Source organism: Leisingera sp. SA32, assembly GCF_056033425.1.
In genome coordinates this window covers 227,100-405,535 of the sequence record NZ_JBVYHB010000004.1, presented here as the reverse complement: position 1 = coordinate 405,535, position 178,436 = coordinate 227,100, and the positions used below count along the sequence as shown (strand labels likewise).

Annotated in this window: 165 protein-coding genes, 1 pseudogene and 1 other annotated feature (1 of these 167 only partly in view); of the genes and pseudogenes, 92 read left to right on the top strand and 74 right to left on the bottom strand. The window is 63.8% G+C overall.

The features are described 5' to 3' along the window. Window positions 1-1,164, top strand: a protein-coding gene (locus tag AC0IPL_RS09205) for an IS3 family transposase (RefSeq protein ID WP_474272577.1) whose coding sequence is annotated in 2 segments (ribosomal slippage) — window positions 1-224 and window positions 224-1,164 — 1,165 coding nt annotated over the 2 segments. Because the reading frame shifts where the segments join, the coding sequence is not laid out codon by codon here. This gene is flagged as partial in the annotation. Then, window positions 217-333, top strand: a sequence feature (AL1L pseudoknot). (Overlaps the previous gene by 117 nt.) 321 nt (window positions 1,165-1,485) lie before the next feature. Here AC0IPL_RS09205 and AC0IPL_RS09200 read toward each other — a convergent pair. The 5 genes from AC0IPL_RS09200 to AC0IPL_RS09180 are packed head-to-tail and all read right to left on the bottom strand — an operon-like array spanning window position 1,486 to window position 6,582. Further along, complete coding sequence (locus tag AC0IPL_RS09200) at window positions 1,486-2,415, bottom strand: glucokinase (protein WP_474273827.1); 930 nt, start codon at window positions 2,413-2,415, stop codon at window positions 1,486-1,488. Window positions 2,416-2,419: 4 nt separating this feature from the next. Then, complete coding sequence (locus AC0IPL_RS09195) at window positions 2,420-3,517, bottom strand: ABC transporter ATP-binding protein (RefSeq protein WP_474273826.1); 1,098 nt, start codon at window positions 3,515-3,517, stop codon at window positions 2,420-2,422. A 5-nt stretch (window positions 3,518-3,522) separates the two neighbouring features. Continuing rightward, entirely contained in the window at window positions 3,523-4,416 is an 894-nt protein-coding gene (locus AC0IPL_RS09190; protein WP_474273824.1) for a carbohydrate ABC transporter permease, read from the bottom strand. Further along, window positions 4,409-5,281 (bottom strand): carbohydrate ABC transporter permease, encoded by an 873-nt coding sequence (locus tag AC0IPL_RS09185; protein WP_474273822.1) that lies wholly within the window; start codon window positions 5,279-5,281, stop codon window positions 4,409-4,411. The genes AC0IPL_RS09190 and AC0IPL_RS09185 overlap by 8 nt, the downstream gene beginning before the upstream one ends. A gap of 56 nt (window positions 5,282-5,337) precedes the next feature. Further along, on the bottom strand, window positions 5,338-6,582 hold the full coding sequence (locus AC0IPL_RS09180; RefSeq protein WP_474273820.1) for an ABC transporter substrate-binding protein: 1,245 nt from the start codon (window positions 6,580-6,582) through the stop codon (window positions 5,338-5,340). 241 nt (window positions 6,583-6,823) lie between these two features. Between AC0IPL_RS09180 and AC0IPL_RS09175 the strand changes: the two genes are divergently transcribed. From AC0IPL_RS09175 to AC0IPL_RS09165, 3 genes are all read left to right on the top strand, one after another. Next, complete coding sequence (locus AC0IPL_RS09175; RefSeq protein WP_474273818.1) at window positions 6,824-7,561, top strand: response regulator; 738 nt, start codon at window positions 6,824-6,826, stop codon at window positions 7,559-7,561. Further along, complete coding sequence (locus tag AC0IPL_RS09170) at window positions 7,558-9,009, top strand: sensor histidine kinase (RefSeq protein WP_474273815.1); 1,452 nt, start codon at window positions 7,558-7,560, stop codon at window positions 9,007-9,009. The genes AC0IPL_RS09175 and AC0IPL_RS09170 overlap by 4 nt, the downstream gene beginning before the upstream one ends. Window positions 9,010-9,805: 796 nt before the next feature. Beyond that, window positions 9,806-12,112, top strand: a complete 2,307-nt coding sequence (locus AC0IPL_RS09165; protein WP_474273813.1) for a Hint domain-containing protein — start codon at window positions 9,806-9,808, stop codon at window positions 12,110-12,112. 130 nt (window positions 12,113-12,242) lie between these two features. Here the strand turns inward: AC0IPL_RS09165 and AC0IPL_RS09160 are convergent, their stop codons facing one another. The 6 genes from AC0IPL_RS09160 to AC0IPL_RS09135 all read right to left on the bottom strand — a co-directional run bounded on the left by AC0IPL_RS09160 (window position 12,243) and on the right by AC0IPL_RS09135 (window position 19,667). Next, window positions 12,243-12,824, bottom strand: a complete 582-nt coding sequence (locus AC0IPL_RS09160) for a nucleotidyltransferase family protein (RefSeq protein ID WP_474273812.1) — start codon at window positions 12,822-12,824, stop codon at window positions 12,243-12,245. Window positions 12,825-13,080: 256 nt separating this feature from the next. Beyond that, a complete protein-coding gene (locus AC0IPL_RS09155; protein ID WP_474273810.1) occupies window positions 13,081-15,498 on the bottom strand; it encodes a GcvT family protein in 2,418 nt (805 codons plus the stop codon). A gap of 172 nt (window positions 15,499-15,670) precedes the next feature. Further along, window positions 15,671-16,981 carry an HlyC/CorC family transporter gene (locus AC0IPL_RS09150; RefSeq protein WP_474273809.1) on the bottom strand — a complete coding sequence of 437 codons (1,311 nt, stop codon included), beginning with the start codon at window positions 16,979-16,981 and terminating at the stop codon, window positions 15,671-15,673. A gap of 83 nt (window positions 16,982-17,064) precedes the next feature. After that, window positions 17,065-18,006, bottom strand: a complete 942-nt coding sequence (locus AC0IPL_RS09145; RefSeq protein WP_474273807.1) for a site-specific tyrosine recombinase XerD — start codon at window positions 18,004-18,006, stop codon at window positions 17,065-17,067. A gap of 1 nt (window position 18,007) precedes the next feature. Further along, a complete protein-coding gene (locus AC0IPL_RS09140; RefSeq protein ID WP_474273806.1) occupies window positions 18,008-19,528 on the bottom strand; it encodes a hypothetical protein in 1,521 nt (506 codons plus the stop codon). Then, entirely contained in the window at window positions 19,518-19,667 is a 150-nt protein-coding gene (locus tag AC0IPL_RS09135) for a hypothetical protein (protein ID WP_474273804.1), read from the bottom strand. The genes AC0IPL_RS09140 and AC0IPL_RS09135 overlap by 11 nt, the downstream gene beginning before the upstream one ends. 81 nt (window positions 19,668-19,748) lie before the next feature. On the opposite strand from AC0IPL_RS09135, the gene AC0IPL_RS09130 reads away from it, so the two are divergent. Both AC0IPL_RS09130 and aroB read left to right on the top strand, forming a co-directional pair. After that, window positions 19,749-20,339 carry a shikimate kinase gene (locus tag AC0IPL_RS09130; protein WP_474273801.1) on the top strand — a complete coding sequence of 197 codons (591 nt, stop codon included), beginning with the start codon at window positions 19,749-19,751 and terminating at the stop codon, window positions 20,337-20,339. After that, window positions 20,339-21,445: a 3-dehydroquinate synthase gene (aroB, locus tag AC0IPL_RS09125; RefSeq protein ID WP_474273800.1), complete on the top strand. Its 1,107-nt coding sequence runs from the start codon at window positions 20,339-20,341 to the stop codon at window positions 21,443-21,445. The genes AC0IPL_RS09130 and aroB overlap by 1 nt, the downstream gene beginning before the upstream one ends. A gap of 84 nt (window positions 21,446-21,529) precedes the next feature. On the opposite strand, the gene ssb is transcribed toward aroB, so the two are convergent. Next, entirely contained in the window at window positions 21,530-22,063 is a 534-nt protein-coding gene (gene ssb / locus AC0IPL_RS09120; RefSeq protein WP_474273797.1) for a single-stranded DNA-binding protein, read from the bottom strand. A gap of 240 nt (window positions 22,064-22,303) precedes the next feature. On the opposite strand from ssb, the gene AC0IPL_RS09115 reads away from it, so the two are divergent. From AC0IPL_RS09115 to AC0IPL_RS09105, 3 genes are all read left to right on the top strand, one after another. Then, entirely contained in the window at window positions 22,304-22,888 is a 585-nt protein-coding gene (locus AC0IPL_RS09115; RefSeq protein WP_474273794.1) for a lytic transglycosylase domain-containing protein, read from the top strand. A 151-nt stretch (window positions 22,889-23,039) separates the two neighbouring features. Next, a complete protein-coding gene (locus AC0IPL_RS09110; RefSeq protein ID WP_474273792.1) occupies window positions 23,040-23,414 on the top strand; it encodes a hypothetical protein in 375 nt (124 codons plus the stop codon). A gap of 192 nt (window positions 23,415-23,606) precedes the next feature. Continuing rightward, the gene (locus AC0IPL_RS09105) at window positions 23,607-25,097 is read left to right on the top strand and encodes a tetratricopeptide repeat-containing sulfotransferase family protein (RefSeq protein ID WP_474273790.1); all 1,491 of its coding nucleotides are present in this window, start codon (window positions 23,607-23,609) and stop codon (window positions 25,095-25,097) included. Here AC0IPL_RS09105 and AC0IPL_RS09100 read toward each other — a convergent pair. The 6 genes from AC0IPL_RS09100 to miaA form a co-directional block, all read right to left on the bottom strand. Further along, window positions 25,078-27,168, bottom strand: coding sequence for a dipeptide ABC transporter ATP-binding protein (locus AC0IPL_RS09100; RefSeq protein WP_474273788.1), 2,091 nt, complete (start codon window positions 27,166-27,168; stop codon window positions 25,078-25,080). The genes AC0IPL_RS09105 and AC0IPL_RS09100 overlap by 20 nt on opposite strands. A gap of 103 nt (window positions 27,169-27,271) precedes the next feature. Next, entirely contained in the window at window positions 27,272-28,486 is a 1,215-nt protein-coding gene (locus AC0IPL_RS09095) for an ABC transporter permease (protein ID WP_474273786.1), read from the bottom strand. Window positions 28,487-28,498: 12 nt separating this feature from the next. Next, the gene (locus tag AC0IPL_RS09090; RefSeq protein ID WP_474273783.1) at window positions 28,499-29,545 is read right to left on the bottom strand and encodes an ABC transporter permease; all 1,047 of its coding nucleotides are present in this window, start codon (window positions 29,543-29,545) and stop codon (window positions 28,499-28,501) included. Window positions 29,546-29,670: 125 nt separating this feature from the next. Then, window positions 29,671-31,341 carry an ABC transporter substrate-binding protein gene (locus AC0IPL_RS09085; protein WP_474273782.1) on the bottom strand — a complete coding sequence of 557 codons (1,671 nt, stop codon included), beginning with the start codon at window positions 31,339-31,341 and terminating at the stop codon, window positions 29,671-29,673. Between the two features lie 290 nt (window positions 31,342-31,631). After that, complete coding sequence (locus AC0IPL_RS09080) at window positions 31,632-32,441, bottom strand: helix-turn-helix transcriptional regulator (RefSeq protein ID WP_474273781.1); 810 nt, start codon at window positions 32,439-32,441, stop codon at window positions 31,632-31,634. Between the two features lie 163 nt (window positions 32,442-32,604). Beyond that, the gene (gene miaA, locus AC0IPL_RS09075) at window positions 32,605-33,465 is read right to left on the bottom strand and encodes a tRNA (adenosine(37)-N6)-dimethylallyltransferase MiaA (RefSeq protein ID WP_474273780.1); all 861 of its coding nucleotides are present in this window, start codon (window positions 33,463-33,465) and stop codon (window positions 32,605-32,607) included. A 128-nt stretch (window positions 33,466-33,593) separates the two neighbouring features. Between miaA and pyrH the strand changes: the two genes are divergently transcribed. From pyrH to lpxB, 13 genes are all read left to right on the top strand, one after another. After that, window positions 33,594-34,343: a UMP kinase gene (gene pyrH / locus AC0IPL_RS09070; protein ID WP_474273778.1), complete on the top strand. Its 750-nt coding sequence runs from the start codon at window positions 33,594-33,596 to the stop codon at window positions 34,341-34,343. A gap of 279 nt (window positions 34,344-34,622) precedes the next feature. Beyond that, window positions 34,623-35,186 (top strand): ribosome recycling factor, encoded by a 564-nt coding sequence (gene frr / locus AC0IPL_RS09065; RefSeq protein ID WP_474273776.1) that lies wholly within the window; start codon window positions 34,623-34,625, stop codon window positions 35,184-35,186. A 33-nt stretch (window positions 35,187-35,219) separates the two neighbouring features. Continuing rightward, entirely contained in the window at window positions 35,220-35,954 is a 735-nt protein-coding gene (locus AC0IPL_RS09060; RefSeq protein ID WP_474273775.1) for an isoprenyl transferase, read from the top strand. Next, on the top strand, window positions 35,951-36,736 hold the full coding sequence (locus AC0IPL_RS09055; RefSeq protein WP_474273773.1) for a phosphatidate cytidylyltransferase: 786 nt from the start codon (window positions 35,951-35,953) through the stop codon (window positions 36,734-36,736). Before AC0IPL_RS09060 ends, AC0IPL_RS09055 begins: the two co-directional genes overlap by 4 nt. Window positions 36,737-36,752: 16 nt before the next feature. Beyond that, window positions 36,753-37,925, top strand: coding sequence for a 1-deoxy-D-xylulose-5-phosphate reductoisomerase (gene dxr, locus AC0IPL_RS09050; protein WP_474273772.1), 1,173 nt, complete (start codon window positions 36,753-36,755; stop codon window positions 37,923-37,925). A gap of 5 nt (window positions 37,926-37,930) precedes the next feature. Continuing rightward, window positions 37,931-39,280, top strand: a complete 1,350-nt coding sequence (gene rseP, locus AC0IPL_RS09045) for an RIP metalloprotease RseP (protein ID WP_474273770.1) — start codon at window positions 37,931-37,933, stop codon at window positions 39,278-39,280. Between the two features lie 149 nt (window positions 39,281-39,429). Continuing rightward, window positions 39,430-39,555 carry a hypothetical protein gene (locus AC0IPL_RS09040; protein ID WP_474273768.1) on the top strand — a complete coding sequence of 42 codons (126 nt, stop codon included), beginning with the start codon at window positions 39,430-39,432 and terminating at the stop codon, window positions 39,553-39,555. Between the two features lie 127 nt (window positions 39,556-39,682). Beyond that, window positions 39,683-42,079, top strand: coding sequence for an outer membrane protein assembly factor BamA (gene bamA, locus AC0IPL_RS09035; protein ID WP_474273767.1), 2,397 nt, complete (start codon window positions 39,683-39,685; stop codon window positions 42,077-42,079). Between the two features lie 88 nt (window positions 42,080-42,167). Next, window positions 42,168-42,716 carry an OmpH/Skp family outer membrane protein gene (locus AC0IPL_RS09030; protein WP_474273838.1) on the top strand — a complete coding sequence of 183 codons (549 nt, stop codon included), beginning with the start codon at window positions 42,168-42,170 and terminating at the stop codon, window positions 42,714-42,716. Between the two features lie 75 nt (window positions 42,717-42,791). After that, the gene (fabZ, locus tag AC0IPL_RS09025) at window positions 42,792-43,262 is read left to right on the top strand and encodes a 3-hydroxyacyl-ACP dehydratase FabZ (RefSeq protein ID WP_474273764.1); all 471 of its coding nucleotides are present in this window, start codon (window positions 42,792-42,794) and stop codon (window positions 43,260-43,262) included. 1 nt (window position 43,263) lies between these two features. Beyond that, window positions 43,264-44,049 (top strand): acyl-ACP--UDP-N-acetylglucosamine O-acyltransferase, encoded by a 786-nt coding sequence (gene lpxA / locus AC0IPL_RS09020; RefSeq protein WP_474273762.1) that lies wholly within the window; start codon window positions 43,264-43,266, stop codon window positions 44,047-44,049. A gap of 4 nt (window positions 44,050-44,053) precedes the next feature. After that, complete coding sequence (locus AC0IPL_RS09015) at window positions 44,054-44,842, top strand: LpxI family protein (protein WP_474273760.1); 789 nt, start codon at window positions 44,054-44,056, stop codon at window positions 44,840-44,842. Then, complete coding sequence (gene lpxB, locus AC0IPL_RS09010; protein WP_474273757.1) at window positions 44,839-45,999, top strand: lipid-A-disaccharide synthase; 1,161 nt, start codon at window positions 44,839-44,841, stop codon at window positions 45,997-45,999. The genes AC0IPL_RS09015 and lpxB overlap by 4 nt, the downstream gene beginning before the upstream one ends. Before the next feature lie 269 nt (window positions 46,000-46,268). Here lpxB and mnmA read toward each other — a convergent pair whose 3' ends face one another. Next, on the bottom strand, window positions 46,269-47,414 hold the full coding sequence (mnmA, locus tag AC0IPL_RS09005; RefSeq protein WP_474273755.1) for a tRNA 2-thiouridine(34) synthase MnmA: 1,146 nt from the start codon (window positions 47,412-47,414) through the stop codon (window positions 46,269-46,271). Window positions 47,415-47,561: 147 nt separating this feature from the next. Here mnmA and sciP point away from each other — a divergent pair, with 147 nt between their 5' ends. The 5 genes from sciP (at window position 47,562) to AC0IPL_RS08980 (ending at window position 53,478) form a co-directional block, all read left to right on the top strand. Continuing rightward, a complete protein-coding gene (gene sciP, locus AC0IPL_RS09000) occupies window positions 47,562-47,849 on the top strand; it encodes a CtrA inhibitor SciP (RefSeq protein WP_474273753.1) in 288 nt (95 codons plus the stop codon). Between the two features lie 115 nt (window positions 47,850-47,964). Further along, window positions 47,965-48,684 carry a response regulator transcription factor CtrA gene (gene ctrA, locus AC0IPL_RS08995; RefSeq protein WP_474273751.1) on the top strand — a complete coding sequence of 240 codons (720 nt, stop codon included), beginning with the start codon at window positions 47,965-47,967 and terminating at the stop codon, window positions 48,682-48,684. A gap of 183 nt (window positions 48,685-48,867) precedes the next feature. After that, window positions 48,868-51,120, top strand: coding sequence for an NAD-dependent DNA ligase LigA (gene ligA, locus AC0IPL_RS08990; RefSeq protein WP_474273749.1), 2,253 nt, complete (start codon window positions 48,868-48,870; stop codon window positions 51,118-51,120). Next, complete coding sequence (gene recG / locus AC0IPL_RS08985) at window positions 51,117-53,207, top strand: ATP-dependent DNA helicase RecG (protein WP_474273747.1); 2,091 nt, start codon at window positions 51,117-51,119, stop codon at window positions 53,205-53,207. Before ligA ends, recG begins: the two co-directional genes overlap by 4 nt. A 148-nt stretch (window positions 53,208-53,355) precedes the next feature. Next, a complete protein-coding gene (locus tag AC0IPL_RS08980) occupies window positions 53,356-53,478 on the top strand; it encodes a hypothetical protein (protein WP_474273745.1) in 123 nt (40 codons plus the stop codon). Between the two features lie 406 nt (window positions 53,479-53,884). Here AC0IPL_RS08980 and AC0IPL_RS08975 read toward each other — a convergent pair whose 3' ends face one another. Next, window positions 53,885-54,337 carry an iron-sulfur cluster assembly scaffold protein gene (locus AC0IPL_RS08975; RefSeq protein ID WP_474273743.1) on the bottom strand — a complete coding sequence of 151 codons (453 nt, stop codon included), beginning with the start codon at window positions 54,335-54,337 and terminating at the stop codon, window positions 53,885-53,887. A 75-nt stretch (window positions 54,338-54,412) separates the two neighbouring features. On the opposite strand from AC0IPL_RS08975, the gene hisI reads away from it, so the two are divergent. After that, entirely contained in the window at window positions 54,413-54,784 is a 372-nt protein-coding gene (hisI, locus tag AC0IPL_RS08970; RefSeq protein ID WP_474273741.1) for a phosphoribosyl-AMP cyclohydrolase, read from the top strand. 55 nt (window positions 54,785-54,839) lie between these two features. On the opposite strand, the gene gluQRS is transcribed toward hisI, so the two are convergent. The 4 genes and pseudogenes from gluQRS to AC0IPL_RS08950 all read right to left on the bottom strand — a co-directional run. Next, the gene (gluQRS, locus tag AC0IPL_RS08965; RefSeq protein WP_474273740.1) at window positions 54,840-55,697 is read right to left on the bottom strand and encodes a tRNA glutamyl-Q(34) synthetase GluQRS; all 858 of its coding nucleotides are present in this window, start codon (window positions 55,695-55,697) and stop codon (window positions 54,840-54,842) included. Then, window positions 55,694-56,308: a class I SAM-dependent DNA methyltransferase gene (locus AC0IPL_RS08960; protein WP_474273738.1), complete on the bottom strand. Its 615-nt coding sequence runs from the start codon at window positions 56,306-56,308 to the stop codon at window positions 55,694-55,696. Before AC0IPL_RS08960 ends, gluQRS begins: the two co-directional genes overlap by 4 nt. A gap of 34 nt (window positions 56,309-56,342) precedes the next feature. Continuing rightward, on the bottom strand, window positions 56,343-57,698 hold the full coding sequence (gene trmFO / locus AC0IPL_RS08955) for a methylenetetrahydrofolate--tRNA-(uracil(54)-C(5))-methyltransferase (FADH(2)-oxidizing) TrmFO (protein ID WP_474273736.1): 1,356 nt from the start codon (window positions 57,696-57,698) through the stop codon (window positions 56,343-56,345). 386 nt (window positions 57,699-58,084) lie between these two features. After that, window positions 58,085-58,873, bottom strand: a pseudogene (locus tag AC0IPL_RS08950) (enoyl-CoA hydratase); the annotation flags it as partial. Between the two features lie 55 nt (window positions 58,874-58,928). Between AC0IPL_RS08950 and AC0IPL_RS08945 the strand changes: the two are divergent. After that, window positions 58,929-59,351, top strand: a complete 423-nt coding sequence (locus AC0IPL_RS08945; RefSeq protein ID WP_474273734.1) for a PaaI family thioesterase — start codon at window positions 58,929-58,931, stop codon at window positions 59,349-59,351. On the opposite strand, the gene asd is transcribed toward AC0IPL_RS08945, so the two are convergent. The 4 genes from asd to AC0IPL_RS08925 all read right to left on the bottom strand — a co-directional run bounded on the left by asd (window position 59,348) and on the right by AC0IPL_RS08925 (window position 62,222). Continuing rightward, window positions 59,348-60,238, bottom strand: a complete 891-nt coding sequence (asd, locus tag AC0IPL_RS08940; protein WP_474273836.1) for an archaetidylserine decarboxylase — start codon at window positions 60,236-60,238, stop codon at window positions 59,348-59,350. The genes AC0IPL_RS08945 and asd overlap by 4 nt on opposite strands. Window positions 60,239-60,378: 140 nt before the next feature. Further along, on the bottom strand, window positions 60,379-61,242 hold the full coding sequence (gene speE, locus AC0IPL_RS08935; protein WP_474273731.1) for a polyamine aminopropyltransferase: 864 nt from the start codon (window positions 61,240-61,242) through the stop codon (window positions 60,379-60,381). Continuing rightward, window positions 61,239-61,745, bottom strand: a complete 507-nt coding sequence (gene speD / locus AC0IPL_RS08930) for an adenosylmethionine decarboxylase (protein WP_474273729.1) — start codon at window positions 61,743-61,745, stop codon at window positions 61,239-61,241. Before speD ends, speE begins: the two co-directional genes overlap by 4 nt. Window positions 61,746-61,988: 243 nt before the next feature. Then, on the bottom strand, window positions 61,989-62,222 hold the full coding sequence (locus tag AC0IPL_RS08925) for a DUF1127 domain-containing protein (protein WP_474273727.1): 234 nt from the start codon (window positions 62,220-62,222) through the stop codon (window positions 61,989-61,991). 96 nt (window positions 62,223-62,318) lie between these two features. On the opposite strand from AC0IPL_RS08925, the gene AC0IPL_RS08920 reads away from it, so the two are divergent. From AC0IPL_RS08920 to AC0IPL_RS08905, 4 genes are all read left to right on the top strand, one after another. Further along, window positions 62,319-63,722 (top strand): aminotransferase-like domain-containing protein, encoded by a 1,404-nt coding sequence (locus AC0IPL_RS08920; protein WP_474273725.1) that lies wholly within the window; start codon window positions 62,319-62,321, stop codon window positions 63,720-63,722. 164 nt (window positions 63,723-63,886) lie between these two features. Beyond that, the gene (gene rplM, locus AC0IPL_RS08915; RefSeq protein WP_474273723.1) at window positions 63,887-64,345 is read left to right on the top strand and encodes a 50S ribosomal protein L13; all 459 of its coding nucleotides are present in this window, start codon (window positions 63,887-63,889) and stop codon (window positions 64,343-64,345) included. Window positions 64,346-64,350: 5 nt separating this feature from the next. Then, a complete protein-coding gene (gene rpsI, locus AC0IPL_RS08910) occupies window positions 64,351-64,836 on the top strand; it encodes a 30S ribosomal protein S9 (protein WP_474273721.1) in 486 nt (161 codons plus the stop codon). A gap of 171 nt (window positions 64,837-65,007) precedes the next feature. After that, the gene (locus AC0IPL_RS08905; RefSeq protein ID WP_474273719.1) at window positions 65,008-65,619 is read left to right on the top strand and encodes a CatB-related O-acetyltransferase; all 612 of its coding nucleotides are present in this window, start codon (window positions 65,008-65,010) and stop codon (window positions 65,617-65,619) included. An 18-nt stretch (window positions 65,620-65,637) separates the two neighbouring features. Here the strand turns inward: AC0IPL_RS08905 and AC0IPL_RS08900 are convergent, their stop codons facing one another. The 9 genes from AC0IPL_RS08900 to AC0IPL_RS08860 form a co-directional block, all read right to left on the bottom strand. Next, entirely contained in the window at window positions 65,638-66,255 is a 618-nt protein-coding gene (locus AC0IPL_RS08900) for a TetR/AcrR family transcriptional regulator (RefSeq protein WP_474273716.1), read from the bottom strand. After that, window positions 66,248-67,117 carry a polyphosphate kinase 2 gene (ppk2, locus tag AC0IPL_RS08895; RefSeq protein ID WP_474273713.1) on the bottom strand — a complete coding sequence of 290 codons (870 nt, stop codon included), beginning with the start codon at window positions 67,115-67,117 and terminating at the stop codon, window positions 66,248-66,250. The genes AC0IPL_RS08900 and ppk2 overlap by 8 nt, the downstream gene beginning before the upstream one ends. A 116-nt stretch (window positions 67,118-67,233) precedes the next feature. Next, window positions 67,234-68,151, bottom strand: coding sequence for a homoserine O-acetyltransferase MetA (gene metA, locus AC0IPL_RS08890; RefSeq protein WP_474273711.1), 918 nt, complete (start codon window positions 68,149-68,151; stop codon window positions 67,234-67,236). 59 nt (window positions 68,152-68,210) lie between these two features. Next, complete coding sequence (locus AC0IPL_RS08885) at window positions 68,211-69,074, bottom strand: ATPase (RefSeq protein WP_474273709.1); 864 nt, start codon at window positions 69,072-69,074, stop codon at window positions 68,211-68,213. Between the two features lie 163 nt (window positions 69,075-69,237). Next, window positions 69,238-70,353 (bottom strand): outer membrane protein transport protein, encoded by a 1,116-nt coding sequence (locus AC0IPL_RS08880; protein ID WP_474273707.1) that lies wholly within the window; start codon window positions 70,351-70,353, stop codon window positions 69,238-69,240. Between the two features lie 106 nt (window positions 70,354-70,459). Then, window positions 70,460-71,344, bottom strand: a complete 885-nt coding sequence (locus AC0IPL_RS08875) for a DMT family transporter (protein WP_474273705.1) — start codon at window positions 71,342-71,344, stop codon at window positions 70,460-70,462. Window positions 71,345-71,483: 139 nt separating this feature from the next. Then, entirely contained in the window at window positions 71,484-72,992 is a 1,509-nt protein-coding gene (locus tag AC0IPL_RS08870) for a hypothetical protein (RefSeq protein ID WP_474273703.1), read from the bottom strand. A gap of 115 nt (window positions 72,993-73,107) precedes the next feature. Further along, window positions 73,108-74,676, bottom strand: a complete 1,569-nt coding sequence (gene guaA, locus AC0IPL_RS08865) for a glutamine-hydrolyzing GMP synthase (RefSeq protein ID WP_474273701.1) — start codon at window positions 74,674-74,676, stop codon at window positions 73,108-73,110. Window positions 74,677-74,767: 91 nt separating this feature from the next. Then, window positions 74,768-75,655 (bottom strand): aldo/keto reductase, encoded by an 888-nt coding sequence (locus AC0IPL_RS08860; RefSeq protein WP_474273698.1) that lies wholly within the window; start codon window positions 75,653-75,655, stop codon window positions 74,768-74,770. Window positions 75,656-75,899: 244 nt separating this feature from the next. On the opposite strand from AC0IPL_RS08860, the gene AC0IPL_RS08855 reads away from it, so the two are divergent. Continuing rightward, window positions 75,900-77,444, top strand: coding sequence for a trimethylamine methyltransferase family protein (locus tag AC0IPL_RS08855; protein ID WP_474273696.1), 1,545 nt, complete (start codon window positions 75,900-75,902; stop codon window positions 77,442-77,444). Here AC0IPL_RS08855 and AC0IPL_RS08850 read toward each other — a convergent pair. Further along, the gene (locus AC0IPL_RS08850) at window positions 77,437-77,826 is read right to left on the bottom strand and encodes a DUF6477 family protein (RefSeq protein ID WP_474273694.1); all 390 of its coding nucleotides are present in this window, start codon (window positions 77,824-77,826) and stop codon (window positions 77,437-77,439) included. The genes AC0IPL_RS08855 and AC0IPL_RS08850 overlap by 8 nt on opposite strands. 230 nt (window positions 77,827-78,056) lie before the next feature. On the opposite strand from AC0IPL_RS08850, the gene AC0IPL_RS08845 reads away from it, so the two are divergent. Next, a complete protein-coding gene (locus AC0IPL_RS08845; RefSeq protein WP_474273692.1) occupies window positions 78,057-79,142 on the top strand; it encodes a DUF6456 domain-containing protein in 1,086 nt (361 codons plus the stop codon). Between the two features lie 80 nt (window positions 79,143-79,222). On the opposite strand, the gene AC0IPL_RS08840 is transcribed toward AC0IPL_RS08845, so the two are convergent. Beyond that, window positions 79,223-79,771 (bottom strand): redoxin family protein, encoded by a 549-nt coding sequence (locus AC0IPL_RS08840; RefSeq protein ID WP_474273690.1) that lies wholly within the window; start codon window positions 79,769-79,771, stop codon window positions 79,223-79,225. Window positions 79,772-80,007: 236 nt separating this feature from the next. Between AC0IPL_RS08840 and lipA the strand changes: the two genes are divergently transcribed. Together lipA and AC0IPL_RS08830 are read left to right on the top strand one after the other, a co-directional pair. After that, window positions 80,008-80,958, top strand: coding sequence for a lipoyl synthase (gene lipA / locus AC0IPL_RS08835; RefSeq protein WP_474273688.1), 951 nt, complete (start codon window positions 80,008-80,010; stop codon window positions 80,956-80,958). Then, window positions 80,955-82,097, top strand: a complete 1,143-nt coding sequence (locus AC0IPL_RS08830) for an amidohydrolase (RefSeq protein ID WP_474273686.1) — start codon at window positions 80,955-80,957, stop codon at window positions 82,095-82,097. Before lipA ends, AC0IPL_RS08830 begins: the two co-directional genes overlap by 4 nt. Before the next feature lie 50 nt (window positions 82,098-82,147). Here the strand turns inward: AC0IPL_RS08830 and hpt are convergent, their stop codons facing one another. Further along, entirely contained in the window at window positions 82,148-82,693 is a 546-nt protein-coding gene (gene hpt, locus AC0IPL_RS08825; protein ID WP_474273684.1) for a hypoxanthine phosphoribosyltransferase, read from the bottom strand. A gap of 75 nt (window positions 82,694-82,768) precedes the next feature. On the opposite strand from hpt, the gene AC0IPL_RS08820 reads away from it, so the two are divergent. Then, complete coding sequence (locus AC0IPL_RS08820) at window positions 82,769-83,221, top strand: type II toxin-antitoxin system RatA family toxin (RefSeq protein ID WP_474273682.1); 453 nt, start codon at window positions 82,769-82,771, stop codon at window positions 83,219-83,221. Between the two features lie 67 nt (window positions 83,222-83,288). Here AC0IPL_RS08820 and AC0IPL_RS08815 read toward each other — a convergent pair whose 3' ends face one another. From AC0IPL_RS08815 to AC0IPL_RS08805, 3 genes are read right to left on the bottom strand one after another with little or no spacing between them, the layout of a single operon-like run. Beyond that, complete coding sequence (locus AC0IPL_RS08815; protein WP_474273680.1) at window positions 83,289-83,750, bottom strand: CinA family protein; 462 nt, start codon at window positions 83,748-83,750, stop codon at window positions 83,289-83,291. Window positions 83,751-83,758: 8 nt separating this feature from the next. Continuing rightward, entirely contained in the window at window positions 83,759-84,256 is a 498-nt protein-coding gene (locus AC0IPL_RS08810; RefSeq protein WP_474273678.1) for a phosphatidylglycerophosphatase A family protein, read from the bottom strand. Further along, window positions 84,253-85,389: a bifunctional 2-C-methyl-D-erythritol 4-phosphate cytidylyltransferase/2-C-methyl-D-erythritol 2,4-cyclodiphosphate synthase gene (locus AC0IPL_RS08805; RefSeq protein WP_474273676.1), complete on the bottom strand. Its 1,137-nt coding sequence runs from the start codon at window positions 85,387-85,389 to the stop codon at window positions 84,253-84,255. Before AC0IPL_RS08805 ends, AC0IPL_RS08810 begins: the two co-directional genes overlap by 4 nt. Before the next feature lie 184 nt (window positions 85,390-85,573). On the opposite strand from AC0IPL_RS08805, the gene dusB reads away from it, so the two are divergent. The 5 genes from dusB (at window position 85,574) to ntrX (ending at window position 92,793) form a co-directional block, all read left to right on the top strand. Beyond that, complete coding sequence (dusB, locus tag AC0IPL_RS08800; RefSeq protein WP_474273674.1) at window positions 85,574-86,560, top strand: tRNA dihydrouridine synthase DusB; 987 nt, start codon at window positions 85,574-85,576, stop codon at window positions 86,558-86,560. Further along, window positions 86,557-87,636: a two-component system sensor histidine kinase NtrB gene (locus AC0IPL_RS08795; protein ID WP_474273672.1), complete on the top strand. Its 1,080-nt coding sequence runs from the start codon at window positions 86,557-86,559 to the stop codon at window positions 87,634-87,636. Before dusB ends, AC0IPL_RS08795 begins: the two co-directional genes overlap by 4 nt. Window positions 87,637-87,639: 3 nt before the next feature. Continuing rightward, complete coding sequence (locus tag AC0IPL_RS08790) at window positions 87,640-89,007, top strand: response regulator (RefSeq protein ID WP_474273669.1); 1,368 nt, start codon at window positions 87,640-87,642, stop codon at window positions 89,005-89,007. Between the two features lie 100 nt (window positions 89,008-89,107). Then, complete coding sequence (locus AC0IPL_RS08785; protein ID WP_474273667.1) at window positions 89,108-91,387, top strand: sensor histidine kinase NtrY-like; 2,280 nt, start codon at window positions 89,108-89,110, stop codon at window positions 91,385-91,387. Next, window positions 91,384-92,793, top strand: coding sequence for a nitrogen assimilation response regulator NtrX (ntrX, locus tag AC0IPL_RS08780; RefSeq protein ID WP_474273665.1), 1,410 nt, complete (start codon window positions 91,384-91,386; stop codon window positions 92,791-92,793). Before AC0IPL_RS08785 ends, ntrX begins: the two co-directional genes overlap by 4 nt. A gap of 52 nt (window positions 92,794-92,845) precedes the next feature. On the opposite strand, the gene AC0IPL_RS08775 is transcribed toward ntrX, so the two are convergent. The 3 genes from AC0IPL_RS08775 to AC0IPL_RS08765 form a co-directional block, all read right to left on the bottom strand. Then, complete coding sequence (locus tag AC0IPL_RS08775) at window positions 92,846-95,191, bottom strand: caspase family protein (RefSeq protein WP_474273663.1); 2,346 nt, start codon at window positions 95,189-95,191, stop codon at window positions 92,846-92,848. A gap of 14 nt (window positions 95,192-95,205) precedes the next feature. After that, on the bottom strand, window positions 95,206-95,550 hold the full coding sequence (locus tag AC0IPL_RS08770; protein WP_474273660.1) for a hypothetical protein: 345 nt from the start codon (window positions 95,548-95,550) through the stop codon (window positions 95,206-95,208). Window positions 95,551-95,685: 135 nt separating this feature from the next. Next, window positions 95,686-96,159 (bottom strand): hypothetical protein, encoded by a 474-nt coding sequence (locus tag AC0IPL_RS08765; RefSeq protein WP_474273658.1) that lies wholly within the window; start codon window positions 96,157-96,159, stop codon window positions 95,686-95,688. Window positions 96,160-96,272: 113 nt separating this feature from the next. Between AC0IPL_RS08765 and trkA the strand changes: the two genes are divergently transcribed. The 4 genes from trkA to hflX all read left to right on the top strand — a co-directional run bounded on the left by trkA (window position 96,273) and on the right by hflX (window position 100,819). Next, entirely contained in the window at window positions 96,273-97,649 is a 1,377-nt protein-coding gene (gene trkA / locus AC0IPL_RS08760) for a Trk system potassium transporter TrkA (protein ID WP_474273656.1), read from the top strand. 1 nt (window position 97,650) lies between these two features. Continuing rightward, complete coding sequence (locus tag AC0IPL_RS08755) at window positions 97,651-99,186, top strand: TrkH family potassium uptake protein (RefSeq protein WP_474273654.1); 1,536 nt, start codon at window positions 97,651-97,653, stop codon at window positions 99,184-99,186. Between the two features lie 122 nt (window positions 99,187-99,308). Further along, the gene (gene hfq, locus AC0IPL_RS08750) at window positions 99,309-99,548 is read left to right on the top strand and encodes an RNA chaperone Hfq (protein WP_008204623.1); all 240 of its coding nucleotides are present in this window, start codon (window positions 99,309-99,311) and stop codon (window positions 99,546-99,548) included. Continuing rightward, a complete protein-coding gene (gene hflX, locus AC0IPL_RS08745; RefSeq protein ID WP_474273650.1) occupies window positions 99,548-100,819 on the top strand; it encodes a GTPase HflX in 1,272 nt (423 codons plus the stop codon). The genes hfq and hflX overlap by 1 nt, the downstream gene beginning before the upstream one ends. A 58-nt stretch (window positions 100,820-100,877) precedes the next feature. Here hflX and AC0IPL_RS08740 read toward each other — a convergent pair whose 3' ends face one another. After that, complete coding sequence (locus AC0IPL_RS08740) at window positions 100,878-103,373, bottom strand: penicillin acylase family protein (protein WP_474273648.1); 2,496 nt, start codon at window positions 103,371-103,373, stop codon at window positions 100,878-100,880. Window positions 103,374-103,489: 116 nt separating this feature from the next. Between AC0IPL_RS08740 and AC0IPL_RS08735 the strand changes: the two genes are divergently transcribed. Further along, on the top strand, window positions 103,490-104,362 hold the full coding sequence (locus tag AC0IPL_RS08735) for an NAD(P)-dependent oxidoreductase (RefSeq protein ID WP_474273646.1): 873 nt from the start codon (window positions 103,490-103,492) through the stop codon (window positions 104,360-104,362). Window positions 104,363-104,475: 113 nt separating this feature from the next. On the opposite strand, the gene AC0IPL_RS08730 is transcribed toward AC0IPL_RS08735, so the two are convergent. Continuing rightward, window positions 104,476-105,051: a lipid-binding SYLF domain-containing protein gene (locus tag AC0IPL_RS08730; protein WP_474273644.1), complete on the bottom strand. Its 576-nt coding sequence runs from the start codon at window positions 105,049-105,051 to the stop codon at window positions 104,476-104,478. Window positions 105,052-105,188: 137 nt separating this feature from the next. Next, window positions 105,189-106,187: a porphobilinogen synthase gene (hemB, locus tag AC0IPL_RS08725; protein ID WP_474273641.1), complete on the bottom strand. Its 999-nt coding sequence runs from the start codon at window positions 106,185-106,187 to the stop codon at window positions 105,189-105,191. Between the two features lie 198 nt (window positions 106,188-106,385). Between hemB and AC0IPL_RS08720 the strand changes: the two genes are divergently transcribed. Beyond that, window positions 106,386-106,907, top strand: coding sequence for a component of SufBCD complex (locus AC0IPL_RS08720; protein ID WP_474273639.1), 522 nt, complete (start codon window positions 106,386-106,388; stop codon window positions 106,905-106,907). A gap of 48 nt (window positions 106,908-106,955) precedes the next feature. Further along, window positions 106,956-110,426, top strand: coding sequence for a transcription-repair coupling factor (gene mfd, locus AC0IPL_RS08715; RefSeq protein WP_474273637.1), 3,471 nt, complete (start codon window positions 106,956-106,958; stop codon window positions 110,424-110,426). 128 nt (window positions 110,427-110,554) lie between these two features. Here the strand turns inward: mfd and AC0IPL_RS08710 are convergent, their stop codons facing one another. The 3 genes from AC0IPL_RS08710 to AC0IPL_RS08700 form a co-directional block, all read right to left on the bottom strand. Beyond that, complete coding sequence (locus AC0IPL_RS08710; protein WP_474273635.1) at window positions 110,555-111,778, bottom strand: multidrug effflux MFS transporter; 1,224 nt, start codon at window positions 111,776-111,778, stop codon at window positions 110,555-110,557. A 168-nt stretch (window positions 111,779-111,946) separates the two neighbouring features. Then, a complete protein-coding gene (locus tag AC0IPL_RS08705; protein WP_474273632.1) occupies window positions 111,947-112,633 on the bottom strand; it encodes a DsbA family oxidoreductase in 687 nt (228 codons plus the stop codon). Next, the gene (locus AC0IPL_RS08700) at window positions 112,630-114,141 is read right to left on the bottom strand and encodes a class I adenylate-forming enzyme family protein (protein WP_474273630.1); all 1,512 of its coding nucleotides are present in this window, start codon (window positions 114,139-114,141) and stop codon (window positions 112,630-112,632) included. Before AC0IPL_RS08700 ends, AC0IPL_RS08705 begins: the two co-directional genes overlap by 4 nt. 64 nt (window positions 114,142-114,205) lie before the next feature. Between AC0IPL_RS08700 and AC0IPL_RS08695 the strand changes: the two genes are divergently transcribed. Then, window positions 114,206-114,829 (top strand): helix-turn-helix domain-containing protein, encoded by a 624-nt coding sequence (locus AC0IPL_RS08695; RefSeq protein WP_474273628.1) that lies wholly within the window; start codon window positions 114,206-114,208, stop codon window positions 114,827-114,829. 40 nt (window positions 114,830-114,869) lie between these two features. Here the strand turns inward: AC0IPL_RS08695 and AC0IPL_RS08690 are convergent, their stop codons facing one another. Together AC0IPL_RS08690 and AC0IPL_RS08685 are read right to left on the bottom strand one after the other, a co-directional pair. Further along, entirely contained in the window at window positions 114,870-115,103 is a 234-nt protein-coding gene (locus AC0IPL_RS08690; protein ID WP_474273625.1) for a hypothetical protein, read from the bottom strand. Between the two features lie 546 nt (window positions 115,104-115,649). Further along, window positions 115,650-117,467, bottom strand: coding sequence for an extracellular solute-binding protein (locus tag AC0IPL_RS08685; protein ID WP_474273624.1), 1,818 nt, complete (start codon window positions 117,465-117,467; stop codon window positions 115,650-115,652). 326 nt (window positions 117,468-117,793) lie between these two features. On the opposite strand from AC0IPL_RS08685, the gene AC0IPL_RS08680 reads away from it, so the two are divergent. Then, window positions 117,794-118,567 (top strand): 3-hydroxybutyrate dehydrogenase, encoded by a 774-nt coding sequence (locus tag AC0IPL_RS08680; protein WP_474273622.1) that lies wholly within the window; start codon window positions 117,794-117,796, stop codon window positions 118,565-118,567. A 102-nt stretch (window positions 118,568-118,669) separates the two neighbouring features. After that, window positions 118,670-119,698: a patatin-like phospholipase family protein gene (locus tag AC0IPL_RS08675; protein ID WP_474273620.1), complete on the top strand. Its 1,029-nt coding sequence runs from the start codon at window positions 118,670-118,672 to the stop codon at window positions 119,696-119,698. Here AC0IPL_RS08675 and AC0IPL_RS08670 read toward each other — a convergent pair. The 4 genes from AC0IPL_RS08670 to AC0IPL_RS08655 all read right to left on the bottom strand — a co-directional run bounded on the left by AC0IPL_RS08670 (window position 119,695) and on the right by AC0IPL_RS08655 (window position 123,161). Then, window positions 119,695-120,405, bottom strand: coding sequence for a DUF502 domain-containing protein (locus AC0IPL_RS08670; RefSeq protein WP_474273618.1), 711 nt, complete (start codon window positions 120,403-120,405; stop codon window positions 119,695-119,697). The genes AC0IPL_RS08675 and AC0IPL_RS08670 overlap by 4 nt on opposite strands. A gap of 82 nt (window positions 120,406-120,487) precedes the next feature. After that, the gene (locus tag AC0IPL_RS08665) at window positions 120,488-121,402 is read right to left on the bottom strand and encodes a pseudouridine-5'-phosphate glycosidase (RefSeq protein ID WP_474273616.1); all 915 of its coding nucleotides are present in this window, start codon (window positions 121,400-121,402) and stop codon (window positions 120,488-120,490) included. Continuing rightward, entirely contained in the window at window positions 121,399-122,307 is a 909-nt protein-coding gene (locus tag AC0IPL_RS08660; RefSeq protein WP_474273613.1) for a PfkB family carbohydrate kinase, read from the bottom strand. Before AC0IPL_RS08660 ends, AC0IPL_RS08665 begins: the two co-directional genes overlap by 4 nt. A gap of 41 nt (window positions 122,308-122,348) precedes the next feature. After that, the gene (locus AC0IPL_RS08655) at window positions 122,349-123,161 is read right to left on the bottom strand and encodes a DUF4198 domain-containing protein (protein WP_474273611.1); all 813 of its coding nucleotides are present in this window, start codon (window positions 123,159-123,161) and stop codon (window positions 122,349-122,351) included. Here AC0IPL_RS08655 and AC0IPL_RS08650 point away from each other — a divergent pair. Next, window positions 123,160-124,311 (top strand): HupE/UreJ family protein, encoded by a 1,152-nt coding sequence (locus AC0IPL_RS08650; protein ID WP_474273609.1) that lies wholly within the window; start codon window positions 123,160-123,162, stop codon window positions 124,309-124,311. The two genes, AC0IPL_RS08655 and AC0IPL_RS08650, sit on opposite strands and share 2 nt — an antisense overlap. 26 nt (window positions 124,312-124,337) lie before the next feature. Here the strand turns inward: AC0IPL_RS08650 and AC0IPL_RS08645 are convergent, their stop codons facing one another. Next, window positions 124,338-124,970: a thiamine phosphate synthase gene (locus tag AC0IPL_RS08645; RefSeq protein ID WP_474273608.1), complete on the bottom strand. Its 633-nt coding sequence runs from the start codon at window positions 124,968-124,970 to the stop codon at window positions 124,338-124,340. 189 nt (window positions 124,971-125,159) lie between these two features. Here AC0IPL_RS08645 and AC0IPL_RS08640 point away from each other — a divergent pair, with 189 nt between their 5' ends. From AC0IPL_RS08640 to AC0IPL_RS08630, 3 genes are read left to right on the top strand one after another with little or no spacing between them, the layout of a single operon-like run. Beyond that, window positions 125,160-125,912, top strand: a complete 753-nt coding sequence (locus tag AC0IPL_RS08640; RefSeq protein ID WP_474273607.1) for an RNA methyltransferase — start codon at window positions 125,160-125,162, stop codon at window positions 125,910-125,912. A gap of 60 nt (window positions 125,913-125,972) precedes the next feature. Next, window positions 125,973-127,118 (top strand): heme A synthase, encoded by a 1,146-nt coding sequence (gene ctaA, locus AC0IPL_RS08635; RefSeq protein WP_474273605.1) that lies wholly within the window; start codon window positions 125,973-125,975, stop codon window positions 127,116-127,118. A gap of 4 nt (window positions 127,119-127,122) precedes the next feature. Beyond that, entirely contained in the window at window positions 127,123-128,592 is a 1,470-nt protein-coding gene (locus AC0IPL_RS08630; RefSeq protein ID WP_474273603.1) for a carboxypeptidase M32, read from the top strand. A 195-nt stretch (window positions 128,593-128,787) separates the two neighbouring features. Here AC0IPL_RS08630 and AC0IPL_RS08625 read toward each other — a convergent pair whose 3' ends face one another. Together AC0IPL_RS08625 and gyrA are read right to left on the bottom strand one after the other, a co-directional pair. Continuing rightward, window positions 128,788-129,138 (bottom strand): DUF6614 family protein, encoded by a 351-nt coding sequence (locus tag AC0IPL_RS08625; RefSeq protein WP_474273601.1) that lies wholly within the window; start codon window positions 129,136-129,138, stop codon window positions 128,788-128,790. Window positions 129,139-129,268: 130 nt separating this feature from the next. Next, window positions 129,269-131,971 (bottom strand): DNA gyrase subunit A, encoded by a 2,703-nt coding sequence (gyrA, locus tag AC0IPL_RS08620; RefSeq protein WP_474273600.1) that lies wholly within the window; start codon window positions 131,969-131,971, stop codon window positions 129,269-129,271. A 221-nt stretch (window positions 131,972-132,192) separates the two neighbouring features. Here gyrA and AC0IPL_RS08615 point away from each other — a divergent pair, with 221 nt between their 5' ends. Beyond that, the gene (locus AC0IPL_RS08615) at window positions 132,193-132,462 is read left to right on the top strand and encodes an usg protein (RefSeq protein WP_474273598.1); all 270 of its coding nucleotides are present in this window, start codon (window positions 132,193-132,195) and stop codon (window positions 132,460-132,462) included. A gap of 180 nt (window positions 132,463-132,642) precedes the next feature. Beyond that, complete coding sequence (locus AC0IPL_RS08610) at window positions 132,643-133,809, top strand: hypothetical protein (RefSeq protein WP_474273596.1); 1,167 nt, start codon at window positions 132,643-132,645, stop codon at window positions 133,807-133,809. Between the two features lie 68 nt (window positions 133,810-133,877). On the opposite strand, the gene AC0IPL_RS08605 is transcribed toward AC0IPL_RS08610, so the two are convergent. Beyond that, window positions 133,878-134,831 (bottom strand): radical SAM protein, encoded by a 954-nt coding sequence (locus AC0IPL_RS08605; protein WP_474273594.1) that lies wholly within the window; start codon window positions 134,829-134,831, stop codon window positions 133,878-133,880. Window positions 134,832-134,984: 153 nt separating this feature from the next. On the opposite strand from AC0IPL_RS08605, the gene zwf reads away from it, so the two are divergent. The 5 genes from zwf (at window position 134,985) to tig (ending at window position 141,499) form a co-directional block, all read left to right on the top strand. Continuing rightward, window positions 134,985-136,460 (top strand): glucose-6-phosphate dehydrogenase, encoded by a 1,476-nt coding sequence (gene zwf, locus AC0IPL_RS08600; protein ID WP_474273592.1) that lies wholly within the window; start codon window positions 134,985-134,987, stop codon window positions 136,458-136,460. After that, on the top strand, window positions 136,457-137,128 hold the full coding sequence (gene pgl / locus AC0IPL_RS08595) for a 6-phosphogluconolactonase (RefSeq protein WP_474273591.1): 672 nt from the start codon (window positions 136,457-136,459) through the stop codon (window positions 137,126-137,128). The genes zwf and pgl overlap by 4 nt, the downstream gene beginning before the upstream one ends. A 262-nt stretch (window positions 137,129-137,390) precedes the next feature. Further along, window positions 137,391-138,368 carry a PAS domain S-box protein gene (locus AC0IPL_RS08590; protein ID WP_474273589.1) on the top strand — a complete coding sequence of 326 codons (978 nt, stop codon included), beginning with the start codon at window positions 137,391-137,393 and terminating at the stop codon, window positions 138,366-138,368. A 460-nt stretch (window positions 138,369-138,828) separates the two neighbouring features. Continuing rightward, a complete protein-coding gene (locus tag AC0IPL_RS08585; protein ID WP_474273587.1) occupies window positions 138,829-139,950 on the top strand; it encodes a porin in 1,122 nt (373 codons plus the stop codon). 217 nt (window positions 139,951-140,167) lie between these two features. Next, complete coding sequence (gene tig, locus AC0IPL_RS08580; protein WP_474273585.1) at window positions 140,168-141,499, top strand: trigger factor; 1,332 nt, start codon at window positions 140,168-140,170, stop codon at window positions 141,497-141,499. A 135-nt stretch (window positions 141,500-141,634) separates the two neighbouring features. On the opposite strand, the gene AC0IPL_RS08575 is transcribed toward tig, so the two are convergent. The 6 genes from AC0IPL_RS08575 to rpsF all read right to left on the bottom strand — a co-directional run bounded on the left by AC0IPL_RS08575 (window position 141,635) and on the right by rpsF (window position 146,131). Then, a complete protein-coding gene (locus AC0IPL_RS08575; RefSeq protein WP_474273583.1) occupies window positions 141,635-143,593 on the bottom strand; it encodes a bifunctional 2',3'-cyclic-nucleotide 2'-phosphodiesterase/3'-nucleotidase in 1,959 nt (652 codons plus the stop codon). Window positions 143,594-143,718: 125 nt separating this feature from the next. Then, complete coding sequence (locus AC0IPL_RS08570) at window positions 143,719-144,186, bottom strand: transglycosylase SLT domain-containing protein (RefSeq protein WP_474273581.1); 468 nt, start codon at window positions 144,184-144,186, stop codon at window positions 143,719-143,721. Window positions 144,187-144,503: 317 nt separating this feature from the next. Further along, window positions 144,504-144,716: a hypothetical protein gene (locus AC0IPL_RS08565; protein ID WP_474273579.1), complete on the bottom strand. Its 213-nt coding sequence runs from the start codon at window positions 144,714-144,716 to the stop codon at window positions 144,504-144,506. A gap of 174 nt (window positions 144,717-144,890) precedes the next feature. Continuing rightward, window positions 144,891-145,508 carry a 50S ribosomal protein L9 gene (gene rplI / locus AC0IPL_RS08560; protein WP_474273577.1) on the bottom strand — a complete coding sequence of 206 codons (618 nt, stop codon included), beginning with the start codon at window positions 145,506-145,508 and terminating at the stop codon, window positions 144,891-144,893. Window positions 145,509-145,520: 12 nt separating this feature from the next. Next, window positions 145,521-145,748, bottom strand: coding sequence for a 30S ribosomal protein S18 (gene rpsR / locus AC0IPL_RS08555; RefSeq protein ID WP_005982441.1), 228 nt, complete (start codon window positions 145,746-145,748; stop codon window positions 145,521-145,523). A 29-nt stretch (window positions 145,749-145,777) separates the two neighbouring features. Then, a complete protein-coding gene (gene rpsF, locus AC0IPL_RS08550; RefSeq protein ID WP_474273574.1) occupies window positions 145,778-146,131 on the bottom strand; it encodes a 30S ribosomal protein S6 in 354 nt (117 codons plus the stop codon). 311 nt (window positions 146,132-146,442) lie between these two features. On the opposite strand from rpsF, the gene AC0IPL_RS08545 reads away from it, so the two are divergent. Together AC0IPL_RS08545 and AC0IPL_RS08540 are read left to right on the top strand one after the other, a co-directional pair. Continuing rightward, on the top strand, window positions 146,443-146,976 hold the full coding sequence (locus AC0IPL_RS08545; protein WP_474273572.1) for a hypothetical protein: 534 nt from the start codon (window positions 146,443-146,445) through the stop codon (window positions 146,974-146,976). A gap of 155 nt (window positions 146,977-147,131) precedes the next feature. Next, a complete protein-coding gene (locus AC0IPL_RS08540) occupies window positions 147,132-147,710 on the top strand; it encodes a YceI family protein (protein ID WP_474273570.1) in 579 nt (192 codons plus the stop codon). A gap of 165 nt (window positions 147,711-147,875) precedes the next feature. On the opposite strand, the gene AC0IPL_RS08535 is transcribed toward AC0IPL_RS08540, so the two are convergent. Continuing rightward, window positions 147,876-149,138, bottom strand: a complete 1,263-nt coding sequence (locus AC0IPL_RS08535; RefSeq protein WP_474273568.1) for a cytochrome b/b6 domain-containing protein — start codon at window positions 149,136-149,138, stop codon at window positions 147,876-147,878. Between the two features lie 178 nt (window positions 149,139-149,316). Here AC0IPL_RS08535 and fabD point away from each other — a divergent pair, with 178 nt between their 5' ends. From fabD to AC0IPL_RS08515, 4 genes are all read left to right on the top strand, one after another. After that, on the top strand, window positions 149,317-150,249 hold the full coding sequence (gene fabD, locus AC0IPL_RS08530) for an ACP S-malonyltransferase (protein ID WP_474273566.1): 933 nt from the start codon (window positions 149,317-149,319) through the stop codon (window positions 150,247-150,249). Between the two features lie 87 nt (window positions 150,250-150,336). Continuing rightward, window positions 150,337-151,074 carry a 3-oxoacyl-ACP reductase FabG gene (fabG, locus tag AC0IPL_RS08525; protein WP_474273564.1) on the top strand — a complete coding sequence of 246 codons (738 nt, stop codon included), beginning with the start codon at window positions 150,337-150,339 and terminating at the stop codon, window positions 151,072-151,074. A gap of 441 nt (window positions 151,075-151,515) precedes the next feature. Continuing rightward, window positions 151,516-151,749, top strand: coding sequence for an acyl carrier protein (locus AC0IPL_RS08520; RefSeq protein ID WP_005982462.1), 234 nt, complete (start codon window positions 151,516-151,518; stop codon window positions 151,747-151,749). Window positions 151,750-152,007: 258 nt separating this feature from the next. Continuing rightward, entirely contained in the window at window positions 152,008-152,751 is a 744-nt protein-coding gene (locus AC0IPL_RS08515) for a 1-(5-phosphoribosyl)-5-[(5-phosphoribosylamino)methylideneamino]imidazole-4-carboxamide isomerase (protein ID WP_474273559.1), read from the top strand. A gap of 157 nt (window positions 152,752-152,908) precedes the next feature. On the opposite strand, the gene AC0IPL_RS08510 is transcribed toward AC0IPL_RS08515, so the two are convergent. After that, a complete protein-coding gene (locus tag AC0IPL_RS08510; protein ID WP_474273558.1) occupies window positions 152,909-153,772 on the bottom strand; it encodes a PilZ domain-containing protein in 864 nt (287 codons plus the stop codon). A 410-nt stretch (window positions 153,773-154,182) separates the two neighbouring features. Between AC0IPL_RS08510 and fabF the strand changes: the two genes are divergently transcribed. The 22 genes from fabF (at window position 154,183) to AC0IPL_RS08400 (ending at window position 172,936) form a co-directional block, all read left to right on the top strand. Continuing rightward, window positions 154,183-155,448, top strand: a complete 1,266-nt coding sequence (gene fabF / locus AC0IPL_RS08505) for a beta-ketoacyl-ACP synthase II (protein ID WP_474273556.1) — start codon at window positions 154,183-154,185, stop codon at window positions 155,446-155,448. After that, the gene (mltG, locus tag AC0IPL_RS08500) at window positions 155,448-156,605 is read left to right on the top strand and encodes an endolytic transglycosylase MltG (RefSeq protein ID WP_474273554.1); all 1,158 of its coding nucleotides are present in this window, start codon (window positions 155,448-155,450) and stop codon (window positions 156,603-156,605) included. The genes fabF and mltG overlap by 1 nt, the downstream gene beginning before the upstream one ends. A gap of 250 nt (window positions 156,606-156,855) precedes the next feature. After that, a complete protein-coding gene (locus AC0IPL_RS08495; RefSeq protein ID WP_474273553.1) occupies window positions 156,856-157,224 on the top strand; it encodes a recombinase in 369 nt (122 codons plus the stop codon). Beyond that, complete coding sequence (locus AC0IPL_RS08490) at window positions 157,217-158,503, top strand: DNA-packaging protein (RefSeq protein ID WP_474273835.1); 1,287 nt, start codon at window positions 157,217-157,219, stop codon at window positions 158,501-158,503. Before AC0IPL_RS08495 ends, AC0IPL_RS08490 begins: the two co-directional genes overlap by 8 nt. Before the next feature lie 212 nt (window positions 158,504-158,715). Then, the gene (locus AC0IPL_RS08485) at window positions 158,716-159,915 is read left to right on the top strand and encodes a phage portal protein (protein ID WP_474273551.1); all 1,200 of its coding nucleotides are present in this window, start codon (window positions 158,716-158,718) and stop codon (window positions 159,913-159,915) included. Next, window positions 159,908-160,132 (top strand): GTA head formation protein, RCAP_rcc01685 family, encoded by a 225-nt coding sequence (locus AC0IPL_RS08480; protein ID WP_474273549.1) that lies wholly within the window; start codon window positions 159,908-159,910, stop codon window positions 160,130-160,132. Before AC0IPL_RS08485 ends, AC0IPL_RS08480 begins: the two co-directional genes overlap by 8 nt. Continuing rightward, complete coding sequence (locus tag AC0IPL_RS08475; RefSeq protein WP_474273547.1) at window positions 160,129-160,728, top strand: HK97 family phage prohead protease; 600 nt, start codon at window positions 160,129-160,131, stop codon at window positions 160,726-160,728. The genes AC0IPL_RS08480 and AC0IPL_RS08475 overlap by 4 nt, the downstream gene beginning before the upstream one ends. Continuing rightward, window positions 160,725-161,906 carry a phage major capsid protein gene (locus AC0IPL_RS08470; protein WP_474273545.1) on the top strand — a complete coding sequence of 394 codons (1,182 nt, stop codon included), beginning with the start codon at window positions 160,725-160,727 and terminating at the stop codon, window positions 161,904-161,906. The genes AC0IPL_RS08475 and AC0IPL_RS08470 overlap by 4 nt, the downstream gene beginning before the upstream one ends. A gap of 175 nt (window positions 161,907-162,081) precedes the next feature. After that, a complete protein-coding gene (locus AC0IPL_RS08465; RefSeq protein WP_474273544.1) occupies window positions 162,082-162,681 on the top strand; it encodes a head-tail connector protein in 600 nt (199 codons plus the stop codon). Next, complete coding sequence (locus AC0IPL_RS08460; RefSeq protein WP_474273543.1) at window positions 162,678-163,010, top strand: head-tail adaptor protein; 333 nt, start codon at window positions 162,678-162,680, stop codon at window positions 163,008-163,010. Before AC0IPL_RS08465 ends, AC0IPL_RS08460 begins: the two co-directional genes overlap by 4 nt. Continuing rightward, complete coding sequence (locus tag AC0IPL_RS08455; RefSeq protein ID WP_474273542.1) at window positions 163,007-163,414, top strand: DUF3168 domain-containing protein; 408 nt, start codon at window positions 163,007-163,009, stop codon at window positions 163,412-163,414. The genes AC0IPL_RS08460 and AC0IPL_RS08455 overlap by 4 nt, the downstream gene beginning before the upstream one ends. Before the next feature lie 52 nt (window positions 163,415-163,466). After that, the gene (locus AC0IPL_RS08450) at window positions 163,467-163,880 is read left to right on the top strand and encodes a phage major tail protein, TP901-1 family (protein ID WP_474273541.1); all 414 of its coding nucleotides are present in this window, start codon (window positions 163,467-163,469) and stop codon (window positions 163,878-163,880) included. 4 nt (window positions 163,881-163,884) lie between these two features. Further along, complete coding sequence (locus AC0IPL_RS08445) at window positions 163,885-164,205, top strand: gene transfer agent family protein (RefSeq protein WP_474273538.1); 321 nt, start codon at window positions 163,885-163,887, stop codon at window positions 164,203-164,205. Further along, window positions 164,202-164,411: a rcc01693 family protein gene (locus AC0IPL_RS08440; protein WP_474273536.1), complete on the top strand. Its 210-nt coding sequence runs from the start codon at window positions 164,202-164,204 to the stop codon at window positions 164,409-164,411. Before AC0IPL_RS08445 ends, AC0IPL_RS08440 begins: the two co-directional genes overlap by 4 nt. Further along, a complete protein-coding gene (locus AC0IPL_RS08435; protein WP_474273535.1) occupies window positions 164,404-165,063 on the top strand; it encodes a phage tail tape measure protein in 660 nt (219 codons plus the stop codon). The genes AC0IPL_RS08440 and AC0IPL_RS08435 overlap by 8 nt, the downstream gene beginning before the upstream one ends. An 18-nt stretch (window positions 165,064-165,081) precedes the next feature. Beyond that, window positions 165,082-165,714, top strand: a complete 633-nt coding sequence (locus AC0IPL_RS08430; RefSeq protein WP_474273534.1) for a phage distal tail protein, Rcc01695 family — start codon at window positions 165,082-165,084, stop codon at window positions 165,712-165,714. Beyond that, window positions 165,711-166,598, top strand: a complete 888-nt coding sequence (locus tag AC0IPL_RS08425) for a DUF2163 domain-containing protein (protein WP_474273532.1) — start codon at window positions 165,711-165,713, stop codon at window positions 166,596-166,598. Before AC0IPL_RS08430 ends, AC0IPL_RS08425 begins: the two co-directional genes overlap by 4 nt. Further along, entirely contained in the window at window positions 166,595-167,113 is a 519-nt protein-coding gene (locus AC0IPL_RS08420; RefSeq protein WP_474273530.1) for an NlpC/P60 family protein, read from the top strand. The genes AC0IPL_RS08425 and AC0IPL_RS08420 overlap by 4 nt, the downstream gene beginning before the upstream one ends. After that, entirely contained in the window at window positions 167,113-171,036 is a 3,924-nt protein-coding gene (locus AC0IPL_RS08415; RefSeq protein WP_474273529.1) for a baseplate multidomain protein megatron, read from the top strand. The genes AC0IPL_RS08420 and AC0IPL_RS08415 overlap by 1 nt, the downstream gene beginning before the upstream one ends. Next, window positions 171,033-171,320 carry a DUF7742 family protein gene (locus AC0IPL_RS08410; RefSeq protein ID WP_474273527.1) on the top strand — a complete coding sequence of 96 codons (288 nt, stop codon included), beginning with the start codon at window positions 171,033-171,035 and terminating at the stop codon, window positions 171,318-171,320. Before AC0IPL_RS08415 ends, AC0IPL_RS08410 begins: the two co-directional genes overlap by 4 nt. A 181-nt stretch (window positions 171,321-171,501) precedes the next feature. Further along, window positions 171,502-172,311 carry a serine O-acetyltransferase gene (gene cysE / locus AC0IPL_RS08405; protein WP_474273525.1) on the top strand — a complete coding sequence of 270 codons (810 nt, stop codon included), beginning with the start codon at window positions 171,502-171,504 and terminating at the stop codon, window positions 172,309-172,311. A gap of 253 nt (window positions 172,312-172,564) precedes the next feature. Next, entirely contained in the window at window positions 172,565-172,936 is a 372-nt protein-coding gene (locus AC0IPL_RS08400; RefSeq protein ID WP_474273523.1) for a DUF2087 domain-containing protein, read from the top strand. Between the two features lie 73 nt (window positions 172,937-173,009). Here AC0IPL_RS08400 and AC0IPL_RS08395 read toward each other — a convergent pair whose 3' ends face one another. The 4 genes from AC0IPL_RS08395 to pdhA form a co-directional block, all read right to left on the bottom strand. Beyond that, window positions 173,010-174,815, bottom strand: coding sequence for a methyl-accepting chemotaxis protein (locus AC0IPL_RS08395; RefSeq protein ID WP_474273521.1), 1,806 nt, complete (start codon window positions 174,813-174,815; stop codon window positions 173,010-173,012). Between the two features lie 260 nt (window positions 174,816-175,075). Beyond that, on the bottom strand, window positions 175,076-176,404 hold the full coding sequence (locus tag AC0IPL_RS08390) for a pyruvate dehydrogenase complex dihydrolipoamide acetyltransferase (RefSeq protein ID WP_474273520.1): 1,329 nt from the start codon (window positions 176,402-176,404) through the stop codon (window positions 175,076-175,078). Between the two features lie 12 nt (window positions 176,405-176,416). After that, window positions 176,417-177,802, bottom strand: coding sequence for a pyruvate dehydrogenase complex E1 component subunit beta (locus tag AC0IPL_RS08385; RefSeq protein WP_474273519.1), 1,386 nt, complete (start codon window positions 177,800-177,802; stop codon window positions 176,417-176,419). A gap of 29 nt (window positions 177,803-177,831) precedes the next feature. After that, a protein-coding gene (gene pdhA / locus AC0IPL_RS08380) for a pyruvate dehydrogenase (acetyl-transferring) E1 component subunit alpha (RefSeq protein WP_474273517.1) crosses the window boundary here: on the bottom strand, window positions 177,832-178,436 show its 3' portion. Its footprint extends 385 nt past the window's final position; the window shows 605 of its 990 coding nt (coding positions 386-990); its start codon lies beyond the right edge, outside the window; its stop codon occupies window positions 177,832-177,834.

The following is a 178,436-nucleotide window of genomic DNA, read 5'->3' as shown; positions in this document are numbered from 1 at the left end:
CAACCAGGGCCAGCACAGTTCCCGCTGGCAGGCGATCATGTCGATCTCCGCGAAGATCGGCTGTTCGGCGCACACTCTGAATGAGTGGGTGAAGAAGGCAGAGGTCGACAGCGGCAAGCGGGCGGGCGTTCCAACCGATGTGGCCGACAAACTGAAGGCGCTGGAGCGGGAGAACCGCGAGCTGCGCCAGGCGAACGAGATCCTCCGCAAGGCATCAGCGTATTTTGCGATGGCGGAGCTCGACCGCCGGTCGAAGTGATGGTGTCATTTATCGACATGCATCGCGCGGAGTATGGGGTCGAGCCGATCTGCACTGTCCTGCCGATTGCCCCTTCCACGTATTACGACCACCTGGCGAAGCGGGCTGATCCGGCCCGGTGGTCGGACCGTGCCCGGCGTGACGCGGCATTGCGGCCCGAGATCCGGCGGGTTTTCGAAGAGAACTGGCGAGTCTATGGCGTGCGGAAGGTCTGGCGGCAATTGCAACGGGAAGGTTTCGACGTCGCCCGCTGCACGGTCGCCCGGCTGATGAGGAGCATGGGTATTCAAGGTATCATCCGGGGCAAGCCGCACAAGACGACTGTGCCCGACAAGAAGGCCCCATGCCCGCTGGATAAAGTGAACCGGCAATTCCGGGTGCCTGCTCCAAATATGCTCCGGGTGAGCGATTTCACCTATGTCGCCACCTGGAAGGGGTTCACCTATGTCGCCTTCGTTGTCGATGCCTATGCCCGCAAGATCGTTGGTTGGCGTGTCAGCACCTCGGCGCATGCCGGGTTCGTTCTCGATGCGCTGGAGCAGGCTGTTCACGAGCGGCGGCCGACAAAGGCGATGGGGCTTGTTCACCACTCCGACCGCGGCAGCCAATACCTGTCGATCAAGTACACAGAGCGGTTGGGAGAAGCTGGTATCGAGCCCTCTGTCGGCAGCGTTGGGGACAGCTATGACAACGCGCTGGCCGAAACGATCAACGGTCTCTTCAAGGCCGAGGTCATTCACCGCCGCGGTCCTTGGCGAAACTTCGAAGCGGTGGAATACGCAACACTCGAATGGGTGGACTGGTTCAACAACCGCCGTCTGCTCGAGCCTATCGGGAACATTCCGCCGGCAGAAGCAGAGGCCAATTTCTACGCCGCTCTGGAAACTGAGGCACGAGCCGCGTAACTAACTGAAATCAGCCTCCGGCAAACCCGGCGCGGTTCACACAGCTCTCTGGGAGATCGCCCACCGGCGCCCGTGAGCATCGTGCCAATAGATCAAAGGGCGACCATGGACGCAGATTCAAACCGGACCGTTCGATGGGTGCAGACCAATGGAACCACGGCTGGTGTTGGGCTGACTGCATGACGAATACGCCGCCTACGGGACGACCTGCGGGACCGGCCGACTGCAGCTTGCCATGCCCGAGATGACGGGCATGGACGCCGTTTCGACTATGGCTGCCGATCTCGAAAACCAAGTCCCATCCGCGCCTCGCCGCGCGCGTTATCCCAAGCCGAGCGGCACTCGCGCACATCCGCGCAGGGCGGCCGCGTCGGAGGTGATGACGAAAGAGGGCGTCTGCTCGTGTGTCTTGATCGGGTAAGGGCGCGCGATCACAGTGCTGAACCGGGCGGAGCAGGCGCGTGTCAGGATAGAGCGGGCAACGCTTCCGGCGAAATACACGCCATGCGTTGGCAAATAGGCCAACATCAGCTCTCGGTGCAGCCAGCCGATCAATTCGGCATAGAAGGCCAACGCTTCGCGGATCTCGAGGTCTCCCTGATCGCTAAGTTGCATGATGGCTTCCGGAGAAATCTCGGTGTGACCCGTAAGCAGTTTGCAAACCTCGGCAAACCCACGGCCTGAAAAACAATGCTCGACCGTGGGGAAATGCTGCGAAAGTCCGGGCTTGCACGCGTCCAGCGCGCGGGTGACGGAGGCGGGCAGGGCAGTGTGACCGAATTCGGCCCGAAGGCACAGGGTGCTGTCCCCCTGCTGAACGACCGGGCTGACGTTGAACCCGGTACCGATACCCACGACAAGAGATTGGCGCGGTAATGTGTTCTCTGGCGTGCCCGCGACGACGGTTGCCAGGTCCTCTGGCATGAGCTGCGAAACCGCGTAGCCGAGGGCGACCAGATCGTTGATGATTTGTCCGCGGCCACCGCCCAATCGGCTCGACACCCGGGGGGCAGAAATCTCCCAGCCGCGGTTGGTCAGCCGGGCGGTGTCGCCGTCAACCGGACCGGCCACGGCGACGGAGAATTCCTCCGGCGCGGTGTCGTCAACCGTTTCCAGGAAGGTTTCCAGGACAGCGTCAAACGACGCAAAGTCAGCGTTTCGATAGGTGCGGACGGATGCAGGCCGCAAGCGGCCCGCATCTGCCAGCGCGAGGCGGCTGTTGGTTCCGCCGATGTCTGCCACCAAACGCATCGCGTCAGTTCAGCCGCTGGCCGGTTTCCGGCGCGAAATACGAAACCTTGCCGAGGTCGAAGGCGAGCTTTTGCGGCTTGCCTGGCGCGGCGGTGGTCTCTGCGTGCAGTCGCGCAGTGACGTGTTTTCCGCCCATCTGCATCACCACATAGGTGTCGGCACCTGCGGGTTCGACGATGTCGACCATACATTCGGCCTCCTGCGCCACCGTTCCGGCGCGGTGGCCCGGTTCGGCGATATCCTCGGGGCGCACGCCGATGATGACATCCTCGGGCAGGTTTCGGTTGCGCTCATCGGTCAGCACGATCGGTGCGCCGTCGCGGCGGGCAATCTCGATCCGTGAGGCGTTGCCGCCGGACTTTACCTTGGCCGGGATCAGGTTCATCGCCGGGTTGCCCATGAAATCGGCTACGAACAGGTTGGCCGGGCGGTTGTAGATTTCGGCCGGGGTGCCGATCTGCTGGATGACGCCACCTTTCATGACCACGATCTTGGTGGCCAGGGTCATCGCTTCGATCTGGTCGTGCGTCACATAGACCATCGAGGCGCCGAGCCGCTGGTGCAGTTCCTTGATCTCGGTCCGCATCTCGACGCGCAACTTGGCGTCGAGGTTGCTGAGTGGTTCGTCGAAGAGGAACAGCTTGGGGTCACGCACCAGCGCCCGCCCCATTGCCACGCGCTGCCGTTGCCCACCCGAAAGCTGGCCGGGGCGGCGGTTCAGCAGTTGCTCGATCTGCAACTGCCGGGCAACGGTTTCCAGCTTTTCCTGCTGGGTTGCCGCATCGACGCCGCGCACCTTCATGCCAAAGGTGATGTTCTTGGCCACCGTCATCGTCGGGTAGAGTGCATAGGACTGGAACACCATCGCGATATCGCGGTCCTTCGGGCTCACGTCGGTCATGTTGCGCCCGCCGATGTGCAGCTCACCGCCCGTGATCGGCTCCAGCCCTGCGATGCAGTTCAACAGCGTGGACTTGCCGCAGCCGGAGGGGCCGACGAGCACCAGGAAATCGCCTTCTTCGATCGAGACATTGATGTCCTTGAGAATTTCGACGGGGCCGTAGTTCTTGTAGAGGTTCTTGATATCCAGGATCGGTGCCATGGGATTTATCCTTTCACGGAGCCGGCGGTCAGACCGCGGATGAAGTATTTGCCAGCGACGATGTAGACGAGAAGCGTGGGCAGCGCGGCGATGATGGCGGCGGCCATGTCGACGTTGTATTCCTTCACGCCTGTGGTCGAGTTGACGATGTTGTTGAGCGCCACGGTGATCGGCTGGGTGCCCGACTGGCTGAAGGAGACGCCAAACAGGAAGTCGTTCCAGATCTGGGTGAATTGCCAGATGACCGAGACCACGATGATCGGCAGCGACAGCGGCAGGAAGATCGACCAGAAGATGCGGAAGAAACCCGCGCCATCGACCTTGGCGGCCTTGCTCAGCTCTGCCGGGATCGTCACGTAGTAGTTGCGAAAGAACAGCGTGGTGAAGCCCAGACCATAGATTACATGGACAAAGATCAGCCCCGGAATGGTGCCCGCGATGCCCATCACCCCCAGCACGCGGGCCATCGGCAGCAGCACGACCTGAAACGGGATGAAGCAGCCAAACAGCATCAGCGCAAAGAAGATGTTGGCGCCTTTGAATTTCCAATGTGCGACGACGTACCCATTCATCGCGCCCAGCAGGGTCGAGATCAGAACAGCAGGCACCGCGATCAGCACCGAGTTCCAGAAATAGGGCTTCACGCCATTGCACTGGATGCCGGTGCACGCCTCGGACCATGCAGTGCGCCAGGCGTCCAGGGTCACTTCGCGCGGCAGCGCCATCAGGTCGCCGGTGCGGATCTCCTCGAGGCTTTTCAGCGAGGTGGTGATCATCACGAAGAGCGGCAACAGATAGTAGAGCGCGAACAGCCCGAGGATCAGATACAGCAGCCAGCGCAGGCCGATGCGGACGGTGCGGCTTTGACTACGGGGGGTGTCGATTGCGAAATCAGTCATTTTTCACCCTCAGTTCCGAGTAGAGGTAGGGGACGACGATGGTGAACACGACGGCCATCATGATCATCGCCGAGCTGGCCGCCTGGCCGATGTCGCCGCGCGAGAACGCCATCGCGTACATGTAGGTCGCGGGCAGGTCGGTGGCGAAGCCGGGACCACCGCCGGTCAGCGCGATGACGAGGTCGAAGCTCTTGATGGCGAGATGGGCCAGCACGATGAAGGCCGACAGGAAGATTGGCGCCATCGACGGGATGATGATCGCGGTATAGACCCGCCAGGTGGGGATGCCGTCGACCTGCGCGGCACGGATGATCTCGGTATCGACCGAGCGCAGACCGGCCAGGAACAGCGCCATCACGAAACCCGAGCTTTGCCAGATGGCGGCAAGGACGATGGTGTAGATTGCCTTGTCAGGATCGACGAGCCAGTTGAAGGTGAAATTCTCGAACCCCCAACCCTGTACAGTCGCTTCCAGCCCCAGACCGGGGTTGAGGATCCATTTCCACGCCGTCCCGGTGACGATCATCGACAGGGCCATCGGGTACAGGTAGATCGTGCGGATCGCGCCTTCGGTGCGGATGTTTTGGTCGAGCAGGATCGCCAGCATCAGACCCAGCACCATCGAGATCACGATGAACAGCGTGCCAAAGATGAAAAGGTTGTTCATCGCAACGTCCCAGCGCGGCGCGGCAAACAGGCGATCGTACTGGATGAAACCTTCGATTTCATATTTCGGCAGCAGTCTCGACCGAGTGAGCGACACCCAGGCTGTCCAGATGATGAACCCGTAAACAAATACCAGGACGGCGATGAACGAGGGTGCGAGCACGACTTTTGGCAAGTGCTCTTCGAGCCACTTGGACATTGGATTTCCTCCATAGGGATGACCCGCCCCGAAGGGCAGGTCAGGATTTCGTCAGATTACATGCTGTTCTGAACTGCTGTCAGCAGTTGCTGCACTGCATCCTCTGACGACATGTCGGAATTGAAGTGCGAGGTCACCACATCGGTGATCGCGCCGGCCTGCGCGCCGCGCAACGCCATGCCGTGGGCATAGGAGGGCAGCAGCGAGCCGCCGTCCGAGCTGGCCTGCATGTCTTCGGCAGACAGGTGGGCGCACTGGTCGAACTCGTCCAGTGCGACGTCGGTTCGGGCCGGGATCGAGCCCTTGTTGAGGTTGAAGACCTTCTGGAAGTTGGGACCGACGATCAGCTTTGCCAGCAGTTCCTGACCTTCGCGCTTGTCGTCGCCATCGACGTCGAACATGGCAAAGCTGTCAACGTTGTAGAGGAAGCCTTCGCCCGGTGTGGAGGCGCAGAGGAAGTCTTCACCCGGTGCCTTGCCAGCCGCGAGGAATTCCCCCTTGGCCCAGTCGCCCATGATCTGGAACGCCGCTTCACCGTTCATCACCATCGCGGTGGCCAGGTTCCAGTCGCGGCCGGGGAAGTTCGCGTCCACATAGCCGCGCATCTTGCGCATCTGGTCGAAGACGGCCTTCATCTCGTCAGAGGTCAGCGTCGCCTCGTCCAGCTCGACAAACGCATTGCGGAACCCATCCGGCCCAAGGATGCCCAGCGCTACCGCCTCGAACACGGTGGCGTCCTGCCAAGCCTGGCCGCCATGCGCCAGCGGGATTACACCGGCAGCCTGCAGCTTCTCGGCCGCGGCGTTGAACTCCTCCCAGGTGGTGGGCATTTCGATGCCGTTGGATTCCAGCACGTCGGCATTGGCCCAGATCCAGTCGACCCGGTGCACGTTGACCGGTGCCGCGCACCAGTTGCCTTCGCACTTCATGTGTCCGGCAATGGATGCCGGCAAAACGTCGGCCCAGTTTTCGGCTTCGGCCACATCAGAGATGTCTGCCAGAACGCCTTCTTCGTACCATTCCTGGATCGCCGGACCTTTCAGCTGCACCGCGGTCGGCGCATTGCCCGACAGAACGCGGGCGCGCAGCGCGGTCATCGCCGCGTCACCGCCGCCGCCGGCCACCGGCATGTCTGTCCAGGTGCCACCATTGTCGGCGAATTCCTTTTGCAGCACCGCGACGGATTTTGCTTCCCCGCCCGAGGTCCAGTAATGCAGCACTTCGGCACTGGGTTCGGCACTGGCAAATGTTGCAGACAGAATGGCCGCAGTGGACACGGCGCTGAGTACGTTGGTTTTCATATTGGTCTCCTCCCAAACTGTGATCCGTCCGGACATCATTGGCCCGGGGGATCAAGTGTCACTGTCTTGATCCATGCACCCCCGGCCATGCAATCCATGCAATGCCGGAATTTGCTGGATGCATGGAGAAAATGGCCGGTTCTGTTACAGGCTGTTACGCGCGCGTTGATTCTGTTGCGGCGTGTTACATAAGTTCCATTTCTGGAACGCGCATTCCGGGACTTGGGAGGAGACACTGCAAATGACGATTCCACGGCTTCTCGTGGTCGATGACGATCAGGACACGCGGCAGATGCTGACCCAGTTCCTGCAACAGAACGGATCGATCGCTCTGCCTGCCACGTCAGAGGCCGACATCCGCAGGCATCTGGAAACCGGGCGGATTGACCTCATCCTGCTCGATGTGATGCTGGGGGATGAAAACGGGCTGGAGATCTGTGCCCGTCTGCGTGCCGAGCAGGACGTGCCGATTATCATGATTTCGGCCCTGTCGGCGGATCATCAGCGCATGTCCGGCTACGAGGTGGGCGCCGACGACTATATCGCCAAGCCGTTCAATCCGCAGCTGCTGCTGGCCCGCATCAAGGCCGTTCTTGCGCGCGCGCACCGGTCATCGTCGCTCGCCCACCGCCGCCAGAACAAGACTTTCCGCTTCGCCGGCTGGACCTATGACGCCAAACACGACGAAGTCCGCTCTCCAGAGGGGTTTCAAGTGGCCCTGTCGCGCCGGGAAACTGCGCTGTTGCAGGTGCTTCTGGCCAATCCGCGCATTCCCCTGACACGCGAGGAGATCGCCACGGCGCTGGACGTCAACGCCGAAGCCGAAAGCACTGTGGGCGCCAGTGGCCGGGCCATTGACGTGCTGGTCGGGCGGCTGCGGTCGAAAATCGAGAAACAGCCCAAGTCCCCGCAATTGCTGCGCACCGAGCGCGGCGTCGGCTACGTTTTTGCCGCCGATGTCACCGCCGAGGAAGCATGAAACAGGCGTTGTACTCCCTGCGCGTCATTGGCACGGCTCTGGCCCTGGCGGCCTTCCTGAGCGGGCTGGCCAGCGCAGTGCTCTGGATGCGGTCGGTGGCAGCGTGGGACGATCACCTGGCCCGGTCGTATTACACCGGCAAGGCGCTGTTCACGGCGCTTGCCGCGGGCGGCAGCCCACCCACGGGCGTTGAAATCGCGACGCTGTCACCGTCCGATCAGGCCTTGGCGGCGCGCGCCGCCTTTACGCAGCTCGGCGATGTCCCTCAGCCCGCTCTGGTCACCAATGTCACGGTCCAGCAACCGCCCACCGACCAGGAGCTCGGTCACACCCTGACGCTTGCAGTTGTTGCGGCCGAGCTTCGATATCCGTTGGCCAAGATTTCTTTCACCGGCGATACCGGCGCGGCGGAAACCCTGGGCGCGTTGACCCGCATCATGGCGAGCCACTGCAGTGATCCGGTGATGTTTGCCTCGCTCGACAATCAGCCGTGGCTGCGCATCGATGGCAAGGCCATCTGGGGGTGTGACGCGGCACCACCCGATCACCGGTTGATCGCCGCGCTTCTGGCCATCGTCAGCCTGAGCGTGATCGTCACGGTGTTTCTCGACATGACGAGCCATTTCGAACGCTTCGCGGAGCTGCTGCGCCGTCGCCGCCGCCTGGGTGGGCCTGACAGTTACGAAACATCAGGACCGCAGGAACTGCGCGCAATCGTGGCGGCCGTAAACAGCTATCTGCAAACCGGTCGGGAGCAGCTGGAAAAGCGGGCGATGGTGCTGTCCGGCGTCAGCCATGATCTTGGGACCCCGGCGACCCGGCTGCGGCTGCGTGCGGCGCTGATTGATGATGCCGACCTGCGGCAGCGGCTGGAACGCGACATCGACCAGATGACCGGCATCATCGACAGCGTGCTGACCTATACCCGGACCGAGCTTGACTCGGAGGAACCGCGCCAGATCTCGCTGACCTCGCTGGTGGAGGCGCTGGTTGCCGATTACAGCGACACCGGCCAACCGGTCACGTTTCGCCGCACAAGCGGCGCGAAGGTGCAGGGCGGGCGGTCTGTTTTCATGTTGCGGCGCGGCCATGGCGCATTGCCGGATGAACGCCGGGTTGTGGTGACGGCGCGGCCTGTGGCGCTGCAGCGGGCTCTGTCCAACCTGATCGACAACGCGCTGAAGTACGGCCGCCGGGCCACCGTGGAGCTGGAGGCCGACGCCGACACTGCCACCTTCATCGTCGAGGATGCAGGCGCAGATTATGCGCCCGGCGATCTGGAGACCTTGGTCGCCCCCTATCGACGCGGCACGAACACCGAGGCGGTGCAGGGGTTCGGCCTCGGCCTGACCATCGTTGCCAGCATCGCCAGCATGCATGGCGGGGCGCTGAGCTTTGAGGCCGGCACAAATGGCATCCGTGCCCGGCTGAGCATGGAGCGGACTTGAGGCCGGGCCGCGCCTGACCGAGGTTTCAGAACAACCATGGGGCGCGCTGTGCAGCCATTGAGGTGCGGGCGCGTCCGCCCGGCGGTTCTGCCGCATGGGGTCCTGAACATCTGACGGTTATTTCCTTTGACAGTCCGGGTCGGTGCTGTGTTCAGGTCCGTGACTGATTCGCCGCACCAGCTGTCGAATGCGTCGCAATCGGAAACAAAGCGGTCGATATGTGCGGATTGACCCTTGGGCGGGTTATATTGCGTGCTGCCGCGTTAACCTTTGCCTCACGCCAAACCGAGCGCAGGCCGTGCCGGTAATTGTTTCCAAAGCATCAGCAATGAGGCGCGTTGCAGCGCGAGTGGCGGCTGAAAAGCGCGATTTCTGGCGGGTTCTTCCCGATTTTGGGCTCAAAACGGAAACAGTGAGCCGCTTGAAAACCGGCTCTCCAGGCGGCCGAAGCCTGTCTTGCCCCCATTAACAGCGGTTTAAGGAAATTTTTACTCTTTGTGGAGGTAACCGGCTCAAGTATGCATGTTTCAGCCCATTTGGGGGGTAAGTTCCGCACGCTGCCGAACTGTGAACCTGCACCGGCAACGGGAAAATGATCCCGACTGCTCTGTCGGCGCCCACAGATCTGCGGATGTACAATCACCGCTGTACGCCGACATTGGCGCACAGGTCAGCGGTCGTGTGCGCCATGCCTCGATGAGTGAGCGAGTATTTTAGGCGGGGTTCCGCAACGCAAGCCAGTTGTTCGGCTGGTCCCTGACATGGGGCTTGGGGCCAGATCGGTAAGGAGAATGGTATGACCACGATTATTGAAGAGCCTGAAGACGGCCGCGACGGGATTGTCGAGGGTACCGGCGGCGACGATTTGATTGATACGGGTTATACCGGCGATCCCGACGGCGACATGGTCGACAACGCGGACGCCATCGACCCGGCGGCTGGCCCCGACGATGACGTGATCGAAGCCGGCAGCGGCGACGACACCGTGTATGCCGGCGCTGGCAGTGACACAGTGCTGGGCGGCAGCGGCGATGATGTGATCCAGGGCGACGGCAGCTCTGGCAGCGATCGTCTGATCAGCGTCACCATCGATGGCACCGGGGGCGGCTATGTGAACAGCGTCTTCGCCTATACCATTGACCCCGACACTGGCGAGATCGGCGGCATCGTCGAGCTGACCGCAAACGCCAAGACCGACGTTGGCCAGACCTTCACCTATGACGCCCCTGAAGGCGCGCTTGTTGGCATCGGTATTTCCGGCCCCGGCGGCACGTTCTATTCCTCCGGTTACGGCGACAACGCCTCGCTCAACTCTGACGGGCTGCCGCATACCGGTGGCTTCGGGCAGAACCCGGATGGCTCTGTCTCCATCGGCTTTGAGGACATGCACAACCTCGGCGACCAGGACTATGACGACGTGTTGCTGACCATCGACCTCGGCGGCTCCGGCACCCGGTTCGACAATGGTCATTACGACTATGTCTCCGACCCGGACGGCAGCATCTATGGCGGCGACGACAGCCTGGAGGGCGGCGACGGCGACGACACCATTCTGGGTGGCGGCGGCGATGACACCATCGAAGGCGGCGACGGCTCCGACTCGGTCGAGGGTGGCATGGGGGACGACGTGATCGACACCTCCGGCGGCAGCGCGCTGCCGGACCGGGGCTTCCCCGGCTACAGCGGCACCGACCCAGACATCCCCTATGTTCCGGCCGATGATGACCCTTACGATGACCGCGACACCGTGATCGCGGGGGACGGCAACGACACGGTCACCACTGGCGATGATGCCGATGTGATCGATGGTGGCCGCGGCATGGATGTGCTCGACGGTGGCATCGACGATGACAGCATTGATGGCGGCGCCGATGACGATATGGTGACCGGTGGCGAAGGCTCCGACCTGCTGCTGGGAGGCGCGGGCAACGACACGATCTACGGCGGGCTGGACCCGGCGCTTCCGGATGGGCTGAACATCACCGATGACGGCAGCGATGGCCGCCCAGCGGATCCTGATCCCACCAACGGGCGCGACACCATCCATGGCGGCTCGGGCGATGACGTGATCTATGGCCAGGACGATGACGACCTGATCCGCGGCGGCAGGGGCAACGACACCATCGACGCGGGCATCGACGACGACACCGTCTCCGGCGGCGCGGGCGACGATGTGATCCGCGGCGGCCAGGGCGATGACCGTCTCGGCGGCGGTCGCGGCAACGACACCATCGACCTCGGCGCTGGGGAGGGAACCGACCGGGCCTTTGGCGACACCGGGTCAGACAGTTTTACCGGCATCAGCGCGGGCGATGTTGTCTATGGCGGCGAAGATGCCGACGGATCCGATCAGGACGTTCTCGACCTGACCGGCGCGGCAGAGGCGCAGAACCCCGGTGGCAGTCTCAGCGTGGCGTATGATGACAGCAACCCGGAGAACGGCACGGTAACCTTTCTGGACGCTGACGGCCGGGCAACCGGCACCGCAGAGTTCTATGAGATCGAGCGCGTGGTGGTGCCGTGCTTCACACCCGGCACGCTGATTGCCACGCCCGACGGTGAACGCCGGGTTGAGGATCTGGCGGTCGGCGACCGGATCATTACCCGCGACAACGGCATCCAGGAGATCCGGTGGCTTAGCTCTCGCGATCTGGCGACGCAGGATCTGGAGAACGCGACGCATCTGCAACCGGTGCTGATCCGTCAGGGCGCGCTGGGCAATGGCCTGCCGGAGCGTGACATGATGGTCAGCCCCAACCACCGTGTGCTGATCGCCAACGACAAGACGGCGCTGTATTTTGAGGACCGCGAGGTCCTGGTGGCAGCCAAGCATCTGACCGGGCTGGAGGGGGTGGATCAGGTGGCGACCTCCAAGGTGACCTACATCCACTTCATGTTCGACCAGCACGAGGTGGTGCTGTCCGATGGCGCTTGGACCGAGAGCTTCCAGCCCGGCGACCAGACCCTGCGCGGGTTGGACAGCGCGCAGCGCAACGAACTGCTTGAGCTGTTCCCGGAACTGAAGGCAGATCAGGGTGGCCGGACCTATGCCGCCGCGCGGCGGTCGCTGCGCAAGCATGAGGCGCAACTGCTGGTGCATTGAACCATGCTGCCGCCGTCTTGGGGGAGGCGGCGGCGGCTCGCAGGGCGTAACAGGGCGGGGCCGATGGTCCCGCCCTTTCTTTTGCCGCAGGCGACAGCGTCTGGCCTGCACGTTGGCAGCGGCGGTCTGACTAGCGACTGCGGCGCCAGCTTTCCCAATCCTCCGGCGTGTCGAGGTCGGTCAGTGCGTGGGTGCCGGGCAGGGCGACGGGTCGCACGGTGTCACGGCGCAGCAACGCGCGGGCACCCAGATCGCCGCGCAGATCCTGCAGCGCTGCAAAGCAGCGGCGCGGAAACAGCACCGGATGGCCAGGTCGACCGTCGCTGGCGCTGGCGCGCAGGATCTCGCCGTTGCCGCCCTGAAAGCCCGAGGCCACCCGCAGTATGTCCTCGGTGGTGATCTCCGGCATGTCAGCGGGCAGGATCATGACGCCTTCGGTTGCCTCGGGCAGGGCCGCGACGCCGCGGCGGATGGAGGCCGCCATACCCTCTGCCGCGTCGGGCACCGCCACGGGATGGGCGCTGCCGATGAAGGCGGCGCGCGGGTGGTCGTGGCCGGGCAGCGTGACATAAGTCGCAAACCCGGTCTGTCGCGCACGGTCGCACAGCAGGGACAGCAAGGGCTGCCCATCGACCGGCTGCCGCAGTTTGTCCTGCCCGCGCATTCGCGCGGAGGCGCCAGCGGCAAGGAGAAGTATGGCGATGGCGGTCATCATGGCGGACCTTTGTTCTGCGCCGGGGCGTCGGAAGCCTCCGGCGGGGCTATTTGTAGCAAGAAGACGATGCACTGCCAGAAAAAGCCATAGCTGGACGACGAGATAGGGCAGACGGGCTGACCAAATGTTTCGCGCGCGAAACATTCGGGTGCGCAGACTGACCCTTCCGTTGCGGGGTGGCCGCTGCGGCAGCGCGCGCAGGGGACGCAACAGAGGCAAAACAGGGCAGGGGAGCTGACCTGTATTCCGCCCCTCAGCCACGCATCCGGGCACCGTCCGCGTCGAACAGCGGCGTGGTAATCAACCTCGCAGGGTGCAACTTGCCGAGGATCTCAATCTCCACCTCCAGCCCGGCACGGGCTGTGTCCGCAGGCATGAACCCCAGCGCGATGGATTTTTGCGCATGGTGCGAATAGCCACCGGATGTGCAGAACCCCACTACGCGGCCCTCCAGCCAGATCGGTTCATCGGCGGTGACATCGGCATCGTCCGCCGTGACCTCAAAGGCGCAGAGGCGGCGGGTTGGTCCTGCTGCCCGTTCGGCCTCCGCCGCAGCGCGCCCAATGAAATCAACGGGTTTGGCGAAAGAGATGAAGCGATCCAGCCCGGTTTCCGCCGCCGTGTAATCCGGCGCGTATTCGCGCAGCCACGCGCCGAAGAACTTGTCCAGGCGCAGGGACATCATCGCCCGCATGCCAAAGGGGCGCAGCCCCAGTGGCTGGCCCCTGGTCCACAACGTCTGCCACAGGCTGCGTTGGCTGGGCAGGTCGCAGAAGATCTCGAATCCCAGATCGCCGGTGTAGCTGACGCGCTGCACACTGCAGTCGGCCAGGCCAACGGTCAGGCGGCGCACATCCAGAAAGCGCATGTCGGAGATGTCCTGTCGGGTGCAGGCTTGCAGCAGCTCGCGCGCCTTGGGGCCGGCAATTTGGAAGCCGCTGCGGCGATCCGAGATGTTTTCCAGCTGCACGTCCGGGTCGAGGTGCTGCTGGAACCAGCGCATGTGATAGGCCTGCGCGCTATAAGAGGCCGTGAGCTGGAACTCCTGCTCCGACAGGCAGGAGATGGTGAAATCGCCGATCAGACGCCCCTTTGGCGACAACATCGGGGTGAGTGAAAGGCGGCCCGGTGGCGGCACCCGCCCCGCCATGATGCGGTCCAGCCAGTCGCGAGCCCCGGGGCCGGTGATGCGGTACTTGCCGAAGTTGTGCACCTCGTTGATGCCGACGGCATCGCGCACCGCCTTGACTTCGCGCGCGGTTGCCTCGAACGCGTTGGAGCGGCGGAACGACGGCGTCTCATAGCGCGGCGCGTCTGCATCGGCAAAGTAGTTCGCAACCTCCAGCCCGTATTGCGCGCCCCAGACTGCACCCATCTTGTCAAAGATGTCGTACATCGGCGTGGTGCGGAAGGGCCGGGCGGCGGGCAGCTCCTCATTCGGGTAAGCGATGGAGAAGCGTTTTTGGTAGTTTTCAATCACTTTGGGCCGGGTGTAGCCAGGGGTGACCCAGTCGCCGAACCGGGCGCAATCCATGGCAAAGGTATCGCGTTCGCACTCGCCCTCCACCATCCATTGCGCCAGCATCAGCCCGACACCGCCGCCCTGGCTGAAACCTGCCATCACGGCGCAGGCGGACCAGTAGTTGCGCATGTCGGGCACCGGGCCGACCAGCGGGTTGCCGTCGGGAGCAAAGGTGAAAGGGCCGTGGATCACCGATTTCACGCCCGCGGCCTCCAGCGCAGGGAAGCGGCGGTAGGCAAAGGCGACGCTGTCCTCGATCTTGTCGAAATCATCGGGCAACAATTCGTGGCCAAAATCCCAAGGGGTGCCGTCCTGTGCCCAAGGGCGGCAGGGTTGTTCGTAGAACCCGATACAAAGGCCGCGGCCCTCTTGCCGCAGGTAGCTTTCGCCGGCCGGGTCCATTACATGCGGGTGCTCGCCGCCGCCGTCGATGATTTCGGCGATCAGCGGCACCTCGTCGGTGACGATGTATTGATGCTCCATCGGGTGCAACGGAAGATAGACACCGGCCATGGCACCGACCTCGCGCGCCCAGAGACCGCCGGCGTTGACCACGTGTTCGGCGTGGATGGTGCCCTTCTCCGTCACCACATCCCAGCTGCCGTCCGGGCGCGGGTTGGTTTCCACAACCTTGCAGTGGGTTTCGATCAGAGCGCCGCCCAGACGCGCGGCCCTGGCGTAGGCGTGGGTGGTGCCGGACGGGTCGAGGTGGCCATCCAATGGGTCATAAAGCCCGCCGATGATGCCCTCGGTGTTGGTGACAGGGGCAATACGCTTGATGTCCTCGGGGCCGATGATTTCGGTCTCCAGCCCCATGACGCGATGCTTGGCGCGTTCCGCCTTGAGCATGTCGAAGCGTTCCTGGGTATCGGCCAGGGTGACGCCGCCCACGTGGTGCAACCCGCAGGACAGGCCAGTGATTTCCTCCAGCTCCTTGTAGAGCTTGATGGTATAGCCCTGGAGCGCGGCCATGTTGGTGTCGCCATTGAGCGTGTGAAAGCCCCCGGCGGCGTGCCAGGTAGAGCCGGATGTCAGCTCGGAGCGTTCCAGAAGCATCACGTCTGACCAGCCAAGTTTGGTGAGGTGGTAGAGTACAGAGCAGCCGACGACGCCGCCGCCGATCACTGCCACGCGGGTGGTGGTTTTCATCTGGCCCTCCCTCTGACTTGGCTAGGTTTATTCTGGACAGTTGTGAACAGTCGTCCAGTCAAAAAACGACAAAGCCCGCCGCAGGCAGGCCAAGGATGCCGCCGGAGCGGGCGGCGATGAGCGATTGATGGGGCGGGCAGGGGCAGTGGGGCGGCGGCAACCGCTCGGCCAGTCAGTACAGCGGGCGGATTTTCAGCGCGGTGACGCGGTTGCCTTCGCGCTCGGTGACCTCGAACCGGAAGCCGTGGAAGGAAAACACCTGTCCCTTGGTAGGGATGGTCTGGGCCTCGTGGATGACCAGACCTGCGATGGTGTTGGCCTCTTCGTCCGGCAGGTTCCAGTCGGTGGCGCGGTTGAGATCGCGAATCGTGGTGGCGCCTTCGACGAGATAGGAGCCATCAGAGGTCTTTTTGGCGATGTTGCCCTCTGCCGGGTCGAATTCATCGGTGATCTCCCCGACGATCTCCTCGAGGATGTCTTCCAGCGTGATAAGCCCCTGCAGCGCACCGTATTCATCCACCACCAGTGCAAAATGCGAGCGCATGCGCAGGAACTGGCGCATCTGCTCGTCCAGCGTGGTGGTTTCCGGCACGAAATAGGGGGCGTTGGCGACCTGTGTGATGTCGAAGGATTTCAGCCGGTCCGCATCGCCGCCCGCGCCGCCCAGTTGTTCGTACATGGCGCGGGACAGGTCCTTGGCGTGCACCACGCCGATGATGTTCTCCTGCTCGCCGCGAAAGACCGGCAGCCGGGTGTGGGGGCTTTGCAGGCACTGCTCGAGGATCTTTTCCGGATCCGCCTCGGCGTCGATCATCTGGATGTGGGAGCGGTGCAGCATGATCTCCTCGACAAAACGTTCGGAGAGGTCCAGCGCGCCGAGGATGCGGTCGCGGTCTTCTTTCTCGACGACCCCCTCGGAATGGCCAAGATGCAGCGCGCCGGCAATTTCCTCGCGCACGGCCATGATGTGGCTGTCCGGGTCGATCCGCACGCCAAAGACGCGCAACACGCCGCGCACCAGCAGCCGCACCAGCCCCACGATCGGCGCCAGCAGCGTCACCAGCACCGAGATGACCGGTGCCACCGCCGCGGCCGCCTTTTCTGCGTTGGAGATCGCGTAGGTCTTGGGCAACACCTCGGCAAAGATCAGCACCAACAGGGTCATGACCAGAGTCGCCAGCGCGACGCCGCTTTCGCCAAAGGCGCGGGTGAACAACGCGGTGGCCAGGGAGGTGCCCAGGATGTTCACCAGGTTGTTGCCCAGCAGCACGGAGCCGATCAGCCGTTCGCTGTCCTCGGTGACGCTCAGCGCGGTCTGCGCCCCATGCGAGCCCTTGTCGGCCTGGCTGCGCAGCTTGCCGCGCGAGGCGGCGGTCAGCGCGGTTTCAGAGCCGGAGAAGAAGGCCGAGAGCACCAGCAACAGGACAATCGCGCCGGCGGTGATCCAGAAAGCGCTGTCGAATACGGTGGAAGCTGTGTCCATGGTGGGTCAGAAATCCGGAGGGTTGTGAAGGTTCACTGTTGTTATGGGGGCTTGTGCGGCGCGCTTCAAGCAGGGGCGCGTGATCAGCTGCGCTTGGCAAGCGGATGATGCTCCAGCACCAGCTCTTGCAGCCGCGCATCCAGCACATGGGTGTAGATTTCGGTGGTGGCGATGTCGGCATGCCCGAGCAGCGCCTGGATGGCGCGCAGGTCAGCCCCATTGGCCAGCAGATGGGTGGCAAACGCATGCCGCAAGGTGTGCGGTGTGACCTTTTCCGGGGAAACACCGCCGGTAACAGCCAGTTCCTTTATCAGCAGATAGAAGCGGTGGCGGGTCAGATGCCCCAACTTGCCACGCGAGGGAAACAGGAAGCGTGACGGGGATTGCCCCTTGGCCTCGCGCAGCGTCTCGGCGGCGTCGCGCTCGTGCAACCAGACGGCCAGCGCCTCGCGGGCGGGGGGGGACAGCGGCACCATGCGCTCTTTGCCGCCCTTGCCCAGCACCAGCAGCATGCGCGGATCGCCACGTGCGGCGGACACCGGCAGCGAGACCAGCTCTGTCACGCGCATGCCGGTGGCATAAAGCAGTTCCATCAGGCAGGTGTTGCGCAGCCGGTCTGCGGTGCTGCGGCCCGTCTTGCGGGCGGCTTCCAGCAGGCGGTCGACCTCGCCGACGTCCAGCGTTTTGGGCAGGCGCTTTTCGCGGCCGGGGCCGCGGATCTGAATGGCCGGGTTGTCCTCGCGCCAGCCTTCCTCAAAGGCGAAGCGATAGATCTGCTTGGCCGCCGAAAGCCGCCGCGCGCGGGTGGCGCGGGCCAGGCCCTGGGCGTCGCAGCTGATCAAATAGGCCTCCAGATCGTCCTGCTGGGCGCTGAGAAAGTCCAGGTTGCGATGGTCCAGCCAGCCGCTCAGATCCTTAAGATCGCGGCCATAGGCCAGCAGCGTGTTCTGCGAGGCGCCGGTCTCGGCTGCCTGGGCATCGAGAAAGGTCGAGATCCACTGGAAGTTGTCGCGCGGCGCCGTCATGTCATTGCGGCTCCAGCAGCATCAGCTGCAACGCGGCGCGGCGGGCGGTATCTTCCAGCCCGACGGTGCGCAATGCCGCGAGCGCAGCGCTGAGATCGCCAAGGTTGCCGTTGGCACCGCGCCCGTACAGCTCCATGGCGCGCAGGATCGCCTCGCCCAACCGGCCCTCGTCCAGCAGCTGTCTGATCCGCGCGGGCACCGGCGGCGGCGCGGCAAAGCCCAGCGCGATGGCGCGGGCGGTGGCGTCGGGGGCGGTCTCGGCCTCGGGGCGCCCCTGGGCCAGCGCGGCGAGAAAGCGGCTGGTGCCATCGTCATCCGGCGGGTCGAGCGCCGCGAGCTCATACTGCGGGGACAGCAGCCGGATGCGCCAGGCCAGGGCGGCGGTCGCCGGGTCGGCCACCTTGGCGCGGGCCAGGGGCTCCGCAAAGAGGTCGGCAAAGACGGTTTCGGTGCCCGCCGCCTGCATCGCGGCCCAAGCGTCGGGCAGGGTGCGGGCGATTTCTTCCGGGTCGGCGCGGTTCAGCGCAGATTCGAGCTGTTGCACGGCTGCGACCCGATCCCAAATGCCGCCCGATGCGGCGGGTTCGCGGGCGCTGAACAGGCCGAGATACTGATTCGGGTTCAACGCGCCGCCGCGCGCCAGCCGCTCGGCCGCCTCCAGCTGTGCCTTCCAACCGGCAATATCGCGCAAGTCGGCGGCGGCAAAGGCGGGGGGCAGCGGGGCTGTCGGCATTGCCTCGCCGATGGTTTCAAACAGGCGGAAGGTCAGCGGATCGGGCTGCGCCGGACGCGACAGCGGCGCGGCCGCCTCGTATAGATCTGGGTTCAGATACCGGTCCAGCAGGTCCAACTGCGCTTGCGGCAACAGCTCTAGCGCCAGCGCGGTTTCCAGCATCAGCGCCGCGGTGTCCCAGTCGCCGCGCCGAGCGGAACAGAAGATCCGCGCCGCGTAGCTGGCCGAGAGATGCGGCGTCGCTGTCAGCGCCGTGCAGGAGGCTTCCTCGCTGCCAGTCAACAATGTGGCATCGAACCAGCGGGCAAAGCGCTCCGGGCTGGCCGTGGGGTCGGCTTGCTCTGCCAAGGCCTGGGCCGCATCGGTGGCACCCAGCGCCAGCAGTCTGTCCAACCGGGCCAGCAGGATCTGGTCGCCACTGTCGTCGGGGGCGCGCGTTTCCGACAGCAGCAGGGTGAACAGCAGCGCCTGCATCGCAGGGCTGCGACGCACTGGCACGGTCTGGATCAGGCGGCTCATGTCCTCGGCATCGCTGCCGCGCCACAGGTCGGTCGGCAGGCCGGTGGCCGAGGCGGGCACCAGCCCAGCGGGCGCGCGCAGCGCCTCCAGCGGGGTGACGGAGACCGGCGGCAGTTCGGCGGTGCCTGTCACAGCCGGTTCCAGCAGCACGGTGCCGGGCAGCTGGCTGCGCGGCTGTGGCTTGTTCAGCCAGTCGATCGCCGCCAGCGGTTCATTGGCGAGCGCAGGCCCGGCCAGCAGCACCGCCGCGGCGACGGCCTTAATCCGCATCCAGCGCCACCGGCTTGCGCACTTCGGTACTGGGCGCGCTGAAATCGGCCCCGAACCACGGTCCGACATAGGCATAGGCCACAAGGCCAACTGCCGCCAGAACCACCAAGTAGATCAAATATTTAAACAATCGCCCCATGGGTCATCCACTGCCTGTTTCCTGCTCTTTTGCCGAAGTTATATATTCCCTTTTCCGCAAGATCACGTCATTCACTGAAGAATGAGCGAAAAAGAGCAAAGCAGCGGCCAGAAGGCCGCAGGCCAGGTGCCCGGTACCTTGAAGAAGACCATCGTGATGGTGGGGATGATGGGGGCAGGAAAGACTGCGGTGGGCCGCGCCCTGGCGGCGCGGTTGGGGGTGCCCTTTCTGGACAGCGACCACGAGATCGAGGCCGCTGCCAACATGACCATCCCAGAGATTTTTGCCCGCGACGGTGAGCCGTTCTTTCGCCAAAAGGAACGGCAGGTGATCGCCCGGCTGCTGGAGGAGGAGCGCGGCGTGCTGTCCACCGGAGGCGGTGCCTTTCTGGCGGCCGAGAATCGGGACGTGATTTCGGCCAAGGGTGTGGCGATCTGGCTGAATGCCGATCTGGAGGTGCTGTGGAACCGGGTGCGGCACCGCGATACCCGGCCCCTGCTGCGTACCGAGGATCCGCATGCGACCCTCAGCGCGCTGTACCGGGACCGGGTGCCGCTGTACTCGAAGGCGGACTTGGCCGTGGTATCAGACGGGCAGGCATCAATTGAATCCATGGTTGACCGGGTGCTGGAGGCCTTGCAGGCCCGCCCTGATGTACTGGAGTGGAAGTGATGGAACGCAAGGTTCACGTGCCCCTTGGGGAGCGCGCCTATGATGTGGTGATCGGCCCCGGCCTGCTTGCGCAGGCGGGGCGGCGTATCGCGCCCCTGCTGAAGCGGCCGCAGGTGGCGGTGCTGACGGACGAGAATGTCGCCGCGCGGCATCTGGAGGGATTGCGCACCGGTCTGGCAGAGGCTGACATCGAGATGACGGCACTGGCGCTGCCGCCGGGCGAGGCGACCAAGGGCTGGCCGCAATTCAGCCGCGCGGTCGAATGGCTGCTGGAGCAGAAGATCGAGCGCGGTGACGTTGTGGTGGCCTTGGGCGGCGGGGTGATCGGCGATCTGGCAGGCTTTGCCGCCGCCGTCTTGCGCCGCGGGGTGCGCTTTGTGCAAATTCCGACGTCCTTGCTGGCGCAAGTGGACAGTTCGGTGGGCGGCAAGACCGGCATCAACGCACCGCAGGGCAAGAACCTGATCGGCGCCTTTCACCAGCCCTCACTGGTGCTGGCGGATACCGCTGTTCTGGGCACGCTTGAGCCGCGCGATTTCCTGTCAGGCTATGGCGAGGTGGTGAAATACGGCTTGCTGGGCGATGCGGAGTTCTTTGCCTGGCTTGAGGCCAACGGCCCGGCGCTGGCAGCGGGCGACATGGCCGCCCGGGTCGAGGCGGTGGCGCGCTCGGTCCAGATGAAGGCCGACATCGTGGTGCGCGACGAAACCGAGCAGGGCGACCGCGCGCTGTTGAATTTGGGTCATACCTTCTGCCACGCGCTGGAGGCGGCGACGGGCTATTCCGATCGGCTGCTGCACGGCGAGGGCGTGGCGATCGGCTGCGCGCTGGCGTTTGAGCTGTCCGCGCGGCTGGGACTGTGCTCGCAAGAAGATCCCAGCCGGGTGCGCGCGCATCTGAAGGCGATGGGCATGAAGACGGATCTGGCGGACATCCCCGGCGACTTGCCAGGGGCAGAGAAGCTGCTGGAGCTGATGGGCCAAGACAAAAAAGTGGTCGCGGGTCAGCTGAAGTTCATTCTGGCGCGCGGCATCGGCGACGCTTTCGTCACCGGCGATGTGCCGCCGGAGGCGGTGCTGTCGGTGCTGCGCGACGCCGGGACGTGACCCCCTCAGCCGTCTGAAACAAGGAAGGGCAGCCATTGGGCTGCCCTTTTGTATTCTGATCGAGTTGCTTTGCGGATCGAGCTCTCAGAACGGGATCTCGTCGTCGTCGATGTTGTGCGAGGCTCCGCCGCCGAAGCCGCCACCGCCGCCCTGGCCGCCGCCGCCCTGCGGGCCGCTGTCATAGCCGCCGCCGTAACCGCCGCCGCCGCCCTGGCTGCCGCCGCCATAGCCGCCGCCACCCTGGCCGCCACCGCCGCCGCCTTCGCCGCGGCCGTCCAGCATGGTCAGCGTGCCGCCGAAGCCTTGCAGAACGATCTCGGTGGAATAACGGTCCTGGCCGCTCTGGTCCTGCCATTTGCGGGTCTGCAGCTGGCCCTCGACGTAAACCTTGGAACCTTTGCGCAGATATTGCTCGCAGACCCGCACCAGGCCTTCGCTGAAGACCGCGACGGAATGCCATTCGGTTTTCTCGCGACGCTCGCCGGTGTTGCGGTCTTTCCAGGTTTCGGAGGTGGCAATGCGCAGGTTGCACACCTTGCCGCCGTTCTGGAAGCTGCGCACCTCGGGGTCGCGGCCCAGGTTGCCGATAAGCATAACTTTGTTCAGTGAGCCGGCCATAGGGTTCGGTCCTTTGTCTTTTGTGTCTTTTGGTGTTCCTCTCCGGCAGCGATCCAGGGCGAATCCGGTCGCGCCGATTTGCACGCACAGTATAGGCCAGCGCGGGGTGAGGAAACCCGGACTCTGAAGGCGAATTCGTGGGCCGCGGCGCAGGGATGCGGGTTTTGCGGCACGGTTGCTTTAATTTTGCTGCGCATTGGTTATATTCAGGCCGAGTGGGACAGTGTCAGGACAGCGGAAATGCGCAAAGCCGTTGCGGGGGTCGTGGTAGCAATGGTCGCGGTGGGTCAGCCCGCCGCCGCCGAAATGCTGAGCAGCAAAAACCGGAAGGCGTTGTTTGCCGCCCATACCCGGCTTCTGGATAACCGCGCGGCAAGCCAGTACAGGAACTCCGCAAGGTTGCAGCCCAAGACCTACAAGGTGCCCTCGGCTGCTGGCACGTTGCCCTACAGTGGCAAGTACCGCGGCCAGTTTCTGACCATGGCGCGAGAGGCCGCCCGCAAGCACAACGTGCCGGAGGACCTGTTCCTGCGGCTGGTGCAGCAGGAGAGCAATTGGAACCCAACCGCCAAATCGCACAAGGGGGCCTTGGGGCTGGCGCAGTTAATGCCCGCCACCGCGCGGGCGCTGGGGGTGGATCCGGCGGTGCCGCGGCAGAATCTGGAAGGCGGCGCGCGCTACCTGGCGCGGCAGTACCGCAAGTTCGGCGATTGGCGCCTGGCGCTGGCAGCCTATAACGCCGGACCCGAAGCGGTGCGTAAACATGGCGGTGTGCCGCCCTACAAGGAAACCCAGAACTACGTGAAGAAGATCTGGGGCAGCTGAAGGCACCGAGAATGCCACCGGCCGTGCCGCGCGTTAAGCCTTCGGTAAGACTTCTTAATGCCGCGTTAACTCCGCCGGCTTGTCACGTATTTGCCTCAATTTTTCATCAATCTTGGCGCAGTTGAAGATCCGCTGCCAGGAGAGAAAATCCATGTATGTCAACAGCTTTGAGGATCGGGTTGCACGCATCGAATGGCAGCCCACGGCCGCGCCGACGCGGGCGATGATTGACAACATGCTGGGGGCACGCTTGCCACGCCGACCGCGCAGTGCCGTGCTGAGCCTGGCGGCCGCGATCACCGGTATCCTGATCGGAGTCGGCCTGAAGGGGATGGCGCTGGAAGGGTCCGCCTGGGGGCCGGGTACCGGTCCTGCCGGCCTAATCGGCGGCGGCTTGTCGCTGGCGGGTCTGGTGCTGTCTCTGGTGGCGGCGGCTGTGGCGGCACGGCAGGGCAGAAAGATGCCGCGCCTGATGCAGTTTGCCTCGATGAACCTGCTGATGATCGTGGTTCTGCTGCTCAGTTGACAAAAACAAGGCGCGGTTCCCCGGGCCTGCGGCCGCGGAAGTTGGCGTACAGTTGGAGAGGCTAACTGAAATTAACCCTGTCTTGAACTCTTCTCTTCTACGTTGCAGGTGCCGATTTGAGACAGGACCCTTGACATGAGTAAAAGTCAGAGAGTTAGGACAGAGCCGTCAACGCAGATGGACGCTCTGACCATGTCTGAAAAGCACATGGGGCGGGCCCACTACGGGCAGGCGCTGGCGCTGTTGCTTCCGGTGCTTCGAAAGGATCCCGGCAATCTGGCGGCGCTGAACCTTGCGGCCGTCTGCTATTTGTCACTGGGCGACGGGCACACCGCAGCGCGGTTGCTGGAACTGGTGGTGGACCTGCGACCGGACCTGTGGTGCGCCTGGGGCAAGCTGGCGGCGGCGCGCACCACCTGCGGCGACAAGACTGGCGCGCGTGCGGCCTACGAACAGGCGCTGGCGCTCGCGCCGCAGCAGCTGGAACTGCTGACCGCCTACAACCATCTCGCGCCCTTCGCCACCGACAGCGCCGAAGCGGCCCATCTGCGCACGGTGGCAGAGGCGGATGCAAGCAGCCTGTCGCAGAAGATCCAGGCGCATTTTGCGCTTGGGTTGCTGGAAGATCGCGCCGACCGGCCGACGGAGGCCTTCGCCCATTACAGCATGGCCAACGGGTTGCGCCCGGGCACCTACGACCGCGACTTTCAGGAGCGGCGCGTGGCCGGGCAGCGGCTTGCCGACTGGGGCGAGAGCCCCGTGGTCCCGTCGTCTGGGGAGCCGGTGATGGTGTTTGTGACCGGCATGCCGCGTAGTGGAACGACGCTGCTGGAAACCTGCCTGTCGCGCCATTCTCAGGTCGCCAGTATCGGTGAAAGTACGGCGCTGTCGGCCACGGCGACTGCGGTTCGCAGGCATGTGGCGCAGACCCATGGTGATGCAGGCTGGTGGAACTGGACCGGCAGGCTGAGCGCGGCAGAGATTGCGCAGTTTCGTGATCTGTTCCTGCGGCAGGCCTTGGGACCGGGCACTGCGGATGCGGCGGTGGTCGTGGACAAGATGCCGCTCAATTGTTTCGAGATGGGCCTTGCCCGCCTTCTGCTGCCCGAGGCGAAGTTTGTGTTTCTGTCACGTCATCCGCTGGACTTGGGGTTATCGAACTTTGTGGCAAATTTTGCCGTCGGCAACCGGTTTTCCACCCGGTTGGAGGCGATTGGCCATATGACGCGGTGCGTCTACCGGTCTGTGCGGGATTATCAGCACCGGCTGGGGGACGTGCTGCGGGTGCAATCCTATGAGGCGCTGGTCAGTCAGCCTCACGACCAGCTGCGCGCCGTGCTGGACCACGTCGGCCTGCCGTGGGAGGAGGCCTGCCTTGCGCCGCAGGACAACACGCGGGCGGTGCTGACCGCCTCGCTCATCCAGGTGCGCCAGACAATCAGCAACCGCTCCGTCGGCAAATGGCGCCGTTACGAGTCGCAGCTTGCGCCACTGAAGGCGGCTCTCGGCGGGGAGCCATGGTTGGCTAAATGGCAGCAGTGGGACGATCATGCCGCGCAGTATGGGCGCTTTCCGGCCACGGCAACGCCGGTTGCGGTCCGGCCGGTCGGCGCGCGGCAGCGGGCTCCGTCGGTGCCGGGCGTGGCCCACGGTGATGCGCCCGTCACTCCGCCGCCGTTTTGATGACGGGGGTCATCCGGGCAAGCGTTGCGTCATCCAGGTGGCATTTGATCTGATGGCCACCGCCCAGCTGACGCTGCGGCGGCACCTCGCGCTCACACAGGTTTCCGGGCACTTCGGATTTCCAGCGGCAGCGGGTCTGGAACGGGCAGCCCGGCGGCGGATCCATCGCGGACGGAATGTCGCCCTCCAGCACGATGTGCTTTTTCTCGACCGAGGTGTCGGCAATCGGCACCGCGGATAGCAGCGCCTCGGTATAGGGGTGGTAGGGCGGGGCAAAGACCTGGTCGGTGTTGCCCAGTTCCACCACATGGCCAAGATACATCACCATCACCCGGTCGCTGAGATAGCGCACGATGCTCAGGTCGTGGCTGATGAACAAAAGCGTGGTCTTTTCCTTGCGCTGGATCTCCATCAACAGATCGGTGACGGCGGCCTGTACCGACACGTCCAGCGCCGAGACCGGTTCATCGGCCACTACGATCCGTGCGCCGCCGGCAAAGGCGCGGGCGATGCCGACGCGCTGTTTCTGCCCCCCCGACAGCTGCCGCGGCATCCTTGTGGCAAAGGCGCGGGGCAGCTTCACAAGGTCCAGCAGCTCCAGCATCCTCTGCTTGCGTGCGGCTTCGCTGTCGCCGACGCCAAAGATCTCCAGCGCCCGCATGATCTGTCGGCCCACCGTCATCGATGGGTTCAGCGTATCAAACGGGTTCTGGAACACCATCTGCACGTCGGAAATGGTACGCGTATCGCGGGCTTCGATTGGGGTCTGCTCGATGTTGCGGCCATCCAGAAGGATCTCGCCCTCGGTCGCGGTCTCCAGCCCCATCAGCACCTTGGCGAACGTGGATTTGCCACAGCCGCTCTCGCCGACGATGGCCAGGGTTTCGGATTCGCGCGCCTCGAAGCTCAGCGTCTCGTTCGCCTTCACCACCTTCTTGTCGCCGCCGCCGAACAGGGCATTGGCCGCAACCTCATAGTATTTCTTGAGGTTGTCAATTGTCAGCACCACCTTGCCGGGCGCGGTTTTTTCTTTTTGCTCGGCCAGGGCCAGCGGCGCGTCCCAGTCGATCTCCTCAAACCGCAGGCAGCGGGTCTCGTGCCGGTCGTTGCCGTGCACGGGCCGCATCGGGATCACCTGGTCCGCGTCGCAGCGCCCGGCCTCGAAATAGTCGCAGCGCGGCCCAAAGTTGCAGCCGGGCGGCCGTTCGTGGGGCAGGGGAAAGTTGCCGGGGATCGCCACCAGTGGGCGGGCGGTCTTGTCAGCGCCGGGCAAGGGGATCGAGCGAAACAGCGCCTGGGTATAGGGGTGCTGCATCTCGTCGAACACATCGTGGATCGAGCCACGCTCCACCGCTTCGCCGGAATACATCACGCAGATGCGGTCGCAGGTCTCCAGCACCAGGCCCAGATTATGGCTGATGAACAGCATCGAGGTGCCGTATTTCTTGCCCAGATCCTTGACCAGTTCGACCACCGCGGCCTCCACCGTCACGTCCAGCGCGGTGGTGGGTTCATCCAGGATCAGCAGGCTGGGTTTCGACATCAAGGCCATGGCAATCACGATGCGCTGCTGCTGGCCGCCTGACAGTTGATGCGGATAGGAGTTCAGCATGCGCTCCGGGTCGGGCAGGCGCACGTCGGTGACCACCTCCAGCGCGCGGGCATAGGCGTCCTTTTCGCTGACGCCTTCGTGGATCATCGGCACTTCCATCAGCTGCTTGCCGATCTTCATCGCCGGGTTGAGGCTGGCCATTGGCTCCTGATAGATCATCGCGATCTCGTTGCCGCGGATGTCGCGCAGCTCGGCGGCGCTCAGCTCGCTCAGGTCGCGGCCCTTGAATTTGATGCTGCCGCCGACCACGCGGCCGTTCTTGCCCAGATCCTGCATCACTCCCAGCGCCACGGTGGACTTGCCGCATCCGGATTCACCGACCAGCCCGACCGCCTCACCCGGCTGCACGGTGACAGAGAAATCCATCACCGCAGGAATTTCCCGCAGTCGGGTGAAGAAAGAGATCGACAGCTTGTCGATTTCCAGGATCGGGCCGTCGTAGTCCGCCAGTTTAATCATGGTCGTTGTCTCCCTGTCAGAGCCGGAATGAACGGGGGCCGTTTCTTCTGGCTCCAAATATTCCGGGGGTCCGGGGGCTGGCCCCCGGTCCTGCCGGTGCAGATCAGTCCTTCAAGCTTTCTTCGCGCAACCCGTCCGCCAGCAGGTTCAACCCCAGCACCAGCGTCAACAGCGCAAAGGCGGGTGCCAGCGCAGGATGCAGATAGACCGATAGCAGCTTGCGCCCGTCATTGATGGTCGAACCCCAGTCCGGGCTTTCCGGCGGCAAGCCCAGGCCGAAGAACCCCAAGGTTCCCAGCAAGATGGTGGTATAGCCGATGCGCAGGCAGAAATCGACGATCAGCGGCCCGCGGGCGTTGGGCAGGATTTCCCACAGCATGATGTACCACGGCCCCTCGCCACGGGTCTGGGCGGCGGCGACATAGTCTCGCGTCTTGATGTCCATGGTCAGTCCGCGCACGATGCGGAACACGGTGGGGGAGTTCACAAACACAACCGAGACAAACACCACCAGAATGCCGCCGGGTATGTCAAAGAAATCCAGCACCCGCGGAAGGCCCCAGACGGTAAAATCCGGTGTGTTGACCAGGTAACCGCCATTGGACACGGTTTGCAGATACAGCCAGATCGCGATCACCAGCACCCCGCCGAGCAGCGGGTTGCGCAGTTTGGGCCGGGTGTAATAGCGCGCGTTCAGCAGCACCGTGATAAAGATAATCGGAAACAGGAACAGAACGATCGCCATGTAGTTCGGCACACCTGTGGCGACGATCTCCGGTGTGACCAGCAGGTAGAACAGCAGGATCACCGGGAAGGCCAGGATCAGGTTGGCGAGGAACGACAGGAACACATCCAGCCGACCACCGTAGAAGCCCGCGGGCAGGCCCAGGGTGATGCCGACCATGAAGGCAAACAGCGTCGCCAGCGGTGCGATCTGCACCACCACCCAGGCCCCCTTGACCAAGCGGCTGAACACGTCACGTGCCAGGTTGTCGCCGCCCAACAGGTAGTAGGGGTAGCTGCCTTCGTCGGCGCTGCGCAGGGGGGTGCCAGGGGGCTTGTTCTTCATGCCCGACAGCTGCGCCAGCGCGTCATGGGTGATAATCATATCCATCGCGCCATAGATCCCGGTGAACACCCAGAACATCACCATGACAAAGCCGACCATGCCGATCGGGCTGTCGAACAGCTTGCCATACAGGCCCAATCGCCGCTTGAAGGCGATGGAGAAGATGAAAAGGATCGCCAGCGATACCCAGACCGGCGACAGCTGGTAGAGGATCCGAAGGGTGATTTCAAATGCGCCCAGTGCTTCCATCTGCCGCCTCCCTTATGAAATCCGGATCCGGGGGTTCAGATACACATAGCCGATGTCGGAAATCAGCTGCGTGATCAGAACCACCAGAACCGAGACCACCGAAACGCCAAGCAGCAGTTCGATGTCATTGTTGCCCGCCGCCTGCACCAGCGTCCAGCCGAAGCCCTTGTAGTTGAACAGGGTTTCCACGATCACGACGCCATTCAACAGCCATGGAAATTGCAGCATAATGACGGTGAAAGGCGCGATCAGCGCGTTGCGTAGCGCGTGCTTCAGGACGATGTTGTGAAAGCTCACGCCTTTCAGCCGGGCGGTGCGGATATACTGCGCCGTCATCACTTCGGTCATCGAGGCGCGGGTCATGCGGGCGATATAGCCCATGCCGTACAAGACGATCGTCAGCACCGGCAGGGTGAAATTCTCGAAATTCGGGTTCTCCATGGCGCTGGTGGCGGTGCCCTTGAACCACTTCAATCCCACGGCCGAGGACGAAAAGATCGCGATGAACAGAACGCCCGAGACATATTCCGGCGTCGCTGTGGTGGTGATCGCCACCGTCGACAGTGATCGGTCCATACCGGAGCCTTCGCGCATACCCGCCAGCACACCCAGGATCAGCGCCGCGGGCACCATGATCAGCATCACCCAGAACATCAGATAGCCGGTCAGCCCCAGCCGGGTGGCGATGATGCTGGCGACCTCGTCGCGGAATACGGTGGAGTAGCCCCAGTACCCCTGGAGGATGCCGCAAAAGCGCGGTGCGTCCTCCGGTTCCATGCCGGGCTGGATGCAGCGGCCGGTGACGGCGCCATCTGCTGCCACGTGCTGATAGGACGGCGCGAGCCCGACCCATTCCAAGTATTTCTTGGGGGTGGATTGCAGATAGCCGCCCTTTTCCAGCCAGCTGGCCACGGCCTCGTCCGACATGCGGAAGTTGCCTTGGGTCTTGGCCAGTTTCTCCAGGTTTGGATAGAGGTTTGTCATGAAGAACACGACATAGGTCAGGCACAGGGCGGTGAGCAGCATCACGCCGACCCGTCTGAGGATGAACAGTCCCATGGATTGCTCCCATTGGTGGCTGTACGCGGTGTCCGGGGTGGCTCGGCTGGGGCGGGCCTGGCGGAGGGCGCGTCTGGCGTCCAGAATCCACCGGCCGCCCGTCAGGGGTGGCCGGTGGGGTCAGCTCAGGCCTTGCGGGCCCATTTGTACAGCTGGGGCAGGTCGGCGATATGCTTGTCGACGCCAGTCACCGCATCGGTATGATGGCGGATCGCGGTGCGCCAGTAGGGCTGGATGGTGACGCCTTCCTCGATCATGATCGCCTGAAGCTTGCTCATCACCTCGCGGCGCTTATCGGCGTCCGCAATCGAGTTCGCCTCTGACAGCAGCGCATCGAACTCCTCGTTGGCAAAGCCGGCTTCGTTCCAGGCTTCGCCCGAGCGGTAGGCAAGCGCCAGGATCTGCACCCCCAGCGGGCGGTGGTTCCAGTTGGTTGAGGAGAACGGGTATTTCACCCAGTCGTTCCAGAAGGTGGAGCCGGGCAGGATGGTGCGTTTCACCTTGAAGCCCGCGTCGCGCAGCTGCGCGGCGACCGCATCAGTGGTGTTCTTGCGCCAGTCGTCGTCAATCGACAGCAGCTCATGCTCAAAGTCGATCATCCCGGCCTCTTCCATCAGCGCCCGCGCTTTCTCGGGGTCATAGGGAATCCGGGTCACGCTGGGATCATGTTCCGGATGCATCGGGCCGACGTGGCAGTTCTCGGCAACAATGCCATAGCCGGACATCCCCAGCTCCAGGCAGACGGCGTTGTCCACGGCCATCGCCAGCGCCTGACGGACGCGCTTGTCGGCATAGGGTTTCTTGCCGTCGACCTCAGCCAGCTGGTTGGGCCGGATCACGATGGTAAAGCCCGAGGGGATTTCCGAGCGGGTCAGGCCGATGCCGTCGAAGATGTCGACATATTCCCCCACCGATTCCCAGTTCATGTCGATTTCCTCGGCCTCATAGGCTGCGAGGAAGGCCGCCGGATCGGTGCCGTAGTCGATGAATTCGATCCGGTCGAGATAGCCACCCTTGCCGGCCTCGTATCCCCACCACGGGTGGTCTTCGTTACGCACCAGAACGCCTTTGACGCCCACCTCCAGCAGTTCGGGCAGCATGTAGCCGGTGCCGAGCGGGTTCTCCAGCATGGTGGCCGGGTCGTGGTTGGCGTGGGTGATCGCCGCCGGATAATCGGCCATGCCCGGGATCAGGGTGATGTCGGGTGTCTGCGGGCGCAGAATCACGGTGTGGCTGTCGGCCACGGTGATGGCGCCCTCGGCAACCTTGCCGCTGTCGGCATCGATCAAAGAGGCCATGCGGCCCGCCATCGAATTGCCCTCGACGCTCTTGTCGCACCAGCCGATGATGTTGCGGGCCACGTCTTCGGCGGTGAAGTCATCGCCGTTGTTCCATTTTACGCCCTTGCGCACATTCAGGGTGAATTCGGTGGCGTCGTCATTGGCTTCCCAGCTTTCCAGCAGCATTGGCGCGAAGGAACCGTCGCTGTTGTATTCCACCAAATATTCCAGCCAGCCGGCGGTGAAGGTGGCGATCTGGGTCCAGTCGAAGGTACGTGGATCCTTCAGCGCGCGCACCTCCATCTGCATGCGCAGGGTGCCGCCCTGCTGGGCGTCGTCGGCGGCGCGAACCGGCGCCGCGAGGCCAAGCAGACCGTAGGCCGCAGTGGCGCTGACCCCCAGCGCGGTTGCGCGGCTCAGGAATTCGCGTCGGTCCAGTTTTCCGTCCAGGACTTCTCTGGCGTGCATCCTGGCGGCCCAGTGAATCGGGGCGGCAGTGCTGGTGTCCTTGGTCATGTGGGTCTCCCTGGTTCTGTGTGCATTTCCGTTTCTCAAACCGGAAAAGGCCCGGCCCGTAACCGGGCGGGTGCGTTGGATTTATTGTATTAATCTTTCCCCATGACGGTATTCGGGCAGAGATAAGCCGTTTCGTCAATGAACAGTTTCGCTGTTTCAGGTGCAAAATACGACATCTAGGGTGTCGGTTTTGGTTGGCGCGGTGGTATTTCGGGGCACGATGCAGGTCCGGCGACCGGGACAGGGGGGACCGGGCACGCGGCCGCGACAGGCGGATGGCAAGGCGCGGCTCAGCGGGCGGGCTGCGCCTGTTTGCGCAGGGCGCTGGGGGTCTTTCCGGTGTGCTGCGAGATGAAGCGGGTGAAGTAGGCGGCACTGCCGAACCCCAGCCGGGTGGCGATGTCGCGGATTGGCAGATCGCCGCAAATCAGCAGAGAACGGGCCGCGTGCAACTGGTGCTCGGTCAGGAGTGCGGCGGCGGTGCGGCCGGTTTCCGCTTTGCAGACGCGGGTGAGGTGGGTCGGCGTCACGGACAGTGCCGCGGCATGGTCGGCCATGCAGGCCTGGGCGCCGGGGTGCTCAGCAATGCGGCGGCTATAGGCGCGGCTCAGCCGCCGGGCGGCCGTGCGCCGACCCGGCTCCGGGCTGGCATTGGGCTGGCGTTCGAGGGTGATCGCCGCCAGCTGGCCCAGCGCATGAACTGCCAGTTGCCACTGCGGTGCCCGCGCCGCCTGTTCGCGGCTGATGGATTCGTAGAGCGTGCTCAGCCGGGTCTGCTCCTGTAAGTTGGTCAGCCGTTTGTGCAGCGCCTCCTCTGGAAAGGGCGGCAGCGGCGGGCCGGTCATCTCCAGCACCTGGCCCAAGCATTGGCGGGTGAAGTCAGCGGACCATAGCGTTCCGGCGGGGATGTAGATTGCATGATGCGGGCCAAAGCCGCGGTGGACGCCGTCGACGCAGATGCGCCCCTGGCCACGGGTGACCCAGATCAGCAGATGGCTCCGCCGGGTGTGGGACAAGCCGGTCTGCCACGCACCGTTCGGCGCAAGCCGGATTAGCGGGGTGACCTGAATGTCCCGTGAAAAACTGGGATCAAATGGCATCTGTATCGGTTCACAAATAAATAGAATGCACCGAAACAGCCATGAAACGGGTGATTCGGGCAAGTTTTCGTCAAATGCGGCAGAAATCCGATGGGGAACGTAGGGCAGCGCATCGGGGGGGCTTGGCCGCGCCACATCGCGCAGCCTGCGAACCCGGTGGCGCTCAGGGCAGGGTTAGCGGCTGCCAGGCCTTCATGCGGGCGCGAAACCAGCTGCGCTGGCGCTTGGCGAACTGCCGGGTGGCGATGGCGGCACGTTCCTTGGCTGTCTCCAGGCAGATCTGCCCGGCTGCATAGGCCATCAGCTCCGGCACTCCGATCGCCTTGCATGAGGGCAGGTCGGGATCATAGCGGTGCTGCATCGCCTCGATTTCCGCCATCGCGCCCTGCGCCAGCATTTGTTCGAACCGGCGGCGGATGCGGGCCTCAAGCCAGGTCTTGTCCGAATTCAGCACCAGCGCAGTACATCGCGACAGTGGCAGCGCAGGCGCCGGGGTGTCGTCCTGCCAGCTGGCCAGCGGCCGGCCGGTGGCGCGCAACACCTCCCAGGCGCGCTGCACGCGGGCGCGGTTCCGCACATCAATCCGGGCGGCGGTCTCAGCGTCCAGCCCGGCCAGCAGGTCGTCCAAAGACATGGCGTCGGCCTCGGTGCGCACCGCCGCAGGGGTGGCGGGGATCTCGGCCATGCCCTCGGTCAGCGCGGTAAAGTACAGCCCGGTGCCGCCGACGATGATCGGCCGCGCGCCGCCCCGCAGTAGCGGCAGCACCTCGCGCAGCCAGTGTCCGGCAGAGTAGGTCGCATCATAGGGCTGATGACCATAGAGCGCATGCGGCATGGCCGCTTCCTCGGCGGCAGAAGGGCGGGCGGTGATCACCCGCCAGCAGTCATAGACCTGGCTGGCATCGGCATTGACGATGACGCCGCCGTGGCGTTGGGCGATCTCCAGCGCCAGCGCGGATTTTCCGGAGGCGGTGGGCCCGGCGATCAGGACCGGCAAGTCCGGGGCAATTTCGGGCAGTTGCATGCTGGTGTCGTCCGTTTCTCTGGCGGTCTGCGCAAATCTGCGTCCAAACCGCGCCGTGTGCATTGAATCCCACGGCGATTTGATCCATTTTGCGGCCAAACTAACCCTCACATCTTCTGGAGCGCAACATGCCTCAACCGCAAGACAAGCCGGAGCACACTCCGGCCGCCGCCTACAACCGCGTCATGCTGAAAATCTCGGGTGAGGCCTTGATGGGGGATCAGGGGTACGGTCTGCATCCGCCGACCGTGCAGCGGATCGCCCGCGAGGTGAAATCGGTGCAGGAGATGGGCGTCGAGATCTGCATGGTCATCGGTGGTGGCAACATCTTTCGCGGGCTGTCGGGTTCGGCCCAGGGGATGGAGCGCACCACGGCGGATTACATGGGGATGCTGGCCACGGTGATGAACGCGCTGGCGATGCAGTCGGCGCTGGAAGGCTTGGGCGTCTTCACCCGCGTGATTTCCGCCATTCGCATGGATGAGGTGGCAGAACCCTATATCCGCCGCCGCGCCGTGCGCCACCTGGAAAAGAAGCGGGTCTGCATTTTTGCCGCCGGAACCGGCAACCCCTATTTCACCACCGATACCGCAGCGACCTTGCGGGCGAATGAAATGGCCTGCGAGGCGATCTTCATGGGCAAGAACGGGGTCGACGGTGTCTACGACAAAGACCCCAAGGAACACCCCGACGCGGTCCGCTATGACGAAATCAGCTATGACGATGTCTTTGCCAAGCGGCTGAAGGTGATGGATGCGTCGGCGATTGCGCTGGCGCGCGACAACAACCTGCCACTGATCGTGTTCCCGCTGGATGAGCCGGGCGGCTTCCGCGGAATCCTGTCGGGCAAAGGAACCTATACAAAGGTTCAGGGCTGAGCCTGCCGTCGCAGGTGGTCTGCCAGGGTCTGTGATGGCCTTGGCTCGCACCAGGTTTGACGCGGGCTCTGATCTGGGCCCGCGTTTCTTTTGCAGGATGGTTGGCGCGGTGCGGCAGAGTCCTGTGCATACACCCCGTGGCAGGGGATCATGCGGCCCGGTAAGCACCGGCTGGAGTGCTGGCGCTGGCTGCGAATCCTCGCCATGATCGCTATACATCGGCCCGGCAATGGCTTATGAGCCAAGGGAAGACCGCCTCAGATAAGGGGAGAGAGCAGCATGTCTGATGATTTTGAACTGGATACCGACGATCTGAAACGCCGCATGGATGGCGCGATGGCCAATCTGCGGACCGAATTTGCCTCCTTGCGCACCGGTCGGGCCTCGGCCTCGATGCTGGAGCCGGTGATGGTGGATGCCTATGGGTCCATGACGCCAATTAACCAGGTTGGCACCGTCAACGTGCCGGAACCGCGCATGGTGACCATCAACGTCTGGGACAAGGGCCTGGTCGGCAAAGTGGAAAAAGCGATCCGCGAATCCGGCTTGGGGATCAATCCGCAGCTCAACGGCACCATCATCATGCTGCCGATCCCGGAGCTGAACGAGGAACGCCGCCGCGAGCTGACCAAGGTCGCGGGCCAGTATGCCGAGCACGCCCGCGTGTCGATCCGCAATGTGCGCCGCGACGGCATGGACCAGATCAAGAAAGCCAAGGCGGACGGCATGTCCGAGGACGACCAGAAATTCTGGGAAGCCGAGGTGCAGGAGCTGACCGACAAGATGATCAAGGTTGTGGATGATGCGCTTGAGGCCAAACAGGCCGAGATCATGCAGGTCTGACGGCACAGCATGCCGCAAGAACCCAATCCGCAAATGAGTGCTGCCGGCGAAACTCCGGCAGTGCGCACCGGGCCACGCCACGTGGCGATCATCATGGACGGCAATGGCCGCTGGGCGCAGGCCCGCGGACGGCCGCGCCTGTTTGGTCACCATGCTGGCGCGCGTCGGGTGCGCGAAGTTGTTGAGTGCTGCCCGGATCTGGGCGTGGAATACCTGACCATCTTTGCCTTCTCGACCGAGAACTGGAAGCGCACCCAGACAGAGGTCGCGGGCCTGATGAGCCTGTTTCGCCGCTATATCTCCAAGGAGATGAACGCCCTGGCGGAGCGCAACGTGCGGGTGCGGTTCATTGGCGATCGGGTGCGGCTGGATGCCAAGCTGATCGACCTGATGGACAAGCTGGAACACAAGACCAGCGGCAATGACGGGACCCAGTTGACCATAGCGTTGAATTACGGCGGCCGCGACGAAGTGGCCCGCGCAACCCAGCGGCTGGCGCGGGATGTGGCTGCGGGGCGGCTGAACCCCGATGACGTCGACGTTGAAACGCTGCCGCGCTACCTCGATACCCATGTGCTGCCGGATCCGGATTTGGTGATCCGCACCAGCGGCGAGGCGCGGATCTCGAATTTCCTGCTGTGGCAGTCGGCCTATGCAGAGTATGAATTCATCGACACGTTGTGGCCGGATTTCACCGCCGAGGAGCTGGGCCGTCTGTGCCGTGGCTTTGGCCGCCGCGAGCGCCGGTTCGGAGCCGTCAAGTCATGAGCGGCGGTACCAGAGGTCGCTGGGCGGATCTGATGCCCCGGGTGCTGTCGGCCTTGGTCATGCTGGGACTGGGGGGTTGGGCCGTCTGGGCTGGCGGTTTGGTTTTCAATGTGCTGATTGCGCTTTGCTGCGGTGGGATGATCTGGGAGCTGCTGCGGATGCTGGCCCCTGAGCGGCGCGGCCTGCCGCTGCAACTGGGGGCGGTCTCTGGCGTTGCGGTGCTGCTGGCGTCCTTCCTACCGGTGGCCTGGGTTCTGCCCGTGTTGGCGGCGCCGGTGTCCGTCGGGTTCGGCCAGATCCGTCAGAACCGGCAGCATTTCACCGGATTTGCCCTGTGGGTGATGCTGGCGGGGTTTGGCTTTATCTGGCTGCGCAGCCAGCCTGACACGGGTCTGATCCGGATGCTGTGGCTGGTCAGCGTGGTGGTGGCCACGGATGTGGCGGGCTATTTTGCGGGCAAGGCCATTGGCGGGCCAAAGTTCTGGCCGCGGGTCAGTCCCAAGAAGACATGGAGCGGCACCGCGGCCGGTTGGCTGACGGCGGCGGTGGTGGGGGTCGGCTTTGCGCTGTGGCTGAACGAGGGCGCAGGCATCGTCGTGCTTTCGGTGCTGTTGTCAATGGCCAGCCAGGCGGGTGACGTCGCCGAAAGCGCACTGAAGCGCAAGACGGGGGTCAAGGATTCCAGCAATCTCATCCCCGGCCACGGCGGGCTGTTTGACCGGTTCGACGGCATGCTGGGGGCGGCGGCCATGTATCTGGTCGTGACCGCCCTCTGGGGCTGACCAGACAGGACGTAGCATGCGCAAGATCTCGATATTCGGGGCCACCGGGTCGATTGGGCAAAACACCATCGACCTGATCCGCCGCGCGCCCGACGCCTATGATGTGGTGGCGCTGACCGGCGGGGCCAATATTGCCCGGCTGGCGCAGGACGCAATTGCGCTGCGCGCCGATATTGCGGTGACCGCCTATGACAGACACCTGCCGCAGCTGCGCGCGGCGCTGGCGGGGTCGAGCGTTGCGGCTGCGGCGGGGCAGGCGGCGTTGCTGGAGGCGGCGGCGCGGCCCGCGGACTGGATCATGTCGGCCATCGTTGGCGCGGCAGGTCTGGCACCGGGGCTGGAGGCGCTGAAACACGGTACCACCCTGGCGCTGGCCAACAAGGAGTCGCTGGTCTGCGCCGGGCCACTTCTGTTGCAGACCGCAAAACGATATGGCGCCCGGCTGCTGCCCGTTGACAGCGAACATTCGGCGGTGTTCCAGGGGCTGGTGGGCGAGGACATCAGCGCGGTTGAGCGGATCATCATCACCGCTTCCGGCGGGGCCTTTCGCGACTGGCCGCTGGCAGATCTGCCAAACGCTACCCTGGCGCAGGCGTCCTCGCATCCCAACTGGGACATGGGCCAGCGGATCACCATCGACAGCGCGTCGATGTTCAACAAGGCGCTGGAGGTCATTGAAACGCGAGAATATTTTGGCGTGTGCCCGGATCAGATTGAGGTGCTCGTGCATCCCGAATCGCTGGTTCACGCGCTGGTCGGTTTCAATGATGGGGCGATGATGGCCCATCTCGGCGCCGCCGACATGCGCCATGCCATCGGTTACGCGCTGCACTGGCCCGAACGCCAGACCCTGCCGGTGGAGCGGCTGGATTTGGGCCGTATCGGTCAGCTGAACTTTCGCGCACCCGATCCGGCGCGTTACCCGGCGTTGCGGCTGGCTGGCGACGTGATGGCACGCGGTGGCCTGATGGGCGCGGCCTTTAACGCCGCCAAGGAACAGGCGCTGGATGAGTTCATCGCCGGGCGCATCCGCTTTACCGATATGGCGGCAGTGGTGGAAACCGTTCTGGCGCAGATGTCAGGCGATTGTGACCTCATTGACGCCGCGATGACCCTTGATAACGTCGGCCGGGTTGACCATCTCGCCCGCAAACAGGCAGCGCAGGCTGCCGCAAAACGCATAGGATAGATCCCTTGGACTTCGTTGCCATTGTGCCGCAGCTCGGCGGTTTTCTGTATACGATTGCCAGCTTCGTTATCGCTTTGTCGGTGATCGTCGCGGTGCATGAATACGGCCATTACATCGTCGGCCGCTGGTCCGGGATCCACGCAGAGGTGTTCTCGCTGGGGTTCGGCCCGGTGCTGTGGAGCCGGATGGACAAGCGCGGCACCCGTTGGCAGGTGGCGGCGCTGCCCTTTGGGGGCTATGTCAAGTTTCTGGGCGATGCAGACGCGGCGTCGGGCAAGGACGCAGGCACCATGCGGGCGGTTGCCGACGACCCGGCGGCGCTGCGGCGCACCATGCACGGCGCGCCGCTGTGGGCGCGCACGGCCACGGTGGCAGCCGGGCCGGTGTTCAACTTCGTGATGTCAGCCGTGATTTTCAGCGTCGTTGCGCTGTCCCAGGGGGTGATGCGCGATCCGCTGACGGTAGGTGACATGGTGACACTGCCGCAGAGCGCGCAGGAGTTGCAGGCGGGGGATGAGTTGATCTCCGCCGGTGGTCTGCCAGTGCCCAGCTACCGTGATGCCGACGCTTGGGAGGAATTCCGCACCGGTCTGCCGCAACAGCAGCCCTTGGAGTATGTGGTGCGCCGTGACGGCTCCGAGGCAACGGTGAAAGGCCCGTATCTGTACCCGCCATATGTGCGGGGAGTGGCGCCCCGCAGCGCCGCCTCGGACGCGGGCTTGCAGCCGGGGGACGTGATCGTGGCGGTGGATGGCAGCCCGCTGGTGTCGTTTGATCAACTGAAGACGCATGTCGAAGCCGCCGATGGCCGGGTGCTGGTGCTCGACGTCTGGCGGGACGGGCAGGTGGTGGAGATGGCCCTGGCGCCGCGCCGCACGGATGAGCCACAGCCCGACGGCGGCTTTGCCACCCGCTGGCGCATCGGCATCATTGGCGGCATGGCGTTTGAGCCGGCCACGGATGCCGCCGGTATCGGTGAGGCATTGGCAGCGGGCAGCTACCAGGTCTGGGCCGTGGTGCAGACCTCGATCTCGGGTCTGAAGCACATGATCACCGGTGCGATCAGCACCTGCAATCTGTCCGGCCCGATCGGCATTGCCGAAACCTCCGGTGCGATGGCCAGCCAGGGCGCCGAGAGCTTCATCCGCTTCATTGCAGTGCTGTCGACCGCAGTTGGCCTGCTGAACCTGTTTCCGGTGCCGGCGCTGGATGGCGGCCATCTGATGTTCTACGCCTATGAGGCGGTGACCGGTCGCCCGCCCAGCGATGGCGCGGTGCGGGTGCTGATGACCTTTGGCATCGCCATCGTGCTGTCTCTGATGGTCTTTGCCGTGGGCAATGACCTGTTTTGCTGAGACCTGACCTGAGCTGATCCGGGCGCCGACGGCCAATCCTTGCCATGTCGGCGCCCAACTGATGCCACAATCCGCGGTTAACTTTTTGGCAACCCGCCGGTGCCGCCTTTTGCGGTGACCGCCGGGATGGGTGAGACCGGGGGTGCATCATGCAGACATTGACACAATCCTGCCGTGGCTTGGGGCTGTTGGTTCGGCTGAACTGGGACCGGGCGCTGGCCGGGTGTACCATCCTTGGCGCGCTGACGGCGGGCACCTGGCTGGCGACGTTGTGATTCCCTGATCCTGCGCCTGGTCAGACGGTGCAGGTCACAGTCCCAAACGGCCTTGGTTGGTTTTGACAACCGCTTTCAAACCCGCTACGCACATGCCAAAGCTGCTATAATAATCGGGTTCTGAAAAATGGTTTGGGGGAAAAACACAGGCAAGTCCTGTGGGGCGCGCAAGTCTGGCGTCAACATATTGTATCGCAAAGTTTCTGCTCTGTCTCTGGCCGTTGCCTTGGGCTATGCCTTCGCACCGCAGATGGCCGAAGCGCAGAGCTATCGTTTCAATACGGTTCAGGTCGAGGGCAACCAGCGCATCCAGACCTCTACGATCGTGGCCTATACCGGGCTGGAGCGGGGCCAGTCCGTCAGCGCGGGTGAGTTGAACGACGCGTACCAGCGCATCCTTGACAGTGGTGTATTTGAGACAGTCGAGCTGGTGCCGCGCGGCAATACGCTGGTCATCAAGGTGACCGAATTCCCGACCATCAGTCAGATCAGCTTTGAAGGCAACGACCGCATCAAGGACGACGCGCTGTCACAGATGGTTGAATCGGCGCCGCGTCGGGTGTTCAACCCGACGGTGGCCGAACGCGACGCCGCTGCAATTGCGGAACTCTACAGCTCTCAGGGGCGGCTGGCCTCGCGGGTGACACCGCGGATCATTCGGCGCAACAACAACCGCGTCGATCTGGTGTTTGAAATTGCCGAAGGCGACACCATCGAGGTCGAGCGCGTCTCCTTTACCGGCAACCGGGTCTATTCCGACCGTCGTCTGCGCCGGGTGCTGCAAACCAAGCAGGCGGGCCTGCTGCGCACGTTCATCCGCTCCGACACGCTGATCGAGGATCGGCTGGAATTCGACAAGCAGGTGCTGCGCGACTTTTACCTGTCGCGCGGGTACGTCGATTTCCGCATCAACAGCACCAACGCAGAGGTTACCCAGGAACGCGACGCGGTGTTCCTGGTTGTGGATGTCACAGAGGGGCAGCAATTCCGTTTCGGAAACATCTCCGTCACCAGCGAAATGCCCGAAGCTGACGCTGACGTGTTCCGCTCTGTGCTGAAGGTCAAGCCTGGCGTCGTTTATTCGCCGACGCTGATCGAAAACTCCATCGACCGTCTGGAAGGGCTCGGGGTCAAGCAGGAGATCGACTTCCTGCGGGTCGAGCCGCGGATCACGCGCAATGACCGCGATCTGACGCTGGACGTGGAATTCGTCCTGAAGCGCGGCCCGCGGGTCTTTGTTGAACGGATCGACATCGAGGGCAACACAACCACGCTGGACCGGGTCATTCGCCAGCAGTTCCGCACTGTGGAAGGCGACCCATTCAACCCCCGCTCCATCCGCAACAGCGCCGAACGCATCCGTGCCCTGGGGTATTTCGCCAATGCCGACGTGGAAACACGTCAGGGCAGCGCGTCGGATCAGATGGTTGTTGACGTAGATGTCGAGGAACAGCCGACCGGTTCGCTCAACCTTGGTGGTTCCTACTCTGTCACCGATGGTTTCGGCATCAATGTTGGCCTGAGCGAGAACAACTTTCTGGGGCGCGGCCAGCGGCTGTCGTTCCAGCTTGCAACCGCGACCGAGGCGGATTCCTACATTCTGGGGTTCACTGAGCCCTACTTGTTGGGGCGCGATCTGCAGTTTGATCTGGATCTGGGCTTGAACGAGACTGACTCGAGCTATTCCGAATATGAGACCAAGCGGATCTTCTTCCGCCCGGCGCTGACGTTCAACACCGGCGAGGATACGACCCTTCAGGTGCGCTATACCTGGGCCGAGGACGAGATGCGCTACACTGAGACCGATCAGGAGCTCATCGCCGGGACGCGGACCGGTACCTTCGTGGCTGGTCCAATTGTTCAAAGCGAAATCGCCCAGGGCGCCCGCAGTTCCAGTGCCGTCGGAGCCACCTATCGTTATGATAGCCGCCTGACGGGACTCGACCCCAACGCGGGCTTCCTGGTCGAGGTGGGTGCCGACTACGCGGGACTTGGCGGCGATTCCAAATTTCTCAAGTCCACCACCAAGATGGTTGCCCAGACACGTGTCTTCAACGAGGAAGTCACCCTGCGGGCCACCCTGGAGGCGGGGTCGCTGCATTGGAAAAGCGATGGCAACAGCCGGTCTGTGGACCGATTCATCCTGACGCCGTCGATCATGCGCGGCTTCGAGCCCGGTGGCATTGGTCCGCGGGATCAGTCCGCAGGCTACAATGACTTCCTGGGCGGCAATTACTATGCAGTTGCGCGGTTCGATGCAGAATTCCCTCTGGGCCTGCCCGAGGAAATCGGCATGCGTGGCGGCGTGTTCTATGACGTTGGCAGCCTGTGGGGGTTAGAGAATGCCAACACATCCGCTGGCAATGTCGTCGGCAACCAACGTTCCTTCCGCCATGTGATCGGGGTGTCCCTGTTGTGGACCACAGGTATTGGCCCGCTGCGGTTTAATTTCTCAAAAGCCTTGCAGAAAGAGGACTTTGACGAGGAGCAGAACTTCGACCTGACCTTGCAGGCGCGGTTCTGATCGGGTGCAAGTGCGGGGCATCGTGACGAAAACCTGGCTGGCAGGGGCGTTTGTGCTTGTGCCAGCCGCACTGGCACACGCGCAGGCGCTGTCCGGCGGCACCGGAGCGTTGACGCCGCCGCAAACGCTGGGGAGCACCGCCGAGTACCAACTGGGTCTGCCGCAAAGCGGGATCCTGACCATTCAACCGGATCGTCTGTTTTCGCAGAGCGCCTTTGGCCGCCGGGTCGAGCGTGAGATCGAGGCCGAAGGCGCCGTGCTGACCGCAGAGAACCGCCGCATCGAGGCGGAGCTGCGCGCCGAGGAGCTGGAGCTGACCCGACGGCGCAATGAGATGGAGCCAGAGGCGTTTCGTGCGCTGGCGGATGCCTTTGACCAGAAGGTGCAGGATACCCGTCGCCGCCAAGACCAGAAACTGCGCGAAATTAACCAGATGGGCGAAAAGGCCCGACGCGAGTTCCTGAACGCGTCGCTGCCGGTGTTGCAGCAAATCTTGGCAGAGACCGGCGCCGGGGCGATTCTTGACCATTCCTCGGTGTTTCTCAGCGCCGAAGCCGCCGATATCACGGGGCTTGCGATCGAACGCATCGACGCGGTTCTCGGCGATGGCGCCGACGCAGGCGAGAGCGCGCCCTGAACCGGCGAACTTGCCCAAAGCCCGCCTGCTTGCTAGGGACGGCACAGCACATTTGACGAACATGGGAAATCACGCATGACCACCGAGCTGAAGAGCGCCGACATTCAACTGATCCAGCGGATTCTGCCGCACCGCTATCCGTTTCTTCTGGTCGACAAGGTGGTCGACATCGACAGCTACAAATCGGCCCGGGGCATCAAGAATGTCACCATGAACGAGCCGCATTTCCAGGGTCACTTCCCCGGCACGCCGATCATGCCGGGCGTCACCATCGTCGAGGCGATGGCGCAGACCGCCGGGGTGATGCTGGGGGTCGGCATGGATATGGTCGATACCGATCTGCTGATCTATTTCATGAATATCGACAAGTGCAAATTCCGCCGCAAGGTGGTGCCCGGCGACGTGCTGGAAATGCAGGTCGAAACTGTGCGCGGCAAGCCGGGCGGCAAGATTTTCAAGTTCACCGGTCGCGCCACTGTCGACGGCGAGGTCGCAGCCGAGGCCGAGTTCACCGCCATGGTCGACCGTCAAAGCGAAGAGGCCTGAGATGAGCAGCATCCACCCGAGCGCCATTATCGATGACGGAGCCAGGATCGGCGAGGGCTGCGAAATCGGCCCGTTCTGCGTGGTCGGCCCGGACGTGGTTTTGGGCGACCGGGTGGTGCTGAAATCCCATGTGGTCATCACCGGCGACACAGAGATCGGCGACGAGACCGTGGTCTTCCCCTTCGCGGTTCTGGGCGAGATCCCTCAGGATCTGAAGTTCAAGGGTGAAAAGTGCAGAACCGTGATCGGCAAGCGCAACCGCATCCGCGAACACGTGACGGTGAATGCCGGCACCGAGGGCGGTGGCGGCATCACCCGCATCGGAGACGACGGGCTGTTCATGGCGGGCTGCCACATCGCGCATGATGCGCAGGTGGGCGACCGCGTGATCGTGGTGAACTCGGCCGCCGTTGCGGGCCATTGCGTGCTGGAAGATGACGTCATCATCGGCGGGCTGTCCGGCATCCATCAATGGGTGCGCATCGGCCGCGGGGCCATCATCGGCGCGGTCACCATGGTGACCAACGACGTGATCCCCTACGGTCTGGTGCAGGCGCCGCGCGGCGAGCTGGACGGGCTGAACCTCGTCGGGCTGAAGCGCCGCGGCGTGACCCGCGCTGACATCACCGCGCTGCGGGCGGCGTTCCAGATGCTGGCGCAGGGCGAGGGCACGTTCCAGGAACGCGCGCGGCGGCTGGGCGATGAAAGCGACAGCCAATACGTTCAGGAAATCGTCGCCTTCATCACCGGTGCCAGCGATCGGTCATTTCTGACGCCGGGAGGCTGAGGCAATGCTGGCACTGATTGCAGGAACCGGCCATCTGCCGGCCGAGGTTGCCGCCTGCGTACCGGGGCGCCCGCTGATCTGCGCGATGGAGGGCTCTGAACCGGATCAGGTGGATTGGGAAATCTCCTTCCGCCTTGAGCAGCTGGGCTCCTTCATCGAACGGTTGAAGGCGGCGCAGGTCACGGAAATCTGCCTCGCGGGTGCTGTGCAGCGGCCCTCCATCGACCCGTCGGCGATTGATGCCGCGACCTTGCCGCTGGTGCCTGCGCTGCAGGCGGCCTTGGGTGCGGGCGACGATGGCGCGCTGCGGGCGGTGATCGGAATTTTCGAACAGTCGGGCTTTGCCGTGCGCGCCGCCCATGAGGTGGCACCCGATCTGCTGATGGCGGAGGGCGTGCCGACTCAGGTGCAGCCGGGCGCGCTGGACAAGGCCGACGCCGAACGCGGGGCGGAGATCGTCGCTGCCATGAGCGCGGCCGACATCGGTCAGTCCTGCGCGGTGCGCAAGCGTCAGGCGATTGCGGTGGAGAACGTCTTTGGCACCGACTGGATGCTCGCCTCGCTGGCGCAGCGTCCGGACGGGCAGGGCGGGCTGATGTTCAAGGCGCCGAAACCGGACCAGGACCGCCGCGCCGATCTGCCGGCCGTTGGCGTCCAGACGGTCGAGGCCGCGGCGCGGGCCGGGCTGTCCGGCATCGTGCTGGAGGCGGGCGGTGTCATCGTGCTGGACCAGCCGGCGGTGATTGCCGCCTGCGACCGGCTGGGCCTGTTTCTGTGGCTGCGCGCACCATGAGCCTTCGGGTGTTCATTCTGGCGGGAGAGCCTTCGGGCGACCGGCTGGGCGGGGCATTGATGGCGGGGCTGCATGAGCTGGCTCCGGGGGTGCAGTTCGACGGCATCGGCGGCCCGCTGATGGCGGAGCAGGGGCTGGTCTCGCGCTTTGCGATGGACGAGCTGTCGGTGATGGGGCTGGCCGAGGTGCTGCCCAAGTACCGTCACCTGAAGCGGCGGACCCGGGAAACCGCGCAGGCGGTGCTGGACAGCGAGCCGGACGTGTTGATCACCATCGACAGCCCGGATTTCTCCCTGCGCGTCGCGCGGTTGGTAAAGGCGCGCAGTCGCATCCGAACCGTGCATTACGTGGCGCCCTCGGTCTGGGCCTGGCGGCCCAAGAGGGCCGCACATATGGCCGAAGTGATCGACCATGTGCTGGCGCTTCTGCCGTTTGAGCCGCCCTATATGGAAGCGGCCGGCATGGCCTGCGATTTTGTCGGCCACCCGGTGGTGGCGGAACCGCAGGCAACAGCCGATGAAATCTCGGCGCTGCGGGCGGAGTTCGGACTGGGGGATGCGCCCTTCGTGCTTGCACTGCCCGGGTCCCGCCGTTCCGAGGTCGGGCGGCTGGCGCCGGTCTTCGGCGAAGCGCTTAAACGGTTTGCAGACCAGCATCCCGGATACCGCGTTGTCGTGCCCGCCGCGGCGCCGGTAGCGGCCATGGTGCAGCAGGCTCTGTCAGACTGGCCGGCAGGCACGGTGATGATCGACCCCGGGCGCTTCCTGCCCGAACGGGCCAAGGCGCATAAGCGTGCCGCCTTTGCCGGGGCGGAGCTGGCGCTGGCCGCCTCGGGCACGGTCTCGCTGGAGCTTGCGGCGGCGGCTACGCCAATGGTGATTGCCTACCGGTTCCAATGGCTGACCTGGCAGATCATGAAACGCATGGCGCTGATCGACACGGTGACGCTGGTCAATCTGGTCAGCGAGACCCGCGTGGTGCCGGAGTGCCTTGGCCCCGACTGCACGGCGGATAAGATCGCCGCGGCGCTCCAGGCGGTTCAGGACAACCCCGCGGCTCAGCAGGAGGCGATGGCGCTGACCATGCAGCGGTTGGGGCTTGGCGGCGCTGCCCCGGGCCTGCGGGCCGCGCAGGCGGTATTGGACCGGCTGGGCTGACGCCTTTGCTGGCGCTTGGGATGCGGGAGCCTCCCAAGCGCGGCTTTCGGCGGCGCGGCCGCTGCGCGCCCGCGCGGGGGGGGCGAAGCGGCACCGCTGAACAGATGCCGGCGGGGCAAGATGAAGCCATGGGAGGGCTGTACTGAGAAGCGCCGAAGGGCAGGCCTGCCCTCAGGCGCTTTTTCGATTTTGTCTAAGGATGATCCGTCAAGGACAAGCCGCGCGTGCCGCGCGGAGGCTGCGCCTTCCTTGACAGATCGCAGAGGGCATCAGTAGCCGCGCCAGATCCAGCCGCCGCCGAAGATGCGGGAGCCTTCACTAGCATAAAACACGCAGGCCTGACCGGGGGAGACGCCTTCCTCGGGCGTCAGCAGTTCAACCTCGGCGGTAGTGTCTGTCAGCGGACGGATGATTGCCTCGCGCGGGGGGCGGGTGGAGCGGACCTTGACCTTGAGATGCCATTCGTCGCGGCTGGTGAAGGGCTCATCCCCCAACCAGTTGATCTCGCGCACGGGAATGGTGCGGGTCGCCAGCAGGTCCTTGGGACCGACCACCACCTGTTTCTTGTCCACATCCAGTTTCACCACATACAGCGGCTCCGACAGGCCACCGATGCCCAGTCCGCGGCGCTGGCCGATGGTGTAGTGAAGCACGCCCTGGTGGCGGCCCAGAACCCGGCCGTCTGCATGCACGATTTCGCCCGGCTCCGCCGCGCCGGGGCGCAGTTTTTCGATCACGCTGGCATAGTTACCGTCTGGCACAAAGCAGATATCCTGGCTGTCTGGCTTGTCCGCAACCGCCAGCCCGTATTGCGCCGCCATCTCGCGGGTGGCCTCCTTGGAGGGCAGATGCCCGAGCGGGAAGCGCAGATAGTCCAGCTGTTCGGGCGTGGTGGAGAACAGGAAGTAGCTCTGGTCGCGGTTGGCATCTTCGGCCGAATGTAGTTCAGGACCATTGGCACCCATCTTGCGCTGGATATAATGGCCGGTGGCCATGCAGTCGGCCTCCAGATCGCGGGCGGTTTCCAGCAGATCCTTGAACTTGACGCGTTCGTTGCAGCGGATACAGGGCACCGGGGTTGCACCAGCGAGATAGCTGTCGGCGAACTCGTCAATCACTGCGTCCTTAAAAATGTTCTCATAATCCAGAACATAATGCGGAAAGCCGCGCTCCTCGGCGACTCGCCTGGCGTCGTGGATGTCGATGCCCGCGCAGCAGGCGCCCTTCTTGGCCAGCGCCGCGCCATGGTCGTAGAGCTGCAGCGTCACCCCCACCACGTCATAGCCCTGATCGGCCAAATATGCAGCCACAACAGAGCTGTCGACGCCGCCGGACATGGCCACCACCACCCGGGTCTCCGAGGGGGGCTTGGCAAAGCCGAGCGAGTTCAGTTGCAGGTCTTGGTCCAGCGCCATGGGGCAGCTCCTAAAGGCAAGGGGGCAGGCGTCGCAGAATATATGAAAATCCTAAGGACTCTCAAGGGGCGTGGTTCACGCGCCATTAAGCCTGATCGGAAATTCTTGCGCCAATGTCCAATCAATAAGATCTTCGGGGGAAGACGGATGTTTTTGAAGAAAGTTGACGGGCCGCGCGCAGTGACCCTTCCGGATGGCACGATCATGACGCGGGCGGATCTGCCGCCGGAAAAAACCCGCCGCTGGGTGGCGTCGCGCAAAGCGGCGGTGGTGCGCGGGGTGCTGTACGGGTTGTTGCCCCAAAGCGAGGCGATGCGCCGCTATGGGTTGAGCGAGGAAGAATTTCGCAGCTGGGTGGCCGCGGTGGCCGACCATGGCGAAGAAGCGCTGAAAACGACACAGCTCAAAAAATTCCGCAACACGGACGCGAAATAGAAGGACGCTCTTGAGTTGAATTTATAAATTAACCATCATGGTAACGGGCCATTAACTTTTTTCCAGCAAGGTTAACGAGACCTGAGGGAAACAGTGTACAGGCGGAGAAAACAACATGCGCATTCTTTTGGTTGAGGATGATCCAACCACGGCAAAAAGCATCGAACTGATGCTGACCCACGCGAATCTGAACGTATATACGACAGATTTGGGTGAGGAAGGGATCGATCTGGCCAAGCTTTATGACTACGACCTGATCCTGCTGGATCTGGGGCTGCCGGATATGAACGGCCACGAGGTGCTGCGTCAGCTGCGCATGTCGCGGATCGAAACGCCGATCCTGATCCTGTCCGGTGCCGATGACACCGACAACAAGATCAAGGGCTTTGGCTTTGGGGCAGATGACTACCTGACCAAGCCGTTCCATCGCGAAGAACTGGTGGCACGGATCCATGCGATCATCCGTCGGTCCAAGGGCCATTCGCAGTCGATCATCAAAACTGGCAAGATTTCGGTCAACCTGGACGCCAAGACGGTGGAAACCGGCGGTAAGTCTGTGCATCTGACCGGCAAGGAATACCAGATGCTGGAGCTGCTGTCCTTGCGCAAGGGCACTACGCTCACCAAGGAAATGTTCCTGAACCACCTGTATGGCGGCATGGATGAGCCGGAGCTGAAGATCATCGACGTCTTCATCTGCAAGCTGCGCAAGAAGCTGAGCACGGCCACCGGCGGCGAGAACTACATCGAAACCGTCTGGGGCCGCGGCTATGTGCTGCGTGATCCGCAGGAGGACCAGATGGGCGGCGATCAGCGGATGGCTGTAGGCGCCTGAAAGCGTAAGGATCCCAGCGGCGCATGAGCCATGCGCCGCCGGCTGCAAAGACCTGCCCTCGGGCGGGTCTTTTTCGTTTTGGCGGAGCGGGTTCCAGCGTGTCATGCCCGCGTGCGCCACAGGTGCTGGACGTGGCTGGCGCGGCACCGTATCACCTTGGGCAAGAACCAAGAGGAACCGCGCGTGGCAGACAATCGGGAAAAAGACGTGGCAGAGCTGACAGTGGAGGAAGCCCGCGCAGAGCTTCTGGCGCTGGAGCAGCATCTGCGGGACGCAGATATCGCCTATCACCAGCAAGATGCACCGGAGATCAGCGATGCCGACTATGATTCGCTGAAACGGCGTTACCGCGATCTGGCCGCAGCGCACCCCGACCTGGCCGATCAGGCAACCCAGCTTGACAGCGTCGGCGCGCCGGTGGCCTCAGGCTTTGGCAAGGTCTCCCATGCGGTGCGCATGCTGTCCCTCGGCAATGCCTTTGACGATGACGACGTGGGCGATTTCGACCGCAGCATTCGCAAATACCTCGGTCTCGGTAATGCTGCGTCGCTGGACTACACCGCTGAACCCAAGATCGACGGTTTGTCGCTGTCTCTGCGCTACGAAGGCGGCCAACTGGTGCAGGCGGCAACCCGCGGCGATGGCAGCATTGGCGAAAACGTCACCGCCAACGCGCGTACCATCGCCGACATCCCGCAGCAGTTGAACGACGCGCCCGAGCTGCTGGAGGTGCGCGGCGAGGTCTACATGAGCCACGCGGATTTCGAGGCGTTGAACGACCGCCATGCAGAGCGCGGCGGCAAGATCTTTGCCAACCCGCGCAACGCCGCTGCCGGTTCCCTGCGCCAGCTGGATGCGGAAATTACACGCGAACGGCCCCTGCGTTTTTTTGCCTACAGCTGGGGCGAGCTGAGTGAACCGCTTGCTGACACGCAAATGAACGCCATTGCAAGGTTGAAGGCGCTCGGCTTTCAGACCAATCCGCTGACGCAGCTGTGTGCCTCGACGCAAGAGATGATCGACCATTACCGCCAGATCGAGGAGCAGCGCGCCACGCTTGGCTATGACATCGACGGCGTCGTCTACAAGGTGAACGATCTGTCGTTGCAGGGGCGGCTGGGCTTCCGTTCAACCACACCCCGTTGGGCGATTGCGCATAAGTTCCCGGCTGAGCTGGCCTGGACCCGGTTGGAGGCGATCGACATTCAGGTGGGCCGCACCGGCGCGCTCAGCCCGGTGGCGCGGTTGACGCCGGTCACGGTGGGCGGCGTGGTGGTGTCCAACGCCACTCTGCACAACGAGGATTACATCCAGGGCCGCGATTCCAAGGGTGAGGAGATCCGCGATGGCAAAGATATCCGCATCGGCGATTGGGTGCAGATTTACCGTGCCGGCGATGTGATCCCCAAAGTGGCCGACGTGGATCTCTCCAAACGGCCCGCGGACGCACATGCATTTGAGTTTCCGCAGGTTTGTCCGGAATGTGGCAGCCCGGCGGTGCGCGAGGAGGGCGACGCGGTGCGACGCTGCTCTGGCGGTATGATCTGCCCGGCGCAAGCGGTTGAAAAGCTCAAGCATTTCGTCTCCCGCGCCGCCTTTGATATCGAAGGGTTGGGAGCCAAGCAGGTGGAGCAGTTTCATGCGGATGGCTGGATCAAGGAACCTGCCGATATCTTTGATCTGCAAGCGAAATATGGCTCTGGCCTGCAACAGCTCAAGAACCGAGAGGGCTGGGGCGAAAAATCCGCAGAGAATCTCTTTGCAGCAATTGAGGAGAAGCGCACGATCCCGTTGGCCAAGCTGATCTTTGCCCTGGGCATCCGCCACGCGGGAGAGGTCGCTGGGCGCGATCTGGCGTTGCACTACCGCAGCTGGCGGGCGATGGCAGAGGCCGTCGACGTGGCCCGCCCGGCGGCGCTGGCGCATCGGGCGGCGGATCAGGCGGAGGAGGCCGAACGCATGCGCGCAGCGGATGACGGCCGCCGTGCCCGCATCGCTGAGACCCGCGCCGCCGCCGTGGCAAATTGCGACGTTCCAGCCGGGGCCGCTGCTGCCTGGGCGGATCTGATCGGGGTGGACGGCATCGGCGCGGTGCTTGGGCTGTCGCTGTCAGACGCCTTCGCCAACCCCGACGAACGCGCGGCCTTTGACCGGCTGGTGGAAAAACTGACCATTGTTGCACCGGACGCCCCGGCCGCTGACAGCCCGGTGGCGGGAAAAACCGTTGTGTTCACCGGAACGCTGGAGAAAATGACCCGCGCCGAGGCCAAGGCGCGGGCGGAGGCCCTGGGCGCCAAGGTCTCTGGCTCGGTGTCCAAGAAGACCGATATCCTCGTGGCCGGGCCCGGCGCGGGCTCCAAGGCCAAGAAGGCGGCGGAGTTGGGCATCCAGACGCTGGATGAGGACGGCTGGCTGGAGCTGATTGCAGGGGCATGAGCGGACGTCCGGAAATTCTGTTTCCGCTGTTTGCGGGGGTGGAGACCCTTCCGGGGGTTGGCCCGAAAACAGCACAGTCCTTTGCCCAGTTGGACATGGAAACGCCGCGTGACGTCTTGTTTTCCCTGCCGTATTCGGTGGTGGACCGGCGTCGGCGCAGCAGTATTCAGGGGGCTGAGCTGCCCGCGACGCTGACGGTGGAGGTCACCATCGGCCGTCACCATCCGGCCCGTAACCGCGGAGGCGCCTACCGCATTCACGTCACCGATGCGGAGGTCGAGTTCCAGCTGGTCTTCTTTCACGGCCGCAGCCGCTATCTGGAGGCGCAGCTGCCCGAAGGCAGCCGCCGCGTGGTCTCGGGCAAGGTGGAGTTGTTTGACGGGATCGCCCAGATGGTCCACCCGGACCACATGGTGCCGCTGGCCGAGGCAGACAGCATTCCCGAGTTCGAGCCGGTTCATCACCTGACCCATGGGGTCACGCAAAAAACAATGTTTAAGGCGGCGCAGGGCGCATTGGACCGGGTACCGCCACTGGCAGAGTGGATCGACCCGGCGCAGCTCACACGCGAAGGCTGGCCGCAATGGCGGGCGGCCATCGCCTCTGCCCACGCGCCGCAGGGCGGCGACGATCTCTTGCCCGAAGCCCCCGCGCGGGCGCGGCTGGCGTATGACGAGCTGTTTGCGCACCAGCTGACCCTGGCGCTGGCCCGCCAGAAGGAGCGCAAGACGCGTGGCCTGCAAAGCCTGGCCACCGGCCGTCTGCAATCAAAGGTGTTGGCGGCGCTGCCCTATAGACCCACCAACGCGCAGGCCCGCGCGATCGAAGAGATCACTGCCGATATGGCCGCGGGCAAACGGATGAACCGCCTGCTGCAAGGCGATGTCGGCGCTGGAAAAACTTTGGTTGCTTTCATGGCATTGCTGGTCGCTGTTGAAGCGGGCGGACAGGGTGTCATGATGGCCCCCACCGGAATTCTGGCCCAGCAGCATCTGGAGGGGCTGGCGCCCTTGGCCGAGGATGCCGGCGTGGTGATCGAGATTCTGACAGGCCGCGACAAGGGGGCCGAGCGAAAGGCGAAGCTGGCTGCGCTGGCGCGCGGTGACATTCAAATTCTGGTCGGAACCCATGCGGTGTTTCAGCAGGATGTGGCGTTTTGCGACCTGCGCCTGGCGATCGTTGACGAGCAGCACCGCTTTGGCGTGCGCCAGCGGATGGAACTGGCAGAAAAGGGCAAGGGCGCTGACGTGCTTGTGATGACCGCGACGCCGATCCCACGCTCGCTGGCGCTGGCGCAGTATGGCGACATGGACGTCTCTGTGCTGGATCAAAAGCCGCCGGGACGCAAGCCGGTCAAAACGGCCGTCATCAGCACTGATCGCATGCAGGAGGTGGTAGATCACCTGCGCAAGGCGATTGCCGAGGGCCGTCAATGCTACTGGGTCTGTCCCCTGGTGGATGAGAGCGAGCTGAGTGACCTGACCGCTGCGGAGGAACGCTTCAAGCACCTGCGTGCAATTCTGGGCGAAGGCATGGTCGGCCTGGTGCACGGTCAGATGCCGCCCACGGAGAAAGACGCGGCGATGGCGGCGTTTCAGGCGGGCGAGACCAAGGTGCTGGTCGCGACCACGGTTATCGAAGTGGGGGTGAACGTGCCCAATGCCTCGATCATGGTGATCGAGCGCGCGGAGATCTTTGGTCTGGCACAGCTGCACCAGCTGCGCGGCCGGGTCGGGCGCGGCAACGCCCAGTCGACTTGTCTGCTGATGTATCAGCCGCCGCTGACCGAAGGCGGGCGCAAGCGCTTGGAAGTGCTGCGCGAAACCGAGGACGGGTTTCGCATCTCCGAGACCGACCTGCAGATGCGCGGAGCCGGCGACATGATCGGCACCGCGCAATCCGGCCTGCCGCGATTCCGCATTGCTGATCTGGAACGGCAGGCGGGGCTGATGGCGGTGGCCCAAAGCGATGCCAGGGCGTTGTTGGCTGCCGATCCGCATCTGAAAAGCGAGCGCGGCAAAGCGGCGCGGGTTCTGTTGTGGCTGATGAAACAGGATCAGGCAATCCGTTTGATCACAGTGGGTTAGGCGGGTTTTTAGACAATCCTAGAGGCCGACGTTCCTGTGTGTTCGCAAATGTTCTCAAAAAGTTCTTTACAGGCGGAGCTGAAAATGAGAACAAAGGGGCAACAAACTTGCCAAAGAGCGAACAGACAGACTGGAGGAGGCTCGCGCCATGATTTCACAGATCAAATCCACGATTGAAAACGCCCATTCCACGCTTTTGCAGGATGCCATCGGTGCGGCCTCGTTGTTGGTGATGCTGGTCGCGGCGCTGCACCTGCCGGGGGTGTTCTGAGCCCCGCCGCCGAGCAGAGCCGTAGCGCGCCACGCAGGCGACGGTTTGGCTGAACTGAAATTCCTGATTGCATCTGCGGTGCCGGGCTGGCCCTGATCCTGTCCCGGATTGCCTGGGGGTCACCTGCCTGTCCCGATCCCCGCCTGGATTGCCTCAAGATCCTGCCGGGCCTGCCCGGATCCCGCACCGCAGAGCTTCACTGCCGCCGCCATCTGCCCGGATGTGCGGCGGTTTTTTTGACGGGATGCGCGGTGAGATGCCAAAGATGTCTTCGCCCGCCGGTATCCACATGCACAGTCCTGAGCCCATGTATTGAGGCTGGTGCGGCAAGCGGAAAGCCATACCAAAGGACGATCGGGGCGTAAGCGTTCTGACGTTCAGAACGCTGGGATTAGCGCGCGACTGGTCAGGCGCATTGTGCCTTCGTGGCGGTCTTCATCGCCTCCAGCGTCGCCTCCAGCGCCAGCAGGATCGAGGCATGACGGTTCTTGAAGTCCCGCGCAGGCTGCAACACCTCCAGCGCGTCAAAGGGCGCGTCGGGAACCGGGCCGCCTTGCGTCAGCATCGCCTTGAGCTGGTCACGGGCGGCTTCCACCTCTTCCAGGGAACGGCCGATCACATGGGCGCCAACCACGGCCGCTGCGGCCTGACCCAGGGCGCAGGCTTTGACGTCCTGGCCAAAACCGCTGATCCGCCCGTTCGCGACATCGACATCCACGGTCACCGTCGAGCCGCACAGTGGCGAGCGTTTCTTGACCGTTGCATCCGGTGCGTCCAACCGCTGCAGGTGCGGGATATCCGCGGCCAGGGCCAGAATGCGGGTGGAATAGAGTTTGATCAGATCGCTTTCGCCAGACATCGATACCGGGCTTTCCCTGCTTGGTTGTTCCCCATACATAGGGAGCCGATCCACAGATGCAAAAGGTTTTTGACCATGTCCCGTGCCGCCCGCTTTGATGCTGACAGTCTGATTTACAACGACGCCGGGCTGATCCCCTGCATCGCCCAGGATGAAACCTCGGGCGAGGTGCTGATGATGGCGTGGATGAATGCCGATGCGGTGACCCGCACCCTGGAGACAGGCCGGGTGACCTATTGGTCGCGCTCGCGCCAGTCTTTCTGGATCAAAGGCGAAAGCTCTGGCCATGTGCAGGAACTGGTGGAACTGCGACTGGATTGTGACCGCGACTGCCTGCTGGCGGTGGTGCGCCAGACCGGGGCGGCCTGCCACACCAACCGGCGGACCTGTTTTTACACCGCGGTGCGGGAAGGCGAGGAAGTCGAGCTGATGAAGCCGATGGACTGATCACCGACGCTGAAGGAACGACCGGTGGGCCGTGCCTCTGGCGGGGATGTTTTCATCAAGAGGAAGGCGGCAGCCCGACCATTTCGCGAACCTGCTGCGGGCTGAGGCCTTCGGCGCGGTATTTGGCAATGGCGCGAGCGTCGTCGCGTTTGGCCAGCCGCTTTCCGGTCTCATCGCGGATCAGGCGGTGGTGGTGATAGACGGGTGTTGGCAGGCCCAGCAGGCTTTGCAGCAGGACATGAATCTGGGTGGCCTCGAACAGGTCGGCACCGCGCACGACGTGGGTTATGCCCTGGTCGGCGTCATCCACCACCACCGACAGGTGGTAGGAGCTGCCCATGCAGCGGCGCACCAGGATGATGTCGCCCACGGCTGAGAACAGCTGCTCCGGCTCAAGCCGGTGGGTGCCGTGAAATTCCGGGCCGCTTTCGTGGAAACTGCGCAGATCCGCGGCTGCAATCGCCTTTGTCATATTAAGACGGATCACGTCCTGAGCTGATGCGTCCGACATGGGGCGGCCGCGGCAGGTGCCGGGATAGATCCGACCGTCAGGTCCAAACTGCGGCACGCCTTCCTGTGGTGCGCCGGCTGCGGCCTCAATGTCGGCGCGGTTGCATCGGCAGGGGTAGGTGAGCCCCATTGCGGTGAGCCGTTCCAGTGCCGCGCGGTAGTGCGGCAGGCGGTCGGACTGGCGCATCACGGGCCGCGGCCAGCTGAGGCCGAGCCAGGCCAGATCCTCGTAGATCTGCGCCTCCCAGGCGGGGCGGGCGCGGGATTGGTCGATATCCTCGATCCGCAGCAGGACGCAGCCGCCGTTGGCCCGCGCCATGTCCTGCGCCAGCAGCGCGGAATAAGCGTGGCCTAAATGCAGTGGTCCGGTTGGTGATGGCGCGAAGCGAGTGGTGAATGTCACGCTTTTTCAATTACGTATACGGTAGATTTCAGGTTGATGCCCGGCAGGTGGTCACCGTAGTCCCGAAATAGCAGCCGCGCTGCGGAACAGTCCAGCCAATCATTCAGCTTGCCGGTATAGGCGCGGTCTTCCAGCGCGTGATCGTTGTAGGAAAACGCAAACAGGCCGCCGCGGTCCAGCCCGCGCATGACCAGGTCAAAGGTGGTAGGCGGCGCCGCCCCCTTGCTGAGCAAGCCGCAGCCGACGATGGCGCGATAGGTGCCGGGTGCCACTGGTGCCTTGTCGCTGATGTCCAGCTGGCGCAGCTTGCGATAGGCGCCTTTGGCGCGGGCCAACTCTAGCATCTCGGACGAGGGGTCCAGCCCGTCGATCACGTGGAAACCGGCAGCGCGCAGCGCAAGCCCGGATAGCCCCGTGCCGCACCCAAAGTCGAGGATGGGGCTTTGCATGTCAGGCAGATGCTTCTTCAGAGCAGAGGCGATCCGTCCCGGCGTTGCATAGCCGTTCTCGGCGATCTCCGCGTCATAAGAGGCGGCCCAGTTGTCATAATGGCTGCGGATCGCCTCGGGGCTGTCCAGAGAATAGGACTTTTCGAGAAACTTGTCGCTCATGCATCTGATCCTAGACCTGCGAAGGGTGCAGCGTCTAGGAAAAGTTGCCAAGCCACTCTTGCCAGACCAGTTTCGCGCGGTCGGTATAGGCCTTGTAGCGGTCCTTGCGGCCGCGGCGGCCACCCTTTAGCCCGTCCACGGGGCGAAACAGGCCGAAGTTCACGTTCATCGGCTGAAAGGTTTTCGCCTCAGCGCCGCCGGTGATGTGATGGATCAGTGCGCCCATGGCGCTGTCCTGCGGCACCTCGGGCAGCTCCTGTCCCAAGATCTCGGCTGCCGCCATGCGGCCCGCCAGCAAACCCATGGCGGCACTTTCGACGTAACCTTCGACGCCGGTGATCTGCCCGGCAAATCGGATGTTGGGCCGCGATTTTAGCCGCATCTGCGAATCCAGCAGGGTGGGTGAATTCAGGAATGTGTTGCGGTGGATGCCACCCAACCGGGCAAAGCTGGCGTTTTCCAGGCCGGGGATCATCCGGAACACCTCTGTCTGGGCGCCGTATTTCATCTTGGTCTGGAAGCCGACGATATTATAGAGCGTCCCCAGCGCATTGTCGCGGCGCAGCTGCACCACCGCCCAGGCTTTTTCGTCCGGTTTATGCGGGTTGGTCAGGCCGACCGGCTTCATCGGGCCGTGGCGCAGGGTCTCGCGGCCGCGTTCAGCCATCACCTCGATCGGCAGGCAGCCGTCAAAATAGCCTGCCGTCTCGCCTTCATGAAATTCGGTCTTGTCGGCGGCCAGCAGCGCGTCGATGAAGGCCTCATACTGGTCCTTGGTCATCGGGCAGTTAAGGTAGGCGGTGCGCTCTTCCTCTGTCTCGCCCTTGTCATAGCGGGACTGCATCCAGGCCTGCGACATGTCGATGGACTCGGCGTAGACGATTGGCGCGATGGCATCAAAGAACGCCAGCGCTTCGGCCCCGGTTTCGGCCTGAATGGCCTGTCCCAATTCGGGAGAGGTCAGCGGCCCGGTGGCAAAAATCCAGTGGCCGTCGACGGGCAGGTCGGTCACTTCCTCATAAGACACGGTGATGTTGGGGTGTGCCGTCAGCTTGGCGGTGACGGTTTCGGCAAAGGGGTCGCGGTCCACGGCTAGTGCGCCACCAGCGGGCAGGCGGTGTTCATCCGCAGTGGCCATGATGAGGCCGCCCGCGGCGCGCATTTCCCAGTGCAGCAGCCCAACGGCGTTTTGTTCATCATCGTCAGACCGGAAGGAGTTGGAGCAGACCATTTCGCCCAGGTTGCCGGTCTGATGGGCAAAGGTTTCCACCTTGGGGCGCATTTCGTGGATCACCACGGATACGCCCATGTTTGCCGCCTGCCAGGCGGCTTCGGACCCGGCCATGCCGCCGCCCACGATATGCAATGTCTGTGCCGAATGATCTGTCATGATCCGCCACATAGGGCAGGGCGCAGGGGCGTGCAATAGGTTTGGCAGGTGCAGCAGGCGTCATGACGCTGCCGCCGTTCCGTTACACCGCGGGCAGGGCGGGCCGTTTGGAGGTGCTGTGTCATGGGGGGAGGAATTTGGGGCCGCCGCTGCGGGAATAGGTACACCGGTGAGAGAGAACCGGTTGGAGGGACCCTTCCGCAGCAGCAGCCCAAATTGTGCAGACCGGCTGGCCTTGCCCAATCTTTGCCATCTTTCCGCCTAAATTGAAAGGCGATTGGCTGGCTTCTTATGGAAACAATAAGTTGCGATTGGTAAACAAAGCCTAAAAATTTCCGAAAGATTTCGGAAAAAGTCTGTAAAAATCCGGCGACGGTTCCGCCGGGTCAGTCCTGCCAGTCGGGCGCACGCTTTTCGACGAAGGCCGCCATGCCTTCGATGGTGTCGTGGTGCATCAGGTTTTCGACGATCACGTTGCTGGTATAGGCATAGGCCTGATCCAGCGGCAGTTGCAGCTGCTGATAGAACGCCTCCTTGCCGATCTTGACGGCGGAACCCAGTTTGCTGGCGATGGTTTCGGCCATGCGAGTGGTGTCCGCCTCCAGATCCGCCAGCGGCACGGCGCGGTTGACCAGTCCCAGCTCCGCTGCGCGGGTGGCGGTGATGAACTCGCCGGTGGTCAGAAGCTCAAACGCCTGTTTGCGCGGGATGTTGCGCGACAGTGCCACCATCGGGGTGGAGCAGAACAACCCGATGTTCACCCCGTTGACGCCAAATTTGGTGTCGTCCGCGGCCAGCGCCAGATCGCAACTGGCCACCATCTGACAGCCCGCGGCCGTGGCGATGCCGTGAACCTGAGCAATCACCACTTGTGGCAGGGATTGCAGCCCCATCATTACATCGGTGCAGCGGGTAAACAGATCCTCGAAATATCCCTGCCCACCGTCTGCGGCCGCGCGCCCCGCGGTCATCTGTTTGATGTCATGGCCGGCACAGAACCCCTTGCCCGCGCCGGTCAGAACCACGACCCGGATGCTGCGGTCAGCACGCAAGGTGTCGATCTGGGTCTGGAGCGCGGCCAGCATTTCATCTGACAGGGCGTTCAGCCGCTCGGGTGCGTTCAGAGTCAACCGGGCAATTCGCCCTGTGTCGCAACGTTCCAGAATTGCCATCTTGCTCTCCTCTTCCGGCTTGCCGAAACTCTAGGCGGACACAGACGAAAGGAAAAGCATGGCGCTTGCATTTGATGTCGCGGGGCTGACGCAGTACCTGCATGAGATCTTTCCACAGGTCCGGGACGATTTCGCGATTGAGGCCATGGACGGGCAGACCCTGCGAATGCGGCTGCTGACCGGTGAACGTCACCTGCGCCCCGGTGGCACGGTGTCGGGCCCGTCGATGTTCGCGCTGGCCGATTGCGCGGTCTATGCGCTGATCCTGTCACGGCTGGGGCCAGAGGCGCTGGCGGTGACCACCAATTGCAGCATTGATTTCATGCGCAAACCGGCGGCCGAAACCGACATGATCGCCGAGGCGCGGCTGCTCAAGCTGGGGCGGGTGCTGGCGGTGGCCGATGTGCTGATGTATTCCGAAGGGCAGGACACGCCGGTGGCGCGGGCCTCGATGACCTATTCGATCCCGCCAAAGCGTTAGATCGCAGTTGCCAGCGGCTGTCCCAGTTTTACCAGCGTTTCCCGGCCCTTGGCGCTGTTTTCGACCAGATCATCGGCAAGGCGCACTTTGCCTGGTTCAAACACGACCACCACGGTGGAGCCGCCGAATTTGAAGTAGCCCTTTTCCTCCATCTTCCGCACCGCGCCGGATGTGCGGGTGTTGACGATGGAGCCGACGCCAAAGGCGCCGACCTCTACAAAGCAGTAGCTGCCGATCGTGTCGGTCTCGATGAGAGTCCAGCTGCGCTTGTTCTCGCCAAAGACGTCCGGCCCCGCGCCCAGGGCAATCGGGTTCACCGAGTGCAGTGCGCCGTCGATGTCACGGGTTTCCGCTATGCGGCCGTCGGTGGGAAAGTGGTAGCGGTGGTAATCCGCCGGACACAGACGCACGATCGCCAGTGCACCGCCGACAAAGCGGTCGGCAATGCCCGGCAGCATGGTGCGCACCGACATGGGGTGGCCCTTTACCGGGACAAACACATCCTCGTCCAGCTCCGGGAACACCAGAACGCGCCCGTCGGCAGGGGAGACCACGTCGCGTGGATCCGCGCTGTAAGGGCGGACCTCGGGTTTAAGGTGGCGGATGAAAAAGTCGTTGAAGCAGGTGAAACTGTCGGTGGGCGCGGAGGCCTCCTCCATGTCGATGGACAGCTGCTCAATCACCTTGCGGATCTTGGCGCGGGACAGGCGGCTGTCGAACCATGCGCCCATCACGCGGCTGATCAGCGTCGAGCGGAACAGCAGTTTTTCGACGGGCCGTGCGCTGGCGTTCTGATAGGCCCAGCGGATCCACTTTTCGCCCAGCACCGCCTCTTCAAAGGTTTCGCCGGTGACGCGGTCGACCACAAGGATGGGCTGGTGCTGCATGAAATCCGCCATGTCTGGTTGTGCTGTCGCTGCGCCTAGCAAAACCCGGCGCGCAGGCCAAGGGCTGTTCTCGGCGGCGATGCTGCGGCACATGAAAAAAGGGGGCCGTGCCCCCCTGTCTCGCTGTGCTGCATTACCCCTTAAGGGAACAGCTTTTTCACATAGTTCGGCAAGGCAAAGGCGGCCTTGTGGACCTCGGGGTTGTAATATTCCGTCTCGATCCCGGCGGAGGCGAAACGGGTCTCCAGAACTTCCAGGCTGACGCTTCGCGCCGTGGTCGAATGGCTGCCCCAGCCAAAGGCCATCGGCCCGCCCGCATAGGTCGGGATGGTCGCCAGATAGCACGACGCATCCGCAAACAGCGCCTGAAACGCCCGGAGGGTGCCGGTCAGCTCATCGCCCTGCATGAACGGCACGCCGTTTTGTGTCACGATGATGCCATCCTCAGTCAGCGCGCGGGCGGCATGGCCATAGAATGTATCGGTGAACAGCACCTCGCCCGGCCCGATCGGGTCGGTGGAATCGACGATGATGACGTCGAACTTGTCGGTGGTCTCTTTCATGAACAGCGCACCGTCGTTGATCACCAGATTCAGACGGGGATCCTCAAAGGCGCCATCGCTGAGCATCGGCAGATACTCTTTCGAGAAATCCACCACACCGGCGTCGATTTCCACCATGGTGACATGCTCAACCGAGGTGTGGCGCAGAGCCGCGCGGGCCATGCCGCCGTCGCCGCCGCCGATGATCAGCACCCGTTTTGCTGCGCCATGCGCCAGGATCGGCACATGGGTCAGCATCTCGTGATAGATAAAGTTGTCGCCTTCGGTGGTCTGTACCACGTCGTCCAGCGTCAGGATGCGACCGAACTGGCCGTTCTGAAACACCTTCAGGCGCTGATGCTCGGTGTTGCTGTCATACAGCATCTCATCTACGCGCAGCGACTGCGCGTAGTGATCGTGCAGACGTTCGGTCATCCACTGCGATGTGCCGGTGTCGCTCATGCCGCGACCTCCTTGGCGATCAGCTCCTCACCGCGCAGCAGTTCACGCACTTCGACCATATCGGTGGCAAAGGCCTGCTTCAGCACGTCAACAGCGTTCCACGGTTCGGCATCGCCGCACATGAACACGTCAAAGGCGCCATAGCCGATTTCAGGCCAAGTGTGGACCGAGATGTGGCTTTCGGCCAGCACTGCCACGCCGGACACGCCTTGCGGCGAAAACTTGTGCGTGTGGATGTGCAACAAGGTGGCCCCGCAGACCTCGACCATGCGGCGGAAGGCGTTCTGGATACGCTCCTCGCAGTCCAGGCCGGTGCCTTTCATAACTTCGATGATCAGGTGGGTGCCGGCAAATACCTTGCCGTTCTTGCGGATAAAGTGATCCTCGCGGTCGCTGTCGACCAGAGAATCAGCAATTGTCGCGGTTACACCGCGGGCGGTATCTTCCTCATGGGCGCCTGTCTCCAGACCGATCCCCAGTTGGAAGAGGTTGGCGTCCGTCATGACACTCCCCTTCGTTCCAGTAGATGACAATCCAGCCGGCCCTTAGCGCCCCCCCGGATAAGAGTCCGGGGTTGGGATCGGTACCGAAAGTGAGGCGGCGTTTAGGCTGCATGGCAGATTCGATCAACACCTAATTTCGGCCATCCCGCCCGGCGCATGCCTGCCTGTCGCCAGACGCAGCCGAGCCAAGAAAAAAAGGCCGGGGCGAACCCCGGCCATAAGGCTGTTCCTTTGCCCAGGGGATCACGGGCGCCAGAACGGAAGAGTGGCTTCATGGTGGGCGTCCTCGCGGCTCAGCCCGATGTCTTTCAGATGCGCGTCGCCCAGATGTTTCAGCTGTCGGCGGCTGCGCTGGCGCAGGCTCCACTTGGTCAGCATCACGGCAAGGGACACGGCCCATTGTGCCAGAACCGGCAATGCGCGGCGGCCGGCCAGGTAGGACATGTTCGACTGTGCTGTGTTCAGATGCTGTGCCATGGGGCGTTCCTTGCTATTGTATTGGTACAATCCTGTTGATTTGTCGTGGTGTTCTGATACAAAAAAGCGACACACTTTGTCCAAGGAACGATTGTAATGGGTACAATTTGGCCGCCCAGTTTGGGTGACAGCAAGGGTCCGAAGTACAAAAAGGTTGCGGATACAATTCGTTCCGCGGTTCAGACCGGAAATCTGACGGCTGGTACAAAACTGCCTCCGGTGCGAGAACTTGCGTATCAACTTGGGATCACCCCGGGCACCGTGGCCCGGGCTTATACCATTCTGACGGACGAAGGCGTTCTGGAGGCCGAGGTCGGCCGCGGCACCTTTGTCGCACAGGGCAAAACGCCGGTGCAGGATGACGTATGGTCGCGGCAGTTGCATCTGCTGGAAGCCAGGGATCCCGGCCATGTCAGCCTGTTCAGCCCGCGCATCGCTGACATGGGGCAGGTGGACGCTGTGCGCAAGGCCCTACGCCAAGCCTCTGAATGTGCGCCGGAAAAGCTGCTGAACTACCCCACCCGCGACGCCTATCGCCCGGTGCGCGAGGTGGTCGCAAACTGGCTGGCGCTGTCACCGGTTGGGCCGGTAAGCGAACATGACGTGGTGCTGACCCACGGCGGGCAGAACGGGCTGATGGTGGTGCTACAGGCCATCCTCAAGGGACCGCAACCGGTCATCATGGTCGAGGATCTGACCTATGCGGGCTTTCGCCGCGCGGCTGAGCTGTTGCGGGCGCAGGTGGTCGGGGTGGCCATGGACGCGCAAGGACTCCGCCCCGACTCAATGGAGCTGGCCATCCGCAAGAGTGGTGCCACGGTGCTGTGTACCAGTCCCGAGGTTCACAACCCCACCGGCCAGTTCACCCCCTTGGCGCGCCGCAAGCAGATCGTCGAAATCGCCCGTCGACACGGGGTGCAGATCATCGAGGACGACTGTTACCGCCTGGGCGAGTCGCGCGCGCCCAGCTACCGCGCCCTGGCGCCAGAGCTGGCCTGGCATGTCTCCTCAATCTCCAAGAGCCTGACGCCCGCGTTGCGCGTTGGCTTTGCCCTGGCACCGGAAGGGCGCGCCTCAGATCTGCGTCGGGTGGCGGAGTACGGCTATTTCGGCCTCGCCCAGCCCCTGGCAGAGATGACGCGCATTCTGCTGAGCGACCCGCGGCTGCCAGAGCTGATGGCGGCCGTGCGCGGTGAGATGGCGCGCTACGTTCGGGTGGCGGTCAACGTGCTGGGGGCCTTTGATTTGACCTGGAACCCCGATGTGCCCTTTGTATGGCTACAGCTTCCGGCCGGCTGGCGCTCTGCCGCCTTTACCCGCGCCGCGGAGGCGCAGGGGGTGCAGATCCGGTCTGCGGATGAATTCGCCCTGCGGGACGGCCGTGCGCCACATGCGGTGCGCATCGCCATCAATGCCCATGTGCCGCTGAAACGATTTGAAGACGCCATGCTGCGGCTTCGGGCGCTGCTCGACAATCCGCCCGAGCAGATTAGCGTCTAGGGTGGGGTATTATTATACCTAATTTGTAAGTACCTGATAATAATGTTTTATTTATCAATCACGTCTGTTGACCTGGTTTGTGGATGGCCGTAAATACCCCCCATCGCATTCAGGCGCTTCCCGTCTCGGGATTATGCCTTCACGACAAACAGGATTGACCTGCCATGAAAACCTTCTCTGCTACTCCGGCAGATATCGAGAAGAAGTGGATCCTGATCGACGCCGAGGGCGTTGTTCTGGGCCGTCTTGCCTCGATTGTTGCCATGCGCCTGCGTGGCAAGCACAAGCCGTCCTTCACTCCGAACATGGATATGGGCGACAACGTCATCATCATCAACGCCGACAAGGTGCAGATGACCGGCAAGAAGCGCGAAGAGCACTTCTACTGGCACACTGGCCACCCGGGCGGCATCAAGTCGCGCACCAAACAGGAGATCCTGGAAGGTGCCCACCCGGAGCGCGTTGTGTTCCAGGCCGTCAAGCGCATGCTGCCCGGCAACCGTCTGGCCCGACAGCAGATGACCAACCTGCGTATCTATGCCGGTGCCGAGCACCCGCATGAAGCCCAGGCCCCCGAAGTTCTGGACGTCAAGTCCATGAACAAGAAAAACACCCGGAGCTGATATCGATGGCTGATCAGATCAACACTCTCGAAGAGCTCGCAGCTGCAACCGGTGTGGAAGCAGTGGCCGAAGAAACCATCACGCGTGAGCCGGTTCGTGACGAACTGGGCCGTGCCTATGCCACCGGCAAGCGTAAAGACGCTGTTGCCCGTGTCTGGATCAAGCCGGGTTCCGGCAAGGTCGAAGTGAACGGTTTGGAAATCAACAAGTACTTTGCCCGTCCGGTGCTGCAGATGATCCTGCGCCAGCCGTTCCAGGTTGCCGGTGTGGAAGGCGAATTCGACGTCTATGCCACCGTCAAGGGCGGCGGCCTGTCCGGTCAGGCCGGTGCGGTCAAGCACGGTATTTCCAAGGCGCTGCAGCTGTATGATCCCGCCCTGCGCGGCGCGCTGAAAGCAGCAGGCTTCCTGACCCGCGACAGCCGTGTCGTGGAACGTAAGAAATACGGTAAGGCCAAAGCCCGCCGTTCGTTCCAGTTCTCCAAGCGTTAAGTCGCGGCGAGACAGGTTTTGGAAAGGCCCGCCATCCCGGCGGGCCTTTTTGCGTTTCTGGGGTGGAATGGGCTGCCCAGGGCGCTCGTTGGAATTTTCAGGGTTCTTTTAGAAAGTTTGCCTAAACTGGAGCTGTCGTTTTCAGTCAACGGGCAAGGGCGGACCCTCAAAATGGTATCAGTAGACAGTTTCAAGACGGCGCCGATCGGCGACGGTATTCTGGAAATCGGCCGCTTTACCCATGGCTATGAAGATATGGCCATCCGCGGCCAAGGCGGTGGCACCAATGTCACCATCGGGTCGTTCTGTGTGATTGGTCCGGGGGTGCAGGTTCTTATGGATGCGGCGCCGCAAACCGACCGGCTGACCGCCTTTCCCTTTGGCGCCGCCTTTCCCGACGAACTGGGCGGCGTGGATGAGCATCCGGCTTTGCCACGTAGCGGCGATGTGGTGATCGGCAATGATGTGTCGATCGGCGCAAATGCAACCCTGCTGGCTGGCGTGACAATCGGCGATGGCGCCGTGATCGATCCAAACGCAACCGTATCCTCGGACGTCGGCGCCTATGAGGTCTGGGCGGGAAATCCGGCGCAACTGGTCCGCAAACGTTTTGAAGATACGATCTGCGCGCAGCTGCAACGGCTGCGGTGGTGGGATTTGCCGCTGCCATTGATCCGGCAGATGGCGCCGTTGCTGACCGCACCACCCACGGCGGAGATGATTGAGGGGCTGCAAGACATCGTCAGCGATCTGGTGACATTCAGCGATGATGCGGTTGCCTGAGCGGGGCAGGCACCGGTCTCAGCTGTCAGGATCGATCAGCCCCAACCCGCGCAGGTAGATGCCGATGCCGCTCTCTAGCAGATCTTCGGCCGGAAACGGCGAGGCCGCGCCTGGGGAGTTGCGGGCATAAAGCTCTACCACCCCGTGGCTCATCGCCAGCACATGTGCCGAAAACATCGAAGCGGGGGGGCGTTTCTCGGCCGGGATATGCTGGCTGAGGTCCGCAGCCGCGCGTTCCAGGATGGCCCGTGCGCGGGCGGCGGCATCGGCCAGCTCTGGTGTGCGGTTCACCGAAATGCCGCTTTCAAACATCGCGATGTAATGGCCCGGATGCTTGCGGGCAAAGGCGAGATAGGCCCGACCCGTGGCCTCGAACGCCGCCAGCGCAGAGGGCTGATACTTGTCATAGGCGTGCTGCATCAGATCGGCAAACATGACATAGCCCTGTCGCCCGGCCTCTGCGATCAGGTCTTCGCGCCCCTTGAAATGGCGGTAAACGGCGGCTGGGGTCACGCCTGCCTGCTTGGCCGCCTCCGACAGGGTGAACCCGGTCGGACCCTTGGCCTCGATCAGTTTCAGCGCGGCCTCGACCAGCGCCTGACGCAGATTGCCGTGATGATAGCCGCGTTTAGGCATCCCAGATGTCCGGGCCGCCGCAGATTTTGGGATCCGGTGCGCCGACGCGCTGATGATCCTTGTTGTCATAATCGATGCCTGCCAGAACCCGCCGGATCACCGCCAGCCGGGCGCGGCGTTTATCGTCGGAGCGCACCACCGTCCAGGGCGCCTCGGCGCTGTGGCTGCGCGCGAATGTCTCAGAGATGGCGGCGCTGTAGTCGTGCCATTTTTCCAAGCCCTGCACGTCGATTGGGCTCAGCTTCCATTGCTTCAGAGGGTCGGATTCGCGGTCCAGAAAGCGCCGCAGCTGTTCGGCGCGGCCGACATTCAGCCAGATCTTGAACAACAGGATGCCATCCTCGGCCAAGGCCCGTTCAAAATCCGGCACCTGGTGGAAGAAATGTTCGCGTTGCTCGTCGGTGCAAAAGCCAAAGACCTTTTCCACCACTCCGCGGTTGTACCAGCTGCGATCAAACAGGGTAATCTGGCCGCCAGCGGGCAAATGCTGCACATAGCGCTGGAAATACCACTGGCTCTGCTCCGCCGCGCTGGGTTTGGTCAGGGCCACCACACCGGCACTACGCGGGTTCAGATGCTCGCGGAAGCGTTTGATGGTTCCGCCCTTGCCAGCCGCATCGCGCCCCTCGAACAGGATCGCCACGCGTGCGCCACTGCGCCGTACCCAGTCCTGCAGCTTGACCAATTCGATCTGCAGCTCTTCGAGCTCACGCTCATAGGTCTTGCGTTTCATTCGCTCCCGGTAAGGGTAGCTGGGGTTCAGGATCTCCTCCTTGTCGGCAGTCTTGATCGCCTTGCTAATCTCTTTCGGCGCGCCGGTCTCGAAGAAGCGGCTGATGGCACCGTCGTATGGCAACTTCATATGCAAAACACCTCTGTCCTCAACCCGTTATTTGGGAAGGCAGTATGGAATGTTAAACGCCTTAACGCAATTGATGGCGGTGGCGTGTCGCGCGGCGCAGTGGCATCGGGGCCCCTTTAGGTGCCGATCCGGTCCAGCTCATACGGGGTGGTCTGGTAGATCTCGTTGATCCAGTTGCCATAGAGCAGATGTGCATGGCTGCGCCAACGGTTCTGCGGTTGACGACTGGGGTCGTCCTGCGGGTAATAATTGCCCGGCACGTTGATCGTGGTGCCATTTTCCACGTCGCGGTCGTATTCCTGCTTCAGCGTGTCATTGTCATATTCGAAATGGTTGAACACATAGAGCGCGCGGTGCGCCTTGTCCTCGACCAGGCAGGGGCCGACCTCTTCGCTGCCCAGCAGGGTGGTCAGCCCTGGCACGGCGTCGATTTCGGCCTGCTTCATCTCTGTCCAGCGGCTGACCGGCACCACAAAATCATCCGAAAACCCGCGCAGATAGGGCGAAGCAGGGGCCAGGTTCTGATGCCGGAAACAGCCGAACGCCTTGTGCTCCAGCATGTGTTTCTTCACGCCGTGGAAGTGGTTGATCATCGCCATGCCGCCCCAGCAGACGCCAAAGGTGGAATGCACATTGGTCTGGGTCCAGGCAAACACCTCGCGCATCTCGTCCCAATAGGTGACATCAGTGAATTCCAGATGCTCGATCGGAGCGCCGGTGATGATCAGCCCGTCGAATTTCTGGTCCTTCACCTCCTGAAAGGGGCGATAGAATTCGGCCATATGCTCCGCCGCGGTGTTCTTGGTGCGGTGCTCGCTCATGCGGATCAGGCTCAGCTCGATCTGCAAGGGCGTGGCGCCAATCAGCCGGGCAAACTGGTTCTCGGTCTGGATCTTCTTGGGCATCAGGTTCAGCAGCCCGATGCGCAGCGCGCGAATGTCCTGACGTGCCGCCTGATCCGGTGACATGACCATGACGCCTTCGTTCGTCAGAACGTCATAGGCGGGGAGGTCTGCGGGGATCTTGATGGGCATGTCACTGTCCTGAGTTGCGGATGGGTGTGCGATATAGCGGAATTTGACAGATAGGCGACCTAGCTGCGGGCCTCAAGAGCACTGGCGATCAAATCGGTGAAACCGGCCTCGTCCCGCACGGCAGAGATCTGGTCGGCCGTCACCGTGACGCCCCAGTTTTCGGCCATAGCCTGATAGCGCGGCTGGCGGTGCGCCAACGCCTGGGCATAGGTCCAGCGGATGAATGCATCGGGATCCACATCAGCCTCAGCTACCCCATGTTCCTTGAGATATTCTTGCCAGACACGATCAAGGAACTGCGGCTGATAGGACATGGGCTTGGGCGCGCGGTCAAAGCGGCGCACCAGTTCGGCCGTGTGCGCCTCGCTACCCTTGATCCAGACCATCAGCGTGTGTTTGGCGAGCTCCTTCAGGATCGGGTCGTCAGGGTTGCTGGCATCCACCCATTCGCAGATCGACCCGCCGGTATCGCAGATGAAATTGTCATAGCCATAAAGCTGCTGCGCGCGGGTCTGGAAATACTGGGTGTCCAGCAGGGCGCGGATTTCCGCGACGCGGAACTGTTCCTGTCGGCGCCGGTATTCCTCCATTGCCAGCCCACCCTTGGCGCTGTCTCCGGGCTTGCCCAGATAGGCGGCCACCGGCGTCAGGTTCTCAAAGGTGATATTGGAGCCGATGTAGATCGAATCCGACAGCAACAGATCGCGCAGGAAGGGCACTTTCATCGCCTCCGCCTTGGCGTTGTCAGCGATGTATTCCCCCATGTAGCGCGTGCCGATGCGGTAATCGATGGAATAGTGAAACCAGCTGCCCGCGCCGCGCAGGATGTTGCTGACATAGGTTTTGCCAAGCCCGGACATGCCAAAGAACAGCACCCGTTTGTTGGGCGCGTCGCGCCAGTCCTGTGCGGAAGAATAAAGCATCGCAGTCTCAAGTCGCTGAAAGTGTCAGGCCTTGCTAATCGGCTGCGCGGGCGCGGTCAATTCCATGTGCGCCCGGCGCGCAGGCGGGGAGGGGCGCAAGCCAAGAAAACCCCGCCTCCGGGACGGGGGCGGGGGTGGTTGGTTGGTGCGGGTCTTGTGCGGCTTAGAAGTGGTAGCCGATCTTGACGCCAATGCTCAGCGCATCGTTGTTCTGGAAGTTGGCGACCGGGGTGCCGCCGGGCGCGGCGACCGCATCGCCCAGATCCGTGTAGCGGATGCCCGCAGAGATGGTCATCTGGTCCTGCTTGTACTGCACGCCAAGACGGATCGCCTCATACCCGTGGGTCGGGGCCAGCGGCGACACCAGATCATCGCCATCGACGTCGGCGTAGATCAGCGCCAGCGAGCCGGACCAGTTCTCGTTGAACTTGCGCCCGACGCCCAGCGTGTAGGTGACGGAATCATCCAGATCGATCAGATCGCGGTTCAGGGTGCCCGGCACCAGGTCGGTGACACTGTGCTCGGCCCAGCGGATGTTGGCAAAGGCCAGCGTGTCGGCGGCAATGCCGGTCTGGAAGTCCAGGTTCACGGACTGCGGGGTCTTGGTCTTGGTCGTGGTGGTGGAGTTTGCGGCCGGGAAGCCGGCAAAGGTCTCGTTCAGAGTGAAATCATGCTCGATCTCGGAGCTGTAGGTCAGCGCCGCGCGCAGCGCGATTTCGGGGATCTCATAGGCGACACCGGCCACCCAGCCAAAGGCGCCGTCCTTGTTCACGACAACATTGTAGGTGCCGCCCGGAACGGCGCCGTAAGCCGCGCCCGCCAGGTTGATGGCGCCGTCGATCTCCTGATAGCGGATGCCGCCGTGGACGCTGAAACGCTCGTTGAACTTGTAGCGCAGCAAGGCGGTCAGCGCTTTGGAATCCGCCTGCGCGGAGGTGCCGCCCAACAGTGCGGAGCCGCCCACAGGATAGTTTACGTCCACGCCCCAGGGTTGATCGAAAACCAGAGCAAAGGACAGCTGCTCGTTGATGTCGCGCTTGTAGCCGGCGCCGAACATGTTGAACCGGTCGCCCACATCACCCGAGGCGGAGCCCGCCGGGTTCAGGTTGGTGCGGTCATTGCCGGTCAGATCCACCGAGGTGGTCGCGGCGGAAAACTCGACGTAGGAGCCTTCCTCAAAGATGATGCCAATGGGTTGGCCGGTGCGGTCCAGGCCGCTGGCCATTGCACCGCCCGAAATCAGCGCCAGCGCGGCCGACGTTGCAAGATAGCGTTTCATTGTTCCTCCCTCAGAAAAAGCCGTCCTGCGGCTTCTTGTCATGAAACCGTAACCGGCAGCATTTTAGCAAATCAATGTTAACGGAGCGGAAACTTGCTGAATTAGATCAGCTGACGGGGGTTGGCCGCGGCTTTGGCGCAACGATGTTGAGATAATTTGCCACGCAGATGACAGCTGCGCCGCCCAGCACCCACAGGTCCAGCGCCTCGCCGTAGATCACCATGCCCAGCACGGCGATGGCGGGCAGTCGGGCGAAATCCACCGGCACCACCACGCTGGCCGGAGCCAGAGACAGGGCCGTGGTCAGGCAGAAATGCGCGGTCAGCCCGGCAATGCCGATCAGTACCAGCCAGGGCAGCGTCGCGGCGGCGGGCAGCGCTATGTCGCCGTCCCAGCCAGCCGTCAGCAGCCCCATGGCCAATTGCATGGCAGTCAACCACAGCAGGATTGATGCGGTGGGTTCCAGCCGGGTCAGCCGTTTGGTCAGGATCGCTGTAAGGGCAAAGAAAATGGCACAGGACGCCGCCGCCAGGATGCCGGTATTCACGCTGTCCGGGCTGGGGCGCGCCACGATCAGGATGCCCGTAAAGCCAAGCACAACCGCCAGCATCCGCCGCCGGGTCAGCGCCTCACCCAGCAGCAGCGGCGACAGGATGATGACCCACAGCGGCGCAGTGAACTCCAGCGCGAATACCTGCGCCAGGGGCACCAGTGTTACCGCCAGAAACCACAGGTTCTGACCGGTAAAGTGGCAGGCATTGCGCAACAGATGCACCCCCAGCCGTGCCCGGCTGACCTGATGCCAGCGCCCGGTGACCGTCAGCACCGTCGCCACGATGAGCACGCCCACCAGGCTGCGGTAGGTCATGATCTCGAAGGTATCCAGCGTCAGCCCGGCTTCGCGCCCAGCAATCGCCATGGCGGAAAAGGAAACGATCGCCCCCAGCATCCACAACGCGGCCAGCCCCGCGCGCGCCTCTGCCTGTTCCATGATTGCCCTCTTTGCATTCTGGCGGTCAGAGAGGGGTAAATTCGCGCCGGGGTCAAGAACGCAACACCCCGGCCGTGCTTCGCAGCGGCCGGGGTGCAGGTGGTTGTGCCGCCGCAGCAGCTGCTGCAGCCGGTGATTCTCAGGCGGCAGCGGCCGCCTTCAGGCCGGGGGCGGCAAGGGATTTGCCCGAACCGATATAAGCCGACGCCAAGGCCACCGGATCAAAGTTCAGCCGGTCCAGGAGGGTGCGGATCTCATTCGTCAGCGCCTCGGTGACCTCATTTGTGTTGTGGGTGGCGTTTTTCTTGGGTGGCAAAACCGGTTCGGCCTCATGCCCCAGCGCAGCCAACAACTGCGCCGCCCCGTCGGGTTTGGTCGCGTCCTCCAGGCGGGCCTCGACAAAGGTGATGCGGTCACTGAATTTCAGCGCGTAATAGGCATAACGTGTCTCCATCTCCAGCGCGTACCAGATCGCCCAGCCGATCTGCCCCAACTGGCGGAACATCTGGGGATTCACGATGTTGTTGGCGTAGCTCATATCCAGATACCATTGCCAGGGGATGGTGATGTTCTGGAAATCATTGCGGCCTACGTAGCTGGCGCATTGCTTGGCCAGATCGCGGCGCAGGATGATGACAGTGCTGCGGTCGGCGATATCACTTGCGGCCAACGCCTCGATCAGGCCGCATTTGCCTAGCGTATGATTGGATTCGGCGTAAGGTGCCTGCAATGCGGCCAGCTTGTTCTGCCAGAAGGCCTGCATCTTGCCGTCCATGCCCAGAGAATTGAACCGCCGCATATGGCTGATTTCCGGCATCTGGGTGCCAAAATCCAGTACGCCCAGCGGCTCGTGGACCGATTTCACTGCCAGGTTGTCGCCCAGAAACTGCGCCAGCCAGGCCGTGCCGGTGCGTCCGGCCGACAGGGTAAAGATGAAATCGGTCTTCCGCTCGCGGGGCGCGACCGCCTGGGCCGGGACGATCTGCGGTTTCTGATAGTCAAATTTTTCGATCTCCGCGGCGCAGTGTTCGGCCACGATGTCCGCAGCGGCGGGAAAACGCGAATAGAGCGTTGCCGGATCGGCCCCCTCGCGCGGGCGCAGCGCGCCCTTGGCCCGCAAGCTGGAGAAACGCTCCCACAGCCCTGCGATCCCGAGTGCCGAAATGCCCTCTTCCAGATGTTCGTAGCGAAGATAGACATCCACTGCCGCGTCGCCCTCCAACGGGGCAATGGCGCAGTTCTCTGTGAGCAGGTGGGGATACCTTTGCACGAAGTCGCCAAAACTGGTGGTCGCGGCAATGGCCCTTTCCCAGTAGTAGCGTGAAATGGCGGCATCGAAGGGATCGCGCCATATCGTGACCTTGGTGTAGCTGTCCCAGATCTCTTGAGGAATCAGCGCCTTGGCCTGATCTGCCGGGATGTGGTTGAAAAACTGTGCCTCGGTCTCGGTCCCGTCGGGCCAGATCTGCGTTTGATGGTTTTGCGGGCCGGGGTAACCCAGGCTTGCGCGGGTCTGCTCATCGGCGCCGGAAATCGGAGTGATGACGCTGCTTGCATCGCAGAAACTTGACAGAGCAATCTCAAAAGATGTGCCGCCGACCTTCTTGGTCTTGATAAAGATCAGCTTCAACGGGTGGCAAATGATCATTGGGTTCTCCAAACCGGCCGTGTTTGGGGAAATATCTCAAGAACACCTGTCGGATTGGTTAACCATGGCCCAAAAAAAATGCCCCGGCCGTTGGGCCGGGGCAGTGGTGTCGGGGTTACTCCCACTCGATCGTACCCGGAGGCTTGGAAGTGATGTCGTAGGTGCAGCGGTTGATGCCCTTCACCTCGTTGATGATCCGGGTGGCGGTCTCGCCCAGGAAGTCATGGCTGAAGGGATAATAGTCCGCCGTCATGCCATCGACAGAGGTGACTGCGCGCAGCGCGCAGGCGTAATCATAGGTACGTCCGTCGCCCATCACGCCCACGGTGCGGACCGGCAGGATTGCGACGAAGGCCTGCCAGATCTCGTCATAAAGGCCATGACGGCGGATCTGGTCGATATAGATGGCATCTGCTTCGCGCAGGATCTCCAGCTTTTCGCGGGTGATCTCGCCGGGGCAGCGGATCGCCAGACCGGGTCCGGGAAAGGGGTGGCGGCCGATGAAACTGTCGGGCAGGCCAAGCTCGCGGCCTAAGGCACGGACCTCGTCCTTGAACAGCTCGCGCAGCGGCTCCACCAGTTTCAGGCCCATCTTTTCGGGCAGGCCACCCACATTGTGGTGCGACTTGATGGTGACAGACGGCCCGCCGGAGAAGGAGACCGATTCAATCACATCCGGATACAGCGTACCCTGCGCCAGGAATTCGGCGCCTTCAATGGTGTCGGCGTGCTTCTGGAACACATCGATGAACAGCTTGCCGATGATCTTGCGCTTGGTCTCGGGGTCGGAGATACCCTCCAACTCGCCCAGGAACAGGTCACTCTCATCGGCGTGGATCAGCTTGATGTTGTAATTGTCGCGGAACATCGCGACGACTTCTTCCGCCTCGTTCTTGCGCAACAGCCCGTGGTCGACAAAGACGCAGGTCAGCTGATCGCCGATCGCCTCGTGGATCAGCACCGCCGCAACAGAGCTGTCGACACCGCCCGACAGGCCGCAGATCACCTGCTTGTCGCCGACTTGTTCCCTGATCTTCTCGATCATCTGCTCGCGGTAGGCGCCCATGGTCCAGTCGCCGGCAAAGCCCGCCAGTTTGACAAAGTTCTCATACAGCTTGGCGCCATTGGGGGTGTGATGCACCTCCGGGTGGAACTGAACGGCGTAGAAATTGCGGCTGACATCCGCGGTAATGGCATAGGGCGCGTTGGGCGAGGTGCCGTAGACCTCGAAACCGGGCGCGATCTGGCTGACATGATCGCCATGGCTCATCCAGACCTGCTCGCGGTCGCCGTCATTGGCGAACCAGCCATCCAGCAGGGGCGGGCGTTCAGTGGTGGGGGTGACAAAGGCGCGACCGAATTCGGCGGTGCCGTGGCCGCTAACCACCTCGCCGCCCAGCTGGTGCATCATCACCTGCTGGCCATAGCAGATGCCCAGGATCGGCACGCCAAGATCAAAGATCTCCTGCGGCGCGCGGGGGGATCCCACGCGGGTCACGCTGTCTGGCCCGCCCGAGAAGATCACCGCCTTGGGCGCCATTTCGCGCACGAAGTCGATGGTAACATTCTGATAGGGGTGGATTTCGCAATAGACGTTCAGCTCGCGCAGGCGGCGCGCAATCAGCTGCGTGACCTGGCTGCCAAAGTCGATGATGAGTAGGCGGTCATGGGATGTCTCTGTCATGTGCGGCCAATACGCCGAAGCCGTTGCTGTGACAAGAGCCTTTGGCCGGACGGGCGGCAAAATTGCAGGCGCCCCCCGCCCGCAGCGGATGTCAGGGCACTGGTTGGCCGCTGGCAAGGGTGTAGAGCTCGAACCAGTCCTCGCGACTGAGCTTGACAGAGAGCGCATCGCCCAACGTGGGAATGCGCTCCAGGCTGTTGGTGCCCATCACCGGCAGGATGCGCGCCGGATGCGCGAGCAGGAAGGCGACGGCGATGGCGGCGCGGTCGACGCGGGCGGCCGCGGCCAGGTCGTCCATCCGGGCGGTCAACGGAGTGCTGTCGCGCATCAGGGTGCCACCGCCGAGCGGGGACCAGGCCATCGCGGGCAGTTTGCGCTGTTGCAGCGCGGTCAGGGTGCCGTCGGTGAAGGGGGAAAGCGCCACAAGGCTCAGTTCGATCTGGTTGGTGACCAGCGGCTGCGACATCGCCGATTGCAACAGCTCCAGATCCCAAGGCCGGAAGTTCGACACGCCGGCGGCCAGGATCTTGCCCTCGGCCACAAGATCATCCAGCGCGCGACCGGTTTCTTCGTGGTCCATTAAGGGGTCGGGACGGTGGACAAGCAGCAGGTCGAGGTAATCGGTGCCGAAGTCGCGCAGGCTCTGTTCGACAGCGCTGAAGATGTGCGCGCGGCTGGTGTTGTAATGTTTGACCGGGGTGTCGTAGCGCTCTGACGGCGCGACGATGCCGCATTTGCTGACGATCTCCACCTTCTGGCGCAGGGCAGGTTCGGCCTTGAGAGCTGCGCCCATGATCGCCTCGGCTGTATAGCCGCCGTAGATGTCGGCCTGGTCCAGCGTGGTGATACCTTGATCCAGGCAGGCGCGGATCTTGGCGGCAATATGCGCGGCCGAGGTGTCCGTGTCATTTGCAACCCGCCACAGGCCATAGGCGATACGGCTGAAAGACAGCTCTTCTGTCAGCGAAATCCGGTCCATAAGTGATCCTTCTCGGCCAGGGCGGGACTGCATATCGGTTCAAAATCGTTTGCCAGACTTCCGAAGCCAAAGGCAAGCACACCGGAGCAGCAATCCGGCTCTTCGACAGGCCAAGCCCCCCGCAGGCGGACGAAATGCGCCAACCATGTCGCTTTTCAACTTGAAAGGCCGCAAATCTGCGGCGCTGACCTGCTGGCGGACTATAATACCCTTGGCAATGAAATGCCTGTGGTGAGGATAAACCATGACAGAAGCAGCACCGCGCCGTCGCGCCCGGGGCGGCGGCGGCGCCGCCCGCCGTGCCGAACGCACCAGCGTCAAGATCGAGACCGCCAAATACATCGAGCGCAATATTCCGAACTTCGAGGTTCTGAATGCCGAGGCGCTGGAAATCATCGAACACAACGCCGACACCCTCCTCGAAGAGGTTGGCGTCAATTTCGTGGACAACCCGGTGGCGCTGGAGCGTTGGCGTGCGGCAGGTGCCGATGTGCAGGGCGAGCGGGTGCGCATCCCCCGCGGTCTGGCGCGCAAATTGTGCGAAACCGCCCCCGCGGAATTCACCCAGCATGCCCGCAACCCGGATAAATCGGTGGTTATCGGCGGCCGCAACCTGGTTCTGGCGCCGGTCTACGGCCCGCCCTTCGTGCGGGACCGCAATGGCGGCCGTCGCTATGCCACGATGGACGATTTCAACAAGTTCGTGAAGCTCGCCTACATGTCGAAATGGCTGCACCACTCGGGCGGCACGGTCTGCGAGCCTACCGACATCCCGGTGAACAAGCGCCACCTGGATATGCTGATGGCGCATATGACGCTCAGCGACAAACCCTTCATGGGCTCTGTCACCGAACCCAGCCGGGCGCAGGATTCTGTCGACATGGCGGGCATCCTGTTTGGTCAGGATTTCGTGCAGAACAACACGGTGATGACCTCGCTCACCAACATCAACTCGCCGATGACCTTTGACGACGTGATGATGGGCTCGCTGGAAGTCTATGCCAAGAATATGCAGGCCTGCATCATCTCGCCCTTTATCGTCGGCGGCGCCATGGCGCCGGTGTCGGTGGCGGGCACGCTGACGCAGGTGCTGGCCGAGGTGCTGGCCGGCATCGCCTACAGCCAGCTGTGCCGGGCTGGGGCACCCGCAATCTTTGGCGCCTTTGTGTCCTCGATCGACATGAACTCCGGCGCGCCGACCTTTGGCACGCCGGAGGCCTCGCTGGTTACCTATGGCGCTGGCCAGCTGGCGCGCCGACTGGGCGTGCCGTTTCGCTCGGCCGGGTCGTTCTGCGGCTCCAAACTGCCCGATGCGCAGGCAGCCTATGAGACCGCAAACTCGCTCAACATGGGGCTGTTGTCGGGCGTGAACTTCATGCTGCACGCCTGCGGCTGGCTCGAGGGCGGCCTGGTGGCCGACTTCGAGAAGTTCGTGATGGACGCCGACCAGCTGGGCGCGCTGCACGGTTTGGCCAAGGGCGTGATGGTAGACGAAAACCACCAGGCCATGGACGCCATCCGCGAGGTCGGCCCCGGAGGCCATTACCTGGGCTGCGCCCACACCCAGGCCAACTTCAAAACCGCCTTCTGGAAGTCCGACTTGTTGGACTACAAACCCTTTGAACAATGGGAAGAAGAGGGCGCCCGCGACACCTGGGCCTTGGCCTCCAACCGGGTCGAACACCTGCTGAACACCTATCAGCAGCCGGCCCTGGATCCGGCGATCAAACTGGCGCTGGACGAATATGTCGCCAAGAAAAAAGCCTCGATGCCGGACGCCTTCATGTAACGGCTCCGAAGGGTGGTATCGGTCCGGGTCTGCTGGCGGGCACGGATGGGGAGTGGCGGTCCATGGCGGCCGCCGTTTCTGTCTGTCCGCCGGCGCCACGTGGCGGACTGCGCAGGCAGGCCGCTTCCCCCACCAGCGCGATCAGCACGTCCACGTGCCGGATCATCGAATACCCCGGATCGTCGGCCTTTCGGGCGTTGTTCAGCTCTTGTTCCAGCTCCAGCAGCCGCAGCGCCGCGGCGGCCGGTTTGGGGACATGGCCATGGCCCAGGATCCGCCGCAGGTCGCGCTGCCTGCAATAGTTCTGCGCCCCCAGTCGGGCCGCACGCGCCAGAATACGCGGGCGGTGGAGCAATCTCATCCGGCTGAATACGTCCTGCATTCCCGTCTCCTTTCCTCTCTTGGTGCAGACCCTGCATAGCACAACCTTAGGTGGTGTTGCGCAAGGCGCGGTATCGGCGAACGGTACGTTTCCCGAAGATTATGTTTTGTTTGGAAACATGGCCGCCTGATCCGCTTTATTGTTGAATGCCAGCCGGGTGTTGTTTGCACAGGCAGATGCGGCCGCAGACGGCCTGTGCTGCGGCGTTCGCTGACGACCGGGGTTGAGACATGCACAACATTTTGCAGGCACCCTTGCCAGGCTGGGTGCCCCCAGAGGCAAGCCGTTATCTCCAGCATACAGAGGCCGGCCGGTCCATCCGCCAGCTTGCCCGCAAGGTAGGCTGCCACCCCTCGACCATTCTGCGTCAGGTTCGGCGGGTGGAGGCCTTGCGCGACGACCCGCTGATCGATGAGGTGCTGACGCATCTTGCCAGCTGTTATCACAAGGACGATGCGCAAGCGCAGGCGGCTGCGCGAAGGAATCACGGTGCCGCGACCAGCCCGCCCCGCGGCCTGATGTCCGGCTTCGAACGTGAGGCAATTGGCGTGCTGACGCTGCTGAGCCGCGGTGGCGCGGTTCTGGCGGTGGCCGAGGGCATGGAGATGGCGGTTGTGGTGCGTGAAGGCGCCGAGACGGACCGTCAGAAAGTGGCGGTGTCGCGACCGCTGGCGGGCGCGCTGGCCCTGACCGGCTGGATCAACTGCAGCCGCCAGGGACGGATCAGCCGCTATGCGATCACCGCCGCTGGGCGCACGGCGCTGAACCGGATCATCGCCGATCAGGAAAACCGGGCCCGGGCCCGGCTGGAAGGTGGTTTTGCCGAAGCGCAGGAGGCTTTTCTTGCCCCCGCCGGGGAGGCGGCCAGCCAGGGGCGCAGGTCGCGCTATGGGGGCGCGGAGACCCCTCTGGAAATGCTTGCGCGCCTATCCGACCGCAACGGCCAGCCGTTTCTGACGCCTGCCATGGTCAGCGCGGGAAAGCGTCTGCGCGAAGATTTCGAACTCGCCCAGATCAGCAGTCACCTGAACGACGCGCAGCTCAACTTCAGCGCCGATAGCCAGCTGCTGTGCTCCGGCAGTCACGAGGCCGGAGCCGCCGCCCGCGCCCGCATGACCCGCGCGGTCAAGGCGCTGGGCATGGGGTTGAGCGATATCGCCCTGAGGTGCTGTTGCCAGTTGGAGGGGCTGGAGGCCGCGGAACGCAGCCTTGGCTGGCCGGCGCGCTCGGCCAAGGTGGTGCTGCGCATCGCCCTGCAGCATCTGGCGGAACACTATGGCGAAGGCACTGCCTCTGCGGATGAGATGATCGGCTGACCCCGGCACGGTCGGCAGACAAGAAAACGGGCCCGCCATTGGCGGACCCGTTTCGATCATGCCGAAAAATCGGCCGGGGTTCAGGCGGGAACTGCCGCCTTGGCCGCTTGCAGGTGCTTCAGCACGTTTTCCGGTGCGGATTCGCCATAGGGGTCTGCGCCGTGGTTGTCGCACAGGCCCGGCTCTTCGAACCAGGCTTCGACAACGCCATCGTTGACGATGGCGGCATAGCGCCAGGAGCGCGCGCCAAAGCCCAGGTTGTCCTTGGCGACCAGCATGCCGATGCGGCGGGTGAACTCGCCGGAACCGTCGGGGATCACCTGCACGTTTTCCAGCTTCTGGTCACGGGCCCAGGCGTTCATCACGAAGGCGTCGTTCACGGACATGCAGTAGATCGCGTCGATGCCTTCCGTCTTGAAGTCGGCAAAGCCTTTTTCAAAACCCGGCAGCTGGTAGGTGGAGCATGTCGGGGTGAAGGCGCCGGGCAGCGAAAAAAGCACAACGCGCTTGCCGGCGAAATAGTCGGCGGTGGTCTTGTCTTCCCAGCGGAACGGGTTCGGTCCTTCGATGGACTCGTCGCGAACGCGGGTGCGGAAGGTCACGTCGGGCAGCTTAACGCCAGCTTTCATATCGGAATGCTCCTGCAATTGGATGTGGATGTTCGTTCGGCGCGAAGGCTTAAAATGATTCTAAGCGGGTATCAACATGCGGCGTTGCAGCAACTCGCCGATTGCCGATGGTTGGGGTCCCGGGCGGGCCTCCAGCCATGTCTGCGGCGCAATGCCGGGTTGACGATATGCCCGTGCCAAGCGACATCAGCTGTGTTAAACCCGCAAGAAAGCCAGAGGCCGGAAGGGAAACCCACGTGCGAGACCTAAAGATCCCGGAGCAGCGCCACCCCGAAAAGGCGCATCGTCCCGATAACGCTCAGCCAAAGAAGCCAAGCTGGATCCGGGTCAAGGCGCCGGGCGGCAAGGGCTATGCTGAAACGCACAAGATCATGCGGGACAACAACCTGACCACCGTGTGCGAGGAAGCGGGCTGCCCCAATGTCGGCGAATGCTGGAGCCAGGGCCACGCCACCATGATGATCATGGGCGAGATCTGCACCCGCGGCTGCACCTTCTGCAACATTGCCACCGGCAAACCCGACACGCTGGATGCGTTTGAGCCGGGCCGGGTGGCCCATGCGGTGCAGAAGCTTGGGCTGAACCATGTGGTCATCACATCCGTCGACCGCGACGATCTGGAGGACGGCGGCGCCGACCACTTTGCCCAGACCATCCGCGCCGTGCGGCACCGTTCGCCCGGCACCACCATCGAAATCCTGACGCCCGATTTCATCAAATGCGACGACAGCGCGCTGGAGGTTGTGGCCGAGGCGAAGCCTGACGTATTCAATCACAATCTGGAAACCGTGCCCGGTCTCTATCCTGAGGTCCGTCCCGGCGCGCGCTATTTCCATTCGCTGCGGCTGTTGCAGCGGGTCAAGGAGCTCGATCCCTCGATTTTCACCAAGTCCGGTATCATGGTGGGTCTGGGCGAGGATGCGCAGGCAGTGAAACAGGTCATGGACGACATGCGCGCGGCGGATGTCGATTTCCTGACCATCGGCCAGTACCTGCAACCGACGCCGAAACACCACGCGGTGGATCGCTTTGTCACGCCCGAGGAATTCAAGACCTATGAGAAAGCCGCCTATGGCAAAGGGTTCCTGATGGTCTCTGCCACGCCGTTGACGCGCTCGTCCTACCATGCGGGTGATGATTTTGCGCAGCTTCGCGCGGCCCGAAACAAGAAACTGGGCCTTGCATGACGCCTGAGCGTCTGGCGCAGCTGACGCGGCTGCGCCACGCCCTGCATCAGATCCCCGAGGTGTCCGGCGCCGAAGAGCAGACCGCTGCCATGGTGATGGACTTCCTGCGCGGCTATGACCCTGATCAGCTGCTGACCGGCCTTGGCGGCCACGGGGTTGCGGCGGTTTTTGACGGCGCGACGGACGGGCCGACGGTGCTGTTTCGCTGCGAACTTGACGGGTTGCCGATCCGGGAGCTGTCCGATCGGCCCTATCGCTCGCGCCATGACGGGCGCGGCCACTTGTGTGGGCACGACGGCCACATGACCATGGTGGCGGCGCTGGCGCAGGACCTGGCTGCGCAGCGCCCGGCGCGGGGGCGGGTGGTGCTGTTGTTCCAACCGGCCGAGGAAACCGGCAAGGGGGCGGCGGCTGTCATCGCCGATCCTGCCTTTGCTGCAATTGCCCCTGACTATGCTTTTGCGCTGCACAACCTGCCGGGACTGCCGGTGGGTCAGGTGGCGCTGTGTTCCGGCCCGTCCAATTGTGCGTCGCGCGGGATGCGCATCCGGCTGACAGGTAAAACCTCGCATGCTGCTGCACCGCAGGACGGGCTGTCGCCGGCCGCGGCGATGACGCAGCTGATGCCGGGGGTGGTGGCCCTGGGGCAGGGCGATGATCTGGACGGGGAGTATGCGCTGGTCACCTTGACCCACGCGCGGCTGGGAGACGCCACATTTGGCATCGCTCCCGGCGAGGGCGAGATCTGGGTCACCCTGCGCACCGTGACCGATGCGCGCATGGAAAAGCTGGTCGCGCAAGCGACTGCGTTGTTGCACCAAGTCTGCGCCGCTCAGGGGCTGGCATATGATGTGACCTTTGACGACGTGTTCGCCGCCTGCGCCAATCACCCGGACGCGGCGCAGATCGTGGAAGCCGCCTGCGCCGCCGCGGGCCATGCGGCCCGGGTCTATGCAGGGCCGCAACGCTGGTCAGAGGATTTCGGCCAGTTCGCCCGCCAGGCCAAAACCGCGATGTTCTGGCTCGGTGCCGGCGTGGGGATGCCACAGCTGCACAACCCGGACTACGATTTCCCCGATGCGGCGATTCCGGTTGGCACGGTGATCTTCCAGCAGATCCTGCGCGACCTGCTGGGATAAACGGCCTCGTGCGCAGGCGGGGCGGCTGCCGCCCCGCGGCTGGGCGTGGATCAGCCCGCGTCGGTAAAGCGCACCTTGCCGATATGGGGCAGGTTGCGGTTGCGCTGGGCGTAGTCGATTCCATAGCCCACGACAAATTCGTCCGGGATTTCAAACCCCACCCAATCGGAGCGGAAGTCCACCTCGCGCCGCGAGGGTTTGTCCAGCAGCGCGATGGACTTCAGCCGCGCGGGGTTGCGGCTGCGCAGCAGATGAGTGACGTGGTTCAGCGTGTGGCCGGTGTCCACGATGTCTTCGACTACCAGCACGTCGCGTCCTTCGATGGCTCCGCGCAAGTCCTTCAGAATACGCACTTCCCGGCTGCTTTCCATGGCGTCCCCGTAAGAGGAAGCCTCCAGGAAATCGACCTCGATCGGCAGGTCGAGTTCGCGCACGAGGTCGGCGATGAATACGAAACTGCCGCGCAGGAGACCGACCACGACCAGCTTGTCGGTATCCTTAAATTCACGGTGGATCTCACCGCAAAGTTCCTCGATCCGGGCCGCAATGGCCTTGGCCGAGATCATCACATCAATGACATATGGACGCTGTGACATGGCTGCCCCCTTGAAATTCCCGCGCGTTCATATGACATGACGCGCCACGATCATAGCAGGAAATTTGACACAGACATGCCCAGCCACTCGGAAACCCGCCCGCTGCCCTATACTGCCCAGCAGATGTACGATCTGGTGGCGGATGTGGCGCAGTATCCGAAATTCCTGCCGTGGTGCTCCGCCGCCCGCATCCGCAGCCGCACCCCGTTGGGAGAGGCCGAGGTGATGGAGGCGGATCTGGTCATTTCTTTCAAGGTGTTTCGCGAACGCTTTGGCAGCCGGGTGACACTGTACCCGGAGCAGCACAAGATCGACACGGAATATGTGGACGGGCCGTTTCGTTACATGAAATCGCACTGGCAGTTCACCCCGCGGGACGATGGCGGTTGCGACGTGTCTTTCTTTGTTGATTTTGAGTTCAAGAACGCGGTGCTTCAGGGCATCATTGGCGTGGTGTTCAACGAGGCGATGCAGCGTATCGTACGCGCTTTTGAACGCCGGGCGTCGGAGCTATACGGGGCGCGGTGAGGCGTCTGCGTCTGCCGGAACGCACTTGCGACCTGCGTCTGGCCGTTTTCGAAACCTCGCGGCCCGTTCAGGGCAAAGCGTCGCGCAGCAGTTGCAAGGCGTGATCGCATGCGGCGGCGCGCACGTTGGCCCGGCCCAATGCGCCAAACTCGACGGTCTCGGTCCGGGTGGTTTGTCCCCCTGCCGCCAACCCAAAACAGACCCTGCCTTCGGGCTTGAAGTCCGACCCGCCCGGTCCGGCAATTCCGGTGACAGAGACGGCCAGCCCAACCCCCGAGCTGGAACGCGCCCCATCGGCCATCTCGGCCGCCACCGCTTCGCTGACAGCGCCATGGGCCGTCAGGGTGGCGGCGCGGACCCCGAGCATCTGCATCTTGGCGGCGTTGGAATAGGTGACAAAGCCCCGGTCCAACACCGCGGAAGAGCCCGGCACTTCGGTGAGAGCCGCGGCGATCATGCCGCCGGTGCAGCTCTCGGCGGTGGCGATGGTGATGCCTGCGGCTTTGGCCCGCGCGATCAGGTCAGGCATATCAACGCTCACAGACCCAGCACCCCGTGTGAAAGCGCTGCCAGCAACGCCACGCCGATGGCCGCCATGACACCGGCGATGACGTCATCCATCATCACCCCGAACGGCCCTTCCTTGCGATCGGCCCAGCCGACCGGGCCGGGTTTCCAGATGTCGAACAGGCGAAACAGCAGAAATGCGGCAATCCAGCCGGGCCAAAGCGCGGACACCGGCAGACCGTGCAGCCAGGCAGGCAACGAGACGGCCCAGAGCGCAATCCATTGGCCTGCGACCTCATCCACCACGATCTCTGACGGGTCGTGGTTGTCGCGTCCTGCAGTCATCTGCGCGGTTGCCCAGATCCCGACGGCAATGCAGGCCAGCGTTGCCAGCATCAGCAGCGGAAAGCCGCCGAGCTGATGCAGCCCGTAGGCCAGCGGCAGCGACGCCAGTGCGCCCCAGGTGCCGGGGGCGGGCCGCATATAGCCGATGCCGCAGACGGTGCCGATCAACTGCGCCATGGTCATGGTTTCACCAACGCGGCGGTTGCCAGTGCGGCAATCCCCTCGCCGCGACCGGTGAAACCCAGCCGTTCCGAGGTGGTTGCCTTGACCGACACGCGGCTGACCTCGATGCCCAAGATCTCGGCCATGACCGCCTGCATCCGCGGGGCGTGGGGGCCGACCTTGGGGTATTCGCAGACCAGGGTGCAGTCGACGTTGGAGATGTCATACCCCATCTCGCGCGCCAGACCGACGGCGTGGCGCAGGAAAATGTCGCTGGCCGCGCCTTTCCACTGCGGGTCTGAGGGCGGGAAGTGCCGCCCGATGTCCCCCTGCGCCAGCGCGCCATAGATTGCATCGGTCACCGCGTGCATGCCGACATCTGCGTCGGAATGGCCCTGTAGCGTTCTGTCATGCGGGATTTCCACCCCGCAGAGGATGACGCTGTCGCCGGGCCCGAACCTGTGCACGTCGTAGCCATTGCCAAGCCTAATATCCATTGCAGTCCCCAGAATGCGTTCCGCCCGTTGAAAGTCCTCGGGGTGGGTGATTTTGATATTGTCCGGCTCACCTGGAATGATGCGGACGTCAAGCCCCGCGGCGCGGGCGACCTCGACATCATCTGCGGCGTCGCCGGGATGGCTGCGATGCGCGGCAAGGATCGCGTCATAGCGGAATCCCTGCGGCGTTTGCGCGGCATAAAGCCCGCTGCGGTCGCGGGTGCCTGTGACGGTGCCGTTCGCCCCGGTCCACAGGGCGTCGCTGACCGGCAGCGCCGGCGCGGCCGCATCCGCGCCCTCCAGCGCATCGACAACATTGCGGATCAGCGCAACCGAAGTGCAGGGGCGGGCGGCGTCATGGATCAGCACCTTGGTGATGTTATACTGCGCCAAGGCGTCCAGCCCGCGTTGCACCGAAGCGGCGCGGGTGTCGCCGCCGGTGGCCAGCACCAGACCCGGTTTGCCGGAAAACTCTGCCCAGGCCGCGTGATCATCCGCCGATAGCACCAATGCAATCCGTTCTACATCCGCTTTTTCAAAGGATTGCAATGTCCAGTCGATCACCCGCTTCCCGTTCAGCGGGCGCCATTGCTTGGGCAACCCGCCGCCTGCGCGGGTGCCTCGGCCAGCGGCGACGATCAGGGCGGCTGTGGTCATGCAAAACCTCATGCGGGAAAGACTTGCTTTGTTTATGAGGTGGCGCGGGCTTAGGCAATCACCCGAACAGAGCTGATTAAAAATTAGGCAAGTGACGCTTTGTCGGGCCTTGCGGAGGGCGATTTCATTGCTGCATAGCAGGGGCTTCGGGTAGAAACAGCTCAACTGCACAAGGATTAGGCAATTGTCCTTCACCCTCGGAACCACCGCCATGACCCCGCCCATCGCGCTCGCGCCGATGGCTGGAATCACCGACCGCCCGTTTCGGGATCTGGTGCGCTCCTTTGGGGTGGGGTTGATGGTCAGCGAAATGGTGGCAAGCCAAGAAATGGTTCAGGCCAAACCGGGCGTGCGCGAACGCGCGGAGCTGAGCGCGGACGTCGAGAATACCGCGGTGCAGTTGGCGGGCCGTGACGAATATTGGATTGCCGAAGCCGCTCGCCAGGTCGCCGGGCAGGGCGCGCGGATCATCGACATCAACATGGGCTGCCCGGCCAAGAAGGTGACCAATGGCTATTCCGGTTCAGCCCTGCTGAAAACGCCGGATCACGCGCTGCGACTGATTGAGGCGGTAGTGGACGCCGTCGAGGTGCCGGTGACGCTGAAGACCCGGCTCGGCTGGGACGACAACTGCCTGAACGCACCGGATGTAGCGCGCAGCGCCGCCGATGCGGGTGTGCAAATGGTGACGATCCACGGCCGCACGCGGTGCCAGTTCTACAAGGGCTCTGCCGATTGGGCCGCGATCCGCGCGGTTAAGGAAGCGGTGCCGGTGCCGCTGCTGGCCAATGGCGACATTGTCGATACGGGGACTGCACGGCGGGCGCTGGATCTGTCCGGCGCGGATGGCGTGATGATCGGACGCGGCGCCGAAGGCCGTCCCTGGCTGCTGGCGCAAGTGGCGCATGACCTATGGGGCAGCCCCGCACCGAACGTGCCGCAGGGCGCGGCATTTGTGCAAATGGTGTCAGATCATTACGAGGCAATGTTAACCTTCTATGGCGTCGATCTGGGGCTGCGCGTTGGGCGCAAGCACTTGGGGTGGTACATGGATCATGCAGGCACCGACGCGGCGATGCGGCGCCGGGTTCTGACCGAAAAATCACCGGCGGAGGTGCTGGCCCTGTTGCCGGACGCCTTGATGCCCACCACGGCGGAGGTGGCCGCATGAGCGACAGTTCCGCGCTTTGGGCCTCCTTGCCGGTGCCCGCCTTTCTGATCGATGCCTGGGACAGGATAGTCGATGTAAATGGCGCCGCCGAGGGGTTCCTCAACACCTCGCGCCGGGCGCTGCTGGGGCAGCCGGTCTGGGAGACGCTGGCGATTGATGCGCCGATCGAAAGCGCCTTTGCCCGCGCCAGGGTGCAGGGTACGCCGCTGTTCGTGAACGACATCGACGTCGGTTCCGGCAGCCGCGCGCCGCTGCAATGCGGGGTGCAGGTGTCGCCCTTGCAGGGGCAGGACGGCACCATGCTGATGATGGTCACCCCGCGTGAGCTGGCCGGGCGGATGACGCAGAACCATTCCTCGAAATCCGCCGCCGCATCGGCCATTGGCATGGCCGAGATGCTGGCCCATGAAATCAAGAACCCGCTGGCGGGGATCACCGGCGCCGCACAGCTTCTGAGCATGAACCTGCCGGCCGAGGATCTGGAGCTGACCGAACTGATCGTCAGTGAGAGCCGCCGCATCGTCAAGCTGCTGGACCAGGTGGAGCAGTTCGGCAACCTGTCGCCGCCAGATTTCAAACCGGTCAACCTGCACGACGTTCTGGACCGCGCGCGCCGCTCTGCCTTGCTGGGGTTTGGAGCCCATATGACCATCACCGAAGAGTATGACCCGTCGTTGCCCATGGCCTGGGGGGATACGGATCAGCTGTTGCAGGTGGTTTTGAATCTATTGAAGAACGCCTCTGAAGCTGCTGATAAAAAAGGAGGATGTATCCACATTCGCACCTATTACGAACATTCCTTCCGGCTGCGGCGCAGCGATGGAACCGGCAAGTTGCTGCCCTTGCAGGTCGAGATCTGCGATGATGGGCCAGGCCTGCCGGACAAGATCAAGGATGACATTTTCGACCCCTTCGTGTCGGGGCGCGAGAATGGCACCGGGCTGGGTCTTGCCTTGGTGAGCAAGATCGTCTCGGAGCACAATGGCTGGATCTCGGTAAGCTCGGTTCCCGGGCGCACGGTGTTCCGGCTGTCGCTGTCGCGCGTTCCGCGTGACACAGAACTTCAGGAGAGCTGATCCATGGACGGCACCGTACTGGTCGCAGATGACGACCGCACCATTCGCACCGTTTTGACCCAGGCGCTGACCCGCGCGGGCTGCAAGGTGCATGCAACCTCGTCGCTCACCACGCTGATGCGCTGGGTCGGCGAGGGCAAGGGCGACGTGGTGATCTCGGATGTGATGATGCCCGACGGCAACGGGTTGGAGATGCTGCCCAAAATCCAGGCCGATCGCCCCGGCTTGCCGGTGATCGTGATCTCGGCACAAAACACCATCATGACCGCGATCAAGGCAGAGGAGGCTGAGGCCTATGATTACCTGCCCAAGCCCTTTGACCTGCCGGAGCTGATGAAACGCACCTCCAAGGCGCTGTCCTCCAAGCGGATTGCCCAGACCCCCAGTCGGGATGACCCGCAGGAGCGACCGGAAGATTTGCCGCTGATCGGCCGCAGTGAGGTGATGCAGACGCTGTACCGGCTGATTGCGCGGGTGATGAACACCGATCTGCCGCTGCTGGTGACCGGAGAAAGCGGTACCGGCAAGTCGTTGATTGCGCGGGCCATTCACGATTTCTCAGACCGTCGAACGTTGCCGTTTGTGCATGTGGATGCGGCCACGCTGAGCGAGCTGGAAGGCCCGGCGCGGCTGCTGGCACAGGCCAAGGGTGGCATGCTGGTCATTGATGAACTCGCTGACCTGCCGGAGGAGGCTCAGGCGCGGCTGGTGCGGATGATGGATGCGCCGGGCGATCACGCGCCGCGGTTCCTGGCCTCCAGCCAGCGCGATCTGGGGGCCGCCATGGACGCGGGTGCGCTGCGACAGGATCTGTATTATCGTATTTGCGGCACCGCGCTGCATGTGCCGGCCCTGCGGGAGCGGGTCGAGGACATTCCGCTGCTGGCGGAGCATTTCCTGACGCGGGCCGAAAACGAGGGTGCGCCGCACCGGGTGATGAGCGAGCCCGCGCGCGAAGCGTTGCGCCATTTCGGCTGGCCGGGCAATGTGCGGCAGTTGGAAAACACCGTGCGTCGGCTGGCGCTGACCGCGCGGGGCGAGGAAATCACAGAGGCTGACGTGGACGCGGTGCTGGGGCCGCACGCGGGGCCGGAGCCAACTAGCAGCGGACTGGCCAATGAAAAACTGTCAGAGGCGGTGGGACGGCATCTGCAACGCTATTTCGACCTGCACGGCGACATGCTGCCGCCGCCGGGACTGTACATGCGGCTGCTGCGGGAGGTGGAGACACCGCTGATTGAAATCGCCCTCTCGGCGACCGGGGGCAACCAGGCAAAATGCGCCGATTTGCTGGGGATCAACCGCAATACCCTGCGTAAGAAGATCACCGATCTGGATATTGAGGTGACACGCCGCCGCAAACTGATGTAATATCGCCACAGAAATGTGGCCTTGCGGTAAATTTCCTCGGCAGGGCCACGACATATGGCGGTGACTCGCAAAGAGTCACACATCGGGATGAGGGCAGTCAGTGACGCATAAGTCACATCTGAGGGCGGCATACGGGCCCTTCGCGGCGGTGGACCGCTGGCGCAGAACGCGCCGTGCGCGCAACATCGGCACCATCGGACTGGTCCTGCTGGGACCGGTTCTGGCGCTGGTGACGTTTCTCGTTATCGGCCCGCTGGGGCAGGGGGCGTCGTCGCGGTCGCTGCGGCTGATCCTGCTGGCGGATCTCGTCTATATCCTGACCATTGCGGCACTGGTGATGGCGCAGATCGTGCGGCTGTTTGCTGCGCGGCGTTCGAAATCGGCGGGCTCGCGGCTGCATCTGCGGCTGATCGGCGCCTTCGGGTTTCTGGCGCTGATCCCCACGGTGATTGTGGCGGTGTTTGCGGTGCTGACGGTGAACGTCGGGCTGGAGGGCTGGTTTTCGCAGCGGGTGCGACAGGTGATCGGCAGTTCGCTGGCGGCGGCAGAGGCCTATCAGCGCCAGGAGAAGGACGACCTGACCGAAGACGCCCGCGCGCTGGCGCGCTATCTCGACAACAGCCGCGCGCGTAGCTTTTTCATAAATGACGCGGAGCTGCGACAGGTGCTGTCGCAGGGGCAGTTGCAGATCCAGCGCGGCCTGCGTGAAGCCTATATCGTCGACAGCGCCGGGTTGATCCGCGCCCGCGGCGAACGCTCTTATGAGTTCGATTTTGAGAAACCCGACAGCAGTCAGATCGAGACCGTGCGTGAGAACGGTCTGCTGCTGATCGAGGATTGGGCCAATAACGAATTTCGCGCCCTGGTGCGATTGAACGCCTTTGTCGACCGCTTCTTGTATATCAGCCGCGACGTTGATGGAGAGTTGCTGAACCTGCTGGATGACACGCAGGAAACGGCGCATCTCTATCAACAGCTGGAAAGCGAGCGCGGTCGGGTGCTGTTTGAGTTTGCGCTGCTGTACATCGGTTTTGCGGTGATCCTGATTCTTGCGGCGATGTGGCTGGGCATGTGGTTCGCGGAACGGCTGTCGCGTCCGGTCGGGCGGCTGACGGTGGCGGCACAGCGGGTCGGTGCGGGCAATCTGGACGTCAAGGTGCCGGTGGACGACGGCGGCGACGAGATCGCGCAACTGGGCCAGTACTTCAATCAGATGACCCACGAGTTGAAGGCGCAACATGGGCGGCTGCTGGAGAACACGCGCCAGATTGAACGACGTCGGCGGCTGTTCGATTCCGTGCTGTCTTCGGTGACCTCCGGCGTTGTCGGGCTCGACGCTGAGGGGCGAGTGACGTTTGTGAACCGCTCGGCGGAACGGTTGCTGGACTGGCAGGAGACCCAGCAATCTTTGGCGCTGGCGGTGTCGGTCCCCGAGTTCGGGCCGTTGTTTTCCGAACTGCTCGAGACGGGCGCCGATGTGGTCCAGGAGGAAATCAAGGTAACCCGCCAAGGTCGGCTGGAGAACCTGCTGGTGCGGATGTCGCCGCGCCTGTCCGAAGAGGGCGGGCTGGAAGGTTATGTGGTTGCCTTTGACGACGTGACCGACCTGGTCAGTGCGCAGCGCATGGCGGCCTGGGGCGACGTGGCGCGGCGCATTGCGCATGAGATCAAGAACCCGCTGACCCCGATCCAGCTGAGCGCCGAGCGCATCAAACGCAAGTTCGCTCCCAAGCTGGGCGAGGAAAACAGCGATCAATTGCAAGCGATGACCGATGTGATCGTGCGTCAAACCAATGACCTGCGCCGCATCGTGGATGAATTCTCCAAGTTTGCCCGCATGCCGGAACCGGAGCGGCGTGAGGTGGACCTGGTCCGGCTGGTGCGCGATGCGGTGATGTTGCAGCAGCAGGGCCAGCCTGGCGTGAAGATCCAGGCCGAGCTGCCCGAGGCGGCGATGCCTGCGGATCTGGACGCCACCATGATTGGCCAGGCTTTGACCAATCTCATCAAGAATGCAGGCGAAGCGATCGAGAGCCTGCAGAACAAGAACCCGCCGCCTGGGCTGGAACCGGAAATCCGGATCCGCGCAGAGAAGGCGGGCAACGCCTATGAAATTCGCATTGCCGACAATGGCATCGGCTTGCCGGAGGACCGGGCGCGACTGTTCGAACCCTATGTGACCACCCGCGATGCGGGCACCGGGCTGGGGCTGCCGATCGTCAAGAAGATCATCGAGGAACACGGGGGCGTGCTGACGCTGGAAGATGCCCCGGTGTTTGAAGGACAGGCGCATGTCGGGGCGATGGCGGTGATCCGCCTTCCCGCCGCAGCCAAGACGGCAGCGCCGAACAAGAATACAGTGAAAGCAGGTCTGACATGAGTGACATTCTGATTGTAGACGACGAGCGCGACATCCGTGAGCTGATCTCGGACATTCTGGAGGATGAGGGCTTTGCCACCCGCAAGGCCGGCTCCTCAGACGAATGTTTGGCGCGTCTGGAAGAGGCTCAGCCCGCTCTGATGATCCTGGATATCTGGCTGAAGGACAGCGAGATGGACGGGATCGACATCCTGAAGATGGTGAAACGGGACAACCCTGAAATCCCAGTGGTCATCATCTCGGGCCATGGCAACGTGGAAATTGCGGTCGCCGCGATCAAGCAGGGGGCGTATGACTTTATCGAAAAGCCCTTCAACATCGACCAGCTGATGGTGGTGATCCGCCGTGCCATGGAAACCGCCCGGCTGCGACGCGAGAACACCGACCTCAAGCGCCGCGACAGCGGCCCGGAGGAGATGATCGGCACCTCTGCCGCTTATCGCACCTTGATCGGGCAGCTGGAGAAGGTGACCAAGTCCAATGGCCGGGTGATGCTGACCGGGCCTGCGGGCAGTGGCAAGGAAATCGCCGCGCGGTATATCCACGCCAATTCGGCCCGCGCCTCGGCGCCTTTTGTGACGGTGAACTGCGCCAGCATTGAACCGGACCGTATGGAAGAGGTGCTCTTTGGCCGTGAATCCGCTGAACGGGGGGTGGAGCCGGGGCTGCTGGAGCAGGCCCATGGCGGCGTTGTGTTCTTTGACGAGGTTGCCGACATGCCGCTGGGCACCCAGTCCAAGATCCTGCGGGTGCTGGTGGACCAGCAGTTCCAGCGGGTCGGCGGCAGCGACAAGATTCGCGTGGATCTGCGGGTGATCTCTGCCACCAACAAGACCCTGGAAGCGGAGATCGCCGCCGGCACCTTTCGTCAGGAGCTGTACCACCGGTTGAACGTGGTCCCGGTGGAGGTGCCCTCCCTGGCGGACCGGCGCGAGGATATTCCGCTGCTGGCCAATCACTTCATCGCCCAGTTCAACGAGGCGCAGGGTCTGCCGCTGCGGGAGCTGACCGACGAGGCCGTGGCGCTGATGCAGACGATGTTGTGGCCCGGGAACGTGCGGCAGCTGAAAAACCTGGTTGAGCGGGTACTGATCCTGGGCGACGGCAGCGGCCCGATCGAGGCCAAGGATCTGCCGCGCGAAGAAGAAAAGCCGCAGGAGGATGGCCGTGTGGTGCTGTCCGGCGCGCTGGCGACGCTGCCGCTGCGCGAAGCGCGCGAGGCGTTTGAGCGCGAGTACCTGCTGACTCAGATCAACCGCTTTGGCGGCAATATCAGCCGCACCGCGTCGTTTGTCGGCATGGAGCGTTCAGCGCTGCACCGCAAGCTGAAGTCGTTGGGGGTGGTGACCTCCAACAAGGCCGGCGCGCGGGTCGCGCATGTGGAGGAAGAGGAAGAACAGGCCTGAGCTTCCCAGCGCCAGCGCCAGCGGCGGCGCAGGCTCGCCATCTGGACCGCGATCAGAACAGATCCTGCCGGATCGGGTTCAGTGCAAAATGGATCTGGCCGGCCAGGTGCAGCCGGTCGATTGCGGTGGTGGGCAGGGGTTGGGTCAGGCCTGCACGGCTGGCCCAGTCGGCCAGCTGCCTGCGCGAGGCAGGACCGAACTGGCCATCAACGGTGATATCCGCACCCAGCTGCTGAAGGATGTACTGGATCCCTGCCGAGATGTCGGTTTCCGGCAGGGTGCCAAGCAACTGGCGGGCGGCCTCGGCCGCTTCGGCGTGGTTTAGCGCCATTGCCTTGCCCGCCCGCGCCGTTGCCGCATGGGAAGGCATGCGTTCCGACAATTGGTTTAGCGCCAGCCAGGCACCATTGGCACCGCCCCAGGCATCCCCGCGCGCCAGTCCCATGTCGTACCACTCCAGCGCCTCGGCGGCATCACTGCCGGGCAGGTCTCCGTTCATGATCATCCGGCCGATTTCAGCCGGTGCGTGGGGATGGCCGAGCTGCGCGGCCTCGGCAAACAGCGCGCGCGCCTGCTCCTTGTCCACTGGCAGGCCCGCACCGCCGTCGCGGTGCACATAGCCCAGATTGGCGGTGCCATAGATGTCACCGCGCCCGGCTGAGGCCTGCAAATAGGTCAGTCCGCGCTGCGGCTGCTGACCCAGCGGATCCTTGCTCCACAGGAAGAACACCCCCAGTTCATTCATCGAATACGTATGGCCCAACTCCACCGCGCGGCTGAGCAGGTCGAACCCGCGTTGTTTTTCCGCCTCGCTGCTGCCTTCGCGCAGCAGTCGCTTGCCGCGGGCATGCATCGAGAAGGGATCGCCCGCTTCGATGCCCTTGTCCCACAGCGTCATGGCTTTGCGGCTGTTCAACGGAATTGGCACGGCAGTGCGGTCTATGTTGGGAGTTTCATGCAGATATGCCAGCGCGTTGTAGGCGCGCACATGGCCAAGGTCCGCCGCGCTTTCAAAGGCGTCATACGCCTCGGTCAGGCGGCCCTGTCCTTGCAGGGCGCGGCCCAGTTGGTAGTGCAGCCGCCCGATGTCAGGCGCAGCCTGTACCGCCTCGCGGCAGGCGGTTTCGGCGGCGCGCAGATCAATCTCATTGGGGTAGCGGTAGAGGCCAACGCCTTGTAAATCCAGGAGATCCCCGGCTTCCAGGTCACATTGTCGGGCGATCATCTCCAGCTTCACGGTCACGTCGCGTGTGGTGCCTGCCTGGGCCAGCCGCAGCACCATCTGGTCGCGGCGCAACTGGCCACCATCCTTGCGGGCGGGGCGTTCGCTGAGCCGCGGTGCATAGCTGAGGCTGAGTGTGCCACCGTCGTCGGCATCCAGTGACGTCACCCCCTCGCCGGGGGGATCGACGATGGACACCGTGGTGCTGGCATCGACGTAGGGTTGCAGCTCTGGCGCCAGTTGCAGGGCCCGGCCCAGCGGCATCTGCACGGACAGTTCCGCAGGCAGCTGTTCCAGGCTGGTGGTGCGGGCCTGTGGCTGGGCCGTCGCGACCTGCAATCCGCGGGTCTGCGGCCGCAGATAGATCTTCTGCATCAGGGTGGAGCTTTCCCACGGCACCTGCGTGTTGCCGGTGCTGCTGTAGACGTCGCCGCGGATCGCTGCCAGCACTGTCAGCGCGTCCTCTTCGGGGCGGTCGGGAAAATGGCGCACCACAGAGGCGGTATAGGGGCTGTTGCGGCCCGGCTCTCCGTCCAGTGCGGTGGCGCCGGGCGAGGTGGAGAAGGCAACCAACGTGTTCAGCGGCGGGCGGAACACGTCAAACCCCTCGCGTGCCTCGAACAGTTCGGTGCCCAGCTCCGCGTTCAGCCGCGCGTCGGGCACCGGGTTGTCGCGGCAGGAATCCAGCATCAGGATCTGGCTGCCCGCCTTGCCGCCCAGGATGGCGGACACCTGGTCGAGGGTGACCGATTGAAAGGGCAGGTCATGGATGCCCGACAGCTGCGCGTCACGGGTCAGCAGGTAATTGCGCCGCCCCAGCTGGATACCGTGGCCGGCGTAATAGAAGAACACCTGGCTGCCGTCCCGGATGTTCAGCGCAGCCTCCCGCAGCAGTGTTTCGAAGCCACGTTTGTCGAGATCGTATCCTTCGTGGACGGTATAGCCAAAGCTGCGCAGCATCGCGGCAATCGCTTCGGCGTCCTTGCGCGTGTTGGTCAGATCGGTGACGTGGTCGTAGTCTTGGATTCCCACCACGATGGCGGTCTGCGGAGCAGCGCCCCGTTCGCTGGTTTCATAAGCGGCCGCAGCCGGGCCAGGGGTCAGAGGGGGCAGAAACGCTGCCGCGCAGAGCAACAGGCCTGCAAGCAAAGGACGGGCGGGAAGGGACAGGCGCATGGCGGTAGCCGGGGTTAACCCCAGCCTCCTCCGCCGCCACCACCACTGCCGCCACCACCACCGCCGCCGCCTCCGCCGCCACCGCCGCTGCCACCACCACTACCGCCGCCACTGTCGCCCCCGCCGCTGCCACCACCACTACCGCCGCCACTGTCGCCCCCGCCGCCACTGCGGCTTTCACCGCCGGATGGGGGAGGGGTGCTGACCGGAACTGTCGGCACGGCAGGGGTTGCGCGCTGGGTGGTTGCGGCCGGAGCGGGCGCGGGCGCGGCGGGGGTGTCGTAATACGCGGGTTCGGGGAAACAGGCCGCGGTCAAGGCCGCCATCGGCAGGGCAGCAAACAGGGGGTGGATCCGCATGGGGCACCTTTCTATCCAAAGAATACTCATCAGCAACACGAGCCATGAATCCTGCTCTCGGGAGCAGGCCACACAGTCATGACCTAGCCCGGATGGCCCGCGCAGCAAGAGCTGCGCCCCATCGGCGAATATGGTTTAGCTTCGGTCGCGGATGCTGACGGTGCCATCGCGGTTGCGCACGGCGCAGGAGTTTCCGTCGAGCGGCCCCAGCACCGCCGACGGGGCTCCTTCTGACACTGTGCTCTGGCCGGTACAGCGTTTCAGCTCGATCTGCTGATAGCCTTTGGCGGCCATGCAGGATTTGGCAAGTCGCTGGCGCAGCGGCCGGTTGGTATCCACGGTGTAGATGCCGCCATCGGCCCAGTAACCGGGTCGGTAATAGCAGTGGCCGCCGGTGCAATAGCGATGTCCGGGGTAGAAGACCGCCGGGCGCTGGCGGATCTCATTGGCCACTGGCGCGTCCTTCAGGGCGCTGGCCTCGCACGCCAAGGTGTCGGCCTCAAGACGGGAGACCGCGGCGCCGGGTTTGTAATAGACAGGCAGCGGCCCGCAGGCGCTGGTCAACAGCAGAGCGGCGCTGCCGAGGGCGCGGCGAAATGAAGGTGTCATGTCATCAGGATGGGCGCAAGCGGAGGATTTTACAATTAATTTGACCGTGAAAGCGGCATCTGTCATGCACGGTGCGCGAAACTCTGCCCCTCATTCCGTCAAGGAACACGTACATGAAGGTCATTATCTGTGGTGCGGGCCAGGTTGGCTGGCAGATTGCCCGGCACCTGTCCGGCGAGCACAATGATGTCACGGTCGTCGACAGCAACCCGGATCTGGTGCGGCGGGCCACTGACACGCTGGACGTGCAGGGGATCCATGGTTTTGCCTCCTACCCAGATGTGCTGGACCGCGCCGGGGCGCGCGACGCGGATATGATCATCGCCGCCACCCATTCGGACGAGGTCAACATGGTGACCTGCCAGGTGGCGCATTCGGTGTTCAAGATCCAGCGCAAGATTGCCCGGTTGCGGGCCAAGAGCTATCTCACGGCGATCTATTCCGATCTGTATCAGCGCGAACATCTGCCGATCGATGTGGTGATCAGCCCCGAACGCGAGGTGGCTGCGGCGGCGATGCAGCGGCTGTCGGCTCCGGCCGCCTTTGACACCGAGACCTTCATGGGCGGCATGGCGCAGCTGCTGGGAATCCGGATCGACGAAAGCTGCCCGGTGGTGAACACCCCGTTGCGGCAGCTGACCGACCTGTTCTCCACCCTGCGCGCGATTGTCGTGGGGGTGCGCCGGGATGGCACGCTGTTTGCGCCGGAACCGGGTGATCAGCTGTTCGTTGGTGACAGCTGCTATGTGTTCTGCCACGCCGATGACGTGTCCCGCACAATCGAGGTTTTCGGCAAACACGAGAAGCGACAGGACCGTGTGGTCGTGGTCGGCGGCGGCAATGTAGGGCTGGAGGTCGCCAAGGCACTGGAAGGCAGCACCACGCGCATCCGCGCCAAGGTGATCGAACGCGACCGGCGCTGTGCCGAACGTGCCGCCGAAGAGCTGGAACGCACCATCGTGCTGAATGGCGACGGACTGGACCGGGCGCTGATGATCGAGGCAGGCATCGACAAGGCCGACGCGATGCTGGCGGTGACCGACGACGACAAGACCAACATGCTGGCAGCGGTGCGCGCCAAGGCCGAAGGCTGCCCGCTGGCGATTGCGCTGATCAACGATCCCACGCTGGTGCCGTTGCTGCCGCATCTTGGTATCGACGCCTACATCAACCCGCGTTCAACCACCGTAAGCTCGATCCTGCGCCACATCCGATATGGTCGGGTGCGGCAGGTCTACTCTCTTGGCGATGCCGAGGCAGAGATGATCGAGGCCGAGGTTCTGTCGACCTCGCCCATTGCGGGGCAGATGATCCGCGAGACCGATTTCCCCGAGGGCGTGCTGGTGGGCGGCGTGCTGAAGAATGGCGAGATGCTGCGCCCCTCTGGCAAGATGCGAATCGAGGAGGGGGATGTGATCGCCCTGTTTGCGATGGCGGATGACGTGCCGGAGGTCGAGCGCCTGTTGCAGGTCTCGATCGACTATTTCTAGAATGCGCCGTTCCGTCAAAACCCCGGTCGGGGTGCTGCGGCTGCCGCTGTTTCTCTTGATCTGGGGCATCGCGTCACTGGCGATGTGGTTGCCGGCCTTTCACGCGCTGGTATTGGACGATCACCACACCTCGCGCAGTTTCTTCTACTCCGGCATCCTGGGGTTGATGCTGGTGGTGATGATCGGCCTGGCGCTGGGCAACAACGTGCCGCGCTACAGCATGACAGGACAGCTGTTGTCCTTGCTGGCGACGTTCACGGTGCTGCCGCTGTTTCTGGCCGTGCCGGTGCAGGACGCGCTGGTCAGCACCCATTATCTGAATGCCTATTTCGACATGGTCAGCGCCGTCACCACCACCGGCGCCGACATCTGGGCCAATCCTGCCCGTCTGCCGCCCAGTGTGCATCTGTGGCGGGCCATGGTCGGCTGGCTGGGTGGGCTGCTGATGTGGATCGCCGCCTCGGCGGTTCTGGCGCCGATGTCGCTGGGTGGGTTCGAGGTGACGGCCAAGGGCCAGCCGGGCGGCGGCACCGCTGCGCCCGCGCATATGGAAAAGGCCGATCCGCGCCGCCAGCTGGTGCTGGTCACCCGCACCCTGACGCCGGTGTATGCCGGGCTGACGCTGGTGCTGTGGGTGCTGTTGATGATCACCGGCGAACAGGCGCTGACCGGGCTCAGCCATGCGATGTCGGTGATGGCAACCTCCGGTATCTCGGCCAGCGGCGGTGTGGAGCGGGCCGGCAGCGGGCTGGCGGGCGAAATGGTCATGTTCCTGTTCATGTTCTTTGCGCTGTCGCGACTGACCTTCTCCAGCGATACGGTGACATCTGGTCAGGGGCGGCTGGATAAGGATCCGGAGTTTCGCACCGGGCTGTTGATTGTCTTCGGGGTTCCGCTGCTGCTGTTTCTGCGCCATTGGGTGGCCGCCTATGAAGTCAACGCGGGCAAGGATATGGCGCTGGCGCTGCGGGCGCTGTGGGGGACGGTGTTCACGGTTCTGTCGTTCCTGTCCACCACCGGTTTTGAAAGCGCGCATTGGCAGGCCGCGCGGGAATGGTCCGGGCTGGAGACGCCGGGGATGATCCTGCTGGGGCTGGCGGTGTTCGGCGGCGGCGTGGCTACTACCGCGGGCGGGGTCAAGCTGCTGCGGGTTTATGCGCTGTACCTCAACGGCCTGCGCGAGATGGAACGGTTGGTGCATCCCAGTTCTGTCAGCGGCGAGGGCGACCGGACGCGGCGGCTGCAGAAGAACGGTGCCTTTGTGGCCTGGCTGTTCTTCATGCTGTTTGCCCTGTCGTTGGCGGTGATCAGCACGGCGCTGGCGGCGGTGGGGTCGGATTTCGAGCAATCGCTGGTGTTGGCCATTGCGGCCCTGTCCACAACCGGTCCGCTGACCGAAGCCGCCGCCAGCGAACCGATCGTGCTGACCCTTCTGACCACTCCGGCCAAGCTGATCCTGTGCTTTGCGATGGTGCTGGGGCGTCTGGAGACGCTGGCCTTCATCGCGCTGCTGTCGCCAAATCTGTGGCGCAGCTGAGCCGGGGCAGGGCCAGGGCGCGTTTTTTATGGTGGAAACTTGCCAAATCTGCGTTCATAATCAGATGCAACATGCGTGCTGGTCCGCAGGGCGCTGCAAGAACAAAGGCGAGATAATAAAAAATGGCTTCGGACAGACAGAATCTTCAGGATGCCTTCCTGAATCACGTTCGCAAAACCAAGGTTCCGGTTACAATATTTCTGATCAACGGGGTCAAATTGCAGGGTGTTATCACCTGGTTCGACAATTTCTGCGTGCTGCTGCGCCGCGACGGACAGTCGCAGCTGGTCTACAAACACGCGATTTCGACCATCATGCCGGCCCAGCCGATCAGCCTCTATGAGGGTGAAGACGCCTCTTGATGGAACATGACAGGAAGCGCACCCGCGCCTGGGTGCTGCATCCGGAAATCAAGTCAGACAGCGGGCGCCGCGATGCCGCCCCCGCACTGGAAGAGGCCGTTGCCCTGGCAGCGGCATTGCCCGATCTGGATGCGATCGGATCTACCGTCGTGCGCCTGCCAAAGGCGCATGCCGGTATGTTGTTCGGCTCGGGCAAGATCGAAGAGCTGGCAGACCTTTTCAAACAAAACGAGATTGAGCTGGTCCTGATCGACGGGCCGGTGTCCCCCGTCCAGCAGCGCAACCTGGAAAAGGCTTGGAAGGTCAAGATCCTCGACCGCACCGGGCTGATCCTCGAAATCTTCTCGGACCGGGCGGCAACCCGCGAAGGCGTGTTGCAGGTGGAAATGGCGGCGCTCAGCTATCAGCGCACCCGGCTGGTGCGGGCCTGGACACACTTGGAACGGCAGCGCGGTGGTTTGGGATTTGTCGGCGGACCCGGCGAAACCCAGATCGAGGCGGACCGGCGCGCCATTGATGATCAGCTGGTGCGGCTGCGCCGCCAGCTGGACAAAGTGGTGAAAACCCGGACCCTGCACCGCGCCTCGCGGGCCAAGGTGCCATATCCGATCGTGGCGCTGGTGGGTTATACCAATGCTGGCAAATCCACCCTGTTCAACCGGTTGACTGGCGCCGAGGTGATGGCCAAGGACATGCTGTTTGCGACCTTGGATCCGACTATGCGCCGGGTGCAGATCCCCGACGGGCCGGAGGTGATCCTGTCCGACACCGTGGGCTTCATCTCGGATCTGCCGACGGAATTGGTCGCCGCCTTCCGCGCCACTTTGGAAGAGGTGCTGGCCGCGGATGTGGTCCTGCATGTGCGCGACATCAGCCATGATGAGAGCGAGCAGCAGGCCGAAGACGTGGAGGCAATTTTGGCCTCGCTGGGGGTGGAGGAAAACCGCGCCCGCATTGAGGTCTGGAACAAGCTCGATCAGTTGCCACAGGAGGAGGCCGAAGCGCGCCGCCAGCGCGCCGCGCGCGAGGAGGGGATCCATGCGATTTCCGCACTGACCGGCGAGGGGCTGGATGGGCTTCTGACGGATATTGCCGAGCAGCTGCAAGGCGTGCGCCACGAAGAACTGCTGCAGCTCAGCTTTGCCCAGGGCAAGCAACGCGCCTGGTTGTTCAAGCAGGATCTGGTTCAGAAAGAGGAGCAGACCGATAGCGGCTTTGACATTACCGTGCTGTGGACCGACCGGCAGAAGACGCGGTATCTAAAACTGTAACGCCGCCGGAACTTTACTGGAAAACGGGCGCTTTGGCGCCCGTTTTGGTGTTGTGGCCTCAGTCTCTGGGGACGATCCTGGTGATCCCCACTGCGGCTGCGCGGGCCAGGTCTTCATCCAGCGACATCGGGATGTATTCCCCCCGCCGCCACAGCTGCGCCATGTCGTCATAGTAACGCGATAGCGGGTGGCCGGACTGGCCGGTGGAGGTGATGAACACGGAACTGTCGGGATCGGCAAAATCATAGACGCCGCGATAGCCGGCCGCATGCACGTTGTGGAATGGGTCGGGATCGCGGCCGGAGGTCTTGCCGCGCTGCAGGGTATTGTCGCTGCCACTGGTGGATTGGCGGATGTTCACGAAATAGCGCAGCACCGGAACCTCTCCCAGCACCGGGTGGTCCTGCGTGGCCTGGTGCGCGTCGCCCCAGCGCAGCGATTCCAGCGCCGTGCCATAGCGTTCCGCGATCCAGACCAACGCGTCGTCCAGGGCCAGCCGGGCCATGTCCTCGCAGGTCTCCTTTGGTGCGCTCTGGCGGACATCACACCAGACAGCGGCCCCGTCGATATTGCGGTAGACACGTTCGATGAACAGCGGCTCCACATGGCGAAAGCTCTTGGCCAGTGGTCCCAGCTCGTCGGTGATTAGACGTGCCTGCAACGCGCGCAGCCAGGCGGCATAGATCAGCGGCTCCGGCAGGTGCTCGTTCATCTCGCCGTTCCATTCCGACAGCAGCGACAGGGCGATCTGGCGTTGCCGTTCCGGCGTTCCGGCAGGGGCCGCTTCGCCGGTGAACCACAGGTTGGCACCGATCAGCGGCAGCAGGCTGCGGGCAGTGTAGGACACGGTGTCCAACTGCGCCTCGATGAAGCTGTCGCGGGTGTGGACCGCACGCGTCTGCATCAGCTTTTGCCAGCGGTGAATGCGCTGCGTGTCGCCCCAGTCAAAGGACATGTGCTCAGGGAAGGGGCGGTCCAGCACCTTGTTGTTGGTGTTGCCCAGAATGCCACCGGCGGGGGCGATGTATTCAGGGTTGTTCGAATAGGGCGCGCGACCCTGCCAGCGGTTCTCCGGGCGCCAGCCTTGGCTGGGCATCCGGCCGCGGCTTTGATGAGCGGCGTCACGTTGCGGAAAGGCGCCGACGGTCTTCAGGGCGATGGTGTCGTGGTCAACCAGCGTCAAATTTTGCGATGGGGCGACGAAGTCTTCGCCGACGGTGATGGCCTCCGTGACGGAGGTGCTTCGCATCAGGGCCAGGGCAGCCGTTATCGAGGTGTCGCGGGGGCTGAGCGCCGTCCAGCCGAGCGACACCACATGGCCGGGCGGGGTGATCTCAGCCAGGTTGAACAGCGAGCCGGGCAGCACCGGCCCGTTGTCGGTCCAACGCAGGGTCAGGGTGACGGGCGGCTGGTCCTTGATCTTGATGATCGAGGGGCGGGTGATGAACTCCTTGTAGCCATCAATGGCCTGATATTCCTGTGGGTTGTCCGGGTTCAGCCGTTCGATGAACAGATCCTGGTCATCGAGGTAGGAGGACGTCACCCCCCAGCCCAGGGCATCCGAGCGGCCACTGATTACGGCCGGGATGCCGGGGATGGTGCCGCCGATCACGGCGCCGGTGCCGAGTTCCAGCCGGGCCAGATACCAGACGCCGGGGGCGGTCAGGCCAAGGTGCGGGTCGTTGGCCAGCAGGGTGCCACCGGCAGCCGAACGGCTGGGCGCGGCGGCCCAGGCATTGGACGCCCCGGCCAGCCCGCGCGGTGCGCTCGGAAACAACAGGCTGTCCTCAGCCGGGCTGGTTCGCGTGGCTTGGCGCGACTCGGGCGCGGCCAGATCCGCGCCGGGGACCAGCGCGGCGTATTCCGGCAGTGCGGTCAGCCCGGTGCCGGGGGCATCGGGCAGAATATCGCGCAGCCGGTCATCTTCCCGCAGCGCCAGAGAGGTGCGGGCGCGCAGGATTTCCTCTTGCATGTGGCCGGAGAGCTGAACGGCCATCAGTTTCATCACGGCAATGCTGTCCGCAGGCTGCCAGGGAGCCATCGGCATGTTGAACAGGAACATCTCCGGCGCGCCGCGCCCCAGGGCATTCTCGTTGATTTCCTGGAGCCGGGCGTTAACCCCGGCCGCATAGGCCCGCAGCGCGGCCATGGCTTCTGGCGACTGCACCTCCAGGGACTGCTGCGCCAGCCGGTAGAGATCCAGTCGCCGCAGATAGGTGTCGGTCTCGACCGTGCGTGCGCCAAAGACCTCTGACAGGCGGCCTTGCGCGGTGCGGCGCATCACGGCCATCTGCCACAGCCGGTCTTGTGCGTGGGCATAGCCGAGACCGAAGTAGACGCTGTCGTCGCTGGCGCCGAAACTGCCGAAGATATGCGGCACGTTGGCGTTGTCCCGCACGATTTCAACCGGCGAGCTGAGGCCGGGGAGGGCAATCTCCTTGTCGTAGTCGGGCAGCGATTGAGACGCCAGGTAATACGCCAGGGCAATGGCCAGCACGCTCAACAGGATGAGGCCGGCGCTCAGGCGCAGAAGCCAGCGAAAGAGATGTCGCATCAAAAGTGTTTTTCCGGTTCTTTTTTGTCAAATCCGGCCGTCGGCAGATTGCACGCGTGAGTCCGGGTGGTAGGGTCGGCGCCAACATATGCGAAGACTGAACAGGGGAAAAGCACATGGCGAAAATCGCGTTTCTGGGTCTGGGTGTGATGGGCTATCCGATGGCGGGCCACTTGCAGGCGGCGGGCCATACGGTCACCGTTTACAACCGCACCACCGCCAAGGCCGAGGCCTGGGCGAAAGAGCACGGCGGCGCGTTTGCCACCACGCCCCGTGCGGCGGCCGAGGGCGCCGAGTTCGTGATGGCCTGCGTTGGCAATGACGATGATTTGCGGGCGGTCTGCCTGGGCGATGAGGGCGCCTTTGCCGGTCTGGCGTCAGGTTCGGTGTTCGTCGATCACACCACGGTGTCGGCCAAGGTCACCGCGGAGCTTTATGCCGCGGCGGCGCAGGCGGGCATTGCCTTTGTCGATGCGCCGATTTCCGGTGGCCAGGCTGGGGCCGAGGGCGGCGTCCTGTCGGTGATGTGCGGCGGCGACCAGAATGCCTATGCGCGGGCCGAGCCAGTCATGGACGCCTACGCCCGCATCTGCCGCCGGATCGGCGGCAGCGGCGCGGGCCAGAAGACCAAGATGTGCAACCAGATCGCCATTGCCGGTCTGGTCCAGGGGCTGAGCGAGGCGCTGCATTTTGCCGAGAAGGCGGGTCTGGACGGGCGCGCGGTGGTCGAGGTGATCAGCCAGGGCGCCGCAGGCAGCTGGCAGATGGCAAATCGCTATGAGACGATGCTGGACGATCATTTCGAGCATGGGTTTGCCGTGGACTGGATGCGCAAGGATCTGGGCATTTGTCTCGACGCGGCGGACGAGACCGGCGCCAGCCTGCCGGTGACTGCGCTGGTCGATCAGTTCTACAAGGATGTGCAGAAGATGGGTGGCGGCCGTTGGGATACGTCGTCATTGTTCAAACGGCTGCGTGAACTGGGCTGAGCGCGCGCAAAAAATGGCCTTTCCACATGGAAAGGCCATGCCTCCGGCGGCAGTATTTCTGACCAGAAAGAAACTGGGTCCGCTTAAAATCTGCGACCCCGGGTCTGGTGGGGTCAGGGGATGATGCGGGTGTATTTGGTGCCTTCCACCGTGGCCCCGATGCGAAACCCTGCCTGTCCAAACACCACCGCCAGCACCGGCGATGTCAGTGTGTTGGTGTCGGCGGTGACGGATTCGCCTTCGTTGTTGGCCACGGCTTCGATGTCGGCACCGGCCACCCAGCCGCTGGAGCGGCGGAATTCGGCCAGCGCCTTTGGGGTCATGAAGAACAGCACATGCGAGTGCTGCTGCGCCCCAAGCTGTAGCCCGGCGTTGCCCTTGATGGCGGAGTAATAGTCTACTGTCGCGCCGTCGATGCGCAGTACCCCGCGGCCATAGGCGCCGCCCAGCATGAAGCCTGCCTCTGTCACCAGGGGCATGATCAACATGCCGCTGGCCTTGTTCGCGAGGGTGCGGGTGTTGGGGTATTGGCTGTACATCTGCCGCAGGGTGGCATCGGCGCGGGCATCAATCACCGCGCCGTTGTTGCTGCCGATACCATTGCCGCAGGCGGCGGTGACGCCGGTGGCGGCCAATGCGCCGAGGGCAAAGCCGCGACGGGTCAGGGTGGAAGAGGAAAAGCTGCTCATTTTCTTGGGTGCCTGTAATGGTTTGTGCCATGGCCGGTTGGCTCCGGCTCTGGCGCGGTTATACGCGGAAAACCGCTGGCTGTCATCTGCCGCGCGGGACGGGGTGGCGGCTTCTTGCTGAGGCCTGCGCGACGCGTTCAGCCGTTCAACAGCCGCGCGGCCTCAGGCGCGAAATAGGTGAGCACGCCGTTGCAACCTGCGCGTTTGAAGGCCATCAGGCTCTCCATCATCACCTGTTCGCCGTTGATCCAGCCGTTCTGGGCCGCGGCCTGGATCATCGCGTATTCGCCTGACACCTGATAGGCAAAGGTTGGCACGCCAAAGGTTGTTTTCACCCGCTGACAGATGTCCAGATAGGCGATGCCGGGCTTGACCATCACCATGTCGGCGCCCTCCATCAGATCGCGTTCGATCAGCCGCAGCGCCTCGTCGCTGTTGGCGGGGTCCATCTGATAGGTTTTCTTGTCGCCCTTCAGCGCCCCAGATGCCCCCACCGCATCGCGGAACGGGCCATAGTAGCCGGATGCGTATTTGGCCGCGTAGGACAGGATCGTCACGTTGGCATGGCCCGCCTGCTCCAACGCGCGGCGCATGGCGCCGATGCGGCCGTCCATCATGTCGGATGGGCCGATGATGTCGGCGCCCGCTTCGGCCTGGGCCAGCGTCATTTTGACCAAGGCCTCTACCGTGGCGTCATTGACGATCTCGCCGTCGACCACATAGCCGTCATGGCCATCGATGTTATAGGGGTCCAGCGCAACATCGGTCATCACCGCGATGTCCGGCGCCGCCTGCTTGATCGCGCGGATGGCGCGGTTGGTGAGGTTGTCAGGGTTCCAGGCCTCGGCGCAGTCCTGGGTCTTCAACGAGGCGTCGGTATAGGGAAACAGGCAGATCGCCGGAATCCCCAGCGCCTGTGCCTCGGCGGCGGCCTCGGCCACTTTGTCGACCGAGCGGCGTGTGACGCCGGGCATCGAGGCAATCGGCTCCTGCTCGCCTTCACCATCGCGCACGAAGACCGGCCAGATCAGATCGCCGCTGGTCAGGGTGTTCTCGCGCACCAGGTCGCGGAGGGGCTGGCTGGCGCGGGTGCGGCGCAGGCGGGCGGCGGGAAAGGGCGCAACGGTAGGCTTCATGGCGGTCTCTCAGGTTGATTGGCCCATGGGTGACATACCTGCGCAGGGCGCACAAGCGGCAGTGCGTTTGCGGTGCCGTTTCGCCGCGACGCAGAAGTTATGCGATCCATGGTCTTGCCTGTGCGCGCCGGGCGGTTGATATAGGGCCGGTTGACGCAATATCGGCCCGATTGTCCGCGGCCGCAGAAGGGGGCTGGCGTGGATCTGCTTCAGATTATCTACGAGATGATTGAGCTGCGGTCGTTTTCCAACCTGTGGTACTGGATCGCGCTGGCGGTGCTGTGGTCCTCGGCCAGCCATTGGATCCTTGGCGTGCCCTACGACATGGTGCACCGCGCGGCGCGCAACGGCGGCCAGGCGGAGCGCGATCTGGAGGATATCACGCGGGTCAACGTCAACCGGCTGATCTATATCGCCGACGTCTCCGGCCCCTGGCTGGTGGCGCTGTCGTGTTTCCTGTTGACCGGGCTGGCGATGCTGGGGTTCGGCTATTATCTGGAGATCGCGCAGGCGGTATTCCTGCTGTTGTTTCCCATGGCGGTGGTCAGCCTGATCTCCTTTGCCACCGCCCGGCGCATTGTGCGCGACGCGGCCAGTGGCCAGGCCTTGCGGCGGCGGTTGGCGTTCTGTCGACTGTATGTGCAGATGGTCGGGGTTGTCGCGATCATCACGACGGCCTTTTGGGGCATGTATCAAAACCTGACAATCGGCGCATTTTGATCCGCGCCCGACGCCGGGCAGGACAGGTGGCTTGAAGAGGAATGTGGCATGGCACAGCGAGCAATCACCATGGGCGGCGCGCCCGAGGGCTTTGATGCCCGGCTGATCCTGAAAGAGGTGCAGACCTCCGGCGCGCCGCTGCTGCACGTCGCGCGCGACGACAAGCGGATGGAGGCGATGCGGGCGGCGCTTGCCTTTTTCGCGCCTGAGATGCCGGTGTTTGTGTTTCCAGGCTGGGACTGCCTGCCTTATGACCGGGTGTCGCCCAATGCCGATATTTCCGCCGCCCGGATGGCGACGCTGGCGGCCCTGGTGCATCAGATGCCCACGCAATTCGTGCTGTTGACCACGCTGAACGCCGCCAGTCAGCGGCTGCCGGCGCGCTCTGTGCTGCGCGAGGCGGCCTTTACCGCCCGTGTCGGTGGTCGCGTGGATGAGGACGCGCTGCGCAAATTCCTGGTGCGCATGGGTTTTACCCAAAGCCCCACGGTGATGGAGCCGGGCGATTACGCCGTCCGCGGCGGTATCATCGACATCTTTCCACCCGGCGAAAGCGGCCCGGTGCGGCTGGACCTGTTCGGCGACGTGCTGGACGGTGCGCGCCGCTTTGACCCGGCGTCGCAGCGCACCACCGAAAAACTGGAGGTGGTGGAACTGGCACCGGTGTCGGAGGTCATTCTGGACGAGGCCGCAATCACCCGGTTCCGGCAGAACTACCGCATCGAATTTGGCGCCGCAGGCACCGATGATCCGCTGTATGAGGCGGTGAGCGCCGGGCGCAAGCACCAGGGCATCGAGCACTGGTTGCCGTTCTTTCACGAAAAGCTGGAGACGCTGTTCGACTATCTGCCGCAGGCGACGGTGACCTTGGACGACCAGGTGACACCGGCGCGGTTGGCACGCTGGGACACGATCGAGGACCAGTACCAGACCCGCAAGCACGCAATGGCGCAAAAGGGGCGGATCGACACGGTCTACAAACCGACACCGCCGGGGCTGCTGTACCTGGATGACGCGGCCTGGGAACGGGCGGTGGCAGACCAGCGCGTGGTGCAGCTGCATCCCCTGCCGCAGGCCTCTGGTCCCGGCACGGTGGATGCGGGCGGGCGCATCGGGCGCAACTTTGCACCGGAACGGCAACAGGAAAGCATCAGCCTTTTCGGGGCTTTGGCCGATCATATTAAGGCGCGCATGCAGACGGGCCCGGTGGTTGTGGCCTCTTACTCCGAAGGGGCACGCGAACGGTTGGCAGGGCTGATCGAGGACGAAGGCCTGGCCGAAGCGATCCCGGTGATGGATGGCACCCGCATCGGCAAATCTGGCCTGCACTTGGCGGTCTGGGCGCTGGAACACGGGTTCGAGGCGCCGGACATGACGGTGATTTCCGAGCAGGACGTGCTGGGTGACCGGCTGATCCGCGCGCCCAAGAAACGTCGCAAGGCAGAGAACTTCCTGACCGAAACCCAGTCGCTCAGCCCCGGCGATCTGGTGGTGCATGTGGACCACGGCATCGGCCGCTACAAGGGGCTGGAGGTGGTCACCGCCGCCGGTGCTGCGCATGAGTGCATCCTGCTGGAATATGCCGAAGAGGCGAAGCTGTACCTGCCGGTCGAAAACATCGAACTGCTGTCGAAATACGGCCATGACGAGGGCTTGCTGGACCGGTTGGGCGGCGGCGCGTGGCAGGCCAAGAAGGCCAAGCTCAAGGAACGCATCCGCGAGATGGCGGATAAGCTGATCCGCATCGCGGCCGAGCGCGCGTTGCGCAAGGCGCCGGTGATGGATCCGCCGCCGCACGCCTGGGAGGAATTCTCGGCCCGGTTCCCCTATCAGGAAACCGACGATCAGCTGCGCGCCATCGAGGATGTGATGGAGGATCTGCACTCCGGCCAGCCGATGGACCGGCTGATCTGCGGCGATGTGGGTTTTGGCAAGACCGAGGTCGCCATGCGCGCGGCCTTCGTGGCGGCCATGTCCGGCTTACAGGTTGCCGTGGTGGCGCCGACGACGCTGCTGGCTCGCCAGCACGCGGCGTCATTTGCCGAACGGTTCCGCGGGTTTCCGTTGCAGGTCAGGCAGTTGTCGCGGTTTGTTTCCACCAAGGAGGCCAGCCAGACCCGCGAAGGCTTGGCCAAGGGCACCGTTGACATCGTGGTGGGCACCCATGCAGTGCTGGCCAAGAACATCAAGTTCCAGAACCTCGGCCTGCTCATCATCGACGAAGAACAACACTTTGGCGTTGCCCACAAGGAGCGTCTGAAACAGCTGCGCAGCGACATCCATGTGCTGACGCTGACCGCAACGCCGATCCCGCGCACGCTTCAGCTGTCGCTGACCGGGGTGCGGGACCTGTCGATCATTGGCACCCCGCCGGTGGACCGGTTGGCGATCCGCACCTATGTCAGCGAGTTCGACGCGGTCACCATCCGCGAGGCGCTTTTGCGCGAGCACTACCGCGGCGGGCAAAGCTTCTATGTGGTGCCGCGCATCACCGATCTGCCGGACGTGGAGGAATTCCTGAAAGCGCAGCTGCCGGAGCTGACCTATGTCGTGGCGCACGGCCAAATGGCCGCCGGTGAGCTGGATGACCGGATGAACGCCTTTTACGACGGCAAATATGACGTGCTGCTGGCGACCACGATCGTGGAATCCGGCCTCGACATTCCCACCGCCAACACGATGGTGGTGCATCGCGCCGACATGTTCGGCCTGTCGCAGCTGTATCAGATCCGCGGCCGGGTCGGGCGCTCCAAGACCCGCGCCTATGCCTATCTGACCACCAAGCCGCGACAGCGACTGACACCCGCGGCGGAGAAACGCCTGCGGGTGCTGGGCTCGCTCGACACGCTGGGGGCGGGCTTTACCCTGGCGAGCCAGGATCTGGATATTCGGGGCGCCGGCAACCTGCTGGGCGAGGAACAGTCCGGCCAGATGCGCGATGTGGGGTATGAGCTGTACCAGTCGATGCTGGAGGAGGCGATTGCCAAGATCAAATCCGGCGAGACCGAGGGGCTGGCCGAGAGTGATGACCAATGGGCGCCGCAGATCAATCTCGGCGTGCCGGTCCTGATCCCCGAGGACTACGTGCCGGATCTGGACGTGAGGCTGGGCCTCTACCGCCGCCTGTCGTCGCTGTCTACCAAGGTCGAGCTGGAAGGCTTTGCCGCGGAACTGATCGACCGCTTTGGCAAGCTGCCCAAGGAGGTCAACACGCTGATGCTGGTGGTGCGGATCAAGGCGATGTGCAAACGCGCAGGCATCGCCAAGATGGACGGCGGCCCCAAGGGCGCGACGATCCAGTTCCACAACGACAGATTCGCCTCGCCGCAGGGGCTGGTGGAATTCATTCAGGCCCAGGACGGTCTGGCCAAGGTCAAGGACAACAAGATCGTTGTGCGTCGCGATTGGAAGAAGGACAGCGACAAGATCAAGGGAGCCTTTGCCATTGCCCGCGATCTGGCAGAGAAGGTGGTGGCCGAGAAGAAAAAGGCCAAGACCAAGGCCAAAGCCAAGACCTGAGGCGCACCGCGCGCGGTCGGCTTCCGGTCTCGGGTCTCAGGTTTGGGACGTTAGGCGGCCGCACACTGTCCACAGGGCGCGGGCCGTTGCCGTCAGGATTGTGTGGCGGTGATAGCCGCCGCGCCTGCCTATTCGGCGGGCAGCCGCGCCTCGACCCGCGCCATCCGCAGCATCAGCGCAAAGGCGAGGCAGGTCATCGTCAGCAGCCCGCTGGCCAGCGGCAGCAGCGTGCCGTTGAACAGCAGCCCCACCGGCGCGGCAATCGCAACCGCCAGCACGGTAGAAACCGCTCCGGTGACCGACGCGGCCATGCCGGCGATATGGCCCATCGGCTCCATCGCCATCGCATTGAGATTGCCCAAGGTGGTGCCTGCCAGAAAGAACACGCTGGTTTGCCAGGCCACGAACAGGCCGAACATCAGCGCCTGCGGCAGCGCCAGGTTGCTTAGCAGCAGCATTGAGGCGGAAAACGCGATCTGCGCGCCCAGCGACCATGTGACGATCCGGCGCATGCCAACCCTGACCACAATCGCCGCGTTCAACAAGCTGGCGCTGCCGGCCATCAACGCGACGAAGCCGAACCAGAACGGAAAGCTGGCGCCGCGGTCAAAAATCACGTCATAGACCTGCTGCACCATTGTCAGCATGGTGAACAGCATGCCAAGGCACAGCGTCTGGACCATGATCGACAGCCGCACGGAGGGGTGGGCGAACATTTCACGCACCGCCCCCATCAACAGCGGCAGGCGGAACGGGCGACGGTTCTGCGTCGGCAGGGTTTCCGGCAGGCGCAGCCCCATCCAGGCGATGATCACCAGCGCAAACAGGCTGAACGCCAGGAAAATGGCGCGCCAGCTGGACACCGCTATGATCCCGGCCCCCAACATCGGCGCGATGGCGGGCACCAAGGTAAAGATCATCATCGCGATCGACATGATCCGCGCCATCTCGCGGCCCGCGAACAGGTCGCGCACAATTGCCAGACCGACCACACGCGGTCCGGCCGCCCCCAGCCCCATCACCACGCGCGACACCAGCAGAAGTTCCAGCGATTCCGCCCGCCAGGCCACGAGTGCTGCCGCAATATACAGCACGGCACCGCCCGCAATCACCCGTTTGCGCCCCAGCGCGTCGGACAGCGGACCGGTGAAAAACGTGCCCAATCCCATGCCCAGCACAAAGGCCGTCAGCACCAATTGGGCGCGGTTGATGTCACCGGGGCTGAGCGTCTGGCCGATCTCAGGCAAGGCGGGCAGCATTGCGTCGATGGAAAAGGCAATGGTGGCAAACATCATCGCAATCAGGGCGATGAACTCGGCTTTGGAAAGGCCGGGCTTGGCGGAAATAGTCATCTGAAACCTCTAACGGGGCAGCAGGCGGCGCCGGGGATCGGGGCCGGTCTGCGTACCGTTCAGTTCCGCTAGCACGGATGCCGAAAACGGGCCAGAGCCCGGTTGCACAAAGCACTGTGCATTGTTGCGATGCTAAGCATTTTATCGCCGCCGCGAGAGACCGTGCCTTTACGGCGCCTCAGCCGGACCGTGGCCGTCGGCGGCATCCGTCCCTGACAACTGCTGTTGCAGGTCTGCGATGACCTGTTTCCACAGCTCCGGCGGTTGCGCACCGGGGACGGCGTGCTGATTGGCGACGATGAAGGTCGGCACCGAGCTCACCCCCATCTTGCGCGAATGGGCGTCGCGGTTCCGGATCTCTTCGACATCGCTGTCCCCCTCCAGTAACCGCTGAATGGCGGCGCCATCCAGGCCTGCATCGCTGGCGATTTCCACCAAAACGCTGTGATCGCCGATGTCCCGGGCCTTGACGAAATAGGCGTCGAACAGGGCGTCCACGATCTCAGTCTGCTTACCTTCGATTCCGGCCCAATGGATCAGACGGTGGGCGTCCAGCGTATTCGGTGTGCGTTTCATCGCCTCGAAGTTGATCGACAGCCCCGCCTGTTCGGCGTGCTGCACCACCGGCGCATAGGCCTTCACCGCGCCTTCCTTGCCACCGAACTTGCGCTCCAGATAGTCGCGCCGGTCCATCCCGCCGCGCGGCATGTCCGGGTTCAGCTGGAAAGGGTGCCATTCGATGACAAATGGATGGTCAGGGATGTCTGCCAGCGCCTTGTCCAGATGGGTTTTGCCGATATAGCACCAGGGGCAGATCGGGTCGGACAGAATGTCGAGTTTGACAGGGGTCATCATGTGCTTCCTTTGAACAGGGCGGGCAGGGCGCGGCGCAGCAGTTTTCCGTTGGCGCCTGCGGGCAGGCTGTCCAGGTGGACATAGGCGCGGGGCTGCTTGTAGCGCGCCAGTCGGGCAGAGGCAAAGGCGTCCAGCGCGGCATCGCTCAATTCTTCGGGACCGGTATAGAAGGCGGCGATGATCTGCACGCCGGGCTTGATCTCAATCGCCGCGACGGCCACCTGGCTGACGCCCGGGTGGGCGGCCAGTGCTGTCTCCACCTCGATCGGGGAGACCCGGTAGCCGCCGGCGTTCATCATGTCGTCGCCGCGCCCGGCATAGCGGATCTGCCCGTCCGGCTCCATCACGCCCAGATCGCCGGTCCGGAACCAATCGCCCTGGAAACGTGCCGCAGTGTCACCCTCGGCGTTGAGGTAGCCCAACATCAGGCCCGGGTCGCTGCGGTGAATGGCGATGGTGCCGGTCTCGCCCCGTGGCACCGGGCCGTCGGGCCCCAGGATGGCCACCCTACGCCCTGGCTGCGGTTGCCCCAGCGTACCGTCACGCGCCGGGCTGGCCGGGCTTGAGGAAATGAAGGTCGAACACTCCGACATGCCAAAAGCCTCGTGCAGCGGGCGGTTGGTTGCGGACTGCCAGTCGGCGTGCAGCGGGGCGGTCAGCTTTTCACCTGCGCAAAGCCCGTGCCGCAAATCGGGCAACGGCGGCAGGCCCGCCTGCAACAGTTTGCGGTAGACACCGGGGGCGGCGGCAAAGAGGCTGGCGCGGTGCTGACGCAGCAACTGGGGCAGCGCCTCGGGCGGGGTGCCGGGGGCGGGAACCAGGGCCGTGGCTCCCGCCGCCCACGGGTCCATCAGGCCGGTGCCCAGGGTGAATGTCCAGTTGAAGGCACCCGCGTGCAGCAGCCTGTCCGAGGCGCGCAGATCGTACCAGCCTTTGACCATCATCTGCCGTGCCCAGACCGCGCGATGGGCATGTGCCACGGCGCGCGGATTTCCGCTGGTGCCGGAGGTGAAGACCACATAGGCCAACCGGTCCGGGCTGCCCAGAGCGTAGTCACAGGGGGGCAGATCGAACATCGCCGCGAGGTCTTCGCTGGCGATCTGGCCGGGGTGACTCGCACAGGGCACCGCCGCGTCGCGCAACACCGCGACCGGGTTCAAGTCTGCGATCATGCGTGCGGTCTCTGGCTCTGTCAGCTGGGCAGATGTCGGTACCGGCACCAGCCCGGCCGCAATTGCACCGAGGTAGGCAATGGGAAACTCCACCGTATTGCCCAGCCGCATCAGAACCAGATCCCCCGGGCGCAGACCGGCCCGCAGCAGGCCGGTGCCGGTGCCGCGCACCGCAGCCTGCAGCCGGGCATAGCTCCAGTCATCACTGGCTGCGCCGTCGAGGATCGACAGCGCGGTCTTGTCCGGTTGCATCCCGGCGTGGCGCAGCACATGCGCGGCCATGTTGAAGGGCGCTGGGCGGGGCGCGGCAACTGGAGTGTCGGAAATGGACAGCATGGCACTTGGCTAGCCCGCGCGCTGCCGCGTTGCAAGCGGCGCAGGCGCGGATTATAGAGAGCGCATGAAAGCTCGTGATCCCAAATCCCTGATAACCATCGCCCGTGCCAGCGGCAGCGACGAGGCAGCCGAGCCGCTGGACCTTGGTGCCCGCGTGCGCGAGTTGCGCAAGGCGCGAGACTGGACGCTGGAATATGCGGCGGGTCAGGCGGGGCTGGCGCGCTCCACCCTGTCCAAGATTGAAAATGGCCAGATGTCACCCACTTACGAGGCGTTGAAGAAGTTGGCGGAAGGGCTGGAAATCTCCGTGCCGCAGCTGTTCACTCCGCCGCAACGGGATCAGGTGAACGGGCGTATGACCGTGACCAAATCCGGCGATGGTGCGGCCCATGCCACTGCCACCTATGAACATGAACTGCTGGCCGACGGGCTGTCACGCAAGCAGATGCTGCCGTATCGCGCCCGCGTGCGGGCCCGGTCCATGGAAGAATTCGACGGTTGGGTGCGCCACGACGGCGAAGAATTCCTCTATGTGCTCACCGGGGTGGTCAAGCTCTATACCGAGTTTTACGAACCGATCGAAATGCGCCGCGGCGACAGCGCCTATTACGATGCGGCCATGGGGCACAACGTGATCTCCGCCAGCCCTGAGGATGCGACGATCCTCTGGGTGACGTCACTGGCCTGAACCAACCTGACGGCTGCTCCACTGGCCTGGCCCGGTGGGGCTAGTGCTGTGCGCGACCGTCCAGCTCGCGCAGTAGACTTTCGACATAGAGAAAATCATCCACCTCTTCCCTGGCTTCGGTAAGCGTAAGGTGGTGGGTCCGCGCAAGATAGGCGACGAATTGATCGCGGTCGTCCAGCAGCGACGGCGCGTTGCTCGCCTTCAGATGCGGAAAACGCTGTTTGATGCGTGGCATCCTGTCAATCCAGCTGGCAGCTGCTGCTTGTACAGGCATGGGGGGCACTCCCTGACAAACGGTTCCTGATGGTCGGACCCTGATCGTAACATCTTTTTTGCCACTTGGTAACAGCGCCGAAATCGGAGCCGCGCCGAAGGCCCAGGATCACGCGAAACGGCGCGGCAAATTGCCGGTTCGGCAGTGGCGGAAGTGCGCGTTCAGTGGATGATGACCCCTTGCGCCGGTGGGCAGTGGGCCGGGGCCACGGCCCTCAACAGACCATGCCCAAGCCTGAGGGCCGCGTTCGCGGTAGCGACATCGTGGGGCGGGCAGAGCACGCCTGAAAAGCGCCCGGACTGCATGGTATGCCGACGCAGCCGTCGGCCGTCGGCATGGCTGTAAAAGGCGGCGCAATGTCACCGATTGCAGGCGGACGCAAGGACCGGAGGGACGGTTTTTCAGGCGGATAACGGCCGTGTTTTCTGCACTGTAACTTTGCGAAATTGCAAAACCTGACGTGCCTGTCAGGCCAATGTGCTTGGCCCGTGTGTCACCGCCGTCGCCGCCAACTGCGCACCAGGGAGGCGACGGCAAACGTCCAGGTCAATCGGGCTGATACCACCAGACATGCGGCATGAATCCGGTCCGATCACCATAGATCGGCAGGGTGTCCGGGAAGCGCAGTTCTTTCTTGTGGGCGATCCGGCCGACATCATATTTCCAGAACGGGATCACATAACGCCCGGCGGTCAGAACCCGGTCCAGCGCCCGCACCGCATAGGTAAATTCATCGGGGTCCGTGGCTGTCAGCATGGCATCAATCATCGCTTCGGCCGCGGGGCTGTCCATGCCCATCAGGTTGCGGCTGCCGGGCTGGGTGATGCCCGCGCTGCCCCAGTAGTAGCGTTGCTCGTTGCCGGGGCTCAGCGACAGCTCGCGGCGATAGCGGCTGAGGTCGAAGTCATAATTGGTCTCGCGTTCGACAAACTGGGCATTGTCGACGGTTTCAACCTGCAGGGTGATGCCCAGCCGCTCCAGTGCGCGCCCATAGATGCCGATAACCGTGTCCATCTCGCTGTCGCCCTGACGGATCAGCACGTTCAATGTCAGCGCGGTGCCGTCGGAATTGCGCAGCACCCCGTCCTGTACGGTCCAGCCTGCCTCCGCCAGAAGTTTTGTCGCGCGGCGCAGATCGCGGCGGTTGCGCTCGCTGCTGTCGCCCTCGGGCAGGGAGTAGCCTTCCAGTGTACCGGGCAGCAGCGTCGCGGCAAAGGGTTCCAGCAAAGCGCGCACGGGACCTGTGGTCGGTCCGGGGCGCAGGCCCAGAACTGACCCGGAATAATAGGAGGTGATACGCGACTGGCTGCCGCCGGTGATGGTGCCGTTGATGTATTCGAAATTGAACGCAAGCATCAGCGCCTCGCGCACGCGCCAATCATCGAGCGGGGCGCGGCGCGTGTTCATGACCAGCCCGGTCATGCCGGAGGGGCGTTGATGCGGGATTTCGGTTTTGACGATATCGCCGCGCGTGGCGGCGGGAAAGTCATAGGCGGTTTCCCAGCGCTCGGCGTTGAACTCGCGGACCGCGCTCAGTTCACCCGCCTTGAAGGCTTCGAACAGCACGGTCTCGTCACCGAAGAAGTCGATGCGCATCTCGTCGAAATTCTGCGTCCCGGTGCGGAACGGCAGATCGGCCCCCCAGTAATCGGGATTGCGCCGCAGGGTGACATGGCGGCCCGGCTCATAATCCGCGACCACATAGGCGCCGGTCCCGATGGGGGCGCCGTCGACAGTATCCTTGGCGAAATCCTTGCCGTCCCATTGCTCCTTTTTCAGGACCGGGCGCATCCCGGCGATCAGCGCCAATTCACGATCCTGGGTGTTGAAGGTGATCCGCAGCTTGCGTGGTCCGGTCTGTTCGATTGTCTCGACCCGGGTCCAGAAACCGCGGTAACGCGGATGCCCCTTGGTGCCCAGCGTTTCATAGGACCAGATCACATCCTCGACCGTGACCGGGCTGCCATCGGCGAATCGAGCCTCCTCGCGCAGGGTGAATTCGACCCAGGAACGGTCCTCGGGCACCTCAATCGATTCGGCCAGCAAGCCGTACAGCGTGAAGGGTTCGTCCCAGGAACGGCCCATCAGGCTCTCGTATCCCCAGAAGCGCAGCTGCCAGGGAACGGTGCCTTTGACTGCAAACGGGTTCAATGAGTCATAGCCGCCGGTGTTGCCGAACACGACCCGACCGCCCTTGGGGGCCTCCGGGTTGGCGTAGGGTAAAGACACAAAATCCGGTGGCAGCGCGGGCGCCCCATACATAGCTATGCCGTGTGATGATTCTGCCAAGGCGAAGTTGGCGGCAAAAGCCAAGGTGATTCCCGCCAGTGCAGTGCCAAGTTTCTGGAAATTTTCTTTTCTCATTCTGACAACAATCCCCCACTGCCCTTGTTTTCCTGCGCCATCACGCTAGGCCCGCTTTTTCGTCTTTTCAAACTTTTAGCTTGGATGAAAGCCGGAAATTGCTTATAAAGATCTCACTGCTCGATAGGTTTCTTGCCTGTATGAAACCTGCCTCAATAACTGACGCCCGCCTTGCGCGGGCGTTTTTTTTTGGCCGCCTCGCCTGGTCCAGTGCTGACGTATGGTTGATGAAATCGGCGGGATCTTTCCGTAGTCCTACGCGTTTATTTTGCAGATGCAGCATGTCACAGTGCGGCCAGAAACCGACAGCTGAGGGAATTTGCAAAATGTCGTTGAACGGAAAAACCGCCGTCATCACCGGATCAAACTCCGGCATCGGGCTCGGGATTGCGCGGGAACTGGCGCGGGCCGGGGCGGATGTGGTGCTCAACTCCTTTACCGACCGGGGGGAGGATCATGAACTGGCCAGTCAGATTGCAGCCGAGTTCGGCGTCAATGCGCGCTACATTCAGGCGGACATGTCCAACGGAGACGCATGCCGCGCCTTGATCGAACAGGCCGACGCCTGTGACATTCTGGTGAACAACGCAGGCATCCAGCACGTCGCCCCGATAGAGAGCTTTCCGCAGGACAAATGGGAGGCGATCATCGCCATCAACATGACCTCGGTCTATCACACCATGGCGGCGGCGTTGCCGCGGATGCGGGCCGCGGGCTGGGGGCGGGTCATCAATATCGCGTCTGCCCACGGGCTGACCGCGTCACCCTATAAATCGGCCTATGTGGCGGCCAAGCACGGGGTCGTGGGCATGACCAAGACCGTGGCGCTGGAAACCGCCGAGGAGCCGATCACCTGCAATGCGATCTGTCCGGGCTATGTGCTGACGCCGCTGGTCGAGGCGCAGATCCCGGACACCATGGAAAAATACAACATGGGGCGCGAAGAGGTGATCAAGAAGGTGATGCTGGAGCGCCAGCCCAGTCGCGAATTCGCCACTGTCGAACAGATGGGGGGCACCGCTGTGTTCCTGTGTTCCGATGCCGCGGCGCAGATCACCGGCACGACCATCAGCGTCGATGGTGGCTGGACCGCGCTGTAGGGGCATGTGTCACGGGGGGGAGGGGGTCGGCCCCCTCTTGCCTCTTGGGGGCACTTCACCCCCGGAGTATTTTGACAAAGGTGGAGAAAAGGCAGGTGTGCGGTGGTGAAACGGATTGATCTGGCCCTGCAGGGCGGCGGTGCCCATGGGGCGTTTACCTGGGGTGTTCTCGACCGTCTGTTGGAGACCGACGAGATCGAAGTGGCCGCAATCACCGGCACCTCGGCCGGGGCGCTGAACGGCGCGGCCTTCAAATCCGGCATGGTTCAGGGGGGGCGCGCCGGGGCCAAGGCGGCACTGGATGGGCTGTGGCGGAAAATGGGCGCGGTGGGCGACATGCGCTTTGCCAATTGGCTGACACAGTTTGACGCGGTTGCGGTGGCCAGCGCTTGGGAAGCGGCGGTGCCGTTTTCACCGTTTGATAGCCTGAGCCAGATGGTTTCCCCCTACCACTATGGCCCGTTTTACAAGAACCCTTTGCGCGATGTGGTGGAGGCGCTCAATTTTTCCACTGTCCGGGCCGATGAGGGACCGGAGCTGTTCATCTGTGCGACCTGCGTGCGCACCGGCAAGATCCGCGTGTTCCAAGGCAACGAAATCGGCACTGAGGCGGTGCTCGCCTCTGCCTGCTTGCCGGACATGTTCCAAGCGGTGGAGATCGAAGACCCGAAGACCGGCCGGATGGAGGCCTATTGGGACGGCGGTTTCACCGGCAACCCGGCCCTGTTTCCGCTGTTTCGCGAGGAGCTTCCGGGGGATGTGGTCATCGTGAACATCAACCCGTTGGAACGCGAGGAAATCCCCACGACACCACAGCAGATCCGCAACCGCGTGAACGAGATCAGCTTCAACTCTTCGCTGCTGCGCGAGCTGCGGGCGATCAATTTTGTGCAGCGGCTGTTGGCAGATGGCACGATGAAACCGGGCCGCATGAAGGCGGTGCGGGTACACATGATTGCCGACGATGATTTGATGACGCAGCTGTCGGTGCGCACCAAGCTGATCCCGGTGCCACAGATTCTGGCACGGTTGAAACAGGCCGGGCGGGACGCCGCCACGACGTTCCTGGAGCGTGATGGCCACAATATCGGCCAGCAGTCCTCGGTGGATCTGCCGGCGATGTTCAGTTAGGCGTTTTCTTTCAGCGGCGCGGTGTGGCTCGGCTCCGGCGGCTGACTGGGATCTTTGGGGTTGGGGTAGACCAGCCCGGCAGAGATCACCAGTTTGGCTGAATCTTCCACCGACATATCCAGTTCGATGACGTCTTCGACGGGCACGAACAGCAGGAAACCCGACGTCGGGTTCGGCGTTGTGGGCAGGAAGATGCTCATCAGTTCGCCGCTGGTTTCGGCGCGGCGGGCGATCTCGCCCTTGGCGGTGGTGGAGATGAAGCCGATGGCCCAGATGCCCTTGCGCGGGTATTGAACCAGGCAGGCCTTCTCAAAGCTGCGTTCGGACTGGGCAAAAACGGTTTCGGAAATTTGCTTGATGCCGGAATAGACGGTGCGCACCACCGGCATGCGTTCGACCAAGCTCTCGGCAAAGCCGATCATCGAGCGACCGATGATGCCTTTGGCGGTCCAGCCGACAATCACCGTAAACAGCAGGAAGATGATCAGCCCGACACCGCGCAGGTTGATACCGATGTACTGCTCGGGACGAACAGTGTGCGGCACCAAGGGCAGCACAACGCTGTCGATCCAGCCCATCACCGACCACAGGAGCCAGATCGTTAGTCCCACCGGGGCAATCACCACAATGCCGGTAAAGAAGGAGGCACGCAGGCTTGCAAACAATCCGGGGCGGCGGTGGGGTTCGTCGTCGAAGGGCGTTGTCATTTGGTCTGCTTTTACGGAAATGTCCAAATGAACCTAGGCATTGATCGGGGGCGGAGCAATGGGTTCCGCCCCCAAAATCAAGTCATTGTGCCAGTTTGTTCAGTTCCTGGGCAATCTGCGCCGCCAGTCGGGCGTTGTTGCGCACCAGGGCGATGTTCGCGGTCAGCGAACGGCCTTCGGTCAGCTCGAAAATACGCGACAGCAGGAAGGGTGTCACATCCTTGCCGGCCACGCCTTGGGCATCCGCTTCGGCCTGGGCCTGGGCGATCACCGGCGCCAGGTCCTCGGCTGCGATTTCATCCCCGGCGGGGATCGGGTTGGCCACCAGCTGGCCACCGGGCAGTTCCATCGCCTGGCGCGTGGCATGGGCGCGGGCGATCTGCTCGGCGCTATCCATCCGCAGCGGCGCTTTCAGATCGGACTGTGCAGACCAGAAGGCCGGGAAGCTGTCCTGCCCATAGGCAATCACGGGAACGCCCTGGGTCTCCAGAACTTCCAGCGTCTTGGGCACATCCAGGATCGCCTTGGCGCCGGCTGCAACCACGGTGACCGGTGTCTGAGCCAGCTCCAGCAGATCGGCGGAGATGTCGAAAGAGGTCTCCGCCCCCTTGTGGACGCCGCCAATGCCGCCGGTGGCAAAGACGTCGATGCCTGCCAGCCGCGCGGCGATCATGGTGGCGGCCACGGTGGTGGCGCCTGTGCCGCCGGTGGCGATACAGGCGGGCATGTCAGCGCGCGAGATCTTGGCGACGCCCTTGGCCTGACCCAGCGATTGCAGCTGGTCCGGTTCCAGCCCGACGTGCAGCACACCGTCGATCACCGCCATTGTGGCAGGCACGGCACCCGCGTCGCGGATGTCCTGCTCGACCTGGGCGGCGACCTCGACATTCTGGGGGTAGGGCATGCCGTGGGTGATGATGGTGCTTTCCAGCGCGACGATGGCGCGATGCTGTTCCTTGGCGGTCTGGACCTCGGCGGAATAACGGATGTCGATCACAGCGGGGGTTCTCCTGAAACGTAGGTGGCGGCGGCTTTCAGCGCCGCGGTCAATGCGGTGTGGCGGTCGGCGCCGTCGGCTTCGGCGGCGATATGCGCCGCCATGAACGTGTCGCCTGCGCCGGTGACGCGGGCAACGGTGACGCGGGGCGGCGCCAGGGTGATGGCCCCTTTGAAGGTGGCCTCGGTGGCGGATTTGCCGCCGTCGGTGACCAGCACCCGTGCAGCGCCACGTGCCAGCATTGCATGCGCGGCGGTCTCACTGTCGGTGAACGTTGCCTGGCACAGGATGCCGGCTTCTTCGAGGTTGACATACAGCGTGCCGCGGCTGCGGCTGAGGAACGGGCGCAAGCGTTCGGCCTTGCCGGGCGAGGCCGGAGCCACCCGCAGATCAGCGGCTGCAAAGGCCGGGCTGGTGGCAATCTCGTCCAGCAGCAACAGCGTCAGATTGCCGTCCAGGGCGACCTTGCCGCCATAGGGCGCCGCGGGCGAACCCAGGGCACCGTCGGACAGGGGGCGCAAAATCTTGTCGCCCGCCGCCTCCAGCGAATGGGCATCGGCAATGGCGGCGATCAAGCCATTGGCACCCTCAACCGCCATATAGCGGTCCGTCGGGAGATCCTCGGAGCGATAGATGTGATCGGTGTTCAGCCCCAAATGGCCGCAGGCGTTGATCAATTCGTCGCCTTCGGGATCGCGACCCACCGAGGTCAGCAGCGCGGGCCGCATGCCGAAGCGGGCCAGCGTCATGGCGATATTCATCGCAACGCCGCCGGGCAGACGGGTAATGCGGCCCGGCATGTCGGAGCCGCGCTGCATCTCCATCGAGGAGCGGCCAATGATGTCCCACAGGACGGAGCCGATGCACAGGATGGCGGGGGCAGATGTGTCAGGCGCATGTGTCATGTCGATCTATTGCCGCCTTTGACCGTCATTCGCAAGCGCCTTCACCGCGGTGGCACCGCGAAGGTGAGCGATGCCCAATGGCTTTCCCATACGTAATCGGCATCCTGCGGGGCGGGGCGTAGAACAACCGCATCTAGCAGGTATTGGTAGCCGGGAAGAACGAGCAGGGTGACGGTTCCCTGGGCATCGGTCTGCCGGGTGGTGACGGTGACGCTGGCATCGGGCGCCTTGGCAAAGATTTCCACCTGCGCATGTGGGCGCGGCGCCCCGCGGTAGTGGAGCTGCACCGGGAAGCCCTGCGCCAGCTGATCGGTGTAGGGGTTCGCCAGTGCCACGAACTCTGTCTCCATCCCCGTGGGACGATCTTTGCCAACGCCTGCGCCCACCGCAACCAGGGCCTTGGCGTAGCGGGTATAGTGCTCTGCAAACCCGGAGTCGGGCAGGCCACGGGCGCGGTGCGCCTGGCGGATGGCGCCGAGCCGCTTGTGGTCGATGAAGGCTTCGAACGTCTCCCAGCTGTCATAGACCAGCCGGTGCGGTCGGGTCTGATGAACCAACACCGCCAATCCCTCCTGCAAGGTGGCGGTCGCAAAGGCTGGCATGTCGCCCATCCGGCCGCTGTATGGCACGGCGCCGTCGCTCTGGATCACCTCGAAGCGGGCGATGCGGTGATCGAGATAGGGTTGCTCCGCCCCGCGAAATCGCTGGCCGTTGCGCAGCCGTGCCACAACGCTTTCGCCAGAAGCCACTTGATATCTTTCCGGCGCTATCCAAAACTCATGGGAGAACGCGGGGCTGCAGAGGATCGCCAGCCCGGAACAGAGCAGCAGCTGGCGGAACAGGCGGTTTAGCATGACGATGTCCTTGGGATTGGGGCGGTATCTGGGATGGCTGCGGGCGTATGTTGCGCTGTTGGTCATGCCCCTTGCAATAGCTGCCGCGCCAACCCGCGCCCATGAGGTGACCCCGGCAGTTGCTGATTTCACCGTTGCGGAGGGGCAGATCAGCCTGCACCTGCGTCTCAACGCAGAGGCCTTTGTGGCGGGGATCAATCTTGACGGGGTCAGCGACACCAACGAGACCGCGCTGTCCGCCGACTATGATGAGCTGCGGGCGCTGGACCCGGCCGAGCTGGAGCCGATGTTGCGGCTGTTTGTCGAGGACTGGTTGCAGAATTTTAGCGTCAGCGCCGAGGGCGACGTCCCGCTGACGCTGCAATCTGTCTCCATCCCCGAGACCGGCGATACCGCCTTGCCGCGTGCGTCTGTGTTGCACCTTTCCGGCGCGGTCCCACCTGGTGCCCGCAGCCTGCGCATCCACTGGCCTGCGGGGGCGGGCGGTGTGGTGCTGCGCCAGAACGGGGTCGCAGACCCCTATACGGGGTATTTGCAAGGCGGCCAGCGATCCGCGGCCATCCCGCTGGGCGGCGGCGCGGCCAAATCCCCGATGGAGGCTTTTGTCGAGTACATCCCGGTTGGGTTTACCCATATTCTGCCCAAGGGGCTGGACCACATCCTGTTCGTGCTGGGCCTGTTCTTTCTCAGCCCGCGGATGCGACCGCTGCTGGTGCAGATCAGCCTGTTTACGGTCGCGCACACCATCACGCTGGCGCTTGGGGCGCTCGGGCTGGTCAACGTCAACCCCGCGGTGGTGGAGCCGCTGATTGCCCTGTCGATTGTCTTTGTCGCGGTGGAGAATATTTTTGCCCGCAGGCTGCACAGCTGGCGCGCGGCGGTGATCTTTGGCTTTGGGTTGCTGCACGGGCTGGGCTTTGCCAGTGTGCTGGGGGCGTTTGGCCTGCCCGCCAGCCAGTTTCTGCCCGCGCTGATCGGGTTCAACGTCGGCGTGGAGCTGGGCCAACTGGCGGTCATTGCCGCGGCCTATCTGGGCGTGCGCCTGTGGTTTGGGCGGCACCCGAAATACCGTGGCCGGGTGGCGATCCCGGCCTCGGTTACGATTGCCCTGATCGGCGGATACTGGTTTGCAGAGCGCGCCCTGCTCTGAGCCGCGCGCGCTGAAGGCGGGCGGTCTTAGCCCATCGCCCGCGTCAGGACCTTCATCGCCGCCAGCGGATCCTCCGCGTGCCAGATCTCGTCGCCGATGCCAAAGAAGTCGGTGAACGGTGCCACGTCGCGCACCAGATCCTCGGTCAGACCGCCCTCGGCCACCACCGGCACCTCGACCATTTCTGACCACCACTGGAACAGATCCGCCTCGGCCCGCGCGCCGTCGCCCAGACCGGAGGTGCCCACGGGGCCAAAGCTGACGTAGTCGGCGCCCGCCTCGCCGGCGACCATGCCGTCATGCTGGGATGCTCCGCAGAAAGCGCCGACAATGGCGTCCGGCCCCAACGCCTTGCGCGCCGTGCGCACCGATTTTGACGCATCCGTCAGATGCACCCCGTCCAGCCCCAGCCGTTCTGCCAGGATCTGATGATCCGAGATCACCAGCGCCACGTCGCGCGCCATCGTTACCTCTCGCAGCGCGTCCCCCGCACGGCTGAGAGTGTCTTCGTCGCGGCTCGCCAGATCCAGCCGCACACATGCGACCTCGACCGCATCAAGCACCCGTGCCAGCTGTTCGGGGAACCTGCCCAGCTCGAAACTGGGCGGGGAGATCAGGTAGATCTGCGGCTGCTCAGGGGCTTCGGCAGGGCTTTCCATCGGGGCGCTCCTTTGTTCAGGCAATTGAACGGTGTTTAGCCGATTTACTGCGGGACGCAAGGATTTGCGCGGGCGCAGGCGCAGGAATTGCACCGGCGCGGGTGCAGGAAATGGGCGCAGCGGGGGTGCTGGACCTTGCCCCGCCGCCGCCGCGGCAGTAGAGCTGTGCCGATTTTGTCGGAGATGAAGATGCCCAGCGAAACCCCACAACCCGCCTTTGTCCTAGTGCGCCCGCAAATGGGCGAGAATATCGGTGCCGCCGCGCGGGCGATGTGGAACTTTGGCCTCGACCGGATGCGCATCGTGGCGCCACGCGACGGCTGGCCGAACCCCAAGGCGGTGGCGATGTCCTCCGGCGCGGGCCGCCTGCTGGACGAAGCGCAACTTTGCGCAGATGTGCCCGAGGCGCTGGGCGACTGCACCTATGTTTTTGCCACTACCGCCCGGCAGCGCGGGCTGACCAAACCGGTCTACAGCCCCGAACGCGCGATGCAGATCGCGGCGGAAAAAATCGCCGCCGGCGAAAAGGTTGCGGTGATGTTCGGCCCCGAACGCGCAGGGCTCGAGAACGAAGATATTGCCAAGGCCAATGCCATCATCTCGGTGCCGGTGAACCCGCTCTATGCTTCGCTTAACCTAGGCCAATGCGTGCTGCTGACGGGCTATGAATGGATGCGCCAGACGGGCGACGTGGTGCATGAAACCACCGATCTGGGCCGCAAGGGCGACTGGGCCAGCGGTGTCGAGGTGGAAAAGCTGGTGGAACATTACGAGCAGCGTCTGGACGAGGCCGGGTTCTTCTTTCCACCGGAAAAAGCTGACAGCATGAAAACCAACCTGCGCAACCTGTGGTCCCGCATGCGGATGACCCGGTCTGACGTGCAGATGCTGCATGGGATTATGCGGCAGATGGTCCGCTGGAAAGAGCGCGGCGGCGAATAAGCCGCACTGGACCAATCCCAACACCATCCCTAGCTTGGCACCACAGACAAAGAGGCAAGCATGAGCAAGCGCAGCATTTTCCAAGAAGTCGAGGGCGAGAAAACCGATACGCCCGCAGTGCAGCCCGGTCTGATCGACCGCGGTCGAAGCGGCGCGCGCAAGGCGATCCGCGCCTGGCTGATGGTATTGTTCGCGCTGGTCGTCGCGATGATCGTGGTGGGCGGGTTGACCCGGCTGACCGACAGCGGTCTGTCGATCACGGAATGGCGCCCCGTCACCGGTGCGCTTCCGCCCATGTCCGAAACGGACTGGCAGGCCGAATTCGACAAGTACAAACAGATCGACCAGTGGCGGATCCAGAACCAGTGGATGCAATTGTCCGATTTCAAGGAAATCTACTGGTGGGAATGGGGGCACCGCCAGCTGGGCCGGGTGATCGGCCTGGTCTGGGCGGTTGGCTTTCTGGGGTTTCTGGTGGCGCGCAAGATTCCGGCGGGCTGGACTGGGCGCCTGCTGCTGCCGGGGCTGCTTGGCGGCGTGCAGGGGGCCATCGGTTGGTGGATGGTTGCCTCTGGGGTGACGCAGGGCGAGGGCATGACCGCGGTTGCCTCCTACCGGCTGGCGACGCACCTTGGGCTGGCTTTCGTGATCCTCGGGTTTATCGCCTGGTACGTTCTGATGCTGGGCCGCGAGGAGCGCGAGCTGATGCAGGCGCGCCGCGCCAAGGAGGCGAAGCGGTTCAGCCTGTCCACCGGTCTGATGCATTTTGCCTTCCTGCAAATCCTGCTGGGGGCGCTGGTGGCAGGTATCGACGCGGGGCGCTCTTATACCGACTGGCCGCTGATGGGCGGGCAGGTGATCCCACCGGATCCTTTTATGATCGAACCTTTGTGGAAGAACTTCTTTGAAAACCCCGGGCTGGTGCAGTTCATTCACCGGGTTGCGGGCTATCTTCTGTTTGCCTTTGCCGTGGTCGCCTGGCTGCGCGGGCGTGGCTCGGCGCATGCGCGCACCCGTTTTGCCTTCAACGCGGTGATTGCGGCGATGTCAGTGCAGGTGGTTCTGGGCATCGTGACCGTGCTGTATGCCGCGCCGCTGCATGCGGCGATCACCCACCAGCTGGTGGCGATTATCGTCTGGGTGCTGATCCTGCGGGCGCGCTTCCTGTCGGCCTATCCCATTGCAACCTCTATCAAGGATCATTGAGACCATGACCGCATTTGACGAATTGATGGCCTTTGAGCGCGAGACCCAGGCGCTGGGACAGATTGCCGGGCGGCTGGGGTGGGATCAGGAAACCGTGATGCCGCGCGGCGCCGCTCCGCAGCGGGGCGAGGAAATGGCCGCGATCGAGGCGGTGCTGCACGCCCGCCGCAGCGATCCGCGCGTGGCGGAGTGGCTGGAGCAGGCCGAAGCCCCGGATGAGGCCGGCGCGGCGCAGCTGCGGGAGATCCGCCGCAGCTATGAGCGCACGGTGAAAGTGCCTGCGGATCTGGCCAAGCGGCTCGCCCGCGTGACCTCCGAAGCGCAGGGCAAATGGGCCGAGGCCCGCGCCGCCGAGGATGTGGCCGCCTTTCTGCCGGTTCTGTCTGAAGTGGTCGCCCTGAAGCGCGAGGAAGGCCAGGCGCTGGCCGCGGGCGGCGATGTCTATGACGCCATGGTGCAGGACTATGAGCCCGGCATGAGCGGCGCGGGCATTGCCGAAATCTTTGACGCCATGCGCCCCGGCCTGGTGGAGCTGCGCGCCAAGGTCCTGGACAAACCCGCCCCCATGGGCGTCGAGGGCACCTTTGACGAAGCCGCGCAGATGCAGCTCAGCCGCAAAATTGCCGAGGCGTTTGGCTACGACCTGCACCACGGGCGCGTCGACAAGGCGGTGCATCCGTTCAGCTCCGGCTCGGGGCTGGATGTGCGCATAACCACCCGCACCAGCGAGACGGATCCGTTCAACTGTTTTTACTCCACCATCCATGAGGTTGGCCACGCCGCCTATGAGCAGAACATCAGCCGCGATTACCTGCTGACCCCGCTGGGGCGTGGGGTGTCGATGGGCGTGCATGAAAGCCAAAGCCGGATCTACGAAAACCAGATCGGCCGCAGCCGCGCCTTCACCGGCTGGTTGTTCCAGCAGATGCGTGACGCTTTTGGCGACTTCGGCATCGCCGATGCGGACGTCTTCTATGCAGCCGTGAACCGGGTCGATAAAGGCTATATCCGAACCGAGGCGGATGAACTGCAATACAACTTGCATGTGATGCTGCGCTTTGACCTGGAGCGCGCGCTGATGGGCGGCGATTTGGAGGTCGCGGATCTTGAAAGCGCCTGGAATGACCGGTTCGAGGCGGATTTCGGCTATGCGGTAGACAAGCCCTCCAACGGCTGCCTGCAGGATGTGCATTGGTCGGTGGGGCTGTTCGGCTATTTCCCAACCTATGCCCTGGGCAACGTCTATTCCGGCTGCCTGTACCAGGCGCTGCGCCGGGATGTGCCGGGGCTCGATGCGGATCTCGCGGCGGGCGACACCACGGCCGCGACCGGCTGGCTGCGGGAGAACCTGCAGCAGTTCGGCGGATTGCGCAGCCCGCGTGAAACCATCGCCCGCGCCGCAGGCATGCAGCCCGGCCATGAGCCTCTGCTGGCCTATCTGAACGAGAAGTTCGGTCTGATCTATGACCTCTGATACGGGCGATGGCCCGTGACCGCGGCGGCCCGCACTCGCCGCCCCGGAAATGCCGCAATTCCGGTGTACGCTCTCTGACCATGGTGAGTTGAGAGAGTGATGTGATGCATACAGCCGTAGCCTATCTGCTATTTGCCAGCTTCGTTCTGGCACCGACCCTGATCTGAGCCCTGTCGGCCGCGCGGCGGCCGCCGGTCAGATCAGCGCCATGCGTTCCGCCCGCTCAGGGTCGGGAAAGGGGCGGTAGAGGCCGATTTCCGCGCCTGAAATCAGTGCCGAGACGTTGGAATACAGCCGTTCGACCTCTTCATCGTGTTCGCCGAGGACGCGGAAGGCCTGGTCCAGCTGGGTCATATCGGCGAACTCGATCTCCAGCAGGAAATCGCGCGACTGGCCGCTTGCCAGGTTCAGCTTGCGCCGCAGCAGCCGCCAGCTTTGGACGACTCCGCGCTCCTGCAGATACCCCATCCACTGATCGACGGCGCTGGCAAAGCTCAGCGCCTTGGCCTCGTGGTGCAGGTCGATGGCGCAGTGATACAGGTTCATCGGGCGTCTCCTTGCAGATGGTCAACCTCAGGATGACGCTGGCAGAAAAGGGTTAGCGCCCGGTTAAACGGCAAGCGCCGCCCTGAAGACCAGGACGGCGCTGCCGGTTCTCATATCTGCAGGCGGGGCGTCAGCTCTCTTCTTCTTCCTCGCCGTTCTCCGCGATCCAGGCGACGGAGACGACCTCTTCGCCCTTGCCGGTGTTGAACACGCGCACCCCGCCGGCCGAACGCGACCGGAAGGAGATGCCGTCCACCGGCACCCGGATGGACTGCCCCTTGGAGGTGGCGAGCATGATCTGATCATCCATCTCCACCGGGAAGGAGGCCACGATCTCGCCGCCGCGCATCGCCTTGTCCATCGCGGTCACACCCATGCCGCCGCGTCCGCGCACCGGATAGTCATGGCTGGAGGACAGCTTGCCCGACCCGCCAGAGGTGATGGTCAGGATCAGGTTTTCCGCCGCGGACATTTCCGCATAAAGCTCGGTCGAGAAGTTGGGATCTTCCACCGCCTCTTCGTCGCTGTTCTCGGCGTCGTCGGTCAGCCCGGCCATCGCGCGGCGCATCTTGAGGTACGCGGTGCGCTGTTCCGGGGTGTATTTCGAATGGCGGATCACCGACATCGACACCACGCTGTCCGCGCCTGTCAGCCTGATCCCGCGCACACCGGTGGATTCGCGCGAGTTAAACACCCGCACATCGGTCGAGCGGAAGCGGATGGCGCGGCCCGAGTTGGTGAACAGCATAACGTCATCGTCTTCGGAGCAGATCCGCACGTTGACCAGTTTCACGCTGCCATCCTCGGGCAGTTTCATCGCGATCTTGCCGTTGCGGCGCACGTTGGTGAAATCCGACAGCCGGTTGCGACGCACGTCGCCGCCGGAGGTGGCAAAGACCACTTGCAGGTTCTCCCATTCCTCATCCGGGACATCGACCGGCATGATGGCGGCGATGGAGACGCCCGGCGGGATCGGCAGGATGTTGACGATCGCCTTGCCCTTGGAGGTGCGTCCCCCCTGCGGCAGGCGCCAGGTCTTGAGCTTGTAAACCATGCCGTCTGTGGTGAAGAACAACAGCTGCGTATGGGTGTTGGCCACAAAGAGGGTCGTGATGACATCCTCTTCCTTGGTCTGCATGCCCGACACACCCTTGCCGCCGCGCTTCTGGGCGCGGAAATCGGCCAGCGGGGTCCGTTTGATGTAGCCGCCGGAGGTCACGGTCACCACCATGTCCTCGCGCTCGATCAGGTCTTCGTCTTCCATATCGCCGGACCAGTCGACGATCTCGGTGCGGCGCGGCACCGCGAAGTTGTTGCGCACTTCGCGCAGCTCATCGCCGATGATGCCCATGATCCGCTCGCGCGAGGACAGGATCTCCAGGTATTCCTTGATCTTGCCCGCCAGCTCTTCCAGCTCGTCCGTCACCTCCTTGACGCCGATCTGGGTCAGCCGTTGCAGGCGCAGTTCCAGAATGGCGCGGGCCTGAGTCTCCGACAGGTTATAGGTGCCGTCGTCGTTCATCTTGTGGGTCGGGTCGTCGATCAGCCGGATGTAATCGGCAATCTCTGCCGCGGGCCAGCGCCGCGTCATCAGCTTTTGGCGCGCTTCGGCGGCGTCGGCAGAGGACCGGATGGTGGCAACCACCTCATCCACGTTGGAGACGGCGACAGCCAGACCGCACAGGATGTGGCTGCGTTCGCGCGCCTTGCGCAGCTCAAACGCGGTGCGCCGCGCCACCACGTCCTCGCGGAACTCGATGAAGGACGTCAGGAACTTGCGCAGCGTCAGCTGCTCCGGCCGGCCGCCATTCAGCGCCAGCATGTTGCAGCCAAAAGAGGTCTGCATTGGGGTGAAGCGGAACAGCTGGTTCAGCACCACCTCCGGTGTGGCGTCGCGCTTCAGTTCGACCACGACCCGCACACCGTTGCGGTCGGATTCATCCTGAACGTGGGCAACCCCTTCGATCTTTTTGTCGCGGACCTGTTCCGCGATTTTCTCGATCATCGCGGCCTTGTTCACCTGATAGGGAATTTCGTCCACGACAATGGCATAGCGGTCCTTGCGGATTTCCTCCGTCCGGGTCTTGGCACGGATAATCACGCTGCCGCGCCCCTCCAGATAGGCCTTTCGGGCACCGGACCGGCCCAGCATCACACCGCCGGTGGGGAAATCCGGCCCAGGGATATAGTCGATCAGCTGTTCACTGGTCAGATCGGGCTCTTCGATCAGCGCCAGCGTGGCGTCAATCACCTCCCCCAGGTTATGGGGCGGGATGTTGGTGGCCATGCCAACCGCAATACCGCCCGCACCATTGACCAGCATGTTCGGAAAACGGGCCGGGAGCACCGTCGGCTCACGGTCCTTGCCGTCATAGTTGTCCTGGAAATCGACAGTCTCTTTTTCGATGTCCGCCAGGAGCGCCGCGGCGGGCTTGTCCATGCGGACCTCGGTGTACCGCATGGCGGCCGGGTTGTCGCCGTCCATCGAGCCGAAGTTGCCCTGACCGTCGAGCAGCGGAAGCGACATCGAAAAGTCCTGCGCCATCCGCACCAGCGCGTCGTAGATCGCGCTGTCGCCGTGCGGGTGGTACTTACCCATCACGTCGCCGACCGGTCGGGCCGACTTGCGATAGGCCTTTTCGTGGGTGTTGCCGGATTCGTGCATGGCATACAGAATCCGGCGGTGCACCGGTTTCAGCCCGTCGCGCAGATCGGGGATCGCGCGGCTGACGATGACCGACATCGCATAGTCGAGATACGAGGTGCGCATCTCGGACTCGATGGAGACCGTGGGACCGTCATAGACTGGCCGTTCCGGCAGATTTTCATCCATATTTTCAGGAGTTTCCGGCGTATCGCTCACGTTGGCTGCCCGCTCTTTCTTCTGGCTCTATATCTTGTGCTAGCACCCTATCAGATACCGTATATGAGGCGCAAGCAAACAGCCTGCCCGCTGGGGGCGGGCGATGATTTTAGCGGTAATCTCTTGTTTTAACGGAAATTAACCATTTGCATCCTAGCATCATACAGAGGGGGACAGAACTGGAGGCGAAAATGGAGACAACCGAGACCGAACTGATGCTGAAAGGCTATGGGCTGACCACGGCCGAGCTGACTTACCACATGCCGGATTATGTTCATGTGCTGAACACCTTCGTCTGGCAGGAGTACGACCTGATGCCGGACCATCCACGGCTGTTTGAATTCATCGAATTCTGGCAGCGCGAGATCGAAGGCCCGTTGCATTCGGTGCGCTTCAGTCATCGCAAGATGATCGGGCCGGGCGAATGGCGCAACGTGGTCGGAGAGTTCCCGCTGCACTGACAATCTGCGACCGCCGTGATCGCGGTTGTCGCCGACAATTGGTGCTGTTTTGCGATTGCCGGGCCAGGGCTCGCGCAATAGGGTCGCACGTGCTGGCGTCAGCAGGCGCTGTGGTTGTGTTGTCAGACCGGCCTAGCCTGCGGACGCCAACGGATATTATTCGAGGCAAGGCAGGTTTCCATGCGGACACGCGTTTACGGCACAGATGTTGATAACAGGTTTAAGGCGACCACTGAAATCCGCGAGAGCTTCTATGGCCGCGGCGGTGATGATGTTTTCGAGATCTTCCACCATGAGTTTGATTCGAACGTGGTTGGCCGCGAATTCGGCGCAGACCAGTCCGACCGGTTCTTTGGCGGCACGGGGAACGACACGCTCGAGACGCTGTATTTCGATTTCACACAGGGTGCGCGTTATAGCGATTATCGCCAGATCAGTTTTGATGGCGGGCGGGGATACGACACCGTTTCATCGGACGTGACCGTAAACGCGGGGAACGAGGATCGGCTGGAGCTGCGCCTGATTGAAACCAGTGTCAGATCCGTTGAACACTGGGATTACGATATCTCCCTCGGGAGCAACGATGCAGAGATGGCGGCCTTCAACGAGGGCGACTTTGCAATCGTGGCGGGCGCGCAGGACGACACGTTGAGGATCGCCCAGTTCCAGGATTGTTCCGGGGCGGAGATCAACGTCGACACCCTGAATGGAAATGATGCGATCACCTACATGGCCTATCGCAGTGTTGGGATTCTGAATGTCGATACAGGCCGAGGTCACGATTATTTTGACTTCAGTGCTCGCTGGGCGGTGTCTGCCGATGTCCGCGTCAACACCGGAAACGGCAATGATACGGTGGTGATCCACGGCTCGACGGTCAGCCACGCGCAGGAACTGGACGTGGATATCCGTACCGGCAAGGGCAAGGACACCATCGTGCTGGAGGGCATGCACAGCGAGTTCGTGTCTGCAGGATCTGGCAACGATGACATTTACATCCTCACTGGCAGCTTTGCGAATGCAGCCGACACGATCAAGACGGGCGGCGGCCGGGATCGGCTGTTTGTTGAACTAGATGCCTACTCGACGGTGGCGGTTGTCCGGGATTTCGATGCCGACAAGGATGTATTTGTTTTCGACAGGCAGGAAGCCAGAGAACTACTGCCGCGCGATGCCACTGTGACCTTTGACCGGCAGGACTGGCAGGATGCGGAGGAAGACCGCCTGTTCATGGATAATGACGCCGACAAGCTGTATTACGGCGATAACGTGCTGGTGGAATTCAGCAGTGACGTCACCCTGACAGACGCCCACTTTACCACCGGCACCTGGGACTTCTTCGCCTGATCCCGCCTAGGCGCGCCCGTGCTGGGCGCGCCGCCGGACCGGCTGTTGGTGTTTGGCTGGAGGCCCGTTCATGCAGAGCAGCTGGCACCGCCAAGAACGCAGAACTTGGCGCAATGGGGGTGGTTCAGCTGCACCGGCGCTTCGGCCTCCGCCAAGGTTTCGCCCAGCTCGAATTCCTCCGCATAGGGCAACAGGGTGCAGGCCAGGACCGCAGGTCGCTCGGCGCCCCGACGTTTCACCACCATGCGCGACGAGGCACACATCACGCTGTCCGGCGACTTGTTCAGGATCTCCCAGCATCCGGTTGTGATTTCCGGAACGTCGACGGTTTCATCCATCTCCGGAAACAGCACGGTCTGGCCCGGGTCATGGGCGTCGATGGCAAAGCCATGCGCGGCGAACAGCGCCGCGTAGCCTGCGCGCGCTTCGGAGTCGGTCTCACCCCAGACTGTGCGCCCCGCAACCGTCATGGAGAACCCGTTTTCCCGCAGCCACTGCATGCCCTCAAGAGTCTTGGCAAAACTGCCCGAGCCGCGTTCCTTGTCGTGCAGCGCCTCACTGTGGTGGTCCACCGAGATCCGCAGTGTCAGCAGGCCGGGATACGCCTGTTGCAGCTCCAGCAGGCCGGCCCGCACCGTTTTGCGCATCATCGGCCGCATCGCGTTGGTCAGGATCAGCACCTTGTAACCGCGTGACAGCGCTGCGCGGGTCATGGCAATCATCTGCGGGTTCATGAAGGGCTCGCCGCCGGTAAACCCGATCTCCTGCACCGGCCAGCGCCGCGCGGCCAATTGGTCCAGATAGTCCTCGACCTCTGCTTCTGTCAGATAGACCAGCGCGTCATTGGTGGGGGAGCTGAGGATATAGCAGTTGCTACATTCGATGTTGCACAATGTTCCGGTGTTGAACCACAGCGTCTGCGGATCGCTGAGCGGCACAGAGGCGCGCTGCTGACCGTCTGCGGTGAAATAGGGATCCTGGAACTTCCCGACATTCGCATCGGGTTTTTGCAGATCTTTCATGCGGATATCCTTTGCGGCAGTTCCCTTCGGCGCAAGCTACCTTATACTGGCCGGGAATTGAAAGGCACCGCGCCGCAACATGACAGGGATGTGAGCGGCGGTGTGCCGCGCAAGCCCCAGCCAGTGGGGGCGGCGAACAGCGGGAAGAGCAAAATGGTTTCGCGTATCATACCGGTCGATCCTTTTGATCTGGTGATTTTTGGCGGCACGGGGGACCTTGCGCAGCGCAAGATCCTGCCTGCGTTGTTCCGGCGCCATTGCGCGGGCCAGCTGCCAGGAGGGGAGCGGATCATCGGGGCTGCGCGCGCCGCGCTGAGCGGTGAGGAATACCGCCGCATCGTGGCCGCAGCGGTGCGCGACCACTGCGGAGCAGGGGAATGCGACGACGCTGCTTTGGACAGTTTTCTGAAACGGATCAGCTATGTGGCGCTTGATGCGATGGGCACACAGGGCTGGGCAGAGCTGTCGGCGCAGGTGCGCCCCGCCGAACAGGTGCCGGTGCGGCTGTTTTATTTCTCTGTCGGCCCGGCCTTGTTTGCGCCCTTGGCAGAGCGGCTGCACAGCTATGGCCTGACCAATGCGGCGACGCGGATCGTGGTGGAAAAACCCTTTGGTCGCGATCTGCAAACCGCCAAGGCGCTGAACCGCACCCTCGCCAGCCATTTCGACGAAGGGCAGATCTATCGCATCGACCATTACTTGGGCAAGGAAACGGTGCAGAACCTGATGGCGGTGCGCTTTGGCAATATGTTGTTCGAGCCGCTGTGGAACAGCCAGTACGTCGACCACATCCAAATCACCGTTGCGGAAACCGTCGGCATCGAGGGGCGCGAAGACTATTACGAACGCTCCGGTGCCATGCGCGACATGATGCAAAACCACCTGATGCAGCTGCTGTGCCTGATCGCGATGGAGCCGCCGGCCAAGTTCGACCCGGACGCGGTGCGCGACGAAAAGCTCAAGGTGATCCGGGCGCTGGATCCGGTGGAGCCGCATCACATCGTGCGCGGCCAGTATCAGGCGCGCGAGGCGGACGCGGCCGCGCATCCCTCCTATCGCACGGCGGTTGGCAATCCACGCAGCCGCACCGAAAGCTACGTGGCGCTGAAGGCGCATATCAGCAACTGGCGCTGGGCTGGCACGCCGTTCTATCTGCGCACCGGAAAGCGGCTGGCGGCGCGCTCGTCGGTGATCAGCGTGATGTTCAAGGATGCGCCGCACTCGATCTTTGGTGCCGAGGCGGGGCGCCATGCCAACCACCTGAAGATCCGCTTGCAACCGAATGAGGGCATCACGCTGAGCGTGACCATCAAGGAACCAGGGCAGGGCGGCATGCGTCTGATCGACGTGCCGCTGGATATGAGCTTTGCCGAGGCGCTGGGCCCGGAGGGTGGCGATCCGCCAGACGCCTATGAGCGGCTGATCATGGATGTGGTGCGCGGCGACCAGACGCTGTTTATGCGCGGCGACGAGGTGGAGGCGGCCTGGGCCTGGACCGACCCGCTGATCGGCGGCTGGGAAGCGCGCGGCGATGTGCCCAAACCCTATGAGAGCGGCAGCACCGGACCGGGTGACGCTGATTTGCTAATGCGCCGGGATGGGCGTGAATGGAGGGGGATAAACCCATGATGTTCAACGAGTACGCGGATCGGGACATGTTGGCGATCGAGGTCGCCAACGAGATGGCCGGCGATCTGAAAACGCATCTTCTGCACCGCGAGAACGTGTCGCTGGCGGTTGCGGGCGGCACCACGCCCGGACCGATCTTTGATGACTTGTGTGCGGCGGACATCGACTGGGCGCGGGTGCAGGTGATGGCCACCGACGAGCGTTGGGTGCCAGAGGACAACGCGCGCTCCAACGCGGCGATGATCCGGGCCCGCTTGATGCAGGACCGCGCGGCGGCGGCGCAGTTCGTGCCGTTCTACCTGCCCGGTCAGGAGCCAGACGCGGCGCTGGCTCAGCTGGAGCAGCAGCTTCAGGACAAGCTGCCGCTGTCCGTGGTGCTGCTGGGCATGGGCGATGACATGCACACGGCCTCGCTGTTTCCCGGTGTTGCCGGGCTGGAGGCTGCATTGGCGGCCGATGCGCCCGCCTTTGCGGTGATGCGGCCGGACAGCCAGCCGGAAGCCCGCATCAGCCTGACCGCACCGGTACTGGACGCCGCCATCGCCAAGCATCTGGTGATCTTTGGCGAGGCCAAGCGTGCGGCGCTGGAACGCGCCATGACCTTGCCACCGGAAGACGCGCCGATCCAGGCGGTGCTGTCCGAAGCGCGGGTGCACTGGGCGCCCTGAGCCAGCGCCGCCCGCGGGTCGCCGTTGGCGACTGGTCGGAACGGCTCTGGTCGTTTCGGCCTTTCGTCGGGCGGGTGAGTGCGGACCCGCTGCGCCGCAGTTCCGCGGTCGGCACGGCCTGAGCGGTTCGACTCGCACGGTTCGAGACACAACCGGTTGCCGTTGTCCCCGCGGCCTGTGCTGCGCGCAAGGCTTGCATCAGACTATGTTCCTCGGCGAAGGTTGGTCCGCACGGCCTAGTTGCCGATCACAGGGGGAATTGATGAATACCTCGGGTAATCTCAACGCGTATCTTGCAGCGGTTGTCGAGAGTTCCGACGACGCCATCATCACCAAGAACCTTCGCAGCATTATCCAGACATGGAACACCAGTGCCGAGCACCTGTTCGGCTACACGGCAGAAGAGGCTGTGGGCAAGTCGATCATGATGCTCATTCCGGAAGATCGCCACCACGAGGAGGTCGATATCATCGCGCGGCTGCGCCGGGGAGAGCGTATCCGACATTTTGAAACGTTTCGCAGACGCAAGGACGGCAGCCTGGTGCCGATTTCGCTGACGATTTCGCCGGTTCGGAGCGCTGCGGGAGAGGTGGTCGGCGCCTCCAAGATCGCGCGGGACATCAGCCTGCAACGCGAGGCGGCAGAGCGTCAGCGCATGTTGTTGGCAGAAATGCGCCACCGGGTGGGCAATTCTTTCGCTGTCGCGGGAAGTCTGATCTCCGTGACTGCACAGCGGGTCTCGAACGCAAGCGAGTTGGCCGCACTGATGCGAGAGCGCCTGGTGGCGCTGTCGTCCGCGCACCGACTGGCAGTGGTTGACCCGAGCGGCGGAAGCCTTGGCAAGACATCGCTGCGCGAATTGGTCATGGCAATCGTGGCGCCTTTTGCGGGGGGCGAGGGGCCGGAGGTCGACATCGAGGATGTGTACCTCGGGCCGGATGCCGTCACGCCGCTTGCGCTGATCCTTTTTGAACTTTGCACCAATGCAACGAAATACGGTGCCTTTGGCGTGACCGGTGGCCGTCTTGCCGTTCGGGCCCGTCGAACCGGTGATCGGTTCGTCATTGATTGGCAAGAGAGTTGCTGCATTGACCCGCAAAGCGTGAATACCGAAGGGTTTGGCACCAAGATGTGTCAAAACGTGGCGGAGACGGCGCTTGGCGGCTCCATCTCCCGCGCGTTTACGGCCTCAGGGATGCGGGCGACGATAGATCTCGATTTCGCGGCACTCCAGGCCTGACAGATCCGGGCCCGCGGGAATGGCCCTGCTTGCCGGGCGCCCGGACAGCGTGGGCCGGTATCGCCGCAATCCGCGCGCCGTCTTGCAGCCTCAGCGCATCGCCGGAATCGCGCCTGCTGTGCGCCGGTCAGTCGCGGATAATTGACCACTATATAGCGCCTGCGCGGCAGGTCGTGGCACAGGCTGTGCTGCTTCGGATAGCGCCTTGCATATCGCGCATTGCTGCTATGTTCTGGGTGCAGTTTCTTATGTGAAATAAATTACTTAACGCTTTGAGGTCAGGCGGAAAATAGCCGCTACCAGCAGGGCGTAAGCGGAAACTTGCCGACCGCGAGACCCTGTTTTGGTCGCCGTTTTTCAACCCCTCAAATCCCCGGAATCCACGCATTACCTGTGGCCTGTGCCAGCGGCCCCAGGGATGGAGGGGCTGGCTGGCCAAAGGAACAGGAGACTCAGGAACATGAGCACCAAATTCACGGCACGAGCGGGCGCAGCATCTCTGGCGGTTGCAGCCCTCGCAGCACCGGCGTTTGCCGGACCAACCTATACCAACGACACCGGCGGCAGCTTTACGTGGTATGGTCACCTCAACCCCTCCTTCCAGTCGTTCGACGACGGCGTGGAGGACTACAATCGTCTGGTGGACAACTCCGGCTCCAGTTCGCGTATCGGTTTCTGGCTCAACCAGCAGTTCGGCGAGAACACCCTGCGCTTTCGCTTTGAGACCTCTTTCGGCTTCCGTGGCAGCGACGGCGTGAACCAGGTCACCACCGGTGACAATGTCAGCTGGGATCGCACCAATATCCGCCACGTTGACCTGCAATTTGACACCGCCAATTACGGTCGCTTCTCGGCAGGTCAGGGCTCGATGGCGTCTGACGGCATCACCGGCACCGATTTCTCCGGCACCGGCCTGGGTGCCAGCGTCGCGGTCGCCGACCCGGCAGGCGGCTATGCGTTCCGCACCAGCGGTGGCGCGCTCAGCACCATCGAAATCGGCGACGTCTTTAATGACTTTGACGGCAGCCGTCTCGGCCGTGTCCGTTATGACACGCCCGAACTGGCGGGTTTCACCCTGTCGACCTCCTACGGTACCGACATCCTGAACGAGAACAACGACCGCGAGACCTATGACGTGGCCGTGCGTTACGCCAACGATCAGGTCGGTGCCTTTGCCATCGATGCAGGCCTTGGCGCGGCCTGGGCCGAACAGACCGGCCAGCAAGATCGCCGTGACATCTCCGGCTCCTTCGGGGTGCTGCACAAGGACAGCGGCGTCTCGCTGAACCTAGCTGCGGGTGAGCGCGACATTGCTGGCAGCTATGCCTACGCCAAGCTGGGCTATGAGGCGAACCTGATCTCGGCCGGTTCCACTGCGTTCTCGGTCGACTATTACGACGGGTCTGATATGGCCAGCACTGGCGACAGCGCGGAATCCTGGGGTGTCGCCGCGGTCCAGAAAATCGACGCCTACAACGTCGAGGCCTATCTGGGCTACCGCAACTACTCCTATGCCGACAACAGCGCGACCACCTATCAGGATGCCGATGTGATCCTGGCGGGTGCCCGCTGGAAGTTCTGAGCGTCTCCTCCCTAGCGTTCAGACCGGAAACACGCCCCTCTTGTGGGGCGTGTTTTTGCGTTGTAGGGGCGAATTTACGGGGCGATTGCGCAAAAACTGCCAATTCCCGCCTCATACGGGCAATGCCCCTTGCGCCGCCGGCTCTGGGGAAATAGAAGACCGCAAATTGTCTGGGGGCGCCTGCGCGCACGCGCCCCGAATCTCTATGGGGAATAGGATGCAGGTCACCGAGACGCTGAACGAAGGTCTGAAACGCGGCTACGCCATCACCGTCACAGCTGCTGAGCTGGACGCGAAGGTCAACGAAAAGCTGGTCGAAGCCCAGCCGGAAGTTGAAATGAAGGGCTTCCGCAAGGGCAAAGTGCCGATGGCGCTGCTGAAGAAACAGTTTGGCCAGCGCCTGATGGGCGAAGCCATGCAGGAAGCTGTTGATGGTGCGATGAACCAGCACTTTGAAGACAGCGGCGATCGCCCGGCGATGCAGCCCGAAGTCAAGATGACCAACGAAGACTGGAAAGAGGGCGACGACGTCAACGTCGAAATGTCCTATGAGGCGCTGCCGGAAATCCCGGACGTCGACTTCTCTGGCGTTGAGTTGGAAAAGCTGGTGGTCAAGGCTGACGAAGATGCCGTCAACGAAGCGCTGACCAACCTGGCCGAAACCGCCCAGGACTTCGAAGCCCGCGAAGAGGGTGCGGCTGCCGAAGAAGGCGATCAGGTTGTGATCGACTTCCTGGGCAAGGTCGACGGTGAAGCCTTTGAAGGCGGAGCAGGCGACGACTACCCGCTGACCCTGGGCTCCAACTCCTTCATCCCCGGCTTCGAAGAGCAGCTGGTCGGCACCAAGGCCGGTGAAGAAAAAGACGTGACCGTGACCTTCCCGGAAGAGTACGGCGCAGAGCACCTGGCCGGCAAAGAAGCGGTCTTCACCTGCAAGGTGAAAGAGGTCAAAGCCCCGAAAGCGGCCGAGATCAACGACGAGCTGGCGAAGAAGTTCGGCGCCGAGGATCTGGAAGGTCTGAAAGCCCAGATCTCCGAGCGTCTGGAAGCCGAATACGCGGGTGCCGCCCGCGCCGTGATGAAGCGTGCGCTGCTGGACAAACTGGACGGTCTGGTCTCCTTTGACCTGCCGCCGTCGCTGGTCGAGGCCGAAGCCAAGCAGATCGCGCATCAGCTGTGGCACGAGGAAAACCCTGAGGTTCAGGGTCACGATCACCCCGAGATCGAGACCACCGAGGAGCACACCAAGCTGGCAGAGCGCCGCGTGCGCCTGGGTCTGCTGCTGGCCGAGCTGGGCCAGAAAGCCGAAGTCGAGGTGACCGACGCCGAAATGACCCAGGCGATCATGGCGCAGGCGCGTCAGTATCCGGGTCAGGAACGTCAGTTCTTCGAATTCATTCAGCAGAACGCCCAGATGCAGCAGCAGCTGCGCGCACCGCTGTTTGAAGACAAAGTGGTTGATCACATCGTTGAGCAGGCCAAAGTCGAGGAGAAAGAAGTCTCCAAAGACGACCTGCAAAAAGCGGTTGAGGCCCTGGACGACGAGTAATCGTCTCTGCTTCGTGCGTTACGGAAAGGCCGCCCTTGGGCGGCCTTTTTGCATTTGGATCTTGCCTAACCTGCCCAACAAAAAAGGCCGCGCAGCAGGTGCTGCGCGACCAATACCGTTCAGCGCAAGCGCCCCTTACAGGTCGATGCGGAAGCGGGCAAAACCGTCCGGGCCTTCGCCTGCGGCCTGGATCTTCACGCCGGGTACCGCATCGGCATAGTCGGCCGCCTTGGGGCCAGTGTCGAACAGAACGGATGTGCCGGGTAGGGCGGCAAAGCGCCAGTTGGCATCTGCCTTTGGGCTGACGGTGCCCTGTTCGACGATATAGCGCACCAGTACGTCGCGGTTGGTGTCGGGGCCTTCGAACACGGTGGTGTCGCCCTTGGCGCCGGGGAAACTGCCGCCGCCGCCCGCGCGGTAGTTATTGGTGGCGATAATGAATTCCTGCTCGGGGTCCAGAGGCTTGCCGTTGTACTGGAGGTTCACGATGCGGTTGGCGTCGGGGTTCGCCATTTCGCCCTTGGGCGTGAACATAGACGGCTGGCTCAGGTCGATCTCATAGGTCACCCCATCAATCACATCAAAGTTGTAGGACGGGAACGCCGGGTTCAAAAGCACCTGATCGGCCTTGCCCGGCTCGACCTGGTTGAACATGCCCGCCGACCGTTCCAGCCAGCCCTTGACCTGTGCGCCCGTTACCTTCACCGCGCGCACGGTATTGGGGTAGAGATACAGGTCGGCAACGTTCTTGATCGCAACATCCCCTACCGGCACATCGGTGTAATACTCCGGCCCGCCGCGGCCACCGGCCTTGAACGGCGCAGCGGCAGACAGGATCGGCAGGCCCTCAAACGCGCTGCCTTTCAGCATCTGCTCAATATACCAGGTCTGTGCCTGCGACACGATCTGCACAGACGGATCGTCCGCCACCAGCGCGAAATAGCTGTGCAGCGGCGCGTCAGTCTTGCCCACCGCGCGGCGCACATAGGCCAGGGTTGCGTCATGTTCGGCCTGCACCGCGTCCAGCACCTTTTGCTGGCTGTCGACCAGCGCCGTGACAGAGCGGTCCTCGTTGCGCTTGGAAATCGGCCGCGCCTCTGCCGTGTGGCCAACCACCCGCCAGCCCGCGCCATCGCGTTCCAGCATCAGGTCGATCAGCCCCATGTGGCTGCCCCAGAAACCGCCCATTACGGCGGGCTTGCCGTGGATAGTGCCCTTGTCCACATCGACGCCCGCAAAATCCGCATAGTTGGAGGAGGGGAAAACCAGGTGGCTGTGGCCGGTCATGATCGCGTCAATGCCCTCCACCGCCGCCAGCGGCACGGAGGCGTTTTCCATGTCGTCGCCGCCCTCCGCCGCGCCAATGCCGGAATGTGACAGTGCCAGGATGATGTCGGCACCTTTCTCTTTCATCTCAGGCACATAGGCGCGGGCGCACTCAACAATGCCGCGCGCCTGCACGTTGCCTTCCAAATGGCGACGGTCCCAGTTCATCACCTGTGGCGGCACAAAGCCGATGATACCGATCTTGATCGGATGGCTGTTGCCCGCGCCATCGGTCAGGGTGCGGTCCAGGATCTGATAGGGCGGCAGCAGGGTCTCATCCTGGCGCGGGGTGGCGCCAGTCTTTTTGACCACATTGGCACAGACCACCGGGAAACCCGCGCCCGCCAGTGATTTCTCCAGGAACGACAGGCCATAGTTGAACTCATGGTTGCCCAGCGTGGAGGCGTCGAAGCCCACGGTATTCATCGCGGCGATCACCGGGTGCATGTCGCCCTCCTTCATGCCCCGTTCATAGGCGATGTAATCGCCCATCGGGTTGCCTTGCAGGAAGTCGCCATTGTCCAGGAGCAGCGAATTGGTCGCCTCCGCGCGGACCTCCTCGATCAGCGAGGCAGTGCGGGCAAGACCGACGGTGTCCACCGGGCGGTCGCCATAATAATCATAGGGAAACACATGCACATGCAGGTCGGTGGTTTCCATCAGTCGCAGATGGACCTGCCCGGCAGCGGCCTGGGCGGAAAACGGGTGCAGGGCAATCAACCCGGCGCTGCCGGCCAGAAATGCACGGCGGTCAAGTGTGATGGGCATGGTCGTCTCCTTGTCTTTAAACGGATCCGCAGGGCGAAATCTTTGCACCTGCGGTAGTGGACAGATGTAACACCTGCATTGCGACCCGCAGGCAGAGACGTGTTTTGCCGTATCTGTCTCGCAGGTCAGCTGAGTCCGGTCTCTTCCAGCATGCCGCGCCGCTTGGCCTCAAAGTAGTAGCCGCGCGAATAATGCTTCACAGCTTGATCTTCGCTGCCGTCTGAAATCAGCCAGGCACCGCGAAGATACTTGCCAGCGTATTTCAGGTTGGTCTCCGCATCCAGAAGATCCTTCGGCCTGCCTCGAAACCCCATGGAGCGTGCGGTTGCCGGCAGGATCTGCAACAGCCCGAAATAGGGCCGGTTGACCGCCCAGGGGCGATGGGTGCTTTCGCGCACGGCCAGTCGATGCACCAGGCTGCGGGGCACCTTATAATGATCGGCCCAATGGTTGATCTGACGGCGCAATTCAGGGGTCTCATTCGGGTAGAGCGGCGGATCGAAGGTCGGTCGCTCCGGCGTTGCGGCGGTGCTGCCGCAGGCGGTCAGGGTGGTGGTGGCGAGGAGGGATAGCAGACAGGTCCGGCGGTTCATGCGCGCTCCGAGAATGGGAAACTGCCGTCAACCTAGCCGGAATGCGCGCAGCCGCAATGCCCGCAATGGCCAGCACAAGGCCCACGGGCGGGGAACCGCCGCTGCGGACCGGCTGTTTCGGCAGGTTTATCAAAATTTAACAATTCAACGTTTGTTAAATATGTTCATCCCCCACATATTGGGGTCGCGCATTGAGGCAATACGACCCTCAGGCAGTCTGCCCCTCTCGCCTGGGGGGCTGACTGACCAGATCGGGCAGCGGGGGCCGCGGCTGTTTCCCAATTTTCGCGGTCCCCAACAGTGCCAGGATGCCCGGGTCAGGGCGTTGCTGTCGGCCCGTGCCGAGCGTCCTGCGTGGTTGGTTCGAACAGCCCATGCCCCGGCGCGATCATGCCGCGGCGAACGAGCTCGGTGATCGGTTCACCGCGCAAACTAGGTTTGTCGAACGTGTTCCCCCGCAGCAGCCGAAACAGCAATCTGCGGCGTAGCGTCAGCTCTTCGCGGTCCAGATCGGTTTCTGTCCTTGTCATGGGCACCCCCTTTCCTTGCTCCCGTCGCCATGCTGACAGAGGTGGGCAAAGGGAAAGTTAGGGCGATCGTGGAAAATTTCTAAAGTTTGCTTTGCATTGGCAAGCTGTGCCCAGACAAAAGAAAAGGCCGCCCGGCTGGGGCGGCCTTTCCAGATCTCACCAATCCGATTGGGATCAGTTGGTTTCGTCTTCGCCAGCGGCCTCGGCTGCCGGTGCATCGTCGTCGTCGTCGGATGCGGCGGAACCGATGTCGTCAAACAGTTCGGAAATCTCGAACTCGGCAGCGGCTTCCTCTTCGGCGGCCAGCTCCTGGATCGATTTGCCGGATGCCTGCAGCTCTGCCTCTTCGGCGGAGCGGGCGACATTCAGCTTGATTTCGACTTCGACTTCGGGGTGCAGCTTCACGGAGACAGTGTGCAGACCCAGGTACTTGATCGGGTTGATCAGGGCGACCTGTTTCTTGTCAACGGAGAAGCCTTCCGCGGTGGCGGCGTCGGCGGCGTCACGCGGGGTGACCGAGCCGTACAGCGCGCCCGCATCCGAAGCGGAGCGAATCACGATGAACTGCTGGCCGTCCAGCTTCTCAGCCAGGGCCTCGGCCTCTTTCTTGGTTTCCAGGTTGCGCGCTTCCAGCTGCGCTTTCTGGTCCTCGAAGGCGGCGATGTTGGCGTCGGAGGCGGTTTTTGCCTTGCCCTGCGGCAGCAGGAAGTTGCGGGCAAAACCGGGCTTTACGTCGACGACGTCGCCCATCTGGCCCAGCTTTGCAACGCGCTCAAGAAGGATAACTTGCATCTGCTTCTCTCCTTACTTCACAGCGTAGGGCAGCAGGGCGAGGAAGCGGGCGCGCTTGATCGCACGAGCCAGCTCACGCTGCTTTTTTGCCGAAACGGCGGTGATACGCGAAGGAACGATCTTGCCACGCTCAGAGATGTAGCGTTGCAGCAGACGGGTGTCCTTGTAGTCGATCTTCGGCGCGTTGTCGCCCGAGAAGGGGCACACCTTGCGGCGGCGGAAAAACGGTTTGGCTGCCATGATTTAGCGTCCTTTACTCAAGCGTTAGATCAGCGGCGTTCGCGACGGTTGTCGCGTTCGTCACGTTTCTGCATCTGGACCGAGGGGCCCTCGGCGTGCTCGTCGACCTTGATGGTCAGAACGCGCATCACGTCGTCATGCAGGCGCATCAGGCGTTCCATTTCCTGGATCGCGGTTGCCGGAGCATCGGTGCGCAGGAAGGCGTAGTGGCCCTTGCGGTTCTTGTTGATCTTGTAGGCCATCGTCTTGACGCCCCAGTACTCGTTGTCGACCAGCTTGCCGCCGTTGTCGGACAGAACAGCACCGAAATGTTCGATGAGGCCTTCAGCTTGCGAGTTGGACAGGTCCTGACGCGCAATCATGACATGCTCATAGAGTGGCATGCGAACTCCTGTTTGTGTCTAGGCGCATTTCATAGACCGGGCATCTGATGCTTCCGCTGCCGGGTCACGAGAGGCTGCGCGGATCGAAAGAGGTGCGAAAGCAGGGCCTCCTATACAGGCTGGCGCTGAAAGAGCAAGGCAAAAGGGCCAGACGGTCGTCGGCGCAACGGGATCAGCCGCCGCGCCAATTCCGCGGTGGTGCCACACTCCTGCCTGAATGCCACGTTCATCTTGGTTAACGAAACATTACCTTGATCCCGGTCCGCAATGCCACAGGGGGCCTGCCGGGGTCGGTGCGAAAGGGCAGGACGATGGCATTAGCAGAACAGGTTCAGACGTCTGGCGCCCCGATGCGTCGCAGCGCGGCGTTCGGCGCCATGACCGCCGCCGTGCCGTTGAACCTGCGGCTGGAGGCGAGCTGGACTTTGCGACTGGTGTTGATGCGGTTTCTTGGGGGGGCGATGATGGTCAGCGCGATCGGCCTTTGGCTGATGCCGGAGGCCGGTGCCGGGCATGACCTGACGCTGGTGCGTTTGGGGATCTCGGTGGCGCTGGTACTGGTCGGCCTGGCGCTGCTGAGCGCGCGCGATGACAGCAGCCGTCCCGAGGCCTGCTTTGATCCGATCCGCCGCGAGCTGCGGGTGTTGCAATGCGATCCACATCGCCGCCCGCGCATGGTCCTGCGCCGCAGCTACGACAGCCTGGGCGGCGCGCGGCTGACGGCGGCCACCGTGCAGCTGTTTGAGAACGACGGTCGCCTGTTGATCGAACTGCCGCTCGGTTCCGCGACGCTGCGTGGCCAGCTGCGTGACCAGCTCAGCGGTGCGGTGCGGCTTTTGTCCTGAGAACCTATCACGTTTGCGCGAGTCGCGCCCCGGCGCCTCCCACACCGGGTTTAGTGTTCGCGCGCTCACAGGTAGTGTTGGAATTTGCGGGCTTCCCGTTTGGGGGGCATACGCCACATCTGGTGGCATAAGAATTTATGAAACGGAGCCTTACCATGCAAAAGACCCTGTTTGCCGCCGCACTGGCCGCAATCGCCGCAACCGGCGCTGCCGCCGCCCCGGAAAAATACGTGCTGGATTCCGGCCACAGCCAGGTATTGTTCGACTACAATCACCTCGGCTATTCCACCACCTACGGGATGTTCTCGGGTTTTGAAGGCGAGATCATGTTCGATCAGGAAGATCCTGCGGCCTCCAGCGTGTCCGTGTCGATGCCGCTCAGCAGCATGTTCACCGGCTGGCAGAAGCGCTTCGACCACTTCATGACCAAGGATTTCTTCGACGCAACCGAGGATGAGACCATCACCTTTACCTCCACCGCGATCGACGTGACCGGCGAGGACACGGCCAAGATCACCGGCGATCTGACCCTCAATGGGGTCACAAAGTCTGTGGTGCTGGACGCCAAGCTGAACAAGGCTGGCGAGCATCCGATGGCGAAAAAGCCCTGGGCCGGGTTCGACGCCACCACCACGCTGGTGCGCTCGGAGTATAACCTGGGCCAGTTCGCGCCCTTCGTCAGCGATGAGGTCAACGTCAAGATCTCGGTCGAGGCGATGAAAGCCGAAGAGTGATCTGCCACGGTTGACCACCTCAGTTCGACAACACATTGACCGCCGGTTCCATCAGGAGCCGGCGGTCTCTTTGTTTTCCGACCCGCCGCCAAGGTCGCAGACCTGACGGAAAAAGCCCCCGGCGGGTGCCGGGGGCTGCGGGTCTGTCAGGCGGGTGGTGATGGCTCAGGGGCTGCGGTTGGCCTCCAGCTCCACGATCACATCAACAGCAAAGGCAAGCGAGCTTTCATCCGGCAGGCTTTGTCCGATGCCGAAGTCCAAGCGGTTCAGGGTCATTTTGCCCTGCATCCGGGCGGTGTCGCCGTCCAACTCCAGCGTAAAGGGCAGGGTGACCGGCACCTCCTGTCCCTTCAGCGACAGGGTGCCGCGCGCCTCATAGCCGGTCTCCAGCTTTACGATCTGAGCGGCAAATCGGGCGGTGGGAAAGCTGGCGCTGTCAAAATAATCGGCGCCCATGGCCTGCTGGGTGACCGACCCCAGTTCCAGCGAGGGGATTGCGACGGTCACCTCGACGTCCCCGGCTGGGCCGGGGGTGGCGGGGTCTTCAAACTGGATCTGCGCTGACCAGTCGGCAAAGCTGCCGCGGACTGCGCTGCCCATCTGGGTGACCGATATTGCCAGCGTGCCGGATTGCACCTGCCAGGTGTTGGCGCTGGCGTCAGCGGGACTGCCAGCGGGCTGCACGGCGGTCACCGGTGTGGCGGCGCCGCGGTCATGGCTGTGGTCGTGCCCCCCAAGAACACCCAGCAGCGCGCCGCCGCTCAGCACCCCGGCCCAGACCACCAGCGCCAGCACCAGCGGCATCACGCTGTGGGTTTGCGGCGGCGGAGGGGACACGTCGCGCGTGCCCGGCAGCATTCGCCGCAGGGTCGCATCGCGGTCAATAACATGGTGTTTTACGGCCCCGGCAACATGCAGCCCCAGCGCCACCGCCAGGGTCCAGACCAGCAACCAATGCAGCCCGCCAAAGAAACCGGCCACCGCCTCGGACTTGGGCACAAACGGCAGGCTCTGGCCGAAGGGCCACCAGATTGGCGCAAAGCCGGTGGTGGCCGCATGGTGGATCCAGCCCGACAGCGGCACCGCAACCAGCGAGCCATACAGCAGCCAGTGCACCACCTCTGCCGCCAGCGCCTCGGCCTTGCGGTCCGGGTGCAACAGGCCGGGCTTGGGCTGGCTCAGCGTCCAGAGAATGCGCAAGGTGGCGGTGAAAAATACCGCAACACCAAGAGTTTTGTGCAGCGAGAACAGCCATGTGGCGCGTTCGATCACCGCCGGGCTGCCGTCAAATCCGGCGCTCTGGATCTCATGCGCCAGCTCATTTGCGAAATACCCCAGCGGAAAGGCCGTAAGAATGAGCAGAGCTGTCAGCCAGTGAAAGGTCTTGGCGACGCTGCCGTAGCTGTGAGCGGTGTTGTGGCGCGACATTGGCTGGCGGTCCTTCTGATGTCCGATGCTGCGACAAACCTAGCGACCTCACGCCCCTATGCAACACGCGCCTCGGGCTTATCAGCGCACAGTCTTGGTGCGTAGGCTGCGGCTTTGCTTGTACGCGGCGTCAAGGGCCGTTACATCAGGAAAAACACTCAATTACACGAGGTCATCAATGACGATCGCATTTGTGTTCCCCGGACAGGGCGCCCAGACCATCGGGATGGGCAAGGCGCTGGCAGAGGCCTATCCGGCGGCCAAGGCCATCTTTGACGAAGTCGACGACGCTCTGGGCGAAAGCCTCAGCCAGCTGATCTGGGAGGGCGACATCGAGACCCTGACCCTGACCCAAAACGCGCAGCCTGCGCTGATGGCCACTTCGCTGGCAGCCATGCGCGCGTTGGAGACCGAGGGCGTCAGCATCGACAAGGCGGCTTTTGTGGCCGGACACTCGCTGGGCGAATACTCCGCGCTGGCGGCGGCGGGGTCGATTTCCGTGGCGGACACCGCGCGGCTGCTGCGCACCCGTGGTCTGGCCATGCAAAGCGCCGTGCCGGTGGGCGAGGGTGCCATGGCCGCGATCCTTGGGCTGGATCTTGAGGCCGTGCGCGCCGTCGCTGACGAGGCCGCGCAGGGAGATGTCTGTCAGGCTGCGAATGACAATGATCCCACACAGGTCGTGGTCTCCGGCGCCAAGGCAGCGGTGGAACGCGCCGCCGCGATTGCCAAGGAAAAGGGCGCCAAGCGGGCGGTGATGTTGCCGGTGTCCGCGCCGTTCCACTGCGCGCTGATGCAGCCCGCGGCCGATGCGATGGCCGAGGCGCTGGCGGGTGTGGATATCAAATCCCCCGCGGTGCCACTGATAGCCAATGTGCGGGCCGATGCGGTGACCAACCCGGACGAGATCCGCCAGCTGCTGGTCGAACAGGTGACCGGTTCGGTGCGCTGGCGCGAAAGCGTGCAGGCCATGGCCGCGAAGGGCGTGACCGAGTTCTGGGAGATCGGCGCAGGCAAGGCGCTGTCGGGCATGATCCGCAAGATCGACCGCGCGCTGACCAGCCGCCAGGCAGGCACGCCTGAGGACGTGCAGGCCCTGGCCGCCGGGTAACCGGAAGTTTGCAGAAAATCCGGCCCGTGTCCTCGCGTCGCAACACGATGCCCATGACGGGCCGGCATTCATAACCGAGGAAAAGACATGTTTGATCTGACTGGCAAGACCGCCCTGATTACCGGCGCCTCCGGCGGCATCGGCGGCGACATCGCCCGCGCCCTGCACAAAGCAGGCGCTACCGTGGCGCTGTCGGGCACCCGCGAAGAACCGCTCAAAGCGCTGGCCGAAGAACTGGGCGAACGCGCCCATGTGCTGCCCTGCAACCTGTCCGACGCCGAGGCGGTCGAGGCTTTGCCGAAACAGGCGGCTGAGGCGATGGGCTCTGTCGACATTCTGGTGAACAACGCAGGCATAACCCGTGACAACCTGTTCATGCGCATGAAGGACGAGGAATGGCAGAGCGTTCTGGACGTGAACCTGACCTCCACCATGCGGCTGTGCCGCGGTGTGCTGCGCGGGATGATGAAGGCGCGCTGGGGCCGTATCATCAACATCTCTTCGGTCGTTGGCACCACTGGCAACCCCGGCCAAGGCAACTATGCGGCGTCGAAGGCGGGCATGGTCGGCATGTCCAAATCGCTGGCTTATGAGGTCGCCAACCGTGGCATCACCGTCAATGCCGTCGCGCCGGGCTTTATCGCCACCGCGATGACAGACAAGCTGAACGACGGCCAGAAAGACGCGATCCTGACCCAGATCCCCGCGGGCCGCATGGGAGATTCGCGCGAAATCGCCTCGGCCGTTCTGTATCTGGCCAGCCCCGAGGCCGGCTATGTCACCGGCACCACGCTGCACGTGAATGGCGGCATGGCGATGATCTGACCGCTAGCTGGCCGTAAACTGCTCGGACGCGGGCAAAAAGCTGGCCGAGGCAAAATCCAGGCGCTGCAGGGCCGCTGCGGTGCCTTTCCGCTGCCGCACTTGCCCCGGCAGAAGGTTGAACCGTCCGGCAGGCCATTGAAAAGCTGACCATTTGGAAAAAAATTCCCGCCGCACCCTTGCAAGGGCTTGATTGGAGCGCCATCTGCACGCTTCATGGCTGCCAGGTGCAGGTTGGCCGTGCAGGCGTCACCTTGCGAAACCGTTTGCCTTGGCTGCGGTCTATGCTATAGGCGGCGCATATTCGCGGTGGCCTTCACTTTGGGACATGCCGCACCGTTCCCGCTCTGCGGGAATGACACCGCCCGCTCCGGGCAATAACCACGCCGCCCGCAGGGGCTAGGGCAGAACTGGGCATAGTGCCCTGAAAAACGAGGAAGAGACATGAGCGACGTCGCAGATCGCGTTAAGAAGATCGTTGTTGAGCACCTGGGTGTTGAAGAAGACAAAGTCACTGAAAACGCCTCCTTCATCGACGATCTGGGCGCAGACAGCCTGGACACCGTCGAACTGGTCATGGCCTTCGAAGAAGAGTTCGGCATCGAGATCCCGGACGACGCAGCCGAAACCATCCAGACCTTTGGCGACGCAGTGAAATTCATCTCCGAAGCGTCCTGATCGACGCTTCCGGGATACCGGACAGGCGGCGTCTTCCCTCGGGAAGGCGCCGTTTTCGTTTTGTAACCTGCGGCAGGCAGCAGGTCGGGTTTCTGCTGACAGGCGAATCCCTGCGCAGCCGGTCCCGCCACAGGGCAGCGATCCTTGGCCAAGCCACGCCGCAATTGGGCATCAAACAGTCAGGAAACGGCCTCTGGCGCTGTCACAACCCGTGCTAAACTCTCTCTGAGACGGGCAATATCAGAGGAGACTGCCGCGATGATGATCTACCCCACGATGGAAATTCAGAACGGCCGCTGCGTGACGCTGGAGAAGGGTCGCCTGGATGAGCCGCAGATCTGGCATGTGGATCCGGTCAAAACCGCCCGCAGCTTTGCGTCCGCCGGCGCCGAATGGATGCACATCACCGATTTCAACGCGATCGAAGGCGATTTCAGCAACGAAGATCTGATCGGCGAGATCATTCGTGCGGTGGGCATTCCGGTCCAGCTGGGTGGCGGCATGCGCACACGTGAACATGTGGAGCACTGGATCGACCGCGGCGCCGGGCGCATCGTCATCAGCACGCTGGCGGCGCGCGATCCGCAGCTGGTGCAGGAACTGGCCAAGCGCCACCCCGATCAGATCGTGCTGGCGGTGGATGTGTTCCAGGGGCAGGTGATGACGGACGGATGGCGTCAGTCCGGGGCGATCTCGCCCGAAGACTTCATCGCCGCGTTTGACACGTCACCGCTGGCCGGAATCCTGGTGACGGACATCGACAGCGACATGTCCGACGTCGAGGCACAGCTGGGCCTGATTTCCGGACTGGCGGAGAAAGCCCGCGCGCCGGTGATTGCCAGCGGTGTCGTGCGCAACTCGGACGACATTTCGCGGCTGAAGTACGTATACAACATCGCCGGTGCGCTGGTGGGGCGGGCCTTGTTCCGCAAGACCCTGTCGGTGCAGGAGGCGCTCGCGGTGGCCCGTCCGGAACCCGAACCAGTGGCGGAATTCCAATAAGGCAACGCTCTGTCGCGCTTGCGACGCGGGTCCATGGCACGGTCCCCGCACCAGGTGCCAATGGGTTTGGGACGTTTTTTTTGGGGGGGGGGGCGGTACCCCCCCCCTTTCGGCATTCTGAGTTCCGGCATTCTGAGTTTGGAATGTTGTGCGGCGCTCAAGTGCTCCCGCGGGCCGTCGCGCCGCGGCCGGAGCGAAGGGCTGGTTCCAGATCCTCCAGCGGATAGGCCTCTAGCAGGCGGTGAAGCTGCAGGAAGTTGAAATCATTTACAAACTTGACGCCGATGTAGTCGGCGGTTTGCCAACGTACATGGGCGGCGACCGTGTAACCGCCAAATTGCAGCTCGACGCGACCGGAAACCACCAGCGGGACATCGGGGCGCAGCTTGGCGCCGGCGCGGCTCAGATCCACCAGATGTCCGTGCAAGCTGCGCCCGCCCGCCTGAAGGCTACAGGGCACGGCGCAGGGAAACCGTTTGGTGCGCCGGATCCGTCGAATGCCGATGCGATCCAGAAAATACAGAATGCTGCCGCCCAGCACCAGAAAGGACACCCAGGCGATCCCGGCATTGATGATTTGCTGGCGCATGCGAGCGTCCTCGGCCGCCACGGCCACCAGCTTGCTGCCATAGCCCTCTTCCTTGATCCGATCGCAGGGAAGCGCCTCAACCAATGTGCCAAAGTCTGCCACCAACTGACGCACATTCAAATGCCGTGCGCTGTCGCGGGCGGCGATGCGGCCCTGGCTCGCATAGATTTGCAAGAGCGTGCGCTGGCGCTTCAGAAGCTCGCTGGCCTGCGGCGCCACCGCTATGATGCCTACTGCACGCATCCGTTGTAGCAGCGGTTCAGGCGGATTCACGCTCATCCAGCTGCGGAGCTGCTGCAGGTGATACGCACCTTCCCCCGTTTCCAGATAGGTGAGCACCCCTCTGGAGGCCCGGTGCAGGTTGGACAGATCCTGATGCACCGCACAGCTGGCCTGCGCGCGCAGCGGCATCCATCCGGTCAGCAGTAGCAATAAGGTTATCAAAAGCCATCGTCGCATGGCAGGGCGGTCCCTTGTAGCGTGCAGGGCCAACATTGACACAAATGTCCGAATTTGCGGTTAACGCGGATGCCTCGCGTCCGTGCCGGTGCATCAGACTTGTCTTGGCGGGAAACGGCGCCCGAAGGAAAAAGGCGGGCTGGAGACAATATTGGCCCGATGCTCCAGCCCGCTTTGGCAGTCCCGAAGTACGGATGCCAAGTATTTCCTTAAAGGTGGGATCAACTTAGAGCTGAAGTGTTAAGCAAAACTTCCTGTAACGCAAGTTCTGTGCAAAAAACGGTCTGCCATAACGAAAATGCGCCGCCCAGCCCGCTCTTGCGCACATGTGCCATTCCAAGCTATCTGAACCAACGGATTGCCGAGGCAAAGGAGAGCAAGGAATGCGTCGAGTAGTTGTCACCGGACTGGGCCTGGTCACCCCGCTGGCCAGCGGAGTCGAAGAAACCTGGGCGCGGTTGCTGGACGGCCAGTCGGGCGCGGGTCCGATCACCCAATTTGACGCCGAAGCCAGCGGCGTGACCACCACCTATGCCTGCGAAGTTCCGCGCGGTGATGGCAGCGACGGGTCGTTCAACCCTGATGACTGGGTGGTCAAGAAAGACCAGAAAAAGATTGATGACTTCATCCTGTATGGCATAGCCGCCGCCGATATGGCCGTGCGCGATGCAGGCTGGACGCCCGAGGACGAGGAAAGCCGCCTGCGCACTGGCGTGATGATCGGTTCCGGCATTGGGGGGCTCAGCTCGATCGCGGACACGGCCGTTATGATCAAGGAAAAAGGCCCCCGCCGGGTCTCGCCCTTCTTTATCCCCGGCGCGCTGATCAACCTGATCTCGGGCCAGGTCTCGATCCGTTTTGGCTTCAAGGGCCCGAACCACTCCGTCGTCACCGCCTGCTCGACCGGCGCCCATGCCATCGGCGATGCGGCGCGGCTGATCAAATCCGGCGACGCCGATGTGATGATCGCAGGCGGTGCCGAGGCGGCGATCTGCGAGATCGGCATCGCGGGCTTCAACGCCTGCAAGGCGTTGTCGACCAAATATGCGGATCAGCCGACCAAGGCTTCGCGCCCCTATGATGCGGACCGCGACGGGTTCGTGATGGGCGAGGGCGCAGGCATCGTGGTGTTGGAAGACTATGAACACGCCAAGGCCCGCGGCGCCAAGATCTATGCCGAAGTGCTGGGCTATGGCCTGTCCGGCGATGCCTATCACATCACGGCCCCGTCTGAGGACGGCGAAGGCGGCGAACGGTCGATGCGCGCGGCGCTGAAAAACGCCGGGCTGGAGCCTGCGGCTGTGGATTACATCAACGCCCACGGCACCTCCACCATGGCCGACACCATCGAACTGGGTGCGGTCGAACGGCTGCTGGGCGATCACGCGGGCAATGTAACCATGTCCTCGACCAAATCCGCCACTGGCCACCTGTTGGGCGCGGCCGGCGCGATTGAGGCGATCTTCTCGATCCTGGCGATCCGCGATCAGGTGGCACCGCCCACCATCAACCTCGACAACCCGGCCGTTGAAACCCCGGTTGATCTGGCGCCCAACGCCAAGCGCGCGCGCAAGATCGACGTGGCGCTGTCCAACTCCTTCGGCTTTGGCGGCACCAACGCCTCGGTGATCTTCGGGAAAACCAGCTGATGTGGCGCAGCCTCGCTTCCAACATGCTGTCGATCCTCATCGTGGCGCTGTTCCTTTTGGGCGGCGTCATCCTGTGGGGTAAATCGCAGTACACGGCCGAAGGACCGCTGGACACGGCGATCTGCCTGCGGGTGGAGCGGGGGTCGAACATGGCACGGGTCAGCCGCGATCTGGAAGAGCAGGGCGCGGTTGCCTCCGGCGCGGTGTTTCGGCTGGGGGCGAAATACAGCGAAAAGACGGGCCAGCTGAAGGCCGGGAGCTTCCTGGTGGAGCCGGGTGCCTCGATGGCGCAGATCACCGACCAGATCACCACCGCGGGTGCCTCCACCTGCGGCACCGAGATCGTCTATCGTGTGGGCGTCACCCGCACCCAGGCGGAGGTGCGCGAACTGGATCCCGCTACCAATAAGTTCGTCGAGAAGGCGGAGTTCATCCTTGGCGAGGACGAGGTGCCTGCCGCCTATACAGAGACCCGGCAAGACGGCGACACCCGTTACCGCATTGCGGTGGCCGAAGGTGTGACGAGCTGGCAGGTGGTTGAGGCACTGAAGGCAATGGATGTGCTGACAGGTGAGCCCGGCGAACGCCCCGCCGAAGGTCTGCTGGCGCCCGACAGCTATGAGGTGGCACCCGGTACCGAACGGGCCGCGGTTCTGGCCGAGATGCAGGAACGTCAGCTGTTGCGCATCAACGCGGCCTGGGAAAACCGCTCGGACAAGGCGGCAGTCACCACGCCTGAGGAAATGTTGATCCTGGCCTCGATCATCGAGAAGGAAACCGGTGTCGCCGAGGAACGCGGCGTGGTTGCCTCTGTCTTTACCAACCGTCTGAACCGCGGCATGCGGCTGCAAACGGACCCGACGGTGATCTACGGCGTCACCAAGGGCGAGGGCGTGCTGGGCCGCGGCCTGCGCCAAAGCGAGCTGCGCGGCGCAACGCCCTGGAACACCTATGTGATCGAAGGTCTGCCGCCGACACCGATCGCCAACCCCGGCATGGCAAGCCTGGAAGCGGCGGTGAACCCGGATGAGACCGATTACGTGTTCTTTGTGGCCGATGGCACCGGCGGGCATGCCTTTGCCGAGACGCTGGACGAGCACAATCGCAATGTCGCCAAATGGCGCCAGATCGAGGCCGAGCGGCAGCAGAACAACTGAGCGGCTCCGCCGTTTCCGCCGACGCTAAGCAATAACAAGGGCGCCTCCGGGCGCCCTTTTTGTTGCGTCGGGGCAGCGCGCGCGTTCGGGGGGTGTTGCGGCCGCAGGCTGGCGCATCTTGACTTTTGCGGTAAATTCACGTATAGGTTGTGATGCAGCTGGAGGAAACACCGGGCGCCGCAAAACCTCGGTGGCCGTCTCTGTTTCACTTGTGCGGGTCACACACACGCATGAGGCAGTTTATTTCTCAATGGCAGAACAGACCATCCCACACAGCGGCGCATCCGCTTTGCCACAGCAGGTCGCCTATACGGCGGACCTGCTGCGGTCCTTGCAGGACAGCATCCACAGACTGCGCAACGAAGCAGAGGACTTGCGCAGCCAGCTTGAAATCAATGGCGCGGAGGAAACCACCGGCGCCAAAGGGCAGATCAGCAAACTGGAGACACTGATCCGCGAATGTCAGAAAGTGGAGAGACTCCTTGCAGAACAAAGCAGTGAATTCGCCGACCTGTGCAGATCCGAAAACGAACTCGACCTCGGCGCGGCGCGCGCGGCTGTCGAACGCGGACTTTCTGGCCTGCGTGCCGCCCTCGATCCTGAACTTGTTCTTGAATGAACTGGACCCCAAGGCACTGTGCGCGCTGCCGCATCTGTTCGACATCTGGGCGCTGGACCACCAGCGTCCGCCGCCCGGAGACTGGCGCGCCTGGGTGATCCTGGGGGGGCGCGGTGCGGGCAAGACGCTGGCAGGGGCGGAATGGGTGCGCAGCCTGGCCGAAGGGCCGCGGCCGCGCGATCCGGGCCGCGCCCGGCGCATCGCGCTGGTGGCGGAAACCTATGACCAGGTGCGCGACGTGATGGTCCACGGCGACAGCGGTGTTCTTGCCTGTTCGCCGCCGGATCGGCGGCCGCAGTGGAAGGCCTCGGAACGCAAGCTGATCTGGCCCAACGGCGCTGAGGCACAGGCGTTCTCGGCGCATGACCCCGAGGCGCTGCGCGGGCCCCAGTTTGATGCCGCCTGGGCAGATGAGCTGGCCAAGTGGAAAAAGGGGCAGGACAGCTGGGACATGCTACAGTTCGCCCTGCGGCTGGGGCGGGATCCGCGCGTCTGCGTGACCACAACGCCGCGCAATGCCCCTGTGCTGAAACGGTTGCTGGCAGCCCCCAGCACGGTGCAGACCCATGCCGCGACCGAGGCCAACCGCGCCAATCTCGCACCCTCCTTCCTGCGGGAGGTCCGCGCGCGCTACGCAGGCAGCCGTCTTGGTCGGCAGGAGCTGGACGGCGTGATGCTGGCCGATGTCGAGGGCGCGCTGTGGTCCAGTGCTGCGCTGGCGGGCCAGCAGGTGGCGCAGGCACCGCCGCTGGACCGGATTGTGGTGGCGGTGGACCCGGCGGAAAGCGCGGGCAAATCCTCCGACGCCTGCGGCATCGTGGTGGCGGGCGCCGTCACCCGCGGCCGCCCGCAGGACTGGCGCACCTATGTACTGGCCGACCGCACCGTGCAGGGGGTGGGGCCGCTGGCTTGGGCCACGGCGGTGACCGCGGCGCGCGACGACTTTGGTGCTGAACGGGTGGTGGCCGAGGTCAACCAGGGCGGCGCACTGGTGGAGACCCTGCTGCGCCAGGCCGATCCGCTGGTGCCGTTCCGCGCACTGCACGCGGGCAAGTCCAAATCCGCCCGCGCTGAACCGGTGGCCGCGCTGTATGAGCAAGGCCGGGTGCGCCACCTGCCCGGGCTGGGCGATCTGGAAGACCAGATGTGCCAGATGACGCCGCAGGGCTATCAGGGGCAGGGGTCGCCCGACCGGCTGGATGCGCTGGTCTGGGCAGTGCATGAGCTGATCCTGGCCCCCGCCGCCAGCCTGCGTCTGCCACAGGTGCGGGTGCTGTAAGCCGCAGCCAAGCGTAAGTCGCCCCTCTAGCCGCCCGTTGCGCAACGGGCGGCTTTTTCAATTGTATCAGCGGGTTGGGCGCGGGTGTTGCGCCTCCTGCGTACGCACCGCTTCGCAAATCTTCAGGGCTTTCTGGCATCAATCATCCCCAGCAAAGACGCATCTGCCCACACCGGGCCGCGGCGTCAGTCCTGAACAACAAGGAGCGGATCATGGTCTTTGACCTCTTGCGGCGCAAAACACCGGAACCTCCCGAGCAGAAGGCAAGCCAGACTGCCCGCGTGGTGTCCTGGCAGGGCTCCGGGCGCACCGCCTGGAGCCCGCGCGACACCGTCTCTTTGACCCGCAGCGGTTTTGCCGGCAACCCGGTGGGACACCGGGTGATCCGGCTGATCGCCGAGGCCGCCGCAGCGGTGCCGCTGGTGTTGCAGGATCACAGTCAGCGCTATGAAGGCCACCCTTGGCTGGCGCTGCTGGCGCGCCCCAATCGGGCGCAGACCGGGGCCGAGTTCCTAGAGGCGCTGTATGGCCATTTGCTGCTGTCCGGCAATGGGTATGTCGAGATGGTCGCCACCGAGGACGGCACCCCGGCGGAACTGCACGTGCTGCGCTCTGACCGGATGAATGTGGTGCCTGGCGCGGATGGCTGGCCTGCGGGCTTTGACTATGTGGTGGGGGGGCGCAAACACCGTTTTGCGGCGGATCAGGCGCAGTCGCCGATCTGCCATATCAAATGTTTCCACCCGCAGGATGACCACTACGGGTTGTCGGCGCTGCAATCGGCGGCGATGGCGATTGACGTGCACAACGCCGCCTCGCGCTGGTCCAAGGCGCTGCTGGACAACGCCGCACGCCCCTCCGGTGCGCTGGTCTGGACGGGGGCGGATGGCCACGGGCGCATGTCCGAGGAACAGTTTCGCCTCCTCAGCGACGAGATCCAGTCCAACTTCCAGGGCGCCAAGAATGCGGGTCGCCCGATGGTGCTCGAAGGCGGGCTGGACTGGAAGCCGATGGGCTTTTCCCCCTCTGACATGGAGTTCCAGAAAACGAAGGACGCCGCCGCGCGCGAGATCGCGCTGGCGTTTGGGGTGCCGCCGATGCTGCTGGGCATTCCGGGCGACGCGACCTACGCCAACTATCAGGAGGCCAACCGCGCCTTCTACCGGCTGACGGTGCTGCCACTGGTGGCCAAGGTTGCGGGTGCGCTGGCGGATTGGCTGACAGGATGGACTGGCGATGCGCTGACGCTGAAGCCGGACCTTGACCAGCTGCCCGCCCTGGCTGCCGAGCGCGAGGCGCAGTGGCGCCGGGTCGCAGCTGCGGATTTTCTGACGACCGCGGAAAAGCGGCGGCTGCTGGGCCTGCCAGTGCAATCCGCCATGGATCAGGCGGAGGGCACACAGGATGACTGAACACCCGATGCATTCTTTCGACTGCTCGCCCGGGCTGCGGTTGTCCGCACATGAACGCGTCGCGCAGATCCAGAACGAGGCCGTGAGCCGCAGGCTCGACCGGATCGAACAGATGATGGAGCGGCTGGAAAAGCGGCTGTGGCTCACCGTTTACGGCGTCGCCGCGGTGATCCTGGCGCAGGCGTTCCAATCCTTTCTGACGGTGCAGCTGCCATGAAAACAGAACCTTATGAGGCAAATCTGATGCAGGAAATTCCCCGGCTTGAGCACAAATACGCCAGTTTCGGCAAAGATCTGACGCTGACCGGCGCCTCTGCGATCAGCGGCTACGCCAGCCTGTTCGGCCAGCCCGACCAAAGCGGCGACGTGGTGCAGCCCGGTGCCTATGCGACCTCGCTTGCGGCGTTGGCGGCAGAGCGGCGCAGCGTCAAGATGCTGTGGCAGCACGATCCCGGCCAGCCGATCGGCGTCTGGGACGAGGTGCGCGAGGACAGCCGTGGCCTGTTCGTCAAGGGGCGCATCCTGACCAACACCGCCAAGGGCGCTGAGGTGGCCGCGCTGATACAGGCCGGGGCCATCGACGGGCTCTCTATCGGCTATCGCACCCAAAAGGCCACCCGTGGCGCCAACGGGGCGCGCCAGCTCTGCCAGGTGGAGCTGTGGGAGGTCTCGCTGGTCACCTTTCCCATGCTGCCCACCGCCCGCGTGACCGGCAAATCCAGCACCGCTGCGGCGGATGGCAACGCCCTGCGCGCCCTGGCCGATGGCCTGCGCCAGATCACCCGTGACCTCAAGACAGGACAAAGCACATGAGCACAGACGACCAGCCGGACATCTCCGGCTCCACCGCCCCCCTGGTCCATGAAGTCAAACAGGCGATGTCTGGGTTTCTTCAGGAATTCAAGGGCTTCCAACACGACGTGCAATCTAGGCTGAAACAGGCAGAAAAGCGAGTGACCATGCTGGACCGTAAGACAATCTCTCAGAACCGCCCCCCTCTGGCCGCCGCGCAGGACGCTGGCGCACCGCATCAAAAGGCTTTCAACGCCTATCTGCGCAGCGGCGACGACGATGGCCTGCGCGGGCTGGAGCTGGAAGGCAAGGCGATGTCCTCGGCCGTGGGCAGCGACGGTGGTTACCTGGTGGATCCGCAAACCGCCGAGACGGTGAAGACGGTGCTGCAATCCTCTGCCTCGATCCGGGCGGTGGCCGCGGTGGTGCATGTGGAATCCACATCCTACGACGTGCTGATCGACCACAGTGAGCTGGGCGCCGGATGGGCGACGGAGACCGACCCGACCGTCGAGACCGGCACCGGAACCATCGACCGCATCACCATCCCGCTGCACGAGCTGAGCGCGCTGCCCAAGGCGTCGCAGCGGCTTCTGGACGACAGCGCCTTTGACATCGAGGGCTGGTTGGCCAGCCGCATTGCGGGCAAGTTCGCCCGCTCCGAAGCGGCGGCGTTTATCAACGGCGACGGTATCGACAAGCCCAAGGGCGTCCTGTTCCACCCGAAGGTGGACGACGACAACTGGAGCTGGGGCAACATTGGCTACGTCGCATCGGGCGTGAACGGCGATGTCGGCAGTGGTGATGCGGTGATCGATCTGGTCTATGCGCTGGCGGCGGAATACCGCGCCAATGCAACCTTCATCATGAACTCCAAGACCGCGGGAATGCTGCGGAAACTGAAGGATGCCGACGGCCGCTTCCTGTGGTCCGACGGTCTGGCTGCCGGGGAACCTGCGCGGCTGATGGGCTATCCCGTGCTGGTGGCCGAGGACATGCCAGATCCGGGCACCGATAGCTACTCCATCGCCTTCGGCGACTTTGGCGCGGGTTACACCATTGCCGAACGTCCCGACCTGCGGGTGCTGCGTGACCCGTTCAGCGCCAAACCGCATGTGCTGTTTTACGCCACCAAGCGCGTGGGCGGCGACGTCAGCGACTTTGCCGCGATCAAGCTGATGAAATTCGGCCTGACCTGACCGGCGGGACCGATGGCGGAGCGGCAGCCCGCTCCGTCGGCAGGCACGCCCAAACACGCCCTTGTCGTCCAGCTGCTCCCCCTCCGTCCGAGCGGCATGGGCAGGTGCGTGCCTGCCGCTACTTTCACCACCCGCAGACCGGGACCACGACGGGGGAGGCCACAGGAGTAAAAGAATGATGCTGAGCGAAGTGACTCCGGTGCCTGATACCGCCTTGCCGCTGGCCGAGTTCAAGGCGCATCTGCGTCTGGGAACCGGCTTTGGCGAAGCGGGCCTGCAGGATCCGGTGCTGTCCGGCTTTCTGCGCGCGGCCTTGGCCGTCATCGAGGGAAGGACCGGTAAGGCGCTGATTGTTCGTGACTTTATGCTGGAGGTCCGGCATTGGCGCGACCCTGCACAGATGCTGCTGCCCATCGCCCCGGTGCGGGCTGTCGACACGCTGCTGCTGCGCGATGCGGGTGGCACTGAGACCCTGGTGGATCCGGCCGCCTATCAGTTGGAACCCGACAGCCAGCGCCCCCGGCTGCGCCCGGCGGGCGCGTTGCTGCCGTCCATCCCGGCAGGCGGCTCCGCCCGCATTGCGCTTCGGGCCGGCATGGCAAGCGACTGGAGCAGCCTGCCGGCCGATCTGGGCCAGGCGGTGATGCTGCTTGCGGCGCATTACTACGAGCACCGGGCCGACACCGGCTTGCATGGCGGCTGCATGCCCTTTGGCGTCACCAGCCTGATCGAACGCTACCGCAGCCTGCGGCTGGTGGTGGGGGGGCTGGCATGAAACGGCATCCGAACCTTAGCCGCGCCCTGGTGCTGGAGGACCCCCAGCGCAGCCCCGATGGTGCCGGTGGATATACCGAGACCTGGGTCCCGCTCGGCATCCTGTGGGCGGAGGTCAAACCGCTGTCCGGGCGGTTGAAAGGCCCAAACCTGTCTTTGCAAAAATACCGCATTGCCCTGCGGGCGTCGCCCGATGGTTTTGCGTCTCGTCCGCGACCAGATCAGCGGTTTCGCGATAACAACAGGATATACCGCATTGATGCAGTTACAGAAAGTGACGCATCTGGTCGTTACCTCACCTGTTTCGCGGTTGAGGAGGTGGCCACATGACCTATGCCTTGGCTGGCGGTCTGCAATCCGCCATCTACACCCATCTCAGCGGCGATGCGGCGCTGGCCGCGCTAGTCGGCACGGCCATCTATGATGCGCTGCCCGCTGGGGTGCTGCCGCCGCTCTACGTCGCGCTCGGCGGCGAGGAGGTGCTGGACCGCTCCGACATAACCAGCAGCGGAGCGGAGCACCGGTTTTTTGTCACCGTAACCTCGGATGCGGCCGGGTTTGCCGCTGCCAAATCCGCAGCTGCGGCTGTCTGTGATGCGCTGGTCGGCGCGGTGGTGCCACTGCCGCGCGGTCGCCTGGCAGGGCTGTGGTTCGACCGCGCCCGCGCCGAACGGCTGACGGGCGGCGGGCGACAGATCACGCTGCGCTTTCGCGCGCGGGTGGAGGACGAGTGATCGGCCAGACATTCCCCGCCGCGGACCCTCAAATTTCAGTTGGAGAGAACCAATGACTGTACAAAACGGCAAGGACCTTCTGGTCAAGGTGGATATGAACGGCGCTGGCCTGTTTGAAACCATCGCAGGCCTGCGCGCCACGCGGGTCAGCTTCAACGCTGAGAGCGTTGATGTGACCAGCCTCGAAAGCCAGGGCGGCTGGCGTGAGCTGCTGGCCGGGGCCGGGGTGCGCTCGGCCAATATTTCCGGCTCCGGCATCTTTCGTGATGCGGCCACGGATGAACGTGCGCGGCAGCTGTTCTTTGACGGTGTGACGCCGGAGTTCCAGGTCATTATCCCCGATTTCGGCATTGTTCAGGGGCCGTTTCAGGTGACCGCGCTGGAGTATGCCGGCAGCCACAACGGCGAAGCCACCTATGAGCTGTCGCTGGCCAGTGCCGGTGCGCTCAGCTTTGTGGCGGTGTGATGCAATGGTGAACACACAGGCCGGAGAGGTGAAATTGGTATTAAACGGACCACCTTACGCGATGAAGCTGACCTTAGGCGCCCTGGCAGAGCTGGAGCAGGCACTGGCAGAGGACACGTTGATCGGTCTGGTACAGCGGTTCGAGCAAAGCTCCTTTTCCAGCCGCGACGTGCTAGCGCTACTGGCGGCGGGGCTGCGTGGCGGCGGCCATGATCTCAGCCGCGAGGCGCTTGCCGCTGGCAGCATTGAGGGCGGGCCGATGCAAGCGGCACGGGTGGCGGCAGAGCTGCTGACGCGCAGCTTTACTCTGCCGGACGGCCCATGACAGGGCTGGACTGGCCGGGGCTGATGCGGGCCGGGATCGGCGCGCTGCGCCTGCTGCCGCGCGACTTCTGGCAGCTGACCCCGGCGGAGCTGCAACTGATGCTGGGCGCAGGCGCGCAGATGCCACCGATGGGGCGTGCACGGCTGGCGGATTTGATGCGCGCCTATCCCGACCATTCTGCGCAACAGGAGACAACAGATGGCTGACCAATCTTCGATGGCAGAACTGGAACTGCAGGGCGAAGCCCTGGGCGAGGCGCTGGACGGGGCCTCTGGCATGGCGGCGGGATTTGCCGAGGTGCTGGGCCGCGTCAAACAGGGTTTTTCCGAAACCGGCCGGGACGCGCAGATCCTGGACCGCAGTCTTTCCAAAGGTTTGCGGCGCGCTTTTGAAGGGTTGGTCTTCGATGGCGACAGCCTGTCTCAGACCATGGACACCCTGGCCCGCAGCATCGTTCACACGACGTTCAAAGCTGCCATGCGCCCGGTGACAGACCAGGCGGCCAGCGTGCTCAGCGACGGCTTCGGCGCGTTGATCGGCGGGCTATTGCCCTTTGCCGAGGGCGGCGCCTTCAGCCAGGGCCGGGTGATGCCCTTTGCCAAGGGCGGCGTGGTCAGCGGGCCGGTCGCCTTTCCCATGCGCGGTGCGACCGGGTTGATGGGAGAGGCCGGACCGGAAGCGATCTTGCCACTGACCCGCGGTGCGGATGGGGCGCTGGGGGTGCGCAGCCAGGGCGGGGGCGCGGTCAATGTGGTGATGAATGTCACCACTCCGGATGTGCGGGGCTTTGAACGCAGTCGCAGCCAGATTGCAGCACAGCTGTCCCGCGCCTTGTCGCGAGGCGGACGCAACCGCTAAGGATTGGAGGTTAAATAGATGAACTTTCACGAAATACGCTTTCCCGCGTCGCTCAGCTTCGGCTCCGTCGGTGGGCCGGAGCGGCGCACCGATGTGGTCACGCTCGCCAACGGGTTCGAGGAACGCAACACCCCCTGGGCGCATTCGCGACGCCGCTATGACGCCGGTTTGGGGTTGCGCTCGCTGGAGGATATCGAGGTGCTGATCGCGTTCTTTGAGGCGCGTCAGGGCCAGCTTTACGGCTTTCGCTGGAAGGATTGGAGCGACTTCAAATCCGCCCGTCCCAGCGCCGAGGTGGGCTTCGACGATCAAGAAATTGCCACCGGCGATGGCAGCACGGTGACCTTTCAACTGACCAAGACCTACCGCTCCGGCGCCCACAGCTATCGGCGCCCGATCACCAAGCCGGTGGCGGGCACGGTGCAGGTCGGGATTGGTCAGTCGGCGCTGCGTGAAGGGGTCGATTACGATCTGGACACAGCCACTGGCCAGATCACCCTGTCGCATCCGCCGGAGAAAGGTCTGGTGCTGCGGGCCGGATTTGAATTCGACGTGCCGGTGCGCTTTGACACCGCCAGCATTCAGACCAGCGTGGCGTCGTTTCAGGCAGGCGAAGCACCGGCAGTGCCGGTGGTGGAGCTGCGGGTATGAGCAGTCTTTCCAATGACTTCCGGGGTCATCTTCAAACGGGTGTGACCACCGTCTGCCGCGCTTGGGCGCTGCGGCGGCAGGATGGCACCATGCTGGGATTTACCGATCACGACTGCAGTCTCAGCTTTGACGGGGTCTCCTTCCGCCCCGGCGGCGGGTTGACGGCGCGGGCGGTCAGCCAGTCCACCGGCCTCGCTGTCGACAACAGCGAAGCGCTGGGGGTGCTGTCGGACGAAGCCGTCACCGAGGCCGACATTGAGGCGGGCCGGTATGACGGCGCAGAGCTGCGCTGCTGGTTGGTGAACTGGCGCGACGTGTCGATGCGCTGGTTGCAGTTTCGCGGCACCCTGGGCGAGATTCGCCGCGCGGGCGGCGCCTTTGAGGCGGAGCTGCGCGGGCTGACCGAACAGCTGAACCAGCCGCACGGGCGGATCTACCAGAAGCCCTGCACCGCGGTGCTGGGCGATAGCGCCTGCGGTTTTGACCTCATCACGCCCGGCTATGCCACGGAGCTGCCGACCGCAGAGGTGGTGCACAGCGATCGCTTGCGCTGGGATGCACTGCCGGGGTTCCAGCCGGGCTGGTTCACCCATGGCCGCCTGACGGTGCTCAGCGGCGTGGCACAGGGGCTGTGGGCGGCCATCAAGGCCGACCGCAGCGATGCCCAGGGCCGTGAAATCACCCTGTGGCAGCCGATCCGCGCCACGGTTGCGCCGGGTGACATGGTGCGCTTGGAGGCAGGTTGCGACAAGCGGCTGGAGACCTGTCGGCTGAAGTTCAACAATCTGGTGAACTTCCAGGGCTTTCCCGACATCCCCGGCGAGGACTGGATGATGGCGGTGCCGCGCCGCTCTGGCGTCAATGGCGGCGGGAGCCGGCGATGAGCGCGGCGGCGGGCAGGGTGGTGTCGGCGGCGCGCGGCTGGATCGGCACGCCTTATGTGCATCAGGCCAGCTGCCGCGGCGCGGGCTGCGACTGTCTGGGACTGATCCGGGGCGTCTGGCGCGAGCTGCTGGGCACCGAGCCGGAGCTGCCGCCCGCCTATACGATGGACTGGTCTGAACCCCAGGGCGCCGAGGCGCTGTGGCAGGCGGCGGCGCGGCATCTGGTGGCCAAGCCCGTGCAGCAGGCGGCGCCCGGCGACGTGATCCTGTTTCGCATGCGCGCGGGATCCGTGGCCAAGCATCTGGGGGTGCAGTCGGCGGTGTCAGAACCGAGATCTGCGCCTGCCAACGGGCAGGCAGACGCAGCCCGGCGTTGCCGCCGGGCGAGAACCGGACAACCGACTGCCTTCATCCACGCCTACGCAGGCCACGGGGTGGTCGAAAGCCCGCTGAGCCCGCCCTGGCAGCGCCGCATCGTGGCGCGTTTCAGCTTTCCGCAAAAGGAGCAGATCTGATGGCAACCATTCTTCTTTCCGCCGCCGGCGCAGCGATCGGCGGCTCAATCGGCGGCTCGGTTGCCGGGCTGTCCTCGGCCGTCATTGGCCGCGCGGTGGGGGCGACCTTTGGCCGGATGATCGACGAGCGGCTGCTCGGTGCCGGTTCGGATCCGGTGGAGAGCGGCAAGGTCGATCGCTTCCGCCTGACCCAATCCAGCGACGGTGCGCCGATAACGCAGGTCTTTGGTCGCATGCGGCTGGGCGGGCAGGTGATCTGGGCCTCTCAGTTCCTGGAAACCGCCACCACCAGCGGCGGCGGCAAGGGCCGCCCGGCGCAGCCGCAGGTGACCAGCTACAGCTACTCGGTGTCGCTGGCGATTGCCCTGTGCGAGGGCGAGATCGCCCATGTTGCGCGCGTCTGGGCCGATGGCGAGGAAGTCGCACCGAAGGATCTGAACATGACCGTCTACACCGGCTGTCCGGACCAGCTGCCCGACCCGGTGATGGAGGCGGTGGAGGGCGCAGGCCAGGTGCCCGCCTACCGCGGCACCGCCTATGTGGTGATGGAGAACCTGGATCTCTCCCGCTTTGGCAATCGTGTGCCACAGTTCTCCTTTGATGTGCTGCGCCCGGAGCAGCCCGCCAGCAGCACTCACGCGCAGGATCTGGGCCGACTGGTGCAGGGGGTGGCGCTGATGCCCGGCACCGGCGAATACACGCTGGCGGCGGATGTGGTGCAATACTCCGGCGGGCCGGGCGATGCCAAACCGGTCAACCAGCACATGCCCTCGGGCGACAGTGACCTCAGGACCTCGCTGGATGCGCTGGCCGCGGAGCTGCCTGCCTGCGGCGCGGCCTCGTTGATCGTGCCATGGTTCGGCGAGGATCTGCGCTGCGGCCATTGCAGCCTGAAACCCAAGGTCGAGCACAAGACCGCCGACGGCACCATGCCCTGGCGCGTCAGCGGGTTGGAGCGGGAGAGGGCGGAGGAGGTGCTGAAGCAGGACGGCACGCCGCTGTATGGTGGCACGCCGGCGGATGGCGCGGTGATCCAGTCGATCCGCGAGATGCAGGCGCGGGGGCTAAGGGTGATGTTCTACCCGTTCATCCTGATGGACCAAGCCGAGGGCAACGCGCTGCCCGACCCTTGGTCGGGGGCCGCCAGCCAGCCGCACCTGCCCTGGCGTGGCAGGATCACCCTGTCGGCCGCCCCCGGCCAGCCCGGCTCCCCCGATGGCACGGCGGCGGCAGATGCCGAGGTGGCGGCGTTCTTTGGCACCGTCACGGCGGCGGATTTCACCGTGGCGGATGGCAGCGTCACCTACACCGGGCCGCAGGAATGGACGCTCAGCCGCTTTATCCTGCACTATGCCGCCCTGTGTGCCGCGGCGGGCGGGGTCGAGGCCTTCTGCATCGGTTCGGAGATGCGGGCGCTGACACAGATCCGCGGTGCGTCGGGATTTCCCGCGGTTGCGGCTTTGCGCGCGCTGGCTGCCGAAGCGCGCATCCTGCTTGGGCCGGACACAAAGATTGGCTATGCCGCGGACTGGTCGGAATACTGGGGCTATCAATCGCCCGAGGGCGATCGCTACTTTCATCTGGATCCGCTGTGGGCGGATGACACCATCGACTTTATCGGCATCGACAACTACATGCCGCTGTCGGACTGGCGCGAGGGCGAGGACCACCTGGATGCGCAATCCGGCGTGCCCGCGATCTATGACCCGGCTTACCTGCGCCGCAATGTCGAGGGCGGCGAGGGCTATGACTGGTATTACCACTCACCCGAGGCCGAGGCGGCGCAGATCCGAACGCCGATCACCGATGGTGCCTATGCGGAGTCCTGGATCTGGCGCTACAAGGATATTCGCAACTGGTGGCTGAAGGAGCACCACGAGCGGATCGGCGGCGTGCGTCAGGCCATGCCGACGCCTTGGGTGCCGCAAAGCAAGCCGATCTGGTTCACCGAACTGGGTTGTGCTGCCATCGACAAGGGCACGAACCAACCTAACAAGTTCCTGGATCCCAAAAGCTCGGAATCCAAATTGCCGAAGCATTCCAACGGCCAGCGCGATGATCTGATCCAGATCCACTACCTGCGCGCGGTGCTGGGGTACTGGGGCGAGGCCGCGAACAACCCGGTATCCGAAGAATACGGCGCGCCGATGGTGGACATGGCGAACGCCTATGTCTGGGCCTGGGACGCGCGGCCGTTTCCCGCCTTTCCCAGCCGTCTGGAGATCTGGAACGACGGTGAGAACTACCTGCGCGGCCATTGGCTGAACGGGCGCGCCGGGCAGTGCACCCTCGCCTCGGTGGTGGAGGAAATCTGCCATCGCGCCGGGTTGGAGGACATTGACGTCTCGCAGCTTTATGGCGTGGTGCATGGGCAGCTGATCCCGGATATGGGCGACGCCCGCGCGGCGCTGCAACCCCTGATGCTGCGGCACGGGTTTGATGCGGTAGAGCGTGACGGGTTGCTGCGCTTTGTGATGCGCAAGGGTACTGCGGCACAAGCGCTGACCCTGGACCAGCTGGCGGAACACGACGAGATCGACAGCCGTCTGGAGGCCACCCGTGCCAGCGAGGCAGAGCTGTCAGGCCGGGTACGGCTGCGGTTCACCGAATGGGGCGGCGACCATGCTGCGGGCGCGGTGGAAGCGGTGCTGCCGGATGAGGCCACCCACGCGGTCAGCCAGAACGCGCTGCCGCTGGCGCTGACCCGCGCCGAGGCGCGGCAGGTGGTGGCCCGCTGGCTGGCGGAGGCCCGCATTTCGCGCGATACCCTGCGGTTTTCGCTGCCGCCTTCGCTGCTGCATCTGGGCGCGGGCGACGTGGTCTCGCTGCCGCTGGAGGGCGGGGCGCAGCGTTACCGCATCGATCGGGTGGAACAGGCCGCGGCGCAGCTGGTCGAGGCGGTGCGGATCGAGCCGGGGGTCTACGAGCCCGCCGTGGTGGCCGAGGAGCTGCCCGGCCTCAGCGCCTTTGCCGCACCGGGGCCGGTTCTGCCGCTGTTCATGGATCTGCCCCTGATGCGCGGCGACGAGCCCCCCCATGCGCCGCATCTGGCGCTGACCGCGGCCAGCTGGCCGGGCAGCGTGGCGGTTTATGGCGCCGCTGCGGACGCGAACTATGCGCTGGAACAGGTGATTGCAGGGCGCCAGGTTATCGGCCTCACCGAAACGCCGCTGGCGGCGGCCACCGCCGGGATCTGGGACCGCGGCGCCGACTTGCAGCTGCGGCTGATCTGGGGGAATCTGGAAAGCCGCGGCGCGGAAGCGGTGCTGAACGGCGCCAATGTGGCGGCCATTGGTGACGGCAGCCCCGGCAACTGGGAGCTGTTTCAGTTCCGCGAGGCTGAGCTGATTGCACCGCAAACCTATCTTCTGCGTGGGCGGCTGCGCGGCCAGCTCGGGACCGATGCGCTGATGCCGCAGATCTGGCCCGAGGGCTCCTATGTGGTGCTGCTGGATGGCAGCGCGGTGCAGCTGGAGCTGGCGCCCGAGCAGCGTCGCCGCGTCCGCCACTACCGCATCGGCCCGGCGCAGCGGGCGCTGGACGATCCGTCTTATGTGCATCAGCTGCGCAGTTTTGATGGCAACGGGCTGCGCCCGTATGCGCCGGTGCATCTGCGGCTTGCAGGTGCGCAGGCGGGCGCGCTGGGCGGTGACATGACCGCCAGCTGGATCCGCCGGACCCGGATCGAGGGCGACAGCTGGGCTCTGCCGGAGGTGCCTCTGGGCGAAGAGACCGAGGTTTATCGCATTCGGGTGTTGCGCGGTCAGACGCTGCTGCGCGAGGAGACGGTTTCGGGGCCGCAATGGATCTACCCGCTCGCGGCGCAGACGGCGGATGGAACGCAGCCCGGCGACGCGCTCGAGGTGGCGCAGCTGTCCGCGCGTTACGGCGCGGGGCTGGCGGCACGGCGGGTGCTGGCATGAGGCGCCCGGTGCTGCCAGGTGATGTCTCGGCGGTGGCGCGGGCGCTGTTGCTGGTGCCTGCGGAGCACCGGTTGCAGCTGTGCCGCCGGATCTTTGGCCAGGCGGCAAAGGCGCTGGCACATGTCGAGCTGCAACACCGGTTGCACCCACGCTGGGGAGACGGGACGCTGGATGCGGCGGCGCGGCGCTGTGCCTTGGCGGAGGAGCCGTTTCTGGACGATCCGGCCTATCTGGCCTGCACGCGGCTGGTGCTGCGCGAGCTTGCGGCGACGCTGGAGCCGTAGGCAGGCGGCGCGGATTGCTTCGGGCAGTGCCCGAAGCGACACTGCAAATGACGGGCCTTGCCGCTTCACCATTGCGAGAGGCGATGCATTCAGATTGCAAATATGTCCGATCACGGGTTTGCGTTTGCGGGATTCCGGCATAAATGGCTATTCTGGACCCAGTCAAAAAGGATGCTGAGCCATGATCGAGACGCGCCAGGCGATTACCCCGGTGGACCCCGTGTGGGACCGGATCACCCGCGAAGCCGAGGAGGCGGTGGCCACCCAGCCGCTGATGGGCGGGTTGATCCACGCCTGCATCCTGCACCACAAGTCACTGGAAAAGGCGCTGTCCTACCGGATTTCGGCCAAGCTGTGCTCTAACGAGATGTCGATGATGGTGCTGCGCGAAATCGTCGATGACGCCTATGCCGCCAGCCCCGATCTGGTGGAGGCGGCGCGGGCCGATCTGATGGCGATCAACGAACGCGATCCGGCCAGCCACCGGCTGTTGCAGCCGATCCTGTATTTCAAGGGTTTCCAGGCGGTGCAGGCTTACCGCGTGAGCCACTACCTGTGGATACAAGGGCAGCTGGATCTGGCGTATTTCTTCCAGATGCGCACCTCTGAGATCTTTGGCATCGACATTCACCCCGGTGCGCGCATTGGCAAGGGGATCATGATCGACCACGCCCATTCCATCGTGATCGGCGAGACCGCGGTGGTGGGGGACAATGTCTCTATGCTGCATTCGGTGACGCTGGGCGGCACCGGCAAGGAAGAGCAGGACCGCCACCCCAAGATCGGAGATGGTGTGCTGATTGGGGCCGGCGCCAAGGTTCTGGGCAACATCAAGGTCGGCCATTGCAGCCGCATCGCTGCGGGTTCGGTGGTGCTGGAGGACGTGCCCCCCTGCACCACGGTGGCGGGCGTGCCGGCCCGGATCGTCGGCGAGGCGGGCTGCGCGCAGCCCTCTGTCAGCATGAACCAGGTTCTGGAACGCGACAGGTAGGGTGGCCCGGAGGCGTGATTTACCACGCGTCGGCTCCGGTCCGTTGTATCAGGGGTTTGGGTCTCGGACAGATAAAGGGGCGGCCAGCGCCCCGTTTCGGTGTGTTCCCGGTCCGGTGCAGGTGAACTTGGCTTGGCCTGGGGCGCCATCCCGGCTCGGTTGCAGGGAGGGTCGGCAGTGACCGAGGCGCCGCTGCCCCATTCGGCGTGCTAAACCTGCCAGGTCCACAGCCCATCCCGGACAGGTGACGCTGATGAACAGGCTGGCCCGTGCCGGGGGCCACGAGAACCTGCAGCAGTTGCGGGCCGGGGAGGCGGCGGCGCGGATGGATCACCGGTTGCTGGGACGGTGCCTGCACCAGTTTGACGCGCGTGGTCTGCTGTTGCGTGGTCCATCGCGGCGGGCGGTGCAATCGCTGGCGTTGTTTGGGCTGCGGGCGGACCTGTCGACCGGGCAGGAAATGCGCGCGTGCGACGCAACCCACATGCTGAACAGGCTGCACGGGTTTGGCAATCCGGCGACCCTGCGGCAAGCGATGATCTCTTGCGGGTTGTTGACCCGGCGGCGCGACAGCAGCGACTATCGCCGGGGGAACAGGAACCGCCCGTTGAGGCGCAGCTGTTGATCCGGGCGCTGCGCGACCGCCGACCCGTTGCGCCACCGCCCCTGAGCGGGACGGCAGCAAGGACTCGTGAGGGCTAGCTGGCCGCGCGCCGGACGCCCGCGGCATCTCCGCTACGTCCTGACGCGGGCGCAGGGGGTAATGCGGGAAGGCGAAAGGCCGCGGCCAGCTGGCTGAGGCCTTCTGCGTCGTGGCGCAGCTCCGACATTGCAGTGACGGTCTGGGTGACGACGCCCGTGTTGCCGCGGGTGGTGCCTTCCAACGTGGTCAGCTGTGCCGTCAGGCTGCGCAGGGCCGCCGCCTCATGGCTGAGACCGCGGGCGGAGCCACCCACACGGGCGGAAATCTCACCGAGGTCGGTTATGATGCGGGACAGCACAGCGCCGGTGTTGCCGACCTCCTCCGCGCCCTGGCTAATGTGCTGGCTGGTGCTGGAAATCAGCGCGCGGATCTCAGTGGCGGCCTCGCCGCTGCGCTGCGCCAGGGCCTGGACCTCGCTGGCGACAACCGCAAACCCGCGGCCTGCTTCGCCTGCGCGCGCGGCTTCGACCCGGGCGTTCAGGGCCAGAAGGGTGGTCTGAAAGGCGATGTCGTCGATCACCCCGGTGATTGAGCCGATACGGGCGGCGCTGTGCTGGATGCCCTCCATCGCGGTGGCAGCGTTGGCCATCACGGCGGTGCTGGCCTCGGCCTGTCGCACCGCATTGGTGGCCAGCCCGTTGGCGGCACGGACCTCGTCCTCGGCGGTGCCAAGCGCGGCGCTGAGGTCGTTCAGCGCCTGGGACAGGGTTGCGAGGTCCATGGCCTGGCTGGTGATCCGCTGTGCCAGCGCGGTGGACTCGTCGCTGATGGCACTGCTGCGTGAGAGGATCACCTGGCCGGTGCCCAGCACCTGTGCCATCAACCCCGCGAGACTGTCGAGCGCCCCGTTGAAATCTCGGCGCAGGGGCTCATAGGCGGGGGCCAGGGGCCGGTGGATCCGGTGGCTGAGATCGCGCCGGGCCAGCGCATCCAGCCCCGCGCGCAGCTGGTCGACGGCGTCGGTCTGAGCTTGCTGGTCCTTGGCGCGGGTCCGGGCGGCGGCTGCGGCCTCGGCCAGGCTGGATTGCAGCATGTCGATCCGGCGGGCGATCCGGCCCAGCTCATCGCGGCGGGTGGAGAGACGCAACTGGGTGCTGTATTCGCCCGAGGTGATCCGTTCCAACGCCGTGGTCAGCTGCCGGAGCGGGCGCCCCAGCAGGCGGCGCAGGATCAGCAGGCAGCCCAGCAGGGACAGCAGCAGGATTGCGGCCCCCAGAGCCGCATCGCGCAGCAGCGCGCTGCGCAGATCCGCGAGGGTTGCAGCGGGGTCCCAGACCATCACCAAAACGCCCCGAATCGCCCCCTTGCGCGAGAGCACCGGCAGCACCAGCGTGTGACCATCGCCCGACTGCCAAGGGGTTCCGTCAGAGAGGACGGCGGCGGTGATGGCGTCAAGGCCCGGCGCATCGACGTCTGTGGTCGGGGGCTGGCCGGCCTCGGCCATGACCACCCCATCGGCGCGGGTGGCGCGGGCATAGGCAAAGCTGTGGCCTGCCCGGTCGATCACATGGGCGAGCTGCTGCTCGACAGACCCGGAAAAGCCCAGTTTCATCGGTTGTGCGATTTCGCGCGCGGCGGCTGTGGTCAGCTCGCGTTGCAGCAGCCGCAAGCTGTCCAGCGATTGGGCCTGAAGCCGCTGGCCGGCCAAATAGGCCATCGGCAGTGCGGTGAGCAGCGAAAAGATGGTGACCAGCAGCGCAATGCGCAGGTTCAAAGACCGCCAGACGAGGCTGCCTGCCTGCACGGCGTGACCAGTGGTTTGAAGGCGGGGAAAGCGGATCGGCGGGAGAGCGAGGGGCATAACAATGTTCCTGCAGATGACGGATGCCAGTGCAGTAGGTGGCCACAACTGAACGCAGCGTAAACGCCGCCGCGTGTGGTGTGGATTGTCATGAAAGCTTCATCCAGGCGCGGCGCACAGCCGTCGAAGTTGGTGAATTTTCGCGCTTTTTTGTGCCTGCACGTCGCGCGCTCAGGCCGGGCGGCGCGCGGGTGCAGACGCAAACAGGCCGGGCATGAGGCCCGGCCTGTTGCAACTGTCTGGCATGGCTGGTGGCGCGATCAGGCCAGCATCACCATCGGGTTTTCCAGGTTGTCCTTGATCGCGTTCAGCAGTTCTGCCCCCATCGCGCCGTCGATGACGCGGTGGTCTACCGACAGGGTCACTGACATGACCGTGGCCACTGCCAGCTCGCCATCCGCGCCGACCACCGGCTTTTTCACGCCTGCGCCGACCGCCAGGATGCCCGCATGCGGCGGGTTCACGATGGCGTCGAAATTGTCGATTCCGAACATGCCGAGGTTGGAGATCGCAAAGCTGCCGCCCTGATATTCATGCGGAGCCAGCTTGCGGTCGCGGGCGCGGGCCGCCAGATCCTTCATCTCTGTCGACAAAGCAGACAGGGATTTGGTGTCGCTGTCTTGCAGCACCGGGGTGAACAGGCCACCTTCGATCGCGACGGCAACCGCCACGTCGGAGGCTTTCATCTTGAGCACCCGGTCACCGGCCCAGACCGCGTTGGCATCAGGCACCGCCTGCAACGCCAGGGCGCAGGCCTTGATGATGAAGTCGTTGACTGACAGTTTGACGCCGCGCGGCTCCAGCTGCTTGTTCAACTGGCTGCGGAACTTCAGCAGCGCGTCTAGCTGAATGTCGCGGCGCAGGTAGAAATGCGGCACCGTCTGCTTGGCCTCGGTGAGACGGGCTGCGATGGTCTTGCGCATGCCGTCCAGCTTCACCTCCTCAAAGGTGCGGCCCTCGTACATCTTGGCGACCTGATCGGCGGAGGGACCGGCCGGGGCTGCGGTTGCCGGGGCTTTGGTGGCGTCTGCCTTGGGGGCATCTGCCTGTGCCGCCTGCGGCTTGGCGTTTTCCACATCGACCTTGATGATGCGACCGCGCGGGCCGGAGCCCTTGAGCTGGCTCAGGTCCAGCCCCTTGTCGGCCGCGATGCGACGGGCCAAGGGCGACGCAAAGATGCGGTTGCCGTCTGCCCCGGTGGGGGCGGCCGGTGCAGCCTTTGCTTTGGCTTCGGGCGCGGCGCTCTTGGCGTCGGCTGGGGCGTCGGAGGGGGCGGGGGCGGGTGCCTCTGCCTTTGCCGGGGCGGCGTCAGCGCCGGTGGAGGTGTCGATGTCATCGGCACTTTCACCGTCTTCCAGCAGCACCGCGATGGGCGTGTTGACCTTGACCCCTTCGGAGCCCTCAGCCACCAGGATCTTGCCGACGACGCCTTCGTCCACGGCCTCAAATTCCATGGTGGCCTTGTCGGTTTCGATCTCGGCCAGCAGGTCGCCGGAGGCGACGGTGTCGCCCTCCTTGACCAGCCATTTTGCCAGGGTGCCTTCCTCCATGGTGGGAGACAGCGCGGGCATCAGGATTTCTGTAGGCATATCTGCGCTCCCTTACCGGTAGGTCACTTGCTTCACGGCTTCGATCACCTCATCCGTGGTGATCAGCGCGTGGCGTTCCAGGTTGGCGGCATAGGGCATCGGCACGTCCTTGCCGGTGCAGACCATGACCGGGGCGTCCAGATAGTCGAACACCTCGCGCTGCACTTCGGAGGCGATGTAGCTGCCGACGGAGCCCTGCGGCCAGCCTTCCTCGACTGTGACCAGGCGGTTGGTCTTCTTGACCGATTCCATCACCGTGGGCAGATCCATCGGGCGCAGGGTGCGCAGGTCGATGACCTCGGCAGAGACACCGTCCTCGGCCAGTTTGTCCGCGGCGTCCAGTGCGTATTGCATGCCAATGCCAAAGGAGACGATGGTGACGTCCGACCCTTCGCGCCAGATGCGGGCCTTGCCGAAGGGCACGGTGAAATCATCCAGCTTGGGCACGTCAAAGGCGCGACCGTAGAGGATTTCGTTTTCGAGGAAGATCACCGGGTTGTTGTCGCGGATCGCGGTTTTCATCAGACCCTTGGCGTCTGCGGCAGAGTAGGGCATCGCCACTTTCAGACCGGGGATCTGCATGTACCAGGCGGCATAGTCCTGGCTGTGCTGCGCGCCGACGCGGGCGGCCGCACCATTGGGGCCACGGAACACCATGGGGGCGCCCATCTGACCACCGGACATATACAGCGTCTTGGCTGCCGAGTTGATGATCTGGTCAATCGCCTGCATGGCGAAGTTGAAGGTCATGAATTCGACAATCGGGCGCAGGCCCCCAAAGGCGGCACCGGTGGCGATGCCGGCAAAGCCGTGCTCGGTGATCGGCGTGTCGATCACGCGCTTGGAGCCGAACTCGTCCAAGAGCCCCTGCGAGACTTTATAAGCGCCCTGATACTCGGCGACTTCCTCGCCCATCAGGAACACGTCGTCATCGCGGCGCATTTCCTCTGCCATGGCGTCGCGGATCGCTTCGCGGACCGTGGTCTGCACCATTTCGGTGCCCTCGGGGTAGTCGGGTTCCAGCACCTTGGCGGGCATGGCCGGAGCTTTCTCCGGCGCGGCTGCGGCGGGTTCGTCACGGGCCGGGGTGTCTTTGGCGGCGCTGTCGTCGCTGCCACCATCCGCAGAGGCGGGCTGGTAGTCGTCGGCGCTCTCGCCTTCCTCGACCAGCACCGCGATGGGGGTGTTCACTTTCACGCCCTCGGTGCCCTCTTCGATCAGGATCTTGCCGACGATGCCTTCGTCGACGGCTTCGAATTCCATCGTCGCCTTGTCGGTTTCGATCTCGGCCATGATGTCGCCGGAGTTCACGGTATCGCCTTCCTTGACCAGCCATTTGGCCAGGGTGCCTTCCTCCATGGTCGGCGACAGGGCGGGCATCAGAATTTCAGTTGCCATGTCTTGTTCTTCCCTTTCAGGTCAGCAGCTTACGCGTAGATGTCAGTCCAGAGTTCGTCGAGGGCCGGTTCCGGGCTTTCCTTGGCGAATTCTGCGGATTTGTTGACGACCTCCTTGATCTCCTTGTCGATCGCCTTGAGGTCGTCCTCGCTGGCGTGACCGCCGGTCAGCAGCATCTCGCGGACCTGCTCGATGGGGTCGCGCTCTTCGCGCATCTTCTGGACCTCTTCGCGGGTGCGGTACTTGGCCGGGTCCGACATGGAGTGGCCGCGGTAGCGGTAGGTCTTGACCTCGAGGATGTAAGGACCTTTGCCCGCGCGGCAGTGGGCAACGGCGCGTTCGCCGGCCTCTTTGACCGCCAGAACGTCCATGCCATCCACTTCTTCGCCCGCGATGCCGTAAGCCTCGCCGCGCTTCCACAGCGCCGGGGATTTGGTGGAGCGCTGGACGCTCGTGCCCATGGCGTATTGGTTGTTCTCGATCACGAAAACCACCGGCAGATCCCAGAGCTGCGCCATGTTGTAGGTCTCGTAGACCTGGCCCTGGTTGGCCGCGCCGTCGCCGAAATAGGCGAAGGTGACGCGGTCGTTGCCCTTGTATTTGTCGGAGAACGCAAGCCCCGCACCCAGCGGCA

What these genes read in the sequence shown, in the direction of transcription:
- AC0IPL_RS09200 (WP_474273827.1), bottom strand. Translation starts at nt 2,415, where the DNA reads ATGCGTTTGGTGGCAGACATCGGCGGAACCAACAGCCGCCTCGCGCTG.
- AC0IPL_RS09195 (WP_474273826.1), bottom strand. Translation starts at nt 3,517, where the DNA reads ATGGCACCGATCCTGGATATCAAGAACCTCTACAAGAACTACGGCCCC.
- AC0IPL_RS09190 (WP_474273824.1), bottom strand. Translation starts at nt 4,416, where the DNA reads ATGACTGATTTCGCAATCGACACCCCCCGTAGTCAAAGCCGCACCGTC.
- AC0IPL_RS09185 (WP_474273822.1), bottom strand. Translation starts at nt 5,281, where the DNA reads ATGTCCAAGTGGCTCGAAGAGCACTTGCCAAAAGTCGTGCTCGCACCC.
- AC0IPL_RS09180 (WP_474273820.1), bottom strand. Translation starts at nt 6,582, where the DNA reads ATGAAAACCAACGTACTCAGCGCCGTGTCCACTGCGGCCATTCTGTCT.
- AC0IPL_RS09175 (WP_474273818.1), top strand. Translation starts at nt 6,824, where the DNA reads ATGACGATTCCACGGCTTCTCGTGGTCGATGACGATCAGGACACGCGG.
- AC0IPL_RS09170 (WP_474273815.1), top strand. Translation starts at nt 7,558, where the DNA reads ATGAAACAGGCGTTGTACTCCCTGCGCGTCATTGGCACGGCTCTGGCC.
- AC0IPL_RS09165 (WP_474273813.1), top strand. Translation starts at nt 9,806, where the DNA reads ATGACCACGATTATTGAAGAGCCTGAAGACGGCCGCGACGGGATTGTC.
- AC0IPL_RS09160 (WP_474273812.1), bottom strand. Translation starts at nt 12,824, where the DNA reads ATGACCGCCATCGCCATACTTCTCCTTGCCGCTGGCGCCTCCGCGCGA.
- AC0IPL_RS09155 (WP_474273810.1), bottom strand. Translation starts at nt 15,498, where the DNA reads ATGAAAACCACCACCCGCGTGGCAGTGATCGGCGGCGGCGTCGTCGGC.
- AC0IPL_RS09150 (WP_474273809.1), bottom strand. Translation starts at nt 16,981, where the DNA reads ATGGACACAGCTTCCACCGTATTCGACAGCGCTTTCTGGATCACCGCC.
- AC0IPL_RS09145 (WP_474273807.1), bottom strand. Translation starts at nt 18,006, where the DNA reads ATGACGGCGCCGCGCGACAACTTCCAGTGGATCTCGACCTTTCTCGAT.
- AC0IPL_RS09140 (WP_474273806.1), bottom strand. Translation starts at nt 19,528, where the DNA reads ATGCGGATTAAGGCCGTCGCCGCGGCGGTGCTGCTGGCCGGGCCTGCG.
- AC0IPL_RS09135 (WP_474273804.1), bottom strand. Translation starts at nt 19,667, where the DNA reads ATGGGGCGATTGTTTAAATATTTGATCTACTTGGTGGTTCTGGCGGCA.
- AC0IPL_RS09130 (WP_474273801.1), top strand. Translation starts at nt 19,749, where the DNA reads ATGAGCGAAAAAGAGCAAAGCAGCGGCCAGAAGGCCGCAGGCCAGGTG.
- aroB (WP_474273800.1), top strand. Translation starts at nt 20,339, where the DNA reads ATGGAACGCAAGGTTCACGTGCCCCTTGGGGAGCGCGCCTATGATGTG.
- ssb (WP_474273797.1), bottom strand. Translation starts at nt 22,063, where the DNA reads ATGGCCGGCTCACTGAACAAAGTTATGCTTATCGGCAACCTGGGCCGC.
- AC0IPL_RS09115 (WP_474273794.1), top strand. Translation starts at nt 22,304, where the DNA reads ATGCGCAAAGCCGTTGCGGGGGTCGTGGTAGCAATGGTCGCGGTGGGT.
- AC0IPL_RS09110 (WP_474273792.1), top strand. Translation starts at nt 23,040, where the DNA reads ATGTATGTCAACAGCTTTGAGGATCGGGTTGCACGCATCGAATGGCAG.
- AC0IPL_RS09105 (WP_474273790.1), top strand. Translation starts at nt 23,607, where the DNA reads ATGTCTGAAAAGCACATGGGGCGGGCCCACTACGGGCAGGCGCTGGCG.
- AC0IPL_RS09100 (WP_474273788.1), bottom strand. Translation starts at nt 27,168, where the DNA reads ATGATTAAACTGGCGGACTACGACGGCCCGATCCTGGAAATCGACAAG.
- AC0IPL_RS09095 (WP_474273786.1), bottom strand. Translation starts at nt 28,486, where the DNA reads ATGGAAGCACTGGGCGCATTTGAAATCACCCTTCGGATCCTCTACCAG.
- AC0IPL_RS09090 (WP_474273783.1), bottom strand. Translation starts at nt 29,545, where the DNA reads ATGGGACTGTTCATCCTCAGACGGGTCGGCGTGATGCTGCTCACCGCC.
- AC0IPL_RS09085 (WP_474273782.1), bottom strand. Translation starts at nt 31,341, where the DNA reads ATGACCAAGGACACCAGCACTGCCGCCCCGATTCACTGGGCCGCCAGG.
- AC0IPL_RS09080 (WP_474273781.1), bottom strand. Translation starts at nt 32,441, where the DNA reads ATGCCATTTGATCCCAGTTTTTCACGGGACATTCAGGTCACCCCGCTA.
- miaA (WP_474273780.1), bottom strand. Translation starts at nt 33,465, where the DNA reads ATGCAACTGCCCGAAATTGCCCCGGACTTGCCGGTCCTGATCGCCGGG.
- pyrH (WP_474273778.1), top strand. Translation starts at nt 33,594, where the DNA reads ATGCCTCAACCGCAAGACAAGCCGGAGCACACTCCGGCCGCCGCCTAC.
- frr (WP_474273776.1), top strand. Translation starts at nt 34,623, where the DNA reads ATGTCTGATGATTTTGAACTGGATACCGACGATCTGAAACGCCGCATG.
- AC0IPL_RS09060 (WP_474273775.1), top strand. Translation starts at nt 35,220, where the DNA reads ATGAGTGCTGCCGGCGAAACTCCGGCAGTGCGCACCGGGCCACGCCAC.
- AC0IPL_RS09055 (WP_474273773.1), top strand. Translation starts at nt 35,951, where the DNA reads ATGAGCGGCGGTACCAGAGGTCGCTGGGCGGATCTGATGCCCCGGGTG.
- dxr (WP_474273772.1), top strand. Translation starts at nt 36,753, where the DNA reads ATGCGCAAGATCTCGATATTCGGGGCCACCGGGTCGATTGGGCAAAAC.
- AC0IPL_RS09040 (WP_474273768.1), top strand. Translation starts at nt 39,430, where the DNA reads ATGCAGACATTGACACAATCCTGCCGTGGCTTGGGGCTGTTGGTTCGG.
- bamA (WP_474273767.1), top strand. Translation starts at nt 39,683, where the DNA reads ATGGTTTGGGGGAAAAACACAGGCAAGTCCTGTGGGGCGCGCAAGTCT.
- fabZ (WP_474273764.1), top strand. Translation starts at nt 42,792, where the DNA reads ATGACCACCGAGCTGAAGAGCGCCGACATTCAACTGATCCAGCGGATT.
- lpxA (WP_474273762.1), top strand. Translation starts at nt 43,264, where the DNA reads ATGAGCAGCATCCACCCGAGCGCCATTATCGATGACGGAGCCAGGATC.
- AC0IPL_RS09015 (WP_474273760.1), top strand. Translation starts at nt 44,054, where the DNA reads ATGCTGGCACTGATTGCAGGAACCGGCCATCTGCCGGCCGAGGTTGCC.
- lpxB (WP_474273757.1), top strand. Translation starts at nt 44,839, where the DNA reads ATGAGCCTTCGGGTGTTCATTCTGGCGGGAGAGCCTTCGGGCGACCGG.
- mnmA (WP_474273755.1), bottom strand. Translation starts at nt 47,414, where the DNA reads ATGGCGCTGGACCAAGACCTGCAACTGAACTCGCTCGGCTTTGCCAAG.
- sciP (WP_474273753.1), top strand. Translation starts at nt 47,562, where the DNA reads ATGTTTTTGAAGAAAGTTGACGGGCCGCGCGCAGTGACCCTTCCGGAT.
- ctrA (WP_474273751.1), top strand. Translation starts at nt 47,965, where the DNA reads ATGCGCATTCTTTTGGTTGAGGATGATCCAACCACGGCAAAAAGCATC.
- recG (WP_474273747.1), top strand. Translation starts at nt 51,117, where the DNA reads ATGAGCGGACGTCCGGAAATTCTGTTTCCGCTGTTTGCGGGGGTGGAG.
- AC0IPL_RS08980 (WP_474273745.1), top strand. Translation starts at nt 53,356, where the DNA reads ATGATTTCACAGATCAAATCCACGATTGAAAACGCCCATTCCACGCTT.
- AC0IPL_RS08975 (WP_474273743.1), bottom strand. Translation starts at nt 54,337, where the DNA reads ATGTCTGGCGAAAGCGATCTGATCAAACTCTATTCCACCCGCATTCTG.
- hisI (WP_474273741.1), top strand. Translation starts at nt 54,413, where the DNA reads ATGTCCCGTGCCGCCCGCTTTGATGCTGACAGTCTGATTTACAACGAC.
- AC0IPL_RS08960 (WP_474273738.1), bottom strand. Translation starts at nt 56,308, where the DNA reads ATGAGCGACAAGTTTCTCGAAAAGTCCTATTCTCTGGACAGCCCCGAG.
- trmFO (WP_474273736.1), bottom strand. Translation starts at nt 57,698, where the DNA reads ATGACAGATCATTCGGCACAGACATTGCATATCGTGGGCGGCGGCATG.
- AC0IPL_RS08945 (WP_474273734.1), top strand. Translation starts at nt 58,929, where the DNA reads ATGGCGCTTGCATTTGATGTCGCGGGGCTGACGCAGTACCTGCATGAG.
- asd (WP_474273836.1), bottom strand. Translation starts at nt 60,238, where the DNA reads ATGCAGCACCAGCCCATCCTTGTGGTCGACCGCGTCACCGGCGAAACC.
- speE (WP_474273731.1), bottom strand. Translation starts at nt 61,242, where the DNA reads ATGAGCGACACCGGCACATCGCAGTGGATGACCGAACGTCTGCACGAT.
- speD (WP_474273729.1), bottom strand. Translation starts at nt 61,745, where the DNA reads ATGACGGACGCCAACCTCTTCCAACTGGGGATCGGTCTGGAGACAGGC.
- AC0IPL_RS08925 (WP_474273727.1), bottom strand. Translation starts at nt 62,222, where the DNA reads ATGGCACAGCATCTGAACACAGCACAGTCGAACATGTCCTACCTGGCC.
- AC0IPL_RS08920 (WP_474273725.1), top strand. Translation starts at nt 62,319, where the DNA reads ATGGGTACAATTTGGCCGCCCAGTTTGGGTGACAGCAAGGGTCCGAAG.
- rplM (WP_474273723.1), top strand. Translation starts at nt 63,887, where the DNA reads ATGAAAACCTTCTCTGCTACTCCGGCAGATATCGAGAAGAAGTGGATC.
- rpsI (WP_474273721.1), top strand. Translation starts at nt 64,351, where the DNA reads ATGGCTGATCAGATCAACACTCTCGAAGAGCTCGCAGCTGCAACCGGT.
- AC0IPL_RS08905 (WP_474273719.1), top strand. Translation starts at nt 65,008, where the DNA reads ATGGTATCAGTAGACAGTTTCAAGACGGCGCCGATCGGCGACGGTATT.
- AC0IPL_RS08900 (WP_474273716.1), bottom strand. Translation starts at nt 66,255, where the DNA reads ATGCCTAAACGCGGCTATCATCACGGCAATCTGCGTCAGGCGCTGGTC.
- ppk2 (WP_474273713.1), bottom strand. Translation starts at nt 67,117, where the DNA reads ATGAAGTTGCCATACGACGGTGCCATCAGCCGCTTCTTCGAGACCGGC.
- metA (WP_474273711.1), bottom strand. Translation starts at nt 68,151, where the DNA reads ATGCCCATCAAGATCCCCGCAGACCTCCCCGCCTATGACGTTCTGACG.
- AC0IPL_RS08885 (WP_474273709.1), bottom strand. Translation starts at nt 69,074, where the DNA reads ATGCTTTATTCTTCCGCACAGGACTGGCGCGACGCGCCCAACAAACGG.
- AC0IPL_RS08880 (WP_474273707.1), bottom strand. Translation starts at nt 70,353, where the DNA reads ATGAAACGCTATCTTGCAACGTCGGCCGCGCTGGCGCTGATTTCGGGC.
- AC0IPL_RS08875 (WP_474273705.1), bottom strand. Translation starts at nt 71,344, where the DNA reads ATGGAACAGGCAGAGGCGCGCGCGGGGCTGGCCGCGTTGTGGATGCTG.
- AC0IPL_RS08870 (WP_474273703.1), bottom strand. Translation starts at nt 72,992, where the DNA reads ATGATCATTTGCCACCCGTTGAAGCTGATCTTTATCAAGACCAAGAAG.
- guaA (WP_474273701.1), bottom strand. Translation starts at nt 74,676, where the DNA reads ATGACAGAGACATCCCATGACCGCCTACTCATCATCGACTTTGGCAGC.
- AC0IPL_RS08860 (WP_474273698.1), bottom strand. Translation starts at nt 75,655, where the DNA reads ATGGACCGGATTTCGCTGACAGAAGAGCTGTCTTTCAGCCGTATCGCC.
- AC0IPL_RS08855 (WP_474273696.1), top strand. Translation starts at nt 75,900, where the DNA reads ATGACAGAAGCAGCACCGCGCCGTCGCGCCCGGGGCGGCGGCGGCGCC.
- AC0IPL_RS08850 (WP_474273694.1), bottom strand. Translation starts at nt 77,826, where the DNA reads ATGCAGGACGTATTCAGCCGGATGAGATTGCTCCACCGCCCGCGTATT.
- AC0IPL_RS08845 (WP_474273692.1), top strand. Translation starts at nt 78,057, where the DNA reads ATGCACAACATTTTGCAGGCACCCTTGCCAGGCTGGGTGCCCCCAGAG.
- AC0IPL_RS08840 (WP_474273690.1), bottom strand. Translation starts at nt 79,771, where the DNA reads ATGAAAGCTGGCGTTAAGCTGCCCGACGTGACCTTCCGCACCCGCGTT.
- AC0IPL_RS08830 (WP_474273686.1), top strand. Translation starts at nt 80,955, where the DNA reads ATGACGCCTGAGCGTCTGGCGCAGCTGACGCGGCTGCGCCACGCCCTG.
- hpt (WP_474273684.1), bottom strand. Translation starts at nt 82,693, where the DNA reads ATGTCACAGCGTCCATATGTCATTGATGTGATGATCTCGGCCAAGGCC.
- AC0IPL_RS08820 (WP_474273682.1), top strand. Translation starts at nt 82,769, where the DNA reads ATGCCCAGCCACTCGGAAACCCGCCCGCTGCCCTATACTGCCCAGCAG.
- AC0IPL_RS08815 (WP_474273680.1), bottom strand. Translation starts at nt 83,750, where the DNA reads ATGCCTGACCTGATCGCGCGGGCCAAAGCCGCAGGCATCACCATCGCC.
- AC0IPL_RS08810 (WP_474273678.1), bottom strand. Translation starts at nt 84,256, where the DNA reads ATGACCATGGCGCAGTTGATCGGCACCGTCTGCGGCATCGGCTATATG.
- AC0IPL_RS08805 (WP_474273676.1), bottom strand. Translation starts at nt 85,389, where the DNA reads ATGACCACAGCCGCCCTGATCGTCGCCGCTGGCCGAGGCACCCGCGCA.
- AC0IPL_RS08795 (WP_474273672.1), top strand. Translation starts at nt 86,557, where the DNA reads ATGAGCGACAGTTCCGCGCTTTGGGCCTCCTTGCCGGTGCCCGCCTTT.
- AC0IPL_RS08790 (WP_474273669.1), top strand. Translation starts at nt 87,640, where the DNA reads ATGGACGGCACCGTACTGGTCGCAGATGACGACCGCACCATTCGCACC.
- ntrX (WP_474273665.1), top strand. Translation starts at nt 91,384, where the DNA reads ATGAGTGACATTCTGATTGTAGACGACGAGCGCGACATCCGTGAGCTG.
- AC0IPL_RS08775 (WP_474273663.1), bottom strand. Translation starts at nt 95,191, where the DNA reads ATGCGCCTGTCCCTTCCCGCCCGTCCTTTGCTTGCAGGCCTGTTGCTC.
- AC0IPL_RS08770 (WP_474273660.1), bottom strand. Translation starts at nt 95,550, where the DNA reads ATGCGGATCCACCCCCTGTTTGCTGCCCTGCCGATGGCGGCCTTGACC.
- AC0IPL_RS08765 (WP_474273658.1), bottom strand. Translation starts at nt 96,159, where the DNA reads ATGACACCTTCATTTCGCCGCGCCCTCGGCAGCGCCGCTCTGCTGTTG.
- trkA (WP_474273656.1), top strand. Translation starts at nt 96,273, where the DNA reads ATGAAGGTCATTATCTGTGGTGCGGGCCAGGTTGGCTGGCAGATTGCC.
- AC0IPL_RS08755 (WP_474273654.1), top strand. Translation starts at nt 97,651, where the DNA reads ATGCGCCGTTCCGTCAAAACCCCGGTCGGGGTGCTGCGGCTGCCGCTG.
- hfq (WP_008204623.1), top strand. Translation starts at nt 99,309, where the DNA reads ATGGCTTCGGACAGACAGAATCTTCAGGATGCCTTCCTGAATCACGTT.
- hflX (WP_474273650.1), top strand. Translation starts at nt 99,548, where the DNA reads ATGGAACATGACAGGAAGCGCACCCGCGCCTGGGTGCTGCATCCGGAA.
- AC0IPL_RS08740 (WP_474273648.1), bottom strand. Translation starts at nt 103,373, where the DNA reads ATGCGACATCTCTTTCGCTGGCTTCTGCGCCTGAGCGCCGGCCTCATC.
- AC0IPL_RS08735 (WP_474273646.1), top strand. Translation starts at nt 103,490, where the DNA reads ATGGCGAAAATCGCGTTTCTGGGTCTGGGTGTGATGGGCTATCCGATG.
- AC0IPL_RS08730 (WP_474273644.1), bottom strand. Translation starts at nt 105,051, where the DNA reads ATGAGCAGCTTTTCCTCTTCCACCCTGACCCGTCGCGGCTTTGCCCTC.
- hemB (WP_474273641.1), bottom strand. Translation starts at nt 106,187, where the DNA reads ATGAAGCCTACCGTTGCGCCCTTTCCCGCCGCCCGCCTGCGCCGCACC.
- mfd (WP_474273637.1), top strand. Translation starts at nt 106,956, where the DNA reads ATGGCACAGCGAGCAATCACCATGGGCGGCGCGCCCGAGGGCTTTGAT.
- AC0IPL_RS08710 (WP_474273635.1), bottom strand. Translation starts at nt 111,778, where the DNA reads ATGACTATTTCCGCCAAGCCCGGCCTTTCCAAAGCCGAGTTCATCGCC.
- AC0IPL_RS08705 (WP_474273632.1), bottom strand. Translation starts at nt 112,633, where the DNA reads ATGATGACCCCTGTCAAACTCGACATTCTGTCCGACCCGATCTGCCCC.
- AC0IPL_RS08700 (WP_474273630.1), bottom strand. Translation starts at nt 114,141, where the DNA reads ATGCTGTCCATTTCCGACACTCCAGTTGCCGCGCCCCGCCCAGCGCCC.
- AC0IPL_RS08695 (WP_474273628.1), top strand. Translation starts at nt 114,206, where the DNA reads ATGAAAGCTCGTGATCCCAAATCCCTGATAACCATCGCCCGTGCCAGC.
- AC0IPL_RS08690 (WP_474273625.1), bottom strand. Translation starts at nt 115,103, where the DNA reads ATGCCTGTACAAGCAGCAGCTGCCAGCTGGATTGACAGGATGCCACGC.
- AC0IPL_RS08685 (WP_474273624.1), bottom strand. Translation starts at nt 117,467, where the DNA reads ATGAGAAAAGAAAATTTCCAGAAACTTGGCACTGCACTGGCGGGAATC.
- AC0IPL_RS08680 (WP_474273622.1), top strand. Translation starts at nt 117,794, where the DNA reads ATGTCGTTGAACGGAAAAACCGCCGTCATCACCGGATCAAACTCCGGC.
- AC0IPL_RS08670 (WP_474273618.1), bottom strand. Translation starts at nt 120,405, where the DNA reads ATGACAACGCCCTTCGACGACGAACCCCACCGCCGCCCCGGATTGTTT.
- AC0IPL_RS08660 (WP_474273613.1), bottom strand. Translation starts at nt 122,307, where the DNA reads ATGACACATGCGCCTGACACATCTGCCCCCGCCATCCTGTGCATCGGC.
- AC0IPL_RS08650 (WP_474273609.1), top strand. Translation starts at nt 123,160, where the DNA reads ATGACGATGTCCTTGGGATTGGGGCGGTATCTGGGATGGCTGCGGGCG.
- AC0IPL_RS08655 (WP_474273611.1), bottom strand. Translation starts at nt 123,161, where the DNA reads ATGCTAAACCGCCTGTTCCGCCAGCTGCTGCTCTGTTCCGGGCTGGCG.
- AC0IPL_RS08645 (WP_474273608.1), bottom strand. Translation starts at nt 124,970, where the DNA reads ATGGAAAGCCCTGCCGAAGCCCCTGAGCAGCCGCAGATCTACCTGATC.
- AC0IPL_RS08640 (WP_474273607.1), top strand. Translation starts at nt 125,160, where the DNA reads ATGCCCAGCGAAACCCCACAACCCGCCTTTGTCCTAGTGCGCCCGCAA.
- ctaA (WP_474273605.1), top strand. Translation starts at nt 125,973, where the DNA reads ATGAGCAAGCGCAGCATTTTCCAAGAAGTCGAGGGCGAGAAAACCGAT.
- AC0IPL_RS08630 (WP_474273603.1), top strand. Translation starts at nt 127,123, where the DNA reads ATGACCGCATTTGACGAATTGATGGCCTTTGAGCGCGAGACCCAGGCG.
- AC0IPL_RS08625 (WP_474273601.1), bottom strand. Translation starts at nt 129,138, where the DNA reads ATGAACCTGTATCACTGCGCCATCGACCTGCACCACGAGGCCAAGGCG.
- gyrA (WP_474273600.1), bottom strand. Translation starts at nt 131,971, where the DNA reads ATGGATGAAAATCTGCCGGAACGGCCAGTCTATGACGGTCCCACGGTC.
- AC0IPL_RS08615 (WP_474273598.1), top strand. Translation starts at nt 132,193, where the DNA reads ATGGAGACAACCGAGACCGAACTGATGCTGAAAGGCTATGGGCTGACC.
- AC0IPL_RS08610 (WP_474273596.1), top strand. Translation starts at nt 132,643, where the DNA reads ATGCGGACACGCGTTTACGGCACAGATGTTGATAACAGGTTTAAGGCG.
- AC0IPL_RS08605 (WP_474273594.1), bottom strand. Translation starts at nt 134,831, where the DNA reads ATGAAAGATCTGCAAAAACCCGATGCGAATGTCGGGAAGTTCCAGGAT.
- zwf (WP_474273592.1), top strand. Translation starts at nt 134,985, where the DNA reads ATGGTTTCGCGTATCATACCGGTCGATCCTTTTGATCTGGTGATTTTT.
- pgl (WP_474273591.1), top strand. Translation starts at nt 136,457, where the DNA reads ATGATGTTCAACGAGTACGCGGATCGGGACATGTTGGCGATCGAGGTC.
- AC0IPL_RS08590 (WP_474273589.1), top strand. Translation starts at nt 137,391, where the DNA reads ATGAATACCTCGGGTAATCTCAACGCGTATCTTGCAGCGGTTGTCGAG.
- AC0IPL_RS08585 (WP_474273587.1), top strand. Translation starts at nt 138,829, where the DNA reads ATGAGCACCAAATTCACGGCACGAGCGGGCGCAGCATCTCTGGCGGTT.
- tig (WP_474273585.1), top strand. Translation starts at nt 140,168, where the DNA reads ATGCAGGTCACCGAGACGCTGAACGAAGGTCTGAAACGCGGCTACGCC.
- AC0IPL_RS08575 (WP_474273583.1), bottom strand. Translation starts at nt 143,593, where the DNA reads ATGCCCATCACACTTGACCGCCGTGCATTTCTGGCCGGCAGCGCCGGG.
- AC0IPL_RS08570 (WP_474273581.1), bottom strand. Translation starts at nt 144,186, where the DNA reads ATGAACCGCCGGACCTGTCTGCTATCCCTCCTCGCCACCACCACCCTG.
- AC0IPL_RS08565 (WP_474273579.1), bottom strand. Translation starts at nt 144,716, where the DNA reads ATGACAAGGACAGAAACCGATCTGGACCGCGAAGAGCTGACGCTACGC.
- rplI (WP_474273577.1), bottom strand. Translation starts at nt 145,508, where the DNA reads ATGCAAGTTATCCTTCTTGAGCGCGTTGCAAAGCTGGGCCAGATGGGC.
- rpsR (WP_005982441.1), bottom strand. Translation starts at nt 145,748, where the DNA reads ATGGCAGCCAAACCGTTTTTCCGCCGCCGCAAGGTGTGCCCCTTCTCG.
- rpsF (WP_474273574.1), bottom strand. Translation starts at nt 146,131, where the DNA reads ATGCCACTCTATGAGCATGTCATGATTGCGCGTCAGGACCTGTCCAAC.
- AC0IPL_RS08545 (WP_474273572.1), top strand. Translation starts at nt 146,443, where the DNA reads ATGGCATTAGCAGAACAGGTTCAGACGTCTGGCGCCCCGATGCGTCGC.
- AC0IPL_RS08540 (WP_474273570.1), top strand. Translation starts at nt 147,132, where the DNA reads ATGCAAAAGACCCTGTTTGCCGCCGCACTGGCCGCAATCGCCGCAACC.
- AC0IPL_RS08535 (WP_474273568.1), bottom strand. Translation starts at nt 149,138, where the DNA reads ATGTCGCGCCACAACACCGCTCACAGCTACGGCAGCGTCGCCAAGACC.
- fabD (WP_474273566.1), top strand. Translation starts at nt 149,317, where the DNA reads ATGACGATCGCATTTGTGTTCCCCGGACAGGGCGCCCAGACCATCGGG.
- fabG (WP_474273564.1), top strand. Translation starts at nt 150,337, where the DNA reads ATGTTTGATCTGACTGGCAAGACCGCCCTGATTACCGGCGCCTCCGGC.
- AC0IPL_RS08520 (WP_005982462.1), top strand. Translation starts at nt 151,516, where the DNA reads ATGAGCGACGTCGCAGATCGCGTTAAGAAGATCGTTGTTGAGCACCTG.
- AC0IPL_RS08515 (WP_474273559.1), top strand. Translation starts at nt 152,008, where the DNA reads ATGATGATCTACCCCACGATGGAAATTCAGAACGGCCGCTGCGTGACG.
- fabF (WP_474273556.1), top strand. Translation starts at nt 154,183, where the DNA reads ATGCGTCGAGTAGTTGTCACCGGACTGGGCCTGGTCACCCCGCTGGCC.
- mltG (WP_474273554.1), top strand. Translation starts at nt 155,448, where the DNA reads ATGTGGCGCAGCCTCGCTTCCAACATGCTGTCGATCCTCATCGTGGCG.
- AC0IPL_RS08495 (WP_474273553.1), top strand. Translation starts at nt 156,856, where the DNA reads ATGGCAGAACAGACCATCCCACACAGCGGCGCATCCGCTTTGCCACAG.
- AC0IPL_RS08485 (WP_474273551.1), top strand. Translation starts at nt 158,716, where the DNA reads ATGGTCTTTGACCTCTTGCGGCGCAAAACACCGGAACCTCCCGAGCAG.
- AC0IPL_RS08480 (WP_474273549.1), top strand. Translation starts at nt 159,908, where the DNA reads ATGACTGAACACCCGATGCATTCTTTCGACTGCTCGCCCGGGCTGCGG.
- AC0IPL_RS08475 (WP_474273547.1), top strand. Translation starts at nt 160,129, where the DNA reads ATGAAAACAGAACCTTATGAGGCAAATCTGATGCAGGAAATTCCCCGG.
- AC0IPL_RS08470 (WP_474273545.1), top strand. Translation starts at nt 160,725, where the DNA reads ATGAGCACAGACGACCAGCCGGACATCTCCGGCTCCACCGCCCCCCTG.
- AC0IPL_RS08465 (WP_474273544.1), top strand. Translation starts at nt 162,082, where the DNA reads ATGATGCTGAGCGAAGTGACTCCGGTGCCTGATACCGCCTTGCCGCTG.
- AC0IPL_RS08460 (WP_474273543.1), top strand. Translation starts at nt 162,678, where the DNA reads ATGAAACGGCATCCGAACCTTAGCCGCGCCCTGGTGCTGGAGGACCCC.
- AC0IPL_RS08455 (WP_474273542.1), top strand. Translation starts at nt 163,007, where the DNA reads ATGACCTATGCCTTGGCTGGCGGTCTGCAATCCGCCATCTACACCCAT.
- AC0IPL_RS08450 (WP_474273541.1), top strand. Translation starts at nt 163,467, where the DNA reads ATGACTGTACAAAACGGCAAGGACCTTCTGGTCAAGGTGGATATGAAC.
- AC0IPL_RS08445 (WP_474273538.1), top strand. Translation starts at nt 163,885, where the DNA reads ATGGTGAACACACAGGCCGGAGAGGTGAAATTGGTATTAAACGGACCA.
- AC0IPL_RS08440 (WP_474273536.1), top strand. Translation starts at nt 164,202, where the DNA reads ATGACAGGGCTGGACTGGCCGGGGCTGATGCGGGCCGGGATCGGCGCG.
- AC0IPL_RS08435 (WP_474273535.1), top strand. Translation starts at nt 164,404, where the DNA reads ATGGCTGACCAATCTTCGATGGCAGAACTGGAACTGCAGGGCGAAGCC.
- AC0IPL_RS08430 (WP_474273534.1), top strand. Translation starts at nt 165,082, where the DNA reads ATGAACTTTCACGAAATACGCTTTCCCGCGTCGCTCAGCTTCGGCTCC.
- AC0IPL_RS08425 (WP_474273532.1), top strand. Translation starts at nt 165,711, where the DNA reads ATGAGCAGTCTTTCCAATGACTTCCGGGGTCATCTTCAAACGGGTGTG.
- AC0IPL_RS08420 (WP_474273530.1), top strand. Translation starts at nt 166,595, where the DNA reads ATGAGCGCGGCGGCGGGCAGGGTGGTGTCGGCGGCGCGCGGCTGGATC.
- AC0IPL_RS08415 (WP_474273529.1), top strand. Translation starts at nt 167,113, where the DNA reads ATGGCAACCATTCTTCTTTCCGCCGCCGGCGCAGCGATCGGCGGCTCA.
- AC0IPL_RS08410 (WP_474273527.1), top strand. Translation starts at nt 171,033, where the DNA reads ATGAGGCGCCCGGTGCTGCCAGGTGATGTCTCGGCGGTGGCGCGGGCG.
- cysE (WP_474273525.1), top strand. Translation starts at nt 171,502, where the DNA reads ATGATCGAGACGCGCCAGGCGATTACCCCGGTGGACCCCGTGTGGGAC.
- AC0IPL_RS08400 (WP_474273523.1), top strand. Translation starts at nt 172,565, where the DNA reads ATGAACAGGCTGGCCCGTGCCGGGGGCCACGAGAACCTGCAGCAGTTG.
- AC0IPL_RS08395 (WP_474273521.1), bottom strand. Translation starts at nt 174,815, where the DNA reads ATGCCCCTCGCTCTCCCGCCGATCCGCTTTCCCCGCCTTCAAACCACT.
- AC0IPL_RS08390 (WP_474273520.1), bottom strand. Translation starts at nt 176,404, where the DNA reads ATGCCTACAGAAATCCTGATGCCCGCGCTGTCTCCCACCATGGAGGAA.
- AC0IPL_RS08385 (WP_474273519.1), bottom strand. Translation starts at nt 177,802, where the DNA reads ATGGCAACTGAAATTCTGATGCCCGCCCTGTCGCCGACCATGGAGGAA.